A 225,186-nucleotide genomic window follows, 5' to 3' on the forward strand; every position below is an offset into this window, starting at 1 on the left:
ATAATTGCCGCTGTGGTCATTGTCCAGCGTGCGGGTGTCAGAAATGGTGATGATGGCCATCCGCACCTGCCGGGGAGCCTGGGATTTGTGTTCGGGTTGGGTCATGGGAACAATTTATCATGGGCAAACCCGAAGCCCACCCCCGTTTCTACCTGTGTGTCTCCACTTTTAAAGCATGCTGCACAGGTTCAGGAAGTTTCTTCCACCATTTGCGGTCTATGGATTCCAGTTTCTGGGCGTATTCCAGGGCCAGCATCACGTAAGAGCGTTCCTGCAAGCGTTTTTGCAGGGCAGCCTCTCCTTTGGACTGAATGAAGTCCAGCAAAACATCGCTGAGTTGTTTCTGGACGTTTTCAAAGGCGATGTGGGCTGCCACCTTCAGGCCATCCTCGGTCAGGTAGGGGAATTTTTCAAGTTGAAACTGCAAATCTGGATTGTCCTGCAGTTTTCTGGCCACCGATTGCACCTGGTTGCTTAACGTCAGGTCCCGGCAGGGCAAACACAGGCCTTCCCGATCGGTCAGGGTCCTGCAGGCAGGGCAGGGCTTGAAGCCCTTCTGGGAGCGCAGGCGTTTGGATTGCAGCACCGCCTCTGCAGCTTTGCGTGCGGTTTCCCGGAAGTGCTCTGGCACATCCTCAATCAGGTGCTCCACAGTTTCCAGGTCACGGGCGGTCAGCCTGGGAGGAGAAGGAGGCCTGGGCTGGTCCACCGGGGAATTCACCGTGCCCACCACAAATTTGATGTCCTGGATTCTGCCCTCTCCCAGCACCTCGGACAGTCGGGTCACAAAGCGGGTGCGCTGCAAGGAGAGGTGGTGGGCCACCACCGAATCCTGCACCTCCACCACCAGAACCTTGTCCTGCACCGCACGGGCACGGGTCATTTTGCTGAGTTGGGGTCCCACCACCTGGGGCCACACGGCCACTGCACGGGCACGCTCCACACCACCCTGGAGACCCTGTCTGCGCATCATTTTGAACAGCAGGTTATTGAATTCTTTCAAGGTGGCCTCCCTCCATGCGGTAGTGGTGTGCTGCGTGGGGCAGGGGTTCGGTTCCGGTGATCAGGGCTTGAGGACTGCGTTTTGCCAGTTCGATCAGGGCATTTCTGCGCTCTGGATCGAGTTCTGCACTGAAGTCGTCAATCAAGAGGATGGGGTTTTCCTGGTAGCGTTCAAACAAGAGTTCGTACTCGGCGTACCTGAGGGCGAGCGCTATGGTTCTGGCTTCTCCCCTGCTGGCAAAATCTGAAGCTGGCTGACCCCGCAAAGTCAAAACCAGATCGTCCCGGTGAGGTCCAATCACCGTGCTCTGGCGGGCAAATTCCTCTGAGCGCCTCAGAAGAAAATCCCTGGCGTATCCCTGAATGGAGGTGGTTTCTTGCAAGGTGATGCCCAGTTCCCCCCTGCCCCCAATGCGGGTGTGGGCATCGCTGGCATACTGCTGGATTTTCTGGATGGCCCGTTGACGGAGGTCCATCAGCAGGGTGCCCAGTTCGGTCAGTTTGGCATCGAAGACTTCTAAAGCCCACTGTTCATCGTTCTTGAGGGCTGCATTGCGCTGGGCCAGGTTTTTCTGGTACAGGTCCAGGCCCTGGGCATAGCGGGCACTGATTTTGGACAGCAGATCATCCAGAAATTTTCTGCGCCCACTGGGGCTGCCAAACACAATCTCGCTGTCTTCTGGGGCAATGAAAACGGCCCCTCCACGCAGCAGTTCTGCGCTTTTGACCCGAATGCCGTCCAGTTTCATCAGGCGTTTTCCCCGGCCAATCCCAACTTCTGCGATGCTGTGGCCTTCATCGCGCTCCAGGGTGGCTTTCACGTAGGCTTCGGTTTCTTCAAAGCGCACCAGTTGCTGCAGCCTGCCTGCATCCACCACGCCTGTTAAAACCAGATAGATGGCTTCCAGAACGTTGGTTTTTCCCTGTCCGTTCAGTCCTGAAATGGAGTGGATGCCGTCTTCAAAACGCATGTCCTGGTCTCTGAGGTTGCGGTAGTTGAGGGTGGTGAGGAGGCGCAGAATCACGAGCATCATCCTACAGCATGTGCCTTTGTGACTCCATGCGGGGAACAGAGCAGAAGGCAGAAGTCGGAAGGCAGAAGGCCATAAACGATGTATCAATGGAGGATTTTCCTTGCGATGTCTTTGTGCTTTTCAGAACAGACTTGCCAGATCCACTACTTTGTGTAACTATGTAGCCATACAAAGTAGATGAAAGGAGGTTTATGGACGCCAACACTTTAAAAGGACACCTCGACCTGATCCTGCTGGCCACCCTGGAAAAAGAGCCGCTGTATGGGCTGCGCATCATTCAGGAAGTGCAGGTGCAAACCGAAGGCTTTTTCAGCTTCAAAGAGGGCACGCTGTATCCTGCCCTGCACCGTCTGGAAAAAGCAGGCTGGATTGACACCGAAACCCAGCCCTCCCCCATTGGGGGTCCACCCCGCAAATATTACAAACTCACCGAATCAGGAAGGAAAGCCCTGCAAGACAAACGCCAGGAATGGCAGAGCTTCCAGCAGGCCATGAAAGCCTTCGGAGGAAACAGACATGCAAAAGCAAATTGAACAGTACCTGAATCGGGCAACCCGTGGGTTGTGGGGTCAGAAACGCCAGCACATCAAACAGGAATTGTATTCCCACATCTACGAGAAAATGCACTTTCAGATGGCATTTGGCAAATCCGAACAGGAGGCCCTGGAAAGTGCCTTGCAGTCTCTGGGAAAACCACAGGAACTGAATGCCGGACTGCTGAAAACCCATGGGCTTCCTGCTTTTGGGAAAGCTTTGATGGTCACTGCACTGGTGGGAACACTGCTGGTCACACAGGCGCAGAACCTGAGAACCATAGAGGTGTTCCAGAAAACCCCTCCCTGCACGTCCAGCAATAGCTGTCTTTTGCCCCAGCACTACATTTCATTGCACGACCTCACACCCTTGCTGCAGCAACTGGACATCACCGCAGAGTTCAGGATGGAAGGTCTGCTGCAGAAAGCCCCACAGCTGTACCTCAATGGGGAAAACATCCACCTGCCTTCCACCCATCTGCTGGGCACCACCCCTGAGAACGCTGCTGTGGAGGTCTCTGTTCTGCTGCGCGGGCTTTACATCAACAAAAACATCAAGGTTTCTGGCCTGATCAACCCACAAATCGAAATGCAAAATTCCAGGGTCAAGTTTGAAAACCAGACCATCCCTTATGACGCTACAGATTTCTACCTTTCCCTGATCCAGAAAGACATCGAAGACCTCACCCAGACCCAGCTGGTTTTCATGAACGACGAATACACCAGAACCCACTCTGAACGCATCACCATCAAGGTTCCAGACGCACCAGACGGAGAGGTTTATGCACTGCTGCAAAAACCTTCTGCAGACCTTTACGATGCCCAGGGCAAACCTCTTCGTGCCCTTTCCATGGTGCTGGGAGAGGCCCTGAACGGCAAAGTGGCTTTATACACCAATCCCAGAGAGCTGCAGCCCGTTTCGCTCAAAAACGCAAAAACCGGAGATGTGTTTCTCAGGCTTTCTGGAGATCCTGCAAAGCCAAAATACACTGAAATCTTCCCGAATCCAGAAGACATCGCCCGGCATTTCTGACCTTTCCACCTGCACATCCACGGCACACTCCTGCAAAAACCCCCGAGGCATTCTCGGGGGTCTGTTTTGTTGCATCAGGTTCAGGCTGAGGGTTTAAGACTGGCCCATGGAACGCTTGAGGGCTTCAAGCTCCTCGTCAATCTCTTTGTCGCGGCCCAGGTCTTTGAGCTGCTCATCGATGTCAGATTCCTTGCGAAGCTGTCCCATGGCCTTGGCCTGGTCTTCCATGCCAGAAACCTTGCGCTCCATGTCTTCAAAAGCAGACATGGCCCCTTTGCTCTTGTCAAAACCAGAGATGCGCTCCAGGGTCTGGGTGGCCTCTGCACCTTTCTGGCGGGCCTGCAGCAGTTCCTTCTTGGCCTGGAATTCGCTGATCTTGCCTTCCAGAGCCCGCAACTGGGTTTTCAGCTCTTCAATGATGCTGTCCTGCTGCTGGATCTGGGTGGAGTATGCGTTGGCGATGTCCTCGTAGTTCTTCTTGCGGGTCAGCGCTTCACGGGCCAGGTTTTCATTGCCCAGTTTGAGGGCTTCCTGGGCTTTGACCACATACTCCTCGGAGAGCTTTTTGTTGAGCATCTGCTCACGCTTGAGCTTTTCACCCTGGGCCATGGATTCGGCCACTTCCTTGCGGGCCTGGGCGTAAGCGTCTCGCATGTCCATCATGCTCTGCTCGATGATTTTTTCGGGGTCTTCCGCGCGGGAAATCAGGTCGTTGACATTGGCACGAATCAGGCGGCTTAAACGGTCAAGAATGCTCATGGGTGTTCCTCCTGTTTGCTGATACGCATGTTCAAATCTCAAAGTTGCGGCTTGGGGCTTCATCTATTTTAAGGGTTCAATCTGATTGTACTGTGATGATTCACGCTGAGGAAAAAGCCCAGAGCCCAGAGCCCATGACCGAGGGCCACACCAAAAGCGTTTGCATCAGCTTCTGAGGTCAACCCTTTGCTTGAGCTACAGCAGCTCTGGGTTCTCTCCCCTGACCCTCGGCCGCTCAGTATGCTCAATCCACCCTGCCCCTTCAGACTTCTGGGGTATACTCTTCTTTGCGTCACCGGGGGTGCCCCAAAATGCGCTTTGAACAGCGCTTGCGGGCTGAGATCATACCCCATCACCTGATCTGGTTCGGACCAGCGGAGGGAGAGTGCCACCGTTTCACAGCATTCTCTCCTTTCGACGCGAAAGGAGATTTTTTCATGAGAAAGACCCTGTTTTTCACCCTGCCCCTGCTTGCCACGTCCCTGTTTGCCTCTGCCCATGCTGCTGACCTGCGGGTGGTCACCCACAGTTCTTTCAACCTGGACAAGAAACTGCTTGCAAAGTTCGAGCAGGAAAATGACGTCAAACTGCAACTGATCAAGGCTGGAGATGCCGGAGAGATGGTTTCCAAACTGATCCTCACCAGAAATGCTCCCATTGCCGATGTGGTGTATGGCATCGACAACACCCTGCTGTCCAGAGCCCTGACAGCAGACCTCCTGGCCCCATACCAGTCGGCAGCCCTGAAAAACGTGCCCAAAAAGTACCTGCTGAATGGGGCTTTTAACCCTGTGGATTACGGTCATGTGGCCCTCAACATCGACAAGGCTTTCTTTCAGAAAAACAAACTGGCCCTGCCCAGAACCCTGGGGGACCTGCTGAAACCCGAGTACAAAAACCTGCTGGTCGTGGAGAACCCTGCCACCTCCAGTCCCGGTCTGGCTTTCCTGCTGGCCACCATCAAAGAACTGGGAGAGAAAGGCGCATACAGCTTCTGGGCTGGTCTGCGGGACAATGGCGTGAAGGTCTCCAAAGGCTGGGAAGACGCTTACTACACCGAATTCAGCCGCAACGGAGGGTCCAGACCCATTGTGGTCAGTTACTCCTCTTCCCCTGCTGCCGAAGTGTTCTACGCCGAGAAGAAACCCAAAACCAGCCCCACCGCCAACCTGTTCCTGCCCGGAAGCAGCTTCCTGCAAATTGAGGGAGCTGCGCTGATCAAAGGCGGCAAGAACGTGGACCTCGCCAAAAAATTCATTGATTTCCTGCTCTCAAAAGAAGCCCAGACAGACATCCCCACCCAGATGTGGGTTTACCCGGTGGCGCAGGGGATCAAACTGGATCCCACCTACCGTTACGCAGGCACCCCGGTCTACACCAAAACCCTGACCCCTGCCGAAATTGCTGCAGGTCAGCAAAAATGGGTGGAAAACTGGACCAAAGTGGTGCTGAGGAATGCGGACCTGAAGGATTTGTAAGATCCCCCATGCAGCGCACCTTCACCACCTTCCTTCTGGCCCTGATCCCTCTGGGATTTCTGGGCTTTTTTCTGATTTACCCGTTTGTCAGGGCTTTGCTGGCAGGAGCTGAAGGTGGGTTCCTGCGCCAGGCGCAGGAAGTGCTGCACGAGAAGTATTACTGGGAGCGCATTGGGTGGTCTTTGCAGCAGGCAACGTATTCCAGTGTGCTCTCGGTGCTGCTGGGAGTCCCGGCAGCCCTGACCCTTGCAAGGCATGATTTTCCGTTCAAAACCACCCTGATGCGCATTCTGATGCTGCCTCTGGTGACGCCCAGCATTGTGGCGGCCATGGGGATCCTCAGTCTGGTGGGAGCCAGGGGTTTGACTGGCATTCATTTGCAGGACACGGCTTTTCTGGTGATTCTGGGGAATGTGTTTTACAACCAGTCCCTGATTGTCCGCTTTGTGTACGCAGGTCTGTTGCGCATTCCCGAGCACACCGTACAGGCGGCCAGAGTGCTGGGGGCAAACCGCTGGAGGGTGCTCTGGCGGGTGACTTTGCCTCTGGTGCTGCCCCACCTGCTGGGGGCGTTCAGTCTGGTGTTTTTGTACTGTTTCAGCAGTTTTTCGCTGGCCCTTTTGCTGGGAGGTCAGAAATTCAGCACCCTGGAGGTGGAGATCTACACCCTGACCCTGTACCAGCTTGATTTGTCCAGTGCAGGAATTCTGGTGCTGGTGCAGTTTCTGATCACAGGTCTGGCGGCTGTGGTGTACACAAATCTGCAAAAACGCACCTCAAGCACCGGAGAATTCAGGACCAGAACCCTTCCCAGACCACAGGGGCTGCAGTGGCTGCAAGTGCTTTTCTGGACGGGCCTGACGGGCCTGATTGCTCTGGCCCCTCTGCTGAGTGTGTTTCTGAAAAGTGTGCTGGGGCAAGAGGGGATCACCTGGGCGTTTTACCGGGGCATCCTCACTTCTGACACGCTGCAGGCCCTGTGGAACACCCTGAAGTTTTCCGGGATCGCCATGGTGCTCAGCGTGGTTGTGGGGGGCTTGCAGGCCATTGTGACCTTCAGGAGGGCCAGTCCAGCGCTGGATGCCCTGAGCCTGCTGCCTTTTCTGGTCTCCATGGTCAGTGTCAGTGTGGGGTACCTGCTGGCCTATCCAGGCCTCAGTGCCAGCCTGACGCTCCTGATCGGGGCTTATGTGCTGCTGGCCCATCCTTTTGTGACCCGCACGGTGCTGGCTGGACTGCGCAGCCTGAGCCCCAGCATGTTGCAGAGCGCACGGGTGCTGGGGGCCAGTCCCCTCAGGGTGTGGCAACGGGTGATTTTGCCGCTTCTGAAGAGCAGCATCCGCACTGGAGCCGCTTTTGCTCTGGCCAGTGCCATTGGGGAATTTGCAGCCACCTTGATCTTGCAGCGGCCCGAATGGACCACCCTCAGCACCCTGATTTACCAGACGCTGGGAAGGCCCGGAGCACAGAACCTCGGGCAGGCTGCGGCTTTATCCAGTATGCTTTTAGGCATCACCTACATGGCTTTTCAGGTGCTGGAAGAAGATGCTGCAGGTCAGAACAGTTTCTAAAAATTACGGTGCCACCCATGCCCTCTCCAATGTCAGTTTCAGCATGCAGGACGGCGAAGCCCTGGCCATTCTGGGGCCTTCTGGGTGTGGAAAATCCACTTTGCTGCGCATCCTGGCCGGTCTGGAACACCCCGATCAGGGGGAGGTCTGGTGGGACGACCTGGAGATCACCACCTTGCCTCCAGAGAAGCGGTTTTTTTCGCTGGTGTTTCAGGATTACGCGCTTTTTCCGCACCTGAACGTGCTGGGCAATGTGATGTTCGGGTTGATTGAACGCAAAATGCCCCGCAAAGCAGCAGAACAACAGGCCCTGCAATGGCTGGAAAAAGTCAATCTGCAAGGCCTGGAAAAGCGCAAAACCACAGAGCTTTCTGGAGGGCAACAGCAGCGGGTGTCTTTTGCACGTGCACTCGCTGTGAATCCCCGTTTGCTGCTGCTCGATGAACCTTTCTCCAATCTGGACCAGCAACTCAGGGAAGAGGTGCAAAACGAACTCCTCAGCACACTGAGAGAAACCCAGAACAGCACCATCCTGGTGACGCACGACCAGCAGGAGGCTTTCAAACTGGCTTCCAGAATTGTGCTGATGCGAGAAGGCCAGATTGAGCAGATGGGCACCCCCACAGACCTGTACCACCACCCGGAAAGCCAGTGGGCCGCCCGTTTTCTGGGCCATGACAATGTTTTTGAGGACTTTTTCATTCCCCAGCATGCCTTCAAGCTGGATGCAGCAGAACCCACCGCAAAAGTGCTGGCTGTGGAGCGTCTGGGCAGCGAGGTTTCTGCACAGGTGGAATTGCGCCAGCAGCACTATCAGGTGCACCTCAGTGAACGGGAAGCATTTGAGCATCAGGTGCATGCAGGGTCTTCCCTGCCCCTGAGGATTGACCGCCAGCTGGTCCGGGGGTTCAGAAGATGATCTGTTACGTGCTGATCAACGGGGAGCTTCATCCCACAGAGCACATGCAGCAGGTGCTGAAAACCCATCCTACCGATCTGGTGGTGGTGGCAGATGGAGGCATCCAGCACGTCAAAACACTGGGGGTGAGGCCAGACGTGTGGCTGGGGGATTTTGATTCCGCTCCACCAGAAACCCTGCTGGACCATCCAGACCTGCAAAGAATTCCCTACCCCACCAACAAGGACCTGCTGGATTCCGAAATTGCCCTGGAATACGCGCTGGAAAAGGGAGCAAAAACCATCATCGTGTGGGGCGCACTGGGAGGCCGCACCGACCACACCCTGGCCGTGATGCTGCTGGCCACCCGTTACCCTCACATTGACCTGATGCTGCACAGCGGAACCGAGAGCGTGCACCCCCTGCATCCGCACCACCCACTGGTTCTGCATACCGTTCCAGAGCAGACCCTCAGTGTGCTGGCTGTGCTGCCCCTGCATCACCTCAACATCAGAGGGGTGCGCTGGGAACTCTTTGATGCCCACGTGGAAAGAGGCTCTGGCTGGACCATGAGCAACGTGGCTGTGCAGCATCAGGTCAAAGTGTGGTGCACAGCAGGTCTGGGGCTGGTGGTGGTGCAGCACACATGAAAAATTCCTCCCCAGGGAGAGGAGGAAAGCATGACTTTGAGAATGGTTCAGTACTCGATTCCGAGCACCTTGTACTTGAGCTGGCGTTTGCCTTCATCGAGGTTGACCACAAAGGAATCCCCAGCTTTGCGGCCCAGCAACTGGGTGCCCACCGGACTGTCTTCAGAGACAATGCGCTGGCCCAGCACCTTGGCCTCAGAAGAACTGACCAGTTGCACTTTGAGCTGCTTGCCGGTCTTTTCGTCTTCCAGGGTCACATAAGCCCCCAGGTTGACGCTTTCTTCCTTGAGGTCTGCGGGAGAAATGATCTTGGCCCTTAAAAGCATGTCTTCGAGCTCTTCGATGCGGGTCTCGATGTTCAGCTTTTCACGCTTGGCTTCTTCGAGGCCGTTGTCTTCCAGATCGTCGGCGGCTTCCATTTGCTCGCTGAGAATGCGAGTGGCTTCTGCGAGGCGCTCCTGTTCATGTTCCAGCGTCCGTTTCAGGCGCTCGAACCCTTCTTGAGTGAGTTTTACTTCGCGGCTCACCGTTACCTCCGGAAAGTGGGGTTCAGATTGATGCCCGACATTGTGCCACAGTTTTTGCAAATACACAATATGGAGGGGCAATGGGGAAAGATGCCGAGGGCCGAGGGCCGAGGGCAAAAAACACATGGCGCGACTTCGCTGTTCCAGCAGAATCACGCTTTAAGAATGCGTTCCATTAGCGCCTGGAGGCAAAACAGGGCCAGCGAGTGCAAACGCAAAAGCGCCTTAAGCTCTCGGCCCTCGGCACATGTCATTTCAATGACATGATCAGCCAGAATTTTGCACTCAATTCAGTGAACCAGTCCCAGCCGTTCCACCAGGTGCTGCAGGCGGTCTCTGGTGGTGCGCCCCAGGCAACCTGCAGTGCGTTCACACAGGCTGATGTACTGGTACAGCCCTTCCCCAATGCGGGCACGGTAGAACACCGCGTCCAGACGGCTGAGGGTGGTGTGGCACAGGTCGCACATCACGGCATGTTTGGCGTGTTTTTCCAGGGGTTCGAGTTCCAGCAGGCGGTCTCCGTACACCAGGGCCAGTTTTCCCGCTTCCACAGCGTACAGTCCCAGGGTGGGCGACGACGGTCCCTGTTCCGAATACAGCTTGCGGGCGGTTTCCGGAAAAAGTTCAAACAACAATTCGCGCTCGGTGTGGTCTGACACCCCCCCATTATAAAGTTTGACCCCTTCAGATGAAGTGAGAAAATGTGGCATTTCTGGCCCCAGAACAGGGTAAAATGGAGGTTGGAGTTTGGGCGCAGCAGGGCATTCCAGCAGCAGGCCAGCAAAGTCTGTGGCCTGGTTTCTGGTTTGTTGTGCAGCTCAATCCCGGAGAGGAAACCACCCAGACCCATGCGTGAACGCTACAAGAACATCTCGGGGATCATTCTGAGGCGCAGCACCACCCCCAATGGGGACATGATCGTGTCTCTCTTGACCCCCAGAGGAAAATTCAAAGGGGTCAGCCGCAAAGCTGCACCTTCTCCCAGCACCCTCAAACTGAACCTCTTTCAACATGTCACGGTGCAAATTTACCACCGGCAGCAGGAAGATCTGGGCCTGCTGACCCAGGTCAAACTGGAAGGAGCCCTCTCACAGCTGGTGAAACCAGAAGTTTATCCGCTGGCCAGTTTTCTGTGCGAACTGGTGGACCATGTGGTGGTTGGAGAAATGGACATCCCCCAGACCTACGACCTGCTGGCAGGCGCTTTGCGAGGCCTCAATTCCCATGATGACCCGGAATGGGTGGCCCTGGTGATGGCGTTCAAACTGCTGGGAAGCCTGGGCATGGCCCACCGCACCGAAGACCCTCAGGGCACATTTTTTGATGCAGACCGTGGGGTGCTCACCAGCAAGAATTCTGGCATCCGCCTTTCTGCCGACAGTGCGGCTTTCCTGGCTTCTGTGCACAACCGCACCGTGCGGGATCTGATGGAACATCCCCAGCCCAACCGCAAGGATCTGTGGATGGTGCTGGAGAAATTCATTGTGACCCACGCTGGAATCCTGAAGTCCTTTGAAGTGCTGCGCTCTGTGCAGTAAAACTTTTCTCAGTCCAGCAAGACAGGAGCGTCTTTCATGATTTTCTGCGCCTCACCGGTGGGTTTGACCTTCCAGACCCACTCGCCATAAGTGTGGTGCAAGGTGCCGTCATGGAAGTACGCTGCAGCCTGTTCATCCAGACCCCAGACCTCCTGCATGTGGAGTTCTGCTGCAGCAGCTTGCAATTCAGCAAAACCATCCCATTCTGAGAAATGGGGAAAAACCAGGGTGCTCATGAAACCAAATCCGGGCAGGTAATGGGGTTGTTCTGGGGAAGTGCGGTCCTCTTCTGGAATCAGGCAGGTCAGGCAACTGAGGATGGCTCCAGCAGAAATCCCCAGGTAAGGTACCCCTGCACGCACTTTCTGGCGGATCAGGTCTGAGAGGGTAGACAGCACATAATGTTGCTGGTACAGGTAGGTGTCGCCTCCGCCCACCACAATGCCACTGGCCCCCTGCAAAATGGCGTGGGCTTTTCTCGGGTTCAATTGACCGTTTTCTTCGCCAATAAATTGCACTTCTGCAGCTCCTGCTGTGGTCAGCACCTGCAGGTAATGGGGAGCGTATCTGGGCCATTTTTCCCCGGCACACAGCACAGCAATACGAGGTTTTTCTCCACACAGGGCCAGAAAATCCTCTTTGACCCGTTCCAGACCGGGGGTGTTGCCAAGCAGAAACAGATGCATGAAAAATCCTCCTATATGTGATTCATCAGTTGATGCAGAATCAGGGCTCCCCCCAGGGTGGCTGGAATGCCGCCGCCGGGATGCACGCCCGTACCAGCCAGCCAGATGCCCCGATAACGGTATCCCGGAAAATGAAAGGGACCCGAGCGGTACCAGGGATTCAGTTTGCCATAAATGGCCCCTCCCCAGGCTCCCCATCTGGAGAGCTGCCAGGGGTCCAGCAAAGCAACATCCTGGATTTTGTCTTGCAAAGAGACTTGCAGCACGTTTTCCACCCGGTTCAGTTGTGCTTTCAGCCAGGGGTGGTCCAGGTCATAAAGCTGTGCATCTGGTGGTGCTGTCAGACCCACAGTAAGCACTGGCAGGGTGTTCCGTGGGTAGATGTGATGGGGCCTGTAATGGTTCACAAAGACCATCGGGGAGGCACTTTGCCTGAGGTTTTGCATGTCCTGAGCCAGTTGCGTGGTGCTCTCTGGCAGCAAAACACTGTGAAACGGCAGGTCTAGCTCCTCTTTCAGGACAGCATAAAGCACCACTCCGCTGCAACTGAGGCGGGCAGGTTTTTGCACAGCCTCCCCCATCAGAACCCGCAGACGCTCGAAATCCAGGGTGGAAACCACCGTGCCCAGGAAGGCACCCGCTGTGGTGTCGATGCGGTTCTTCTGGACTTTCAAAATCGGGGTGTGCTCAAGAATCTTCACCCCCAGATGCAAGCAGGCTGCTCTCAGGCGCAACACCAGCTCATGGATGCCACCCACAGGCACCCGCAAATCCTGCAGCATGGCGTAAGGCACCAGGGCGTGCAGGGCACTGGCTTCCTCCGGTGCAGCCCCGGTGTTCAGGGCATACACGGCCAGGGATTCTTCCAGTTGTGGGGGCAGGTTCAAAGATTGCAAATAACTGCGTGCAGTCAGGTGATGTCCCAGTTCTGCAAAAAGCCTCGCACTCAGGCGCTGAAATTCAGGATTCAAAATCCGGGGAGGAGTGTACAGCAGTTTTTCGATGGTGTCTGTCAAACGGGAAGCCCGTTCAGCATAGCGTTGCCAGCCTGCATCTGCAGGCGTTGGCAGGAGGTCCAGCACCCGTTTCCCATGGTGGGTGCCCAGGGAATCCAACTTGTGGTGAGGCACATCGGCCCACTCTGACAAGCCTGCCTGCAGAAAAACCTCATTCCAGACTGCCGGGAAACTCCAGACCGCAGGCCCCGTGTCGATGCGCTGGCCTGCCACCTCAATCTGGGCACTTTTTCCTCCACAGGTTTCTGCTTCAAAGAGCGTGACCTGATGCCCTCGGGAAGCCGCCAGCAACGCAGAAGCCAGACCAGCAAAGCCTCCTCCCAGCACCAGCAACTCCCCCATCAGAACCTGCTCATCGGACCAGGGAGGCCACCAGCAGAATTCCGGCCACCGTTCCGATCCACAACGGGCTCAGCATGCTGCTGGGATAGATTTTGCGGGCTTCTGCAGGGGTGGGGTTCAGGTGGAGCCGGTACAGCAGGCGGCCATTGACCAGCATCACGGCCAGAGCCACCAGCAAACTGAGTTGCCCGAAGCACAGAAAAGCCACCGTGTACCACGCCGCACTCCAGAACATGGTGCCCTCCACGCCCAGCCGGACGGCTGTGTTGACAATCCCCACCTGACGGTCATGGGGAATGTCCTGAATGGCATCGAAAGCCTGTTTGCCAACGCTCCAGGCCATGGTGCCACACAGAGCCCACCAGGGCACCGCAGACCCCATCAGAAGGGGAATGAACGCCATCGGGAAGGCATAAGCCGCATTGGAAAGGGCATCCCAGTAAGGCCGGGCCTTGAAGCGCACAGGCCGGGCAGAATAACCCACAAAAACCAGCGCGTAGAACAGCATCCACAGCAGGGCCTGCCAGGGCAAGGTCAGGCAGAAATACCCCAGAAAGGGAACATTGAGCACCGCCACCCAGATCCAGATGCGGGGCACATCCTCCGGGTAGATTCTGGCACCCTGCAGCCCACCCTTGCGCGGGTTGAGGGCATCCTCGGCCTGGTCGAAAATGTCATTGATGCCGTAAATCAGCAGGTTGAAAGGCAGGGTGAGCCATGCCATCACCACCCAGAACCGCACATCCAGGGTGTAAAGGTGCCCACTGAGCCACAATCCGGTGACCGCCACCCCCAGCGTGTTGATCCACAAGGCCGGACGGGACACCCAAAACAAACGAAACACGCTCCAAATCCTATCACCCGAACCCCCCGGAACAGGACAGAATGCCCTGTGATTTGCAATTGGATTTGGTTGAAGCCTTGTTGAAGCCTGGGGTTTTCCCTTTCAGCAAACCGAAATGCTAAGCTGAACCTCATGGATCAAGTGAGATTTGTTGCTGATGCCCAGCTTTTCGAAGGCAACCGTGTGCAATTTGACGAACTTCCCGAAACCGTTCAGGCCAGCCTGAAGGCCCAGCTCGGGAGTTTCGAGCTCTCCACCTACGATGTGGTGATCCTGGAAAACGCCACGGTGAACGGCAAACCCCAGACCAGCCCTTACGTGGCCGTGCGCCTCGGGAGCATCAGTTCCATCAATCTTGAACCCTGAATTCTAAAATTCACATCCCAGAGCAACGCTCTGGGATGTTTTCTTTTCTAAGGTGCAACTTTCAGATAAGCCCCTGCAGTCACCCGTTCAAAGGCATCGCTGACCGTGATCAGGCGCTCGTCTTTGAGGGCAGGTGCAATGAACTGGATCCCGATGGGGAGCCCTTTGCCCTCCACGGTTTCAAAACCTGCAGGAACGCTGATGGCAGGCACACCTGCCAGGTTTATGCTGACGGTGTCCACATCGCTCTGGTACATGGCGACAGGATCGCTGGATTTCTCGCCAAATTTGAAAGCCGGGAAGGGACTGGTGGGGGTGACCAGCACATCGAAGTCCTGGAAGGCCCGCTGGAAGTCCTGGGCAATCAATTTGCGCACCTTCATGGCTTTGGAGTAAAAGGCATCGTAGTAACCGCTGGAGAGGGCGTAGGTGCCCATCAGGATGCGGCGCTTGACTTCGTGCCCGAAGTGCTCTCCACGGGTGCGGCTCATGCTGGTGTTGAATTCCTCGGCTGGAACGCGGCTGGAGTAGACCATGCCGTCGTAGCGGGCCAGGTTGGAGGAAGCCTCACTGGTGCAGATCAGGTAGTAGGCGGCAATGCCATACTCCAGGGTGGGCAGGGACACCTCGCTGAAGGTGGCCCCCAGGCTTTCCAGCACTTCACGGGTGCGGTCCAGAGCAGCCTGCACACCAGGGGTGTTTCCTGCTCCCAGGGATTCTTTGATGTAGGCAAAGCGCATGCCTTTGATGTCCTGACCCAGTGCGGAGGCAAAATCGGGTTTGACATCCAGACTGGTGGAATCCAGAGGATCGCGGCCACTGGTGGCATCCATCACCAGAGCGAGGTCTTTTGTGGAGAGGGCAAACGGTCCAATCTGGTCCAGGGAACTGGCAAAGGCCACCAGACCGTAACGGCTCATGCGGCCATAGGTGGGCTTCAGGGCCAGCGTTCCGGTGAAGGCGGCAGGAAGGCGCACACTGCCTCCGGTGTCACTGCCCAGAGAAATGGGGGTGAACCCTGCAGAAACGGCTGCAGCACTGCCTCCAGAGGATCCTCCGGGCACCCGTCCGTGGTCCCAGGGATTCACAGTGCACTTCAGGGCGCTGTTTTCGGTGCTGGAACCCATGGCGAATTCGTCCATGTTGACCTTGCCCACCGGAATGGCTCCGGCGGCCAGCAAACGGTCCACCACGGTGGCGGTGTAGGGACTGACGTAATTTTCCAGAATGCGGGAGGCACAGGTGGTGCGGGTGCCTTTCAAATTCATGTTGTCTTTGATGGCCACCGGAACGCCCGCCAGCGGTCCCACTGGACTTCCCAGGCGCACGGCTTCATCAATCTGGGCGGCACGGTTCAGGGCGAGGTCTTCGGTGAGGCTCACAAAGGCCTGAATTTCGGGGTCTTTTGCTTGAATGGTCTGCAGGGTCTGCTGTGCCACTTCCACAGCACTCAGCTCTCCAGCACGAATTTTTTGGGCGATTTCAGCAGCCGTAAGCATACCTGAACACTATACCACTGGCGTTTCTGGGGGTTGGAGGCACGTACAGAAAAGAGCAGAAGGCAACAACCCATGGCTGCTGAGGGCGCAGGGCCGAGCGCCGAGGGCAAAAGAAGGCTTTTGCTAAAGCTTTGCAGTGTTGAAATTTTGCCAAGGCTTTAGCACCCTACGCTCTTGGCCCTCGGCGCTCGGCCCTTTAGCATTCCTTGCCTTTCAGTTCCCTGTGTCACTTCACCCAATCCCCCCTCAGATGAAGGGCTACGTTAAAAACATGAAAGTCGCAGTGATCATTGGTGTGGGCGCAGGAATTGGGTATGCCGTGGCGGCCAAATTTGCCCGTGCAGGGTATCAGGTGGCGCTGGTGGCAAGGCAGGCAGAGAAGCTGGAGCAGTACAGCCAGCGCATTCAATCTTCGGGGTACCAGGCCCGGAGCTACAGTGCAGATGCAGGGAATCCTGAATCCCTGAAAGAGGTCTTGCAGCAGATCCAGCAGGAACTGGGAGCTGTGGACACGCTGGTGTACAACGCAGCTTCCCACCATGCCGGGGAGCTGGTGACCCTTTCAGATGAGGCTTTTCTGGAGGATTACCGGGTGAATGTGCTGGGGGCTTTTGTGGCGGTGCGCAGTGTGCTGGAAGGGATGCGCACCCTGGGGGGCGGCACCATCTTGCTGACGGGAGGTGGTCTGGCCCTGAATCCCCAGAGTGGTCTGGGATCCCTCTCTCTGGGCAAGGCGGGTCTGAGGGGTCTGGCTTTGCTGCTGGCCGAGGAACTGCGGCCTTACAACATCCAGGTCAGCACCATCACCGTGATGGGTCTGGTCTCCCCCACCACGGCTTTTTCACCCAACCACATTGCCGACAAATTCTGGGAAATCCACCAGATGCCCGTACTGCCTGCAGAAGTGCAGATGGCTCCAGATCCTGAGCCCACGGTCTGAACCTTTAAACCCTCAACCACGCAAAAATTCGGTGAGGCCTTCGAGTTCCAGGGCAGGCAGTTCTGTGAGGTCTTTCAGTCCAAATTCCAGCAGGAATTTCCCGGTGGTGCCGTACAGCAGGGGTTTGCCAATCACCTCTTTGCGGCCCACCACCTTGATGAGTTCGCGTTCCTGCAGGGTGATCAGGCTGCTGGCACTGCTGCCGCGCATCAGTTCGATGTCTGCACGGGTGATGGGTTGTTTGTAGGCCACAATGGCCAGCACCTCCAGGGCCGCCTGGGACAGGGACGGCAGTGCTGGAGGTGCCATCAGGGGCTCCAAGGCAGGCACCAGTTCGGGGGCAACGATCAGGCGGTATCCTCCGGCCACAGCTTCGATGGCCAGACCCACCTGCCTGAGGGTTGGACTGAGGTCCTGCATGCTGCGGTGTACGGCTTCTTCAGGAACCCCCACCAGACGAGCAAGTTCCTGTACCCCCACAGGGCGTCCTGCAGCCAGCAGGGCTGCACCAATCACGTCAAGCATTCAGGGCCTCCTCGATGTCCTGCAACGAAATGGGGCCTTGTCGCAGAATCTGGTGTTTCTCAAAGTCATAAACCGTGCTGGATTGCCCATGGCTGATTTCTCCGGGAAGAAGCACATCGTAGAGTTCATGCAGCTCCAGGGCCTGCTGCTGGCTGAGTGCGGGAGGTTGCTGACTGCGGTTCAGGGAACTGGCCAGCAGGTACCCACCGCAGGCCTGCAAGAGCGCCAGGGTGAGGGGATGGTCTGGCACCCTCACCCCCACTTTTCCATGGGGGGCCACCCAGATGGGAACACTGGAGACCGCTGGCACCACCACCGTGAGGGAGCCTGGGAAAAACCTTGCAGAGAGCCGCTCAAAACGAAGGTGATCGTTTTCATGCAAAGCGGCCAGTGTCCGGGCATGCTCCCTTGAAGCGCACAGCACCTGAGAGGGCTTGGAGGGGTCTCTGCCTTTGACCTGATAGAAGCGCTCCACCGCTGCAGCATTGAACGGGTCGCAGGCCAGCCCCCACACGGTTTCCGTGGGAATGGCCACCAGACCTCCTGCCTGCAGGGTTACAAAAGCTTGATGATTGACTGTGTCCTGATTCATACTGAGATATGCCGACTTTCCAGTATAAGGTACGCTCAGGCAGTGGACAGGTCATCACCTCCACCATTGAGGCGGAAACCATCGACCAGGTACGCAACGCGCTGCGTCAACGCGGCTTTTTCATTGTGGACATCAAGGCTCCTGCCACGGGCCTCAATGCAGACATCAAAATCCCAGGCCTGGAACGGGCTCCCAGCCTCAAAGATGTGGCGATTTTCGCTCGGCAAATGGCCACCATGATTCAGGCCGGTGTGCCCCTGATTCAGGCCCTGGTGATCCTGCAGAAACAAACCGAGAACAAGGGCATGCAGGAAGTCATCCGCAAGGTCCGTTCTGAAGTGGAGAGTGGTCTGTCCTTCTCTGAAGCACTGGCCAAATACCCCAAGGTGTTCAACCGGCTGTTTCTGAACCTGGTGCGTTCCGGTGAGGTGTCCGGTAACCTGGAAGTGGTGCTGGACCGGGTCAGCGGTTTCTACGAAAAAGAACTGGAGCTGCGGGGCAAAATCAAGAATGCCCTGACCTATCCAGCCATCGTGCTGACCTTTGCCATCGGGATCACCTATTTCCTGCTGACCACCATTGTTCCGCAATTCGCCAGCATCCTGACCCAGCTTGGCGCAGAACAACCCCCGCTCACCAAAGCACTGGTGGCCATCTCTGAGTTTTTGCAGCACCAGCTCTGGTTGCTCATCCTGATCGTTGCAGCAGCCGTGGTGGCATTCCGCATGTATTACCAGACCAAACAGGGCCGATGGAACATCGACACCATCAAACTGAAAATCCCGGTGTTTGGCACCCTGGCAAAGCGTTCCACCATTGCCACCTTCTCTCGCACCTTCGGTTTGCTGCTGTCCAGTGGGGTCAACATCATCGAGTCGCTGGACATCACCAAAGGCACTGCCAACAACGTGATTGTGGAGTCCTCGATTTCCAACGCCCAGCTGAGTGTGATGTCCGGGGATCCCATGTCCAACGCCCTGGCCACCTCTCCGGTCTTCCCTCCCATGGTGATCTCCATGATCAGCATCGGTGAGGAAGCAGGTGCGCTGGACCAGATGCTCAACAAGATCGCGGACTACTACGACCGTGAAGTCGAAGAAGCCATCAACTCGCTGACGGCAGCCATCGAGCCCATCATGATCGTGGTGCTCGGGGGCATCGTGGGTTGCATCGTGGCGGGGATGTTCCTGCCCATGTTCTCCATCATCAACGCCCTCAGCAAATAAACCCCAGCCAAAACCTTTCAAAGCAGAAGACCAGGACGCTGTCCTGGTCTTTTTGTTCAGCCCTGATGCTGGTTCTGGGTGGGAGGATCTGCAACATCCCCCTCTGGCCTGGACAGAGGGCTGACGGTCACACGGTTCTTGCCTGTGCGTTTGGAGTGGTACAGGGCTTCATCTGCAGCGTGAACCATCTGCTCGGGGCCCTCAACTTTGAAGTTGTTGGCGACCCCCAGGCTGAGCGTCACTTTCAAATCTGCATGCACCTGTTGCCAGGGGTGATTGGCCACCGTGCTGCGGATGCGTTCGGCCACCATGGTGGCATTGTGCAGGCTGGTGTGGGGCATCACCACCACAAATTCTTCACCCCCATAGCGGGCCACCACATCGCTGGTGCGCAGGGCCTGCAGCAGCAATTCGGCCAGTTTTTTCAGCACCACATCTCCAGTCTGGTGTGAAAAGCGGTCGTTGATGCCCTTGAAATTGTCGATGTCCATGATCAGCACGCTGAATTCCTGTTCCTGTTGCCGCATGGTCTGGAAGGTTTTTTCGCAGCATTCGTTGAGGTAACGCCGGTTGTACACCCCGGTCAGGCCGTCTTTTTCGGTGAGTTCCCGCATGTGCTGGTTGGCTTCTTCCAGCTGGCTTTTTTTCTCCAGCAGGGCCTGCACTTCTTCCATGCGTTCCATCACCAGCTGTTCAAGCTGTGCGCTGCGCAGGCGTTCCAGTTCTGTTTCGTGCTGGGTGCGTTCCAGTTTGCGCTGGTAGGCCAGCACTTCCATTTGCCTGCTGGCTTCTTCGCTGCGCACCTCGCGGTCCAGATGGTAAAGAGCCTCCAGGTGCTGCAGGGCTTCAGGATAGCGTTCCATTTGCTTGAACACCCGCACCAGGACATCCAGGGCATCCAGCAGGTTCTCTTTGAAACCCAGTTCTTCAAAGCCTGCTCTTGCAGCCTGCAGGTGCAGCAAGGCATCTGCAAAATGGCCCTGGGCCAGCCGAATTTCTCCCAGGGTCAAGCAGGCATGGCAGATGGCTTCTTCGTTGTGCAACATCTGGGCGGTTTGCAGTGCCTGCAAACCACAGGCATGGGCCTCTGAGAACCGTCCCTCTTTCAGCAGGTAACGGGCCAGATAATCTTGCACTGAAGCCTGCTGGTTGACATTGGGATGCTGCTGCAGCAACATCTGTGCTTCCAGCAGGTGTTGCATTCCCTGTTGCAACATTTGCTTGCGGTCTGTTTCGCTGGGCTGGGTGTCGGCGGCATTGAGCAGCAAACTGGCCTGATTGATCAACACCAGACAGAGTTCTGGAGGGTTGTTGAGTTCTCTTTGCAGGGCCTCTGCTTCCTGAAAAAGGTCTCTGGCCTCCTGGTGTTTCTGCTGTTGTTGCAGCAGCAAAGCCAGGTTGTTGAGCAGTTTTCCCCGGTACACCTGATCCTGGGCCAGGGTGGCCACTTCCAGGGCCTGGTTGTAATATTTGCAGGCCAGCGGCAAATCCCCCAGAATCTGATGGATGCCGCCCAGCACATTCAGGGTTCTGCGCCTTTCCAGCAGGCTGGCCTGTGCCAGCACATCATGGTGCTCCATCAGCAGTTCCAGAGCGGGGTACATCTGCTGTCCCTGAAACAGCAGGGTGGCCAGGTTGTTGAGGGCCAGGGGCAGATCCTGGAGTTGTCCTTGCTGCTGAATTCGCTTCACCACATCACGGGCCAGATCAACAGCAGGCTGGCTGAACAGGCCCGTCTGGATTTGTCGGCTGGCAATGCTCAGGGCACATGAAATCCAGTCTTCAGGCAGGGTCAGGGTGTCCAGGTGTTGAAGCAGCACTGCGGTGGACTCGCGCTCTGTCATGGTTTCCATTGTGCCATGCGGGTCCCTGCTGAATCCTGAAAGACCCTGATCTACAGTTCGCTCACAGGCACAAACCGCACACCATCCCCTGCAGCAAGCACGGCAGGAGGGTTTCTGTGGGCGTCAAACAACCTGAAGGCTGTGCGACCAATGATCTGCCAGCCTCCTGGCAGATCCAGCGGATAAATTCCAGTTTGTTTTCCAGCCAGCCCCACACTTCCTGCAGGAACCTTCAGGCGAGGGATGGCTTTGCGGGGCACCTTCAGGCGGTCATCCAGCCCACTCAGGTAAGGAAAACCAGGCATGAAACCCAGCATCTGCACCGTGTAGATGGGGGTGCTGTGCAGTTCAATCACCTGTGCCTCCGTGAGGTTCACGTGGAAAGCCACTTCAGGCAGGTCCAGGGCGTACTGTGGGGCATAACACACCGGAATGTCCACCACCCGGGGTGCAGGCAGCGGGGTGGTGGACAGGTCTGCCAGCCGTGCTGCAATGGCTTCTCGCATGACCTGAAAACCTCCAGCATAAAACACCGTGAGGGTCAGGTAGGCAGGCACGCATTCCTGAAACCCTGCAGGCGGATCCTGTTGCAACAGCATCTGCAAGGCCCGGATCTGCCCTGTGACTGCAGCAGAAGGCTGGTCTGCGAAATACACTTCCAGCACCTGTTCTGCCAGGCGCGTGATCTGCACTTCAGGTGGGGATTCTGGCGGCATTCAGACGTACCAGTGCATCACCAGGGCCACCACAATCCCACAGGTGATGAAGGGAGCCAGCGGAAGCTGCTTTTCCTTGAACACCACACGGGACAGCAGACCAAAGAAAATGCCCGTGACAGCCATCACGATCATGCCCTTCCAGAGCCCGGTGATGCCCAGAAAAGCACCCATCACGGCGGCCAGCATCACATCACCAAAACCCACAGCAATGGGGTCAAACTGGTCATCATCGATGAGTTCGCGGGTGGACCAGTACAGGGCCTGGGCCAGCACCGCAATGCCTGCAGAAGTCAGGGCATTCAGCACCGTCTGGGGGTGGGTAAAATAATTGTTTTCCAGCGAGAGCACCACCACCACCAGCAGGGCAGGCAGGGTCAGGAAGTCGGGAATGCGCACCACCCGTTTGAAGATCAGGTTCAGGGCCACCAGCAGCACCACGGCACCGGCACCCCACCAGACCCCAAAAGCTGCGCCAACCACAGCAGCCACGTTGACGGTCATGAAACCAATGGGGTGTTCGGGGAAACGGGGCTCTTTGAAGGCCCGCATCACCCAGCTTCCGTAATTGTTGGCCAGCACAAAACCCCCTGCCCCCAGACACATGGCCTGCAATGCATTCAGGACCGAGGGGAAGTGCAGGGCAGGATAAAGCACCCCTCCCAGGCAAACGGTCAGCAGTCCCAGAGGAACCAGCAGCAGGACCTGTTTGAATTCGATGGTTCGGGTTTCGAAGTCAATCACAGCAAAAACCACCAGGGTGGCGACAATCAGGCAGGAAAGCAAAGTCACCACGGGATAGAGCGTGATGGGAAAGGCATATCCCACGGCAGCGAAACCCAGCGCAGTGATGAGTTCCACCCAGAAATACCTTGGAGCAATGCGTTTCTGGCAATGGGCACATTTTCTGTCCAGGGTGAAATAAGACACCAGGGGAAGCTGCTCATTCAGGCTGAGGGGGTGTTTGCAGCTTTCGTGCATGCAATGCGAAGGACCGTTTAAAGCCAGACCTCTGGGAAGACGGAAGATCAGGCGGTTGAGCCAGCCACTGACCAGGGCTCCCAGCACAAAAAACAAAACAGCATGGATGTATGGCATTCTGCAGACATTGTACCCACATTGGCCGCAGGACCCCTGCTGTCCATCTGTTTTGCGCCAATTCTTGGTTTTTTTTCAGCTGAAGGGCATACAATACCCCTGTTATGATTGATCGCCTCATCGGAAAAACCCCGATCCTGCAGCTGGGCCACCATGTCACCGAAGAGATGGCAGAGGTGCATGTCAAACTGGAAGGCCTGAACCCCGGAGGGTCCATCAAGGACCGCACGGCACTGGGCATGGTGCTGGATGCCGAAGAAAAAGGCTGGTTGCAGCCCGGAGGGCACATTGTGGAGCCCACCAGTGGCAACACTGGCATTGGTCTGGCCCAGGTGGCCGCCTCCAGAGGATACCGCCTGACCCTGACCATGCCTGCCCAGATGTCCGAGGAACGCAAGCGCACCCTGAGGGCTTATGGTGCTGAACTGGTGTTGACCCCTGCTGAACTGCGCATGCACGGGTCCATTCAGGAGGCCGAGCGCATTGCCCGGGAAACCGGGGCCTGGATGCCCAACCAGTTCAACAATCCAGCCAATCCTTTGACCCATTACCGCACCACCGGGCCTGAAATCTGGTCGCAGATGGAAGGGCGCATTGATGCTTTTGTGTACGGTTCGGGCACCGGGGGCACCATCATGGGCACTGGACGGTTCCTGAAAGAGCAGAATCCTGATTTGCTGCTGATTGCCGCAGAACCTGCCCGCAGCAATGTGCTCTCTGGCGGGGAACGCGGAGAACATGGGTTTCAGGGGATGGGTCCAGGCTTCATTCCGGGCAACATGGATCTGTCTCTGCTGGACGACATCATCCAGGTGTGGGAGGAAGACGCTTTCCCACTGGCCCGTGAACTGGCCCAGCATGAAGGGCTTTTTGTGGGCATGTCCTCTGGAGGGATGGTGCTGGCTGCGCTGGAGGTGGCAAAACGTCTGGGTCCAGGGAAACGGGTGGTCACCATTGCCTGTGACACCGGGGCGCGTTACCTCAGCACGGTGCTGTTTTCGGATGCTGGAGACACCCCTGCAGGCTACAAACCCCACAGCCGGGAGAAGCTGTAAGCAGGCCGCAACGTTGTAAACGTTATCCAGCGAGGGCTGCTGCAACCTGAAATATTGATTAAGAAGGTATATTTACAGTAAAGCTGTCCAGCTGAGTGTTTTTCAGATGTTCACACATCAGGCTGGAGTGATTTACACATCTTGCTGTATAGATCCCATTGAAACCGCTTCCAACGAAGTTGTATACTAAACTCAGTTCGGTACCCTGCTTAGCATCTTCTCCAATGTGCTGACTTCTTCTCCAACATCTTGCCAACTTCCTGCATCATCCTGCTGACAACAACCTCACGTACCGACCAAGCAATCCCCCCAATCGGGGGGCTTCTTTTTGCTGTCTGGTTTCACCCCCCACCTTGCAGCGAACGCTTCTTATATCATCGTAGGCATGACTGTTTCCAGCACCTCCCAACCCTTTCTTTCTGGCACCCTCGGCATCATTGGGGCCATGGATGAAGAGATTCACCAGCTCACAGCAGATCTGCTGGACGGGCACACCTTCAGCCACCAGGGCAGCACCTTCCATCAGGGCAAGCTTTTTGGGCAGCAGGTGACCATCACCAAATGCGGCATCGGCAAGGTGAATGCCGCCATGACCACCCAGGCCCTGCTTTCACTGGGCGTGCAGAAGATCATTTTCACCGGCGTGGCCGGAGGGGTCACCCCGGGGCTTCAGGTCGGAGACATCGTGATCAGCACCGACCTGTTGCAGCACGATGTGGATGTCACCCCACTGGGCTACCAGATCGGATTGATCCCCGATGAGGAACTGAGCTGGACGGCCGATGCAGAACTGCAGGAACTGGCCCTGGAAAGCGCCCGTCAGATTGATGGCATCCATGCCATCTCAGGACGCATTGCCAGCGGAGACCAGTTCATTGCCAGCAAGGACAAGGTGCGCTGGCTCTACGACACCTTCCAGGTGGCTGCTGCTGAAATGGAAGGGGCCGCCGTGGCCCAGGTGGCCAGCAAATGGGGAATCCCCTTTGTGGTGATCCGCAGCCTCAGCGACACGGCAGACGGAGAAGCCAATGTGGATTACCGTTCTTTCATGCCTCTGGTGGCCATCCGGGCCAAGAGCGTGGTGCGGGGCATGCTTCAACGCATGTGAAACCCCAAATGCTGGTTTTCCTGCGAGGATTCTGTGTGCTGCTGGGCTTCGATGCCCTGGGAGAAAGCCTGGTGCAATGGCTGCACATGCCCATCCCGGGTCCGGTGCTGGGCATGTTGCTGCTGTGGGCTGCCCTCTCCCTGAACATCATCCGTGTGGAATGGGTGCAGCAAACCAGTGAGAAGATGCTTTCCATTCTGGGGTTGCTGTTTGTGCCCACAGGAGCAGGCATCGTGCTGTACCTGCAGTCCGGTCAGATCCTGCTGATGTTGCTGGTGGTGGTGACCCTGGTGCTGTTGCTGGCCTCCTGGGTGATGGCCCAGACCGTGGGCAAATCCCATGAATGAAGTGTCTTTGCTGGTCACCGTGCTGGGCTTTGTGATGGGGGCAGAACTGCAAAAACGGGTTCGGCACCCGCTGGTCAATCCCACCCTGATCAGCATTGTGTTGGTGGTGCTGTATCTGGGCCTGACCAGGCTGCCTTACCCAGACTACAACGTGCACACTGCAGGACTGCAATTTTTGCTGGGGCCTGCAGTGGTGGCCCTGGCTGTTCCCCTGCACCAGCAGCGCCACCTGCTGAAAACCCACCTGAAAACCATCCTGCTGGGGTTTTGCAGCGGAGGTCTCACCGCCCTCATGGTGTCTTTTCTGCTGGGAAAACTCTTGCACCTGCTTCCAGAGTTCCATCTGGCCCTCAGCACCATGAGCAGCACCTCCCCGATTTCTCTGGCAGTGGCCCAGAAGCAGGGATTTTCAGGCAGCCTCTCTGCCCTGCTCAGCATCTGGACCGGGATTCTGGGTGCCTTGCTGCTGCCAGCATGGCTTCACAAATTGGGGGTGCATTCTCCCCTGCTGAGGGGTCTCACGCTGGGCACCCTCTCACACGGCATTGGCACCGCCCGCATGGTGCAGGAAGGGGAACTGGCCACCGCCGCTGGCAGCCTGGGCATGGGTCTGAATGGTGCCCTGACCGCCTTGCTGGTGCCCCTGATCTGGCACTGGTTCAACTGAAGTTCAAAGCCTTTTTACAGAGCGGCGGATCACCAGTTCGGCTTCCAGGGTCGGGTGTTCTGCTTCCCGGCCTTCAATCAGGTCGATCACCATGCGGGCAGCCACACTGCCCATGTTGCGAATCGGCACCCGCACAGTGGTCAGGGTCGGATGCATGTACTGCGCAAACGAAATGTCATCGAAGCCCACCACCGAGACATCCTCGGGAATGCGTTTGTTGAATTCCCTGAGCGCCTGATACGCACCAATGGCCATCTGGTCATTGCTGCAGAACACGGCCGTGAAATCCACCCCCCGACCCAGCAGTTGCTGCACACTGCGGTATCCACCCTGTTCGGTGTAATCGGCATGAAAAACCAGACGCCCATCAAAAGGCACCCCTGCCTGAGAGAGTGCCCTTCTGTAGCCTCCCAGACGGGTTTCGGTGACATGCTGGCTGGCCTCTCCGGTGATGTGTGCAATCTGGCGGTGCCCGTTGTCCAGCAGGTACCGGGTGGCCAGAAAAGCCCCCACTTCATCGTCGATGGTCACGCAAGGATGGGCCTCGGTGCGTGGCTGTCCCAGCAGCACCACTGGCTTGTCCTGCGGATTGATCTCTGCGATGTCCTCTGGGCGCAAAGAATCCCCGTAATAGATCACACCGTCTGCATCGTTTTCCAGCAGGTAGGTGAGGGCATCGTGCTCACGGGCTTTCTGGGCCTGCTCACTGGAAATCACCAGCCGGAATGGGGTGTCTCGAATCACATCTTGCACCCCTTCCAGAAAACTGCAGAAGAAAGGACCCCCCAGCCAGGGAATCAAGACCCCCACTCCACCCAGCTGGTTTTTCACCAGGCCACGGGCCAGCAGGTTGGGCTGGTACTTCAGTTCTGCAGCAGCGTCCATCACGGCTTTGCGGGTTTCTTCAGAAATCGGGCCACTGGCATTCAGCACCCGTGAAACCGTGGAAACAGACACCCCGGCCAGGGCAGACACATCTTTGATGGTGATTCGGCGTTTTGACATCTCTTTTCCTTGCAGGTGGAGCAGTCTTTTGAAGCAGTCTTTTGAATCCGATTCTAGCAGCCCTGAAGCAACACCTCAGGGCAACATGGGATTGCGGGAGAAAAACCCGGCAGGTTCCAGCGTGAACCCCACCACATGGGTGTTCATGATGGGCCACTCTTCGGGCCTGGGAATGTGGGTGATGCCCAGCGTGTACCACAGCACCACATCCTGATTTTGCAGGGGTTCATCGTTCTGGATGTAGTCTTTGATGCCTCCCGGATCCGGGTTGTTGGTGGGGTACTCTCCGGCAGGATAACGTTCCAGCGCATTGAAGCGGGTGATCCACAGGCTGTGCTCCAGAAATCCTGCACGAACACGAATGGGGGCTTCTGGAGCAGCAATCAGGGGGGAACTTTTCCCTGGAACCAGCAGGTATCCGGTGGGAGCTCCCAGGCTGTTCTTGCGTGTACCCTGCACCACCCAGGCACGGGCTGTTGCACTGCTGGCATCGCGGACAGCATTCAGTTCGCTGCTCAGGGGTTCCAGCATGGCGTGCATGGCATTGCCATGAGGATTGGCCTGATCAGACATGTCCATCTGCATGTTCGCGTCAGCTTCAGGGTCGGTCATGTCCAGAGGCTCGGTGTTCAGTTCCAGTGGGGTGTTTTTCAGGCCATCCACATCCAGGTCCAGACGGAAACCAAAGAAATGCTGGTGGTGCAGGGCCAGCAGGTTGGGGGCCACTTTCATGCCAGAGTCTCCAGAATCTGACGTGCTGCTGTCTGCAATTCCACGGGTGGCCATGATGCCGGTCAGGCTGACCTCCACCTTGATTCTGCCGTCCTGCTGGAACACCCAGGTGAACAGGTAGTCGTAATTGCCCACCGTGGACACCGCAGAGAGGCACAGTTCTCTGGCCCGTCTGGAAATCACCTTGAGGTTGTCGGGATCCATGTGCCGGAACAGCAGACCACCATCCCGTTCATAGATGGCCACCACGTTTTTCATCACCAGTGGGTTTCCGGTCTGGGTGAACAGGGTTTCGTTTTTCAGCAGGGCGTGGTCAGGCACGTCCCCACCCAGGGTCAATGGGGAGGCCGTTGTGCCCAGACCGTACTCGGAGGCATCAAAAGGCTGCCGCCAGTCGTGGTTGGGGTTGGGATCTCCATAAGGCACCACCATTTCCGCCACCGATCCCCGGTACAGGACGGGCCGGAAGGTTTTGCCTTCCATCCAGCCAGCCTGATGGATCACCAGGCCCTCTCTGGCATTCAGGGAGTAGCTGAGTTTCCAGCGGTCCCAGCGCAATTCGTGGCCATCCAGGGTGAAGCTGCTCCCCGAGGGTTGCCTCACCACCAGGGGTTTCAGGTTGGAGGGGTCAGCACCCACCTCTCCTTTGCTTTTGGAGATGGGCACCACCCCGGAGTCCGTCACCGACAGCACTTTGCGGGCTGACACATCCACCCGGGCCAGCACCCCTTCGATGGGTCTGGCATAGCCGTTCCAGGCCCCTGCACGCAGGTAGGAGGTCACCACCATCACCCGTGCACCGTCCTCTCCCACCTCAAAGCGGCCCCCGGCGGTGTCCAGCATCACCTGGTTGGGAGCGATGCCCCGTTTGTGCATGGCTTCCAGCCAGCGGGGATCTTTCCCCACCAGTTGCTGGGCAATCACATAATCGTCCAGCATGAAACCGGGCTGCATGCCTGGCAGGGCCTTGAAATTCAGCAGGCTTTTTTTCTGCACATCCACAATGGCCTCGGTGGTAAGGTTCTGGCCCCGGTCATACATCACCACCCTGGCCTGTCTGCCGGTGGCTTTGCCCTGGTACACCAGGGTTTTGTCTGGTTCAGTAAGGGTGATCAGGGAAAAACGGGTGCTGGCAGAAGCCTTGCCCTGCGATTTCAAAACACCGACGGCCGTGGAAATTTCGCTGCCGGTCAGGGGCTCCAGCGGTCCAGCCGCCAGCGCCGTTCCCCACAGGGCACAATTCAAAACAAACATCATCCATAAAGGTCTGGGCATAACAGCAATCATATCGGGTGCAGAGCACAGCAGACGGCCTGAAACACCAACTGCTGAAACAGCCGCTGCTGGATGGAACATCCACTTGTTACCTGTCACCGGGGGATCACACTTCACCAAAGAACTGTGGGGAATGCTACGATGAAACCATCGTTCAGGGGAAAACCATTCAGGGAAAGCACCCATCCCCGAGAGCAAAAAGAGGTGGACATGCAGCTGGAATTTACCCCTTACATCCTCCCCTTTGTGGTCTCTCTGATCACCACTGTGGGTCTGGCGCTGTACGCCCTCCGGCACTACAATCCTGCAGCCCGGGTTTTTGTGCTGGTGATGACCGCCCTCAGCATCTGGACGTTCTGTTACATCATGGAGCTGTCCAGTGTCACGCTGGATGCAAAAATCCTGTGGGTGAAAATCAAATACCTGGGAAGCGCCACGGCTCCAGTGCTGTGGTTTGTGTTCTCGCTTTACATGACCAACAACCAGCAGCGGCTGAAAGGTCCCCTCAGCACCGTGCTGGCCACCGGGGTGATCCTCACCTGGGCGGTGGTGTTCAGCCACGGATTGCAAACCTGGATGTGGACCGACATCCGCCTGAAACCCGGTTTTCCCGAAACCGACTCGGACCACGGGTTTTTCTTCTGGATTTATGCGGTGCTGTGCTACGTGTGCATTCTGGCCAGTGTGGTGGTGTATTTCAATTTTTACCGCACCACCTCGCGGTTCTTCAAACAACAGGCCCAGTGGCTGCTTCTGGGTGGGTTCATTCCGCTGGGTGGCCGCATGACCGAGGACCTGCTGGGTCTGGACCTGATCCCCAAAGTGGATGAGGTGATTTTCTTCTTCCTGTTCTCGGGGATTTTCTTTGCACTGGCCCTCTTCCGGTATGGAGCGCTGAAACTGGTGCCCATTGCCCACCACCTGGTGGTCAAGAACATCAACGCCGCCATTGTGGTGCTGGACCTGATGGGCAGGATTGTGGACCTGAACCCTTACGCCCAGCGCATGCTGGGGCCTGAACAATCGGGCAGCATTGGCAAGACCCCCCAGGAAGTGCTGGGAGACCGCCTGAAACTGGCCACCTTTGAAGAAATCCCGCAGGAGCTCACCCTGATGCAGGGAGAGCGGGAAAGCTGCTTTTCGGTGCAGTACTCCCCCATCCGGGAGCAGCGTGGACAGGTGGCCGGACACGTGCTGGTGCTCTTTGACATCACCGAACGCAAGCAGGCCGAGATGCAACTCGCCCACATTGCCCGCACGGACGCCCTCACGCAGGTCACCAACCGCCGTTATTTTTATGAACTGGCCGAGCCCGAATTCAAACGCATCAATGGCACCGAAGGCAACCTGGGCGTGGTGATGCTGGATGTGGATTACTTCAAAAAAATCAACGACACCTATGGCCACCAGATTGGCGACGAGGTGCTCAAGCACGTGGCGAAAGTTTGCAAAAACAGCCTGAGAAGCACCGACCTGTTCGCCCGTTATGGTGGGGAGGAATTCATCTGCCTGGTCAGCGGTGGGAACGCCGAAGACACCCGCAGCATTGCCGAAAAACTCCGTCAGGCCCTGGCAGAAACCCCCCTGGAACTTCCAGAGCAAAACATCTCTGTCACTGCCAGTCTGGGCGTTGCCGTGCTGAACGGGGCTGCAAAATCCCTGGATGAACTGATTGGGAAAGCAGACGAAGCGCTTTACACCTCCAAAAAAGAGGGGCGCAACCGGGTGACTTTATCGACGGTGCTGGGAACGGCTGAGATCTACGGGTGAAACCCCTCAGAAATGACAGACATTTCCATTGGACCCACATCAGGCAACATCCAGATGTGGGGTTGTGCTTTCATCCCTTAAAAAATACGCATGTCCTCCACCCGCACTCAAAGGGCCAGAGAGCTGAGAAAACACAGCACCCCTGCTGAACAGGTCCTCTGGGAACGCCTGCGCAACAGGCAGCTTGGAGCCAAATTCAGAAGACAGCATCCCCTTCCTCCGTTTTTTGCTGACTTCTTCTGTCAGGAACACCTGCTGGTCATCGAACTGGATGGCAACAGCCACATCGGGCGCGAAACCTACGATGCCCGAAGAACCCGTCATCTGGAAGAACTGGGATGCAAAGTGGTCCGGTTCTGGAACTGGGAAATTCACAACAATCTGGAGGGGGTGCTGGAACAGATTCTGCAGGAAATTGCTGGAAGGCCAGGGCTTTAGCTGGGTACCCTCACCCCAGCCCTCTCCCAGAATGGGAGAGGGTGAAAAGCTTTGGCCACAGCAAAAAATTCCTCTCCCTGAGGGAGAGGAAAGCGCAGCGAGGTGAAGGTCAACCTTCTCCTGTCAGGAGAGGGAGCGCAGCGAGGTGAGGGTTACACCAGTTCAGCTTCTTCGTACTCGCTCACCGGAGGGCAGGCGCACACGAAGTTGCGGTCCCCATACACGTTGTCCACGCGGTTCACGCTGGGCCAGTACTTGCTGGCGCGGGTGTGGCGGGAAGGGAACACTGCAGTTTCACGGGTGTAAGCGCGTTCCCAGCTGGCATCCGTGAGGTCCAGCATGGTGTGGGGTGCATTGTGCAGGGCGGTGTCTTCTGCCTTGATCAGGCCGTCTTCGACTTCGCGGATTTCCTGGCGGATGCTGACCATGGCTTCAATGAAGCGGTCCAGTTCTGCTTTGGGTTCGGACTCGGTGGGTTCGATCATCAGGGTGCCAGGAACGGGGAAGCTCATGGTGGGGGCATGGAAACCGTAGTCCATCAGGCGCTTGGCGATGTCCTCTTCGGTGATCCCGGTGGCTTCCTTGAGGGGCCGGATGTCGATGATGCACTCGTGGGCCACCCGCTCATGGCGTCCGGTGTAGAGCACGGGGTAGTGTCCAGAGAGCTTGCGGGCAATGTAATTGGCATTCAGCAGGGCAACTTCGGTGGATTTCTTGAGGCCTTCATTGCCCAGCAAACGGATGTACATCCAGCTGATGGGCAGGATGGCGCCACTGCCGTAAGGGGCAGCGCTCACTGCACCCGTGCTGCTTTTGTTTACAGGGCGCACCTTGTGGTTGGGCAGGTAGGGCGCCAGGTGGGCTTTCACCCCGATGGGTCCCATGCCAGGACCGCCGCCGCCGTGGGGAATGGCGAAGGTCTTGTGCAGGTTCAGATGGCTCACGTCAGATCCGATCAGGCCGGGTTTGGCGAGGCCCACCTGGGCGTTCATGTTGGCCCCGTCCATGTACACCTGACCGCCGTGCTCATGGATCAAATCGCAGATCTGGGTGATGGATTCCTCGTACACACCGTGGGTGGAAGGGTAGGTGACCATCAGGGCAGAGAGGTTTGCGCTGTGTTTTTCCACTTTGGTCTTCAGGTCCTCAAGGTCCACGTTGCCGTTCTCGTCGCACTTCACAACCACCACGTCCAGGCCCATCATGCTGGCGGTGGCGGGGTTGGTGCCGTGGGCACTGGAAGGAATCAGGCAGATGTTGCGGTGCCCCTCTCCCCTGGCCTCGTGGTACTTCTGGATCACCAGCAGGCCAGCGTACTCACCCTGAGCGCCACTGTTGGGCTGCATGCTGATGGCATCGTATCCGGTGATGTCTGCCAGCCAGCTTTCCAGTTCGGTGATCATCTCCTGGTAGCCTTCGGTCTGGTCCACAGGTGCGAAGGGGTGGATGCTGCCAAACTCGGGCCAGGTGACGGGGATCATCTCGGTGGTGGCATTCAGCTTCATGGTGCAGGATCCCAGCGGAATCATGCCGTGCACAAGGCTGTAGTCCTTGTTCTCCAGGTGTTTCAGGTAACGCAGCATGCCATGCTCACTGTGGTGGGTGTTGAAGACGGGGTGCTGCAGGTAAGCGCTGGTGCGTTCCAGACCTGCAGGAATGCCAGAGATGTCCCCATCAACAACCTTCTGGTCCAGAGCGGCCAGATCGGCTTTCTGCCCTGTCAGGACTTCAATCAGGGTGACCACATCATCCAGGGTGGTGCTTTCGTCCAGAGAGAGGCCCACTTTGCCTGCTTCAAAACGCAGGTTGATTTCTGCGGCCAGAGCGCGGCTGCGAACCTCTTCCACGTTGCCTTCAAAAGTCAGGGTGTCAAAGTGGGCGGTGTTGGGTTTGAAGCCTGCACTTTCCAGAGCCACGCGCACAATGCTGGTCAGGCGCTCAACACGCTCTGCAATGGTCCTGAGGGTATCGGGACCGTGGTAAACAGCGTAAGCAGCAGCCATGTTGGCCAGCAGGGCCTGGGCGGTGCAGATGTTGCTGGTGGCCTTCTCGCGGCGGATGTGCTGTTCACGGGTCTGCATGGCCATGCGGTAGGCGGTGTTGCCTCTGGCGTCTTTGGACACCCCGATGATGCGTCCTGCAGCACTGCGCTTGTACTCATCGCGGCAGGCAAAGAAGGCGGCGTGAGGGCCACCAAAGCCCATGGGAACCCCAAAACGCTGGGAGTTGCCAATCACCACATCTGCACCCATTTCACCGGGGGCTTTGAGGACGGTCAGGGCCAGCAAATCGGTGGCCACAGAGACCAGCGCACCTCTGGCATGGGCGGTGTCAATCACGCTGGTGAGGTCTTTGACTTCACCGTAGGTGTTGGGGTACTGCAGCTGCACCCCGAACACATCTGCATCTTTCAGGTCGGTTTCGGGGTTGCCCACCACCACTTCGAAGCCGAAGTACTGTGCACGGGTCTGAATCACATCCAGGGTCTGGGGGTGGATGTCGCTGGCAACGAAGTATTTGTTGCTCTTGCTCTTCTTGTTGGAGCGCTTCGCCAGGGTCATGGCTTCTGCGGCCGCAGTGGCCTCGTCCAGCAGGCTGGCGTTGGCCACTTCCATGCCGGTCAGGTCCATCACCATCTGCTGGAAGTTGAGCAGCATTTCCAGACGGCCCTGGGAAATCTCAGCCTGGTAAGGGGTGTAGGCGGTGTACCAGCCGGGGTTTTCCAGCACGTTTCTGAGGATCACATGGGGAACCAGGGTTCCGTAATACCCCATCCCGATGTAGCTTTTGAAGACTTTGTTCTTGCTGGCTTTGCTTTTCAGGTCTGCAAGGGCTTCCACTTCGGTGAAGGTGCGGCCCACCTTCAGTTCACCCTCAAAACGGATGCTTTCTGGGAGGGTGGATTCCACCAGTTCGTCCAGGGTGTTCACACCCAGGGTGTTCAGCATCTCTAAAATTTCCTGTTCATTCGGGCCAATGTGGCGCGAGATGAAGTCGTCTTGCAGGTTCAGGTGTTGCAGGGATTTTCGGGTCATGGTTCCTCCGTGGGGAAGCTCAGGCTATAGATATAATCGTATACGATTATTCGCAAAGAAATGTGAACTTGCCTGGGAACAGAGAAACGGCAGAAGGCAGAAAACAAAAGGCTGAAGCAAATCCTGCTAGAGCTGATGCTTTTTGGGCCTTCTGCTCTCCGCCTTCTGCTCAATCAGTAAATCGCATCCTCATCCCACTCCACTTCAATGTTGTCGTAGGCATCCCCATACCCGCGAAAATCCCGATCCAGCCAGTAATAATTCGGGCGGTAATTCAGGGACCTTTCCAGAAATTCGCTGAACGACAGGGCAATGATGGGGGTGTAGCCCTCCAGGGCATGGTTGACATGGTTGGTGTCGTAAATGCGTCCCAGACGTTTGGGGTGCAGGTCAATCGAGAGGTATTCGCCATCTGCATCCTGCGCAAAGACATACCAGTAAGAGGAGATGTCGTAATCGTGGTCCTTGCCCACGATCCTCTTGTTGGCAGAGATCAATTCAGTGGGTTCCAGGAGGGTGAGGTAGCGCTCCTCTTTGTAGAACAATCGCGCTTCACCACACCGGTTGTAAAACCACCTGAGGTCAAACGGCAGGACCTCGCCCCGGAGCAAGAAAAGCTCGTACATGCGGGGGCGAGAGACCTTGTGTTCAGGGGCAGATCGCATCTGCCGGATCAGGCGGTCAATCAGCATGTCAGTGGTTTAAAGCGTCCTCCAGATCATCCAGAATGTCTTCAATGTCCTCAATGCCCACAGACAGGCGCAGCAAAGAAGGGCGGATGCCCAACTCCAGTTTGCGCTGTTCAGAGAGTGAACGGTGTGACGTGGTCCAGGGATAGCTCAGGGTTGTATTCACATCTGCCAGAGAAGGGGCCAGCGGAATCTTCCCTTGCAGCCTGCGAATGAAAGTGTTGAGGTCTCCCCTGAGTTCAAAGGACAACATGCCTGCAAACCCGTCTGGGAAAAGGTCTGCGGCCAGATCAAACTGGGGATGGTCTCCCAGTCCCGGATGGTACACCGCTGCAACCCTGGGGTGGTTGGAGAGCACATCCGCCACGGCCTGGGCATTGTGGGTGTGTGCCCGCATGCGCAGTCCCAGTGTTTTCAGTCCCTGCAAGGTGATCCAGGCATCAAAAGCACTCAGGGTTGCCCCCTGGCGGATCAGGCGCAATCTGGCCTGCTGGATCAAATCCTTGCGACCCGCCAGCGCTCCACCCAGGGCATTGCTGTGCCCGGACAGGTACTTGCTGAGGGAATGGCTGACCAGATCTGCCCCGTGCTCGGCAGGTCGGAAGAGGGCAGGCGTGGCAAAAGTGTTGTCCACGCTGACCAGCACCCCTTTGCTGTGGGCCAGTTCAATCAGGGCAGGAAAGTTGACTGTGGTCATCAGGGGATTGGTCAGGCTCTCCACATGGATCAGGCGCGTTCTGGGCGTGATGGCCTGCTCCACAGCCTCAGCATCGGTGATGTCCAGCAAGGTCACCTCAATGCCCCATCTGGGAAGCTCCTGGGTCAGCAGGGTGTAGGTGCCTCCGTAAGCCTGCTGATCGGCAATCAGGTGGTCTCCCTGCTGCAACACCGCCTGCAAAGCCGCCGCAATGGCCGCCATGCCACTGGCCGCGCACACCGCATCCTCGGTTTTTTCCAGTGCAGCGAGTGCCCCTTCCAGGGTCAGGTGGTTGGGCGTGTTGAAGCGGTAGTAAATCCCTCCATTGGAGGGGGTCTGTTCTGAAAAGACCTGTTCCATGTGGTCCAGGTCATCGAAGGCAAAAACCGTGTTCTGGTAGATGGGTTCCACCAGAGGGCGGCTGGGGGTCTCTTTGGCATGTTCGCCTGCACGGGCGGCCAGGGTGGTGGGTTTGTAAGTCATGTGTTCACAGTTTGGCAAATCCAGATGAGGGTGTATACAGGTAGGGCCGAGAGCCGAGAGCCGAGAGCCGAGAGCCGAGAGCCGAGAGCCGAGAGCCGAGAGCAAGGTAAAAGCTTGCCTCCAACATGTCAAGAAACAAATGTAGGAGCGCAGCGTGCAAGGAGACCAACTTGCGGTCTCCTGGATTGCACAAGACAGCGTGCTGCGCCCTCAAAGCAAAAGCCTCTCTCTCTGCCTTCTGCCCTCTGCCTTCTGCTTTTAGCCCTCGGCCCTCGGCTCTGGGCCCTCGGCCTTTTGCACCGACAACCCAGGCAACACCAGTTGCAGTTTTCCAGCCTGTACCGTCACCGTGACCTCTCCCCCCTTGTTCAGTTGCCCGAAGAGGATCTGGTCTGCCAGGGGTTTTTTCAGGTGTTCCTGAATCACGCGGGCCAGCGGTCTGGCCCCCATGGCTGGATCGTAGCCTTTTTCAGAGAGCCACTGTATGGCGGTTTCATCGATGGTCAGATGGACGTTTTTGGACTTCAGCTGGCCTGCCAGTTCCCGCAGGAATTTGTTCACCACCAGATGCATGGTTTCCCTGGCCAGAGGTTTGAAGGAGACAATGCCGTCCAGCCGGTTTCTGAATTCGGGCGTGAAGGTGCGTTTGATGGCCTCCAGGTCCTCTCCCACCCGCACAGTGCGACCAAAGCCCACCGGGCTTTTGGCATTTTCTTCTGCGCCAGCGTTGGTGGTCATGATCAACACCACACCCCGGAAATCAATCTGTTTGCCGTTGTGGTCGGTGAGTTTGCCGTAATCCATCACCTGCAGCAGGATGTTGTACACGTCCGGGTGGGCTTTTTCGATTTCGTCCAGCAAAACCACACTCTGTGGGTGCCTGAGCACCTGATCTGTGAGCAGTCCGCCCTGATCGAAGCCCACATATCCGGGAGGGGCACCAATCAGACGGGACACGCTGTGTTTCTCCATGTATTCGGACATGTCGAAACGCAGGAATTCTGCTCCCAGCACGCGGGCGAGTTGTTTGGCCAGTTCGGTTTTGCCCACCCCGGTGGGACCTGCGAACAGGAAAGCCCCCACGGGTTTCCCTTCCTGCCTGAGGCCTGCACGGGCCAGTTTGACGGTGTCCGAGACCTCTTTGACCGCCTCGTCCTGACCGTAAACCACCTGCAGGAGCTCTGCTTCCAGATCCTGCAGTCTGGTCTGTTCGGTTTTCTGGATGGCCCCCAGGGGAAGCCGGGCAATCTTGGCCACCACAGCCTCAATGTGCTTTGGGGTCAGCGTCTTGTTGCGCTTGGAGGCAGGTTTGAGGATTTCCAGTGCTCCTGCCTCGTCGATCACATCAATGGCCTTGTCGGGCAGCCTCCGGTCGGTGATGTACTGGGCACTGAGTTCCACGGCAGCCCTCAGGGCAGGCTTCGTGAATTTGAGCTTGTGGTGCTGCTCATAGTAAGGAGCAATGCCTTCCAGAATTTTGATGGCATCTTCCTGGGTGGGTTCTGGCACGTCAATTTTCTGGAAACGGCGGCCCAGTGCACGGTCTTTTTCCAGGTGCTTGTATTCCTCGTAGGTGGTGGCCCCGATGGTGCGCAGGTGCCCCTTGCTGAGGGCGGGTTTCAGCAGGTTGCTGGCGTCCATAGAGCCGCCTTCCACCGCTCCAGCACGCACAATGGTGTGGATCTCGTCGATGAACAGGATCACTTTGCGGCCTTCTAAAGCCGCAATCACCGCTTTCAGGCGCTCCTCAAAGTCCCCTCTGTAGCGGGTTCCGGCCAGCAACGCCCCCATGTCCAGCGAGTACAGCGTCATGTCGGAGAGCAGTTCTGGGACCTCTTGCAGGGCAATTTTGCGGGCCAGTCCTTCCACAATGGCGGTTTTGCCCACGCCGGGTTCTCCAACCAGCACAGGGTTGTTCTTGGTGCGGCGGGCCAGCACCTGCATGGTGCGTTCCAGCTCAAATTCCCGGCCAATCATGGGGTCAATCAAGCCTGCTCTTGCCCGGTCGGTGAGGTCCACACAGTACAGCTTGAGGGGATCGTTGTCAGAGCCGCCCGCCTGGGTGGGCTGGGTCAGCCCCTCGCCGGGATTGGTGGTCACCTGAAACTTGCGTTTGCCATGCGAGATGTACTCGATGGCGTCCAGTCGGGTCATGCCCTGTTCTTCCAGCAGGAAACGCGCCACCGAGGTGTCTTCTTCCAGCAGGGCCACCAGCACCTGTGCTCCGGTCACCTGTTCCTGGGCGGCTGCACGCATCTGCCTGAGGGCACGCTGAAGCACCCGATCAAAAGCCAGGGTGGAGGTGGGCCGCACATCGTCGTACCCCTCCATGTTGTCAAATTCGGTTTCCAGGGCATCTTCCAGAATGCTCAGGTCAATGCCGCAGGCCTGCAACACCGGACGGGCGTCTTCGTCGTCCATCAGGGCGTACAGCATGTGCTCCAGGGTGATGTACTCATGGCCGTAACTGTGGGCCAGTTGCACGGCCCTCTGGATGCTCTGTTCCAGGGTTTCGGTGATCATTCCGCCTCCATGATGCATTTCAGGGGAAAGCCATTCTGACGGGCATCGCTGTTCACCTGATGCACTTTGGTCTCTGCCACTTCAAAGGGATACACACCACACACCCCAGAGCCTTCCTGATGCACCGCCATCATGATGCGGGTGGCCTGGGCTGGACTTTTGCGAAAAAACTCGACCAGCACCCGCACCACATAATCCATGGGGGTGTAGTCATCGTTGAGCAGGAGGACCTTGTAAAGGGGCGGACGCTGCGTCTGGGTCCGCGTTTCAGTGCGTGCCTCGGTCATAGGCAGAGTCTAACTTATTTGCCTGTTCTGCACGGTGAGTCTTGTTAGGATGATGGGCTGCAAGAAGCCGAGAGCTAAGGGCCGAGAGCCGAGGGCTGAGTGCAGTAAAAGCCTCTGCGAAAGCTTTTCTCTCATACAGCGTGTTGTGACTTCAGATATACAGCACAGTGATTTTTTATTTTTCCGAAAAATGAAGTGGTACATGGCAGCAACACCGATAAACGTAAAGAAAACAGTCAACCGTGTTTTTGCCCTCGGCTCTCGGCCCTCGGCAGCTTCCATGTCCCCGCCAGCCTTCTGCTTTCTGCCTTCTGCTTTCTGCCAAAATATGACATTTTCCTCACGCCATCCATAAAATCTGTCATACTTTAACCATGAGTTCACAACCGAAAAGCTGGCAGGACGCCCTGAAATCCCTGCAGGAAACTGTGTCCCGCACCCGGCAAGGGGGCGGCCCGAAAGCTGTGGAGCGGCAACACCAGAAAAACCGCCTTACCGCCAGAGAACGCATTGCGCACCTGATTGATGAAGGCAGTGAATTTGACGAACTGATGACCCTGGCAGGCTTTGAAATGTACCAGGATGTGGGTGGATGCCCTTCCGGGGGCACTGTGGCAGGCATTGGATATTTGCATGGAAGACCCTGGATGATCATTGCCAACGATGCCACCGTGAAAGCCGGGGCTTTTTTCCCCATCACCGCCAAGAAAGTGATCCGGGCCCAGACCATGGCCCTGGAGAATCACATTCCGGTGGTGTACCTGGTGGATTCTGCCGGGGTTTACCTGCCCATGCAGGACGAGATCTTCCCGGACCAGGACGACTTCGGGCGGGTGTTTTACCTGAATGCCCGCATGAGCGCCCTGGGCATCCCGCAAATTGCAGCCATCATGGGAAACTGTGTGGCAGGTGGGGCTTACCTTCCTGTGATGTGCGACACCCTGATCATGACCGAGGGATCAGGCCTCTATCTGGCCGGTCCAGCACTGGTCAAGGCAGCCATCGGGCAGAACATCGAGTCAGAGGCCCTGGGAGGGGCTTCTGTGCATGCAGAGATCTCTGGAACGGTGGATTACAAGGAGAAAGATGACCTGAGCGCCATCCGCAGAATCCGTGCTCTGGCCGAAATGCAGACCCAGAAATACACCGCGCCCTGGGCACAGAAACGCAAAACCCCCAGAGCACCCCAGTCCCAGAAAGACCTGCTGGACACCGTGAGCCTGGATGGCAGCAAACCCTACGATGTGCGTGAGGTTTTAAAAGCCCTGCTGGACGACAGCCACTTTGAGGAATACAAACCCGAGTACGGCCAGAGCATCGTGTGCGCTCTGGGCTGGCTCGGGGGGTATCCGGTGGGTGTGGTGGCCAATGACCGTCAGGTGATCCGCAAGAAACTCAAATCGGACGTGCCTGGCCTGCAAACCCGCATCGAGGTGGGTGGGGTGATTTACGGGGACAGCGCAGACAAATCTGCCCGGTTCATCATGGAGGTCAACCAGATGGGTATTCCCCTGATCTTTGTCTCGGATGTGACGGGGTTCATGGTGGGCAAAGACAGCGAGTACGAGGGCATCATCCGCAAGGGAGCCAAGATGGTCAATGCGGTATCCAACACCGTGGTGCCCAAAATCACCCTGATCACCGGGGGCAGTTACGGGGCAGGCAATTACGCCATGAATGGCAAGGCTTATGGCCCCCGTTTCCTGTACGCCTGGCCCAGTGCCAGATACGCCGTGATGAGCGGGAATGCTGCAGCCAAAACCCTGCTGGACATCCAGTTGCAGGCTTTAAAGCGCCAGGGGCAGGAGCCCACAGACGAGGACCTGCAGACCCTCTTTGAACAGGTCAAAGACAAGTACGATCAGGAACTCGACCCCAGATACGCTGCCGCCAGATTGTGGGTGGATGAGATCATCCTGCCCGAAAGCACCCGTGAGCGCCTGATCCGCACCCTGGAGGCCTGCTCGGGCAGTCCCACCGGAGATTTCAGGACCGGGATGCTGCAGGTGTAATACCTCAGGCTTTTCAAGCTGCATGACTTGCCGCACAATGAAGGTACACATGATCTTTGCTGGACTGAAGGAGACAGGCATGAAAGCTCAAAAAGTCAGCAGTCTTGAAACGCTCCACCCCGATTTCAGAGAGAATCTGGAACGCTGGCTGCAAGCTGCCCAGCAGAAATTCCCCCAATACGAGTTCCGGGTGCTGGAAACCCGCAGAAACAAAACCCGTCAGAAAAAACTCTTCTCTGAAAACAGCACCCAACACTGGGTCACCAGTTTTGATGGCAGCCGCCTGAGAAGCATGCACCAGTATGGCCTCGCTGCAGACATTGGGATTCTGAACCGCAAGACCCGCAAGTCTGTGTGGGATTCCCGGGTGTGGCGCACCATTTACGCTTACATCCCCCCCAGCGTTCACGGCCTGGAGGTGGGCGTGCAGGAACTGACCCATTTGCAGCTTCAGGGCGCAGGCGCACAATACCGGGATGGCGAACTGCAGGCAAAATACATCGAGAAGCTTGGACTGACCCTGAGTTGAGTCCCAAACCAGAGAAAGCCTCCATCTGGAGGCTTTCTCTGGTTTGGATCCTGGGACCTGAACACTCAGGACCAGGACAGCACCAGATCTCGAAAACCCCGGAACATGGTGCTGGGACGGCGTTCCAGATGCACCACCCTGGGGAGGCCCAGAGGCAGCAGGAGTTCAAAAGCAATCTGGGCTTCCAGTCTGGCCAGCGGTGCCCCCAGACAGAAGTGGATGCCCCGACCAAATCCCAGGTGGCGGTTGGGGGTGCGGGTGACATCCAGGGTGTCAGGGTTCTGGAACACCCGTTCATCCCGGTTGGCCGCTCCGATCACTGCAGCCACCTGCTGGTTTTTGCGGATCACCTGCCCCGCAATTTCCAGGTCTTCCAGTGCGGCCCGGAAGGTGGCCCTTTGCACCGGAGCATCGAAGCGCAGCATTTCATCCACCCCTGTAGAAAGGTGCTCCGGGTGGTCCCGGAGGTGCTGCAGTTGTTCTGGAAAACGGGTGAGGGCGTGGTAACCGTTGCCAATCAAATTGATGGTGGTTTCATGGCCTGCCAGCAAGAGCAGGAAACAGGTGGCCAGGATTTCCCCGTGGGTCAGTTTGCCCTGCTGGTCTTCTGCAGCAATCAGGAGGCTGACCAGATCGTCTTGCAGATCATGGCGGCGCACCTTGATCAGGTCATCAAAGTATTTGAAGATGCTGCCCAGGGCCATCTGGGCTTTCTGGCCTGCTTCCGGGTCGGTGACCGTGAGGATGTCTGCCCCATCAATCAGGTGTGAGGACCAGTCCCTGAACAGGTGGCGGTCCCGGTCTGGAACCCCCAGCAATTCAGCAATCACAATGATGGGCAGCGGAAAGGCCAGGCTTTCAATCAGGGAAAAATCCTGGCCTTTTTTGATCTGCGAAACCAGATCCTCGGTGATGCTGCGAATCTTGGGTTCCAGACTGGCCACCACCCTGGGTGTGAAGGCCTGGCTGACCAGGGCCCTCAGGCGGGTGTGGTCTGGTGGATCGGCGTCCAGCATGTGCCGGGAGAGCTGCTGGGGCACAGCACTGACCCTGGAAATGTCCTTGGTGAACCGCAAATCTTTCAGGACCATTTCGGTGTCTTCATGGCGGGTCACAAACCACATGCCCCCGGTCAGGCCACTGTGCGGGTACCAGTAGGCAGGGGCCTGATTGCGCAACTCACGGTAAATGGGGTAGGGATTTTCCAGAAATTCCGGTGTGGAGAACAGGTCTGCAAATGCAGTGGTCATGGTCCATTTTATGCCCTGAGGCCCATGGGCACCACCCCAGCAGTTTCCTGAGAATTGCCGCTGATCAGCATGATGTGCAAATTGTACATGAGAAGCATGATACTCAAAAAAACCCTCTTTCAGCGCATGAAAAAACCGTATCAATGGTTGCATTTCAAGCAACAATGAGTGACTTATGGGGACTGGAGCAATGTTGCAAGATTGCTGACTTTCTGCCTTCAGCCAGGGGCACTATTGTAAATTATGGAAACCCTGATTCTGCTCCTCGCCACACCCGTGGTCGGCACGGCCATCTTCTATCTGGTTTTGCTTGCTGTAGAAGCAGTCCAGAAGCACACCCATTCTCGCCCCATGAACCCCAAGCACCACTGAAACCCCTGAAAACTTGCAGGCCATGGGGAAAACAACTTGAAGATCATTTGAGACGCAAAGCTTGCGTTATGCTGGAGGTGTTGCTGGTGCACTTCAGCATTGCGCAACTTTCTTTTTGAGCCTTTGTGACCCCTTTCACACCATGCCCAGAGCCAGATTGCCTGCCACAGATCAGCCTTTCAATGCAGACCTGCACACCCCTCTGTTTCTGGACCAGTATCGGGAATACGATCCCCATCCGGCGTTGCAGAACCAGGTGCGCAGTTACTGGAGCATGGAGGAATTTCACACCACCCGCACCGAGAAACACCGTTTTTACCCGGAGCGTCTGGTGCGACTGTGTTTCTATCAGGGCGAGGCCTTCTTTCCAGATGCCTCCTCGCAGTGGACGGGACCGCTGCCCAACATGTACATGCTGGGGTTTCAGAAAGAACCCATCCGCTTTGTCTCCCGTGGCCTCACCCGCGTGGTGGGGGTGGAGATGTACCCCTGGGCTGCCAGGGCCTTGCTGCAAGGAGACCGGAACCTGCAAGACATCTTCTTCCAGCCCCTGCAAGCCTCTTTGCAACACCTGTCAGCAGAAGTGCTGGCCCTGATCCAGCTCAATGCCATTCAGGAAGCCCTGGAGGCCATTGAGGCCTGGTTGTTGCAGCGTTTGCCCCTGCAGGACATTCAGGGCAATGCAGGCATCCAGGCCGCCCTGAGCCTGTACCACCTGAAAGGCCAGGGCAAAATCAGCGAACTGGCCGAAGTGCATGGGGTGTCTGTGCGCCAGCTGGAACGGCAGTTTCACAGCAGCGTGGGCATCACTCCCAAAACCCTTTCCAAGATCATCCGGTTTGAGGAGGCCCACAATGCTTTGTGGGTCAATCCGCACATCAGCCTGACCGAACTGGCCTTTGAGCTGGGTTTTGCAGATCAGGCCCACTTTTGCCGGGAGTTTCGGGGGTTCACCCACATCACCCCTGGAGAGTTTTCCAGGCACGTGCAGGAACACCTGCTGCACAGGGACCATGCAGCCCAGCACCACTCCAAGCTGCACATGTCCAACACAGAAAAACCCAGTCATTCTAAGCCCTAGGCAGAATGACTTAAGCCATTTACAGCCTGGGCATGTCGCTTTTTTTCAAGTGCCACGCAGGGCACCCTTGCTACATTGGCTGCATGACAGATTCAACCCCCCCTCCCACCAAAAATGCATTGCTGTTTGTTTTCATCAGTGCTTTCCTCGGTTCTCTGGGCATCTCTCTGGCGTTCCCTGTGCTGCCTTTTCTGGTGGCCAGATACCTCACAGACCAGAACCAGCTTGCCGCCACCATCGGCTGGCTGACCATTTCCTATTCCCTGTGTTCCTTTTTTGCTGCACCGGTTCTGGGTGCCCTTTCTGACCGGTACGGCAGACGGCCCATCTTGCTGTTTTCCTTGCTGGGTTCGGCCATTGGATACCTGATTTTCGGCTGGGGAGGTGCTTTGTGGGTGCTCTTTCTGGGCCGCATCATTGACGGTCTGACCGCAGGGAACTTCAGTGCCCTCTTTGGCTTTCTGGCAGACACCACCCGCCCAGAGGAGCGCGGCAAGTACTTTGGCATCATGGGAGCGGTTTTTGGCAGTGGTTTCATCATCGGTCCTGCTGTCGGCGGTCTGGCCTCCAGAATCAGCCTGGAAACCCCCTTCTACATTGCTGCAGCAGTCACCTTGCTGAATGTGGTGTGGGGGTTCTTCTATCTTCCTGAAAGCCACAAAAAAGAGAACCGTGCCCACATCCAGTTTTCGCAGCTCAATCCCCTCACCCAGATGGTGTCGCTGTTTCAGTTGCCTGGCATCCGACTGCTCCTGATCTCGGGGGTGCTGTTCATGGTGCCTTTCGTGATGATGCAGACCACCCTGGCTGTGCTGATCAAAGACACCCTGCACTGGGGTCCTGACCAGACCAGCACCGTTTTCATTGTGGTGGGGGTGTCTGACATCGTGGTGCAAGGGCTCCTGCTGGGCTGGCTCATCAAGATGCTGAAGGAAAGCGGTGTGGCACTGCTGGGTCTCAGCCTGAGTTTGCTGGGCATGCTGGGCATGGCCCTGCTGCCCGGGCATCCCAGTGGCTGGGTGCTGTACCTCAGTGTGTGCTCATTTGCCATTGGAGAAGGCATTTTCACCGCTTCTCTGGGCAGCCTCACCTCCAGGGCTGCAGGGCCAAAAGCCCAGGGAAGGGTGCAGGGCGGCAGCCAGGCCCTCAACTCCCTCACCCAGGTGTTCAGTCCTGCCCTGGCGGGTCAGCTGTATTCACGAACAGGACATGCCAGTCCCTTCTGGAGTGGTGCAGGCATGATCCTGCTGGGTGCACTGGCACTGGCCAGCCAACTTGGCATCAAAGGACCAGAAACCGAGCTGGTCACCCCTGAAACCGCTGAAACCTGAGTGTCTTTAAATTCTGGAGGCCGTCAGCACCAGTCTGGCGGCCTCTTCAAAGATTCTGAGGGTGTAGCAGGCCCCCAGAGGTTGCCAGCGCAGGGGAATGCCCGCATCTTTCAGTGCCTTGATCTGTTCCACCGGAAGCACCATGCCCAGCAACAACACCTCCGAAGAAGCCGGAGTGAGGGCCAGCAAAAGCCGCTGGTATTCGGGCAGGGTCAAATTTGCTGCTGTTTGCTGCATGGTGACTCCTGAAACATTGAGGGGGTATTCTGGTGGATCCATGTCCGCACAGATCAGGTGCCGGGTTTCGTAAGCGCTTTTCAGATGCCTGATGTTACCGCATTCTGGCACCCTTTCCGGGTCCAAAACACACCTCCGGTGTTCCCCTGAGGGGCCTTTCAGGGGAAACCCAGAGGTGCATCCTGAGGATCTTCCCGGATGCAGATGAATGCCGTCCAGTTCGCAAATCTGTTTCTGCAGCGTGGCGGGTTCTGGCCTTGCAAAACCTGAAACATGCTTTGGCTCCTGTTGCTGGTGTCGCTGAAGCCCAGCATCGTGAAGCATGCTTCTGCCAAAAGCCAGCAAAAGCAATAAAATCAGGTATGATCACCGACGTTCAAAAACAAAACTGGCGCAGCCTGCTCAGTCCCTTTTTCTTCGAGCGGGTGGCATACCTGGAAAGCCTGGATGTGGAATTCGCCTGGAAAGACAACACCAACCGAAGGGTGGAAACCCAGGAGTATTCGGGACCTGAGCGGCGCAAGGAGGCAGAGGAATTTCAGGCCATCTTTCGGGGAGAAGTGATTGCCTACCATCTGGCAGATGCAGACCTGGACACCATCGTGGAATCTGTGGTCAGTCAGGCCGTTCTGCACATGCGCGGTGAAGGGTTTGAAATTCCAGCCCTGGAATGATTTTGAGCAGCAATGCAGCCCAGAGGGTTCAGCATGAACCTGCACCAATGGTTTACAGGCCCATGCCTGCACCACCACAGCCTGATGGCACATTGTCAACAGGCAGGTCATGTGGTACACTACATGCCGTCTGCAAAGCCCTCCAAGTGTGTGCCAGACACCAAAACAGCGTGCCAGCGTAGCTCAGGGGTAGAGCAACTGATTCGTAATCAGTAGGTCGTCGGTTCAAATCCGACCTCTGGCTCCAGAAAAATCCCCTCTCCCACAAAGAAAAGTCGGAGAGGGGATTTTTGTTTTTGAGGTCACAAAAGAAAAATGCACTTGTGGGCATGCCTGTCTTCAAATGCGTGCTGCATGAAACCCTCCCTTCAGCTGTATGTTTTCTGTAATTGAAAAATAAATGTATGTTTTCTGTAAGACTTTGCTGTATAAAATAGGAACAACAAACAAGAAGTTCCGAGTCCACAGGCGTCCTCTCTCCCATTTTCTCAAGGTGGTGACCTCAAATGATCTGGATTGTGCTGTCTTTGCTCGCTGCGTTCCTGCTCCTGGCCCGCTGGATCGTCATTCTGGAGTCCCGCGAACTGCAGGAAACCCCCTCCCCAAAACTCTGATCCTCGCCCACTTCGACAACCCGAACCCCCTTCGGGTTTTTTTGCTGTCTGCGGCCTCAGCGTTTGCTGGCCCGGAACCCGGCTTTTTCGGCTTCCTGACGGGTTTTGAAACAGCGTTCCGGGTACGTTCTTTTGTAGTAGGCTCCCCCTGGCAGGTGGTAAATTTTCTCTCCCCTGTTGCTCAGGTTGCCTTTGATGGGATGGCTGGCAGGACAGGTGGTTCTGGAAAGGGGCAACACACCCTGGGCCACAACAGTCTGGGACAGGACGCCCAGCAAAAGACAGATCAGCAGATGGTGTTTCATGGGTGCTTCTCAGCATGGCAGCAAAGAGATGGCACATCATGAAACCCATGCAAAATGTGACCCAACTGGAGCAAACAACAAAAAAAGCACAGGATAAAAATCCTGTGCTTCTCTGTGGTGGCAAGGGGCGGATTTGAACCGCCGACCCAACGATTTTCAGTCGTTTGCTCTACCAGCTGAGCTACCTTGCCAGGGTGGCGGTCCGGACGGGATTTGAACCCGCGACCTACTGCGTGACAGGCAGTTATGCTAACCGCTACACTACCGGACCACTCCTGTGCTTCCGGGCGTGCCCTTCAGCGAAGAAAACTATATATGACCCCAGGATTTATGTCAACACCCCCGGCCATTTGGCCCATCGGCCAGAGCTGCCCTCCCTGCTGTTACACCCGGAATGCAGCCAGCACCATCAAGATTTGAAGCTCAGGATGCGCGCTTCGGGTTTCTGGGACAGATCCGGGCCAAAAGTGAGTTCCAGAATCTGACCGGTGTCCAGCGCATCGATCATGGCGAGGCGTTCTTCAGGGTCCAGATGGATGCCCTCTTTCATCACGGTGTGCCCATACACCCCAAAGACGTACCCGAACATGGGCACCCACTCCGGGTTTTTCTCCCACCAGGTTTTGTGCTCCCGGTTGGAGTAAAAGAACTCATCGAAGATGGCATGGGTGGGCATGGGTCCCACGTGGGCAAAGTGGGTGCGGCCCACAATGATTTCTCTGGGAAAGCTGGCCACCCAGGCTTTCAGCTCATCGGGAAATTCCCGGCCCCCTTTTTCGGGGTCAAACTCGTTGTGCTTGGTCCCAAAACCCGAGCCCAGGCTGAATTTGTGGGTCAGGGCAGCATCATCGTGGTTGCCAAACAGGATGTGCATGTTGCCATTACAAGCATCATAGGTTCTTTTCAGGCGGTTCAGTTCCCGGATCTGGGAACGGGCTGCACTGGACAGGTGCTGGGGGTTCTCCGGGTCAAAGTTGTCGATCCCGGTCATCAGGGAATATTCCATCTGGGTTTTGGGATGGATCAGGTCGCCGGTCAGGATCAACTGATAATCGCCTGTTTTCATCAGGGCGGTGGGGCTGCCCTGGTCGTCGATCAGGGGGGTGGATTTGAGGGCCCGCCAGAGGTCTCCCCAGCTGGCATGCACATCTCCGATGGCATAAATCTTAAGCATGGTGCCCGTTCTTCTTCAGCAGTTCGCGCAGGGCCACATAGAATTTGCGGCTGTCGTCGAGGGTGGCTCCGTAGCCTTTGAATTCCAGCATCAATTTGGCGGCTTCCTTGCCCAGACCCAGTTCGCCGCACTTTTGCATCAGTTCATCAATGTGCTGGTGGGCTTTGGGTTTCTCTGGAAGAGGTGCAGGTTCAGAGGATGCAACGACGGGCGCTTCATCGGGGTTGCCTGTTCCCATGCCCAGCACCCGTGCAGCATTCAGGACAGCCTGTTTTTCTGCTGCCCTGAGGGTGTCTGCCTGCCCCAGTCCATCCCGGGTGATGTGGCGGATGCGAATTCGCGCCCGAACCGTGGGATGTTCCACGTCGAAGACATCGAGCTCCAGACTCCAGTCATGTTCAAACAGCGTGTTGAGGCGTTCCAGCACTTCGTTGCTGTCATCGCGGGTGAGGGGAGCACGAAGGTTCTGGAACTGCTCCGGGGTGAGGAAGTCCATACACGACATTTTAGGGGATTTTTCTGGATATGGAAGGCAGGAACCTCGCAATCAGAGGACCAGCAAAAGACAGCAGGAGGCCCAGCACAGGCCTCCTGCTGCAAAATCATCTTTTCTTGAGGGCCTGCTGCAGGATCTGGGGATTGAGCAGGTACCCAAATCCAGCCCGGTTCAGGCTGCGTACCACTTCCTCAGCAGTCATGTTCAGGCTTTCAGCGGTTTGCCCGATGTGCCAGTGGTGCCTGGACAGCTGCGAGAGCCACCAGGCCCGTTTGGTCTGGTCTGCGCCCAGCTGGAAGGTCTTGAGGTACAGCACCTCGCCGTCAGAACGCACCAGGCGCTCTCCGATGGTGTTGGTGGCATTCAGGTCCAGCTCGGTCATGAAACGCTCCAGGCGCAATTGTGCAGGCTTGTAGATGGTTTCTCCGATGATGTTGCGCTGCAGCAAATCCAGCCCCATCACCCGGGTGCTGAATTCTGCCCACTGGTCTCGGGCGGCGTGCAAAGCCTGACGGAGTTCTGCAAGGGTCTTTTTGCCTGCCACCTCCAGTTTGATGTTTAAATCCTGGGCCTGGGACCACAGGGCGTACTGGTAAATCAATTCTCCATAAAAATCGTCCAGCAGGGTCTGGTGCAGGGCACGGTAATCCTCGGGTGTGGGGACCACAAAAGCACTGGCCAGTTTTTCTGCGGTGTAAATCAGAACACCCACCTGCCCTTCGTGGATTTCAAAGGTGCGCAAAGCGTCTTCAAACATGAACAGTGAGCGCCCGGAAACTGCCCTTTCACTGCGAATCCCCAGTCCGTGCTGTTTGGCAAAACGGGAGTATTCCAGCCAGGCAATGTCAGGCCCTCCGAAATACAGGGCCAGAAAAGCCTCCATGCTCAGGTGCAGGGGCAAAAGGCGCACCGAATTGGCATTCTGGCGTTTCACCATGCGCTGGTGGGTGGTGACCGTGAAACCTCCAGCAAACCTGTCCGTTTTTGTGCCTTTGCTGAGCTGCGCCCCAAAGCTGATGGTTGCCTCGTTGCCTTTGGCCCAGTTCAGAATGTACCCGTGGGGAATGAAAGACCAGTATTCGGTGCCGTCATTCAACTGGACACGGCTCAGGTCCTGCTGGTAACGCTCATGGGTGATGCGCACGTCCTGACAGGGCTTCTCACGGATCAGGGGCACCAGCCTGAAAGCCCCACACACCTGGGAGGGGGCAGCACGCAGGCCTTGCAGATTGAGGGTGTCGTTGATTTTCATGACAGTCCTCCTGCAGCAGAAAGCAGCGCGTCCACACGCCCCTGCAGGTAGGTTTCCAGTTCAAGCAGGGTGCTTTTTCCAGTGCTGAAGCGGGCAAAAGCCAGGGTGGTCCCCAGATCCTCGCCTGCCCTCAGGCCCAGCGCAGGAAGGTCTTTGACCAGCGGCTTCACCTGATAATTTTCGGCATCAAACACCGGGCTCAGGTGAAAAATCTGGGCTTTTCCGCCCATCTGGCGGTACCCCTGGTAAATTTGCTCGAAGGCTCCGGGGACATCATTTTCACAGGCATCGCTGACGATCAGGACGGTCTGTGCTCCCCATTCCAGGGCATCCAGCAGGCGTTCTGCCAGAAAGGTCTGGCCTTTTGCATGGTTGAGCAACTGCTTTTTGACAGGGCGGGTCCAGAAAGCGCGGTAATCCTTGCAGGCATTCTGCAGCAGCACATCCACAGACAGGGCCACCGCCAGAGGGCGGTTTTTCTTCACCCTGGAGCCACTGGAAGAATAGGAGTTGTCCAGAATCGCAGCCATTTTGTGGTCTGGCAGGGGCAACTTGCCGTTCTGGCGCAGGATGGCATGGGCAGAGCGCTGCAGAAAACCCGTCAGCTCCTCTTCCCTGTTTCTGCGGTCATCCAGGGTAAGGCCCAGCACGTAAACACACAGCTCAGTCAGGCTGAGCTTTTCGGGATTCAGCTGGATTTTGCCTGCACTGCTGCTTTGCAGGCGCAGGCGTTCCCGGTCGGTCATTTTGCCCTCAATGCGCTTTAAAAACTCAGCTCTGGGAATCTGGTGCTTTGCAGCCAGCCCTTCTGCAATGGAATAAGGCAAATCATAGAGGGCTTCTTTGCTGTAATGGGCCCTTCTGAATTGTTCCAGCAACGGGGTCACAAAGGGCTTTTTGATCCCCTCAAACAGAAAAGCAGACACCTCACCCGAGGGTTTCACATGGGCATGCTGCATGGCCGCTTTCACTTTGCGGCGGTACTTCAGGGCATCAAAAGGCAGGTCTTTGCGGCCAGCAATGAAGGTAGCAATCACCTTGCGGGTGCGGCGGTTGTTGACTTTCCCCCCCTGCAGGCGCTGCAACAGTTTCCAGGCCCTCTGCGGAGGAAGCTGTTTTAAGGCAGCGGTGATCAAACGGTTTTCCAGCAGTCTGAATTCTGCAGGACAATCTTTCCCGGAGCTCAGAAGCTGGTAAATCACCTCCTGCTGGTTGTGGTGGTTCAGGCCTGCCGCCAGCGTTCTGGCATACAGGGTGCGGTAATTTCCACAGATGTACTGGTGCAGAAACCTGAGAGACACCCGCTGCTCCTGTTCTGAACTGTAAAATTCCTGCTGTGAGGTGGCAGCAGCGCAGGCGTTCAGGAAAAGGCTCAGGTCTTCGCGGGTGATGTCCATAAATCAGGGTCTCCTTGGGATGGGCTGTTCGCAACCCATCAAAACAAAATACAGCCTGACCGGGGAGGGTGCAGGGCGACGGAAGTTTCAGGCTACAAAGGCTTGTCTCGGAAGTCACCCATCAGTCCCACGGTCAGGCTGATGTTTCAATTTTAGGTTCTGGCCCTCAGAAAAGACAATGTGCAATTGCCGTAAGCCATTCGGGCAGGCTCAGGTGGTTTCAGGCAGCTCAGTCTGCAGAGGACCGTGAAGAGGAAGCCTGCGATTCGGTGATCATGCGGATGAATTCCCCGGTGATTTCGGGATCCAGGAAGGTGCCCGATTCTTTCTGCAGGATCTCACAGGCATTTTCCCAGGTGAAGGCTTTCTTGTAAGGGCGGTCACTGGTGAGGGCGTCGTACACGTCTACGACCGCAAAGATGCGGGCCAGATGGGGAATGCTCTTGCCGCTCAGGCCTTCAGGATAGCCCGTGCCATTCCAGCGCTCCTGGTGGTACAGAACCACATCCAGCACACTGGGACGCAGGGTGGGGATGCCCTGCAGCAGGTGGTATCCGACCTGGGGGTGTTCCTGGATGTGCTTGCGTTCTTCATCGGTGAGTTTGCCCGGTTTGAGCAGCACCATGTCGGAGATGGCCACCTTGCCCACATCGTGCAGGTAAGCGCCCAGACGCAGGTCGTCCAGCTCCTGTTCACTGACTTTCAGGCGGCGGCCCAGCCTTCCGGCCAGTTCCGTGACCCGCTCGGTGTGGCCCTTGGTTTCAAAGTCCCGGTATTCCAGCACCAGACCCATGGCCCTCAGGGTTTCTTCTCTGGCCCGGGTGAGGTTGGCAAGGTCCACCAGACGGCCAAAAGTCAGGCTGACCCGCTCAGAAACCACGGTCAGCAGTTTGCGGGTGGCCTCGGAAGCGGTCATGCGCACAGGGGCACCCAGCAGCAGGAAACCCAGCACCTCGCCGTTGCCATGAATGGGCAGCACCCCGAAACTGGCCCACAATTCGGTGTTGCCCAGCAGGTGGTCCAGCGCAGAAGTGCTGCCCGACTGGTACAGCTGCGGCCCCAGTTTGCGGAACATCAGCAGGAACCGAATTTTGTTGATGCGCTGGGCAATGCCCTGCAATTCATGCTCCAGAGGCCCACCAGCTGCTCCGGTGTTCCAGTGCAGCACCGCCTGCTGGTCCACGAATTTGATGTAGCCCCCATAACGGTATTCCGTGAGGGGAAGCACAGCTTTCAAGGCACCAGTGGCAAGGTCATCTGGATCGGTCACGGTCTCGAAGTGGTAGGTGAGGTTCAGCAGGGCAGCATAGCGGTCCTGGCGCTCCTGGGCATCGAGTTCGGCCTGTTTGCGGGAGGTGATGTCGCTGGTGGTCAGGTGGTAATCGTGACCTCCCGCAGAACGGAGCACCTTACGGGAACGCGAAGACACCCAGCGCACCTCACCATGCCGGTTGAGGATGCGGTACTCGAAAGGAAATTCCTCTCCGAGGTCCTCAACCTGCAGATTGATGTGGTGTTCTGAGTGAATCACCCGGTGGTCTTCGGGGTGAATCAGGGATTCCGGTTTGAGGCCCAGAAGTTCCTCTGCACTGTAGCCCAGCAAACGCTGCACCGAGGGTGAAGCATAAGTGCAGGTGCCTTCTGTGGAGTACACCCTCAGGAAGCTGTCGGTCTGGTCCAGCAAATGGTCCAGCGATGGATGCAGGGGTTTGCATGCCACCGCCAGCACCGCACTGTCCAGCGGGGTGATGGTGAGCTGGTGGTTTCCAGCATTCAGCTCCATGCCCTGGGGCATGCGGGCCAGGTCCGATTCGGACACTGGAAAGAGCCGCTTGAAGCTCTCTCCCACCAGGGCCGCTGCAGGCATCCCCGTGAGGCGGACTGCACTGGCATTGGCATAAGTCACCATCCAGTCAGAGCTGAGCTGCTGGAATTCCAGCAGCAACAATCCCTCGGTGCTGACATCCAGCAGGCGCTGCACCCATGGGCTGGATGGGAGGTTCGGAACCGGACTCGGGTCAAATTCGGGAAGGTTCATGTGAAGATCGCCTCCTGACAGGCACACGTTCATCCTCAGTATGATTTATCACAGGGCTCTGGGGTGTGATGTGGCAGGAAATGGGCAGAAGGCAGAAAGCAGAAGGCTGAATCAACAAACAGGGAATGTTCAAAAAGATGGTTTTCTCATCAGACATTGGCAAAAGCTCTTTTGGCCTTCTGCCTTCTGCAAAGGTGACACTTGTCACCTCCATCCCTTGACAGCCGTGACTACTGCAGAAAAAGCCTGCCCTTTAACCTGAGGGCATGAAAGCCATCGAAGTTGAGAATGTCAAAAAACATTTTGGAAACGTAGAAGCCCTGAAAGGCGTGACTTTTTCGGCCCAGCAGGGGGAGGTGGTGGCCTTTCTGGGCCCCAACGGTGCAGGCAAAACCACCACCATCAGCATCATGCTGGGCATGCGTGCCCCCAGCAGTGGAACTGTAAAAGTGTTCGGGATGAACCCCCGAATCCCAAAGGCCAGAGCGCGTCTGGGAGCCATGCTGCAGGAAAGCGATCTGCCTGCCACCCTGAAAGTCAAAGAAGCGGTGGAGCTGTTCAGAAGGCTGTACCCCAGGTCTTTGCCTTTTCAGCAGATCATGGACATGGCAGACCTGACCGAGATTGCAGACCGCCTGTGCGGCAACCTCTCGGGTGGGCAACGTCGCCGCCTGAGTTTCGCCCTCAGTGTGTGTGGAAACCCCGATGTGCTGTTCCTGGATGAACCCACTGTGGCCATGGATGTGCAGTCCAGAGCTGCATTCTGGGACAGCGTGCGCAAATTCAAAAGCGAAGGCAAAACCATCATCCTCACCACCCACCATCTGGAAGAAGCGGATGCCCTGTCAGACCGCGTGCTGGTGATTGACCACGGCAAAGTGATTGTGGAGGGCACCCCCAGAGCCATCAAAGAGCAGGTGGGAGGCACCCGCATCCGTTTTCATGGTCAGGTGCAGGAACAGCAGTTGCAGAACCTGCCCGGCGTGACCCGCGTCAACATCAACGGGGTGAACGAGGTCTACACCCGCGCTCCAGAGGCCGCCCTGCGGGAAATCCTGCAGCACGACATCACCGATCTGGAAGTCAGCAAGGCCAGCCTGGAAGAGGCCTTCCTGAACATCACCGCTCGCAACTGATCTCACACCTGATTCTGAAAGGAACCCCATGAACCGTTTCCTGTACCTGGTTTACTCTGAACTGATCCGCCTGATTCGCCTGCCCGCCTACCTGATTCCCACCCTGGTGTTCCCCGTGATGTTTTTTTCCATCTTCGGGTTGCCCAACGCCAAAAATGAACTGGGAGGCGTGAATGCCGCCACTTACATCCTGATTTCCTTCAGTGCCTACTCCCTGATTTCCACCTCGCTGTTTGCCTTCGGGGTGTCCATCGCTGCAGAACGCGGACTGGGCTGGCAGAAACTCATGCGGGTCACCCCCCTCAATCCCATGCTGTACTTTGCCAGCAAAATTGTGAATGCCCTGCTGCAAGGCATCTTCATCATCATCCTGCTGGGATTGTTTGCCAGCTTTGTGGGGCACCTGAATTACGATGTGCTGCTGTTCGTGAAAACCGTGGGCAAATTGCTGCTGGGCGTTTCGGCTTTCGTGGCCCTGGGATTGTGGATTGGTTATGTGGGTGGCCCCAACAGTGCTGCAGGCATTGCCAACCTGATTTTCCTGCCCATGAGTTTTGCCAGCGGTCTGTTCATGCCCCTGCAATTCATGCCCGAATTCCTGCGCAACATCGCCCCTTACACCCCCGCTTACCACTTCGCACAGATTGGCTGGATGAGCATCGGGGCCAAAAGCGACACCACCGAACTGGTGCACTGGATCTGGCTGTTGAGTTACGGCGCACTGTTCTTCCTGCTGGCCCTGGTGGCTTTCCGCAGGGATGAAGGCAAAAACTTCGGTTGAGCCTGCACCCATCCCCATCCCTCCTCCCCCCTGTCGGATGCACCGGGGGGAGGTTTAAACTGGAGGCACCATGATCGCCCGACGAGACACCATGTTCCGATTCATGCCCGTGGCGTGGCTTTTCTTCCTGACCTTCCCAATCACCAACCTGATCAAAGACGCCCGTGGTCCCCTGGATTACCTGCTGGGGACAGGCATGCTGCTGGTGTTCTTGTGGCTGTACTTCTGGGTGTTTCGGGCCTTCAAACCCCAGCGCCCGCTGGAAACTTTCCCTTACTGGAACATTCTGGCGGTGCTGTGGTGCTTCATGATGTTCTTCGCAGGGATGCCCTTTTTTGGCTGGAATGGGACCACCTTTCTGGTGTATGCAGCAAGCCTGGGGGCCTTCCAGCGCAGCCTGACCCTCAGCATTGGCACCGTGGCTGCGGTGCTGGCGGTGTTCCTGTGGAGCGTTTTCGTGAAGGGGGTGCCCGCCGGAGAACTCATCACCATCATGCTGCTCTCGGTGTCGGTGGCGATTGGCAACCACTTCGGGTATGCAGCCATGGAATCTGGCATTCGCATGAAAACCCTGCAGCAGGAAAAAGAAAACCTGGCCCGCATTGCTGAACGGGAACGCATTGCCCGTGACCTGCACGACCTGCTGGGCCACACCCTCAGCGTGATTGTGCTGAAAGCCGAACTGGCCTCCAAATTGATTGAACGCAACCCGGAACGCGCCAAAGCAGAGATCAAAGAAGTGGAGCAGATTTCCAGAGAGGCCCTCACAGAAGTGCGACTGGCCGTGCAGGGTTACAAGGGCACCGACCTGAAAAGCGAACTGGGTCGGGCCAAAATCGCCCTGGATGCTGCAGGCATCAAACTGGAATATCTGGTGTCTGAAGTGGAATTGGGCATGGAACAGCAAAGCGCCCTGCAACTGATTTTTCGGGAAGCCATCACCAACATCATCCGGCACTCCAGGGCAAAACACTGCCAGGTGTCCCTGGAAGAACAGCGCGGCAACATCCTGCTGAAAATCATCGACGATGGGGTTGGGGTGGGCCAGCAGGTGGGCAACGGCATGAAAGGCATGCGTGAGCGCACCGAAGCCCTCGGAGGCAAATTCACTGTGAAAAACCAGTCTGGAACCGTCATTGAAGTGTGCATTCCAAAAGGCAATCCAGACACCCAGAAGGCCATCCAGGGGGTCACAGCATGATCCGGGTCTTGATTGCCGAAGACCAGGTGATGATCCTGGGGGCCTTAAAAGCCCTGCTGGAACTGGAAGGCGACATCGAGGTGCTGGCCGCCACCAAAAACGGTACAGAGGCCCTGAGGGCTGCCCTGGAGGTCAAACCCGACATCGTCATCACCGACATTGAGATGCCCGAAAAAACCGGTCTGGAACTGGCCCAGGATCTGAAGCAGCAACTCCCGAAAACCCGGGTGATCATCGTGACCACCTTTGCCAGGGCAGGTTACCTGCGCCGCGCCATGGAAGCCGGAGTCAAAGGTTACCTGCTCAAAGATGCCCCTTCAGATGAACTGGCAGAGGCCATCCGGCGGGTGCACGGAGGAGGCATTGTGATCAACCCTATGCTGGCCGCAGAAGCCTGGACCGATCAGGACCCCCTCACAGACAGAGAGCGACAGGTGCTCCGTCTGGCCCATGAAGGCATGACCTCGGGCCAGATCGCAGAGAAAATCCATCTTTCAGAAGGCACGGTGCGCAACTACCTCTCGGAAGCCATTTCCAAACTTGGGGCCAGCAACCGGGTGGAAGCCGCCCGCATGGCACGGGAGAAGGGGTGGTTGTAGGTTTTTTTGGTGGTGGGGTGGGCATTTGAACGTTCTGAGGGTTAAATCCCCCGCTTGATTGGAATGTTCTTCTGGGAGCACTGAGGGTGAGATCCCCCTGCCCTTCGCTAAAGCTCAGGGCTGTCCCCCGTCAGCGTTGGGGGATGGGTGTAAGACGAGAGAAATCCCCCTTCGTTAAGGGGGAACCAACGAGCAAAGCGAGTTGCAGGGGGATCTGACCCTCAGGACTCTGATCTGGCTTCCTCCTCACCAAGCTCCCTGCTCAGGGGTCTTGCCCCTCTGAGCATCCAGTCCTTGAAGGGCAAATCTTCCAGCCAGTCCTGCAGGGTGGGGATTTTTCCGAGGTCTTCGATCACATGCTGCTCACCGATCAATCGGGTGGGAACCACTTTGCCGTCGGATTTGCGGGTGAGGGTGACCCCAAAGACCTGCTCGCACAGAAAAATGCCGAAACTGGAGTGCAGCACGGCCCTGTGACGCAAGTCTGCCCAGGATGCTTTGGTCTGGTCAAACCAGCTGTGCACCTCCAGGTAGTCTTCAGGGATGCCACCGAATTTGCGGGCAGAACTGCGGGCGTGGTGGTAGGGGTGGGCCATCAGAGGCCTCCATCAAAGGGTTCAAATTCCAATCCGAAAAGCTGCACGGCCTGGGCAATCTCATCTTCGGGCACCCGGTATGCCCGGAAGTTTTTTTCTTCAGGGTCCACCACGCCTGCGTTGATCAGGGTTTTGGCCTGCTCAAGTGCAGCTTCATCTTCTGTGGTGCTTTCCACCACATCATAAAAGCGGATTCTGTCCAGCACATCCATGACCTGATGAAGGCGTTCATCAGAGAGGTGGGCTGGGATTTCAATGTCCATCCAGGCCGTTTTCGGGTTTTTCTTGCTGTCCTGAAAAATGGAAGCATCCCCAAGGGCCTCTGCCAGCTTCTGATAGAAAGCCTGCAAGGGAAGTGAGGTCAACAGTTCTGTTGACCCCAGCGCGTAATCTTGCAACCGCAATCCCCGAAAACGGGGCAGGGCCAGGGTTCTGGCATGTTGCTCGGCTTCCTCATGGGTGTCAAAAACCTGCATGGGTTCGGTGCAGATGTTGTCCTCGAACCAGGGGGCATAGATTTCATCGGTGTACATGTAATCACGGTCCATCACCAGATAAGCTTTGGGCATGTTCAGGTCTCCTTTATGCAGAATATCAAATAAAATTCTTCTGTAGGCGTATTCACGTCACACCAGGAGGTGACCTCAATTCTGATTTTTGGAGGCTTCTTCCAGCTCCCTGATGTACTCAATGATGTCTTCCACCCCTCGCTTTTCCCCGGCAGCTTCAAAACAGCGCAGGGCCTCCAGAAAAGCAGGCTGGGCCTCTGTGTAATTTTCTTCCGCCAGATGCAGCTCTCCAATCCCCCGATAAGCGCAGGCCTGGGCAATCAGGTCGGTGCTTCTCTGGGCATAAAACAGGCTGGTGTGCAGTTCCAAACTGGCTTTTTCGGTGTTCCCCAGCCTGAGATGGCACATCCCGAGTTCATAGCTGTTGATGGCCCTCGGAAAGGCATCATCGGGAATCAATGGCTTTTCCTGCTCAAAGGCGGTCAGGGCACCCTCATAATCCCCCTGCAGTCGGCGCAACATCCCAATCTGGTGCATGGCCTGGTGGCCCCGTGGATCCTGCTTTTCCACAGCTTCCTGAAACAGCTTCTGGTACAGGTCCTCTGCTTCCTGAAAAAGTCCCAGGTTCACGTACACGTACCCCAGACCAAAACGGGCCTGTTCATCCTGCGGGTGGGCTCTCAGGTGGTTTTCGTATAAATCTCTGGCCCGCTCCAGATCTCCTGCATCAAAAGCGTCCCAGGCCTGTTCTGAAAGGTTCATGGTTCAGTTGTACAGGATTTTGGGGTAAAAAGGGCCGAGGGCCGAGAGCCAAGGGCTCACTGCCAAAGCCCTGATCGGCCCTGAAACAGCTGTTGCTCAATCCCAGGCTTATGAGGTGCAGTGTTTTGCACCTTCAAAAGAAATGCAAGGCAGGCTGCTTTTGCTCTCGGCCCTCGGCCCTCGGCTGCAATTGTCCCCCTTTTTGTGCCACAATCTCCCTGATGAAACTGGTCATTGGCGTCACCGGAGGAAGCGGAGCCCCTTACACGCTGGATTTGCTGCGCACCCTGAAAAAGCTGCAGGTTCCCACCCATCTGGTGGTTTCAGAGGGGGCAAAACGGGTGTGGGAAACCGAGGGAACCCAGTCCATAGAAGAACTGCTGGACCTGGCCACAGAAGTGCACGATGACCGCAACCTGGCGGCCAGCATTGCCTCTGGCAGCCACAGAACGCTGGGCATGGTGGTGGTGCCCTGCAGCAGTTCCACCCTGGCCAAAGTGGCCCTGGGGCTGGGAGACAACCTGATCTCCCGTGCTGCACACGTCACCCTCAAGGAGCGGCGCACCCTGGTGCTGGTGCCCAGAGAGGCCCCTTACCCCAGACCCATGCTGGAAAACATGCTCAGGGCCCACGATGCTGGCGCTGTGATTCTGCCTGCCAGTCCTGGTTTTTACAGCACCCCTGAAAAGGTGGAGGACATTCTGGCGTTCCTGACCGCCCGCATTCTGGATCAGTTTGGTCTGGACAGTGGAGGCATGCAAAGGTGGACCGGGAAATGACCCCTCCACGTTTTGCAGCCCTGATTCCAGCAGCAGGAAGCGGGTCCAGGCTGGGTTTTGGCATCCCCAAAGCCCTGGTGGACCTGCAAGGCAAGACCTTGCTTGAGCGCGCCATTGAAAACCTCGCTCCTCTGGTGGATGAGGTGGTGGTGGCCCTGCCAGAAGGCCAGTCCATCGAAAGCCCGGTCAAGCAGATTGTGGGAGGAAACACCCGTCAGGACAGCGTGTTCCGGTTGCTGCAAGCCACCGAAGCCGATTTTGTGCTGATCCATGATGCAGCACGCCCTTTTCTGGGTGCAAAAGTGCTGGAACGCATCAAGGGAAGGGTGATCCAGAGTGGCGCTGTCACTGCAGCTCTGCCTGCCACAGACACCCTGGTGCATTCCTCGGGAGGGTTCTGGGGGTATCTGGTGGACCGCAGCAAGACCTGGGCCGTACAGACCCCACAGGCTTTCCGCAGAACGCTGATTCTGGACGCCCACCTGAAAGCATTGCAGGAAGGCTTTGAAGCCACCGATGATGCAGGACTGGCCAACAAATACGGTTCCAACGTGGAACTGGTGCTGGGAGATTCCAGGCTGTTCAAAGTCACCACACCCGCAGATTTTGAACTGGCCACCGCTTTTGCGCAGCTCTGGGACCAGAAACGGAGCACCCCTTCATGAGCCAGATCCTGCAACGTTTTGCTCCGGCCAAAGTCAATCTGGGCCTCTCGGTGACCGGGGTGCTGGACAATGGTTACCACACCCTGCACAGCCTGATGGTGCCCCTCTCCGTCGGAGATGACCTGACCTTCGAGGTTGCAGATGTTCTGACCCTGCAGGTCACAGGCGCAGACCTCCCCACCGATGAACGCAACCTCGTGTACCGTGCGGCCCAGGCTTACCTGCGTGCGGCAGACATCAAAACCGGAGTCAGGATCACCCTGCACAAGAAGCTTCCTCTGGCTTCCGGTGTGGGAGGCGGGTCCAGCGATGCTGCCACCACCCTGATGGCTTTAAAAGAACTGTATCCCAGCAGCATGGATTTGCATCCCCTGGCAACATCCCTGGGTGCAGATGTACCGTTTTTCCTGATCCAGCAAGCCGCCCTTGCTGAAGGCATTGGAGAGAAACTGACCCCTGTGGAATTGCCCGAACTGCATCTGGTGCTGGTCAATCCAGGCACCGAGGTGAGTGCCCGTGATGCTTACCTGTGGCTGGACCAGAGTGGAGAATTCACCGCAGAGCTTCCCCTCTCGAACATCTTGCATGCTTTAAAACACCGTCTAAATGTGCCTTACTTCAATGCACTGGAACCTGCTGTGGTCACCAGACATCCTGAAATTGCAGCTGTGCTGCAGACCCTCAGAGAAACGGGCCTGACCAGCCCCATGATGAGCGGATCCGGCAGCACCTGTTTTGCCCTGGCCCGCACTGCAAAAGAAGCAGGACAGGCCGTGCAAATCCTGAAATCCCATTTTCCCATGCATTGGTGCACTGCAGCCCACACCCTTGCTTAAATCAACTGTTCAGTTTAAGGGTGATCCGGGCCAGGGTGTCCACCACCCTCTGCAGGGCTTTTTCATTCTTGCCTGTCAACTGGCCTGCCTCGTTGAAGGCTGTTTCGCAGTTGGTGACAGAAACGGTGTCTGGCAAAACAATGCAACCCAGACGGTGCAGCAAAAACACTGCAGCCTGTAAAGATCTGGCTCCCCCGTAAGGCCCAGGAGAAGCCGTGATCACAGCCGCAGGTTTGTGCATGAAAGGATCTAGACCCCGCTCTGTGCCGTTTTTTCTGGACATCCAATCCAGCGTGTTTTTCAGCACTCCGGTCAGGCCACCGTTGTATTCAGGAGAGGCCAGCAGCAGTCCCTGGTGTTCTTTCAACAGGGTTCTGAGCTGTACAGCCTGTTCAGGCAGGCCTTTTGCTTCCTCAATGTCTGCATCGTAGAGGGGCAGGGGGTAATCTTTCAGGTCAATGGGGGTGATCTCCAGGGTGTCTGGAGCCAGACGCAAAGCTTCGTAAAGGAGTTTCTTGTTCCAGGATTCGGTTCTCAGGCTGCCCGCAAAGGCCAGAATGCGCACGGTCATGGCTTCACCTCAATGCCTGAAGTATACCCATCTGGCCCTGCACCAGCGCAGCCACCCACACCAGAGAAAGCGTATACACGTATAATTTAGACATCCAATCCGCCCCTCTCTCTGGGCGAACTGAAAAGGGGTGAACATGAAACGCGGTTTTCAAACCAAAAGTCCATCCAGCACCCCTGAAATGATCGCCAATGCCCTCAGACAGGCCATCATTCAGGGCAAATACCGGGGAGGGGAACCTCTGCGGCAAGACGAGGTGGCCTCCGAATTCGGGGTCAGCAAAATTCCCGTCCGGGAAGCCCTATACCAGCTCAAAGCCGAGGGTCTGGTCACCTTCATCCCCAACCGGGGCTCGGTGGTCAGTGAACTGTCCATCGAAGAGGTCGATGAAATCTACCTGATGCGCATCGCCCTGGAACCCACCATTCTGGAACGGGCCATTCATGGCCTCACCCCCACCGACTTCATCCGGGCCAGAGGCTTGCTGGACGTGATGGACGAAACCGAAGACCCTGCAGGTCTGGCCGAACTCAACTGGGAATTCCACGCCACCCTGTATGGGGCCGCCAATTTGAACCGCCTGATGGAATCCATCCGCGTGCTGCACACCAACTCTGCCCGTTACATGGCCATTTATCTGGGCGGCGAGGACCGCAACAAAACCTCCCAGCAGGAGCACCGCAACCTGCTGCAGGCCTGCACCGAACGGGACCTCGAAAAATCCCGTCTGCTGCTGATCGAGCACCTGGAAACCGCGAAGCACCATCTGCTGGGGATTTTGAGGCAGGCGTAGTTTTGTAGGGGCAAGGCGTGCAGAGGGACCAAGCTACGGTCCCTCGTTCTGCACAAGACAGCATGCCTCGCCCTTCCCTGTCCAGCCCTGGATCCAGTCCGCTCAGTCCGCGTATCTGGCCAGCAAATGCCGCCCGATGATCATGCGTTGCACTTCGCTGGTGCCTTCGCCAATCAGGGTCAGGCGGTTGTCGCGCCAGAAGCGTTCCACGGGGTATTCCCGGATGTAACCGTAGCCTCCCAGGATCTGGATGGCATTGTCACAGGCGCGGTTTGCTGCTTCTGAGGCGTAAAGTTTTGCTTTTGCTGCTGCTTCCGTAAAAGGCTGGCCTGCATCTTTCAGGTGGGCGGCTTTGGAGATCAGCAGACGGGCAGCTTCCAGTTCGGTGCTCATGTCGGCAAGCTTGAACTGGATGGCCTGATGGTGGGCTATAGGTTTGCCAAACTGTGCACGGGAGAGGGCGTAACGGGTGGCGTATTCCATGGCTCCCCTGCCCAGACCCAGTGCCATTGCGCCAATCCCAATGCGACCTCCGTCCAGCACGCGCATCACGTCTTTGAAAGCCTCTCCCCTGTTGCCCAGCAGGGCTTCTTTTGGAAGGTGGATGTCTTCAAAGATGATCTGGGCGGTGTCGCTGGACCTCAGACCCAGTTTGTCTTCTTTGCGGCCCACACTGAAACCTGAAACCTCGTCCCGGTTGAACACGAAGGCGCTGATGCCATCGTTTTTGCCTTTGCCTTCTCTGGGGGGATCGGTGCGGGCAATCACCACGTAGGTGCCGCCCACAGAGCCCTGGGTGATGAAGTTTTTGGAGCCATTCAGGATCCAGCTGCCATCAGGCTGTTCCACGGCACGGGTTTGCAGACCTGCAGAATCAGAGCCGCTTCCAGCTTCGGTGAGGCCCCAGGCACCCAGCTTCTGGGCACTGGCGAGGTCTGGAATGAATTTCTTCTTCTGCTCTTCAGTCCCTGCAATGAGGATGTGGCCCTGGCACAGGCTGTTGTGGCTGGCCACGGTCAGGCACAGGCTGCCATCCACGCTGGCGAGTTCTTCGATCAGCAGGGCAAAAGTGTGGGTGCTGAGGCCCGATCCACCGTACGCTTCTGGGGTGCAGGCACCCATCACGCCCATTTCACCAAGGTCTTTCACCAGATCATGCGGAAAATGTCCGCTGTGGTCCCGTTCGGTGGCTCCGGGTTCGGCTTTCTGCAGCAGGTAGTCTTTGAGGCTCAGCACCATGGCTTTTTCTTCGTTTGAGATGTCAAACCACATTGGTTTGCTCCTTTTTGGGAAACACTGGTCCTGCCCAGGCTGGGTGCAGCTGGGGTCAGGTTTCTCGGGGAATTGTCTCAATATATTACACTTTTTACGCGCATCGTTGTAAAATTGTCATACGTTTTTCAGTCTGTCGTTTGAAAGCTTCCCATCTGAGCATCTTTTGCGGGCATCTGTCATGCTGAAAAAGGCATCCCATCCCTGCGAGGTTCTGAATGTTACACATCCAGCACAATGGACCCATTGCCCGCCTGACCCTGGCCTCGCCAGAAAACCGCAATGCCCTCAGTCCCCAGATGGTTCAGGACCTGCAAGAGGCTTTTGACCAGTTGAAAACCCACCCCACCACGCGGGTGATTGTGCTGTGCGCAGAAGGCAAGGTGTTTTGCAGTGGCGCAGATCTCAAGAACCTGCACCAGTTGCTCTCTGCCAGCAGCGAAGACAACCTGCATGATTCGCGCAAACTGGCCCAGCTTTTTGAGACCATCTACACCCATCCCAGACCCATCATTGCTGCCGTGGAGGGCAAAGCCATTGCAGGAGGGGCAGGTCTGGCCAGTGCCTGCGACCTGGTGGTGGCTTCCAGCGAGGCCAGTTTTGCCTACACCGAAGTCAAACTGGGCTTTGTGGCCGCCATTGTGATGGTCTTCCTGCTGCGTGCTGTGGGCGAAAAACACGCCCGTGAACTTTTGCTGACTGGAGAAGCGGTTTCTGCCGCAGATGCTTACCGCATGGGCCTGATCAACCGCCTGACCGAACCTGGACAGGCCCTCAGCAGGGCCACCCTTCTTGCTGAACACATCGCCCGCAATTCTCCGGTGGCCCTCTCCAGCACCAAATCCCTGCTGGCTTCTCTGCCTTCCATGGGTCTGCAAGAAGCCCTGAGCCACGCTGCCCAGATGAATGCCTGGGCCCGCACCACCGCAGATCTGAAAGAGGGCATCCAGAGTTTTCTGGAAAAACGTCCCCCTCGCTGGCAGGAGAACAGGGATGACTGAAGCTCGCTTGATCCAGACCCTTTTTCCAGCAGGCATCAAATATGTGGAATGTCCCAGAGACGCCTGGCAGGGCCTGGAGCATTTTGTGCCCACCGAAACCAAAATCCAGTACCTCCATGCACTGTTGGAAACGGGTTTCACCCACCTGGATCTGGGTTCCTTTGTCAGTCCAAAAGCGGTTCCCCAGATGCGAGACACCGAAGAGGTGCTCAGGGAACTGCCCGATCCTGCAGGGAGGGATTACCTGTGCATCGTTGCCAATGAAAGAGGCATGGAGCGCGCAGCCACACAGCCAAAAGTCACCAGTGTGGGTTTTCCCCTCTCCATTTCGGAGACCTTTCAATTGCGCAATGCCCATCAGACGCTGCCCGAAGCCTGGCAACTGGTCCACCGTCTGAAGGTGCAGTCCGATGCAGCCAGCAAAAACCTGGTGGTTTACCTTTCCATGGGATTTGGCAATCCTTATGGAGATCCCTGGTCTGTCCAGCTTGTACAGGACGCCCTAGATCGACTTTTCGAACTGGGCATCTCTTCCATTGCCCTGGCAGACACCGTGGGTGTGGCCACCCCTGAACAGGTTGAGCAACTGTGTAACCAGCTCAGGGACCACATGAAAAAGGCTGAACTGGGTTTACACCTGCATGCACGCCCCGAACATGCCGACCCTCTGATCGAGGCAGGATGGCAAGCTGGAATCCGCTGGTTTGAGGGTGCCATGGGGGGTTTTGGGGGCTGTCCTTTTGCTGCAGATGATCTGGTGGGCAACCTTCCCACCGAGCTGGTTTTGCGACATTTCAAGTCAGATGTCCATCTGAATCGGGAGGTCTTAAGGCTTGTTCAAAAGGTTTTTTGTGACCCAGCAGCAGACTTTTAAACACATTTGTGTAACAATTGGTGAGTGTGGAGATGGGGTCAGAACGGTCCCTGTTGCATCTGTTCTGTACCAGAGTGGGTAGATGCTTCATCTCGTGAGGTCTTTTCCTGATGCTTGAACAAACCCCTAACGTAAGAAATGACGACATTGATATCGTCAAACTGTTTGGTACCCTGCGCCGCAATGCCCTGCTCATTGGCATCAGCGTAGCTCTCACTGGTGGATTGACTTATTTTATCAGCAAACAACAAGCTCCCCAGTACGAAGCTGTAAGCAGCGTCATCGCTGTCAAATCCGAAACCGGCAACAGCATCATGAACAACACGCTGGTTTCTGCACCACCCCTCCCCCAGGGAGCGGTGGAAAAAGCCATTCACGGCAGAACCGTCATCGAGCAGATCATCCAGGGTTTGAAGAAAAGCAAACTCCCTGCGGCAGAGCAGCAAAACCTCATTGAGGCCCTCAACAAAGAGTTGAGACGCAACAATTTCAAGCTCTTGCGGGTCAAAGCCAAACTGGACAACCAGCTCACCGGTGTGTACGAAATCAGTGGGCAGGCAGGCACCCCTCTGGGTGCACAGGTGCTGGCCAATGTGGCTGTGGATGCCATTCTGAACTGGGACCTGCAACGTGCCACCTCCCGTTTGATCCGGGCCAAAAGCAGTCTGGAACAGCAGGTTGTTTCACTGAACCAGAGCCTCAAAGGGGTAAAAGCAGACAGCATCGAACAGCAAACCTTCATCACGGCACGGGCCAATGTGATGCAAAACCTGGCCCAGATCGAAGTGTTTGAAAAAGCTGCAACGGGCACCCTGACCCTGGTTTCTGAGGCAGAAGAGCCTTCAGAAGCCATTGCTCCCAAGCCCCTGCGCAATGCTGCCCTGGCTGGTTTGCTGGCACTGTTCCTGGCTGCTGGTTTCGCATTGATTTCGGATGCCCTGCGCAAACGCATCGAATCGGATGAAGACCTCACCCACTTTGGTGCACCCGTGCTGGGCAAACTGCCCAAGCTGACCGGGAAAACCCTGCAACGGGGCATCATCGAAAGTGCCCGCTCCGGCATGCTTTACGAAGCCATTGGTTTCCTGCGGGTCAGCCTGATGAGTTACACCGAAGGCACCACTGGCCCCAGACGACTGGTGGTTTCAAGTTCACGCTCTGGTGAAGGGAAATCCAGCGTGACCGCTTCTCTTGCAGAAGGTCTGGCCAACTCTGGACTCAAAGTTCTGATTGTGGACCTGGACTTGCACAGACCCACCCAGCACAAGGTGTGGTCCCAGATCAAACCTCTGGGATGGCACTCTTTGCCCGGAGCAGACAGCAATCCCAGTGTTCCCGCACGGGACATTCAAACGGCCCTCACCAACCCCAAAGCTGCCCAGGCCTTGCAGGTCAGTCAGGGCATCGACATGTTGCCTGCAGGCATTCCACAACGCTCTGCTTCCCATGTGATCAACAATTCCAAATTGCAGGAATTGCTGGACCGCTGGGACAAGAGTTACGATGTGGTGCTGCTGGACAGCCCTCCCATTCTGGCCCTCGCTGATGCACTCACTGTTTCGAGGTTCACCCAGGGCATCCTGATGGTGGTGGAAGCCAACCAGACCACCTACGCCAATGTGGAAGCCACACTCAAAAACATCCGTACTGCTGGTTGCCACCTGATTGGCTTTGTGCTCAACAAAGTCACCAGTCGCAAAGATGGGTATTACTACTACTATTACAGTTACCGTCCAGAAGCAGAAAAAGTCCGAAAACAGTCCTAAGCCTGTACCAGTTTGTGGTACAATTTTCTCTGGGTAGTTTTATTCCTAAAGGGGGTATTCAATGAAAAAGAAAGCCATGATCATCGCAGCATTGCTGGGGGTCGCAGCCATTGGGCCTGCCACTTCCATTGCTTTTGCGCAAACTGTAACCGCATCCGAACAGAGTGGACTGAGTGGGTTCCAAGTGATTGACATTCTGGTCAAAGCCACTTCCATTGGCAAGCTCAGCGATGCACAACTGCGCAGCCTGGTGCCACCTCGTGAAAAGGGTGCACAGGCCCTGTATGATCTCATCCTGATCAAAACCTGCTTGCAGCAGACCACCCTGGACAACCTGATCACCCTGGGTGATGAGAAAGCCACCAACCTGCTGGTGGCCAAGGCCGCTGTGGAGTTCCGCACCTGCAAACCCGTGAACGATGCAGCCCTGGCCGCTGACCTGAACTCTGGCAAGTTTGATTTCAGCAACGCTGGCAGCCTGCAGGCCTTCCTGGTCAGCAGTGGCAACAGCGCCATTGTTCGCGACCTGCTGAACGGCGTTACGCCCACCAAATAAGCATCAACATGATGCATGGTCGCCATTTTCGGATGGCGGCCATTTTGTTTTCAGGTGCTTGAGGTGGTGTGCAGCGTTTTGAGGTGCAGCGTTTTGAAGTGTTTTGAGGTTTTGCTCTGCAAAGTGGCTGAGACCTGATTCCTTCCAGAAACAGCAAAGGAGACAGAATGCAGTATCTGAAAATTGTGATATTGCCCATCTTATTTCTGCTTGGTTATGTTGCTTATTTCAACATCAATCTGTACCAGAGCACTTTATTGATCAGCAAGAGTGCCCAGTCGCTCAAAGACTTTGAATTTGACAGTGCAATGGATCAATCCAAAACTTCCATTACCCTGTCACCCAACAACGCAGATGCCCATTCCAACAGAGGATACATTTATGGGATCTTGTGGATTTTCAGAAAAGAAGATCAATACAAGAAAGAAATGGATGCTTCTTTTGAAAAAGCCACCAGTCTGACCATCAACAATGCAGTTTATTATTACAAATGGGCAGCCATCTATGCCGACTCTGGAAAATATGAAGATGCATTGCAAAAAATTGAACAGGCCATCAAAACAGACCCCAACGCAGGCGCTTACTACAACGAGAAAGCCGTTTACCTGGAAGCACTGGGCAGAAAAAAAGAAGCTTTGCAGATGTACCAGCAAGCTTATGATCTCAGCAAAGCTGCCATCATTCTCCCCAACATCAATCGCCTGAAAGAAGAATTGCATGAGTAAAAACAGCAAGATCAGCCATTTTTTCAGGGTGTTGAGCGTCATCCTCTGCAGCCTTGCCATCTGCAGCACCTTCGTCAGTGGTGGTGGCGGCACCGACCGTGGCATGATGATCGTGGTGGTGGCGGGATGCCTTGCCACCCTGATGACCCTGGTCACCGTGCTGCTGGACCGGCAGGTTCAACTTTCCAGAACCTGGACGCTGCTGCTGCTGGCCTTTCTGGGCTGGATCTGGTACAGCATCACCCAGGCCGTGTATTTCAAGGATGGCTTCATGTGGGCGGGGGTGTGGACTGCCGTGCTGGGCCTCAGTTTCAGTGTGCATTACCTGGCCCGTGGCAAACTGAGTGGATTCTTTCAGGGCATTTTTCTGCTGTCCTGCCTGCTTTCTCTGGCCGTGAGTTACACAGAACTTCAGCACATCAACTTCCCTTTGCAAAAAGAACTGGTTCCCAATCCCAACAGTCCTGCCCTGACTGGACCCTATTTCAATGCTGCTCACTTTGGAGGATACCTGATCTTCTGCAATGCCCTCCTGATGGGCACCTTGCTGTTTCGCAGGTTCCACTGGTACACCCTGCCAGTGCTGGGTTTGCTGGTTTATGCCAACTGGATCAGCTTCAAAACCGATTCCAGCAGCATTCCAGTGGTGTTGTTGACCCTCCCCATCATGCTGTTGCTGTGGGTGATCAGCAAAAACTGGAAAGTGGGCGCAGCCCTGACGGCTGTTGCTGTGGGGGTGGGGGTGTGGGGGGCCAGTTTCTTCATCAGTCCTGCTGGACAGCAGTGGTTTGAGAACAACAAACAGCACATTGGCCTCAACAACTCCTGGTCCAAATTCCTTGAGGGCAGAACAGCCGTCTGGGACTATGGAAAGCGCATCTGGAATGACCACACCCTCACCGGGGCCGGAGTGGGGCAGTTTGCTGTGCTTTCACCAGTGTACCGCCGGGATCCCCGGGTGACCACGGCCTCCGTGGACCAGCAGTTTGTCAATTACGCCCACAGCGATTCCCTGCAAATCGGCAGCGAACTGGGCTGGGTGGGAATCGCCCTTTTCGCTGCCTTGTTGTTGTACACCCTGATTCATGGTCTAAAAACCCGCAAAACAGAAACCCTCATTGCAGCAGGAGCGGTGCTCGGTTACCTGCTCAGTGGCATTTACGATGCCCACATCACTGCCATTCCGGCCACCATGCTGGTGTTTTATGCCTTCCTGGGACTGGCCCACCACAAACCCGTTCAGGTGAGCAGTTTGATGGTGGATTCAGGCACCAGTTCACGCAAAATCGAGCGCACCGAACGGTGATCGCTTTTCATGGCGCTCCGGTAAAGCACTTCTAAACGCTCCATCAAAAGGGTTTCATTGGGTCTGTCCAGACTGGCCACGAAGATTTCTTCGTGGCTGGTTTTTCCCACCCCTTCGCTGGAGGTCAGCAGTTCTTCATAGAGTTTCTCTCCAGGACGCATCCCGGTGAATTCCACATCGATGCCTCTGGCTCCAGAAAGCTGGATCAAATCGCGGGCCAGGTCCGCAATCTTGACGGGTTGTCCCATGTCCAGCACATACACGTTGCCGTTACCAGCGAGCCCTCCGGCCTGCAAGACCAGTCTGGAAGCCTCTGGAATGGTCATGAAGTACCGGGTCATTTCCGGGTGGGTCACCGTGATGGGGCCACCTTCTTTGATCTGGCGCATGAAGGTGGGCACCACACTGCCCCTGGAACCCAGCACATTGCCGAATCGCACAGACATGAAAGCCTGTCCGGGAGACACTTTGTGGGCATAGGTGGCCACCATCATCTCTGCAATGCGTTTGGTGGTTCCCATCACCGAGGTGGGGTTCACCGCCTTGTCGGTGGAGATGTTGACAAAGCGCTCAATGCGGAATTCCAGACACAACATCGCCACGTTTTTGGTGCCGAAAATGTTGTTGAGCACGGCCTGACAGGGAGATTCTTCCATCAGGGGAACGTGTTTGTGCGCTGCGGCATGGAACACCACCTGGGGCATGTACTGCTGGAACACAAACCGCAAACGGTCGTAATCCCGCACATCACCAATCAGGGTGATGAATTCGATTTCGGGCCAGTTGCGCAGCAGTTCCTGCTGGAGCACAAAAATGCTGTTCTCACCGCGTCCAAACAAGATCACTTTGCGTGGATAGAAGCGCACAATCTGCCGGACCACTTCAGAGCCAATGGAACCCCCGGCCCCGGTCACCAGAATGACTTTTTGCTTCAGGTAATCGGAGATGCGGGCAATGTCCAGTTCTGCAGGCTGTCTGCGCAGCAAATCTTCCAGATTGACATCGCGGATCTGTGAAATCTGGATCTGGTCTCCCACCAGGTCATAGAGGGCAGGCACCACTTTGTAGGTAAGGTTGGCTGCTTTGGATGCGTTCACCACTTTGCGGATCACATCTCCCGATGCAGAAGGCATGGCCAGCAACACCATGTCGGCCTGGTGTTTGCGGGCTGCAATGGACAGATGGTCCAGGCTTCCTGCCACAGGCACACCGTGAATTCTCTTGCCCCTCAGGGACATGTCATCGTCCAGGAAGGCCACAGGAATCATGCCCTGCTCAGGGTGACGCAGCATTTCCCGCACAAACATCGAGCCTGCGTCTCCTGCACCAATCACCAGCACACGTCTGGAGGTGCCTGTACCAATGGAGACCACCCTGCGGGCATTTTCGTAGCTGGTGCGCACCAGAAAGCGAATGCCTGTCAGGCTGGCCAGTGAGACCAGCACAGCAATCAGGGGCACACTGCGGGGCACCGAGGGAAGGTAAAAGCTGATGGCGGTGCTGATCACAAAGGAAGCCAGCACGGCTTTCAAAAGGGTCCCCAGATCGCTGAGGCTGAAACGTTGCCACACCTGCAAGTTCATGCGGAAATACAGGATCAGGATGGCTTTGTAGGCCAGTCCCATGCCTGTCAGGTACACCATGGCCTTGTAATATTGCGAATCAATGTTGAAAGATCCCAGTCTGAGCCAGAATGCAATGGGAATTGCGGCACCCCAGATCAACAAATCGACCAGAAACTTCACATGCACACTGCGCATTGTCACCCCCTACAACACATTCTATTATGCTCCAGACCGTTCAACGGGAAGCAACTTTCATCACATCATCGACCACATCGGCAAAAGCATGCATGTCCTGAGGGCTCAGGGTGGGATGCACCAGGAACATCAGGGAGTTCTCCCCCAGTTCACGGGCCACCGGCAGGCGCTCTTCGGGGCCGTACCCCAGGTCCACAAAAGCTTTTTCCAGGTAGATCTCGGAGCAGGAACCAGACAGGCAGGGCACCCCACGGCTGGAAACTTCCTGCATGATGCGGTCCCGGGTCCAGCCTTCTGCCAGGTTTTCCGGGCGCACAAACAGGTAGTACTTGTAATAGGCATGCTGGATGTCTTCGGGGGGCAAAGTCAGTCGGAAAGCCTCCCATTTTGCGAAACGTTCGTTCAGTACTGCAGCATTTTCGCGGCGACGCTCAATCCATTGGGGCAGTTTCTTCAGTTGCAGACGGCCAATCACGGCCTGCACTTCCAGCATCCGCCAGTTGGTGCCAAAAGACTCATGCAGCCAGCGGAAACCGGGGGCATGTTCACGGTGGTAGACCGCATCGTAGGACTTGCCGTGGTCTTTGTAAGCCCAGGCTTTTTTCCAGAGTTCGGTGTCGTTGAGGGCCAGAAGTCCACCTTCTCCACCGGTGGTGAGGATCTTGTCCTGGCAGAAAGAAAAAGCACCAGCATGCCCGATGCTGCCCACCGGACGGCCCTTGTAGAAAGCCCCGTGTGCCTGGGCGCAGTCTTCAATCACAATCAGGTTGTGCTCTGCAGCCAGTTCCATGATGGGATCCATGTCTGCAGGCCACCCAGCCAGGTGCACCACGATGATGGCTTTGGTCCTGGGGGTGATCAGGGCGCGGATGGTGTCTGCGGTGATGTTCTGGGAATCCGCGTCCACATCTGCAATCACCGGGATGGCTCCGCGCATCACCGCAGCACTGGCCGAGGCAATGAAGGTGCGGGTGGTGGTGATGACCTCATCTCCTGCTCCGATGTCGTAAGCGTAGAGGGCCAGTTCCAGCGCCAGCGTGCCGTTGTGCAGCGCAATGGCGTGCTTCATGCCAAGGTGGTCGGCATATTCCTTTTCAAACTCACGGGCTTCCTGTCCGGTCCAGTAGTTGACCCGGCCCGACTGCAACACGCCAGTGACGCTCTGAATTTCATCCTGATCAAATTGAGGCCAGGGGGCCCATTTGGTTCCCAACATGTTTTTGCTCCTTCAGGGGGTGGTGCGGGGACGGGCCGGGGTGCCCACCACAATCAGATGGTCGGCCACAGGGCGAACCACGGTGGCTCCAGCACCCACAGTGCTCCAGGCTCCAATGGACATTCCGGGAATCACACAGGTGCCCACACCCAGAAATGCCCCTTCCAGCACACTCACATTGCCCGCAAGGTGACATCCCGGGGCAATGTGCACGAAATCTTCAATCTTTCCATCATGGTCCACGCTGGCTGCGGTGTTGATGATGCAGTGGGACCCGATCTGGGTGTCTGGTTGCACCACTGCTCCCGCAAACACCACGGTTCCCGGACCCAGTTGCACCGAAGGGCTGATCTGGGCACGGGGATGCACCGCTCGAATCCATTCTACATGGGGATGGGCCTGTGCAATCTTCTGGCGCACCTGGTTGCTGCCAATGGCGATCACAGCCTGTTTTGCCTGACCCAGCAGGTCACTGCCTCCCAGCACCGGCACACCCAGAACGGTGCCACCCCACAGATGAGAGCGGTCGTCCAGCACACCTGTGACGGTCTGGCCCATGGCCTGCAAAGTGTCAATGACCACCTTGGCATGGCCTCCTGCACCCACCACCAGCACACCAGAAGTCATGGCTTGGATCCCTCTGACCCGGTGAAACGGGACATGGTGGCTTCTCCTGCAGCACTGATGCCTTCCCGCTTGAAAACCTTCTGCACCGTCATGACCAGGATCTTCAGGTCAAGGGCCAGAGAACAGTGGTCCACATACCACACGTCCAATCTGAATTTCTCTTCCCAGGAGATGGCATTCCTGCCGTTCACCTGCGCCCATCCGGTCACCCCGGGGCGCACCTCATGGCGGCGTGCCTGCTCGGGAGAGTACAGCGGCAGGTATTCCATCAGGAGGGGACGGGGACCCACCAGGCTCATCTCCCCTTTCAGCACATTCCAGAGTTCTGGAAGTTCGTCCAGGGAGGTTTTGCGCAGGAAACTCCCCAGGGGGGTCAGGCGCTGTGCATCTGGAAGGTCGTTGCCTTTGGCATCTCTGGCATTTTTCATGGTGCGGAATTTGACCATGCGGAAAGGCCGTCCCTTCAGGCCTGGACGCACCTGCGAGAAAATCACCGGTGAACCCATGTTGCGCTGGATCAGGAAAGCAATCAGCAGCATGGGAAAGAGCAGCACCACCAGAGCCAAAAGGGACACCACGATGTCAAAAAGCCTCTTGATCATTGCAGGATCTCCAGCAAAACAGCATTGACCTTTTCCACAGCGTATTTTTCCTCTACAAGCTGGCGGCTCTTGCGGGCCATCTGCTCCACCTGTTCCGGGTGGTCCAGGAATTCCAGCATGGCCTGGGCCAGTCCAGCGCTTTCTTTGACGGGCACCAGCCTTCCATTCACCCCGTCTTCCACGGTTTCCCGACACCCCGGGGTGTCAGTGGTGATGATGGCCCGCCCGAGGCTCATGGCCTCCAGCACAGAACGGGGTGTGCCTTCCCGGTAGGAAGGCAGCACATACACCGAACAGTACTCAGCAATGAACGGGCGCACATCTTTGGTGGCGCCCAGGTACTTGAGGGTGCCTTCCTGCACCCAGGCATCCAGTTCGCTTTGCTGGATGGCATTGGGGCTTGGATCGGTGGGACCCAGCAGGTAGAACTCGGCTTCCGGGTGCTTCTGGTGCACCAGACGGGCCGCTTCTGCATATTCGCGGATGCCCTTGTCCCTGAGGAGACGGGCAATCAGCAAGAAGCGCTTGCGGTTGGCGGGCAAAGGCTGGACAGCAAACTGCTGGACATCCACCCCGGAACCATTCACAATGCGGACCTTGCCTGCAGAGGTGAGCCCTTCCTTCAAGAACAGATCCCGGTCGTCAGGGTTCTGAAAAATCACCGTCTGGTTGGTGCTGAGGGCCGTGCGGTAAAGCAGGCGGCTGATCAGCTTCACATGGGATTTGGCTTCAGCGCTGAAGCTGTACCCCAGTCCGGTGATCATGGAAACCATTTTTTTCACCCCGGCCATGCGGGCAGCCAGCGAGCCGAAAATCACGGGTTTGATGGTGTAAGCAAAGACCACCTGCGGTTTCAGGCGCTGCAGCAGTTGATGGTAGGCCTGAAACAGCTTGAGGTCCCCTTTCAGGCTGATCCCGGAACGGTTGAGCGGCACCGTGTGGTATTCCACCTGCCACTGTTGCAAAACAGAGCGCACCTCGGCATCGTCTTCAGGGGCCACCGCATGCACCCGGTAACCGTGGGCCACCAGATCCTGCAGCATGCGCCCCCTGAAATTGATCAGGGAAGGCGCATAGCCCGCGAGGACCACGATGGTTTTAGATCTTGTAGAACTCACGGTACCAGTCCACAAAATTCTGGATGCCGGTCTCGATGGGGGTGGCAGGCTTGAAGCCCACATCCCGTGTCAGGTCATCCACATCTGCGTAGGTGGCGGGAACGTCTCCGGCCTGCATGGGCAGCATGTTCTTGACGGCTTCCATGCCCAGGCACTGCTCCAGGGTTTGAATCATGTACCCCAGCTCCACAGGGCTGTTGTTGCCGATGTTGTAAATGCGGTAAGGGGCTTTGCTGGTGCCAGGATCGGGGTGTGCACCGGTCCACTCGGCGTTGCCCTGGGCGGTGTTGTCGGTGACGCGAACCACCCCTTCCACGATGTCATCCACATAGGTGAAATCGCGGCGCATGTTGCCGTAGTTGAACACATCAATGGGACGGCCTTCCAGGATGGCCTTGGTGAACAGGAAGAGGGCCATGTCTGGACGCCCCCAGGGGCCATACACCGTGAAGAAACGCAGGCCAGTGGTGGGGAGGCCATACAGGTGGCTGTAGGTGTGGGCCATCAATTCGTTGGCCTTCTTGGTGGCAGCATACAGGCTGAGGGGATGGTCCACATTGTGGTGGATCGAGAAGGGCATGGTGGTGTTGGCCCCATACACCGAGCTGGAAGAAGCGTACACCAGGTGCTCCACGTCGTTGTGGCGGCAGCCTTCCAGGATGTTGGTGAAGCCCACCACGTTGCTGTCGATGTAGGCATGGGGGTTTTGCAGGGAGTAGCGCACCCCGGCCTGGGCGGCCAGGTTCACCACCTTCTGGGGTTTTTCCTTCTCGAAGACCCCATAAATGCCTTCACGGTCTTCCAGGCTGAGCTGGTGGAAGGTGTAGTTGGGGTATTTTTCCAGGCGCGCCATGCGGGCGTGCTTGAGGCGCACATCGTAGTAATCGTTGACGTTGTCGATGCCGATGACTTCATCGCCGCGCTCCAGAAAGCGGGTGGCGAGGTGGGATCCAATGAAACCTGCAGTGCCAGTCACGAGAATTTTGGTCATGGTTCAGAGACTCCAGTAGGTCAGGTCAGAGCGCTCAGGCTCTTTGATGAAAAGGGATTTGATGTCTGCAACCACGCCCTGGGGTTTGAGCCTGGAAATGATGTTCTCAAAGCCGAGGTCTTTGTAGAAAGTGTGGCACACCGCCACCACCACTGCATCCAGGTCATGGAACTGTTCAAGTTCCACAGGGGTGAGGTTGTACTCATGCTGGGCTTCCTGCACATCGGCGTAGGGGTCGTGGATGATCACGTCCATGCCGAATTCTTTGAGTTCACGCACGATGTCGGGCACCTTGCTGTTGCGCAAATCAGGCACGTTCTCTTTGAAGGTGAGTCCCAGCACGCCCACCCGAGCCCCTTTGACATTGCGCCCTTCTTTGATCAGCAGTTTCACAACCTTCTGGGCCACGTAACTGCCCATGTTGTCGTTCACCCTGCGTCCAGAGAGGATCACCTGGGGGTGGTACCCAACCTGCTCTGCTTTCTGGGTCAGGTAGTAAGGGTCCACACCAATGCAGTGGCCCCCCACCAGACCGGGAGAGAACTTCAGGAAGTTCCATTTGGTTCCGGCCGCTTCCAGCACATCCACGGTGCGAATGCCCAGACGGTCAAAGATCATGGCCAGCTCGTTCATCAGGGCGATGTTGAGGTCACGCTGGGTGTTCTCGATGACCTTGGCGGCTTCTGCAACCTTGATGGAAGCAGCGCGGAACACTCCAGCCGTCACCACACTTTCGTACACACTGGCCACCCGGTCCAGGGTTTCTGCGTCCTGGGCAGCGACCACCTTGGTGACCTTGGTGATGGTGTGCACCTTGTCTCCGGGGTTGATGCGTTCAGGGGAGTAACCCAGTTTGATCTGGCTGAAGAGTTCGAGCCCAGACACCTGGGAGAGGATGGGGCCGCAGTACTCCTCGGTGACTCCAGGGTACACGGTGGATTCGTAAACCACCACGGCCCCCTCTTTGACGACTTTCCCCAGCATCTCCGAAGCCTTGCGCAGGGGGGTCAGGTCGGGGTTGTTGTTCTCGTCGATGGGGGTGGGCACCGTGACAATGAAGAAGGTGCGGTCTTTCAGGTCTTCGAGCTGGTCGGAGACCTTGAGCTGGGAGCGTTTGAGTTCTTCGTTCTCCACTTCCAGCGTGCGGTCCACACCAGATTGCAGTTCCCGGACCCGTTCAGCGTTGATATCGAAACCGACGGTGTCATGGTGTTTTGCGAGCTCGACTGCCAGGGGCAGCCCCACATATCCCAGACCAATCACACAAATTTTCTCTGACATCATTTCCTCCGATGGTTTGAACTGTTTTCGATGACTTCTTCCCACAAACGCACCACTGCAGTGGCACCAAAATGGTCTTTGACAAAAGCACGGGCACGGACTCCCATGCTGGTCCGCTCTGCTGCAGAAAGCTGCATCATGCGCTGCATGCCCTCCTGCAAAGGTTCTGCTGCATCTGGCTGCACCATGATCAGGTTGTCTCCCTGGCCTTGCAAGGACGACACCCCTCCCACATTGGTGGCCACACAGGGCTTACCCGCCGCCATGGCTTCCAGCAGGGCATTGGGCATGCCTTCCCAGCGGGAAGACAACACCACACCGTCGGCCTGGCGCAGGTAAGAGAGCACGTCTGCTGTTTCTCCTGCCAGCAGCACCCGGTCTTCCAGCTTCAGGTTGTGAACCTGCTGTTGCAGGGCTTCCCGCAGGGGGCCACCTCCCACCAGGGTCAACTTTGCCTGTGGAAGGCCTGCCATCGCCTGAATCAGGTGGTCGTACCCCTTGGCTTCAATGAGGCGACCAATGGCCACCCAGTGAAACACCGGGCTGTCCTGACCGGGCTGCAAAGGCTCCTGCAAAAAAGCTTCATCCATGGCGTTGTTGATGATGCGAACCTTGTCGGGTCGGGTGAGCTTGCGCTCGATGATCTTGTTGCGCGTGCGGTCCGCATTAACCACCAGGGCACGGGAAGCGAAATCCGTCCATTTCAGCAGTTTGTCTTTGGTTCCCTGGGCTTTCTCGGTGCGGATGCTGCCAATGGAAGGCACCCCCATCAGCACACTGAACAGCCTGGACACCATGATGCCATGGAACATGAATCCGATGCTGCAGTCTGGGCGGAAGTTTTTCACTTCACGGAACAGGGCAGCCAGGTTCTTGAAGATCCTGGAACGGTCATTGATGGGAAGGGTCACCAGGTCAATCTGCTGGCGCTTCAACCTTTCCTCAAAGGCATTCTCCTTCAAAAGGGAGATGATCCGCACCTGGTGGCGGCCCAGCATGTTCTCGGTCAGCCGCACCACCTGGGTTTCCGCACCTCCGCGCCCAAGCCCGGCAATCACAAACAGGATTCGCATGGTTACTTCTTGTTCACATCCTTCAGGTAAAACAGCATGCCTGGAATGAAAAGCAGCAAGTACAGCAGGTAATTGGTGGGACGCCTGAAAGCAAGCGCTCCACCTCTGGAATGCATCTGGTAACGCACAAAATTGACCATGTATTTGGCCCGGGCCTTCAGGGGCATGAAGGGCACATCCACAGCTTCTGCATAGAAGGTCCGGGAAGCATTGGAGCTTTTGGCCCGCACCCGATCGATGTTCTTGCTGAGTCCATCCGCAGTGTAATCCTTGCGCAGGGCCCGGATGTTGAAGTACATGAAATCGTACTTCAGGGACATGCGGTTGAGGACCAGCGAGGTGGCCACCCGTTTCTCATTCTCGAAGAGCGGGAAGGGGTAGGCTTTGAGCACTGCAGTCTTGAAGGTGTGCAGCTTGTCGCCTTTCACACCAAAGTGGTGCAGGATCAGGCTGGGTTTGGACACCATGGGCGACTGGGGGAATTCGTTCCCGATCAAATCCCCTTCTTTGGTGCTGGCCAGGAACACCACCCCGGCGATGGAGTTGTTCTGCAGGATGCCATTTTCTTCATAAGCCCGGATGACATCCTCAATGGCGTTCTGTTCCAGATAGTCATCAGAGTCCAGGTAGAAACCGATGGGTTTGCTGGCGCGTTCCAGTCCAGCATTGAGGGCAGCAGCCCGCCCCTTGTTCTGCTGGCGGTGGTAGACGATGCTGAGCTCTGCATCGCGAATCCAGCCTTGCACGATGGTCTCGGTCTGGTCGGTGGAACCATCATCGATGATGATCCATTCCACCTGCTCTTTCAGCGGCATGCGGCGCAGATGGTCGTACGCCTCAGTCAACAGCTGCTGACGGTTGTACGTTGCAGTGATCACTGAAACTTCAAGCACGTTCTTCTCCTCCTCTTGCAGATCCTGTTGAATTGATGTAAATCGAAAATAAAGCCATTCCCATCACAAAACCCAGCATGATCAGGTTGCCTGTTCCATACTGCATTCCGGAAAACAGCGCCACCGAGACAGCGAACATCAGGCCCACCATCAGGTACACCGGAAAATTCTTCTTGACCACCGAACGGTTCATTTTCAGGTAGGGAATGTGCATCCTGCGCACCAGCAAATAAGAATACAGCAGGGAGGCCAGGTAACTGAACAGCATCGAGCAGACCGCTCCCCAGATGCCATAAAATTTCACCAACAAAATGCCAGGGACCAGCGAAACAATGGCCCCCACCACCGTGGAACGGGTGATATTGAGGGTGTTTTTTTCCAGCTGCAACACCAGGTCAAAGGTGCCGGATTTGATGCGGTTGATGGAGACAATGATGGACACCACCACCAGCATCCACTTGTAGGCTTGCAAATCGGTGGCATGGGTGAGCTGCAGGATGTAAGGATAGGCGTTGAAATACAGCAAGGCCACAATCACTGAGAACTGCAAGACCAGGTTGATCTGTTTGTTGAGGTCCTTGTTGACCTGCTCCAGCTTGCCCGCACTGTAGGCTTTGAAGATCCCCACCTGCGAGGCCGCTGTGAGGGTGTTCAGAATGAAGGTGGCTCCCCGCTGTGAGATGTCGTAAAGGGTGGAGAAAATCCCCACTTCTTTGAGCCCAAAGAACAGCCCCAGGAAGTAACGGGCCCCAAAGAAAATCACCTGCCCGAACAGCGAGGAAATGGACATGGGATAGCCGTAACGGAACATCTCCTGCATGCGCTCACGGGTCAGTTCTTTCATCCTGAACGAAGGTTTGAGCACCAGCACCATCATCACCAGAGGAACGTACATGGAAAGGGCAATGCAGATGTAGATGGGGTTGAAGAGGTTCTGCGGATGGCTGGAGAGGTAATATCCCCCCAGGATGGCTGCACCGGCCTCAACCAGCATGCAGATGCCATAAAAAATCACCCAGCGTTTCATGCGGATGATTTCCAGAGAGAAGTTGTAGGAAAAGTACAGCAGCAGAAGGTTCAGGGTGGTGGCAAACCGAACAAAACCTGCTCCTGCTGGCACAAACAGCAGCACTGTAGACAGCAACAGCAGCAACAAAGAAAGGGACCACAGGGTTTTGAAAGGGGCTTCCTGGTGGTCGTAAAAAAATCGGCTCACCGCATTGATCAACCACTGGCCCAGAATGGAAAGCACCAGGGTGCTTGAAGCAATGATCAATGCAGACTCGCCGTACCGTTCCAGTCCAAACCAGGAAACAAACAGGCCAATGGACAGCAGGTTGACCACCGCTGCCAGGCTTTTGAACCCCAGGTAAAGAAAGTGGTCCGAAGTCAGAAGTTTTTTGGAAACCGCCAGCACCCTGTGCATTTATCTTCTGTTGCCCCGTCCAATGCCGTGATACTTGATGTGGGGTTCAAAGCTGTATTTGGCGAGGCAGTTGCGTCCATCGATCAGGATGGTGGAGGGTTTCAGCAGGCTGTTCCAATCCTGGTTGATGTAATCGCGCCATTCGGTGGCCACCACCACCACATCTGCACCGTCCAGGGTGGCGGGCACCGTGTCGAGCTGTTGCACATTCTCGCAGTCTTCCAGTTTGGCGAAATCCACTTTTGCGATGGGGTCATGCATGCGCACGTAAGCCCCTTTGCGGCACAGTTCCCGGGCCAGCTTGATGCCAGGAGAATCGCGGGTGTCGTCGGTGTTGGGTTTGAAAGCCGCACCCAGCACAGCAATCTGCAGGCCACGGATCACCTTGAATTCGCTCTGGATTTTCTCCAGGATGCGCTGGATCTGGCGGTCATTGACCTTGATGGCGGCACTCACAATGTCCAGGTCGTACTGGTATTCACTGGCAATGGCATTGAGGGCCAGGGTGTCTTTGGGGAAGCAACTTCCACCCCAGCCAATTCCGGCTTGCAGGAAGCGGGATCCGATGCGCTCGTCCAGACCGATGCCCCGGGAGACTTCCATCACATCTGCACCCACACGCTCGCACAGGCCAGCAATCTCGTTGATGTAGCTGATCTTGAGGGCCAGGAAGGCGTTGGCTGCATATTTGATCATCTCGGCACTGGTGGGTTCGGTGGTGATCAGGGGGGGCAGGTGGTAACTGGCTGGACGGGGCAGGAATTCCGGGGGTTCGAAGGTCTGCTCCAGAATCGGGTCATAGAGTTCCCGCATCACATTGAAGAATTCACGGTTGTGTGCCCCCACCACCACCCGATCCGGGTAAAAGGTGTCATAAAGGGCATATCCTTCCCGGAGGAATTCGGGGTTGGAGCCCACAGCAACCTCGGTGTTTTTGCCCTGCTTTTTCAGTTCGTTTTTCAGCAGGGTGAGCACCTTGCGGTTGGTGCCAATGGGCACCGTGGATTTCACCACCAGATAATAAGTGGTGTCTGGTTTCAGCACATCTGCCAGCTCGATGACGGCCTGTTCCAGATAAGAGGTGTCGGCTTCTCCACTTGGGGTGGTGGGGGTCCCCACCGCAATGAAAATGACCCGGCAATCGGCGAGACCCGCGTAATCGGTGGTCGGCACCAGGTGGTTGCGGGTGAGTTGCAGGAGTTCCCTCAGGCCCTCTTCGTGAATGGGGGGTTCTCCCTGCCTGAGCTTTTCAACCTTGCGGGCATCTTTATCAATCGCGTAAACGTCATGACCAATGTAGGCAAATGCCAAGCTGGTGGTCAATCCAACATATCCTGTTCCGATGATTCCTATCTGCATATAACCTCACAACCTATACCATATCACCCGATTTCCCAAAAACAGGTGACGGCACCTAAGAGACACATGAGTGCAAAACATGTGAGCCAGCTGAGAAAAACACCAAGGGGCTGCTGAAAAGATGGCGTGGGTGGAACTCCAGAATGAAGGCAATCCTGACCCACCAGAGCCATCCCGCTACTCTCTGGGGAACTGTCTATATGCCTTGCCTGTTTCCTCTGGCACAACCACCTGGAATGCAGGATCTGGGCAGGGATTCCACTTACAGGCGCGAATCCCAGCCCACAGGTCTACTGCTTGCGGCTCTGCCGGTTGAAAATGAAACGGCTGATCAGGATGAAAATGAAGATGGGCAGCACCTCGCTCCACCAGAACACTTTGATCAGGCTGTAAGACTCTGAACGGAAAAACTTGTAGATCAGGGGCAGCAAGGCAAGCCCCACAATGGCATATACGGTGTTGGATCGGGCTTTTCGTTCGATGATGCCCAGAACGATTCCCAGGAACCCAAAGTAAAACAGGATGCCTGCAAAACCGAAATTGAGAAACGCCTCGGCAATGGAACTGAAACCAAAGCCTCCGCCCCGCATCTGCACATCGTAATGGTAGGTCTGCACATACCACTGGGAAAGCGGCGTGTAGTCCGTAAAAGGCACCACCAGGTTCATCAGGGTCGCCAGATACGATTTCCCGAACTGGTAAACGATTCCCCCTCCAGACAGGTCACGGTACAGGTCGCCCATGATCATGTGCCACACCTCAAATTCATCGTCCAGCAAGCCCAGGCTCACTGCAGCATTGGCGTTGAGGATGATGATGTTCATGATGGCTTTGAATCCCGTGAAGAACACCAGCAAACCCAGTCCAATCAGAATGATGTGTTGCAGCTTGAGGATGTTTCTTTTGTTCAGCAAGACAATGGTCGGCATCAGGTACAGCATCAAACTGCTGCGGTCCACAATCATCAGCGAGTAGGCAATCCCGAACACCAGCAGAATGATGGAAGCCCGACCTGATTTTTTCATGTTGCGCATGAAGTACAGGTACAACAAGATGACCACCGACACCGAGATCATGTTGTTGAAGGGCAAGGCCAGGATGTCTCCACTGTTCAGGTTCAGGTTGCGCTGCGACCTGCTGGTGAAAACAAAAGAATTGAAACCGTACACAAAGAAGACAAAGTACACCTGGAACAGCAATCCCAGATAACCATAGATTACCGCAAAAATGTGCATGGTGTTGTCATAATTGTTGTTGTACAGGGTTTCTCCACCCTGTCCACGGCCTCTGGAAAACGCATAATACAGGCCATAAAATGAAAAAAGGGCCATAAAAGACAGGGCCGTTGAGAGATAAGCGTAAGGGTAGATCGAAGTGACATCCTGCCCAAAATTGTTGATGTACACCGCAGTGTTGTAGGTGTACCACGAAACAACAAAGAACCCTCCCAGACTGAGAATGGTTCCCGTGCGTCGGTATTCCAGAACAATCAATAAAAATGCACTGAGGCTGGACAACAAAATGATGGTCAGGTTGGTGTTGAGAGCCAGCAGGGTTGAAATCAGGGCAATGGCCAGCACAATGCCCAGTGAGATCAACAATGAAGTTCCCAATTGTAAAGGGTTTTCCCTCCAGCGAGACAACATGTTTTCCATGCTACCCCACCCCCCCGGCAGATGCAACACAAACCGGCACTGCATTTTTCGCATCTTTCTGCTGCATGTTCCCTCAGTGACCCTGGCTGGAGTCTTTACATTTTCTTCTGGTCCATCCAAACCAAATCCGGGTCACCTCTTTTTGCACAGGGTGACCCGGATTCAAAAACCAGTGGAGGCTGCCTTACTTCACTGCACCATCCAGACCCTTCAGAAAGAGCTTCTGGGCAGAGAGGAACACGATCAGGATGGGCACCATCATGATCACTGCACCTGCAGCAATGTTGAAGGGGTCATAAACAAACTGTCCTTTAAGTTTTAACACTGTAATGGACAAGGGCTCCAGGTTCTGGGCACCCAGCAGAGCGATCTTGGGCCACACGTAGGCGTTCCAGGTGTTGACCAGGGTAAAGATGCCCAGAGCGGTCATGGCAGGCGCGGAGAGAGGCACCATGATGCGCCAGAGGATCTGGGTTTCTGTGGCTCCATCGATGCGGGCGGCTTCAATCAGGGCCTGAGGAATGGAGAGGTAAGACTGGCGGATCAGGAAGATGCCGAACCCCGTAGCAATGGTGGGCAGGACCACCGACCAGTAGGTTCCCAGGCCCTGACACACGTAAGGCGCAAGGGCAGAGGGCAAGAAGCAGTTGTTGCCGCCAATTACAGGGAGGTTGGCCAGATTTTTCAAAGTCATGGTGTTGACGATGAAAGCCGTCTCAGTGGGAAGCACCAGGGTGGCGATGATCATGCTAAAGATGATGTTCTTGAGGGGAAAGTCCATGCGGGCCAGAGGGTAAGCGGCCATTGCTGATATCAGCAATGTGCCTACTATGGTAAAAACACTGATCACAATGGAATTCCAGAAGGAGCCTTTCAATTCCTTCAATTGAAATACTGCCCCAAAGTTATCCAGACTTAGATGCTTTGGAAAAAGACTCGCAGGGAAATCATAAATACTGGCTCCACCCGAAGCTCCCTTATCCGTAATGGAGATGGCAAAAGTCCAGAGGAAGGGGAACACCGCAAACACCAACACCAGAAGCAGAAAGGCATACATCAAAATCTGATTGATGGTTCGCTTGCTCCTAGCCCGTGCAACTGCGCGCTTGTGGTCTTCCTGAACGATACGGTCCTGTGTCACGCTCATGCCCTTTCCTCGCCTTCTCTATTCAGACGGAACTGCACGATGGAGAGGCCAATGCCTACCACGGCAATGATCAGACCTGCGGCAGAAGCCACGCCATAGTCAAAGTTGAAGCCGTTAAATGCTTTCTGATACACGTACATCAGGGCAGTGTAGGTGCTGTTCAGCGGTCCACCGCCAGGGGTGAAAGTAAGTGGCTCATCCAATACTCGAATTGCTGCAAAAGTCGACAGCAAGCTGCACAGCAGCAGGGTGGGACGCATCATGGGAACAATCACCAGCCAGAAAGTCTGGAAGGGGGTTGCACCGTCCAGGTTGGCCGCCTCTTCCACTTCTGCAGGAACAGCCTGCAGACCACCCATGTAAAGCACCATGTAGAAACCAAAACCACGCCAGAAGGTCACCAGCATCAGCGCCCAGATGGCGGTGTATTCATTGTTGAGCCAGCCAAAAGCAGAGTTTGAGTTTATGAAGTGCAGGCTTTGCAGGACCCAGTTAAGGATACCTTCTTTTTGAAAAACCCAGTCCCACATCACTGCTGCGGTGGCAATGGAGGTGATCACTGGAATGTAGTAGGCTGCCCGGAAAAATCCCATGAAAGGCAGCTTGCGGTTGACCGCCACGGCAATCGCCAGAGCAGCAACCTGCAGGGCCGGAACGATGGCAATGTACTTCACCGAGTTCCAGAGGCCCGTGATGAAAAGTTCGTCTTGAAACAGGGTGATGAAGTTCTGAATCCCGATGAACCTGGGGGCCTCGCCCGCAGCAAACTGGGCGGCCTTGTATTCGGTGAATCCAAGGTAGCTTCCGTAGATCACAGGATAGAAGGTGAAGACAGCCAGCAAGATCAGGGCCGGTGCGAGGAACGCGTAGGCAATCAGGGCTGTGCGGGTTTTGTTTTGCATGGGACTTCTCCTGGTTGCTGGAGGTGTACTTTTGTGTTACACCTGCCTTTTCGTTGAGAGAGGATCAAAAGCGTTGCCGCCTTTGATCCTCCTGACATCATTCACGCAAAGCTGGGCTTACTTTTTGCTGATTTATTTATTTACGTTGGCGTTCCAGAAGGTCGCAGCGTCGTCCAGGGCCTGTTTGGGGGTCTTCTTGCCGAGGAAAGCGGCTTCGAGGTTGTCCACCAGGTTCTTGTAGAGCACGCTGGAGTTCTTGGGAGGGTTGAAGCCGGGGTCAATGTAGCGTCCGCTGGCTCCGACCATGCCGCTGGCCTGGATGATGGGATCGGTGGATTCCTGCTTGAAGAAGGGATCCTTCTCTGCACCTTTGGAGGTGGGAACGATGGCCACAATCTTGGCGAACTTCATCTGGTTGACGTTGTTGCTGAGGAACTCGGCGAACATGGCGGCTTCTTTTTTGTGCTTGGAAGCAGCGGGGATCACCAGGTCCATGCCGCCACCAGTGGCACGGCCAGACTTGCCGAGGGGGGCTTCTGCGACTTTGGTTTTGCCGTAGAGGTCCTTGTTGGCGTCTTTGATGCGGGTGAGGGACTGGGGTCCACCGACGATGGTGGCCAGTTTGCCCTGGTTGTAGAGCTCCATGCTCAGCTGGAAGGCTTCTTTGCGCAGCATGTCTTCGGGGAAGTAGCCAGCCTTGTACATGTCCACGTACTTCTTGAGCAGGGCAACGTGCTTGCTGCTGGTGAACTGGGCTTTGCCGGTCTTCTCGTCGTAGATGGGCAGGCCATCGGCGTAGAAGAAGCCGTGCCAGAGCGGTGCGCCGCTGGCGTCAATGAAGTTGGGGATCCAGCCGTATTGACCGGTGCGGTCTTTCACGCGCTTGGCGAAAGCCAGCAGCTGGTCGTTGGTTTTGGGGAGGGTTTTTTCGCTGTATCCGGCTTTCTTGACCAGATCAGAGTTGTAGACCATCACGCCTTCGTTGAGCCAGCCGTACCAGGGGTAACCGTAAGGCTTGCCGTTGACGGTGAAGTTGTTGAGGGGGTTGTCCCAGAACTGGTTTTTCAGTTCACTGCTGGAGGTCAGGGTGCTGATGTCGGTGAGGAAGCCGTTCTGGGCAGCGTTGAAGGTTTCTGGGATGTTGATGTTGACCACGTCAGGGGATTTGCCCAGGTTGATGGAGGCAATCATGTCCTGCACCATGGTGTCCTGCTTGTCGAACCACTTGACGGTGATGGTGGGGTTCTTGGCCTCGAAGTCCTTGATGGTGTCTTTGAGGTAGTTGTCAAATTTGGGGCTGAGGTACCAGCTCCAGAACTCGATTTCCGTTTTCTGCTGAGCAAAACCTAATCCCATCCCGAGGGCTGCGCTGACCATTAACACTTTTTTGAGCATGTCTTTCCTCCCCTTAACTCTTGCGGTTGCAAGTCTCTCTACACGACGGCCACCCAGCATGTGGGTTGTGGTTCAGGTGGTTTGTGTGGCCGCAGCCGTGCTTGATGTATACCAATTTAATACCAATTCCCGAGAATTTCAAGCCCCCAGTTGCAGACATGAAGCAGGCTTGACCTAAACCTGCAAGTTACATTTTGGTAGACATTTCGATCTCCGACAAAAAAAACTCTTTCTGGACAGATTTTTTATCGCTAATCCATTTTTTGAGAATGGGCTTTTTCTCGCTTTTTCCCTGCGGAAGCTTGACTTTTGGGCCAAAACCCCCCTCAGTTTCAATGGTCTGCAAGTGGTCAAAATTGGATCTTAAGTGGTATGGTATATCTAACAAACCGAGGTGAGGGGCATTTCCATGAGTGAATTCCACAAACGTGCTGGTCAGCACATGATCGTTGACATCCCAGGGGCCACCCTGGACGAGAACACCCGACTCTTCCTGCAAAAATACCGCTTCAAAGGCATCTGTCTGTTCAGACGCAATGTGCAGTCTCCAGAACAGCTGCACCAGTTGATGGCCGATTTGCGGGAAGTGCTGGGAGAAGACGCTCTGATTGCCATCGATCAGGAAGGAGGAGCGGTGATCCGCATTCTGGACACCCCCCAGGCCCCTTCTGCCATGGCCCTGGGTGCCACCGCCAACCCCGAAATCAGCCGCCAGGTGGGAGCTGCAGTGGGACGTGGACTGCGCTCTTATGGCATCAACTGGAATTATGCCCCCTCACTGGATGTCAATGTGAACCCCCTCAACCCCATGATCGGAGACCGCAGCTTTGGCAGCGACCCTGAATCGGTGGCCCTGCACGGGGTCAACTGGGCTCTGGGGCTGGAAGAAGCCGGGGTGCTCTCCAGCGTCAAACACTTCCCTGGTCACGGAGACACCCACATCGACACCCACCTGGCCCTCCCCACCGTCAACAAGCCTCTGGAAGAACTGCTGGCCACTGAACTGCACCCTTTCAAAAAAGCAGCAGAAGCTGGCGTGGGCTCCATGATGACAGCCCACATCATCTTCCCTGCCCTGGACCCGGAAAATCCTGCCACCCTCTCCGAAAAAATTCTGGGCGGTCTGCTGCGGGACAGCTGGGGATATGATGGCCTGATCGTCACGGACGCCATGGACATGCACGCCATCAGCAGGCAATACGAAGGTGGAAAGGCAGCCATCAAGGCCCTCAATGCTGGAGCAGATCTGGTGCTGTGCGTCAATGATGCTGCACTGCAAGAGCAGCAGGTGGAAGCCATTGCACAAGCCATTGAAGATGGGAGCTTGAATGCAGAGCTGCTGGCCCGCAGCGAAGCCCGACTGGCCCGCTTCAGTGTCCGGTTTCCCTGCATCCCTGTTCCCTACTCCGAAGCCCAGCAAACCGAAGACGATGCACTGATGCTGACCGCTTCCCGTCTGGCCCTCACCGAGCACCGCATTGAGCACCTGCCTGACACCCAGGAACCCACCTTGCTGCTGTGCCCTGAAAACCTCTCGGTGGGTGGAGCCTACGAGGACACCCTGTCCCCTTCACACCTGCAAGAACGTTTGCAGGAGGTGTTTCCCAGCCTGACTTTGTTGACGTACCCCCAGCATGATGCCCTGCAGGTGCTGCCCCAATTGCAGCAGGCACTGCAAGATACCCAGCAGGTGCTGCTGGGCGGACTGGCCCGCGAACTGTTCACCCCTGAAGAACAGCAACTGGTGGCCACCGTACAGCAACAGAACCTCCCCATCCTGCACCTCGCCCTGTGGAACCCCTATCAGGTGATGCAACTGGACCTGCCAGCCCTGATCACTTACGGCTTCCGGGACAATGCCCTGCAAGCCCTGCAAGAAGCCCTTCAGGGAAAGAATCCCACAGGCAAGTTGCCTGTGCGTTTTTGAGACAAGAAATCAAAAGAAACCCAAAAAGCCCCTGATCGGGGCTCTTTGTTTACAGGATCTGGTTTTTCAGGGACTTGCAGGAGCAACTGGAGGAGCAGGAGACAGCGGCTCTGACTGGCGGGTCGGGTAAAACACCAGGTTCACTGGCAAATTGGAGCCACTGGCCGGAATGAATTCCAGGCGTTTGACCGAACCCCGGCTGAACAATATGGGGTTGTTGGCACGGGTCAGGACCCCGGATTCAGGGAGGGCCACAGGCAGGTCGTCCACGTGCAAGGCTCCCTTGTACACCCCTCCTCTGGGAGACAGGGCACCCACAGCGTGTTCTGGCAAACCCACCAGATTGATGCGATAAAGCAGGCCGTAATTGCCTTTCAGCACCACGGTGTTGAGGGTGGTGGCGTCCAGACCAATCAGGGGCTGGTCCTGTTTTTCATCTCCCAGCACCAGTCGAGCGGGCAGGGTGGTGAGGTTGGCCTGCAACTCCCGCACCGCTCCGGGGAACGTGCCCCGCTGGTGGCGGCCATCTCCCCGCAGAACGGTCAGGGTTTGTGGGTCGTCTCCCTCTTGCAACATGAAGATGCTCACCTGGGTGCGGCTGCTGAATTCCGCATCCAGCATGACATTCACTCCACCACCCGGTGGGAGCAGTGGAGAGGAGTACAGGGTCATCCAGCTTCCGGTGGGGAGCTTTAAGAGGCTGGTCTGCGCTCCAGAATAGAAATCCAGCAAGGTTCCCTGACCCAGGGTGGTTTCCACCCTCGTGGGCGCTGTTTCTCCCAGGCGTTCCACCCTGGCCTGGCCTTCCAGCATGCTGAGGTTTTTCACCTGAATGTAGAGCCTCGCAGGTCTGGCAGAAGCGTTCAGGTGGTAGGCCAGAATGCGCGTTTTGCCCATCAGGTCATCCCGGTAAAGAATGCCGCTGCTGTCCACATTTTCAGGAGAATCGCTGAAAACCAGGGTGCGGTCTTCTGCAGGGACCGGAAGCAAAGCCACCACCGGATAACTGAGGATGGTGTCGTCTTTGAAGGTGGTTCCCAGAGGCTGGTGTTTGAGGGCAAACATCTGGGCACTGTTCTGCACCTCTTCGGTGATCTGGATGGTGCGGCTGAAGGTGCCCGAGGCTTTGCCTTTCTCGTTGATCACCTGCAGGGTGATGGTCTGGGTTCCGGGGATGAAAAAGGCATCCTGTTTGTTGGTCCAGCGGCGGCTCACCAGCGCGGTCCCCTCTGGATCGAAAGAATAATCCAGGTAGCCCACCTTTTCACCCATGGCATAACTGGCTTTGGAGGTCAGGAACCGGGCCTGCGGCAAAGCAGCATCCACATTGCGGGGCAGGTTGGTGGTGAAGGTCAGGGTGCGGCCTTCCTCAGAAAAAACCAGCGAAGCAGAAAGGGCATCTGCCAGCAAACGGGCATTGATGAACAGCACCCTGTCCACCATCACCAGAGACTGGGGATCGATGGGGTTGCCCCGCAGGGTTCCAGCACTGTCTTTGGGACGGTACAGCAAATCCCCCACTTTGAGGGTGGCTTCATCCGGGCCGGTCAGGGACAGGCCCAGACGGGTGACAATGGAACGCAGGGGCAACATGGTGCGACCAGAAATCACCCGTGCAGGCAAATCCAGGTCCAGTGGAGCGCCATTCAGGTAAGCCTGTTTTTCACCCACCGTGAGCACCAGTTGCTGGGAGCCCAATTGAAAAGCAGCGCCCAGCGAAGAAAACAACAGCAAGAAGAGGGTCAGTAAAAAACGCACCCAAGTAGTGTAGCAACTGGTCTTGGGTGCGGAGGTGAGCACAAACCACAAGTTCATCATGTGTTCTTGAGGGTTGCCCGCCAACAGGAGCTTTATTTGGGGCTGGCACTCCTGCGCAGGGTTCTGCGGCGATTCCTTCTGTAGAAGGCAAATTCTTCGAACATCAAACCAATCAGGTTGACAGCATACACCCCAATCAAAAGGGCAAACATCAGGTTGAGGTTGAGGTCCTGGTAAAGATGGGAAAAGCTGTAACCCCAGCGGTAAAAACCCAGCACCAGACAGAACACCACAAAAGGCACCAGCAGCAAGAGGCCCCACACTTCGTCAATCAGACCCGATCCAGGCAGCAGGACTGTCATGACCCGGAACAGCCAGGGGCGGATTTCCTCACGGGCAGAGCGCGGTCTGGGCACCATGAACAGCAGCACGGTCAGCAGGGTGGAGGCCAGCAACCAGGCCACCCACAGGGCCTGCAGGTACACATTGAAACCCGTGGGCAGGGCCATCAGGTACGTCCAGGGGTTGCGCAGAAACCGGTTTGCTTCCTCACTGAAATCCGGGCTGACCGCCCGCAAACGTTCCACATCGGTGGGAAAGGCCAGCCTGGGACCACTGTGGTAAATCGACTGGAAGGTGGTTTCAAAACTGCTGGGACTGAGCTGCAGGTTGTATGCTGCAGCCACCAGATTGGGGTTCACGGTGAGGGCTTCACGGTACAGGTTGCTGGCGGCTTTCTGATCCCCACGCATTTCCAGCATCACCCCCTGGTTGTTGAGGGCAGCCGCCACATCCGGAGCCTGCTGGTACAGTTCAAGGGCACGACCCTGATCTCCGTCCAGTTGCACCGCCACACCCCGAAGATAAGAGGCCTCCGGGCTGTTGGCCGCAGAAACACTGTCCAGCTGGCTGTAAAACCACACCCCACCGTAGGTGCCCATGTTGAGGGCAGCACTCTGGGTGGCCTGCTGTGCCCGGCTGGACCAGCCCCACACCCCCAGGGCCAGGATGCCCAGCAAGAAGAGGGTCAGAACCACCAGTTTCTCTGAGAAGGTGGCATAGGTGAAAATCACATGACGGACACGCATCAGCGGATTTCTGAACCCGCTGAACAGACCTCCGTAAGGCTGCAATTCACGAAACTGCAAGCCCAGATAACGCAGGTGCAAGGTCAGCCAGATCACCAGGTAACTGGCCAGCAAAGTGAACACCGTCAACCGGGCCACCTCCTGAATGGTCAGCAGGGCATGTTCTCCCAGAGAGAAAAGCGAGTTCTGGGCCAGTTCACGCTCGATGTTGCGCCAGCCAATGGCTTCCCCGGTGCGCCCCTGGTCTTCCAGCCATCCTGCATACTGCTCGTAGGTGCTGGCATATCCTTCAAAACGGGGGGAGATTTCCCGCAGGAACTTGAACCACACCCCAGCACGTTCCACCCTTCCCTGCGCCAGCAGGTAACGCGAGTACCACAGGGCATTGCCGTAAGCTTCCCAGGCTCTGGCAGAAACCGGAACCGCAGGATCATACCCCAGTTCGGCCCAGTTCATTTTGGCCTGGGTGAGGGCCTGGTTGGCGTATTCCGGGGCACCCATGCTGTCCAGCAAAACCCCCATGCGCACCGAGATGAAAAAAGGCACCTCTGCCCGCATGGCTTCTCCAAGGGCCTGATGGGCAGCCAGGTTGTCGCGGTTCAGGAAACGCTGCTGGCCCAGAAAAATCCACAGAAAGGGATTGAGGGGGTCCTGACGCACCCTGGCTTCCAGCTCCTGGGTGACCCGCAGGGAAAGCCGGGCCATGGGATCCTGGCTGAGGCCCAGTCTGGCCCGCCGCTCCAGCTCCCGCAGCACCTCCATTCTGGGAGGGTACACCACCCGCTCCTGGATCTTGTTGTTTTGCAGGGTGAAATTCTCCCGGATGCCCTGCCCGTGGTCCACCATCACCAGCAAACCCACCTCGGTGCGTTCCAGCTGTCCGATGGGGGCCGGGAAATACCAGCGGTTCTCCAGCACACCCGTGACCACACTGAGCTGGTCCAGCATGCTGCCCAGAGGCAGGTAAATGTGATCACCCTCCTGGATGGGTTCGTGCAGGTCGCCCAGCTCTACAGGGTAATTGACACTCCACTGGGTGATGCCATTCACCACCCCTTGCAGGACACGGCCATTCAACTGGGCCTGGGGCAGGGTGGACTGGGCCTGCACACAGGCCAGCAGCAAAAAGCAGATGAGGATCAGGAGTCGTTTCATGATTTCAGGCTGAAAGGGATTCTGAGGGCCATCGCAACCACAATGGCCACCAGTGCGAGAAAGCCAGTGTGTTGCAGATAAGCGTACACCAGCAGAATGGGCAACACCATCACGCTGATGGCAGGCAACACGTTGAATTTGATGTGCTTTTGCAGCACAAACCTGTACAGAGGAATGGCGATGCCCGTCAGGATCAGGGCCAGCAGCAAAGTCATGGGGGAATGCACCAGCAGGGCACCCAGCAAAGGAGCAATGCCTCCTCCCCCATCAAATTTGAAAAACACCGGGAAGTTGTGCCCCAGCACCACCAGACCGGCAGCAAGCCAGGCCACTTCTGGACTGTAAATCTGTGCCACCCAGACGGCCAGGGCACCCTTGGCAATGTCCAGAACGCTCACCATGAGTGCCGCTCCCAGACCATACTGGCGGTAAACTCCGCTGCCACCTGGCGCGTCTTTTTTGCGGATGTCCTCGCCTTTCAAGTGCGAGTAGATGATCCCAAAACTCAGGGATCCCAGCAGGTAGGCAAGGAGACAGGTGACCAATGGGGCAACAGGCACAACAGCATTGTACAGAAGCAGAAAGGAGAAAGCTTAAAGCCAGAGACCCGGGATGCCGTGACAGTCTACAAAAACCATCCCTCAAACCCGATATAGTGGCCTTGTGCTGCTTTCTTACACCCTGAAGAACCTGCTGCGCCATTTCTGGCGCACCCTGGCCACCGTGCTGGGGGTGGCCGTGGGCATTGCCGCTGTGCTGGGCACTGTAACCGTGGGAGACAACATCAATGCCAACCTGCAATCGGTGTTCACGGCCGCCAGTGGCAAAGCAGAGCTGATTGTGGCTCCGGGGGCTTCTGGCCGGGCCGTGATTGAAGCCCAGCCGGTGCTGGACCTCCTGAAACGGGAAAACCAAATCCAGCAGACCCTGCAAACCCTGGAATATTACGCGGTTCTGAAAAGCGATGCCCCGGAGTACACCCGTCCGATTGTTCCTGGTGTACAGGGTGGGTTTCTGATCAGTGGCCAGGAAACCGAACGGCCCGAAGATTTGCCCGTCAAACTGGCATCTGGAACTTTGCCTTCAAAAGGGTCTTATGGCATTGCCGTCAGTCAGTCTTTTGCAGCCCAGCAGAAACTCAAACTGGGAGACACCCTGAATTTTGTGGCCCCCACCGGACTTTTCTCTTTCACCATCACAGGCACCCTGAAAACCGATGGGGGCATCTCCAGCCTGAATGCCGGGCAGGTGGGGGTCACCAGTTTGCAGGACCTGCAGGAGCGCACTTACCTGCAAGGGCGGGTGAGTTATGTGGGCCTGATGCTGGTCCCCAGATCCAATGCAGAAGATGTGCGCCTGCAACTGGAGAAAAACCTGCCTGAAACCTTCAATGTGCTTTACCCTGCAGGTCGGGGGCAGGTGTCCAATGGACTGGTGCAAACCGTGCAGAGCGGTCTGGAAGTGCTGGCCGCCACCCTGATGGCCCTGGCTGGTTTTCTGGCCTACAACACCTTTGCTGCTTCGGTGGTGGAAAGACACCGTGAATTTGCACTGCTGCGCACCCTGGGCTTCACCCGCAGGCAGGTGCTGAACATCAGTTTTCTGGAAGCCGCCATCATCAGTGTGCTGGGCGTGCTGGTGGGGGTGGGCCTGGGCGTGCTGATTGCTGCAGCCATCACCGCCTTCAATGCCTACCTGCTGGAATTTCCCTTCACCACTCTGGAGCTTCCCTGGAACAAGGTCTTGACGGCGAGTCTGGTGGGCACCCTCACCACTTTTGCTGCAGCCTCTGGACCTGCCCGTGCAGCTTCTGGAGTGGCTCCCATGGTGGCGGCCAGAGGCACTGTGGATGCGGGCAAAGGCTTCCCATTGCTGGTGGGCGTGCTGGTGCTGGGCACAGGTCTTGTGCTGTCTGTTTTGCATTACCCCCGAAACTGGACCCTGACTGCCGCCAGTTTTTCCATGGCCCTGACTTTTGTGGGCATTGCGCTGGTCTCCCCTGCCCTGCTGTTTCCAGCCCGCAAAATCTTTGAACCTGTGCTGGTCCGTTTGATGGGGATTCCTGCCCGTCTGGGCCTGGGCTCTGTTCTGAGGTCCCGGGCCAGAAATGGGGTCGCCATTGGTGCCGTTGCACTGGGGATTGGTCTGACCGTGGGTGTGGGAGGAATGGTTTCTGGAATCAACCAGAGCATTGAAGACTGGGTGGAAACCACCATCATTGGAGACATGTTCATCGCTGCTGCCACACCGTTTCCAGCAGATTTCAAAACCCAGCTCAAAACAAAATACCCTGACCTCACAGAAGTCAGTGCTGTGGGGGTCAGAATCGCCCGGTATGAACCTCCAGAACAGCGGGCCAGAAATGCCAGCATCGTGCTGACCGACCCAGAGCGCTACGATCCCAGCAAAGGGGCAGGCAAGCTGCAATTCATTTCCGGTTCTCTGGAAAGCACCATTCAGGACTTTTACAAAGGCAGGGCCGTCTACGCTTCCGGGACCATCGCAGACCGCTACAACGTCAAGCCAGGCAGCACCGTGAAACTCAGAACCACCGAGGGCTGGCTGGATTTCCGGGTGCTGGGCATCGTGATTGATTACACCAGTGCTGGCGAAACCTTCATTGCCTCCACAAAGGATTTGAAGCTTTTTGGAGGAGGCTCTCCAGAGCTGTACGTGCTGAGCGTGAAAAACCAGGATCCCAGAACTTTTGGACAGCAGCTCAAAAAAGACTTTCCAGGACTGTACCTGGACATCCAGTACAACCAGGAATACAAAAAAGCCATTCTGGATACCACCAGCCGCTTCTTTGGCAGCACCAACAGCCTGCTGGTGCTCGCCGTGGTGATTGCCGCTCTGGGGGTGGCCAACACGCTGGGCATGAACCTCTCGGAACGCATGCATGAAATGGCGGTTCTGCGTGCACTGGGCCTCAGAAGAAGCGAACTGATGCGCAGCGTCTTCACCGAGGGCATTGTGGTGGTGGTGCTGGGCACCCTGCTGGGCGTGCTGGGAGGCATTGCCCTCAGTCAGGTGATCACGGCCTCCTCCAACAGCCTGACCGGATACCGCGTGGAACCGGTGTACCCGCTGGATTTGTTCCTGATTGCCCTGCTGGCCAGCCCTGTGGTGGGCATTCTGGCAGCCTTCCTTCCAGCCAGACGCGCAGCAAACATCCATCCTGCAGAGGCCCTGAGAAGCAGCCAGGAAGCCTGAAACCTCTCACGATGCGCCATAATCAGAGCATGCAAAACAAAGCATTGACCCTGAGGATCTTGCAGGTGGCTTTCGTTTTCAGTTTCCTGCTGGGCAGCAGCGTGCTGTGGTGGGCTTTTCAGGACCAACCAGAGCTGCAGAAGTGGGTGGTTCTGGGGTTCATGGTTTTTGAGGGTCTTGGAGCGTTCCTGGTGCTCAGAAAATACAGCCAGGACATGCAAGAATGAAACCCTATGCTCACCCGACCCGAGATCCAGCGTTACAGCCGACAGCTCCTGCTGGACGGCTTCACCCCTGAGCACCAGCAAAAACTGACGGACACCTCTGTGCTGTTCATCGGAGCAGGAGGACTGGGCACCCCAGCCATGACCTACCTTGCAGCTGCAGGGGTGGGGCACATCGGCATTTGCGATTTTGACACCGTCAGCATCAGCAACTTGCAGCGTCAGGTGCTGTACAGGTCTGCAGATGTGGATGCCCCCAAAGCCAGGGTCGCAGCCAGCCAGATTCAGCAACTCAACCCCAGGATCAAAACCGAAATCCTGCCCAGACTGACCCCAGAAAACGCCGAGGACCTGTTCTCCCGGTTTGATCTGGTGCTGGACTGCGCTGACAATTTCGCCACCCGTTATCTGGTCAATGACACCTGCGTAAAGCTGGGAAAAACCTGGGTGTGGGCCGCTGCCCAGAGCTATGAAGCCATGCTCAGCGTGTTCACCCCAGAACGTTCCCTCAGAAGGATTTTTCCAGACCCTCCGCCCTCCCAGGACAACTGCGACACCATCGGGGTGATCGGTCCGATGCTGGGCGTAGCAGGCAGCATGATGGCCCTGGAAGCCTTAAAAGTCATCACGGGGCTGGGCACCCCCCTGATTGGCAAACTCTGGACGTTTGATGCGCTGGCAGGGACGGCGCGGGTGATCAAGTTGCCATGAGGCCGAGGGCCGAGGGCAAGGTAAATCCAGGAATTTGAAAGATCAATACCATAAAAAATTTCGTTCTGGATGGCCTCTGGAACCCTGATGAACCAAGGCTTATCAATGCAAGAGCAAGTGCTGTACAGATTTGCCCTCGGCACTGGGTCGCTCGGCTCTCGGCTAAAATACCCGATGATGGAATACGTTTACGCTGTCCCCACTGCACTGCTGCCCCAGCCCAGCCCTCAATTGCAACCTGTGACCCCCGAACTGTACGAGATCCTTTCCACCCGTGGAACCTTCCTGCCCAGGCCCGAAGCCGAAGAAGACGAAACCCACCGTCAGGTGATCCCTTACGTTCTGGCCAAACACCAGGGGAAATACCTGCTGATGCACCGCACCAGAGCCGGAGGGGACCAGAGGCTGCACCTCAAGTACTCGCTGGGGGTGGGTGGGCACATCAACCCCATTGATGGAGCCACGGACCCCATTCAGGCGGGTCTGGCCCGTGAACTTGAAGAGGAAATTGAGGCCAATGTCACCTCGCTGGACCTGCTGGGGCTGATTCTGCTGAATGACTCTCCGGTGTCGCGGGTGCATGTGGGGTTGTTGTACCTGGCACATTGCGAAAACGCGCCCCTGGTGCGGGAAACCGAGAAACTGCAAGGAGAAATGCGTACCAGACATCAAATTCGCGATTTATACGATGCACTCGAAGGTTGGAGCCAGCTGGCTTTTGACGCCTTGTGAGCAAAAACGTCGATTTTACACCTTCATTTAATCCCGAAATTGATGTACCCAACGGTAAAAATGTGCTATATTCCAATGGAGCCAACCCACAAAGCTCAAAAATTCAGTTTCTTAGGAGTCGACATGGCAGAAAAAATTGCTAAGACCCAGCTCGTTGATTTGGTGGCTTCCAAGACCAACCTCAACAAGAAACAAGCAGGGGAAGCAATCAGCGCCCTGCTGGACAGTGTTGTTGAAGCCCTCAGAACCGGCAAGAGCGTCGGCCTCCCCGGTCTCGGCACCTTCAGCGTGACCCAGACTGCAGAGCGTCAGGGCGTGCGCCCCGGCACCAACGAGCGCATCACCATTCCCGCTGGGAAAAAAGTGCGTTTCAAAGTCGCCAGCACCCTGAAAACCGACCTCTAAGCTCAAGCGATTGACAATGAAAGGACCACGGCATCCAGCCGTGGTCCTCATTCTTTGAATTCCTTGTTTGAGATTGCTGAGATTCGCTCTTAAACAAACACCCCGTCCCGCTGAAAAACCTCCCCATCCAGCAAAATCTCTCCTCCAGAGCGCAGGTCGCAGATCATGTCCCAGTGGATGGTGCTCTTGTTGAGGCCTCCGGTTTCAGGGTAACTGCTGCCCACGGCCAGGTGGACGGTGCCCCCAATTTTTTCGTCGAAGAGGATGTTTTTGCTGGGTGTCTGGATGCCGTAATTGGTGCCAATGCCGATTTCTCCCAGAAAACGGGCTCCGGGATCGGTGCTCAGAGCAGCCTGCAGCACATCGTTGCCCACATCTGCGTGGGCTTGCACAACTTTGCCCTCTTCAAAGGTCAAATGAATGCCCTGCACCTCCCGTCCCTGATATAGGGTGGGAAGATCATAAAAAATGTGGCCACTGGCACTGGTTTCGATGGGTCCGGTGAACACCTCGCCAGAGGGCATGTTGCGTTTGCCATCGCTGTTGGCCCAGATGCGGTCTTTGACGTTCAGGGTCAGGTCGGTGTTTTCAGACAGGATACGGATTTCACTGGCTTTGGAAAGGCGTTCAATCAGCGTGGTCTGTCTTTCCCGCACCTCTCCCCACTTTTGCACGGGGTCTGCATGGTCCAGAAACATGGCCTGCAAGACAAACTGCTGGTAATCTTCAAAGGACATGCCTGCAGACTGGGCCGCGTATTCCGTGGGGAACAGGGAAATGCACCACTTCTTCTGCCTGCGGATTTCTCCCAGAGGATTCAGGGTTTTGCCCCAGCGCTGCATTCGGGCTGGATCTGCGCCTTTTCTGGGGGGCATGGGTGCATCAATGCGGATGGATCCGGCAATGCCTTCCATTTCCTGCACAGCCCCAGGAGCAAGGGCGTCCAGCACTGCATCGCTGGCCAGGTTGACAAATTCAGCCAACTGGTAAGGGAATTCCAGTTTCAGCAGGGGTCTGGCACCCCGCTGCAGGATTTCACGGTGCAGGGCTTCCAGAACGGGCAGGGCGTGGGTGCTGCCCTGAATGAGGATGGTTTCATTTTCCTGGGCATGGATGCAGTAGGCCGCCAGCAAGCGGGCCTGTTTCTCAGCGAGTTCCTGTAGCATGACACCCAAATCTAACACCTGCAGTCCAGCACCCTCAAGGGTTTTTGGGCACAAATCGGCCCAGGAAAGCCTGGATGGGTTTCAGGAGGTCTGCCGTAAGGGTGTTCAAAAGCTCACTGTTCGGCTGAATTTTCCAGGTGCCTTTTTCTTTTTTGAGGTTGAGCTTGCCTGTGTAGGAGAAACGTTCCAGTTTGGTGTCTTTGCTGGCATCCGTCACGATGTCCTGCAAAACCTGTTCTGCAGAGGTTCTACCTGCAATCACATCCCCAAGGTTTTTGGTGACAGCAGTGGTCCATTTCTGGGCCAGACCTTTGGCAAGATGCACATTGGAGAGGTCAAGGTTCACGACAGCAGTGCTTCCCTGCACCTGCGTGCTTTTCACTTTGAATTGCATTTTTCCGTAAAGGGCTTCGGCCAGCACGTTGTTGTCCAGCAAGGCACTGTAAATGGCATTCTGCGAGGTGTTCCACTGGCTGGTCTGGTCCACCGCAGTGGCCAGTTGCCCATCCTGCAGGGATTTCAGGAAAACCCCGGACACTTTGGCTGGCCCGGAGAGGGTCTTGATGTCGGTGCTGGCAGGAACCGGGTTGATGGTGCTCTGGGACGGGTCTTCCCTCTTGCAGCCCACCAGGGCAAAAACCACAAAAAACAACAGGTAAAATTTGTTCATGCCTCAGGGTAAACGCCCAGCCTGAGAGAATCCATGAACTTGGTTGCCAAATGCCCTGCCTCAAAAGCAGTTTCCCCTTCTGCCAAGGAGGGGAAACTGGACAGGTCAAACTTCAGTGGATCTTGCTGGCAAGGGCGGTCAGCAGGGTGTTCTGGCTGTCGTCCTGACCGGACATCCAGAACATGGCCCCGCCGAAACCGTTCTGTTTGGTGTAGGTGGCCTTGGCCCCAATGGACTGGGCGTTGTCGTAAGACCAGAACACACGGTTCACGGGATCGTAGGCATAAGCAGCCTGGGCATAGGTGTCGTAGTACTTGGTGAAAGCAGGGTTGTTGATCACCAGGTTCACCAGGGCTTTGTAGCTGGCACTGCCCACCTCTTCCCCACCAGAAGCACCTCCACTGGCTGCATTGAAGAGGCCGTCATTGTTGGGGCCTGCAGAGACGTTGGCCCAGCCATGCCCGTAGAAAGCAAATCCAGGGATCAGGTGGTTTTTGGGAATGCCTGCGTTGTTCCAGGCGGTCAGTCCACCCTTGACCGTGAAGTTCTGGACAGCATTGGGATCTCTGGGGTTGGCATCCAGCGGAGTGTTGTGACCCGTGGTGGTGCTCCAGGGGCCACTGAAGTCATAGGTCATCACGTTGATCCAGTTGAGCGCCTGATCGAGGCCGGGAATCAGCCCTTCATCTTTGTAGCTCTGTACGATGCGCTGGGCCGGGTTGACCGCCACGGTGAGCAGCAAACCGGGTTTGTAGGCGTCCAGTTGCCTGCGGAATTCCTGCAGCAGTTTCAGCCAGTTGGCCCGTTCTGTGGGTCCCTGTCCGGCAGCCGGGCAGTAGGCAGGCGCATCTCCTCCACACTCTCCGGGGAACTCCCAGTCGATGTCGATGCCGTCAAAGATGCCTTCGTGGTTGTTGTATCCGGGCTGGATGCCCTTCACAAACTGGTCGATGCAGGATTTCACAAAAGTCTGTCTGGACGCATCTGTGGAGGACACCTTCGCAAATTCCTGGTTGGGGTTGAGGTTCGTCCCGTACCACATCCAGCCCCCGATGGAGATGACCGCTTTGATGTTGGGATTTCTGGCCTTGAGCAGTTTGATGTCATTGAAGCCGCCGCCCACCGTGGGTCCACTGCCGCCGTAATCTGCGTTGACATCGGTGGAAGCACACTTGCCGCCCACAATCTTGGCGAAGCTGTAATTGACCACATCCACTTTGTCTGCAGGCAGGGAATTGACGGTGTAACCGGTGCCTCTGGTCCAGTTGCCGTAGTAGGCCACGATGGTGCTTCCGGTGGGTCTGGGGAAACTGGTGGCAGGAATGTTGACGGTGGCAGAGACAGCAGCACTGGTTTTGGTGTTCCCAGCAGCATCAAACGCCTTCGCAGTGTAACTGTACGTCCCGTTCTGGCTGGAACTGCTGTACGCATGGGCATAGGTGTATGGCGCAGTGGTATCGGTGGCAATCAAGGTGGTCCCCCGATAGAATTCTACTTTTGTGACCCCTACGTTGTCGGTAGCACTCGCCGTCAGGTTGATGTTTCCAGCCGCAGTCAGGGTGCTCGGACTCAAACTCAGACTGGAGGTCGGTGCTGTGGTGTCTCCCGTGCTGGGGATGTTCACCGTCAGGTTGGTTGCTGTAGACGTTTTATTGTTGCCAGCGGCATCAAACGCTTTTGCAGTAAAAGCATAGGTGCCATTCTGACCTGCAGCAAAGCTCTGGCTGTACTGGTAGGGGGAAGTCGTATCGGTGGAAACCAATGCGCCGTTGCGGTAAAACTCCACCTTGCTCACACCCACGTTGTCACTTGCCGTGGCTGTCACTGTGGCCGTTCCAGCCGCAGTCAGCGTGGACGGCGACACGCTCGTACTTACCGTCGGAGCCGTGGTGTCGGTGGGGGTGGTGCCATCACAGGAGGCGTTGTTGATGGTGCAGGTGTTGACCCCGGAGAACGTGCCCGTACCAGAGTAGGAAACGGTGACACTGCTGCCTGCGGGGATGTTGTTGCCGCCCCAGGTGTTGGGCGTGATGGTATAAGAACCATCGGCATTTTTAACGGCGTTGCCGCCTGCACCCCAGGGGGTTCCAGACAGGCCACCATCTCCATTGAATTTAAACTTCAAGGTCCAGCTGGTGATGGCTGCAGCGGTGTTGTTGGTGAGGGTGATCACCCCGTTGAATCCACCACTCCACACACTGCTGGTGCTGAACGTGGCGGTCAGGCCTGTGGCCTGGGTTTGAATCTGGGCCTGATCAAGCAGGGCATCTCTGGAACAGGACACCAGGGTGGTCATTCCCAGCATCAGCAGACCGGTCAGCATCAGGGATCTCTTCACAGTCAGTACCTCCTGACCTGCCAGAAAAGCAGATCGGAATCCATCAGGTTTTTTGGAAAGCTTGATCAAAATATACCCGAACCACTTCAAGACCAATTCCCAGCTGTCTATACCTGATTTACCGGTAAATAAACCGGCGATCAGCCTCCATACCCCTGATCCAGAAAGTGCAATTCAAATTTTCAATAAAAAAGACACCCGGAAATCCCGGATGCCTTTAGCCATACCAATTTTTAAACTGGTCTTATGCCCCCATTGGTCTGGAAAGGGTCTGCACATCGCCCAGAATGGCCGCAGCAGCCTGTTCCCCGCTTTCCATGGCCCCCTGGATGCCACTCATCCGGGTGGCTTCTGAGGCAATCCAGATCCGCTCCATCGGGGCTTTCAGAGGAGAAAGCTGGTCCATGAAGCCCACCTCCTGACTGAATTGCCCATACGGAATGTGCAGGATTTTCAAGGGCTGCAAGTCCCCTGTCTGGTTGCCATACCAGTGCTCCAGTTCCTGCAACACCCCCACCATCAAGAGGTTGTCGTTGTCAAATGCCGCCCGCAACACCGAAACCGCCAGCAGATGTTTCCCTGAGGGTGCATAAGGTCCCACATTGCTGAGCCACATGGCATTGTTGATCAGGCCCTCATCGGAGGCCAGAATCAACTTGCGGCTCTGGTCCAGCAGGGTGTCACTGGCAAAATACACGTAAGAACTCCCCACATGCCCCTGAGGCGTCTGAACACCCAGCAAACGGCGCAGTTCTGGCGGATCGGTTGCGATCACCACCTGGTTTGCCTCCAGAGGTCCGTCTGCGGTGTACACCCGCACGTTGTGGCCGCTGGATTCCAGGGCCGTCACACTGGTGTTCAGGCGGATGTCCAGGCCCCTGGAGAGTTGCCTGGGAATGGCCCCCATGCCTTCTCTGGGCAAAGCCACCTCACCATACAGCATCATGCGGTAATAGTACTTGAACAGTCTGCTGGAGGTGGAAAGCTCCCGGTTCAGAAAAATGCCTCCAAAGAAGGGTTTGAAAAACGCATCAATGGCACTGTCGCTGAACCCGTACTCCTGCAAAAAAGTCAGGGTGGAGGTTTCTGCTTCCCGGAAAAACCTGTGCGCCTCTCCCTGCCCGATGTCCACACTGAGTTTTGCCACCAGCACCTTGTCTTTGAGGGTCAGGTGCGGGCTTTGCAGGCTTTGCAGAGCATCTCCGGGCAACCTGAAGGGATCTCCCACCGTGCTGGTCTGGGTCTGGGAACGGATCACCGCTCCGGGTTCCAGCACCCGCAAATCCAGTGCTTCCAGATTCAAATTGCGTTTGACCGCTGGATAACCCGTAAAAAGCACCTGAAACCCATGGTCAATGGTGAAACCCTCCACCTGTGAGGTGCAGACCCTTCCACCCACATGGGCTGCTTTTTCCAGCACCGTGACCTGTTTCCCGGCCCGTTTCAGGGTGCGTGCAGCCGTCAGGCCTGCCAATCCTGCGCCAATGACAATGACATGCATGATGCCTCCTGTTGCGATTCAATCATTTTTGAGCTGTGCAGAGGGTAATCCACATGACCAGCAGAAGGCCAAATGCTCAGGCTTCAGCATCCTGCGCCTTCTGCCTCTCATTCTCCGGTCAGAACACTTTCTGTCGCCTTCTCGCCCGTTTCCACTTCATGCTCGGGGTAACTCACCCAGTCGGAATAAGAACCCGCGTAAAGCCTGTGTGGGATGCCCAGTTCATCAAAAACCACAGCATTGTGGGCTGCAGACACGCCAGAGCCGCAGTACAGGATTTTTTCCTGTGCTCCAGTCAGGTCCTGGTACTGGGCCTGCAAAGCGTCCAGGCTTTTGAATTTGCCATTTTCCAGGTTCTGCCCAAAAGGACGGTTGATGGCTCCGGGGATGTGGCCCGGAATGCGGTCCATCGGTTCCACCTCTCCCCGGTAACGTTCTGGAGCACGCGCATCAATCAGGAGCACATCTTTCCTGCCTTTGACCGTGCGAACCTCCTCCATACTGGCCAGCAGTTCTGGTTTTTCCTGCACGGTGATCTGGCCTTCCGGGAAGCTCCTGGCTGCGGTTTCCAGAGAGAATCCCTCTGCAAGCCAGGCCTGAATGCCCCCATCCAGCAAGCACACATCCTCATGACCGATGGATTTCAAAAGCCACCAGACCCGGGCGGCGTACATGCCTCCTGCATCGTCGTAAACCACCACACGGGTGTGGTCGCTGACCCCGACCCGCTCAAACACCGCTTTGATCTGGTCCGCACTGGGGTAAGGATGGCGGCCTCCATGCTCTCCTTTGGGGCCAGAGAGGTCTTTTTCGAGGTCCAGCCTGACCGCATTGGGCAGGTGTCCCTCTGCAAATTTGGTGGCTCCGTAGCTGTGGTCCAGCAGGTTGGAACGCACATCGATGATGCGCAAATTCGGCTCAAACACCCTGGCGAAGATTTCTTTCGCAGACACCCAATTCTTTGGCATAGGGCCATTCTACTGTTCAGAGGTCAGCAACAACACTGCAAACCTCCCTGATCCTGATCTGGCCCTCCGCATCCATGCTTACCCCTATACAACCCTTGCCAAAAACCAGAGGCGTAAAGTACCCTTGATCCTAAGATGTTAAGCCATACCGCAAAAGCCAACTGGTGGTGGACTCCCTGAACTCGGGAGGACGTCAGGCTTTTGCTCTTGCCCCCGAGGAATCAGACCTCGGGGGTTTCGTTTGATGACACAGACCGGCCACACTTCAGGGCCACGGAGGAAGCAGATGCAAGTGTATTACCGGGAAATCCACGCCGATCTTGAAACACCCGTCAGTGCTTATCTGAAAGTTGCCTCCGGCAGCACCCACAGCTTCCTTTTAGAAAGTGTCGAAGGTGGAGAACGCAGTGCCCGTTACTCCTTTTTAGGGGTAGGAGCGCAAGGGAAATTCATTGCCAGAGGCCACAACGTGACCCTGGAGGGGGCTTTTGGCAACGAAACCCTCTTTGTGCAGGACCCCCTGGCCCTGCTGTACGAAAAAACCATCCACCCTGAGGTGCAAATTCCCAATGGTCTGCCTGCTTTTGTGGGAGGCGCGGTGGGTTATGCCTCTTACGATGTGATCCGCCTGTACGAAAAACTTCCGGAAACCAACCCGGACGAACTGAACCTGCCTGACGTGGAATTCATGATTCCCGATGCTGTGGTGGTGTTTGACCACGTGAAGCACCGCTTGTTTGTGGTGACGGTGCGGGAAAATGAAGAGGATGCTCAGGGTGTGCTGGATGATCTGGTGAAGAAACTCCGCGCGCCCCTTTCTTTGGTTCCCGGCAGTGAGCCCGCAGCAGAAAACGCCGAGTGGGAAAGCAACTTCACCAAAGAAGGTTACATGGAGGCTGTCCGCAAGTGCGTGGAGTACATTCACGCCGGGGATGCTTTCCAGGTGGTGCCTTCCCAGCGCTTCTCTGCAAAGCTGACCACCCATCCCTTTGCCATTTACCGTGCCCTGCGTTCCGTGAACCCCAGCCCTTACCTCGGGTTCATTCAGTTTCCCAATGTGACCCTGGTGGCTTCCAGCCCGGAAAGCCTCTGCAAGAGCGATGGGGTGACCATCGCCACCATGCCCATTGCCGGAACCCGCAAACGTGGCCTCACCCCCGAAGAAGACCTTGCGCTGGAAAAAGAACTGCTGGCAGATGAGAAAGAGCGTGCAGAGCACCTGATGCTGGTGGACCTGGGCCGCAACGACCTGGGACGGGTGGCAAAATACGGCTCTGTGAAAGTCAAAGACGCCTTCCGGGTGGAGCGATACAGCCACGTGATGCACATTGTCTCTACCGTGGAAGCAGAACTGGCTGCGGGCAAAACCCCCCTGCATGCCCTGGCCTCCACCCTCCCGATGGGCACGCTGTCTGGTGCACCCAAAATCCGCGCCATGGAGATCATTGAGGAGGTGGAATCCGTGCGCCGTGGCCCTTACGGGGGCTCTTTCGGGTACATCGCCCTGAACGGCAGCATGGACATGGCCCTGACCCTCAGAACCGCCGTGATTGCCAACAACAAGGTCTACATCCAGGCCGGGGGCGGTGTGGTGGCAGATTCCGACCCCGAGTTTGAATTCAACGAAACCATGAGCAAATCCGCTGCTTTAAAACGGGCCGTGGAAATGGCAGAAAAGGGGCTGTAAATCATGGCAAACATCAAGATTTACGGGCACAAAGCGTTCCTGGTCCCGCACAAGGAGGTGCTGTCGGAAGCCATTCACAAAGCTGTGGTGGTGGCCCTGCAGTACCCTCTGGACAAGAAATTCCACCGGTTTCTGCCTCTGGACGAGGGGTTTTTCATCCATCCTGCAGACCGCAGCGAAAAGTACCTGGACATCGAAATCCACATGTTTGAAGGCCGCACAGAAGCCACCAAACGCGCCCTGATCGAGCAGCTTTTCATTGAACTGGAACACATCGGCGTAACCCGTCAGGATGTGGAAGTGATCCTCATCGAAACCCCGAAGGTCAACTGGGGCATCCGGGGCAAGAACGGCGCAGATCTGGCGCTCAACTACAAGGTAGAGGTGTAAGCATGGATGTCAACCTGAAAGTGCTGGTCATCGACAATTACGACAGTTTCACCTACAACATCGTGCAGTACCTCGGAGAATTTGGCATCGAAGCCGAGGTGTGGAGAAACGACCAGTTCGAGCTTGCAGACATCGACAGGCTGCAGCCTGACCGCATCATCATCTCCCCTGGTCCCTGCACCCCCAGCGAAGCCGGTCTGAGCATCCCAGTGATCGAGAAATACGCAGCCCAGATCCCCATTCTGGGCGTGTGCCTGGGACACCAGAGCATGGGGCAGGCTTTCGGGGGAAATGTGGTGCGGGCCAAACACATCATGCACGGCAAGATGTCCCGCATCCAGCACAACGAAAAAGGCGTGTTTGCTGGGATTCCAGAAGACATTCAGGTGACCCGCTACCATTCCCTGGTGGTGGAAGACCTGCCCGAAACCCTGGAAGCCACCGCCTGGACCACCGAGGTGGATGGCAGCAAAACCCTGATGGCCCTGCGCCACAAGCAGTACCCCATGCACGGCGTGCAGTTCCACCCGGAATCCATCGCCAGTGAACACGGGCACAGGATGCTGAAGAATTTTCTGGATGATCCGTTTTAACCCCACCTTGCTGCGCTTCGCTGTCCTCCCCTGAAAGGGGAGGTTGGTGTCAACTGAAATGTGCACCATCTCAACAGCCAACTGCCTCCTGTTCCGTCTAGCCCTTGGCCCCCGATCCCTGGCCCCTGGCCCCTAAAATCAATTGAGGTCTTCGATGCTTCAGAAACTGTTGTCCGGTCAGGTGCTGTCTTTCGATGAAGCCGCGGTGTTCATGCGGCAGGTGATGAGTGATCAGGTGAGTCCTGTGCGGCTTTCTGCTGCACTGGCTGCACTCCGTGTCCGGGGGGAATCCCCTCAGGAAATTGCAGGATTTGCCTCCACCATGCGTGAATTTGCCATTCCAGTGAAGGTGAAATCACCCCTGGTGATGGACATTGTGGGCACTGGAGGGGACAGCGAAAATCCCTTCAACATCTCCACCACCACCATTTTTGTGGTTTCCACTGCTGGCGTGACGGTGGCCAAACACGGGAACCGGGCCGCTTCCAGCAAATCGGGAAGTGCGGACCTGCTGGAAGCCTGCGGGGTCAATTTAAATGCCTCCCCGGAAACCATCGAGAAAGCCATCAACACTGTGGGGGTGGGTTTTCTGTTTGCCAGAAGCTACCACCCAGCCATGCGTTTTGCTGCTCCCGTGCGTGCAGAACTGGGGGTCAGAACGGTCTTTAACCTGCTGGGTCCCCTCACCAATCCTGCCACCCCCACCCATCAGGTGGTCGGGGTGTCCAGTCCCCATCTGGTGCCCGTGTTTGCTCAGGTGCTGCAAAAACTGGGCCTGAAACGTGGAATTGTGGTTTATGGGGATGGTCTGGATGAATTCACCACCTGCGGCCCCAACCAGGTGGCAGAACTGAAAAACGGCGAAATCCACGAGTACACCATCGATCCCGAAAGTGTGGGCATGCGCTGCGTGGCCAAAACCGAAATTCAGGGTGGAGACGCCCAGCACAATGCTGAAATCACCAGGGCAGTGCTGGGAGGCCAGGGCACCCAGGCCCAGCGGGACATTGTTGCGCTGAATGCAGGCGTTGCCCTGTACATTGCTGGCCAGCAAGACAGCATCGAAAAAGGCATCCAGCGGGCCTATGAGGTGCTGGACTCGGGAGAAGCCTTGCTCAAGCTGCAGGCTTATGCTGCACTGACGCACCAGTAGGGTTTTCTGTGGATCTGGTTGTTTCAGAGGGCAGAGGGTTAAATCCCCCTGCCCTTCGCTGTGCTCAGGCTGTCCCCCTTAACAAAGGGGGATTGATGTGCGTTTGGGATGGTTTTGCATGGTGTTTCCACCAACCTCCCTTCATTAAGCGACCCAGCGCGAAACGTGCCGTCACGTGAGCGCGTAGTGGGGTCAAGAAGGCACGTTATCAGAGTCAAGAAGGGAGGACCTTCGAGCGACAGCAAGAAGCGGAGGGATCTGACCCTCCGTGCTCTCAGACAAGAGAAAGTCCCCCAACGCAAATGGAGGACCACTTCGAGCTTGCAGGAAGCAGGAGGACCTAAGCCACCCGTGAGGTCAAATAAAACATTGTCACGGCATGGCTGGCCGTTCCCCCCAGCACAAACAGGTGCCAGATTTCATGGAACCCGAAAACACCAGGAATGGGGTTGAGTTTTTTGGTGGCATAAATCACCGCACCAATGGAGTAAAACAGACCGCCAATGCACATCCAGACCATGGGGGTCCAGGAGAAGTGGGCAATCAACTGGGGCATCAGAACCACGCTCATCCAGCCCATGGCCAGGTAAAGCACCGTTGAAATCCAGCGGGGCAGTTTCATGGTGACCAGTTTGAGGATCACGCCAGCAAGCGCCACACCCCACACAATGACCATGGTCCAGAGCCGCCATTTGTCAGGCAGGGCCAGCATGGCAATGGGGGTGTAACTGCCTGCAATCAGCAGAAAGATGGCGCTGTGGTCCAGTTTGCGCAGCCACAACAGCACTTTGTCTTTCACAAAGAACGAATGGTAGGAGGCACTGGCCAGGTACAGCAGGAACATGCTGACCCCGAAGATCAGGAACGGCCACCAGTGAACCCCTCCCCTGTATGCAAAGATGCACAGGAGCACCGTGAGGATGACGGCTTTTCCAGCCCCCAGCCAGTGGGTGATTGCATTGATGGGTTCACGCAGGTGCTTCAACATAAGCCCATTATACCTTTGTACCGGGTTCAATAAGTGTGCAACCCATGTGTGTGTCTGCACCATTTTCGTCGCGGTGTACACGGTTTTTGTCACAGGTTCTCCTTCAATCCTTCAGAGCCATGCCCGTGCGTATTGTCTGGGAGCCTCGGGTTTCACGCCCAGGGCTTTGGCAGCCAGTTGTGCCCAGTGCGGCTCTCGGAGCACTGCACGGGCCAGCAAAACCACATCCGCTTGCCCGGTAACCACAATCTGTTCAGCCTGCTGGGGTTCAGTGATCAGGCCCACAGCTCCGGTAGGAATGCCTGCCTCGTGTTTGATCTGCTCTGCAAAACGCACCTGATAACCCGGTTCCACAGGAATTTTTGCAGTGGCAACATTGCCCCCTGTGGATGTGTCGATGAGGTCCACACCTGCAGCTTTCAAGGCTTTTGACAGCTCCACACTTTCTTCAGGGGTCCAGCCACCCTCGGTCCAGTCGGTGGCGCTGATCCTGACCCACAGGGAAAGGTGCGCTGGAATGGCTTCACGGATGTCTCTGGTCACTTCCAGGAGCAAACGGCTGCGGTTTTCCAGACTGCCTCCGTACTCATCGGTGCGGTGGTTGCTGAGGGGAGACAGAAATTCATGGAACAGGTACCCGTGGGCCGCATGGATTTCCAGCACCTCAAAACCAGCCTTCACAGACCTGAGGGCCGCAGCCACCCAGTTTTCCCTGAGCTTCTGAATCTCTTCCAGGGTCAGGGCATGGGGCACCAGCCAGCCCTCGGTGAAGGGCACAGCACTGGGAGCCACCACTTCCCAGCCACCCTCTTCTGGGGTCAGAATGGCCCTGTTGGAGTCCCAGGGAGAGCGCACACTGGCCTTCCTGCCAGCATGGGCCAGTTGAATCCCGGCCACTGCTCCCTGCCCTTTGATGAACTGCACAATCTTGCTTAAAGCTTCTGCCTGTCCATCTTCCCAGATGCCCAGATCGTCCGGGCTGATGCGGCCTTCTGGAACCACCGCGGTGGCCTCGGTGATGACCAGAGCGGCACCTCCCTGGGCAAAAGCACCCAGGTGCACCAGATGCCAGTCGCCGGGATAACCGTTCTCAGAGGAATACTGGCACATGGGGCTGACCACAATGCGGTTTTTGAGGGTCACGCCACGGAAGGTGATGGGGGTGAAAAGCTGGCTCATGCCTTTTGTCATAACCTGTGAAATGGCATGGGAAAAAGAAGCAGGGTTGCAATTGATAAAAGTTGCCGAGAGCCGAGAGCCGAGAGCCGAGAGCCGAGAGCCGAGAGCCGAGAGCCGAGAGCCGAGAGTCTAAATTGCAACAGCTTGAGCTAAATGTCAAATCCAAAAAGCTTTAGCTCAAGCCATCTTTTGCCCTCGACCCTGTGCCCCGCGCCCTCGGCAAAAGAAAGATCCGGGCAATGCCCGGATCTTTCTTTTCACCTGCTGTAATTCGGTGATTCCTTGGTGATGGTCACGTCGTGTGGGTGGGACTCGATCAGGCCCGCCATGGTGATGCGCACGAACTGGGCGTCTTTTCTGAGGCCCTCAATGTCTGCTGCCCCACAGTAACCCATGGCTGCACGCAGGCCCCCGACCACCTGATAGATGACCTCTCCGGCAGAGCCCTTGTAGGCCACAATGCCTTCGATGCCCTCGGGAACGAATTTTTTGGTACCAGACTGGAAGTAACGGTCGCTGGAGCCCTTGTTCATGGCCCCTTCGCTGCCCATGCCGCGGTAGGTTTTGAAGCGGCGGCCTTCCCGCAGGATCAGTTCGCCGGGGGCTTCGTCGGTGCCTGCGAGCATGCTGCCCATCATCACCACGTTGGCTCCGGCCACGATGGCCTTGGGCACATCCCCGGTCTGTTTGATGCCTCCGTCTGCAATGATGGGAACGCCGTGGGCTTCTGCTGCCTGTGCAGCCTCGAACACAGCGCTGACCTGGGGAACCCCCACACCCGTCACCACACGGGTGGTGCAGATGCTTCCGGGGCCAATCCCGACTTTCACGCCATCGGCTCCAGCCTCAATCAGGTCCAGGGTGCCTTCTGCAGTGGCGACATTTCCGGCAATGACATCCACCTGGAAGCGGCCCTTGATCATCTTCAGCACATCGATGATGCCTTTGGAATGGCCGTGTGCGCTGTCCAGCACCAGCACGTCTGCACCAGCGGCCACCAGTGCAGCGGCGCGTTCTTCCACATCTGCACTGACCCCGATGGCTGCAGCCACCAGCAGACGGCCATATTTGTCTTTGGCTGCATTGGGGTACTTGATCTTCTTCATGATGTCTTTGATGGTGATCAGGCCGGTCAGTTTGAAGTTCTCGTCCACCACCAGCAGTTTCTCAATGCGGTGCTGCTTGAAGATCTGCTCTGCCTGCTCCAGGGTGGTGCCCACCGGAACAGTGACCAGGTTCTCTCTGGTCATCACATCTGACACGGGAATGCTGTAATCCGTGACAAAACGCATGTCCCGGTTGGTGATGATCCCGATGAGTTTTCCGCCCTCTTCCACAATGGGCACACCAGAGATGCGGTATTCGCCCATCAGTTTTTCTGCATCTCCCACCGTGGCGGTGATGGGCAGGGTGATGGGGTCGGTGATCATGCCCGCCTCAGAGCGTTTGACCTTGCGCACCATCTCGGCCTGGTCGTGGATGGGCATGTTCTTGTGGATCACGCCAATGCCCCCTTCACGGGCGAGGGCCACAGCCATCTGGGTCTCGGTGACCGTGTCCATGGCTGCGCTGATCAGGGGGATGTTGAGGGTGATGTTTTTGGTGAGCCGGGATTTGACACTCACCTGATTGGGAAGTACTTCAGAGTACCTGGGAACGAGCAAAACGTCGTCGTAGGTGATGCCTTCTTTGCCGAACTTGTACTGGAACGCGTCACTCATATTGCAGGCAAGTATAACCCTTTTGGGTCAGGTACGCAGAGGGTTGCCGCCCAATACACCTAGCCCAATTTGGAACACTGTTTGTGGTGCTTCCATCCTATCTGATCTGCAGTGCAAAACAAAGCCTCTGGATCATGCCGAGAGCCGAGGGCCGAGAGCCAGGTACAGGCATGGGTTTCAGGGGTCAAGACCAGAAAACCATCATCTATGCTGGTAAAGTTTCGGTGCTTTCCAGGCTGGTAAGACCAAAGCAGCAGCGAAAGCATAGCAGCTTTGCCCTCGGCCCTCGGCTCTCGGCCCTCGGCTTAAATCCGTTCTGACAGCCTCCGAATCCAGCCTTCATGCCCTGCCAGACGCTGATCGTGTTGATAGCCTGCCAAAGGCACCACCTCCCAGGCACGGTCAAATTTCTTTTTGAGGGCCAGCACCACCTGATCAAAGGTCCAGGCATCCTGGGCGTTGGCATCCAGGTGGTAGATGCCTCCTTTTCCTGTTTGCAGCAGGTTCCACAGGCTTTCTGCAGTGTCCTCCATGAAGGAGCAGGCGGGTTTCCAGCGCGTGCTGGCCTCGATTTTGCCTTCCCGTTCCTGCCACTGGTCCAGGTGGGCCAGCATGTTGTTGCCTTCGCCGGAAGGATCAATTTGCCAGCCAATCCGGGCAATGATGGCATTTTTGTTGGTCGCCAGGATGGCATCTTCGCAGCGCACTTTGTAGGTGCCGTAGCCGTCTTTTTCGGTTCTGGGATCTGCAGGGTGATGGGGACCGTCGGGTTCATCATCAAAAACCATCACCGAACTGGTGAACACAAAAGGGATGTGCTGTTTTGCTGCATAACCTGCCAGTTGTGCCGCCCAGCGTTCACTTCCCATGGCCAGATGCACAATGGCCTCTGTTTGAAGCGCTTCCAGGTATTGAGCAGTGGCTTCGGTGTTTTCAGGGTCCACAATGCTGCGGTCCCAGCTCAGAATTTCTGCTCTCTGCTGCTCGAACACCCTGGCCACCACTGGGCCCAGTGTGCCTTTTAAACCTGTGATGAGTACTTTCATGTTGCGCTCCAGAAATTTGGATTTGTTGAAGTCTAGCACAGGTTTGCTGCTACCCCCTGGACGCCCAGATTTTCAGGATGTCCCGGGCTTCTTTAAAAGCCGGACGGTATTGCAGGGCTTTTTGCACATCGGTTCTGGCCTGATTGGGCTGCTTCAGCTGGTATCTGGCCCTGCCTCTCCAGTACAGGGCTTCCTCGTGGTCAGGGGCGTGTTTCAGCACATCTGTGCTGAGGGAAACCACATCTGAATAACGACCGGTCTCAAAATACGCCTCCAGCGGTTCGAACTGGTACCAGAACATCCGCCAGGGCAAACCCAGGTTTCTGGACCGATCAAAGGCTTTGATGGCGGCTTTTGGGCTGTGCAGTTTGACCAGGGTGCTGCCCAGGTTGAACCATGCAAAAGCATTTCTGGGATCTGTTGAGGTTTCCTGCTGGGCCAACTGCAGGGCTTTTTTCAGCACCCATCCACCATTCATGCGTGGTCCCAGAATGGCTTTTACATCGCTGGCTTTGCTTTCAGGATAGACCACCAGATAGGTGCGGTTGAACACCTGCCAATCCTGATCAAATCGGGCATAGCTGTGGCTCACTCTGGTTCCCATATACGAGTCATAGGCCCTGAACACCCCTGCTTCATCATCAAAACCAAGCAGCAGACGGTAATGTCCCATGCCTCCTTCTTCGGGGAGTTCCATCCAGGTCTGAACCATCACCGGGTAACCTGCAGCCAGCAGGCTTTTCAGGGTGCCAGAGTTTCCAGCAATGCCCTCATGGATTTTGAAACCCTGCTTGCGTACGAAATTCCGCATTTCGTCTGGAGAGACATTTTTGTCTGCTTTGTTGGGCTTGAGGATGGGAGCAATCTGGTACTGGGTGAGGGCACTGCCGTAATAACTGAGGGCCATCCCCAGGGTCACAGGGCCGCAGTTGTTCAGGCGCTGGTATTCATGCCGCACTCCGGTCAAAAAAACCTTTTCTGGAGCAGCAAACGCAGCACCAGTCAGCATGAGTCCCACCCAGAACCATTTCATGTTTGCAGTTTAAGTCTGCAGTGAAAAAGAAAAAGTAGAAAACCCTGCACCTGAACTGCAGCTTTGTGTGGGCAGAAACAGTGTGCCTACAAGCAAAAACCGCTGCGCAAGGCAGCGGTTTTGATTCAGATATGGTCTGAGAGCAGGTTTAAGAAATGCTCTCCCGCCAGCGCCATTCACTGGCTTTTTTCATCATGTGGGCCAAGCCACCAGAGAGCTTGAGCTTCTGGTTCCAGGGGAGTTTCATCCAGCCCACAGCCATCAGACCACCCAGGGACACGAATTCACCGAGGGTGCTGGGTTCGTAGTCCACCAGTTCGCGGCCTTTGGCCAGACGCATCAGGTTGCGGCCCGTGGTGCGGCCCTGCTGTCCAGCGTGCTGGGCAGTGGTGGGGACGGGTTTGCCTTCCTGGTTTTTGCCGAGGGCCATGTCGCCGACCACGAAGACTTCGGGGTATTCAGCGATGCGCAGGCTGGCATCTACAACAATGCGGTTGGCGGGACCACGCTGGAGTTTTTCGCCCTTCACGATGTCCTGGGCTTGAATGCCGCCGGTCCAGATGGTTTTGCCGGAAGGAATCACCTGGGGGTCCTGGCCTTCGGCCTGGATGGTCACGGTGTCTTCGGTGGCTTTCATGACGCGGTGGCCGGTCATGACCTTGATGTCGTAGTCCAGCAGGGTTTTCATGGCTTTGTTGCGCAGGTCGTCTTCCAGAACAGGCAGGATCTTGGGACCGGCTTCCACCAGGTAAATGGTGAGCTTGTCGGTGCCGAGCTGCTTGGAGAGGTAATCGGTGCGCTGGGCCACTTCGGTGGCAAGTTCCACCCCGGTGAGGCCCGCTCCGCCGATCACGATGTTGCGGCTTCCGGTGTAGGTGGGAAGGTGCGCTTTGTTGATCCAGGCGTAGATTTCTTCGGCGTCTTCCAGGCGCTTCAGTTCGCTGGCGTACTCAGCAAGGCCGGGAATGCGGTAGAAGTTGGTCACGCTGCCCAGACCGATCACCAGAGCGTCGTAAGAGAGGGTCTGGCCTTTGTCGGTGGTGACTTCTTTCTTGTCGAGGTCCACAGAGAGGACTTTGGCAAGCTCCAGGTCTACACCCGTGCCGCGCAACAGGGGCGCGATGGGCAGGGTCACCTGGGTGTTGTGAGCGGCTGCTTCATGCAGACGGGTCTCAAAGGTGTGGAAGGGGTTCTGCTCGATGAGCTTTACGTCTAAGCCCTCGGTGGGCTTCAGTTTGGTGGCAGTTGCAAGTCCCGCATAACCTGCACCTAGGATCAATGTCTTCATTCTCGCTCCTGTGAAACCGTTCACAAGGGGACGCACGGCATATGGCCCCTTGGGGAAGTACAGCCAGAGACGTGTGTCCCCGCTTCAGTGTCAAGTTTACACTATGCCATGTGACCTTGAGAACACTTTCAATACAGTCTTGTTTAGCGGAATCCCACTATCTCTCGGCAATCGCCACGTACTTGGCGGGTAACACTTCACCCAGGGTGGAATCGCGTTCCACGAGGTGAGGTGTAAAGCGGGCCTTTCTGGGAGGACCATCATAACCCGAGAGCCTTTCCAGCAGCATCTCTGCCGCACGGCGACCCATCACCTCGATGGGCTGGTGCACGGTGGTCAGTTTCATGTCCTGGGACCAGGGCTGGTCATCGAAACCAATCACCTTGATGTCCCGGCCCACCACCAGACCCCTGCGCCCGGCCTCCTCAATCAGGGAGCCTGCCAGCACGTCTGCAGCGGCAAAAACCGTGCAGGGAAAAACGGCCTCGTCCAGCAGTTTCTGGGCTGCCTGCACCCCACCCTGGTGGTGGAGTCCGCTGGGGTAATCCCGCACCAGTTGCACATTGCTGGAGGTGACCCCATCGTCGAAGCCCCGTTTGCGGTCCACGAAGACCTGGGACACAAAAACGCCTTCGGGATCGTCTTCCAGAGACATGGTGTAAGCAGGAAGACCCAGACGGCCTGCGTACTCACCGACCAGGTACCCCCCGTAATAGTTGTCCAGGAACACCGAATCATAGTGCTCAGATTCGTTGTCTACCAGCACCACCGGGTGTTCTGTGGGGAGGGCTCCATCCGGGAACAGCCGCCCCAGATCGTAGGTGCACATGATAATCCCATCGGCCTGATAGGCGATGCGGTTGCTGTTCAGGTAGCGCTCGATGCGGGCGCGGCCCAGCAGCGGAAAAATGGCCATGTCAAAACGGTTTTCATCCAGGCATTCCTCAATGGCATTGACCAGACGCACATAAAATTCCACGCTGACCATTGGCAGCATCACACTGACCGTGTAAGAACGCCCGCCAGCAATGCGTCTGGCGTGGGGGTTGGGTGCATAATTCAGGTCTTCAATGGCCGCCAGAACCTTGTCCCGGGTGCTTTTGCGAACGGATGGGTGGTTGTTCAGCACACGGCTTACGGTCCCTACGCCTACCCGGGCCTTCCGTGCGACATCCTGAATGGTGTGTTTGCTCATCAAGCACCAGCCTCTTCTGCCACTGTGACAACTTTAAGACGTTCTATGGAACGTTCCAACAGTGTGCTTGTTCACATGATATCGTTTTCAATCCACAAATCCATGACATTGTTGGCACAACTTTCCACATTCAAAACAGCAAAAACCGTTTTTGAAGTCCTGCATGGAATCTTTTCCAAATTGAATTTTATGCTGCAAGGACAGCAAAACCTTTCAAAATGACCCAAACTGACCTTTTCACTCAGAAAAGCTGAATCCCCGATCACAATTCTTTTTCGGCCTCCAGAAACCCACCCACAAAAGCCCGCAGGAAAAACTCTCTGGAGCGGATCAGATCGGTCACCCCGGCTTCCCCGGTGCGGTACATTTTCCCCAGCTGGTACAACGCCTCCAGATGACCGTGCTCCATGGCGCGCTCAAACCAGTACAGCGCTCTGGAAGGATGCCGGTTCACCGAGATTCCATTCAGGTAAGCCATGCCCATCTGAAACTCTGCTTCTGGATGCTCTTTTAAAGCCGCCTGCTTGATCCATTTGAAGCCCTGGTCCTCGTCTTTTGGCACCCCTCTGCCCAGAATGTGCAGTTTTCCCAGCCAGGTGAGGGCTTCCAGGTTGCCCTGCTCTGCCGCACGGGTGAACCAGGCCAGGGACTGCTTGATGCTTCTGAAGGTCCCACAGCCATAGAAACACAGCCATCCCATCTGACACTGCGCCAGGGCATGGCCTCTGGAAGCAGCCTCCCCCATCCAGTGAAACTCCTCGTAGAAGTCCTGTGGCACCCCTTTCCCCAGATGGTACAGCCTGCCCAGACGGTAAGCAGATTCCAGATGCCCCTTGCGGGCCGCAGCTTCATAACGCTTCGCAGCTTCTTTAAAATCCTGCTGCTCTTCTGCCTTGAGGGCAAATTTGAAAGCCTCATCTTCCCTGCTCTGGTTTTCCGTGGACGGTCTGCTTGCAGGCTGCAATTTACTCTGCACCCCAAAAATCTGCAGCAACTCAGAAGCCGTGGCAGGGCGTTTGGGAATGGACAGAGCCATGCATCTGCCCACCACCTGCCTGAGTTCTTCCGGGGTGTCCTGGGGCAGCTGTCTGACCAGATCCTCACTGTCCTGGTCCTCCCCAGACATCCTGACCAGCGCAGAAGGCGGAATTCTGCCTGTCAGCAGGTAAAACACCACCCCGCCCAGGGCATAAAAATCCGTGTGGCTGCCCAGGGTCATGCCCTTGCTGTATTGCTCTGGAGCAGAATACCCTTGGGTGACAATTCTGGAACTCTGGGCACCGTGCAGCACCGCAGACCCAAAATCAATCAGGACAGGACGCCCATCGGAAAGCAGAATGTTCTCGGGTTTGAGGTCGAGGTGCAAAAACCCCTGGCTGTGCACGTAATCCAGGGCATGCAGCAAATCCAGCAAAATGCTCTTGACCAGCCCAGGCGTCAAAATGCCCGAATGGTACACCGAAATCAGGTCTTTGCCTTCCACAAATTCCAGAAACAGGTAAGCGGTCCTGTTCAGGCGCTCCGCGGTGTAACACATGTTGATGGATTCATGCTTGAAGCGGGCCAGCACACGGGCCTCCTGAAGCACCTCATCAATGTCATATCCCTGAGGAAGCTCCACAGAACCATCCCGATTGCGCACAGAACCAGACGGGAAAAACTCCTTTAAAACCCCTTTTCGGCCTGTGTTGCGGTCTGTGGCCAGATAGGTGATGCCAAATCCACCACTGCCCAGCACCCGCTGCAAATCGTATTTCTCAATGCGTGGCAGGGTGTTTTCCAGTTGCGCGCCACAACTGATGCAAGTGACAGCATGGGGATCATTGGGGGTACCACACAAAGGGCAAATGTTCATGGCAATCTTTATTTACAGTACCTGATCTGTGTGAAAAGCAAGCTCTGGAGGAGCAGAAGGCAGAAGGCAGAAAGCAAAAAAGTTCTGCTTTCATTTTGAATTTCAATCTTCTGCAGACTCTGCAAACTCCAGCTCTGGATAGGCCTTTTGCAGTGCCTCCAGATACTTTTCCTGCAAAGCCGCCTGCAGCTTTTTGCGTTCTTTTCGGGTGGTTTTTCCGAGGGTCTGAATGCCCCCCAGATGGGCCGTCAACACCGCTTCGTGGCGCTCCCAGAGCTGTTTGAACCTGCGGGCCAAAGAAGAACTGAGTTTTTCCTGCTCCTGTGGCGTCAACGGAACCAGCACAGGCTGAAAATCCTCAATGAAGTTCCTGAGTTTGCGCTCCCGGTTTCTGGTGCGGGTCTGGCGGGCTTTTTCGGCGCGTTCACTGGCTTCAATGGCTTTTTCCAGCAGTTCGGCATAAGCCCCTGTGGTCTCGGCATCCTGCACCCGGGATTCCCGGTACAGCTTGACCCGGCCATACTTGCGGTTCCAGCGGTTTTCCCGGCTGTCGTCATGTTCTGGCAGGAGCTTTTGAATCATGGACGCCGTCCAGCCGCGCTGTTTCAATTCAAAGGTGGTCAAGAGTGGATCTTCAAAAAAATGCCCATCAGCATGTGCATCATCGTGGTCTCGGGACATGAAAACCTCCCATCGGGTTTCAGCCCAGTGTGCTGCAGATTGCAAGGGAAAACTGTTTGGGAAGGCACAAGATCCCCCCGCGCATCGCTTCGCTCTGCGGTCCCCCCGTCAGCGTTGGGGGGTTGGCGTACGACTCCATTGGATATCATCCCAGACAAAAAAAATCCCCCTTCGTTAAGGGGGACAGCCTGAAACGCAGGGACAGGCAGGGGGATCCAACAGAGGTATCACTCAAACTGGGCAATCACATCCGTCAGGCGGTCTTTCTGGGCAGAGAATTCCGCAACCCGGCGGCGTTCCTCTTCAATCACCTCCTGGGGAGCGTTGGCCACAAAGCCAGCGTTGTTCAGCTTGCCCTGGGCCTGCTTGATCTGTTTTTCAGTTTCCTGCAGGCGCTTCTTCTGGCGAACGATCCATTCGCCAATTTCCACGGTGCCTTCCACCGGGGCGCTCACGATCACGCCTGGGACCACCTGGCTGAGGACTTTGCCAGCGATGCTGTCCACCAGTTCAACGCGAGCAATGCCTTCCACCACGTAGGCGTTGGCTTTGATGGTGTCCAGGCCTTCACCGCTGATGCTGACCTGCACTTTGTCCTGGGGGGCCAGACCCAGTTCGTTTTTCAGGCTGCGGGCACTGGAAACGGCGCTGCGCAGGTAATCAAAAGCCTGTGTGGCTTCTGCATCAAAACGGGCAGGGTCAAATTTGGGCCAGGAGTGCACAGCAATCTGGCGTTTGTGGTCCAGTGCCTCGTAAATCTCTGAGGTGATGAAAGGCATAAAGGGGTGCAGCAATTTCAGGATGCCTTCCAGCACAAACTTGATGGTCTCCTGGGTTTGTTTGTTGCCGCTTCTGAGGGATGGCTTGGAGGCCTCGATGTACCAGTCACAGAATTCATCCCAGGTGAAGCTGTAGGCGAGGCGCACTGCAGCAGCAATGTCCATCTCGTCCAGGGCCAGGGTCACTTCTTTGACGGTTTCGTTGTATCTGGAGAGGATCCAGCGGTCTGCCAGGGTGAGGCCGGTGTCGGTTTGCTCGATCTCCGGGTTGTCCAGGTTCATCATCACAAAGCGGGAGGCGTTCCAGAGCTTGTTGGCGAAGACCTTGCCCTGCTCGAAACGGCGGTCATCGTGCTTGATGTCCTGCCCACCCGTGGCAAGGTAGGAGAAGGCGAATCGGCAGGCATCCACCCCGTATTTTGCAAAGAGCTCCAGAGGGTCAATGCCGTTGCCTTTGGATTTGGACATCTTCTGGCCCTTGGAATCCAGGTACAGACCGTGCAGGAGCACCTTGCTGAAGGGGGCTTTTCCGGTGAATTTGTACCCGGCCATCTGCATGCGGGCCACCCAGAAGAACAGGATGTCATAGCCCGTCACCAGCACCTGGGTGGGGTAAAACTTCTGGAAGTCCTCGTCTGCGGTGTCTGGCCAACCCAGCGTGGAGAAAGGCCACAGGTTGCTGCTGAACCAGGTGTCAAACACGTCCGGGTCGCGCCTCAAATTGAGGTGGGCATACTGGGGGTCCTGATCGCAATCCAGATCAGGGTGTTCCAGGGAAGGCACGTAAAGGTTGCCGTCTGCGTCATACCAGACGGGAATCTGATGGCCCCACCACAGCTGACGGGAAATGCACCAGTCGCGGATGTTTTCCAGCCAGTCTTTGTTCACTTTGGTGTAGCGCTCGGGGTAAAGGGTGATTTCCCCCTTGTCCAGGCCCTGCAGCACGGACTGGGCCATGCTTTCCATGCGCACGAACCACTGCTTGCTGATCATGGGCTCCACAGCAACGCCAGTGCGTTCTGCAATGCCCAGTGCAGTCTCGTGGTCTTTCTCCTCGATCAGGTCGCCATTTTCGGTGAGGTCTTTCACCACGGCTTTGCGGGCAGCAAAACGCTCTGTGCCCCGGTAGGTTTCCGGGACCAGATCGCTGGTCAGGTTGCCGTTCCAGTCAATCACACTGGGACGCTCCAGGTTGTGGCGCTCCCCGATCTCAAAGTCGGTGGGGTCATGGGCCGGGGTGATTTTCAGGGCACCCACCCCGAATTCCCGCTCCACGGCTTCATCGGCAATGATGGGGATGTAACGGTCGGTGAGGGGGATTCGGGCTTTTTTGCCCACCAGGTGCTGAAAACGTTCATCTTCGGGGTGCACGGCGATGGCCTGATCCGCAAAGATGGTTTCGGGACGCACGGTGGCAATGCGGATTTCTCCGGCTTCACCGTTGCTTGCTGCCAGGGTGCTGTCTTCCAGTTTGTAGGACAGCGTGTACATCTTCCCTTTCTTGACCTCGCGTTTCACCTCAAGGTCAGAGAGGGTGGTCTGTCCAACGGGATCCCAGTTGACGATGCGCTCTCCGCGGTAAGCCAGCCCTTCATGGAACAATTGAATGAACTGCTGGCGCACGGCCCTGGACAGCCCTTCATCCATGGTGAAACGCTCGCGGGTCCAGTCACAGGACACCCCCAGCGTTTTCAACTGGTTGACGATCTGGCCGCCAGACTGGGCTTTCCACTCCCAGACTTTCTCCAGGAATTTTTCGCGGCCCAGGTCAAAACGGTTGACGCCCTCCACTGCCAGTTGCTTGGTGACCACCCACTGGGTGGAAATTCCGGCGTGGTCGGTTCCGGGCAGGAACAGGGCTTCAAAACCCGCCATGCGCTTGTAACGGATCAGGGTGTCGATCAGGGTGTTGTCCAGCGCATGCCCCAGGTGCAAATTCCCGGTGACATTGGGTGGAGGAATCACGATGGTGAAGGGGGGTTTGCCGCTGGTGGCATCTGCGCGGAAAGGCTCATCGCCCCATTTGCTGACCCAGCGAGGCTCAATGGCTCTGGGATCGTAAGACTTGGACAGTTCTTTCATAAGACCTCCTGAAACAGCTCCGGGCACAAAACAAAAACGCCCCATCCGACAAGCGGACGAGACGTGGATTCACACATTCCCGCGGTACCACCGCAATTCCCCGACAAAACGGGGCACTTGAACAGCTGTTTCGGGCTGACCCGTGCAGGTCTACTGGTGCCCTTTGATCAGGCACGTTCTGCTGCAGGCTCCGGGGCGACCTTCCCCGAGTGGCTTCCCAACCCCTTTTCAGCTTCCGGGGTCTCTCTGTTGAGCGCCACCTCTCGGGTACTCTTCCCCATCAAGGCGTTTTAGAGTATAGCAAAAAGCCTCGTGCTGTACATCGGGTGGGTGGCTTAGACGGTCAGCTTTCAGCCGTCAGCCATCAGCAAATGATTTTCCTGGGCTTCTCTGGGCCAGGGTAGGGCTGGAGGGGCTGCTGGACAGGCGTCCCTGCATGATTTGCAGATTTTCCCGCAGGACAGACGTTTTCATGCTCACCGCTGACCGCTAAAAAATCACCTGCCTGCCCTTTGAAAGCACCCATCCATGTTTGTCTTTGTTGGTGCAGCTGAGGCCAGAACTCAGCGAGGTGCAAACAAAACCTGCTTTCTTCCAGGTTTTTCCATATTGCAAAACGGGATAATTGGGATTCATCACGGTGTCCCCATGGCAGATGCGCTGGGCTTTGCCTTTTAAGGACATCCCAAAAGCATTTCCCCAGTCCAATTCGCAGTCTTTTGGTCTGGGAGGCACCCTGGCTGTGATGGTGCCCAGATCACAACGCAGTTCACTGTCAAAGAGCATGCAGTGGATGTTGCCAGAAGGGGTCTGGAACCCTTGCAGGTTCTGGGCAAAAGAGCAGCCCAGCAAAGCCAGCATCAGCGACAGCAAAATTTTCATGTTTCACCTCTTGGGTTCAGTTGCAGACAGGAGTCCCTGCAATTCTTCCAGAGCATACAGGTCTGCAAGGCTGGTGATCTGTGTCACATCTGGGGATGGTGCAGGGTGTCCAAAACGGTTGAGCCAGATGGCACGGATGCCTGCTTTCTGGGCGGCCTCCACATCTTTTGCATGGTCGTCCCCGATCATCATGGCTTCGTGTGCAGCACAACCTGCACGTTCCAGGGCAATCTGGTAAATTCTGGGATCGGGCTTGCCAAATCCGAATTCACCGGACATCACCCACACATCAATGAAGTCGTAAATGCCCAGCGTCTGGAGCTTTTCGGTTTGCTCTTCTATGCTGTTGTTGGAAATCACTCCGATTTTCACTTTGCCCTTCAGGTCAGCAAGCAATTTTTCGGTGCCTTCCAGCAGGATGCGGGATTCCAGAAAAGTGGTGCGGTAATCGTCTTTCAGACGTTCTGCCAGGGTGCCGTTGGTGGTGCCACACTGTTCCAGCAAAATTTCAAAACGTTTTTTGCGGGCTTCGTGCAAAGTCATGAGCCTGGGAATGACATAAAGGTCATGCACCTCTTCCAGCACTTTTTTGTGCAGAGCGTGCATTTCTGGGAGGGGGCGGGTCTGGAACTCCGGGGTCTGGTGGTAAATGCGTTCAAATGCGGCCTGCATGCTGTTGTAATGGTCAAAGAGCGTGTCATCAATGTCAAAAAAGAGGGTCTTCAGCATGGCTCCACTAAAACACATGCCCATTTGCAACAGCAAAATCAGCATAGACTTCACAGCATCTCCATCAAAAGCACATCAAATCTTCATTTTTATTGCCCTTCACGTCATGTTTTCCAGATCATTTTTGTAATGATTTGCCCAAGAGCACTACAGTTTGATTTAAGTTTCTCACGCTATTCTGTAAACATGGATGCAATTTACATTATCCTTGGGGCTGCGCTGGCCGGACCCCTGCTGGTGGTGGGGTTCACTTCTCTCATGAACATGATCAAAGAACGCGCCATGCTCAAACGCGATCTGGACTGAAAAAAATCCAGTCCAGTGCCCGACCTTCTGACCTGGAAAGTCGGGGGGTTTTTTGTGGCATCTTGACCTCACTGTCGCGTTTCATTGAACAACAAGGTCCACTGCAGATCCACACAGAGCCAGTCATCTGCTGGTGTGCGCCTTTCCCAACCCTGAACCCTGTAAAGTGTTAGCGTGCTGACTTTAGCCCTTGACACCGCAACCCCTGACCTGAGCCTGGCCCTTCTGACTCCAGAAGGCACATTTTCTTATTGCGAAAGGCTGGAAAGGCTGCATGCCCAGCGCATTGCGCCCGAGGTACAAAACCTTTTTTCCACTGCAGGTTTGCCTTTCAAAGCAGACCGTCTGGTGGTTGGAGTGGGTCCGGGTTCCTACACCGGGGTCCGGGTGGCTGCCAGTTATGCTCTGGGGCTGGCCAGGGCCTGGGGAGCAGAAGTGCTGGGCCTCAGCACCCTGATGGCCATGGCCGCGTCTCATGAGGGAAAAATTGGGGTCACGCTGGATGCCCGCAGAGGCAATGTGTACGCTGCCCTCTATGAAATCAAAGCAGGTGAAATCCTGCAAACCCTGATCCCTGAGGGAAAATACCCTCTGGCTGATTTTGCAGCCCAGGTGGAGGCCGCTGGTGGACAGATCCTCTCTGATGCCAGGGTCTCTGGAGAAATGCTGGGGAAACTGGCAGATCAGCATGGCATCCAGGACTGGAAACTGCATTATTTGTGATTTCTGATTGCTGCAGAAAGTGAAAGGAGGACATGCCCTCCTTGTTTGCCTTCATGCTGTTGAAATCAACCCTGCAGATTCACATCAGATCCAGCCTGCAGATCCCTGCAGCTGGGTGGTGCGTGCGGGTCGCACCTGTCTGGGCACAAAATCGAAGTGCAAATTCTGGTGTTTTTTCAGCAGCAAGAGCAGCTGTTCAATTTGCGCGCTGTCTGGCCCACCGAGGGCAAAATGGCCCCTGTGCCCTTCCAGGCTGAGCAAGATGGTTTCGGTCAGGCTGGGGCAAAGGGTTTTGGAGTAGCCAGGGATGCTTTGAATGCGAATGGCTGGATTGAAAATGCTGGGATCGGTGACAATCACATCTGAACGGTCCCGGCTGATTCTGGGGTCCATGGCCCGCCCTCTGGAGGCATTGAGCACCATGGCGTTGTACTTGAGGTGTTCACTGCGGATCTGCAGGTTGCTGGTGTCGCCCAGCAGCACCAGCAAATCTGCTTCGCGCAATTTCATGGGGGTGGGCTCGGGATCCACTGTCACCTGATGGATGCCATGGATTTTCTGAATCACGGGCAGCAACGCAGAAGCCAGCACAACGTCCGACCCGACCAGGGTGATGGTGGGTTTTCTGGGGAGGTGCTTGAGCAGCCGTTCGATTTCCAGCACGATGCTGGCAGCCCGGTAAGCAGCGCCACTGGTGATGCTGATGTCTTTGCGAGACTGGAAAGCCTTCCCTGCACCACTCACTTCTGCAGTGAGTGCGCCCAGACCAATCATGCTGGCTCCCAGGTCACGGGCATGGCTGATGGCCTCGCTGATTTTGGCATGGACCTCTTCTGCAGGCAGGCTTTTCAGGTGGTTGGCCGTGAGGGGAACACTGATCACATGTCCACGCACAGGATGCTGTGAAGTCTGCAGGTGGCCTGTCAACACAGGGCGAATGGGAAATTTGCGCATGGCGTATTCGTAAGCTGCATCTGGGATGAGTTTCAGAGCAGGCAGATGGGTCAGTTTGGCCAGATCCTGAGAAATTTCTCTGGGGTAGGCAAGAAAGGCAAAAGTGTTCATGGAATGATGTTCCTCCTGCGACAGGACAGCTCCTGTCTGATGTGACAGGAATCGGAATCAGGCTGTGGAATGGAAGCAAAATGACGCCCTTGTGGCTTATGGTTCCAGGGTAAACCGGATGCACAGGAGATGTTGTGACAGCAGTCGTTTGAGACCAGTGATCTTTCGTATTATAATGCTTTTTCTCATTTTCATCAGGCGGTTTTCAGGGTGGTGCTGGGTTTCAGGCGCTGGCGCAACCTTAACCAATCCTTTAAGACCAGACAGGCGTAAGGCAAATGCGGCATGAACATCAGAAAAAAACCCAGCCGCATCAAAAAAGCCACCTGACCCGTGAATTGCAAGGTGCAGAGTTCTGCGATGGCCCGTCCAGGACCAAAGCTGGCAGACTGACCCAGCCCTGGAAACCAGAAGGGCCGCAGGGGTTTGCGCTGTATGGCACGGGCCAGATTGTCTCCAGCATGCATCCCACCCATGATGGCCCAAAGGGCATTTGTGGGGCAGGGACCCTGCTGAAAGGGCCTGCGAATGTTGGCAATGTCTCCGGCTGTCCACAGGTTGCCGTGGCCCTGCACCTGCATGTGGTCGTTGGCACGCAGGCGTTTGCGCTCATCTCTGGGCAGCATTTCAGTGCCTTTGAGCACACCCAGACTGATGCCCGCCGTGGCAATCACCATGCCTGCAGGCAGGGTTGCTCCGGTGGAAGTGACACAGCACCCTGCTTTCACTTTCTGAATGCGGGTTCCAGGAATCACCTGAATGTGCAGGTCCTGCAACTGCTGCAGGGCATAGCGTTGCAACCTGGGGTATCTGGCCAGCAATTCTGGCAAAAGCTCTTCATGGGCGTGAATCAATTCAATTCTGGGAACACAGGTTTGCAAGATGGGATGATGGGTGACCTGCTGTTCAAAAAATCCCCGCAGGGCAGCAGCGATTTCCACCCCAGCATACCCTCCGCCAATCAGGGTGAAGTGCAGCAACCGTTCCCTTTCTGATGTGTCCTGGGTGTTCTGGGCAGCCTGCAATCTGGCGATCAGGTGGGTGCGCAAACGGTGCAGCTCATGGATGCTTTTCAGGCAAAAACCGTGCTCTGCAAGGCCCTGGATGCGATCAAAAGGATCAGAAGAACCCAGCCCAATCACCAGATGGTCGTAGGGCACCTGCTGGATTCCACTTTCGGTCTTCACCTGCACCTGCTGGTGTTGCAGGTCCACCCCTTCCACCATTCCCTGCATGCGCTGGGCCAGAGGGAAAATGCATTCCAGTGGGGTGAGGGTGTGTTCCACAGGGATGTACCCGGCCAGAGCGTCTCCAGTCCAGCCATGAAAAGCATGGTGGGTGTCCCGGGTGATCAGGGTGATGTGCAGGTCCTTGCCAATGCGTGGTCGGAGCCTGCGCACCAGAGACCGGTAAGCGTGAATGCTGGTGTAGCCACTGCCCAGCAGCACCACCCGCACAGGAGCAGAATTGTGACGCGTTGTGTTTTTTGTTCTTTGCATGGCTGCCCTCTGTGATTCGGATGGTGATGGGTTCAGGTGGGATGGCTAAGCACGAAAACCCCTCAGGGTTTTCCCTGAGGGGATCATGATTTCAGCTTAGGGCCTGCAACGGTGCAGCAAGGTGATCAAACGGGTTTGTTTTGAATCTGTAACCGTTTATACTGGTGAATTCACATTGTTCCTTTTCCACATAAACCATTCAGTGCAGCAATCCCCAGCACCGCTTTCCAGAGCACCGGAAACACCGAGGCGGCAATCATGCCCACATTGAAGGGCCCCCAGCCGTTCTCGATCATGCGGCGGTTGGCGGCCAGACCAATGCTGAGGGGTCCCAGAATCAGGGGCACCACCAGAAAGCCGATGGTGCGGTACTTGCACTGCTCCGTGTTGATGGCCCCCAGAAGCCACATCAGACCCAGGCCCACCCCTGCACACAAAGCAAAACCCAGCACGAATCGCAAGACAGGATGCATCAACGTTCTTCCAGGGCCAGTTCAACCAGTCGGGTGACCAGTTCGCTGTAACCCAGACCACTGGCTTCCCAGAGTTTGGGGTACATGCTGGTGCGGGTGAAACCGGGCATGGTGTTGAGTTCATTCAGGTACAGTTTCCCGCTTTCTGGCAGGTAAAAGAAATCCACCCGTGCCAGTCCTGCACAGTCCAGGGCTTTGAAGGCTTTCAGGGCATGTTCCTGAATCTCGCGCTGCACCTCTTCAGGGATGCGGGCCGGGATGTGCATCTGGGCCAGACCATCGGTGTATTTGGTTTCGTAATCGTAGAAGTCGCTGTCGAAGGAGAGTTCACCCACCACACTGGCCCGAGGGTCATCGTTGCCCAGAATGCCCACTTCCACTTCGCGGGGTTTTTCGGGGGTCATGGCTTCCAGGATCACCCGGCGGTCGTAATGGAAGGCCAGGGTGAGGGCCTGGTGGAGCTCATCGGCATGCCTGGCCTTGCTGATGCCCACACTGGACCCCATGTTGGCGGGCTTCACGAACACCGGGTAGCCCAGAGCTGCCGCAGTTTGCAACACCGGTTCGGGATTTTTTTTCCATTCACTGCGGGACACTGCAGCCCAGGGCACCTGTGGAATGCCTGCAGAAGCAAGGGCCTGCTTGGTCATGATCTTGTCCATGCACACAGCGCTTCCCAGCACCCCACTGCCCACAAAAGGAATCCCGGCCAGGGTCAGGAAGCCCTGCACTGTGCCATCTTCTCCCATGGGTCCGTGCAGCACAGGAAACACCACATTGTGTTCTCCGGCTACACTGGCGGCGGCCAGCAGCATCTCTCCTCCGCTCTCTGCCTGCCCTGCAGTGAGGGCCTGCTGGCTTTCAGGCAGGGACAGCCATTTGCCCTGCTTGGTGATCACCACGGGGGTCACTTCAAAACGGTCTTCTGGAAGGTTGGACAGAATGCTTTTTGCGCTGTTTAAACTCACTTCATGCTCGCCAGATTGGCCTCCGGCAAGCAGCAAAATCCGAATCTTCATGCCCATCAGTATAGGGGGTGAGCCACGGTTCACCATGGTCAGTTGTCCTGCCTCACCTGAAAGCGCACCTGAGGATTTCCCTGACCTCTTGTGCCAGATGTCACAGTTCTCAGAAACATTTTGCAGGAATCTTGCGGGATCACACGTTTGACTTGTCGCAGTGCAGAACGGGGAAGATACCGTCCATAAGACACAAAACCTGAAATCTTTAGTCTTGGTCCATTTTTGACAGGCTGGATCCAACATCCATTGCACTAGACAAATATAGATGTTAAACTTTGTCCAAATTTGCCTAGCTCTCAAAGGAAAGGTTGGTACGTACATGCTCAAACGTGCATTCTTGCTCAGTGCCGTAATGCTTGCTTCTGTTGCAGGCGCTCAAGTCAAAAACCCTGGAATCCTCACCGATGTGGAAATCGGTGACTGGCGCACCTTCGATCCTGCCGACTGCTACGAGCAGGGCTGCGGTGAAATCCTGCAGAACGTGCTGGAAACCCTGTACTTCCCCGAAGGCGAAAACGCCAGCAAGTTTGTTCCCCAGCTTGCGGCTGCCATGCCCGAAGTCACCAACGGCGGCAAAACCTACACCATCAAACTGCGCAAAGGCGTGAAGTTCACCAACGGCCAGCCCCTGACCGCTGACGATGTGGTGTACAGCATCCAGCGTTCCCTGGTGCTCTCCGTGGATGGCGGCCCTGCACAGCTGCTGATCGAGCCCCTGCTGGGCTCCACCGACCTGATCCGCAAAGGCGGCAAAATTGGTTTCGACGACATCGCCAAAGCCATCCAGGCCAAAGGCGACGACACCGTGGTGTTCAACCTGGCTGCACCCTTCTCTGCATTCATCTCCATCCTGGCCTCCCCCTACGCCAACATCTACAACAAAGATGAAGCTGTAAAAGCAGGCGACTGGAGCGGCACCGCCAAGGACTGGGAAAAATTCAACAACCCCGAAGCGGGCACCACCATGTACGCCAAGAAGCCTCCCGTGGGCACCGGTGCTTTCGTGCTGGAGCGCTATGACGTGGGCCAGAACGTGATCCTCAAGCGCAACGATGCCTACTGGCGCGCTCCTGCCAAACTGACCCGCGTGATCGTGCAGAACGTGTCTGACGAGAACACCCGCATCAAGATGCTGGAAGCCGGTGATGCAGACCTCGCCTTCGTCAACCGTCCCTCCATCCCCCGCGTCAAGGGCTCCGCTGGTGTGAAGATCATTGAGGACACCACCCTGTCCCTCACCGCATTCTTCATGAACCAGAAGATCAACGGCCAGGGCACCAACTACCTGGGCAGTGGCAAACTGGACGGCAACGGCATTCCCTCCAACTTCTTCAGTGACGTGAATGTGCGCAAAGGCTTCGCTGCTGCCATGGACTACGACGCCCTGATCAAAGACGTGCTGCTGGGCGCTGCAACCCACCCCAGCTCCGTGATCGTCAAGGGCCTGCTGGGCTACAGCACCAACCTGCCCAAGTACAAGTACGACAAGAACCTCGCCACCAAGTACCTCAAGGCCGCCTGGAAAGGCCAGGTCTGGAAGAACGGCTTCACCCTGCCCGTGTTCTTCAACAGCGGCAACACCAAGCGCAAAGGTGCCCTGGAAATCCTCAAGAAGAACCTGGAAAGCCTCAACCCCAAATTCAAAGTGGAAGTGCGCGAACTGCCTTTCAGCCAGGTCATTGCACAGGGCCAGAACAGCCAGATGACCGTGTGGGCTGGAGCCTGGGGTGCAGACTACGCCGATCCCCACAACTTCGCCTTCCCCTTCCTGCAGTCCAGCGGCAACTACCCCACCCAGATTGGCTACAAGAACACCAAACTGGACGGTCTGATCTCCGAAGCCGTGACCAGCACCGACAGCAAGAAGCGTGTGGCCCTGTACCGCCAGATCCAGCAGATCGCCTACAACGACACCCCCTTCATTCCCCTGTACCAGGAGCTGTTCCCCTTCGTGCAGCGTGACTGGGTCAAAGGCCGCCTGATCAACCCCGTCTTTGCCGACGACTACTACTACACCATCAGCAAGTAAGCTGAAACATTCTACAGTGGCGACCTCAGGGTCGCTGCTGTTTTGTTGAAAGCTGTTTGGCTCTTTTGTTGAAAATTGGGGAAAAGTGCTTTTGACTGTGCTTGAAGCCGTACTTTCTGTCTGTCTTTTGACCATGTGGTGTGGTAAAACAAAGCACGAAGTGGCCCAATTGTCTGGGTGATTGCCTTGACGCCACCCTCCCGGCATTCCCCAGGGGCAACAGATTCAGTTTCAGAGGTGATCCGTGTTCACATTCATCCTTCGGCGTGTGCTGCAACTGCCGCTCATCCTGTTCGGAATATCCGTGCTGATTTTCGGACTGACGCAGTTTCTGTCTGCCGACATCCGCGCCGCATCTTTCGCCCAGAGCGAAAAACAGGCCCAGCCTGCCTTCATTGCAGGAATCATCGAGCGTTACCACCTGGACGCAGACTTCTTCACCCAGTACCGCATCTGGCTGGAGCAGGTTTTCCATGGCAACCTGGGCTACTCGCGCACCGCTCACCTTCCGGTGGTTGAGGCACTGGCCATCAAAATTCCAGCCACCATGGAACTGGCCCTGGTGGCCATCGTGGTGATTGCCCTGTTTGGCATCAGTGTGGGCATCCTCACCGCAGTGACCCGCAACAGCTGGTTTGACCACACCATTCGGGTGCTCTCCATCATCGCTTACGGCTTCCCCACCTTTGTGGTCGGGATCTTTGTGATCACTGTGTTTTACGGCATCCTGCAATGGTTTGAACCAGGCCGCATCAACACCATCCTGAGCCTCACCGCAGGGCTTCCCACCACCGATGGTTTCCTGTTCTTCCCTTCCCTGTTTGCAGGCAAATGGGACATCGTCCTCGACCTGATCAAACACCTGTTCATGCCCGTGCTCACCCTCACCTTTGTGATCTCGCCCCAGCTGATTCAGGTGGTGCGCAGCAACGTGATCGATGTGCTCAGGCAGGATTACGTGCGCACCGCCAAAGCCAAAGGCTTGCCCACCACTGCCATTGTGGTCAAACACGCCCTGCGCAATGCCCTGATTCCCGTCATCACCGTGCTGGGCAGCATCCTGATTGGTCTTTTAAGTGGTTCCATCATCACCGAAACCATCTTCATTTATCCGGGTGTGGGCCTGTGGGCCTCCCAGGCCGCCCAGACCATCGACATCCCCTCAGTGATCGGTTTCGCCCTGTTTGCCGCCACCACCGTGACCCTGATCAACCTGCTGGTGGACATCTTCTATGGCATCATTGACCCAAGGATCCGATACGAATGAACATCTGGAAGAAATTCAGAAAAAACCCCCTCGGGTTGATTGGCATGCTGATCATTCTGGCCTTCCTGGTGATGGCCCTGTTCGCTCCTGTGCTTGCCCCCCTCACCGAGGACATCCGCAACCTCCCAACCACCTTCACGGTCCCCAACAGCATGGTGCGCGAAGGATTTTCAGCACTGCCCACCCCACCCTCCAAAGAGCACGTGTTCGGGCTGGCGGCTGGTGGCTATGACATCTACTGGGGCCTGATCTGGGGGGTGCGCTCTGCCTTCCTGGTGGGCATTGGTGTGACCCTGATGACTGCCCTGGTGGGCATTCTGGTGGGCATCACCGCTGGTTATTACGGTGGATGGGTGGACAACGTGTTCATGCGATTCACCGACATCATCTTCGCATTCCCCAACCTGGTGCTCCTGATGATCCTGGTGATCGTGCTCGGACGCAGCCTCCCCATCATCATGCTTGCCCTGGTGCTGGTGGGCTGGGCACAATATGCACGCGTGGTGCGTGGAGATGTGCTGAAGATCAAACGCCTGGAATATGTGGATGCCGCCAAATCGCTGGGCAACTTTGACTCCAAAGTCATCACCAAACACGTGCTGCCCAACAGCCTGAACTCCCTGCTGGCCCTGGTCAGCCTGGACATTGGCTCTACCGTGGTGACCTTCGCTGCCCTGTCCTTCATTGGCGTGGGCGTTCCAGAAGGTTTCCCCGACTGGGGTTACCTGATCAACATCTCCAAAGGCTTCTTCGGGCAGATCAACTACTGGTACACCTACATTTACCCTGCCACCTTCATTCTGCTGTTCGTGCTGGGCTGGACTTTGCTGGGTGAAGCCATCCGTGAAGCCATTGATCCACGGAGCAGATAAGCCCCTCTCCTCGCTCACTGTGTTTGCTGTCCTCTCCCACTGGGAGAGGATTTTCATTGGGCCAGAGCAATTGCCAAACAAAAACCTCTTCTTGACAGGGAGAAAACCGGGCGAAGCTCTCGGTGTGGGTCGCAGTGAGGGTCCATCACACAATCTTCAGGGTTCCTGTAGGTTTCTGGCTGTCATGGAGGCAACAGCTCACCCCCCTCTTGCTCAAGGGAAAACAAAATGTGTCAGTATAAAGCATGTCTTTCGGACCTTTAGAAATCATCCTGATCATTGTCGTGGTGCTGCTGTTCTTCGGAGGGAAGAAAATCCCTGAGTTGATGAAGGGCATGGGGCAGGGCATGAAAGAATTCAAGAAAACCCAGACCGAAGATCCTTCTGAAGAGAAGAAAAAAGAAGTCTGACCCTCACCGCAAGCTGCGCCCGGTCCTCTCCCTGTCAGGGAGAGGTTTTTCATTGGGCCACCGCAACTGCACAACAAAAAATCCTCTCCCAGTGGGAGAGGACAACGAAGTGAGGTGAGGGTCCCGGTGAGGGTCTTACTTCACGAACAGCATTTCGCGGTAGCTGGGGAGGGGCCAGTGCTTGGCGCTCACCAGTTTTTCCAGTTTGTCGGCAGCAGTGCGCACTTCACCCATGGCGGCCAGCACGTGGTCACGCATGTGGTGGGATTTCTCGTGCACGGCTTCGCCACCTTCTGCGGCGTTCTGGGCACGCAGGTTGTTCAGGGCTTCGTACAGCTCGTCGGTGACCTGGCTCAGTTCAGCAGCGAGGCCCTGAGCGGCTTTGCTGTTCTGCACGCTGGAGACTTCAGAGAGGTAGCTGAGGGCAGCAGGCAGAATCTGGGTCTGGGCAATCCATTCGGTGGTTTCGCCTTCGATGTTGACGGTCTTGAAGTAGATGTCATACATGATTTCCTGGCGGGCTTCCACTTCGCGGTCAGACAGCACGTTGAACTTGCTGAACAGCTCGATGTTCTTGGCATCGGTCAGGTGGGGAATGGCGTCAATGGCGGTGGGCAGGTTGAGCAGGCCACGTTTGGCAGCTTCCTCGTGCCATTCCTGGCTGTAACCGTTGCCGTTGAAGATGATGCGCTTGTGGGCACCGTACACGTCTTTGACCACGGCCAGCAGGGCCTCGTCCACGGTTGCGCCACCAGCGAGCTTGGCGTCCAGCTGGGCGGTCAGTTCGACCACACTGTCTGCCACGATGGTGTTCAGCACGGTGATGGGCATGGAGATGCTCTGGCTGGAACCGGCTGCACGGAACTCGAACTTGTTGCCGGTGAAGGCAAAAGGAGAGGTGCGGTTGCGGTCACCAGCGTGACGGGGCAGGTTGGGGAGCACGGGGGTGCCCAGGCCCAGGAAGCCAGCGGTCTTGCCTGCTCCACCTTCGCCGCTGAGGATGCGGTCCAGGATGTCACTCAGTTCATCGCCCAGGAAGATGGAGATGATGGCAGGTGGGGCTTCGTTGGCACCCAGACGGTGGTCGTTGCTGGCACTGGAAACGCTGACGCGCAGCAGGTCCTGGTGGGTGTCCACAGCGCGGATCACGGCGGCGCAGAAGAACAGGAACTGCAGGTTCTCGTGGGGGGTGTCGCCGGGTTCCAGCAGGTTCAGGCCGGTGTCGGTGCCCATGGACCAGTTGCAGTGCTTGCCGCTGCCGTTGATGCCAGCGAAGGGTTTCTCGTGCAGCAGGCACACCAGGCCGTATTTGCGGGCGGTGTTGCGCAGCACCTGCATGATCAGCTGCTGGTGGTCAGCGGCGATGTTGCTGTTTTCGAAGATGGGGGCAATTTCGAATTGACCGGGGGCCACTTCGTTGTGACGGGTCTTGACGGGAATGCCCAGGGCGTACAGCTGGTTTTCTGCATCGCTCATGTAGGACAGCACGCGGTTGGGGATGCTGCCGAAGTAGTGGTCTTCGAGTTCCTGGCCACGGGGGGGCTTGGCTCCGAAGAGGGTGCGGCCACTCATCACCAGGTCGGCGCGGCGGTAGAAGAACTCCTCGTCGATCAGGAAGTACTCTTGCTCTGCGCCCAGGGTGCTGCTGACTTTGGTGACGTCTTTCAGGCCCAGGGTGGGCAGCACTTTCATGACAGCCTGGTTTAGGGCTTCGGTGCTGCGCAGCAGGGGGGTTTTCAGGTCGAGGGCTTCTCCGGTCCAGGACACGAAAGCGGTGGGGATGCACAGGGTGGCACCGTTGCCGTGGCGCAGGATGAAGGCAGGAGAGGTGGGATCCCAGGCGGTGTAGCCACGGGCCTCGAAGGTGGCACGCAGACCACCAGAGGGGAAGCTGGAAGCGTCAGGCTCGGCCTGGATCAGCTCTTTGCCGGTGAACTGGGCAATGGCGCTGCCATCACTGGTGGGGGTCACGAAACTGTCGTGCTTCTCAGCGGTGCTGCCGGTCAGGGGGTGGAACCAGTGGGTGTAGTGGCTCGCACCTTTTTCCAGGGCCCAGGTTTTCATGGCCAGGGCAACGGTGTCTGCGATGGCAGGGTCCAGGGTCACACCACGCTCAATGGTGGCCTGCAGGGACTTCCAGACAGGTTTGCTGAGGCGCTGGCGCAGTTCTTCAGTGGTGAGGACATCACTGGCAAACTCGCTGACCACAGCAGTGGGGTTGGCCTGAGTGAGTTCGTCGATACGCCAGTTCCGTGCAGCAGAGACAACATCAAAGTCGTGGTTCATACTTCCTCCGTCAAGGTGGTCTTCAAGAAGGCCCATGGTCAGATGGTTTCAGAAGGTTGCATATCCTACTGGTTATGCAGCTTCCATTACAGTTGGAAGCATATCATGGGACCCCTCTCCTCTGGCAAGGCTTGCTTAGATCCGTCTGTCAAGAAGTAACAGGATGTACACCAATTTTTGCGCACTTTGACAGAAAAACCAGAGAAAACCCTTCAAGTTGTTCCAGTCCGTGCAAAACATGAAGCAGATTTCGCACAGGATGCTTTCCAAAAAACAGGTTTTTCATGCTTTTTGTTCTCAAAAAGTGTGCACATCGGTCCAAAAATTCGCATAATTTTACCCTGTTTATGCACAAAAGGTGTCTGGCGTACACTTTTGGGTGGACATGGGGAAAGATCCCTCCTGCCTGTCGCTAAAGCTTCAGGCTGTCCCCCCTTAACGAAAGGGGGTTGATGAAAGACCCAAATGAAAGCCATGCCAGATGCACAACAATCCCCCTTCGTTAAGGGGGACAGCTCCAAACGCAGTGAGGAACAGGGGGATCTCACCCTCAGCTCCCTCAGACAAGCAATCCTCCTCCAAAAGAAAAAGCCTTCCTGCACGAGGAAGGCTTTCCAAAACACCTTGATGGACTTTACTTGGCAAACTCCACAGCTCTGGATTCCCGGACCACGGTGACCTGCACCTGACCGGGGTATTCCATGTCCTGCTCGATGCGACCAGCGATCTCGCGGGCCAGCAGGGTGGCCTTGGAGTCGGTGATTTTCTCAGGCTGGACAATCACGCGCACTTCGCGGCCTGCCTGGATGGCAAAGGCATTGCTGACCCCAGGGAAGGACAGGGCAATGCTTTCCAGCTGTTCCAGGCGCTTGATGTACACCTCAAGGCTCTCACGGCGGGCACCTGGGCGGGCAGCAGAAATGGCATCTGCAGCAGCAACCAGCACCCCGTAAAGGGACTCGGCATTCTCGGGGTCGTGGTGGTGGGCAATGGCATCGATGACCTCGAAAGGTTCACCGAAGCGTTTGGCCAGACTGATTCCGATGTCCACGTGGGTTCCCTCAATCTCGCGGTCGATGGATTTGCCCACATCGTGCAGCAAACCTGCCCGGCGGGCCAGCGCAGGATCGAGGCCCAGTTCTGCCGCCAGAATTCCGGTGACGTGCGCCACCTGGATGCTGTGTTTCAGCACGTTCTGACCGTAACTGGTTCTGAAGTACATGCGGCCCAGCAGCTGCATCAGACCGGGTTTGATCCCGACCACGCCAGCTTCCAGTGCCCCTTCTTCCCCCTGGTTGTGGATGAAGGTTTTCATGTCTTCCTGGGCTTTGTGCACCACTTCTTCGATGCGGGTGGGGTGGATGCGTCCGTCTGCGACCAGTTGCTCCAGGGCACTCTTGGCCACTTCACGGCGGATGGGATTGAAGCTGCTGAGGATCACCGCTTCCGGGGTGTCGTCGATGATCAGGTCCACACCGGTGAGGGCTTCAAAGGCGCGGATGTTGCGGCCTTCACGCCCGATGATGCGGCCCTTCATGGCTTCACTGGGAATGGGCACCACCGAAACGGCCATGGCAGCACTGGTCTCGGAGGCACTGCGTTGAATGGCCTGCGCGATGATGTGCTGCGCCTTGCGGGTGGCTTCGATGTTGGCTTTCTCGGTGGACTGGCGGATGCGCACCGCTTTGTCCTCCTCGAGCTCCTCATCGAGTTTTCCGAGGATGATGTCTCTGGCCTGCTCTGGGGAGAGCTGGGCGATCTCGAAGAGTTTGAGGTTCACATCGTGCAGCTTGGTGTCTGCCTCCTGATGCTTGACCTGCAACTCCCGGTGTTCCGCTTCCAGTTTCTCTTCCAGATGGTCGAGTTTCATGCCCCGGGTGTCCAGCTGTTCGGCACGGCGGTTCAGGCGTTCGATTTCACGCTTGAGTTCGTCGCGCTCACGGCGCTGTTCATCCCGTTCCAGCTTGAGGGTGTCGCGCTCCCGCTGTATGTCCCGTTCCAGTTCAGAGCGGCGTTCGGCCACCCTTTCTTTTGCGGTGGTTTCAGCGTCTCTCAGGGTCCGTTCAGCTTCACTTTTCAGTCGTTCAGCTTCCACACGGATGCGTTCAGCTTCGGTTTGTGCACGTTCACGCAGGGCATTCGCTTCTTGCTCTGCCTGTTCTTTCAGTGCAGCGTCCAGACCAGATCGCTTGCTGAAGCCAATCTGGTAGGCCCGGTTGTAGGCCACAAAACCGAAAATTATCGCACCGAGCAGGAAGCCAAGAAGGATCGAGGTGACGTTATCCATGCTTCTCCTTTCGGTGTAAGACCCGTGTTGTCAAAGTTCCGTTTTCACAAAACTTGTTTAATACTTTAACATTAAAAATTAGGGCAGATTATGAGCTGATTTGGCATTGTCTGACACGTGCTCTGGCACCTGATGGATGATGCCTCAAATCTGCACCAGAGAACAGGATTGAAAAAAGGACGCAGCATGGCTGCGTCCCTGGGTTGAAGTCTGGTTTTTACTCGTCTGCTTCCAGTGCAATTTCGGGGTTCTGCTGGATGGGGTTTCTGCCTGCACGGACCTCGTTCATCACGCGGGCGCGGATTTCCTCTTCCATTTCGGGGTGCTCAGAGATGTAGGCGATGGCTTTCTCTTTGCCCTGCCCGATGCGGGTTTCTCCATAAGAGTAGAAGGAACCGGCCTTCTTGATGATCTCCAGGTCGGTGGCCAGGGTCACCAGATCGCCCAGTTGATCGAAGCCCTTGCCGAACTGCAGGGTGAGTTCCACTTCCTTGAAGGGAGGAGCCACCTTGTTCTTGACCACTTTGATTTTGACGTTGTTGGCAATGGCCACATCGCCCTGTTTCACGGGCTGACCCACTTTGCGCACATCCAGACGCACGGTGGAGTAGAACTTGAGGGCCCGTCCACCGGTGGTGGTTTCGGGGTTGCCGTACATCACGCCGATCTTTTCGCGGACCTGGTTGATGAAGATGGCAGCGGTGTTGGTTTTGTTGAGGATGGCGGTCAGTTTGCGCAGGGCCTGGCTCATCAGACGGGCCTGCAGACCGGGCAGGGCGTCGCCCATTTCCCCTTCAATTTCGGCTCTGGGGGTCAACGCGGCCACAGAGTCAACGACCACAATATCGATGGCTCCAGAGCGCACCAGCAGTTCCATGATTTCCAGGGCCTGCTCGCCAGAGTCGGGCTGGGAAACCAGCAGTTCGTCCACATTCACACCGAGCTGGCGGGCGTACTGGGGATCCAGAGCGTGTTCTGCATCAATGAAAGCAGCAACGCCGCCGAGTTTCTGGGCCTGGGCCACAATGCTGAGGGCCAGGGTGGTTTTACCGCCGGACTCTGGACCGTAAATCTCGGTCACGCGGCCACGGGGAATGCCTCCCACACCGAGGGCAACATCCAGGCTCAGGGAACCGCTGGGAATCACCTGAACATCCATGCTGGTGTTGTTGCCAAGTTTCATGATCGAGCCCTTGCCAAACTGCTTTTCAATCTGGTGGACGGTTTGCTCGAGGGCTTTCAGGCGTTCTTTGTTTTCCATAAGTCTCCTTGACTGCTCCTGGGGGTCACCACAGGGGTGAGGGAAAGTTTCTCTGAAGGTTTACTGGCCGAAATCTCTGAATTTGAAGGTCTTGAGGATCTTGTAGGTGGGTCCAGAAAGTTTGAGGTTGCTCTGCACCAGGGCAAAACTGCTGGCTTTCCAGGTCAGGTCAAACACCTGCGGAGGAACCCGTGGGGCAGGTCCTTTCTTGCGGGCCAGGGTGATGTGGGCCTTGAAGCCCTTGTCCTCAAAAGGGTAGTCGATCTGGGAGGTGAGCGCCTCAGAGATCTCCTGTAGCTCCGGGGCCTCGGTTTTCACGAACCAGACCCTGGGGCTTCCCTCATTGGGGAAATACCCGGTGCCTTTCAGGCGGATCTCAAAACCGTCTCTGGTCTTGCTGATGCGGTCTCCCAGTTCCAACAAAGGTTTGCTTTTCCCTTCCGGGTACTGGGGCATGAAGGCGAGGGTGATGTGCATCTGGTCGGGCTTCACAGGCCGCCAGTTGCCCCGGAGGTGCTTCTGAATGGGGGCCAGTTGCTCCTGTATCTCCTGGGGAACCATGATGGCGTAAAAGAGCCTCACGCTTCGCCCTTCAGGGTTCTGTACAGCAGCATCAGGGCAGCGTTGCTGGTCCTTTCGATGAGCTGGTCGGGTGTTCCCACCCAGTCCAGCGTGGCGGTCTTAACGTCTGTGTCGGTCACCAGGGCCACATGGCATGTGTGGGTGTCCAGGTTTCCAACGGTGGCGAGGCCATAGGTGGCCCCAAGACGGTCCTGAATCCCTCTGGCCAGTTCGATGGCAGCATTCACGCTGTCCTCGCCTTCTTCCGTGAGGGTTCTGGGGGTGAGGCCCAGATCCACCTGGATGCCGTGGTCTGCTGTGCTGAGGACACCTTTCAAACGGGGGTGCCTGCCCAGCTTTTGAGCAAGCGCACCTGCGGTGAAAGCTTCAAAGACCGCCAGGGTCTCTTTGCGTTCCTGCAGCTTCTTGAGGGTTACACTTTCCAGGGTGTCGCTGTCCTCGCCGTAAATGTACTTCCCAAGCTTTTCCCGCACGGTGGCTTCAGTGGCAGCAGCACCCGTTCTGGCTTCTTCCAGAGAATCGGCCATGTGGGCAACGCGCACGTCCACACCGTGTTTTCTGGCATAGGTGGCCACACTGGGGGAATGTTGCAAGGTGAGGTCACCCAGCAAATCCGAAATGTTGCTTTCTCCAATGCCCGAGGTGTGCAGGGTCACGTGATACAGGGCGCGCTCGGGAAGATCAAGGCGGGGAAGCACCTGCTCCTTCCACATCGGTTTCATTTCCTGAGGTGGACCAGGCATCGCCACAATGACCTTGCCGTCTTTTTTGACCATCCAGCCTGGAGCAGTTCCCAGAGGGTTGTCCAGCGGGGTGGCACTGGGGATGAGCCAGGCCTGCTTGATGTTGCTCTGGGGCATGGTTCTGCCGCGTGCGCTGTACATTCCTTCCAGATGGGCCAGCAACTGCTGGTCCACTTCGGGTGTTTCTCCCAGAACCAGGGCAATGCCTTCACGGGTGAGGTCATCGTCGGTGGGGCCAAGGCCGCCACCAAGGATCACCAGATCTGCCCTTTCCAGGGCTTTTTTGATGGTGTCTGCAATTCTCTGAAGGTTGTCTCCCACCGTGTTTTTGTGGTGGAGGACCACCCCTCTGGCCTTCAGTTCATTGGCGAGAAAAACAGCATTGGTGTCGGTGATTTCACCGAGAAGAAGTTCCGTACCGACGCTGATGATTTCTGCTATAAACATAACGACTCCTTATACTATACAGGAAAGAGGGCGACTTGTCACGTCCCTCAAATGCTGGCGTTTTACACTGTTCACCATGAAGAAATTCATTCTGGCTGCGACCCTGCTCCTCCCTCTGGCCCACGCCCAGCAGACCCCTGCTGAAGCCCAGACCGCTGAAACGGCTTTTAAAACCCTGGAACCCCTCACCAAGGACCGGGTTCTGAAATTCAGTGAACCCCAGTGGGTTATCAACCCCAACAAGAAATACCGGGCGATCATCAACACCACCAAGGGCGACATCACAGTAGAACTCTACCCAAAAATTGCCCCCAAAGCCGTGAACTCTTTTGTGTTTCTGGCCCTGAACCACTATTACGATGGCATCGTGTTTCACCGGGTGCTGGACAACTTCATGGCCCAGACCGGAGATCCCACCGGAACCGGGACCGGTGGCCCTGGCTACAGTTACGGTCTGGAAATCGAACAGAACGTGACTTTCAATGCCGCGGGTCTGCTGGGGGTGGCCAACAGTGGAGGCCGTTCCACCAACGGAAGCCAGTTCTTCATCACCTTTGCTCCTGCTTCCTGGCTGAATTACGGATACACCATCTTCGGGAAGGTGCTGGACGGCATGCCCACCGTCAACAGCATCCAGAAAATTGATCCCCAGAAACCCGACCCCAAGATCAAACCCGATGCCATCAACACCGTGACCATTCTGGAAAGCAACTGATTTTATTCCTCCATTCGAGGGCAGTCTCGTTTTTCACAAGGCTGCCCTTTTTCATCTTGATGCCAAACATTAAATGTCACACTGCTCACAAAAACAGAATCGCGCCTGAATTGTTTTGTGTCGCCCAGTAAACAGCATTTATGGATGATGTGCCATAATCAAAACATGCGACTTTTCATCTGGCTTGTGGTTCTGCTGGGCAGTCTGGGTGCAGCGCAAGCACAGAAATACCCTTCCAGCAATGCAGCCAGACTGTACCAGGATTTTCAGGCGGCCATGGTCAGCTATTACGGGGAACACAAAGACCGGGTGCCTGACCTGCTGCTCAAATACCACAACCTGCTGGAAACAGGCTGTGAACGCCAGAAAAAATGCCAGACCTGGGATGCCGAGCAGCAGATTCGCAGCCTGCTGCGTGAACTGGGAGATGCCCATACCGATCTCGGGACCTCCAGCTTTTTCAACTTTGATCCACAAGAAGACGATCTCCAGCTGACCTTGGAAAACGAACTGGGGGTGGTTCTGCAGCACCAGCAAAACCACTGGTACGTTAAATTTGTGGTTTACGGCAGTTACGCTGATCTGAATGGCCTGAAACAGGGCGATGACCTGCTGAGTGCAGGAGGGCGGGATCTAGAAAGTGTTCCCTCAGAAAGGGAGCTGGACTTTGACAGACATTCCAGCCTGCTGATTGACCGGCAGGGAAAACGCCTGCGCATCGAACTGAACAAAGATTACAAAGAAGATTACTGGCAAAAAGCCCAGTACAAAATCCAGCAGGACACCGCCATCCTGCAAATCCCCAGTTTTTACGCAGAAGGCAAACGCCTTTACCGCAATTCCCAGCTTCCCATCAGTGAAAGCGTGCATCAGGCCCTCAGGGAACTGCAAGGCCAGCACATTCAGAACCTCATTCTGGACCTCCGGTACAATCCAGGGGGCTGGGTGAATGAATGTGCCGCTGCCTCTTCTGCTTTTGTGAAAAGCTTCAAAGTGTATCAGGATGCCCGTTTCACTGCAGGTTTTCTGCGGGTGCAAAACGGACAGGTGCTGGGCTTTGACCGCTCCAAATTGCTGTTTGGTGTGCCTTTTTTGCCTGTGCGCAGTGCAGTCACCTCTCCCAGTTTCTGGGAACCAAAGGTGGTGGTTCTGGTCAACCATGACACAGCATCTTGCGGGGAGTGGTTCACCTACCAGTTGCAGCGGGCAGGCAAAGCCACCGTGATTGGAGAACCCACTTATGGCATCCTCAACACCAGCACCCAGACCCGCAGGCTGGGGTACCGCTACACCCTGCAAATCACCGTGATCCGCTCTCTGCAAGAGGATTTCACCCTCTATCCCAGACGCATCACCCCGGATCAGGTGGTGCACAACACCCTCACCGAAGACGTGCAACTGCAGACCGCATTGCAGCTTTTCAACCCCTGAACACCCTCAATCCCTGAGCACTGGTGCCAGTCCCACCTGCAGCACATGCTTCTGCTTTGAAGTATGCTGTGAACATGGCAAAGCGTCCTGTTTTTGTTCCTGACGAAAATCCCCCACATGTGCGTGAACTGGAAGTGGAATTCCAATGGCATCCCGGACTCTCCCGATCTCAGGCCCAGAAGTCCATCCAGGAATTGCATGGGGCTGCCAGAGAGCATGGGCTGCACAGGTTGCTGGAAATCTCCTCCAGATCCAGCACAGAACTGGGAAACCAGCTCAGCGCCTTTCATTTGACACTGGTTGCTGATTCAGGACAGCTCATCTCTGTGGAATGTGCTTATCAGGGCAGCAAAGTGTTTGAACAGGGAGGCCCTTATCAGGACCTGTACCAGACCACCAGCAAGGCCGCCAAACAGGACGAACGCCTGCGAACTTCAGGCCCGATTGTGGCTTTTGAGTTTGATGGTGTCCGCTGGCCCACCCAGCCCACCACTGCTTTTTACGACTGGCTGTACCTTTCTGCATTGAACCAGCATCCAGAACTGCAACAACACCTCCTGGACCATGATGGGTTCACAGACATTGCCTTCAATCCCGAAAAATCTGCAGCCTGTCAGGCCAGATGTGCTGCGATGTTCCTGACCTTGCACCGCAAAGGTTTGTTTCAGGAAGCCATGCAAGACCAGCAGCATTTTCTGAGAACCTTACAGCCAGAACATTGAAACCAGCGGACAATACGCAAAATTGCCACTTGCAGATGCAGCAGAAAAAGTTAAGATGGCCCATGCTTGTTGATCTGCGTTCAGACACCATCACCCGTCCCACGCCAGAAATGCTGGAAGCCATGGTCACCGCTCCTCTGGGAGACGACGTTTACGGGGAAGATCCCACTGTGAACCTGCTGCAGGAAGAAACGGCCCAGGCTCTGGGGTTTGAAGCAGGCCTGTTCATGCCTTCGGGCACCATGACCAATCAGGTGGCCATTGCTGTACACACAAAACGGGGACAGGAGGTCATCACCCAGCAGGGAGCCCACATCTACGAATACGAACTGGGCATGATGGCCACCTTCTCTGGCGTGGTGCCCCGGTTTGTACCAGCCCCTCTGGGTGTCCCTGATCCTGAAGACATCAAAAAAGCCATTGGGCGCAGCATCCACAAAAGCCCCACAGGTCTGATTTCCATCGAGAACACCCACAACATTGCCGGAGGAACCATCGTGCCTCTGGAGGTCCTGAAAGGCGTCCGGGAAGTCAGCCTCTCTGAAGGCTTGCCCCTGCACATGGACGGTGCCCGCCTGATGAACGCTGCTGCTGGACTGAATGTGGATGTGAGAGAGATCACCCGGCATTTTGATTCGGTCAGTCTGTGCCTCAGCAAGGGTCTGGGCGCACCCGTGGGCAGTGTGCTGCTCGGGTCTCAGGCCTTCATCAAGGAAGCCCACCGCTACCGCAAGATGATGGGCGGAGGCATGCGGCAATCTGGAATTCTGGCCGCAGCAGCCAGAATCGCCCTGAGAGATGGCCCTGCGAAGCTGACCGAAGACCACCACAAAACCCGGCAACTGGCAGCAGCCCTGGAGCAGGCAGGATATGGGGTCAACCATGCTGCTGTGCAGACCAACATCATTTACGTGCAGGTACCAGATGCCTTCCAGAAAGCAGAAGAACTGAAAAGCAAAGGCATTCTGGTGAACGCCGTGTATGCAGACAGCCTGAGGTTCGTGCTGCACCACCAGATCACCCAGGAAATGCTGGACCACACCATTGCCAGCCTCTGAAAGCGGTCAGCAGTCAGCAAAAACACAAAAAGCTCAGGCACTCCTGAGCTTTTTCTTCACATGATGGAGGTGGAACTGCCAACTCCCCCTATTTCGCATGACAATCTGCAGACCCAGAATCCAGCACTTTGCCTGCCTGTTTTGGGTTGGCTGCCAGAAATTCCCAGCTGTAACCGCTGTCCTGCAAGTTCAACTTTAAAACCCCGAACTGGCTGTTCTGGTGTTTTTCACTGCCGGGTTTGATGAACAGGGTGCGGTATAATACAGCTCCACCTGTTCCCACCACAAATTCGCGGATGCCTTCTGAATCGGGAGTCCCTGAACTGGAAAGCTGGGTAAACCTTTCATAGTGGTGGTCGTGGCCCACCAGCACCAGATCGGCATGGTGTGCCTGCAAGACCTCCCAGACGGGTTTCATGATGCTGTTGTTCCCATGAAACCCGGAAGACACCAGCGGATGGTGCCAGTAGGCCAGGATGCACTGGCCTTTGAAGGCATCCAGATCGGTTTTCAGCCACTGGATTTGCTGCTGCATGGCCTCTCCACTCAGGTTGGAGTTGAGAGACAGCACCCGCCATTTCCCCAGATCAAACCCGTAATACCCCTTCCCTGCCCGTTCTGCAAAGTAGTCAAAATACCCTGCTGCATTGGCGGTCTCGTATTCATGGTTTCCAGGAGCAGGATAGATGTTTCCCTTAAAGCTTCCCCAGGCAGCATCAAAACAGGCTTTGAATTCTGCTTTGCTGCCCACCGTGTAAGCCAGATCTCCCAGGGCCAGCACCCGTGCAGCAGGATCTTTCTGCAATTCCCGCCGGATCAAATCTCCCGTCCAGTAGGGGGCCTGTAGGTTGCACATGCCAATGTCTCCGGCGGCCAGCACGGTGTTCTGGGCTTTTGCCTGAAAACCAGATGCAGAAGCGCAGAGAAGCAAAAATCCAGCAAAGGGTTTGAAATTCATGCCCTCATGCTGCCACAGGCACATGAAAACCCTCACTTCTGCAGCAGATGGTGCACCTCTCTGCCCTTTGGATCTTTCAAAAGCTCGGTTTGCAGAAACTTCTTCAGGTCTTTCAGGGTGCGAGGGCGGTACCCTGGCCCTCCACAACCACAGGAATGAAAACGAAAACCATACCCTGACAGCACTTCCAGCACGTTCCAGGCTTTTGAATCTTTTCTGGGAGGGGCTTTGAAATCCAGACCCATGGTGACCATCTGCCCTCTGCAATGCGGACAATGTTGCACCGAACCATGAGGATGCTTGAAACTCCTCTGGCAGGAAAAACAGGCAAAATGCTCTTTGTAATTCTTCCCTGCATAGCGGCACATGCTTTTATGTTAACCACCAGCAACCCTCAGGAAATCCGCCATTTGGCGAGAAGTCCTACCGAATGGACCGTTCCAGATGGTCCATCTCCTGAAATGTCGATGCCACAGCAATGTTGGCCTCCCGGACCAGCAGGACACTGGCATACAGCAGGGAACTGGTTCCCAGCAGACCGCAGGCAATGCCCAGCCAGTTTCCGGTTTCCCAGTGAAAAAGCTGCACAAAGCCCACCATGATGCTGGTGAGGACCAGCAGGCCAATGGCAAAATAGAGCGCACTGAGGGCTGTGCGCATCAGGATCAGTCGTCTGGAGAGGTCAGGGAGTTGCTCAATGAGCATTTCCAGCCTGCTGTCTGACAGGTTTTCTTTGTTCATTTTCTGGATTTCGGTGCTCACAGCCCGCACCCGGTCCACCACGCGCACCAGCCGGTTGGAGGTGGAAAGCACCAGGGTTCCCGAGGCAGAAATCAGCACCGCCGGGGTGATCATGGCCCCCAGCACCTCTGCAGCGGTGGTGATTTGCAGCAAATTTACTTCTCGAGGACGCGCTGGATTTCCTCTGCGTATTTCTCTGCCTTGATGCCCCCAAAGCCCTTGATGGCAGAAAGGCTGGCATAAGAGAGGTCTTTCAATTGCGCCATCTCGAAAAGGTGGCGGTTGTGGGCAATCACATACTGGGGCATGTTAAGCTGTCTGGCCCGCTCTGCCCGCCAGTTGCGCAGTTTCTCAAAACGGTCCCGCTCATCTGGGGAAAGTTCACCAAGGTTGAGTTCCTGAGATTCTGCTTTCTCTGGCTTTTCGGGTTTGTCCGGTTTGCTGGAGTTGCTGGATTTCTGGGGCTTGCCCAGCACGGGAGCAATTTCCCCAGAGAGGCTTTCGATGGCCCCCACAGCATAAAAGAGGGCACGAACCACCTGGGGGTGCTGGTAAGGACTGGTGTCTTCAAAGACCTCGCCAGAGTGGGGGTCCACCCCATCTGCGAGGAGCTGCAAAATTCGGAGGGCTTCTCTGCTTTCCATGATGGGCACAGTACCTTAAACCACGACCTCACGGTATACCTGAAATCCCCGTGCGAGATAGTTCTTAAGGGCATGCGGGTGATCCCAGTCACAGGTGTTCAGGAAAACCCTGCTGGCCCCCAGGTCCCAGGCGGCCTGGATCACCAGGGTCAGGAAATGCCCGCCCAGCCCCAGACCAATGTAGCGGTCTGCCAGTCCAAAAATGCTGATCTCAAATTCGGTGCCCTCTTTTTTCAATTCAGCAAAGCCAATGGGGGTGTCTTTGAGGGAGGCAATCAGCAGCTGCATTCCAGGCTGTTCTGCAAAAGCCTGCCATTTCTCCTCAGGCCAGGAGAGGCGGTCGGTCCAGCGGTAATCTTTGCCCACCCACTGGTAAAAAAATCGGTTCAAACGGTGGTCCTGAATTGCAGGCACCTGAATTTTAAAGTTTTCCTCCGTGCTGTATTTGGGATTCAGCTGGTCTGGATGGGTCATCTCCAGATGGGTGATGGTCTTTTGCATGTCTGACATTATAAACGGCCAGAAAAAATCCCCTCTGAATCAGAAGGGATCATGCAGGATCTGGGGAAATTTGTGGGGTGGCCCTCTGGCCTCTGTCATTGCCGTGCAGCTTCCAGCACCACCGTTTCACGGTCCATCTGGCGGGCGAGCCTCACCAGGTACTGGGCAACCCGCCTGTACCAGCGGGGTTTGAGGGGTCTTAAAGCGCGGGCAATTTCGGCCTGGGTGTAGAGTTCCTGAAGTCTTTGTTGTGCATGCTGGTGGCTGTCCATGGTGTTTCTCTTTCTGGAAGCCACCGATGCGCTATTTCTTCAGTCTGCGCAGGGCTTCCTCAGGGGTGATTTCTCCTTTTTCCAGCAAGTCCAGGGCAAGTTCGCTGGGGTCCGGTTCCACGGGTTCGTACCCGAGGTCCCGCAGCATGCCTTCAAATCTGGCCCGAACGGTGGGGTAGGAGATGCCTAAAATGCGTTCCACTTCTTTGAGGTTGCCCCTGACTTTGATGTAGAGCCTCAGGAATTCCAGGCTTTCCGGCACCAGGGTGGCAAATTCATTGAGTTCGAAGTGGCCTTTCACCGTCACCTGGGACTCCACAAAGGTGAGTTCTGTGACGATGGGTTTTTCCTGAACTCCGGGAAAGGGGATGGGAATCGGTTTGAGCATGTTTCCAGCTTAGCCCTTTCAAACAGAGGGGTGAATCATTCGATGGTCAGGCGAACCTGTGATCCTTCCTCATCTGTAAAGTCCATCAGACGGCCCACTGGAGGGCTGCTCTTGAGCAGGTCGGGGATCATCTGGGGGTCAATGCCCTGCTCTGCAATCATGCCCAGGGCTTCTTTGGGAATCAGTTTGAGGGCGTGGTCTGCGAGGGCCAGGGGAATGTTGGTCCGCATGCTGGCTCCACCAGAGCTCTCAAATTCCACTTTCAGGGTGGTGGCGGTTCTGGACTGTCCAGCCCCAAAGCCTTTGCGGATGCCACTCAGGGCAGATTCGAGGGCACTTTCGATGGTGGTGTCGATGCGGGGAGGACGGGGAGGAAACGGTGGGTCAGGGAACTGAGCACCAGAGCGGCCATTCAGGATGGTTTCCACTTCTGCGGTGCCCAGGGCTTCATTGCGCAGCAAACCCACATAGCGTTCCCATTCATCATGAGAGAGTTTCAGACGGGGATTGAGGGCAGAAATCAGCTTGAAGGAATCGTCGGCGCTCAGGCGGCCCTGCTTGACCATGTCGAGGATTTTCTTGATCTGGTCCATGTGCACTTCTCCTTACTTGACCCGCAGGTCGATGTCGCCTGCATTGACGTTGATGGTGACGCTGGCGTCGCCTGATCCTACGGTGGCTTCATAGCGGCCTCCAGTGACGGTGCCGCCGCTCTTGGTGGTGGGAATCCCGATGGCATCAAAGTCGCCTGCGGTGAGGTTGACATTGACCCGGGCGTTGCTGCTGGGGGTCAGGTTGAGGTCGAGGTCTCCGGCCAGCAGTTCGATGCCATGTTTGCCTTCCCTCAGGTCTGCAGTGATGTCCACATCTCCGGCCTTGGCACTGATGTCAAATCCGATGATGTCCACCAGGTCCACATCTCCGGCCTGAATGTCCATCTTCACGAAGGCGGGAACGCCCTGCACTTCGATGTCTCCGGCCAGCAGGTGCACTTCCAGGCGCTCCAGAAAGGTGGGGACTTCCAGGTTCACATGCACGGGTTTGAACTTGCCCAGCATGCCCACCATCTTGTCGATGAAACCTGCACCCTGCACTTCAAAGTTGCGCTGGTCATCCACGATCCAGGTGTTGCCCTCGGTGCGGATCTGGATGCCGTCGGTGTTGTGGCCCACCAGCTGGGGGGTGCTGACGTTGGGGTTGCCTTTGACCTTGAGGTCTCCGGCCCGCAGGCTGATGCGCAGAACGCGCTCGTTTCCGGTGCTGGGCAGTGAGATCTGTTTGAGCTGGGGCTCCTGGTGTCCAGTGAGCAGTTCCTGGGCTTCTTCGGGGGTGATTTTTCCCTGTTCCAGCAGTTCTTTGACTTTGTTTGAAAAATCGGACATAACTCCCTTTCTGTGTTCAGGCAGTGTTGGTGTTCAGCGGGTTGTGGTGAGGTTCAGAGTCAACGTTTGGAGTGGCCCTGCGGTGTGATCCGCCTGCCTGCCTTCTTGAAAAGATAGTAAAACAAATCTTCTATTCTGTCAATAGAAACTCACTGATTATAAAGCTTCATTTTCTATTTTGATTTTTCATGTCTGGGACGGTATGCTGCTTCCATGACCCGAGATGAGGCTTACAACCTGATGTGCCAGCACACCCCCAGCGAGTCCCTCAGACGCCACATGCTCAATGTTGAAGCCGCCATGCGTTACTATGCACGGCTGTGGGGAGAAGACGAGGAGCAGTACGCCATTGCTGGCTTGCTGCACGACTTCGACTATGAGTTGCACCCCGAAGAACACCCCTTCTGGGGCGTCAAACATTTGCAGGAAAACACCGACGTTTCTGAGGACATCATCAATGCCATCCTGGGACATGCCAGTTACAGCGGCGTTGCCAGAGAAACCCGACTTGCCAAAACCTTATTTGCTGTAGACGAACTGACCGGATTGATCCAGGCCTCTGCCCTGATCCGCCCCGACAAGGACATCAAAATGCTGGAACTCTCCAGCGTCAAAAAACGCTTCAAAAACAAAGCCTTCGCGGCAGGGGTCAACCGGGACGAGGTGCAGGAAGGCACCCAGGACCTGGGTCTGGACCTGGACACCCACATGGCCCATGTGTTGAAGGCCATGCAGGAGATGTGAACTTCTGGGGGTCTAATCCTCTGTCCCAATCGAAAAACTCTGCTCCAGCAAATCCTTGCTGTAGGTCTTGAAGGCCAGCATGGTCTGGGTTTTGACGATGCCGTCGATTTTGCGCATGTTCTGGGTGACCACTTCATCCAGAGCGGCGTAATCGGGCATGCGGATCACAGCCACGATGTCCCAGTCTCCGGTGACGCTGTACACATCGGTGACGTGGGGAACTGCAGCCACTTCCTGGGCCGTTTCGACAATGCGCTTGCGTTCAGCCTGAATCAGAACCAGAGCGGTAATCATGATTTCAGAATACCCGTTCAGACGGATCTTATCGACAGCAGTTCCAGCTTTTTGACTTCTTCGGGGTTGCCAATCACCAGCAGGGTGTCTCCAGCCATCAAGAGCAGGTCGGTCTCATAACGGTAGACCTCTCCAGAGGCCCGTTTCAGGGCAATGAAGGTGATGCCACACATCAATTGCACCTCTCTGGGGTGCTTGCCAATCAGGGCACTCTGGGAGGCCACCTGCACCCCTTCCATCTGAAACCCCTGTGCTCCAAAGGTGATGTCTTCCAGCACACTGACCATGCTGGATTTGAGGAGGCCACGGGCCACGCTGACCCCGGAGAGGCGGTGCAGGTTGATCACCTCGTTGGCCCCTGCACGCATCAGTTTCTTGCTGGCAGTGTCCTCGCTGCTGCGGGCCACAATGTGCAGCCCGGGGCTCAGCTCGCGGGCAGAGAGCACCACATAGAGGTTCATGGCATCTTCTCCCAGCACAGCCACCAGCGTTCTGGCCCGGTCAATTCCGGCCTGCAGCAGCACCTCATCCTGGTTGGCATCTCCCTCCAGCACCAGGAAGCCTGCATTTCTGGCTGCCTGTGCACGCTCAGGGCGGTGGTCCAGGATCAGAAAAGGCTGCTTTGCTGCATGGAGTTCTCTGGACACCTGTTCTCCCACCCGGCCATAACCGCACACAACAATGTGGTCCTGCAGTTTTTGCATGTGCTTCCGTTCCTTTTTGAGTTTGCCCTGATCGCTGATGGCATTGGTGATCAACACCTCCACCACCTGGGTGAGGGAATACAGCACCAGACCCACTCCAAAGGACATCAGACCGATGGAAAGCCATTTTCCGGCAGTGCTGAAGGGGTTGACCTCTCCCAGACCCACCGTGGTCAGGATCATGATGGTCTGGAACATGGCGTCTGTGAAAGACATGTCTTCCAGAACCATGTACCCAAGGGTTCCCATGGCCTGGACCAGCAAAATGAGCAGCAGTGCAATCTGAAGCTGCCTGGGCATGGTCTCACTTTAAGGGGTCAGCGTCCAGCCATCGGTCATCAGGAGTAGACACCTGCTTACAGCAAAGTTCGCACCTGCCAGAGTTCCGGGAAGAACTGGTAGTCCAGTGCTTTTTTCAGGTAACCCACACCAGAAGTCCCACCCGTGCCGGATTTCTCTCCAATGATGCGCATGACCGTGCGCAAATGCTTGAAGCGCCACTGCTGAAAGGCATCTTCCAGATCAATCAATTTCTCAGCAAGGTTGTAGAGGTCCCAGTGCTGCTCTGGATGCGCATAAACCTCTTTCCATGCATTCAAGACACTGCCATGGGCTGTGTAAGGCTCTGTGAAGTTGTCTGTCAGGGCGTCCGAAACCTGGAAGCCCCTTCTGGACAGCAGCATCAGCACAGCGTCATACAGTCCAGGCTGCTCATAGGCCTGCTGCAACTGCTGGTGCACCTCCGGGGTTCTTTCATGCATGTGCAGCATGTGTGGGTTTTTGTTGCCCAGTTTGAATTCCAGTTCCCGATACTGGGCGCTCTGAAAACCGCTGGAGGTGCCCAGTTTGTCCCGAAAGCCCACATACTCGCTGGGGGTCATGGTGCCCAGGGTGCTCCAGGCTTCAATCAGTTGTTTCTGGATGACCTTGATGCGGGCGAGCATTTTCAGGCTTTCTTGCAGGTGGTCTTGCATGATGGCCTGCTGTGCAGCCTGCAGTTCGTGCAAAGCAAGTTTCATCCACAGTTCACTGACCTGGTGGATCAGAATGAACAGCATTTCATCGTGGTGGTCGCTCTGGGGGTGCTGGGCACTGAGCAGTTGCTCCAGGCTCAGGTAGTCGCCATAAGTCAGGGTCTGTCTGGTCATCCAGGTGATTATAAAGCCAATCTGTTCTTTTGGTGCTGCCCGTCCCTGCTGCGGCACCGGTTTTTCAGGAACACCTTCACCGCAACCTGTTCACTTTGTCATGAAAGCCAACAATCATCCGCCGAGCTTCAAATCCCCAAACTCTTCATGAGAATCAACCCCCAGAAAATCTCATCTTGTCAAAACTTCATATTCAAAGCTGAAATTTAAGGTTTCTAATCTTGTAATTCATTTGTAATCAATACAAAAACCATCAAAAGTGTTTTGATGTGATGTAAGAAAGAAAATAGAAATGGTCTTTTGATAAAAATAAAGTCAACCATGCGAGGAAATGTCTTCCACTCCAAACACCTGCCAGCCCTTGCCACCCTGTTGCTGTTTGGCCTCAGTGCCTGCAGTTCCAGCACCGTGGTCATCCCACAAGGAGGGGTGACTGCCGTCAGTGTCAATCCCACTGTTCTGCAAATTTCCACGGGTCAAAGCGAAACCCTTGATGTCAATGTCACAGCCACAGGCAATGTCGATCAAAGTGTCACCTGGAGCAGCACCAACTCCAGCGTGGTGGTGGTGGATGCCAGTGGAAATGTCACCGCTCTGAAAGCAGGAACCGCCACCGTCACTGCCACCAGCAAGCAGAACCCCAGCAAGAAAGGCACCTCCAGCATCACCGTGCAAGATGCCAGTGTTGTCACTTCCGTCAGCATCGCTCCAGACACCCTGGATTTGCAGGTGGGAAGCACCCAGACCCTCAATGCCAGTGTGTCAGGCTCAGGAAATTTTGACCACGCGGTCAGCTGGAGCAGCAGCGATTCCAGTGTGGCCACCGTCAATGCCAGTGGGCAGGTCAAAGGCCTCAAAGAAGGCACAGTGCTGATCAGTGCCACCAGTGTGTTGAATGCAACGCAAACCGGAATGGCCACCGTTCACATCAAGAAACCCAGCAGTGCTGATGCTTTCAACATCACCCTGGTTTTTCCTGCAGGCACCAAACTCACCACCACACAGAAACAGGCCTTCACCGATGCCGCCAACCGCTGGTCTCAGGTCATCACTGAAGGTCTTGCAGATTTCAACGGTACCGCAGGAGACCAGATCCTCAATGTGGACGATCTGCAAATCACTGCAGATGCCATTGACATCGATGGACCCGGAAAAATCCTGGGACAGGCTGGACCAGAATTCATCCGGGATGAGAACGGACTGCCCATCACAGGCCTCATGCGCTTTGACAGTGCAGACATGGCCAGCATGGAAGCCAAAGGCACCCTCAAAAATGTGATCCTGCACGAAATGGGCCATGTGCTGGGCATTGGTACCCTGTGGGACAAATTCATCATCCAGAACGGCACCCCCAAATGCCAGACTGCCACCTCCATCTTCTTCAATGGAGCCAGAGCCGTGATGCAATACAAAGCCCTGGGCAAAACGGGCAATGTTCCCGTGGAAAACAGCGGCGGCGCAGGCACCAAGTGCGGTCACTGGAGCGAAAGCACCTTTGACAGTGAACTGATGACCGGTTTTGCTGAAAATGGTGCCATGCCCCTCAGCAAACTGACCGTGGGTGCCCTGGAAGACCTGGGTTATCAGGTCAGTTACAGTGCTGCCGATGCCTTCGTCATGCCTGCCCTGCTGCAAAACATCCAGAAAGAAGACCTGGACCACGGAGAAATCCTGCTGGGTCCCAGAGGCAGGCTCTGAGTTTTCTGGTCTGAGCTCCCAGACACCTGCTGTTCCCCGGATTTGAAAATCCGGGGGTTGTTCATTTTGAAAGGCATCCTTTCCCTGCAAAACCCTTACCATGAAAGGCATGTTTCCTGGAAAAGTGCGCCCTGCCATCGTGTGCCTGTGGATTGAACTGGTGTCTCTGGTTCTGGGCATTTTCTTGCTGGCAGGCCTGATGGTGTTGGTGCAGCAACTGAATTTGTGGGATGTCAGCACACTGGGTGAACTTGATGCTGTTCAGAGGATGATGGTCTGGGGCGTTGTGGCGTTTGCCATTCTTTACACCATCGGCATGACCATCTGGCACCATCTGGTCATTCAGGGTCTGCAAAAAGGCCAGTCCAGCGCCTGGCTGCAGGGGTGCATCCTGTTTGGCCTCAGCATCTTGCAAGGCAACCTGATCACAGGCATCCTGGGCCTGATTTACCTGCTGGATCCTGAGGTCAGAGATTTTTACCATGGAAAGACTCCTGCAGGGCACATGTCTCAGGAGGAGGTCTGGCCCGGGCCTTGAGTCTGGGCCTGTTCCCTTTACAATGAAATCCAGAAAGTAAGGAGGAACACAATGAAGTTTCTGGTCCTGATTCATGTGCTGTCTGCCATCATTGGCGTGGGACCCACCTATTTTGGCCTGTTGTTGCTTCGGCAAAATGCAACCCCCCAGGAGCTGCAATCCAGCCTGAAAACGGGCAAACTGCTGGAATGGTTTCCCAAAATCGGGGGAACGCTTGCGGTGCTGACTGGCCTCGCCCTGGTGCTGATGGCGAACTATGGACCTTTCAGACAGCTGTGGCTGATGGGCTCCCTGATCCTGTACATGCTGATTCAGGTGACCGTGATTGCTTACGTGGCACCCAGAGCAGACAAACTGTCCCATTGGGTGTTCAATCCCCAGAACCAGAAAGCAGACGCTCTGCCTGCAGAACAGCAGGCCCTGCTCAGCAACGTCAGCACAGGACACTGGATTGCTGCCAGTCTGGGCACCCTGCTCTTCACCTTCATGATCCTCAAACCCCACTGAGGGGTGAAGCCAGGACACAGGCGTTCAACGCTGGATTTCAGCTCTTGAAGGTGAAAATCAGTTCCGTGCCCTCTCCAGGCGCACTGAGGATTTCCAGCGAGCCTCCAGAAAGCTCCACCCGTTCACGCAAACCCAGGAGGCCCAGATGCCCCTGGTGCGCCAGTTCCAGCAGGTTCTGCACTTCAAACCCCAGGCCATCGTCAATGACATGCACCATGATGTCCTCGTTCTGGTAATTGACCCGGATGGCTGCTCCATTGGCCCTGGCATGTTTGTCGATGTTGGTGAGGGCTTCCTGCACCACCCGGAACAGCGTCAACTCCACTTCGGAGTTCAAGCGGCGTTCCTGGCCCTGCACTTCCAGACGGGTGGAGGTCTGGGCGTTGCTCCCCAGCCATTCCAGCGCGGGCAAGAGCCCCAGATCATCCAGGATGCTGGGCCGCAAGTTGCGTGCAAAGCGCCGCACACTGTTGATGGCAGTTTCCAGATCGCTTCTGATGTCCTCTGCCCGCAATTTCAGAGGGGTGCCGTCCAGTTCCTTGCTCAGGCGATCAATGCGCCGGGTGATCGCCACCAGCACCTGTGCGGTGTCATCGTGCAATTCCCGGGCAATGCGGCGTCGCTCTTCTTCCTGGGCCTGGGTGAACAGAGACAGGTAGGTGCGCAGTTCCATCTGGCGTTCCTGGCTGAGGGCCAGGGCCTGACCGCGTTTGGTGATCTCCTCGGCCAGACGGTGCTGTTCGCTGAGGTCACGGGCCACCGCCAGATACCCGATGGTGCTTCCTGCCCGCGTGAGGGGGTTGAGGTTCATCTCCAGGTAAGCGGTCTCGCCGTTCTTGCAGTAGGCATGCACCTGATACACCGTGCTGAATCCGGTGTTCCAGACCTCGTTTAAAGACACCCCATCGTGGATCAGCAGGCTGCGGTAGTCCCGTCCGATCAGTTCCCGTTCGGAGAAACCCAGCACCTTGAAGGTTGAAGGGTTGGCATAGGTGATGTTGCCTTCCCGGTCGGTGGCAATGATCAGGTCCTGCGCGGCTTCTGCCAGAAGGCGGTACTGGGCTTCCTGGCGCTTTAACGCATTGAACAGGCGCTGATTGGAAAGCACCAGAGACAGTTGATCTGCCACGGCAGTCAGAAACTGAATCTCATCTTCCGGGAAGTCACTGTAGGCACGGGTCATGTCTGCATAGACGTAACCAATCAGGCGTTCCTGGGCATACAGGGGAGCACAGATGGCATTTTTGGCCCCTGGAAGCCCCTGATCCACTGGCAAACGCATGGCTGTGGAGCGTTCAAACAGATCTGCAAATTCGGCCACCGGCAGGAGGGCCTGCTCTGGATCGAGTTCGCTGGTGTAGCAGGACTCAATCTGGTAATCGCTGGTGAGCAGCACGATGGCACTGCGGTCTGCTCCGATCACACTGGACAGGTCCGAACACACCTGGTTCCAGTCCCATTCAGTGACGTTCAGGAAAGCCCGGGCAATCTGCAGCAGGATGCCTGCCTGACGCTCCTGACGCACTTCTTCTTCATAAAGGCGGGCGTTCTCGATGGCCAGAGCCGCCTGCCCTGCAAACACCTCCAGCACATAAAGGTCTTCCTCGTCGTACTGGATGGCATGCTCAAAGTACAGGCACAGGCCTCCGAACACCACACCACGGGCTGCCAGCGGAGCACCAATCAGGCCCCTGAACGGATACTTGCCGGCTTCCATGAGCTGTGCACTGTAACTGTTGCGCCAGCCCAGCGGGTTCTGGTGGTAATTCTCGATGGCATCCGGCATGATCTGCGGCTTGTTTTCAGACACCGCCCGACCCACCACGCCTTCCCCATACCTGGCCCGGATGCGCAGCATGAACTCGGTTTCCAGCCCCAGGGCACTGCGGATGGAGAGGGTCTTTTTGTCTCTGGACAGCTGAAAAATCGAGCAGGCCTTGGCTTTGAAGATGCTCTGGGCATGCTGCAAGATGATCTGCAGCACTTCCCCAAGGTTCAGCGTGCTGGAAAGGGCCAGAGCCACTTTGCGCAAAGACTCCGAGACCCTGCGTTTGCGGGACTCCTCGGCGTACAATCTGGCATTGTCGATGGCAATGGAGGCCTGTTCTGCAAAGGTTTTGGCCAGCATCACGTCGTCAGGCAGGAGCCGCTGGCGTTCCCGGGTGGTGTCCATGTACAGCACCCCGAGGTGCTTGCCCCGGGCCTGCAACGGCAAGATGATGCAGGACTGCATGCCAAACCGGTGAAGCCGCTGCCTCAGTTCATCATGACCGGATTCTGCAGGCAGCACGATGGGTTCGTTGCGCACCACCAGCGATTTGAAGGTGTCTGGAGACAGGCTGATGGTCTCCTCATCTCCAAACACCCCTTCGAACCCAAACGAGAAAATCCGCCCGGTTTCTGCACTGCTCTCTCCGAGGGCCTGATACAGACCCAGAAAAGCCCTCTCCATGCCCAGACCTCTGGGGGCCACCTCCACAATCACCCTGAGCACCTCACTGAGGTCCAGACTGCCCCCCAGCCTGCGGGTCAGTTCTGCAATGGCCTGGGTTTCCCGGGTCTGGGAAGCGCTCTCATCGCGAGCCAGGATGCCTTCCAGCAACACCCCCATCACCGGGCGCAGTTCAATGAGTTCCGGGGTGCGCAGGGCATTGGCCCCAATCAGTTCCAGCGCAAAGCTCTGCTTGTGGGTGCGGATGGGGAGAAGCAAAGAATGCTCCTCTTCCTGCACCCGGTCCATCTCGATGGACTGCTGCACGTATTCCAGTGGAGCACTCAGGGCAAAACCCATCCCCTGAGAGCACAGCAGCCGCACATTCCCCCCATCGTGAAGCTGGTACACCTGCCCTCCGTGGGCACGGGTGAGGTCCAACCCGAAAGCCAGCAGGATTCTCAGGGCATCCTGGGAGTTGGAGGCCTGGCTGATGCGTTGCAGTTCACTGAGGATGCGGGTCTCGATCATGGGTGTGGAAAGGGGTCAGAAAGCAAAGGGGTGGGGTTCAAGGCCAAGAGCCGAGAGCCGAGAGCCGAGAGCCGAGAGCAAGGTAAAATAAGCCATTCCAGACATCAAGCATTTCATTCAGCCTCAGTCAGAGCTTTTCAACCCAGATCAATCTGTATGATTGCAGCTGCATGTGCCTTGACTGCCCTCGGCCCTTTGCCCTCGGCCCTCGGCGGGCCGTCAGGGCCTTCAATCCAGTGAGGCAGGGTCAATCCAGCCCTGTTTGATGGCGTAAAGCACCGCTTCGGTGCGGCTTCCCACACCGAGCTTGGAGAAGATGTTGGCCAGGTGCACCTGCACTGTGCGGGGGCTGATTTCCAGGTCGCGGGCAATTTCCTTGTTGGTGCTGCCCGTGGCGGCAATGCGCAGCACTTCCAGTTCGCGGGGAGACAGGGCTTCCACGTCGTTGGAGGGGGTGGGCAGAGGTGCACTGGTGTTGGCAGCGAAACGGCCCAGCACCTTCTTGGCCACACTGGGGTGCAGGACGCTTTCACCTGAAGCCACAGCACGCACGGCCTGAATCAGTTCGTCTTCACGGGCATTTTTCAGCAGGTAGCCTGCAGCGCCCGCTTCCAGCAGGGCAAAAACGTAAGCGTCATCGTCGTAACTGGTCAGGACCAGCACGCTGATGGTGGGGGCCAGGGCCTTGATGCGTTTGGTGGCCTCGATGCCGTTCATGCCAGGCATGGAAACGTCCATCAGGATCACGTTGGGTGTGAGTTTCATGGCCTGGTCAATGGCTTCCTGACCATCGCCAGCCTCCCCGATCACCACCAGGTCATCGTGGCTTTCCAGCAGGTCACGGGTGCCTTTGCGCACCACGGGGTGGTCATCAACCAGAAGAATGCGGATTTTCTCGTCCATATGCATCAGTCTAACGGATTTCAGCCCTGTTTCGGGTGCCTGAATTGCCTACAGGGTTAAGGGTTATGGCGGAGGTGGGTTTACTTGTACCGCGCAACTCTCGCATGGTATACATACAGCGACCCGTCTGGCTGCGCCCTGATGCGCAGGCTGGGACAGCTCTGATCGGTGCCAGAAGGCAAAGTCCTGCACCCGATTTCTGTCACTGGTATGGAGGGTGTCGGTCAGGGACAGGAATTGAAACATGCACATGCCGTGGCTGCTTTTTGAATTCAGGAACACCCAGGGAACCATCGAGAGGCTGTGCTTCCGGGAGCCTGTCAAGGTTCTGTGCACTGAAACCCTCTCGGAAGTTCGGCCACTCTTGCGTGAAGTGCAGGACTGGACCCGCCAGGGGTTTTATGCAGCAGGTTATCTGGCTTACGAAGCCGCCCAGGCTTTCGATCCTGCCCTTCCCGAAGGCAAACCCTGCCAGATGCCGCTCTTGTGGTTTGGGATTTTTGAGTTCCCCTCCCCTGCCCCGCAATTTCCAGAAAGCAGCAAGGCCATCAGCCTGCCCTGGCGCACCCAGCTCAGCGAAGAAGACTACCAGCAGAACATTGCCCACCTGAAAAAATGGATCACCGAGGGAGAAACCTATCAGGCCAATTACACCCTGCGCCTGACAGCACCCTTCACCGGGCACCCTTTCCATTATTACCAGCAACTGACCCGCGCACAGAAAGGGGATTACAGTGCCTTTCTGGACCTGGGGCGCTTCCAGATCCTCAGTGCCTCTCCAGAGTTGTTCTTTCACTGGGATGGTCAGAAAATCACCACCAGACCCATGAAGGGCACAGCTCCCAGAGGGCGTTTTCTGGAAGAGGACGACCTGCAGCGCCAGTTCCTGAAAACCAGCGAAAAGAACCGCGCTGAAAACCTGATGATCGTGGACCTGATCCGCAACGACCTGAGCCGCATTGCCATTCCAGGCAGCGTCAAGGTGTCCAAGCTGTTCGAGGTGGAAAAATACCAGACCCTCTGGACCATGACCTCCACCATTCAGGCGGAAACCCATCCAGGCACCCAGCTGGAAGACATTCTGGAAGCGCTGTTTCCCTGTGGGTCCATCACCGGGGCACCCAAGATCAGCACCATGCACCTGCTCTCCAGACTGGAAAGCAGTGCCAGACAGGTGTATTGCGGAGCCATCGGCTACCTGACCCCGGAAGGCGAGGCCATCTTCAACGTGCCCATCCGCACCGTGATCACCGATGATGAACTCGAACAGGCAGAGTACGGGGTGGGCGGAGGCATCACCTGGGATTCCGACCCCTCCGATGAATACCAGGAGGTGCTCACCAAATCCCTGCTTTTGACCTACCAGCAACCGCAGTTTTCACTGGTGGAAACCCTGCACCTGCAAGAGGGGCAGTACCCTCTGGTGCGGGAACACATCAACAAAATGATCAAATCTGCCCGTTACTGGGGTTACCCCGAAGATGCCCAGACCATGTACGAGGTGCTGTACTTCACCTCCGAACAGCACCCTGAAGGAGAATGGCTGGTGGACCTCCATCTGGATTCCTCTGGAGAAGTGCAAACCCAGATCAGGGCTTTTCCAGCAGAACCCCTCCCTTTCCGGGTGGCCGATGAACCCCTGCTGGAACTGGACACCCTGCATTTCCACCGGACACAACAAAATCTGGATGAAGAACTGCTTTTGCTTTACCACGACGATGGCCTGATCGCCCAGTTCAACCAGGGCAATCTGGTGGCAAAACTGGGAGAAGAGCTGTTCACACCTGTTCTGGAGGACCGCTGGCTGACCTGTCCCATGCTGATCCAGCTTTTGAAAACCGAACAGGTGCAGGAGATCCCCATGAGCCTGGACTGGCTTGCAGAACATCCAGAAGCCCAGTTCTTCCTGGCCGACCATGCCCTGGTTCCCGTGAGGTTTGCATGGAACTCCTGATGATCGACAACTACGACTCTTTCACCTTCAATCTGATGCGCTATTTCCTGGAACTGGGCACCAGCGTGACGGTCTGGAGAAACGACCAGTTTGACCTGGAAGAGGTGCGCACTTTCAATCCAGATGCCCTGATCATCTCTCCTGGACCCAGTCATCCCCAGAATTCTGGTCGGTCCCTGGAAGTGATTCAGCAGTTTCACACCTCTGTTCCCATTCTGGGCGTGTGCCTGGGGCACCAGTGCATTGCCGAGGCTTTTGGGGGAACCGTGGTGAAATCTGGAGAACCTGTGCATGGCAAAACCTCGCCCATCACCCATGACCACTCGGGGGTGTTTGAACACCTGCCCAGCCCACTCAGGGTCACCCGTTACCACAGCCTGATCGTGCAGGACCTGCCAGACACCTTGCTGGGCAATGCGTGGTCTGCAGATGGCACCCTGATGGGCCTGCAACACCAGCAATACCCTGTGCATGGCGTGCAGTTCCATCCTGAAAGCGCCCTGACTGAAAAAGGACACCAGTTGCTGGACAATTTTCTGAAGATTGCACGGGCGTTTAAGGGGCACAACTAAAGGCCGAGAGCCGAGAGCCGAGAGCCGAGAGCCGAGAGCCGAGAGCCGAGAGCAAGGTAAGTTCTTGTGCCGGCAACGTCAAGCTTCCAAATGCTGTCCTGAACAGGTTTTGTTGCTCTCATGGCCAGCTGGGAACGAACCAAAGCAATGCAGCAGCAAAAGCCATCCAGACCTGCCCTCGGCCCTTGGCATAATGAAACCATGCGCCTTCTTCCCAGCGAACAGGTCCAGTCCCTTGGGCATTGCCTTTACACCACCCTCCGTTTGCACGAGCATCAGTTGCTGTACTGGGAGAAGCATCTGGAGCGCCTAAACCAATCCATCCAGCACTTTGGTTTTCCAGAAATTCTGGATGCTCAGGACCTGAAAGCCTGGATTGAACATCAGTCTCCTGCACAGGGTCTGTGTCGCATCACCCTCACAGAACAGGATGTTCTGGTGTCTTTTCGGGACTTCAGGCCCATTCCAGAGCACATCTCGGTGGTGCTGACCGATCAGGTGGTGCATCCTGTGATGGGTTTGCACAAGACAGGGAACCACCTGCCTTACACACTGGCAGCCAGAGAAACCCAGCTTGCAGGTGCTTTTGAGGGCCTGCTGTGGGACGCCAGCCAGCGGTTTGTGACAGATGGCACCCGTGCAGGGTTTCTGCTGAAAAAAGACGATATATATATAACGCCTCTGGGGGGGTTGCCCAGCGTGACCCGTCAGGTGGCCCTGCAGGAACTTGGAGTGCAGGCCAGAACGCAGTGGGTCACCCGAGAAGACCTCTTTGCCGCAGACCAATTGTGGTTGTGTGGGTCGGGGCTGGGGGTTTTGCCTGTTCAGACCCTAAAACATCAGGAAGAGGAGCGCACATTTGCGTCCTCTCCCCTTGCTGTTCGTTCTGTGGGTCTTATTCCGCCACAAGCACCAGAGAACCACTGAGCTGCACCCGCTCAGGATTGACCACTTCACCGGTGATGGCGTTGCGGTAGGTGCCTGCGGGAAGATCCAGTGAGATGATTCTGGAGGTGGTCTGGTTGCTGGTGGCCACCACGACCCGGTCCACCTTGCCATTGGCATGGGTGTAGGAGCGTTCGTAGGCGATGGTGTCGTTGCTTCCCAGCAGGAAGCGCAGGCTTCCCTGTTGCAGGGCGATGTGGGTTTTGCGCAGGGAAATCAGCTTTTTGGTGAATTCCAGCAAATCCAGGTCCCATTCTTTTTCTTCCCAGGGCATGGTCACCCGGCAGAAGGGCATGGTGCCTTTCTCGAACTGGGTGAGGCCCACTTCAGTGCCGTAGAACATGCAGGGGACACCCACATAGGTGTAAAGCAGGGACAGGGCCACCCGCAGTTTGTTCTTGTCGTTGCCCAGACGGTACAGGGCACGGGCCACATCGTGGGAGTCAATCAGGTTGACCTGGCTGAGGGCCACCTGGGGGGGCAAAGCCTGATAAGCGTCCCACATCAAATGCACCACTTCTTCGGCACGGGCCTGTACAGGAACAAAGCTTCCAGAAGCCTGGGCGAGCCATTCCATCACCGGCAGACCGAAACCGTGGTAGTTCATGGCAGCGTCTTCACCCTGACCGTCCAGGGCGTGTTCTGCATCAAAGAAGCGCTCTCCAAAAATGAAAGCCTGGGGATTTTCTTCACGTGCGGCTTTTTTCAGGCGGTGGTGCACTTCCAGGTTGCCTTCATCGGTGCCACTGCGGCCAATCATCTGGGCCACGTCCAGACGCCAGCCGTCGATGCCTGCTTTCAGCCAGTAGCGCACCACCGAGTTGGAACCATCAATGAATTCCTGGAAGGCCAGTTCGCTGGAATAATCCACTTTGGGCAGGGTGGGCACCCCGAAGAACGCCTCGTAGGTGGGGGTGTCTTTGTGCCAGGTGAACAGGGTGCGTTCAGGAATGGAGGGGTTGTAGAGCGCCTTCTGGAACATTTCGTGCAGGTCACCGGTGTGGTTGAACACCCCGTCCAGGATGACTTTGATGCCAGACAGGTGTGCAGTGCCCAGCATCTCATCGAAGGCCCGTCTGCCGCCAAAGTGGGGGTCCACAGTGCGGTAGTCTTTGGTGTCGTATTTGTGGTTGCTGGGGCTTTCGAAGATGGGGGTGAGCCACAGGGCATTGACGCCCAGATCGTTCAGGTATGGAATCGCTTCCGTAACCCCTTCCAGGTCTCCACCGTAATGGGCGTGCACATCGCCTTTGCTGTCAGGGGGGGTGCCCCATTCTGCTTTCATCACCGGTCTGGGAATGAAACGCTTGGCCCGCTCAGGGTCCACTTTGTTGTGCACTTCCACGGTTTCTGGAGCAGGATACAGGTACTCGTTGTCTTTCACATCAGTTTCGGTGTTGCCGTTTCTGAAGCGGTCCACAAAGATCTGGTAGAAGCAGCTCTTGAACACCCACTCGGGCACCGTGTGCTCTGCCAGATACTGAAAAAAGTCCCGGTAGCCCCGTCTCACACGGGTGATGCCTGCCTGAGAAAAGTAATAGGAATCGTTGTGGAAGGTCAGGTGCCAGGCGTAAGGGGTGCGGTACTGGTGCAGGGGGAGGTCTGCTTCAAACCAGAATCCCTCACCGTCCACAGCAGGAATGGAACGGGTTTTCAGTTCGTTGATTTCACCACTGATGGGAAGAAGCAAACGCACTTTTTCCGGTTGTTGCAGGGTCTTGAGGCGCACTTTGACGGTGCTGCCCCGTTTGGCTCCCAGAGCTTCGGTGTAACCAGGGGTGTGATCATGCCAGACGTTGGAATTTTGGATCATTGTCTCTCCTTGTTGCGACAGAAAAGGCACGGCCTCTTTCTGAAGAGGTCGTGCCCTGTGAGGACAAGCGTTGCCTGTATGTTTGCCTTCCATTTTAGCGGTTTTTAAAAGCGCTTCAAGGGGGCACAGGGCAAAAGGTCTGAGGGGTTTTGCTGCAGTGATTCAAATGCAGCAAAAAGGTCGTTATTCCTTCACGCCACCGGCCACCTGTCCACCCACAAAGAACTGCTGGAAGGTGTAGAACAGGGCCACGATGGGCAGGGCTCCAACCACGCTGGCAGCAGCAAAAGTGCCCCATTTGGTGGAGAATTGACCGCTGGTGAAAGACCGCAGGCTGACCCCCACCGTCCAGTTCTCCACCCCGGTCAGCACAACGCTGGCCAGAATGAATTCGGCATAGGTGCCGATGAACTGGTTGAGGAAAATGAACACCAGCATGGGTCCAGAGAGCGGCATGATGATCTGGCTGAACACCTGCCATCTGGAAGCACCGTCCACCAGTGCGGCTTCTTCCAGACTGAGCGGAAGACCTTCCACATAGCCTTTAAAGATCCAGATGTTGAAGGCAATGGCTCCGCCCGAGTAGGCCAGAATCAGACCGGTGAAGGTGTTGGAAAGGTCAAAGTAAGACAGCAGGAAGTACACAGCCACCAGACCGATCACAGTGGGGATCATCTGCAGGAACACGAAAGTCAGCAGGGTCTGGTAACGTCCGGGGAAACTGAAACGCGCCACGGCATAACCACCTGTGGTGGCCAGCAAAACCGTCATCACCCCGGTGATCCCGGACACCAGCAAGGTGTTGCGGATGTGCAACAGGAATTTGTTCTCGTTGTCCGGACCAGTGAACTGTGCAGGGGTGATGGTGAGCACCAGCAGGGCCAGCGATCCCAGCAGGATGCGGGTCAGCCAGGCATGCACCACTTTGAGGGTGCGGGTGTCACTGGTGATCCTGGAATAGAGGTTGATCACCAGGATGGAAACCAGAGCAACCGCAGCCAGGATCAGGAAACCCCAGTGCCAGGGAGCCAGTTGAATGCCGTAGAACAGCTTCTCGTAGTTTTCCCAACTGATCTGGCTGAAATCGGGGAGCACCTTGGAGCGGATGAACACCGAAGCGCTCTCGATGGGACGGGTGTTGTACAGGCTGTTGCGGGGATCAAAGCTTGCAGCAATGACGTAGAACAGCGGGTAGATGGTGGAGAAAATCACGATCCAGATGGCCAGGTGGGTGACCTGGTCTCCCAGGATGGCCCAGAAGCTGATGTTCTTGCGGCCCCTGACCGTGCGCAGGAAGGTGGTGGTCCCAAAAGCAATCAGACCCATCAGGGCCACAATGCCCAGCAACCAGGTCAGGGCAGTGACCCAGCCGTTTTCCACCCGCACAATGGTCGGGAAGATGGGGGCTTTGTAGTGCTCTGGGCTGAACAGCACGGTGCCCAGGTAAATCAGGAACGCCAGCACCCCAATGCCCACAATCCAGGGCAGGGCCTTCTCAAAGATGCTGGGTTCTCTGGGAACGTAGGGTTTGAACTTGTTGTCTTGCTGGTTCTTCTGTACGCTCCCGCTCATTTCCGGGCCTCCTTAAAGACACCAGCAAACCTGAAGTTCACGATGCTCACGGCCAGGGTCAGCACACCAATGATGATGGCGATGGCACTGGCCAGCGCGTAATCGTTGCCTCCCTGGTTGGTGAAGGCCACGTTGTACCCCCAGGACAGCAGAATGTCGGTGCTCTGGGCAGTGGACGTGCGGCCTTCCTGGGGAGGGCCCCCGGCGGTCAGCAGGTAAATCAAACCGAAGTTGTTGAAGTTGAAAGCAAAACCCGACAGCAGCAGCGGAGTGAATGCACTGCGCAGCATGGGCAAGGTGATGGCTTTCACCTGTTCCCAGCGGTTTGCTCCATCAATGGCAGCAGCTTCATAAAGGTCTTCAGGAATGCTGGCCAGTGCGGAAATGGTGGCGGTCATCATGAAGGGGAAACCCAGCCACAGGTTCACAAAAAGAATGCTGATCTTTGCCCACATGGGATCGATCAGCCAGCCGATGGGGTACATGCCCAGCAGGCCCAGCAAACGGTTGATCACCCCGAAGTTGGGGTTCAGGAGGGCCACCCACATCTGCACACTGATCACCACAGGAATGGCCCAGGGGAGGAACAGCAGGGAACGGTAAAAATTGCGGAACTTCAGGCGTTTGTTGGCCAGCAAAATGCCCAGGGTGAGTCCTGCAACGGTGTTGACCAAAATGGTGGAGAGCGCGAAAATCACCGTCCAGATGAAGGTGGGGACCAACTGGATGCTGGCATCTCGGAAAATTCCGATGAAGTTCTTGATGCCCACCAGTTTGATCACGTTCACGCGGGTGATCTGAACGAAGTTCTGGTTTTCTGGGAGGGGTGCAGTCAGCGTGATGGCTTTATCACTGAGGGACTCCACACCTAAAATGACCGGCTTGGTGACGTCTTTGATGTAAACAGCAGCTTTGGCTCCGGTGCAAGCAGGATCTTCGCAACGGAAGGTTTCCTGCATGGTGCCATCGCCAGCTTCATTGACGGTGATGATCTTGCGGTCCGGGCTGATGGAGGCAATTTCCATCATGGCCCCTGAATCTGGGGTTCCACCGTTTTGACCGCTGTAGTTGGTAAAGGCCAGTCCCACCGTCAGGGCCAGGGGGAAAGCCGTAAAAACCAGCACAAAGATGATCGCTGGCAGCAGGTAATACCAGTTGATCATCCAGGGGAACATTCTCAAAATCACAATGGCCATGGGCACAAGAATCACAGCCCAGAAAATCAGCAGCATGTAAGACGGCGCCTGTGGGAAGGAGCTCGCCGTGACGTTGCCAATCAGCCAGGCAATTCCCAGGCTGGCAAGCAGCAGTACGGCGAGGATGCCCAGTGCCTGCAGCAGTCCTCGGGTACCTTGTGGGGGCACTTCAGTTCGAATGGTCATGGGTCTTCTCCCTGGCAAGAGAGGCTGGGAGGTGTTTCCCCCCAGCCTCCAGGTTCTCAGGCTTACTTGATGTTGGACTTGATTTCTTTGACAGCGGCATCCAGAATCTTGCCGTAGTCAGGGCTGGCTTTGGAGGTGCTGAGGTTGACAGCGTTGCTCCAGGGTCCCCACACGCTGCCCATTTCGGGAACGTTGGGCATGGGGGTGCCCATGGCGATGGTCTTGCCGAAGCCGACCACCACAGGGTCCGTGGCCAGGGACTTCTTCGCCTTCTTGCTGACTGGGATGCGTCCGCCTGCTTTGTTGAAAGCAGCCACGCTGTTGGCTTCAATCAGGAACTTGGCAAATCCAGCAGCTTCAGCTTTGGATTTGCTGTAGCTGTTCATGACCAGACCCTGCACGCCCACGAAGGGGCTCCACTTGCCAGAGGCTCCGGGAGGGGTGGGGAAGGCCATGATGCCGTAGTCGATTTTGGCTTTCTTGATGTCGCCCATGTCCCAGGGACCGGTGAGGAACATGGCAAGCTGGCCGTCCACGAAAGCAGACTTGGCGAGCTGGCCATCCACGCCTTCGGGAACCAGTTTGTACTTGTAGCGCAGGTCGTTCAGGAACTCCATGGCTTTCTCTGCACCACTGTTGCCAATGCCGAGGTCCTTGGTGTCCAGGGTACCAGCGTTGTTTTTGAAGATGTATCCGCCGTAGGAGCTGATCACACCGTAGTTCATGTAGCTGTTGGCCAGATCAGCCAGGAAGCCATACTGGCCTTTGGCGGGATCGGTCAGGGTCTGGGCGGTCTTGAGGAAAGAGGCCCAGCTGGTGGGGGCTTTGGCGACCAGTTTTTTGTTGTACACAACGGCCACGGCTTCTGCGAAGAGGGGGATGCCAAACAGTTTGCCTTTGTAGGTGAAGGCATTCAGACCGACTTTTTCGATGTCGGATTTGGCAGCGCCAGTGACGTACTTGTCCATGGGCTCCACCACGCCAGCAGCAGCCATTTCGCCGATCCAGTCGTGAGGAACAGAAACCACCAGGTCAGGACCTTCGCCTTTGGAAGCGCCGTTGATCATTTTGGTTCTGATGTCACCGAAGGGCACAGCCACCACGTCTACAGTGTTGCCCGTTTTGGCACCATAAGCTTTGGCAGCACTTTGCAGCCAGGCGGCCTCTTGGTCTCCAAAGTGGGTCCAAACGGTGATCTTCGCTGCCTGAGCACTGCCGAGGGCCAGGCTGAGCACAGCCATTGCAAGGGTTGCTTTCTTCATGCACTTCTCCTTTACTGGTCGACTGACCCTTTGGGAACGCTTCCACTTAATTTGGAAGCGTTTCACCTTAAAATTGAATCAGTTGATACCTGTACCCCAATGTAACTCAGGTTGGTCTCAAGGTCAATCGTCAGGTGCAGTCTTCTTTGGGTGTGGTGACCTAGACAAACTATAGTTGAACCCTGTGCAAAATGCAACTGACTCAGACTTTAATGTCCTTTTATGCTACAAATCTGCTGCTCACCCCGCCTTAAGAACACCACCTTCTGCCAGATTCCATGTTCTTTTCACCCAGAAAATGTAAGCTGTTCCCGAACCTGCAAAAGTGACCATATGGTAACATTGACAGCATGAAAGGCTCCAGGCCGCTAGGACTTCTGTTTCTGACCATTTTCATTGCCATGCTGGGACTCAGCGTGCTGTTCCCTGTGCTGGCACCGCTTTCTGTCAAACTGGGCATCACCACCGCCCAGACCACCTGGCTTTCCACGGTGTACAGTCTGGCCCAGTTTCTCAGTGCTCCCTGGTGGGGGCACCTTTCCGAAAGCCGCGGACGGCGGCCCATCCTGATTCTGGGGCTCATCGGATTTGCTGTCTCTTTCGGGCTTTTTGGGTACATGGCCCATCTGGGTTTGCAGGGAACGTTGCAGGGAACCCCTCTGCTGATTGCCCTGCTGGGTGCACGTGTGGCCGGAGGATTGCTTTCCAGTGCCACCCTGCCCACTGCCCAGGCCTACATTGCAGACATCACCCCTCCTGACAAACGTGCAGGAGCCATGGGTCTGATCGGAGCAGCTTTTGGACTGGGCATCATTTTTGGACCGGCCATTGGAGGAATGCTTTCCGGGTATGGCTTGCTGGTTCCAGTGTTCTTCTCGGCTGTGCTGGCCCTGGTCACAGCCCTGGTGGCCCTGAAAGTGCTGCCTGAAAGCATCCACCTGAGGCCCAAAACCGACTCAAACAAAGCACCTGTAAGTTTTCTGAAGGGTGAAATTCCTGTGCTGGTGGTGATTTCCATGCTGACCACCCTGGCCAGTGTGGGCATGGAACAAACCATCTCTTTCTACATCCAGGACAACCTGAACCTTTCTGGAGCCCAGGCGGTTCGCACCATTGCCGTTTCGCTGTTCATTTTTGGAATGGTGGCGGTGGCCGTACAGGGCGGTCTGATCCGTGTGCTGGCCAAAAAAGTGCCTCAATCCACCCTGATCTGGGTGGGTCTGGCTGTGATGGGCACAGGCATGCTGCTGATGCCGCTGATGCACTCTTTCTGGAGCATCACTTTTGCCCTGTGTGTGATTGGTTTTGGCAGTGCTTTCATTTCACCCAGCATTTCTACAGCCCTTTCCTTACAAGTGGCGGCAAATCAGCAGGGCAGCATTGCCGGGGTCAACAGCTCTGCCACAGCTCTGGGACGCATGATGGGACCCATCATCGCAGGATACCTGTACCAGTATGTGTCTCATGGCAGCCCTTACCTGTTCTCCGGGGTGGTGCTGCTGGTGCTGCTGGTGGTTTCCCTGAACAACCTCAAACTCCAGAAAGCCGCTGTGACAGCTTAAAATCCAGCCCAAAATCAGGCATGAAAGTCAGGGGTACGTATTCCTCCTGACTTTTTTTGTGGGTCTGGTTGTGTTAGCTTGAAAAGCATTCTGGCAGGCCTTCCCATGTTTGCCGACAATTCCTCGCCAACACATGTGAACTTTTGGGCTCGTGAATCAATATCACAAGCCAGTTTTTGATGCCCAAAAACACCTTAAGCGTTTTCTCAGTGTGGCTTCAGCATTGTACTGCTCTGCAAAAAAGCATGTTTAAAATTCACAAAGCCTTAAAATTTGCATCTTAAAAACACCGCCACAGACCCAGGAAAGGCATTTCCAAAAGAAACAAACCATCACAAAATATTTTTTTGCCATTGTTCGTGCCGATTCTTCTCTAGAATCTCACTTTTTCATTGCAAGTTTTCAGAACTCAAAATTCCGTGGGTTTCTGTGCTTTATACCTTATATATATGCACCATAAAATTTTTCGGCAGTTCTGGCAATTTCTCACAGGAGAAGTTCGATCCAGAACCACAAAAAAGAAGCCCCTGACAGGGCTCCTCTGGCAATGCAATTCCTGTAAGAGGCTTTGCAAAAATCAAACGTTGAATCCAAACATGCGCATCTGGCGCTTGCCATCTTCGGACATCTTTTCGGTGCTCCATGGTGGCGTCCAGACAAAATCCACATTGACTTTCTGCACGTCTTCCAGGCGCATCACTGCCAGTTCAGCATCGGCACGGATCATGTCCTGCACCGGACAACCCACGCTGGTGAGGGTCATTTCGATGTCCACGGTGCCCTCTTCTGAGATCTGCACATCGTAAACCAGTCCGAGGTCCACCACATTGACTGGAATTTCGGGGTCTTTGACCACCTTGAGGGCTTCCAGCACCTGTTCTACCGTTGTCATGTCATTCTCCTTTGACGTGAGGCAGGCCCTCGTTCACCCAGGCCATGATGCCCCCCGCCAGATTGACCACTTTCTCAAAACCCTGTTCCTGCAGAAAGCTTCCTGCACGGGCACTGCGCATGCCACTGCGGCAGATCATCACCAGTTCCTGGTCTTTTGGCAGCTCTGCATAACGCTGCTGAAACTCGGAAAGGGGGATGAGCTGGGCACCCTCTGCATGCACTTCCTGGTATTCATTGGGTTCGCGCACATCGATGAGCAGTGCACCTGCTTGCACCCGCGCCAGACCTTCCTGTGGGCTCACGTCTTCAATCATGGCTTTCAGCATAACAAAGCTGCAAGGGACAAACAGTCCGTGGGTTACACTGCATTTTGTGAAACACCTGCTGGATCTGAGAGATGAACTGGAACAGGAAGCCGAACCCCTTGCCCTGTACTTTGATGGTTTTGAAAGCACTGCTGTGCAATTGCAGGCGCTGGAAAAGGGACACTACAGCCTTTCAAAAGACCGGTCTTATCTGGTGGTCTGCGAGGTGGGCCAGAAAAGCAAACTGGCCGTGATGTATCTGCAAGCAGATGGCTTTGCAGCAGAGCATCTGGAAGGAGGCATTCTGGACCTGCGCAAAGCCACAGAACAGGAATTCATTCTCCCCTATTCAGATGCACTTCTGGATTCCCTGTCCAGGCATCCAAAAGTGCGTTTTGTGGCCCGCGATGGGGAGCAACTGGTGGTTCGGGGAAGCCTCTCTGTTGAAGAAGTGGAAGCTTTCTGATGGCTTCAGCTGCCATGCCTATTCTGTTATAAGCTAAACAACCTACAGCATGTGCATTACATTTGTCATACATTAAGAACATGAGCCTTAAAAGGCCAAATCCCATCCAGAGGTAAAAATGGAAAAAACAATGAAAAAAGCACTGTTTCTCAACATATCGTTGCTCGGTCTGTCCTTTTCACAACTGGCATTCGCACAACAGGACACCTTTGATCCCGTCAAATTTGAACAGGGCCTGCATTACCAGCACGGTCAGGTGAGCCTGCTGGACCAGAAAGTCAACCTGCAAATCCCAGCAGATTTGCGTTATCTGGATGCTGCAGATGCCCAGAAACTGCTGGAAGAAGGCTGGGGGAACCCCACAGACACCGAGGTTCTGGGCATGCTGATTCCTGCAAACACCAGTCCCATGAGCAAAACAGGCTGGGGTGTGGTGATCACCTATCAGGAGGATGGACACATCTCCGACAAAGATGCGCGTCGCATCAATTACAAGAACCTGCTGACAGACATGCAGCGTGAAGTCAGCAGCAACAACAAGGCCCGCCAGGACGCTGGATACCCCACCATTGAGCTGATTGGCTGGGCCACCATGCCCAAATATGACGACCTGACCCACAAGATGTACTGGGCCAAAGAGCTTTCTTTTGGCGGAGACATCAACCACACCCTCAACTATGATGTGCGGGTGCTGGGACGCACAGGGGTGCTGAACCTCAATGCCGTGGCAGACATGTCCCAGCTGGACCAGATTCGAGATGCGCTTCCCGGCATGCTGGAAGGTGTGGCTTTTACCCCTGGAAACCGGTATGAAGACTTCCAGGCAGGCAAAGACAAACTGGCAGAGTATGGTCTGGCGGCTCTGGTGGCTGGAGGTCTGGGTGCTGCAGCGGCCAAAACGGGCTTTCTCACGGTGATCCTGCTGCTCCTGAAGAAATTCTTTGTGGTGGTCATTGCTGCACTGGTGGGCCTGTTCAGGCTGTTTACAGGCAGAAACCAGAAAGCCTGATCTCCTGAACCTTTTACCCGCATCCCCGGTCAAGCTTCTGGGGATGTTTATTCTTGCCGCATTTGTGCATTCCCCTTTCCCTTCAATCTGTTTATAGCGTAAAATAGAAGGAATGGAAGCCGACCTCACTTTGCGCCCCAAGTCCTTATCGGACTACGTTGGGCAGGAAAAAGTCAAAGAAAAACTTGCAGTGTACCTGCAAGCCGCCAAAACCCGGGGGGAGGCGCTGGACCACACCCTGATCTTCGGGCCTCCCGGACTGGGGAAAACCACCCTTGCCCACATCATCGCTTATGAAATGGGCGTAAACATCAAGGTCACCTCCGGGCCTGCCATCGAAAAACCAGGAGACCTGGCCGCCATCCTCACCAACAGCATTGAAGAAGGGGATGTGCTGTTCATCGATGAAATTCACCGTCTGGGAAGGGTGGCAGAAGAGCACCTTTATCCAGCCATGGAGGATTTCAAGCTGGACATCGTGCTGGGGCAGGGACCTGCAGCCCGCACCATCGAACTTCCCCTCCCCCATTTCACCCTGGTGGGGGCCACCACCCGGCCGGGTCTGATCACCGCTCCCATGCGCTCCCGTTTCGGGATCATTGAGCACCTGGAGTATTACACTCCGCAAGAACTGGCCTGGGGCCTGACCCGAGAAGCCAACCTCAACGGCTATGAACTGTCCGAAGAGGCCGCACTGGAAATCGGAGCACGCTCACGCGGTACCATGCGAATTGCCAAGCGTTATCTGCGCCGGGTGCGCGATTACGCTGTGGTGGCAGGCGAGGTCAACATCTCCAGAGAACGCGCCGAGAAAGCCCTGGATTTGCTGGGTCTGGACTCTGCTGGCCTGGATGAACGGGATGTCAAACTGATTGAGACCCTGATCCACCGCTTCTCTGGAGGCCCGGTGGGTGTGGACACCCTCGCCATTGCCATGAGTGAAGACGCCAACACCCTGGAAGACGTGTACGAACCCTACCTGATTCAGCTGGGTTTTGTGAAACGCACCCCCAGAGGCCGTGTGGCAACGGTGAGGGCTTATGAACACTTAGGCCTGCCCGTGCTGCACTACGACGAAGAACAGTATTAAACGTCTGACACAAAGAAAATGCGCACCCGCCGTCTGAGCGAAGTGCGCATTTTTTGTGCAAGATGTCAAGCTTCCCCCTCTCTATTTACAAAGGGGGGATGCCATAAGATAGAATGACTACCCCGAATCCAAAGGGGCATGTTTGCGTGAGAACAAAACGTCAGGCATTCTCTGGCTGAACCCTGTTCGGCCCTCGTGTGAAGAAAGACAGGCATGGGCACCAAAGAAGAAATCAAAGCCAGACTGAATCTCGCCGATCTGATCGGAGAGTATGTCCGGTTGACCCCTGCCGGAAACGGCAGGTTCAAGGGCCTGTGTCCGTTTCACAAAGAGAAATCCCCCTCGTTCAATGTGGACATCAACCAGGGTTACTATTACTGCTTCGGGTGCAAAGCAGGTGGAGATGCCTTCAAATTCCTGATGCAGGTGGAAAGCCTGCCTTTCGGGGACGCACTGCAAAAACTGGCAGACCGCACAGGCATCAAGCTGGAATTCAATGCCACCGAGAAAAAACAGCGCGACCTCTTTGAAGTCAACGAAATGGCCCTGGCCTACTTCAGACAGAGCCTGCGCAAACCTGAAGGCAGCGATGCACTGGGCTACCTGTATGCCCGTGGCATGAATGAAGAAAACATCACCCAGTTTGAACTGGGCTACGCTCCAGGTGGCTGGGACGGCCTGATCAAATTCTGCAAACTGCAAGGGGTGCATGAAGCCCAACTCTTGCAGGCAGGTTTGCTTTCCGAGGCACCGGACACCGGGCGGGTCTATGACCGTTTTCGCAACCGGGTGATGTTCCCCATCCGGGATTACCTCGGACGGCTGGTGGGCTTCGGAGGACGGGTGCTGGACGACAGCAAACCCAAATACCTCAACACCCCCGAAACCGACATCTTCAAAAAGAGCGAACTGCTTTACGGCTTCCATCTGGCCCGTTCACAGGCCCAGAGCACCCATGAAATTGTGGTGGTGGAAGGCTACATGGACGTGATTGCCATGCACCAGTGGGGCTTCAAACACGCCGTGGCCACGCTGGGAACCGCCATGACCGCCGAGCACGGTGCACTGCTGGCCCGTCAGGGGGTGCGCACCGTCAAGCTGATGTTCGACCAGGACAGCGCTGGACAGAAAGCCACCCTGTCCGGACTGGACCAGATGCTGGGCAGCAAGTTCCTGATCTCGGCCCACCAGGTGCCCAGTGGCAAGGACCCCGCAGATGCCCTGCAACACGGAGACACCGAGAGCATCCACACTTCCCTGCTGCACGGCCTCACCGAGGTGGAATTCCGCATCCAGCACGCCATGAGCCAGTTTGACCTGAATCACCCGGAAGGCAAACGGGGCTTTCTGCAAATGCTGCTTCCCCGCATGCAGGACCACGACATCTACGATGAAATTGCTGCAGAGGTGCGCCGCAAAGTCTCCCAGAAGGCGGGCATCGACGAGCACAAATTGAACGAGTGGGTGCAGAGCAAGAGCAAACGCAAGAACCTCACCGACATCAACATCAAGGGCATGGTTTCTGAGCAAACCCAGGAAGACCGACGTGAGCTGTATCTTGCGCAGCAGATCCTGATGGACCCACAGTTGCTGCAAAAAATGGACGGCACCAGTCCCTTCAGAAACCTGCTGGTGGATGAACTCATCCGGGTGGCCCGGGAAAATCCTTCCCGTGAAGCCATTCTGGAACACTTCAGAGGACGGCCCGAGGAAAAAATCCTGCTGGCCTTCCTGTTTGAAAATCCTGAATCCCAGATCCAGGCCCAGCACCAGGACATGGTCGAACGCCTGAAAGACATGAAAGAACAGGGACTGATGGAAGCCGAATCGCTGCACACCCAGACCCTGATGAAAGACGAAGTGACCCAGCTGAAAAAGCAACTGGCAAACGCCGATCCCACCCAGCAGATCCAGCTCCTCCGGCAAATTGGCGATCTGCAAAAAGCCATTGAAGCCGAAAAACGCGGTCGCATGATGCGTCCCAAAGCCTGAATCGGGCTTCCGGGCTGGCAATACCAGTCCTTCAAACCATTTCCGCCTCCCCCATTTATACTGTGGGCTGGAGGTTTTTCTGATGAATGCTTTGTTGATGCACAAAAAATGCGTTTCGATTTGCAGCACCCTGCTGCTTGGTCTGGCCCTGGGTGTCCCGGCACCCACGCCTGCCAGCAATCCTGAACTGCTCTATCCGGAAAGTCTGGATCCCAACCTGGATGTGCTGCACTATGACCTGAGGCTGGACATCGATCCGGGAAAAAATGTGCTGCAGGGCAATGCAACCCTGGAACTCAAAACCGTTCGCAACACGCCAGCCATTCAGCTGGATCTGCTGGGCCTGCAGGTTTCAGAAGTGCTGGTGAATGGGCAGCAAGCCACTTTCCAGCACACCGGGCAGCACCTGCACATTGATCTGGGACAATCCTCCAGCGTGGGCAGGATTTATGAGGTGCAGGTGGCTTACTCAGGCACCCCGCAAACCATCAAAGAACCCGGTGAGACAGAAGCAGATTCGGTGGGCTGGAAACAACACAAAACAGGCATTTACGTGCTGAATGAACCCAACGGGGCCATGTCCTGGTTCCCGGCCAACGACCATCCCAGTGACAAGGCCACTTTCACCTTTCACCTCACCGTTCCATTGCCTGATCTGGGGGTGGCCAACGGAGTGCTGGTGAGCACCGCTGGAGACCGCGTCAAAACCTACACCTACGAGATGCGGCAACCCATGGCCCCCCATCTGGCCACCGTGCAGGTCAACCGCTTTCGGATGGAGTGGCAACAGTTCAGGGAAAATCTGGTTTATCAGAATTATTTTCCGGTCAGCCTTCCTGCCAAATTTCAGCAGAAAGAACTGGGGATGTTTGAGCCCATGCTCAGCTTTCTGGAGCAACAGGTGGCCCCTTATCCTTTTGAGACGTATGGGGTGATGTTCACAGAGGCTCCCACCCCTTATGCGCTGGAAACCCAGGGGCTCAGCACCTTTCCAGGCAAAACCCGTGAGGCAGCGCTGTTTTTCCATGAACTTGCCCACCAGTGGTTTGGCAACAGCGTCACCCCCAGCACCTGGTCGGATGTGTGGCTCAGTGAAGGCCTGGCCACCTTCTTCACCAACCTCTGGGAGCATCCAGAAGAAAAGGACCTGAAGGTTTACCTGAAATCCCAGTACCAGCGCAGCAAAACCCAGAACATCAAAGCCCCATACATCAGGGAGCGCAAAGACCTGTTCAGCCCACGGGTCTACCAGAGGGGTGCGCTGGTTTTTCACGCCCTGCGCTACCGTGTGGGCAACAAACTGTTTCAACAGGTGGTCCAGAATTACTACAGGGCTCATGCCTTTAAGAATGCTTCCACAGAAGATTTCATCCAGAGCGTGCTGAAAACCACAGGCAAACCCCAGCTCAGGGGTTTTCTGGAAAGCTGGATTTATGGGGACAGGCTTCCCGATTTTCCTGAACTTTCCAGGTGATTGGAAAACAGAAAGAGGCGAGGATCACTCGCCTCTTTTCTGAACAGTCCAGACTCAGTGCAACTGCCCCACAGCTTCTCTGGCGGCCTGCACCAGACGGCCTGTGCGGACCATTTCGCGGATCTTGCTGACCTCTGGTTTGAAGTAACGGTCCCGTTCCAGGTGGGGAATCTCGCTGCGGATGAGGTCATAGACGGCCTTGACCCCCTGCCCTGGTTTGAGCGGAGCCTGAAAATCCAGGGCCTGTGCTGCAGAGGTGAGTTCAATGGCAATCACCCACAGGGTGTTCTCGAAGATCTGGTGGGCCTTGCGGCAGGCAATGGTGCCCATCGAAACGTGGTCTTCCTGGTTGGCACTGGTGGGGATGCTGTCCACACTGGCAGGGTGGGCCAGCACCTTGTTTTCACTCACCAGACTGGCAGCTGTGTACTGGGAGATCATCAGACCGCTGTTGAGGCCGCCTTGCTCTGCCAGAAATGCAGGCAACCCGCTGAGTGCAGGGTTCAGCATCTGTTCAATGCGGCGTTCGCTGATGTTGGCCAGCTCGGCAATGGCAATTCCCGCGTAATCGGCTGCCAGGGCCAGGGGCTGACCATGGAAATTTCCACCCGAAATGACTTTTTCCTCGTCTGGAAAGATCAGGGGGTTGTCGGTGACGCTGTTCATCTCGATGTCCAGAATTTCACGGGCATGTTTTAAAGCATCCCTGGAAGCTCCATGCACCTGGGGCGTGGCCCTCAGCGAGTAGGCATCCTGCACCTTCTCGCAGTTCTCGTGGGAAACCGCAATTTCAGAGTGCTGCAAAAGGTTTCTGAGGTTTTCGCTGACCTGCTTTGCACCAGGATAAGGCCTCAGGCGCACCACACCTTCAGAAAAGGGCTTGTGGCTGCCTTTCAGGGCTTCCACACTGGAAGCTGCAGCAATGTCCACGCTGGACAGCAGGATCTCCACATCGTGAATCAGGAGGGCCAGCAAACTGCACATGGCCTGGGTGCCGTTGATCAGGGCCAGACCTTCCTTGGCCTGCAGCACGATGGGTTCAAGGCCCAATTCAGAGAGCACCTCTCTGGCAGCCCGAATCTGTCCTTTGTGTTCCACTTCCCCTTCTCCAATCAGGGCCAGGGTCAGGTGGGAAAGGGGGGCCAGATCTCCACTGCTGCCCACCGATCCCTGAGAGGGGACCACCGGATGAATCTGGTGGTTTAAAAAGTTCAGCAGTCCTTCAATGACCACAGGACGCACACCGGAGTGACCCATCGCGAGGCTCTGTGCCCGGAGCAACAACATTCCACGCACCACATCTTTCGGGAAGGGCTCTCCAACGCCAATGGAATGCGAAAGGATCAGGTTGCGCTGCAATTCTTCAAGCTGGTCCCGCTCGATGCGGGTGTTCTGGAATTTCCCGAATCCTGTATTGACCCCATAAACCGGGTCTCCACGTTCCACAATTTTTTCGATGAACTGGCGGCTTTTCTGCACCCGCGCTCTGGAGGCTTCTGAGAGCTGGACTTCTTCAAAATTGCGAACCACTGCAATGAAGTCTTGCAAGGTCAAATGGTCATTGAGCTGGATCATGCTTCCTTTCCTGAAATGAACACCTTGCTGACCGCGTTGCCCAGGCGGTAACTGATTTCCCGCCAGTCATGGCTGTCCAGCACCAGAAAATCTGCTTTCATGCCTGCTTCGAGCCTTCCGGTGTCGGAAAGGCCCAGGGCATGGGCTGCGTTGGCGGTCATGGCGGTGAGGGCTTCTGCAGGGGTGAGGCCACTGAGCCTCACACTGAGGGCGAGGGCCAGGCTGGCACTGAAAATGGGGCTGCTTCCCGGATTGTGGTCGGTGCCCACAGCCACAGCCCCACCTGCATCAATGATTTTGCGTCCTGGCGCAGCAGGCAGACCCAGGTGCAAAGACACACCAGGAAGCACTGTTGCCACCGTATTGGATGCAGCCAGAGCCTGAATCTGCTGTTCTCCTGAAGCTTCCAGATGGTCCACACTCAGGCTTCCCAGTTCACAGGCCAGTTCCACACCTCCAAGCGCATGAAACTGATCGGCATGCAGTTTGGTCTGCAAACCGTGGGCTTTTGCTGCCTCCAGAATTTCTCTGGCTTCTGAGACCGAAAAAGCTTCCTGCTCTACAAAGACATCCACTGCAGAGGCCAACTGGTCCTGCGCCACCTCGGGAATCCACTGTTCCACCACTTCCCGGAGGAAACCTTCGCGGTCCCGATCTCTGGGGGGCAGGTGAATCAACAAGGTGGGCACAATGCGGGCGGGTGTGAAAGCCTGCAAATCCTGAATGGCTTCCAGCATGCGCATTTCGGTGGTGTGGTTCAGGCCATAGCCGGTTTTGACTTCAATGGTGGTGGCTCCGCTGCGCACCAGGGCATTCAGTCTGGGCACCGCCAGAGACACCATCTCGAAAGCGGTGGAGGCCTGGGTGTACCGCACCGTCTGGTGGATGCCGCCCCCACGGGCCAGAATTTCCTCGTAGGAGACGCCCTGCACCCTGGCTTCAAAGTCATTCAGTCGGCTTCCTGACCAGATCAGGTGGGTGTGGGGGTCAATCAGGCCAGGAACCACAGCCCTATTCCTGAAATCCACGGTTCTGTCTGCAGCAGGGGCATCTTTGCGGTTTCCCACCCACAGCAGGGTCTCCCCTTCCACCACCATTGCAGCATCCCGGATGACCATGATGTCTTTCTGGGATGCACCTTTTTTCAGTTCAGTCCCCGTGGCTGTGGCAAGCTCGGTGATTCCGATGTACAGGGTCTTCACGAGAACACCTCTGTCAGGGTTTCCATGATCAGCCTTGCGATCAGGAGGTTGCTGTTTCCGCTGGCATCCAGGGCTGGGGTGAGTTCCACCACATCCAGGCCAACCAGGGTGTTGCGTTTTACCGTTTCACGGATCAGGGTCATGGCTGTAGCGTAAGACATTCCGTCCACTTCCGGGCTGCTGGTGGCAGGCAGAACTGCAGGATCCAGCACATCCACATCGAAAGACAGGTAAACGTTCTTGCCCTCTGGAAGCTGCTGGATCACTTTTTCCAGGTCTGCACAGTCCCACATTCCAACGAGGGCATGGCCTCTGGATTTTGCAGCCTGCACGGCCTCTTCATCAAAGCGCAAACCCCTGAGCCCAATGGTGGTGATGTGTTTCAGATTGGGCAGGTCTTCACAGGCCCGCCTGAACGGACTGGAATTGCTGAACCGGGTGTCGTTGCGCACATCCGTGAAATCCAGATGGGCATCCAGTTGCACGATGTGCAGGTCTTTCACATCCGAAAAAGCCCGCAAGAGCGGGTAAGAGACACTGTGGTCTCCTCCCAGAAAAATCGGCAGTTTGACCCTGGATTTCAGCTGCTGTGCTGCTTCGGTGATGCGGTTTCTGGCAAGTTCAGGCTCCAGACTGGGCAGAATCACATCGCCAGCATCCACCAGTTGCAGACCTGCCAGTTTGCGCTGTCCTGTGCGCAGGTCGTAGAAACCTTCTGGCGGCAGGGCATACCTCAGGGAAGCCTCCCGGATGGCCCTGGGCGCAAAACGGGCACCCGGACGGAATCCCAATGCGATGTCAAAGGGAAGGCCAAGCACCCCCACATCTGCACGGAAATCTGCAGCAAGATCCAGGATCGGAGCACGGGCGAAAGAAATCAGGCCAGAAAAAGGCAGGTGGGTCATTTCAACACCTCAGATAGACGGCAGATCCAGACCACGTTCCTGGGCCACCTGTTTTGCTTTCTCGTAACCTGCGTCTGCATGGCGGATCACACCCATGGCCGGATCGTTGACCAGACACATGGAGAGGCGTTTTTCAGCTTCTTCGCTGCCATCTGCAACCGCCACCAGACCCGAGTGCTGGCTGAACCCCATCCCCACACCGCCCCCGTGGTGGAAGCTCATCCAGGCTGCACCGCTGGCCACACCCGTTGCAAAGTTCAGCAAGGGCCAGTCTGAGACAGCGTCACTGCCGTCCAGCATGGCTTCGGTTTCACGGTTGGGGCTGGCCACGGATCCCGCATCCAGATGGTCGCGGCCAATCACGATGGGGGCTTTCAGGCGGCCATCCCGCACCATCTGGTTGAACAGCAGTCCTGCACGGTCCCGTTCTTTGTACCCCAGCCAGCAGATGCGGGCAGGCAAACCCTGGAAAGCAATCTGATCCGCAGCGTACTTCAGCCAGTTCTGCAGGCGGTGATCGTCGGGAAAAAGCTCCAGCAGGGCTTTGTCGGTCTCGTAAATGTCCTGGGGATCGCCGCTGAGGGCCACCCAGCGGAAAGGTCCACGGCCTTCACAGAAGCTGTCCCGGATGAAGGCAGGCACAAAACCAGGGTAATCAAAAGCATTCTTCACCCCGAATTCCAGTGCACGCTGGCGCAGGTTGTTGCCGTAATCAAAAGCCACAGCACCACGTTTCTGCATTTCCAGAATGGCCTCCACATGCTTTGCCATGCTCTCAAAAGCCCGCTGGCGGTAGACATCGGGTTGGTCTCTGCGCAGGGTGTCTGCATCCTCATCTGCGTTCAGGACTGGGATGTATCCCCACATGGGATCATGGGCACTGGTCTGGTCGGTCACCAGATCCGGGGTGAAACCCATGTCCACCAGGGCAGGAACAACCTCTGCAGCATTGCCCAGCAGACCAATGGAACGGGCCACCCCCTGGGCTTTGTACTGCTCAGCTTTCTGCAAAGCGTCCTGCAGGTTTTCGACCACCTCGTCCAGGTAGCGGATTTCGAGGCGGCGCTGGATGCGGTGCGGGTCAATCTCAATGTTGATGCTGACCCCTCCAGCCAGTTTGACGGCCAGAGGTTGCGCTCCGCCCATCCCTCCCAGTCCTGCAGTCACGGTGATGGTGCCTTTCAGGCTTCCACCAAAGTGCTTCTCTCCTGCTGATGCAAAGGTCTCATAGGTGCCCTGCAGGATGCCCTGGGTGCCAATGTAAATCCAGCTTCCAGCGGTCATCTGCCCGTACATCATCAGGCCCTTCCTGTCCAGTTCATCAAAATGTTCCCAGGTGGACCAGTTAGGCACCAGGTTGCTGTTGGCCAGAATCACCCTGGGGGCCAGTTCGTGGGTTTTCAAAACCGCCACAGGCTTGCCAGACTGAATCAGCAGGGTTTCGGTGTTTTCCAGACGGTCCAGGGTCTCCACAATCCTGTGGAAGGCTTCCCAGTTGCGGGCGGCTTTGCCCCGTCCGCCATACACAATCAGTTCATCGGGTTTCTCTGCCACCTCGGGGTCCAGGTTGTTCATCAGCATGCGTTTGGCAGCTTCCTGAATCCAGCCTTTCGCGGTTTTCTGGGCACCTCTGGGGGCGCGGATCGTTGTGGTTTCCATGGGTCCAGCATGCGCTTCTTGAGGGGGGAGTACAATACGGGTGTCCAGTCTGGCTGGACGCTCAAGGAGCATGATGCAACTGAAACCTCAACACCAGGAATGGCTGCTGGAACAGGGCTGGAGTGAAGCCTGCAGCCTGGAGCCGGATCTGGTGCAGGAAATTTACCAGAGGCAGGGAATCCATCTGCCACAAGATGTGCTGGGTTTTCTCTGCAGATTCGCCAGCTTTGTGCTTTACATCCGCTCTCCCTTCATCAAAGGTGCGCTGGAACAGATGCAATTCGATGTGATTCAACTTTCGAAACAGCCACAAATCCTGCTTGCACAAGAAGATTCCTGGGATGGGCAAGAGCGAATCTGCATTGTGGTGGCCCTTTTTTTGAACAGCAAAAACCAATTGCTGGTCTGGTCGTCCGACACGGAGGGTCTGATGTTTGGTCTGAAAGATGCTCAAGGAGACATCCATTCGCTTGGAGATGCCAGTGGTCTGCTGGAGTTCCTGAAAGGCGACAGGACCTTGCATCTGGACCTCACCGTACCCCTCAATCCAAGATGGCTTTCACAACTGGAAATCGATGGCAGTCAGCTGGAAACACCAGCAGATTTGCACCATTGTCTGCAAAAAAATCTGCACTTCCCTGCGCATCATGGACACAACATCCATGCCTTAAGGGACATGTTGAGCACAGAGGTCAGACGGCCCCTGCACCTCATCTGGAACCAAAGCGAAGCTTCCAGAGCATCTTTTGGGAAATCTGCTTTTCAGGCTCTGGTGGATGTTTTTCAACAGGCTGCCAGAGCAGATGAAAACCAACCTCCAGACCAGCGCTTCACCTTCGAGTTGAAATAAGCCATGCTGGACACCCTGCAGAAAAGCGCCCAGATCTTAAAACAGTTCACCTCCACCCACCCGGAGTGGGGCACCCGTGAGCTTGCTGCACACCTGCAGCAACCCAAGAGCACCGTACACTTGCACCTGCAAGCCCTCACCCAGACGGGATTTCTGAGAAAAACCCCCAGAAACAAATATGCCCTCTCCTGGCGGTTGCTGGAATTTTCGGGACATTTGCACCACCAGTTGGGGTGGTATCAGGAGGCGGTCACAGCCATGCAAAAACTGGCAGAGGAGGTCAAAGCCCTGAGTTATTTGTGCGTGCTGGAAGGGCAGGATGTGCTGTGCATTGCCCGTGCCCACTCTGAATCCGAAGAACACCGGGAAATCCAGACCGACCTGTACCTCCCCACCCATGCCACTGCAGCAGGCAAGATCTTTGCAGCTTTCTGTTCCCTGCCCATCAAACAATTCCAGAAATTCACCCCCAGCACCATCACCACCCCAGACGAATGGGAAACCGCCCTGAAAAAAATCAGGCAGGACCGGTATGCCCTCTCGCTGGAAGAATGGGTGCCAGATTCCTGCGCCCTGGCTGCACCTCTGTTTCAGGAGGAAAAGCTGGTGGCCGTGCTGGGCCTGCAGGTGAAAACCTTCCGTTTCAAACAGCAGAAAAGCAACCTGCTGCACAAACTGCTGCACAACACAGACCACTTCTGGTCGGGGTTCTAAACAACTGAACAGGTTTTTCAGCAGGCTTTTTCGTACAGTAGAGGGTACAGACAAAAGGCCCTGATCAGAACTGACATCTTCGTCCTACAATAAGATCCATGAGTGTGATGGAGTCCGAAGCAAGAAAGCGAGGCAGCATGGTCACCTTACAACGCCTGGATGGAGAATACGCCATCCTGAAATTGTCCCCGGACACCACCCCCCCAGACTGGGCTTTCCAGGGGGATTTCTCCAGCATCACCCGCACCCCCAGTGAGCTTTCCATCGTCTGCGACGCACGTTTCGCACCCCTGCAGGCCAAAGCCGAAATCGGCTGGGTGGTGTACCAACTGGTCGGACAGTTTGGTTTTGACCAGTCCGGCATCCTGGAATCCCTGACCCGCCCCCTGGCCGAGGCTGGCATCAGCATCCTCTCCATTTCCACCTTCGACACCGATTACATCCTGGTCAAAGACACCCACGAGGAGCAGGCCAGAGCTGCTCTCGGTGCCGCTGGACACCAGTTTGCCGAAGTGCCTGTGGCTTGAGACCCTGTTTGTAAGCAGTGTTCTTTTGGGCGCACTGCGGGTCATATCCCCCTGCAACTCGCTTTGCTCGTTGGTTCCCCCGTCAGCGTTGGGGGATTTTTCTCGTCCTACACCAATCCCCCAACGCTGACTGGCGACCGTCCAGAGCGAAGCAATGGAAAGGGGGATCTGACCCGCAGCAATCTCAGACCGGAACCAGCAGGGGGGATTACTGCGTCCCCCCACTGCTGGCAGCCACACGACCTGCGCTGACAAACTGACCATTTTTGACTTGCAGGATCACAAAAGGACGGTTGATGATGCCCTGGTTGGCATCAAAGCGAATGCTGGAGGTCACTCCAGAGAGTGCATTTCCGCCTTTGTAGGTTTGCAATGCAGCCTGCATGTCAGCTCTGGAGGGCAAAATGCCGTTGTTTTTCTTCTGGGCATACGCCAGGGAAGCCAACAACAACTTCATGCTGTCGTAGGCCTGCATGGCCCTGGCGTTGGGGTCTGCGCCACCAAAGGTCTTGCGGAATTTGTCCCTGAATTTCACGCTGCTGGTGATGGTGTCGGTGTAGTGGTAGAAGCTGAGCACCTTGATGCCTTCCACTTCTGCACGCGCATCCTGCAACAGTTTCTGGCTGTAGGCGGAGTCTCCAGCATAGAGGGGTTCTTTCACACCCTCACTTCTGAGGGCTTTGGCAATGCGGGCCACATCCCCGAACCCTCCGGCAATGAACACACTGTCGGGGGTGCTGCCTTCTGGGACCAGGGTGTCAGGCAGGCCGTTGGCAGGGTATTCCACCGACCAGACATTGATGCCCTTCTCGCCAGCACTGGCAATGAATGCTTCGTGCAGGCTGTTGGAATAGGCATTGTCTGGGTTGTAATAAACCAGCACGCTCTGGCGTTTGTCTTTTTCCATCAATTCAGCCATGGCCTGGGCCTGCTGGGTGTTGGTGGGGGCCATGCGGTAGGTGAAGTTTCCAATGCCCACCAGACGGTCATCGGTGGCGGTGGGCAGCAGGTGGGGCACAGCATTGTTGTTGTAGGTTGGCGCAGCACTGAGGCCCTGGCCAGAACTCACCGGGCCAATCACCGCCACGATGGACCCATCGATGGCAAATTCACCTGCAGCGCTCTGGGCTGTGGCAGCGTCGTAATGGTCGTTGAGCACACTCACCAGCACCGGAGGTGGGGTCTGGGCCTCTGAAAGGGCCAGCATGACGCCTTGCAGCACCGCCTCTGACACCTGCACATTTTCCCCACTTGTGGGCACGCTCACCCCGATGGTCACCGTGTCAATGTTCTTCAGCTGACGGGCAGCATTCCAACGGGTCAGGCGCACCAGCGCATCGGTTTTGTGGGTGGGGATGTAGGCATCTGCTTTCTTGACTGTGTCTGTGTAATTGCCTTCCTGATAGGCCTGCAGAATGTCTTTGCGCTCTCCATCGGGCAGGTCCGTAATGGGACTGGTGCTCAGGGTGGATGGGGTCTCGGGGGTGCTGGGTGTGGAAGGCTGGGATGTTGCTGGCGCAGGTTCCACAACCGCCAGGGTGCTGTTCAGGCCCTGCAAATCCCTCAAAGCCAGTTCTGCATCTTCCTGATTGAGGAAAGGACCAACCACCACCACGGTGCCTGCAGGATCAGATTGCAGGTAGGCAGGATAACCAAAGTCCAGAATGGTCTGATCCAGTTTGTTGGCCGCGTCAGATGAAGCCATGGGTTGAGAAGCCAGACGGTAGTCCTGTGCCGAAGGAATGTTTCCAGGAATCCTGCTTCTGTCCACAGAGGGCTGTGCAGGCAGAGAAGCCTGAGGGCTGGTCTCTGGCTGGGTCTCTGGCTGGGTTTCGGGGGTTGGCGTGGGTGTGGTGGTCTCAGGCTGCGTTTCTGGCTGGGTCTGGGTTTGCGCAGGAGGATTGTTCTGTTTCTGCCATTCCTGCTGCAGGGTCGGGTACAGGAAGTACGCGGCCACCCCAACCCCCACCACGGTCAGACCTCCCACCCAGGCCAGACAGCCCACACACCCCGTGCTTTTGCGCACGGGAGGAGCAGGTTGTGGAGCGGGGGTGTTCTTGTTCCTGGATTGAGGGGTGGGTTGAGGCGCAGGCTGCTGTTTTGGGGCAGGTTGAGGGGCTGGCTGTGGCTTTGGAGCAGGTTGGGGTTTGGGCTGGGGGGTGGGTTGTGGTGCAGGTTGTGGCTTCGGAGCCTGCTGGGTGGGATTGGGTGGAGGGGGCTTCACGGCCTCCTTGTTGCCCAGAATGGCCAGAAAAGCATCTGCATCCTGAGGTCTTTTGGTGACCTCCACCTGCATGGCGGCCTCGATGGCAGCCCGCAGGTTCCTGGGTGTGTTGGCAGGCAGAGGAGCAAGGTTGGCTCCGGTGGTTCTGGAAACAGCATCTGGTGGCTGTTCTCCGGTCAGGGCATGGTGCAGTGTGGCTCCCAGTGCATAGATGTCTGTGTAAGGCCCGAGGGTCGCCTGGGTGGCGTACTGCTCCAGCGGGGCATATCCCGGTGTGACCAGTCGGGTGTGCCTGCTGGACTGCCCCGAAGCAAAATTGCGGGCAGATCCGAAGTCAATCAGGACCACCCGTCCGGTTTTTTCCAGGTAGATGTTGTCTGGTTTGATGTCCCGGTGGAGTAAGCCATTGCCGTGCACCACTTTCAGGGCTTCTGCCACATCACGGGCAATTTTTTCCACCAGGTCCATGGGGGCTGGGCCTTTTTCCAGGATTTTCCCGATGGGTTGCCCTTCGAGGTATTCCATCACCAGGTAAGCGGTGCCGTTCTCCTCAAAAATGTCCATCACCCGCACGATGGCAGGATGGTTGAAACGGGCCACCGTCTGGGCTTCCAGGATGAAACTCTTCTTGAGTTCCTGCCAGCCTCCGCCTCCCAGGGTTCCGGGAGGGGCCACCGTGGTGCCCTGTCTGGCAGTGCCTTCAGGGAAAAGTTCCTTGATGGCCACTTTGGAGTTGAGGACCGTGTGCGTGGCAGCATACGTGATGCCAAAGCCACCCTGACCCAGCACCCGATCAATCTTGTATTTGCCCTGCAGCAACGTTCCAGCGCTTAATTCGGAGGTGAGAAACCGGGCCTGACCCACATTGGGGTTGGGCGTGCCGCACACGGGGCAGAACGGTTTGTCATCGGGGTAGGTGTGTCCACAAGTGATGCATCTCATAAGGTTTCCGTCTTTTCAAGCATACGTGAATGTGGGGGGAAAAGTTGCACAAGAGGCCGAGGGCCGAGGGCCGAGGGCCGAGAGCAGGAAAAAATGCGGATGCCAGAGAAACATTGGTGATTTGTCTCACCGCTCTCTAAAGCATTTGAACAGCAACACCACAACGATCAGACTGCCCCAAAACAAAAACAGGGGGAATTTCCCCCTGTCCGCAAGCATTGGCTTAAGCTTTCAGTGCAGCCCTCGGCCCTCGGCCCTTGGCCCTCGGCTTCTAAGCCTTCGCCCCCCCAGGCATGATCTGTGCTGGCTCAATGCCCAGAGAGGCAATTGCGGTGCTCCAGCGTTCTTCGATGGGGGTGTCAAAAATCAGGCTGTCGTCCATGTGGACCCACAACCAGGTGCCTTCCTGACATTCTTTTTCCAGTTGCCCTGCGCCCCAGCCCGAATACCCCATGATCAGCTGGTATTCGGAGCCCAGGCTTTGCATCAGGTGTTGCAGGATCAGGTAGCTGGTGGACACGCAGGTGTTGCCGCCCAGTTTGATTTCTCCTTCCATCCCGGTGGGGTAGCGGTAGAGGCACCAGCCGAATTTCTGGTCCACCGGGCCTCCCAGCAGCACAGCGTCCTGTGAGGTTCCACCTTCCACCACGTCTGCAATGCTGGCATTGCTTTCCTGGTTGATGATCAGGCCCAGGGCTCCTTTTTCATCGTGTTCCAGAATCAGGATGACGCTTTCCTGGAAGTAGTCGCCTTGCAGGTAGGGGTTGGCCACCAAAAAAGTCAATTCCATGTGTGAGAACCTCCTGCGTGAGAAGATGCCCCCGTATTGATTTGCCCGCAAAGGGTGCAGGTGTTTGCATCAAATCAATCGAACGTTCCCCGAGCCTGATCTCACAGTGTTGGGCGTAAAAACATGACGTGACTGTCCTGTATCCAGTGTTTCACAGGTGCACAAAAAAAAGGGTGAGGATTTCCCCTCACCCCTTTAATCGTTATGCGCTGGCGGTCTGGTCGCGCTTGGTTTTCTTCTTGCTGGGGGTGGTTTTGCCCTCCAGGGCTTTGAGTCCACCCACCAGGGCCACATCCAGCACCTGATCGAGGTTCTCACAGGGGTGGAATTCGATGCTGGCCCTGAGGTTGGCAGGAATGTCGTTGATGTCCCGTTCGTTCATTTTGGGCAGCACGATGTGTTTGATGCCTGCACGTCTGGCCCCCAGCACCTTCTCTTTGAGGCCACCGATGGGCAGCACACGTCCGGTGAGGGTGATTTCTCCGGTCATGGCCACGTCTCTGCGGGCAGCAATTCCGGTGAGGGCACTGACCAGACTGGTCACCATGGCCACCCCTGCACTGGGGCCTTCTTTGGGAATGGCTCCGGCAGGAACGTGCACGTGGATTTCGGAGTTGTCGAGTTTTTCCTGGGTGATGTGAAAGCGGGTGCTGTTCTGCTTGGCGTAACTCAGCGCTGCACGGGCGCTTTCTTTCATCACTTCGCCCAGTTGTCCGGTCAGCACGAGGTTGCCTTTTCCGGGCATCACGCTGGTTTCCACAAAGAGGATGTCTCCACCCACCGGGGTGTAGAACATGCCTGTGGACACGCCAACGGCATCTTCACGCGCTTCAGATTCGGGGAGGTACCTGGGGTTCCCGAGGTAGCGTTCCAGCTCTCTGTCGGTCACACGGGCACGTTTGAGGTCTCCACCAGCGATGCGGCGGGCCACTTTGCGCACGGTGGTGCCGATTTCCCGTTCCAGGTTGCGCACTCCGGCTTCTCTGGTGTAGTGGGAAATCAGTTTTTCGAGGGCTGCATCCGTGACCTGGATCTGGGCCTGTTTCAGGCCGTTTTCCTTGATCTGGCGGGGCAGCAGGTAGCGCTTGGCGATCTCCAGTTTCTCCTGCTCGATGTAGGAGGTGAACTCGATCACTTCCATGCGGTCCAGGAGGGGTCCAGGGATCTGCTCTGGGTAGTTGGCAGTGGCAATGAACATCACTTCCGAGAGGTCAAAAGGCACCCCGAGGTAATGGTCGGTGAAGCTGTGGTTCTGGGCAGGGTCCAGCACTTCCAGCAGGGCGCTGGAAGGATCTCCCTGGTAGCTCTGACCAAGTTTGTCCACCTCGTCCAGCAGCACCACGGGGTTTTTGGTTCCGGCATTTCTGAGCCCCTGAATGATCCGTCCAGGCATGGAGCCGATGTAGGTGCGGCGGTGACCGCGGATGTCGCTCTCGTCGCGGGCACCCCCGAGGGCAATGCGCACGTATTTTCGTCCAAGGGATTTGGCGATGCTCTGGGCAATGGAGGTCTTGCCGACACCGGGAGGGCCAGTGAACACCAGGATGGGTCCCTTGTTCACATCGGCAACGTCGATTTCGCCCCGCTCAGCGCGTTCCTTGCGAAGCTGGCGCACCGCCAGGAATTCCAGCACCCGGTCTTTGACTTTTTCCAGACCGTAGTGGTCGTCATCGAGGGTTTTCTCGGCTTCTTTGAGGTTGAGCTGGTCATCGCTGCGGATGTTCCAGGGGAGTTCGGTCATCCAGGTCAGGTAGGTGCGGATGACAGCGGCCTCTGCGGAATCGGGATGCATCCGTTCCAGACGGTTGAGTTCCCGGTCCACTTCTTTTTTGGCATCTTCGGTGAGGCCCAGGGCATTGATTTTCTCGCGCAGCTGGGCGATCTCGTCCTCTTCGGAGTCCTCGCCATGAAGCTCTTTCTGGATGATCTTCATTTGCTCGCGCAGGTAGTAATCGCGCTGGTTCTTGTCGATTTCTTCTTTGACCTGCTGCTGGATGCGGCGCTGGATGGCCATCAGTTCGGCTTCGCTGTCCAGCATCACCAGCACCTTTTTCACCCGTTCGGTGAGGGTGAGGGCTTCCAGCACGGCCTGCTTGTCCACCAGTTTGAAGTCCATGTTGAAGGCAATGTAGTCTGCCATCACACCGGGGTCTTCGCGGTTGAGGATCAGTTCCACGACATCGGGAGCCAGGAATTTGCTGCCGGGAATCATTTCCTCGAATTTGGTGCGCAGTTCACGCCCCAGGGCCTGGTATTCGGAAATTTCTCCGGCAGGCACTTCTAAAGGCTTGACTTCAGCCTGGATAAATTCGGTTTTGTGGTATTTCTGGACGGTCACGCGACTGACTGCAGAGACCAGCATCTGGACAGTGCCGTCCGGGTTGCGCTTCATGCGCAGGATGTTGCAGGCGGTGCCCACCGTGTAAAGGTCGCTTCCCGAGGGATCATCGATGTCCTTGTCTTTCTGGGAGACAATCAGGATGGTCTTGCTGCCCTGCATGGCGGCTTCGATGGCCTTGATGCTGACATCACGGGCTGCATCAATGTGCTGGACCATGGTGGGGTAAATGACCGAACCCCGAACTGGACACACCGGGAGGATTTCAGGAATGGGCGTATTGGGAATGTCGTTCTGGTTGTTATCCGACATGTGAGGTTCCTTTCATGGCTCTTCTAGAGTATACCAGATAGTACACAAGAAACCTGAGTCTACCTGTATCAAGTCTAATGACTGTGCTTCTCTGAAACAAGTCCTTCAAGCAGCCCTCTGAAAGGGTGAACAATCCCGTCTGGCCTGCACTCACCTCCATTGGGGACAGCATATCACCACAATGGTGAACAGGCTCTTACAGCACCATGATAAAGACAGAGGAAACCTCTCGGTTTCCTCTCATGAAAAACTTACAAATTTAATCAGATGACTGGATTTATTTTGCGTCCAGGCTGTAGTTCTTGAGGTCTTCTTTCCTCAGCTCTTTGGGTTTGAAGCCATTGGTGGCCAGGATGTGGGCCACAATGTTTTCATACTGGTCCTGGGTCAGAGAACCAGGCTTGCCTTTGGGCATGGTGGTAGAAATCTTGGTGTAGAGGTCTGCCACCGTCTTGCCATCTGCACTCCACTTGGCGATGAACTTGTCCCCTTTCAGGGCTGGAGCAAAACCGCCCTGCAATTCCTTGCCGTGGCAGCCTGCGCAGCTGGCGTTAAACACTGTTTCGCCTGCCTGAGCCTGTTTTTCCGTGAAGGTGGGAGCGGTCAGATTGCTGGCAGCTTTTTCGCTGGACTGGGCATACACCCAGGTTCCTGCTGCACCAAGAGCCAATACACCAAACAACACCAGTTTTCTCATGAAGCCTCCTGAATGTGCTGAATCCCTGTGGGTTTGTGATGCTGGAAACGCTTTAAAAAGCATTGTACTGTAAGTTTCAATATTTAAGTGAGATGGGCTGCAAAACCTCTCATTTTAAAGCTTCGCTTAAGGCCCTGAGATATGCATCTCCAAGAGGTCTGGAAGGCTCCAGAATGCCCCCCTCACCCCACTCATTGAAGGCATACACCATCACATGCCCGGAGGTTTTCTCAAGGTGCTGACGCAGATATGTTCTCACCCGGGGCAGAAATGATCTGAACGCCTGTGCAGAGATGCCTGTGTTGTAATTCCCCAGCGGATCGGTGCCCACTTTGTACCAGGGCCTGGGATCAAACCCCACCGAGATGCAGGGCATGTGGGGGTACTTTGCCAGTTTCTGGCTGCCCGCTTCCCAGCGTTTTAGAGTTTCTGTGTAAGGCTCTGCAGGCGCATGGGGAGGAAAATGCAGGCAGGTGAAGCCGTCTATGCCCACCTGATCAAAAATGTATTGCAGGACTTCGGGGGTTGCAGTGTCATCGTAAAGGGTGAACAGCAGAATGGGATCCTGACCAAAAGCTTTTTTCATCTGGGAACGCAAAGCGTCCATGCCCGCTTTTAAGTCTGCATTGGGAAGTCCTGTATAAAGCACCGCCACCAGAGGCCTCTGGAACACCCGGTAATAATTCTGGTCTCTCGCATCCTGCACAAAAGCCGGGACCACTTTTTCTGTCCATTCCTGCAGGGTCACCGCGCCCAGCACAAAAGGGGCCAGAAAAAAGGGCAGCTTCTCCTGCGCATCCACCTCTTTTAAAACCTGAAAGGGTTTGTTGATGTCATCTGGCGCATGCAACACCGAATTCCAGTACCAGTAGATGCCAAAGAAATCCAGATTGTACTTTCTGGCCCACTGCAGGTGCTGACGGATCACTGCTGGGTCCATCTGGTTGTAAAAACCCAGCTGGGGTTCACGGGCAGCATAATCGGTTTTCCAGCCAAAAGGATCCTTGCCTTCAGCATGGTCCCGGATGCCGCCCCACACGTCTGAGCTGCCGTAAATTTTCTGGGTGCTATCCAAGTGGATGTGGTTTCCAGCATGCCAGGCCGTGAAATACCAGGCCCCCACCTTGAGGTCTGGTGCTGATTTTTGCTGCTGGGCACAACCCACAGACAGCAGAAAAAGCGCAAAAATCCATTTACGAACAGAGGAACGCATGATCCATGATATGACCTTCTGTTGAATTGTTATGATGCCGCCATGTCAGAAGCCCGCATGCTGGAAATCATTTTCCCTGCCAACACCAACAACCTCGGAACCGCCTTCGGGGGCCACATCCTCAGCCTGATGGACAAGGCCGCCAGCATTGCTGCCGTGCGCCACTGCCGCAAAACCGTGGTCACGGTCAGCATGGACAGCATCACCTTTCATGTGCCCATCAAAGTGGGAGATGCTGTGAACCTTTACGCCCAGGTGGTCAAGGTGGGCCGCACCAGCATGCACATCCAGGTGGACGTGCACAAAGAAAACCTTGCCACTGCAGAACAAACCCTGGCCACCTCTGGACGTTTTGTTTTTGTGGCACTGGATGCAGAAGGCAAGCCCACTCCGGTGCCCCCTCTGGAACCTGTTCAGGACTGAGCAGGGCTGAACCTGGCTCAGGGACCGGACAGCACCTCTGCCACCAGCAATTCCCCTTTGCCAGTCAGGTGGTCTCTGTATTCATAAGGCTCTGCAAAATGCAGCAGATGTGCACCCAGTTCTGCCGTGTGTCCTGCTGCCAGAGCTGCTTTGTGATAGACCACGTATCTGAGCAGTGCACCCAGCAAATCAAAAATCCTGTTGCCCTCTCCTGGCTGACCCAACATGGCAAAATTGGGTGCATCAAAACGCTCAAAACCACGGGTGGCATACCAGATGCTGCCATCTGGACGGTGAAATTTCAGCAGGTTGGTCCAGAGCAGCACAGGAAAATCCTGCTGCAAATCGCTGACCTGCAAACCCGTGAACACCTCCTGCAAAACATGCACTGGCGTGACGTTGTGGGCCGCCTCATCCACCACAGCCAGCAAACCCAGCGAACTGAACGCCGTGGCCAGCTGGTAAAGGGCCAGCAGTTGCGCTCTGGGATCTTCGCTGTGTCCTTCATAGGTGCAGATCAGGTGGGCACGGTGGTGGTACAGGCCATCTTTGACACTCTGGGGCCAGTTGCTGAAATGGATGGTGCGCTGCTGCACCTCACGCGGCAAAGCTGCAGGCAAACCCTGCACCCGAATCTGGTGCTCCCCAAAATGGTAGGTCCCCTGCTCCACCCCATCCATGCGGTCGAGTTGCACTTCCAGACCCCGAAAAAACTGGCGCATTTGCACCATGCCACGGATCAGGTCAGGCAGGGCCTCAAAAAGCAAAATGATGCTTTCTTTGACAGGGGTTGCAGGTTCGGGTTCTTGCACGGCCACCGGGGCAGATTTCTGAAAAAGGCGTTTGAAAAAAGACACAGATAATTGTAACGCGCAATTTACACTTACCGAATCCCATCCCCCTTAAGGGAAATCCCGTAAACAGCTTGAATGTCAGGCTTTCAGTCAACACAAAACCGCAGATGCAGAGACATGCAACAATGGCCCCATGTTGTTCGATTCACACATGCACACCCCCCTCTGCAAACACGCCTCTGGCACCCCCATGGAATACGCCCAGGCTGCCCTGGAAGCAGGTTTGACCGGAATCACCTTCACAGACCACATGCCCATGCCCGAATGGTACGACGCCCCCTGGCGCATGCACCTCTCTGAACTGGACCGCTATGTGGAATGGGTGCAGGAAGCACAACAGGCTTTTGCAGGCAAACTGGACATCCGACTGGGCCTGGAAGGGGATTACCACCCTGGAACCACGCGTTTTGTGGAAAAAGTGCTGCAGCGTTACCCCTGGGATTACGTGATTGGCAGCATCCACTATCTGGGGGCCTGGGGCTTCGACAACCCCGAATTTGCCTCTGAATACGACAACCGTGACTTGCGTGAACTGTACCAGCAGTATTACCAGCTGACCACCCAGGCAGCACAAAGTGGTCTCTTTGACTCCATTGGACACCTGGACCTGCCCAAAAAATTCAGGCATATACAACCAGACCTGACCCTGGCTTTTGAAACCCTGGACGCCGTTGCTGCAACAGGCATGGCTCTGGATTACAACACCGCGGGGTACCGCAAACCCATACAGGAAGCCTACCCCTCCCATGATCTGGTGACAGAAGCCGTCAAACGCGGCATCCCCTTTGTGCTGGGCAGCGATGCCCACAAACCCTCAGAAGTCGGGCACCGTTTCGCAGAAGCAGTGCGGGATCTGGAAGGGATGGGGGGACGGGTGGTGTCGTTTAAAGGAAGGCAGCAAGTGTGAGGCTTTGCATCCAAGAGCATTGTAGGGGCGAGGCATGCCTCGCCCTTTGCCGAGAGCCCAGAGCCTGGAGCCTGGGATGCTTTTGCTAAAGCCTTGGGTCAAGTGCTGACCGCTGATGGCTTTTTGCCCTCGGCATTTATAATCCCCCTTCCAGTCCCCCCTCTCCCCTCCCTTTAAAATGTTCCCATGAGCCTCAAGGACCTGATCAAAACCCTGAATTTGACTGCAGACCTGTTTGAACTGCTTGAAGAAAATGCCTTTCGCATCAATTCCTACCGGGCTGCGGCACGCAGTCTGGAAGGGGTGGATGACAGCCTGGAAAACCTGGTGCAGCAGAAATTCAAAAATGTGCCCAAAGTGGGCAGCACCCTGGCGGCCTTGCTGGTGGAATACTCGGAAACCGGGGTTTTTGCTCCGCTGGAAGAAGCGGCCAGTCAGGTTCCTGCTGGCGTCCTGACCCTTTTTCGGGTGCGGGGCCTGGGACCCAAGAAAATCAGGTTGTTGTGGAACACGGGAATTGAGTCTCTGGAAGACCTGCGGGAAGCCTGTGAAACCGGAAAGATCGCCACTCTAAAAGGCTTTGGGGCCAAGAGCCAGGCCAACATTCTGGAAGGGGTGATTTTTGCCCTGCAGTCCCAGGAACGGGTGCACATGAGCACCGCCCTGAGCATCGCAGAACTGCTGGTCCAGAACTTCAGGGACATGGACCCCAGGCTGGCCGGATCGGTGTCCAGGAGGCTGGAAACCTCTGCAGATGTGGAAATCACCATTTCCTGCAGCAAGGAAAGCACTTATGGCACCCTGAAGATGCTCTCTGAAAATGTGGAGCCTGTAGAAGGTTACCCTGCCTGGAAAGGGGAGGTGCAGGGGGTGCGTGTAGAGGTGGGCTACGCAGAGCCCGAAGTCAGGGGGGCCATGGACGCGGTGTTCAGTGGGTCATACTGGCGTGAGAAACTCCAGAAAGCAGCGCAGCAGCAGGGATTTGAACTCTCTGCTGCTGGACTGAAGAAGGATGGGGCTCCTCTTTTCACCCTCTCTGAGGCAGATGTGCTGGAAGCCCTGGGCATCGCAGATGTTCCCCCTGAACACCGCGAACCCGAGCATGAAGGCCTGACCCTGCCTGCTGCAAGTGAAATGATCACCGTGCAGGACATCAAAGGCATGTTGCACGTGCACAGCCATTACAGCGACGGCATCCCCAGCATCCGGGAAATCATTGAAACGGTGCAGCAAAATGGCCATGAATACCTGGGCATGGGAGACCACTCGGTCAGCGCCTTTTATGCCCACGGCCTGAGCATTGAACGGCTGCGGGAACAGATGAGGGAAATTGACGAACTGCGCAAAGACGGCTTCAAGATCCTCAAAGGCTCAGAGGTGGACATCCTGCAAGACGGCAGCCTGGATTACCCAGATGACATCCTTGCAGAGCTTGATTACGTGGTGGCCAGCGTGCACAGCCACTTCACCCTCTCTGAGCAGGAGCAGACCGAGCGCCTGATCAAAGCCGTCAGCCACCCTCTGGTCACCATCCTGGGACACCCCACCGGCAGGCTGCTGCTCAGACGGCCCAGTTACGCCCTGAACCTGGATGCTGTTCTGGAAGCCGCCGCAGCGAACAGCACCGTGATTGAAATCAACGCCAACGCCTACCGCCTGGACCTGGACTGGCGGGAAGCCCTGCGCTGGCGGGACCGCCTGAAGTTCGCCATCAACACCGATGCCCACGTGCTGAGCGGACTGAAAGACATCCGTTACGGCGTGGCCGTGGCCCGCAAAGCTGGCCTGACACCCGCACATGTGATCAACACCCTGGGTTACCAGGAGCTGCAGGACTTCATTCAGAAGCAACGTGCAGCACGCAGTTGATTCAAGGCAGTTCTGTCAAACGGGAGGATAAGCCATCCCCCGTTTGACAGAATGAGCATCAGATGCTACTATTTTCCCTGCTAGGCCAACCCCGGCGCTGTAGCCAAGCGGTAAGGCAGAGGTCTGCAAAACCTCCATGCGGCGGTTCAAATCCGCCCAGCGCCTCCAGGAATAGACCCGTAGCTCAGGGGTAGAGCACTACATTGACACTGTAGGGGTCAGCAGTTCAAATCTGCTCGGGTCTACCAAAACAACCTCCAGAATTTCTGGGGGTTTTTTCTTTTTCAGGCCTTTACCCCATTCCCGAAAGGGCCATTTTTCTGAAATGACCTCATGAAATGGAGCAAGCAGGCTTTTACTGTGAGTGCATGAATTTTGAACACCTGACCAGACTCTCTGTGTTGATCTGAGCGTCTTTTGTGTCGCAAATGAAACCATGAAGAAAATAAAGAGACATCAGTACAGGATCCCCGTATTTTAGAGCTGTGTTTTATCACGACCTGCCCGACACCGAACTCAACACACTCTGTTGCACACGTCTGGGATGGGAACTGAAGCCCCACCTGTGGGAATACGGCTCGGTCTGGCATGATCGGGCCTGGTTCAAAGGTGAAACCCTGATGGGATACCCCAATTTTCTGACCCAGGATCCCATTCCACGGCAATTGATGGAAGAACTGGAAGTCCGGGGGTTGCAAAACCGCTATGCCGAGGTGTTGTTTGAAATGATTGAAGGGCACACCCTCAGCCATCCCCAGGCCTGGTACCGTCTGGCCCATGCCACTCCCAGACAGCGGATGGAGGCTTTCTTGCTGGTGACCGAACCTGCTGTAGGTTTGGTTTGAATCCAGACAATGTGAAGCCCCATTGCAGGCATAAGATGACAGCATGGATCCCAACCAGCGGACCACAGAACAACTGACCCAATATTTACAGCATCTGGTGGCTTTCACAGATCCCAGCCTGATGGTGGGAGGTTCACTGGATGCTGAAACAGGGGACATCCTGTTGCAAGTCATTCAGGAAGTGCCCGATGAGGGCGTGGTTTTGCGGCTCCAGAGCGCTTTCATGGTCCACAATCAGGATGCCCGGGTGCTGGAGGTGATCCGCAGCCGGGTGCATTACTGGCTGTCTCGTGGCCTGCCGCTCAGGGTGGAGCATTTTTACCACGAGGAACCCGTAAGTGTGGAGGCCTATGGCACCACCTGAGGAGGTTTCTGCGCTCCAATTTCAGGCAACCCAGACAGGCAACTGTCTCGAATGGAACAGTCTGCAGCGCAACTTTCTGTTGTACTTTTGTATGAATCTGGGTCAGACAGGGTAAAGTAAGTGATGAACCTTGCTGGCAGGAGAGGCATGAACACAACACCCAAAGTTCTGGTCATTGAAGATGATGGTACTGTTCGCCGCATGCTGGTGCGTTTTTTGCGTCTCAACCAGTATGTGGTCAAAGATGCCACCGATTTTGAAGAAGCCATGCAAACCCTGCAAGAAGAACCTCATTTTGACGTGATTCTGCTGGATGTGAATTTTCCTGGTGGAGGCGGTCTGGAACTGCTCCCCCTGCTGAAAAACAAGTACACCGATGCCACAGTGATCGTGGTGTCTGCCACGGAAGATGTCAATGTGGTCCGGCAGCTGATGGAAGATGGAGCCACCGATTTTGTGGCCAAACCCTTCGATGTGACCATGTTGCTGGAGCACATCGAACGCCACCTGCATCCTGCAAGTTAAGCCAGCAGGTTAAGCCAGCAGGTTAAATCTGTTCATCTGTTTCCGTCACCTGCAAAAAAGCCAGTGCCCGCAGCCGCAGAGGGGCATTGGCCAGCCGATACCAGGCCAGGCTGTGGCTGAGGTGGCGGGCTTCCAGCAATTCAAACAGGCGCATTCCGTAAGCTGCCTGCAACTGCCGTTCCTCGATCAGGTCGTCCAGGTACTGCAGCACTGGATCCTGGGTCAGAAAATTGGGGTATCCCATCAGGGTTTCACCTTTGAACCAGGCCCGATCATGCCAGACCGAGCCGTATTCCCACAGGTGGGGCTTCAGTTCCCATCCCAGGCGTGTGCAGCACAGGTCATTGATTTCTTGGTCAGAAAGCTCTTGAGAGGTCACAGGTCTCAAGATACAGTTTCTTTCTGACCACAGTCTTCATTTTGTTCATGGTTCTTGTTGGGTTCTTGCTGGGTTCTTGCTCAAAGCCTGTTCCTGCGGTCTTCCTGAATCACACTGACCGTGCTCAGGGCATCTTCCAGGGTGTGGTCCACCATGCCTATGGCTGAAACAGAGGCACTGCGCACAAAAAGCAATTCAATGCTTTCTTCGCCGATGCTGGCGTTTTCCAGCGTGAAAATCTGCTCGGACAGCATCTCGGAGATGGATTTGTCCGATTCTCCAGTTGCAGTGATGCCATTGAGAACCACCAGAATTTTTGCCATGTCCCAAAGTAACATCTTCTGCTGCTGGTTTTGCAGCATCTTTACAGCATTTGACAGAAGAACCCGAGAGAAAACCCTGGGGTTGGTGTTTTTGGGCATGGGATGCTTGTGTTGAATCCTCGCAATCCACGGATCAACGCAGCAGGTTCTTCAGATTGTTTTCAGTGCCCCTCAGAGCAGTTTCAGTTCAACACAGTAGGCTGATGGCAGCCCAGAAGATTCCTGCGCATACAGGGGTTCTGCAAGGGCAAAAGGTTCTGGACCCACCTTTGCCACCGGTCCCTGAATTCTGAGCAGTTGATGCCTCAGGATTCCTCTGTGCATCTTGAACCTCTACCGAGGCCACACTCCTCTGGTTTTCCCACCTGTTAGCGGCACAGGTGGGATGTTTTTTGGTGGGGGTTCTTACAGGACCATCCAGCGCTTGCTTTTACACTGGTTGCAACCCCGAGATTGGTCCTGCTGGAGGATCAGGTTTCTTTCGGGGATTTTGTTTTTTGGAGGTAAACATGCACACTCCAGATGCCAGAGCTTCTCTGGAACACATTTTTGCTTTGTTGCGAGATCCAGATTACGACCTGTTCAAACACGGCCAGTTGAATGAGGCACTGGAAAACCTGCAGCGCCTGACCCATCAGGAAGAGGGCGTTCAGGATTTGCGACACCTGACGTATGCAGAGATGAAAGGACACCGCCAGGAATTGCTGGAACGGCTTTCCAGGGTTCCCGACCTTCTGGAACAGCAGAATTTACAGGAGGCTGTGCGGACCATTCGGGGTGCTGTCAGGATGCTGCAGGCCCCTTGAGCGAATTCTGAGAAATGCCATACACACCACCAGAATCATGCACAGTTTCTTTACTGTTTTTCAGCAAAAGTTCAGTCTTGCAGCATAGGATACTGCATACACAGTGCTTTTGGAGGAAAACATGTTCTGGCTGTCACTCGGGGTTGGATTGCTGCTGGGTTTGCTGGCTTATCTGTTGATTTCAGCGCTGGACCGTTCTTTTGGCAAAATTGAGCAGGAGCATTCCTCCCGACCCCATCCCTGATCCTGAACAGCCTGACCCACCCGCACTTGCAGGTGGGTTTTTGTGGGATGGACTCACAAAATTCGGGAGAAGGGTTTGCAATTGGTGATCTTCTTACTGGTTTTGGCTGGCTCCCCTGAGAACATGGAGCATGAACAGCACTTTCCGTTTCAGAATCATCACCGATGCCCTGGAAAATGATGCCCAGAAACTGGCCCAAAAAATTCACTCCCTCTCTGGTCACCCTGTGCAGGTCAATGGAAACAAGGATTATCTTGACCTCAATCCTTTGCAGCACCGAGGATTTGAAGTGCTGTTGGAAGCCACCCGTGAAGAGGCGCAGCAATTCTTTGCCTTGATGCAACAGAATTTTCGCATTGAATCCATGGGACGGGTCCAGCCGAAACGCTCCTGAGATGTCCAGAAGCAAACCTCCATTTCAAACTGGCTTTTCCGGAAGGATGTTTCAGCAGAAAACATCCCTGAGAATTCTATGATCCAAATTCTACTTTTTCAGCGAAGGTCACACCAAAACACACCCTGACATCGGGGTTTCAGACAAAAATTTGTTGTGCTCTCAGTTTTTTCACAAGTCTCATGCAAGCTTTAATCCAACCATTAAATAGAGTGATTTCGCCCCGAGCTTTAAAATGAATCACGCCAGAATAAAGCATGTTCTTCTAAATATTTGGGAGGTCACATGAAGAAATACATGCTCTGGCTCTGGCGTCATACCCGTCCTCACAACAAGTGGCGCAGACGGCGCTAAGGAGGTGATCCCATCATCTCGCAGTCATGCGTCAAATGACAACAGCTGATCCCGGAGTCAATCCTGGATTTAAAATTGAACTTGATATGCTATAGTGAGGGAGGCCATTCATGAATGGTCTCCTTTATTTTTACTTATCGGTCTATTTGTAAAGCTACAAAAAGCGCCAAATTTCCATTTCACCCCTGGCTTGCGCTGTCTGGGGCAGAGAATTTTGATCCATTTTGCCATTTTCGTTCGGTTTTGCTTCACCAATGGCCATCTGAACCTGGTTTAATCCCAAGCTGAAGCGAAACTGAGGATAAGTGTGCTACGCTGGTTTCATGGACTTTAAGCGTGCTCTACAGGAACTGGACGCCATCAGCAGGGAAGTCGATCAGGACACGCAATACCTGCGCAGCCACCGTTCGTTCAGGGAATTTTTCAACCCACACATGGAAGCCGGTCTGGACACCGAATGTGGTTTCATCCGGGATGCACAGGCCATGATTCTGAAAGCCTCCAGGGGCGAAAAAGTCAATGAAGATCAGGCCCGCAAGCTGTTGGAAAGGGCAGAAGCCCACAAAGAGTACGTCAAGCAGTGGATCCTGATGATCGAAACCATCACTGGCAAACGCCAGCTGAACTGAGCAGCAAAAACTTCGCCCCGGACATGTGTTCGGGGTTTTCATCTGGGCTTCAACACCGGGTGACTGGTCTTTTTGGCATTTGTTTGGGCAAGTTGCTTTCAACTGAAGTCAAACTGAAGTAGAGTGAAAAACACATCACATTGCAACCCACATGCATCGAGGTTCTGTGTCCCATGGTCCTGTAAAATTCAACTTTTGTGTTCTCTGGCTGGCTGCTCTGCTGGAGCAAAAATGAACATCCTCTGTGAAGCTGCCCTGCTGGGATGGACCCGTCTGCTGCACCTAAAACAGCCTGGCACCCTGGAACACAGTGAACGCACCCTGCACCTGTCAAACTGGCTGGGTCGGGAACTGGGCCTCTGCGAAAACCAGCTGAAGTACTTGCGCTGGGGTGCACTGCTGCACGACATTGGCAAGCTGGGCATTCCGCAAGACATCCTGGGCAAACCCATGCAACTGTCTGCAGAAGAATTTCAGATCATGCAAAAACACATTGAATACGGCATGCGCTGGCTGAAACCCCTGGAGTTTCTGGGACCGGCCCGGGAAGTGATCCACCACCACCACGAGAAATGGGATGGCAGCGGTTACCCCCTGAAGCTGCAGCAAGAGGAAATCCCTTATCTGGCCCGCATTTTTGCTGTGGTGGATGTGTACGATGCGCTCACCAGCAACCGTCCTTACCGCAAGGCGCTGCCCCAGACAGAAGCCCTGGGCATGATCGAAGCAAGGATGGGAAGCCATTTTGATCCAGCAGTGGCCGGGATTTTTCTTTCCAGAATAAAAATGCACGGGCCTGTGCATTAGGCCCGTGTTCAGACTCTCCTGATCGCGGAGAGGTTTGCGCAAAGAGGTAACTGAAGTGTAGCACCAGCAGGCTCACACAAAGCTTAAGGCATTTGTTTGAAACCTTTTATAAAGTTTGATTGTTTACAAAGTAATGATTTTGTAACATGCTTACATGATCAAATCACCTGTCAAACCCGACAAATTGAGCCCTGATAAGTTGAGCTGGGTCACCATCAACCTTTACATCTACATGGCACTTTGCATTCTTCTGTTGCTGGGAGCCCTGGCTGGAGGCGCATTGACCAGCGTGATTCTGGGGGCCACAGGCACCACCGATGAGGAAAGCCTGATTGGGATCATCCTTGGAGTTGTTTTTGGGATTGGAGGCATCATTGTGGGGGCCATTGGAACAGTCCTGCACTTTCTGGCTGCACGTGGCCTGCAACAAGGCAAACGCTGGGGATGGGTGCTCAGCCTGATTCTCACGATCTTCAACCTGATCACCTGCCTGGGCAGCCTGATTTTCGCCCTTCCTGCCGTGCTGGGCCTGATCGGTCTGTTTGACCGGGATGTGCAGGATTACACCCAGGGCTGACCTCTCTCTGCAAAACACAAAAACAACTTCACCCCCGAGAAAACTCGGGGGCGTTCCATTCAGGCTTCAAGAGCCAGATGGTCTGGAAGAGGCTGATGATAGCTGGGCTTCATGCTGGCCTGTGCTCTGCCCTGGGTCAGGGAACGCAAACGGGTGGTGTACTGAAAGAGTTCAGCAAGAGGGACTTGTGCCTCAATCCACTGGGCGTTTCCCCGGCCAGAGAGGCCCTGAATGGTGGCCCGCCTGGACTGCAGATCCGAGATCACATCCCCTGTGAACATCAGGGGCGTGAACACCTCAAGCTGCATCACAGGTTCCAGCAAAACCATCCCTGCATCCTGAAAAGCCTGCCTGAGGGCGTGCTGCCCGGCCACCATGAAACTGGCCTCGTTGGAATCCGTGCTGTGGGATTTTCCATCCAGAACAGCCACTTTCAGATCGGTCACAGGAAATCCAGAAAGTCCTGCTGTCAGGGCCAGCTTTGCCCCTTTTTCGATGGCAGGAATGAACTGTCTGGGAATGCTGCCTCCCACAGTGCGGTTCTCAAAGACGAAGCCTGTTCCTTCTGGCAAAGGGGTCACTTCCAGGGTCACCTGAGCAAACTGGCCTTTTCCTCCGTTCTGCTTGCGGTGGGTGTACGTCACCTGCACAAGCCGTTTCAGGGTTTCCCGGTAGGCCACTTTCGGGGCTCCCGTTCGGACCTGCAAACCCGATTCGCGGATCAGGCGTTCCAGGGTGACTTCCAGATGAAGTTCTCCCATTCCAGCAAGCACCAGTCTTCCCGTGTCTGCATCGGTTCCGGGCCGCAATGTGGGATCTTCCTGGGCAAACCTCAGCAGTGCTGCTGACAGTTTCTCCTGCTCTGCAGGGTTTGCAGCTTCCAGAGCCACCATGATGACAGGTTCAGGAACATGCAGGGTTTCCAGCACATGTGCACTTTCTTCATGGGTCAGGGTGTGTCCGGTCAGGGTGTGTTTCAGACCCCGAATGGCCCCAATTTCTCCAGCTTGCAACACCGCCACTTCCATTTCCTGTTGGGCTTTCAGTTTGACCAGACGGTTGATGCGTTCTCTGGACTCCGTGCTGGCATTCCAGACGTATTCTCCGGTTCTCAGGGTTCCTGAATACACCCGCACAAACGTCAGTTTCCCAAATTTGTCTGTGACCACCTTGAAGGCCAGAGCACTCAGGGCACCATAGGGGATGCTTTCAGGCACAGGACGCTCTTCGGGGGAAGGCAGGAAGTCGATGATGGCGTCCAGCAGCATGGGAATGCCTTTGTCTTTCAGGGCACTGCCACACAGCACCGGGAAAGCCAGTTCCTGCAGGGTCACTTCACGCAGGGCATGCCTCAACTGCGCTGCAGACACCTCTGAACCCGCCATGTACTGTTCCAGCATGCCATCATGCACCTCTGCCAGTCCTTCAATGAGTTTCTGGCGGGCAAGCAGGGCTTCGGCAGGAAGTGCTGCTGCAACAGCTTGCAACCCTTCAAAAGTGAACGCTTGCAGCTCAATCAGGTCCACCAGACCCACAAAATCCACTCCCTCTCCGATGGGGATCTGCACAGGCAGGGCTTTTGCACCCAGTTTCTCCTGCAAATCCTGCAGCACCCTGGCGTGATCTGCACCCACCTTGTCCATCTTGTTCACAAAAACAATTCTGGGCACCCGGTAACGCTCGGCCTGACGCCAGATGGTCTCGGACTGGGGCTCCACCCCCTGAGAGGCATCCAGCACAGCCACAGCACCATCCAGCACCCGCATGGAACGCTCCACCTCGATGGTGAAGTCCACATGACCGGGGGTGTCAATGACATTCAGGATGCAGGTCTCCCCTGCCCGCTTCCAGGAGGTTTCAATGGCTGCAGCAGCAATGGTGATGCCTCTGGCTTTTTCCTCAGGCAGGTGATCGGTGGTGGTGGTGCCCGCATCCACATTTCCGATGCGGTGGGTCACCCCGGTCAAAAACAGGATGCGTTCGGTGGTGGTGGTTTTGCCTGCATCAATGTGCGCAGCAATCCCAATGTTGCGAAGATGCTTTTGTTTTTGAAGGTGTTGCTCTTGACGTGTGAACATATGACTTCCCTTTCTGGGGCAATCACAGCGAGAAACCTCCAGCCATTTTTTGATGGGGCAGCAAACATCAAATCAGGCATTTCATGTTAATAAAGACATGTTTGATGTTTGCCTTCACCTGATAAAAAGTGAAAGGCCAAAAAGAGGGCTGCTCTGGTTGTGTGCCTCCAGGTGCAGCCCTCTGAATGTTCAGAGTGGTTTAAAAGTCAGGGTGGTGCAACAAGCAAAACCCAGAGCTTTTTTGCTCCTGGAGGCGGTATATTGAGGTTTCGTCCACCATGCTTTTGCACCTTTCCAGCTTGACGCTGAAATTTGAACAGTTGAGCTGTCCTGAATCAAAGTAGCAGATGTCATTTGAGAATGCAACATTTGTTTTTGAGGGGTTAAATTCAGATGATGGTGAAACCCTCAGAAACAGAACACTACGAATGCTGCTTGAATTCTGGCCTCACGTATTTGCCTGCTGCCGCATCCCAGCACCAGAGGGTCTGCACATCCACCTGATCCAGAAAAACCTGCAGAGGCTGATCTGGAGCCATAGGGCCACCCAGACCAAACAGCAGGTGGTCCTCAAAAACCTCCAGAATGTATCCCTCAATATGCTCCCCGGTTTTGAGATCCAGGGTGTGCCTCTCGCCTTTTTGAGCAAAGGTTTCAAATCGAGATTTCAAGTCCATGCTCCATCAAAGCACACCAGGATGAAAAACCCACCCTTGCGGGTGGGTTTCAAGCATCAACGGTGCTGCAGCAGGAATTATTTCTTGATGAGCTGGTTGACGATGTTGGTGGGGGTGGTGGCGTAGTGGTCGAAGAACATGCTGTAAGAAGCACGTCCCTGGGTCATGGAACGCATGTCGGTGGCGTAACCGAACATTTCGGAGAGGGGCACAAAGGCCTTCACGATCTGTGCGTTGCCACGGGCTTCCATGCCCTGGATCTGGCCACGGCGGCTGTTCAGGTCGCCGATGATGTCGCCCATGTACTCGTCAGGCACGGTCACTTCCACGCGCATGACGGGCTCCAGAATGGCAGGTGCGCCTTTCTGGACGGCTTCTTTGAGGGCCATGGAACCGGCGATCTTGAAGGCCATTTCGCTGGAGTCCACTTCGTGGTAGCTTCCGTCGTAGATGGTCACTTTCAGGTCCACCACGGGCATGCCGAGGAGGGGGCCGGACTGCATGGCTTCTTCGATGCCCTTCTGGGCTGGGCCGATGTACTCTTTGGGCACGGTTCCGCCGACCACACCGTTCTCGAACTGGAAGCCGGTTCCTGGGGGCAGGGGCTCGGCCTTGATCTTGACGTGACCGTACTGACCACGACCACCGGACTGGCGCACGAATTTGCCTTCAACGTCAACGGCTTTGGTGATGGTCTCGCGGTAAGCCACCTGGGGTGCACCCACGTTGGCTTCCACTTTGTGTTCACGCTTCAGACGGTCCACCAGAATCTCGAGGTGAAGCTCGCCCATTCCGGCGATGGTGGTCTGACCGCTTTCGGGGTCGGTGGCCACGCGGAAGGTGGGGTCTTCTTCGGCGAGTTTGGAGAGGCCCACGCCCATGCGCTCCTGGTCGGCCTTGGTTTTGGGCTCGATGGCCAGGGTGATCACGGGATCTGGAACTTCGATGCTTTCCAGGGCCACGAAATCGTCGTCCTCACCGATCAGGGTGTTGCCGGTTCCGGCGTCTTTCAGACCGATGACGGCTCCGAGTTCTCCAGCTTTCAGCTCTTGAACTTCTTCACGCTGGTTGGCGTGCATTTTCAGCAGACGACCGACACGCTCGCGCTTGCCTTTGGTGGTGTTCTGCACATAGGAACCGGACTTCATGGTGCCCGAGTAGATGCGCACAAAGGTCAGACGGCCCACGTAGGGGTCGGACATGATCTTGAACGCCAGAGCAGCCAGTTCGCCTTTGTCGTCGGCAGGGAATTCCTTGCTGCCACCTTCATCGGTGGTGCCTTTGATGGCGGGCACTTCCAGGGGGCTGGGCAGGTAATCGATCACGGCGTCCAACAGAAGTTGTACACCTTTGTTTTTCAGGGCACTTCCGCAGAGCACAGGGAAGATTTTCTGGGCGATGGTGCCTTTGCGCAGTGCGGCGACCAGTTCCTCAACGGTGGGTTCTTCACCTTCGAGGTACTTTTCCATCACGGCTTCGTCGACTTCTGCGGCAGCTTCAATCAGCTGGGCACGCATTTCTTCGACTTTGTCAGCGAACTGCTCGGGGATGTCATGCTCTTTGATGTCGGTCCCGAGGTCGTTGGTGTAGGTGTAGGCGCGCTGGCGAACCAGGTCAATGATGCCTTTGAAGTCGTTCTCTTCACCCATGGGGTACTGGATGGGCGCAGGAATGGCTCCCAGACGCTCTTTGATGTCGCCCAGCACCAGCTCGAAGCTGGCTCCGGTCTTGTCCATCTTGTTGGCAAACGCGATGCGGGGAACCCCGTAACGGTCGGCCTGACGCCACACGGTTTCAGACTGGGGCTCCACGCCCTGGCTGGAGTCGAACACGGCAACAGCACCGTCCAGCACGCGCATGGAACGCTCCACTTCGATGGTGAAGTCCACGTGGCCGGGGGTGTCAATGATGTTGACAGTGTAGTCCTTGCCGAAACGCTCCCAGTGGGCGGTGGTGGCAGCAGCGGTGATGGTGATGCCACGCTCGCGCTCCTGGGCCATCCAGTCCATGGTGGCTGCGCCGTCGTGCACTTCACCGATGTTGTGGGTGCGGCCGGTGTAGTACAGGATGCGCTCGGTGGTGGTGGTTTTACCGGCGTCGATGTGCGCGGCAATTCCGATGTTGCGGAAATCGTTCAGGTACTCGTTAGCCATGGATTACCACCTGTAGTGGGCGTAAGCACGGTTGGCTTCTGCCATGCGCTCTACGTCGTCTTTTTTCTTGATGGCGCCGCCACGGCCCTGGGCTGCGTCGAGGATTTCTCCGGCAACGCGCTCAATGGCGGTGCGCTCAGGACGGCTGTCGCTGGCGAGGATCATCCAGCGGATGGCCAGGCTCTGGGCACGGCGGGCGCTGACTTCGACGGGCACCTGGTAGGTGGATCCGCCGACGCGGCGGGAGCGGACTTCCACGCGGGGCTTGACGTTGTCATAAGCCTGCATGAACACCTTGAGGGGCTCCTGGCCGGTGCGCTCCTGGATCAGACGGCAGGCTCCGTAGAAAATACGGCTTGCCAGGTTCTTTTTGCCATCGCGCATGATTTTGTTGATCATGGAGCTCACCAGGGTGGACTGGTACACCAGATCGGGTTGTACTTCGCGTACTTCTGCTCTACGACGTCTTGCCATGTCCTAAACCCCTTACTTCTTCTTCCCAGCAGCGGCCGCCTGGCCGGGCTTGGGACGCTTCGCTCCGTATTTGGAACGGCTCTGCTTACGGTCTTTCACACCTGCGGTGTCCAGTGAACCACGGACGAGGGGATGTAAGCAGTGACTTCGAAGCCGCTGGTCAGACGCACACGGGCAATCTTACGCAGAGCGGAGTTGGGTTTTTTGGGGGTGGTGGTTTTCACAACGGTGCACACACCACGGCGGAAGGGGCTGCTTTTCAGCGCGGGCACTTTGCTTTTCTTCTTCAGAACAGCGCGGCCTTTGCGGAGAAGTTGGTTAACGGTTGGCAGTGTAATCACTCCCTTTGAGTGGGATGTTTGAAGCCCACTGAAAGAATTTCGGGTTTGTCTCTAACTCCCACTCGGGAATTGCAACTTTGTAAGTGTACCCCATCATCCCCAATGTTGCAAGGGGATGGGGGTGCTCTTTGCTCTGCAGAACATCAAAAAGTTAATTGTAATTGCCCGACTTGACATTTTTATGATGTTCATGCTTCACAATTTTGGGGTCCAAAAAAGCAGCGGTCCGCAAAAGACCGCCTCACACCTGATTTCCCTGATTTCCCTGATTTCTGAATGGATTCAACGGGTCAGCCACACCCGCAACCATTTGTTGACGCTGGGCATCACCACATAAGTCATCAGGACCACCACCACCATCGAACTGAAAAACTGCCGCACTGGAAAGGGCATCCCCGAAAACCAGTGAGGGGCGATGTAAGACATCAAAAGACTTAGAGGATAAAGCCCCAGCATCACGGCCACCACCTGCTTGTGCTGCGGAGGGGTTTTTAAAACCGGAGCCGTGGGAGGCGTGAACCAGTACTCCAGACCGGGAATGATGTTCATTCTGGGTTCCCCCTGAATCATGGGTTCAGAGCGGTCCAGCCATTCCTGGCGCTCCGGGGACTCCTGCCAGTTCTTGAAGTGGTCGTAAGAATCAAACCGGATGATCATGGTGTACTCGGGCGCGGCCCCGTCCACCGGACGGATCACCCCCACCCCCAGGTGTCCGGGGTACTTCTGGGCAATCTCCCCAAAGCCCTTCACCCAGGCCTCGAAGTCTGGAATGCGGTCTGGTCTGACGAGTCTGGAAACGGAAAAAGTCACTGCGCCCTCTTGCATGGGGACATTGTAGAGCACCTCTGCTGATGCGAAGAGGCATTTCTGCTCAGAATTCAACCAGCCTGCGCTATGCTGATGCCATGAGACATGTCATTTTGATGCTGGCTTTGTTTTCCTCTGCCCAGGCCACAACAGTCCCTGATGTGCTTGCCGATCCCAACAACCTCAAACAGGTGAAGAAAATTTGCTGGATTTCCAGCACAGTCTTTGTGGATGGAAAGAAAAACATTCCCCTGAGCAATTACTTTCACTCCATTCAGGAAATGCACTTCAGCCTCTTTGCCCAGGGAAGAAAGGACAACCTGCAAGTTAAAGACGACAAAACCAACTGCACCGAACAGGACCATGTCTTCCGTTTCAATGTTCAGGCTTTCCAGCAAGACAATGGGGAGTACCTTTTCCACGCAAATTTTGATGTGATTGCCCTCCAGGTGGGTGCCCTGAAGTACGTCACCCTCTGGAACAACTACACTTTTGGCATTTCAAAATCGCTGGATGACCTGGAAAGTGACCTTGAGGCCGGCACCAACACAGTTCTGAAAAACCTTTTTTACAAAGACTGGTGATGATTTATGCAGGCTGTCCCCTTCTGTTTTGCTGAGCGCTGCTTCTTTTAAAGCGGCCTCTTTAAAACGCCACTAAAAACGCCAGATGGACCACAAACCTGTGGTTTTGCGCCTCAGGCTTCGATCAGGTCTAAGGACTTTTTTGAAATCGGCGGCTCCCAGCCTTCGACCAGGTGCTTTTGCATTTCCCGGATGGCCTGCACCACCACTTCAGGCTGGTCCATGATCACCTGATGACCGCTTTTCTTGGCCACCATCATGCGGGCCTGGGTGGAGAGTTTCAGCAGCCTTTCCTGGGCCTCAATCATGATTTTTTCGGTTTCTTTGAGCAGGGTGGGGGCATCTTTGGACATCTCATGGCCGTGGCGGATCACGGTCAGGGGGAGGTCTCCCAGGCTGCTTTCTTTCTCTGCATCTTTCACAGCATCTGCCACGATGGAGAGTTCGGTCAGGTAGGTGCGTGCAGATTTGCGCAGAAAAAACATGTTGATGAGGGCAAATTTGGTTTTCCAGGGGATCTCACCCAGCGGTTTTTGCATCAGCGGGTAAATCAGATTGAGCTGGGCAATCCACAGGGGCAAACCCAGTCGGATCAGGCGGTGCCGGATCTGTGCGCGTCTTGCACTGCGGTGAAGTTGCCCTCCCTTGCCTTTCCAGACGGTGGCAGAGTCCACCAGGATCATGCCCACCACCTCATCGGGATACTTCTGCGCATAAATGCGGTTGACGACCCCTCCAAAAGAATGTCCCACCAGGATGTAAGGCGGTTTGATGTCTGCCGCCTGGAGCAAATGGTGCAGTTCTTCCACCAGACAGTCCATGGAGCATTTCCCTGTGCGGTTGTCGCTCCAGCCATAACCTGCCCGGTCATAACTCAGCACCCTGGCGAACTTGGATACAGTGGGAGAAATGGCTGTCCAGTACGGGGTGCTGCCCCCCATCCCTGCTTCCAGAATGACGGTGGGGCCTTCATGCTCTTCCCCCATCAATTCATAGTGCAGGTGGTAGCCGCCCACATCCACCCGGTTGCCCGGCATGAAATGCTTTCTGGCAAACGCCGTGTTGTGAAACATCTGGTAGAGGTGGTTGATGCCCGCAATGGACAGGACGGTTTTCCAGAAACGGGAGAGGCGCATATTCGAATCATAAGCGGATAAAGTGCATGCTGAAAGTGGTTTTTGTTTAGGTTTTGTTCATTCCCCCTGCCGACCCCCACCTCGCTCGTTACACTCGCTTTCCTCCCCCTGGGTTTTCCCCTCCACTGTCTGCGACAGATCCTCCCCTGGGTTTTCCCCTCCACTGTCTGCGACAGGTCCTCCCTGAGGGGGAGGAAAGCGAAGAAGGGACGCAGTTCCCTTCAAGCGAGGTGGGGGGCAGGGCCAAAGTGTCTCATATACACAAATATGAAATTGGCACGTTGCTTTTTGACCCCCAGGGTTTATCATCAGTGTCATGAAAATAGGTTTGATTGGTCTGGGAAAAATGGGCGGAAACATGGCCACCCGACTCATTCGTGCTGGACATGAAATTGTCGGCTTTGACCTGAGCGAGGAAAACCGCCAGAAAGCCACAGAGCACGGCGCACAGGTGGTCTCCTCCCTGGATGACCTGGTGGCTGCCCTGCCTGAGCGCAAGGTGGTGTGGGTGATGGTGCCACACGGCAAACCCACCGACAGCACCCTGGAAGCGCTTCTGGAAAAGCTTTCTGAAAATGACATTGTGATTGATGGAGGCAACTCCAACTACCAGGACAGCATGCGCCGTGGAGAGATTTTCAAAGCCAAAGGCATGTTCTTCATTGATTCTGGAACGTCTGGAGGCATCTGGGGTCTGGAAGAAGGCTACTGCCTGATGATCGGTGGCGACACCGAAGCTGTGGTGCACGTCAGCCCGGTTTTTGCAGACCTCGCCCCCAATCCCAAAGGTTGGCTACACGTCGGACCCACAGGATCAGGGCATTTTGTCAAAATGGTCCACAACGGCATTGAGTACGGCATGATGCAAGCCTACGCCGAAGGTCTCGAACTGATGCGCGCCAAAGAAGAATTCGGGCTGAACCTTGCCAACATCACGGAATTGTGGCGGCACGGCAGCGTGGTGAGAAGCTGGTTACTCGACCTCACCGCCGAATACCTGAAGAACGACCCCGAGCTGAAAGAACTTTCTGATTATGTGTCTGACTCGGGCGAGGGCCGCTGGACGGTGATCGACTCCATTCAGGAGGGCGTTCCTGCTCCGGTGATCACCCTCAGTGTGCAGATGCGTCTGCGCAGCCAGCAAGACCAGTCCTACGCTGGGAAAGTGCTGTCTGCCATGCGCAATGCCTTTGGTGGGCATGCAGTGAAAAAGGTGAGTGATGAGTAATCCATTTCGTGAAGGCATGCGCAGACGCCGCACCCCAGACGCCTGCGTGCTGGTGATTTTTGGTGTGGGCGATTTGACGCAGCGCAAACTGCTTCCTGCCCTGTACCGTCTGGCCATGGAAGGCGAACTGAACCCCAATTTCTCCATTGTGGGCGTGGGCCGCCGCGACTGGTCCGATGAGGGTTTCCGGGATTTCGCAGAAGACAGCGTGAAAACCAGCAAGGAAACCGGAGACTTCGACCAGCAGACCTGGGATGGTTTCCAGGAAGGCCTGTTCTTCGTGGGCGGTCCCTTTGACCAGACTGAAACCTTCAGAAAACTGAAGGAAAAAATCGAAGAGGTGTCCCGCCAGCGCGATACGGGCGGCAATGTGCTGTTCTACCTCGCCACCCCTCCCAGTGTGTTTGCGCCCATTGCTGAACTTCTGGGGGAGCAGGGCCTGCAGGAAGAAGGAGATGGCTTCTGGCGCAGACTGGTCATTGAGAAGCCTTTCGGGGTGGATCTGGAAAGCGCCCGTCAGCTCAACGCCCACATCCACCAGACCTGGGAAGAGCACCAGATTTACCGCATCGACCACTACCTGGGCAAAGAAACCGTGCAGAACCTGATGGCCATGCGCTTCGGGAACGTGATTTTCGAGCCGCTGTGGAACAGGCAGTACATCGAGCACATCCAGATCACTGCCTCTGAGGACCTCGGGATGGAAGGGCGCGGAGCCTACTACGAGGAAGCCGGGATCATGCGCGACATGCTGCAGAACCACCTGATGCAGATGTTCTCGCTGGTGGCGATGGAACCTCCCGCCAACTTTGATGCCAATGCCATCCGGGACGAGAAGGTGAAGGTTTTAAAGAGCATCACCCCCATCCCCAAAGAGCGCGTGGCAGAGTTCGCTGTGCGTGGACAGTACGGCAAGGGCACCCTTTACGGTGAAAATGTCGCGGGTTACCGCGAAGAAAAAGGCGTGAACCCCGAATCCGTGACCCCCACCTATGTGGCCCTCAAACTTGAGGTGAACAACTGGCGCTGGCAGGGCGTTCCCTTTTTCCTGCGCACCGCCAAGCGCCTGCCCAAAAAAGTCACCGAGATTGCCGTGGTGTTCAAAAATCCCCCCTCGGACATCTTTCCCAACAAGGCAGAACGCAACGTGCTGGCCATCCGCATCCAGCCGGACGAGGGCATGAGCCTGAAGTTCAATTCCAAAGTGCCTGGCCAGGACAACTACCTGCGCGAAGTGGTGATGGATTTCAAATACGACGCCTTCGGACAACTGACCGGAACCCCTTACGGACGCCTCCTGCTGGACAGCATGCTGGGAGACGCCACCCTGTTCCCCCGTGAGGACGAGGTGGAACTTGCATGGCAACTCGTTGACGGTATTCTGGAAGCATGGAAAGAGCCCGCTCCAGAGTTCCCCAACTACAAGGCTGGAACCTGGGGTCCCGACGCTGCCGACGACCTGCTCGGCCCCAACCGCCGCTGGCGGAGATTGTGAGGTAACCCATGCACGGTCCTGTGACCACCGATGTCAGACAGGCACCGAAAGCCCTGGAGAAACTCTGGGCGCAAACCAACCAGGAATACCGCACCCACACCGGCAACATCGTGGTGATCACCGAGCTGGACTTGCAGGACAACGTGCTGACCGCACTTACAGAGCTGAATGCCCGCCATGCCAAACGCCAGATCGTTGGGATCATCGACCCTGAACAGCAGGGCGTGCGTGTGGAGGTCAGCATCTTTGACCAGAGGGGCCGTTACATCGAGCGTCTGGTGATTTACGGGCAGGAAGAACACCTGACCGGCGCGATCCTGCCCCTGCTGCAACCCGGCGTGCAGACTTACGTGTGGTGGGGCACCTACCGCAACCCCAACGCCGAGTTGCTGGAAGAACTGGCTGAACTGGCAGATCTGGTCATTGCAGACACCGTGACGCTGAACATCCCCCCAGATGCCCGTTACGACCTCACCGACCTGAACTGGGCCAGAACCCTGTCCTGGCGTGAAATCACCGCGCAGCTTTTCGATTCTCCTGAGGCCTCTGCCCTGCTGAACAAGATTGAAAAACTGGACGTGTATTATGCCGAGGGTCGCCGCAGGGATGTGGTTGCCAGATTGTACCTGGGCTGGTTTGCTTCCAGGCTGGGCTGGACCGACCTGAAGAACATCACCCTGCACCCTGAACCCGCTGATGGGCGCGGCAACGGTGAAATTCTGGGCTTCGACATCAAGGCAGATGGGGCCACCCTGAGTGCCAGAGCGCTGAACTCTGACTGCGTGGACGTCAACATCAATTTGACTTCTGGCAGCCACCACAACACCCTGCACCAGCCCATGCGTTCCATTGCTGCCCTGCTGGGCTACGTGCTGGACGGTCAGGAAAACCCCAGCGTGTTTGATGCCTCTTTGAAGAACGCCAAAGCGTACTGACCCCCACCGCGCCTTCAAATTCACGTTCCTCCCCCAACGGGGAGGAATTTTAACAAGGAGAAACATGAAGTACCACATTTCCAGCACCCCCCAGGAACTCGGGCAGGATGCCGCCCGTGCATTTGCAGACCTTTACCAGCAGGCCGTTCAGGACAGAGGCGTGTTCACAGTGGCCCTCTCTGGAGGCAGCACCCCTGTGCACCTTTACAAAGCCCTCTCCCAGATGGATCTGGACTGGTCAAAAGTGCGTTTTTACTTCAGCGATGAACGCACGGTGCCTGCAGACCACAAGGACAGCAATTACAAAACTGCCAGAGACACCTTTCTGGATGTGGTGGGCATTGATCCCCAGCACGTTTTCCGCATGGAAGGCGAGCTGGACCCCCAGGAAGCTGCAGCACGTTACACTGCTGTCCTGCCTGACCAGCTGGACCTGTGCTACCTGGGCATGGGGGACGACGGGCACACCGCCAGCCTGTTTCCTGAAACAGAAGCCCTGGAAGCATCTGGCCGTGTGGTCGCCAACTTTGTACCAAAGCTGAACACCTGGCGCATCACCTTCACGTTTGAAGAGATCAACCAGTCCAGCAACATTCACATTCTGGCCACCGGAGCCAACAAAAAAGAAGTGCTGCTGGAAGTCAAAAACAAAAGCGGCAAACATCCCATTGAACGGGTGGAGAACCCTGTCTGGTATGTGGATGCCGCCATTGCTGAATTGCTCTGAACACCAGCTTCATGAACAAGGGAGAGGATGTCCTCTCCCTGTTTTTTGGTTGCTGCGCTGATCCGTAACCACCAAAGATCGCAACCTCATGATTCTTCTGCCAAATGCTTTAAACTTCAGAACAGACCATGAAATCCAGATCCCTGTCTTTGCTTTTTCTGTTTTTTTTGCTTTTCATGACCGCCCATGCCAGAACCACCCTCCAGACTTTTAACGCTGAAGCCTTGCAACAAGGAAGCCTGAAACAGCTTTCTGCTGGACCCACCCTGAAACTTGCTGCAGGTCAGACCACAGGCACCCTGGAATCTGCCGAGGTCTCTGTGCCTGATTTTGACACCCTGATCCTCTCCTGGAATGGCCGTTCTCCAGTGGGCACCCAGATGCTGCTGGAAGCCCGGGTGTACATGGATGATCACTGGAGCAGGTACTTTGTCCTGGGCATCTGGTCTGAAGACGATAAGGTGCGCCGCAGCGTCAACGGCCAGCAGGACGCAGATGCAAAAGTGCTGACCGACACCCTGAAGCTCAGCAAAAAAGGCAGCAAATACCAGTACCGGGTGACTTTGCAAAGCAACTCAACGGGGCAGAGCAACAAAGCAGGTCTGACGCCTGAACTGCGCAACATCACAGTGATGACCTCTGCAGAGACAAAGCCTGCAACTTACCCGCCCAACAAGACCGTCTGGGGCAAAGTGCTGGATGTCCCTGGAAGGTCTCAGGCCATTTACCCTGAGGGGGTGTTGTGGTGCAGCCCTGCCAGCATCAGCATGATGTTGAAATATTACGGCGTGGATCTGTCGGTCCGGGATGCTGCCCGGAAAACCCATGACCCCGGGTACGGAGGAAGTGGCAACTGGGTGTTCAACATGGCAGTGGTGGGGGGTTATGGCCTGAATGCCCACGTGACCCGTCTGGAGAACCTGGGCGAGGTTGAAAAGTGGATTGCAAAAGGGGTTCCTGTGGTGATCAGTGCCGCCTGGAAACGGGGGGAGTTGCCCCACGCTTTTCTTCCCCAGAGCCCGGGGCACCTGATGGTGGTCATCGGCTTTGACAGAAACGGCAATGTGGTGGTGAACGACCCGGCAGGAAAAGACGACACCCATGTGAGGATCACCTACGACCGGGCCATTCTGGAAAAACTGTGGCTGCAGCACTCTGGCGGGATGGCTTACATCATCCAGAAACCCTGAGCTCAGGGCTTCACTGGTGTTCTGTCACAGTCCAGTGTTCCTGACCCCTGTTCCAGTGCAGTTCTGGTGCAGGTGCCTCTTGATGGTTAGAGGCGTAGACCATCAACACCCTCCAGTGGTCCAGACGGGTCCGGTTGATGGTTTCTCCCTGGTCCACATTTCGGCAGGCTCCTGAAGGATCACATTTCATGGGATCGGGCAAATACAGTTCGGCAATGGGGGTCCAGGTGTTGAGGTGAAGCTCACCCGAACCCAGGGCGGCCGACGCCACCCGCCAGGGTTCAATGATGCTGGCCTTGCTGTCCATTGGGATGCCCGTACAGGTGGACAGATCAGCAGTGGTCTCCTTGCTCAGGTTCAGAACCACCAATCCAGGCCCAGGGCAATCGGGAATGGAGGCTTTGCTGTTCAGACCCAGCAAGAAGGTTTCCTGAAAACGAAAATTGTTCGGTTTGCCTTCTTCGCCTGGTTGGGGCACCGCCGGAGTGCTGCGGCTCATGCCTGGCCGGGCACCTTCCATCAGCATCACGGTCAAGTGACGGGTTTCCGTCGGGAAAACCACCTTGACCCCTTTCCAGCCTGAAGTGCTCTGGGAGCCCAGGTTGAGGATGTCTTTCATTTCCTTTACGCCAATGTCCTGCAAGGCATAAACACCCGCTTTTGGGGCAAACAGGTTGTCCTTGCCCCACCAGTAGCCCCCACTCAGCAGCACTGCCCCCAGCACCCAGTAAGGCAACTGGTACTGGGCAAAGTGTCTGAAGCGCTGCCAGAACGGTACCGTTGGACTGCCCATCTCCTGCACCGCAAGGTAAGCGGCTTCTTCCCTGGAAAACCCCTGCTGCATCAGGTCTTTGATTTTCTCGATCATGTGGGCACGCAGTTCTGCAGCGGCATCGATGCGTTCTTTTCTGGGGAGTCCCCGGGTGGCTTTGTGAATGTACTGGTCAATGGTTTTCATGGGTTTTCTCCTGCAGGCAGAATCTGAAATCCAGCCGTGTCAAATTCATTTTTTCCAGTCCAGGCAAGCTGATAATGCTGTTTTGAAACGCTGGAGTCTTGCAGTGCACGAATGCCCACGAACACATAGTTGTCCCAGTGCAGGTTGGGTCTGGCCTCGATTTGACCCATCCCTCCTGCACAGTCCCTCCAGTCTTTGAGCTTCTGGCCTTCACAGGGGTCCTGCACAGGGTAAGAAGCCATGGCCCACAGGGGCAGCCACTGGTCCTCTGTCAGATGAAATCCTGCATTGGTGCCCACGAAGCTGCGAGAACTGGGGTAAAAATTTTGCAGGTTGAGGTTTCCGCAGCCGGTCACGGCTTCGTTGCTGCTGGAAAGCACCATCACACTCCACTGGTTGTGTTTTCCACATGCCTGGGTGGGTTTTTCAGAGAACCCCACCACCACTTTCACCTCTGGGATGAAATGGCTGGGCAGGTAACGGGTGCTGAGGTTGCGTTCGGGGAGGGCTGGAACCTTCACAGTGGTCTTTTCAACACTTTTGCCCTGCTGAAAAACCAGCAATTCGAATCCAAGGCTGTGTTCAGGCAGAACTGCGCTGAAGCTTTCAAAACGGTTCAGCCCTTTAAACAGGGGGTGGTTCTGGACGGTCATCCACTCTGCACTGGTGAGTGGGGTCAGTTTGACCATGGGTGCAGGATGCTGCCTCGCCACATTCCATCCCCAGAGGAGCACCCCGCCCAGCACCAGATAGGGCAACTGGTATTGCAAAAAGTGTCTCCAGCGCTGCATCCAGGGAACTTGAGGATCCCCCATGTCCTGCAGGGTCAGGTATTCTGCTTCCTCTCTGGGGAAACCCTGCTCCATGTATTCGGCTGTTTTTTCCTGCATATGCATGCGCAATTGCACAGCCAGATCCAGACGTTCTTTTCTGGGCAGGCCCAGGGTGGCTTTTTTGATGTACCGGTCTACGGTGCTCATGTAAACCTGAGCAGCAGATCCATGCCATTTTTGAGGGTGGCCCATTCTTCTTTTTTGCTTTTGAGGGTGCCCAGGCCAATGTCTGTCAGTTTGTAATACTTTCTGGGTGGACCTCCTGAGGTGGAGGGCTCCCAGTAGGCTTCAATGCATTGCTCTTTCACCAGTTTGTGCAGGCTGGGGTAAAGGCTGCCTTCTTTGAAGCTGAAAATGCCTCCTGATTTCTCGTTGACGGCTTTGAGGATTTCCAGCCCATACATGGGTTTCTGTTCCAGCACGGTCAGCAAGATGAGGTCTAGAGTGCCCTGTTTGAATTTCTGGTCCATGTGCCCTCCTGATTCAGTACCTTACCTTTTAAGTGTCTTACATTTCTAGGTACCTTAAGTGTCTATATACTTGCACAAAAAAAGACCCGCATCAAGGGCTGCGGGCCTGCAGTGGATCAAAAAGGGTTCACTGCACCTCAAACTCCGCCACCAGAGGCAGGTGGTCCGAGACCTTTAAAGTGTCCTCGCGGCGCACATGGTGCGCTCCCACCTTCACGCCAGAGCCGTAAAAGAAGTAATCGATGGTGCGGTCTGGCCCTCTGGCCAGCGGATCGTTGGGGTAGTGGGTGAACCAGGTTTCAGGCTGGTCTTTCACCTCTTGCAGGGATGGGGTGCTGCTGTACTGCTGCAAAATGATGTTCAGTTCGCTGGTCGGGTTGTAATAGGCCTGAAGCTGTGTGGGCAGTCGATCTCTGGCGGCATGATCCGGCAGCAAATTGAAATCCCCGCCAATCAGCACGTTCTTTCCTGCACCTTCCAGCACAGCGCGGGTTTTCAGCACCTGCTTTTCCATGGCGTCGGTGCCCTGGGCAAAGGCGTCCAGGTGGGTGTTCATGATGTGCAGGCCGTCTTTGCCCTCGATGGGCAAAACCACTTCCAGAATGGCCCGTCTGAAATTGAACGCCTGGGTCACGGGGTCTGCAGGAATCAGGGGCAACTGGTGCCTGTAGGCCTGATCGATTTTGAACCTGGAGAAGGTCACCACCTTCATGCCCACTGCACCCAGAATTTTAGGGTGGGGCACAAATGCAGCTTTCCAGTAATAAGCGCTGCTGGAGCAGGCATACCCCAGTTGCTCTGCCAGCAGCTTTTCCTGGTCCTGAAAATCGGTGCGTTTGGAATGGGTGTCCACTTCCTGAAGCAACACCACATCGGGGTTTTCTGCCTTGATGACCCGCACCACTTCCTGCAGGGTGGTGGCCATGGCTTCTTTTGAGGGTCGGGTGTCTGGACCACTGCCGTCCAGAAGGTCATAAAAAAACACATACCCTTTGCCTGCCAGATACTGGATGTTCCAGTTCAGCACCTTGAGGTTCTGGCCTGCTTTCAGGACCGGGGCATCTGGGGTGCACGAGATGCTTTCTTCTTGCAGGTCTCTGGGATGGTAGGTCAGGGCATAAATCAGGGCCGTGAGTCCCAGTCCCAGACCCACCACCCACAGCAGGACACGAAGCAGAATTTTGGGCATTTGCCTCACTATACCCTGTTTACTGCGTTTATCCGTGCAATGGGAGGCTTCTTTTGAAGCTTCCCATTGCACAACAAAAACCTCCCAGAAGCCCTCTTTTTGTTCTGTCAAAAGCTCTAAAATGCAGTGCTGTCAGGTCACTGCACCTTGCGAAAAATCCCCTGCTGCATGCCATCTTCGGTGGTCCATTTCAGGTAATTGTTCCAGCCTGTGGTTTTTTGCTGTGGGGTCAACAGTGAGGTCAGGGCACCATTGGGTCTGAAGGTGTATTGAATCCAGACCCTGCTCTGCTGGGCATCCAGTTGCAGTTTTCCGTTTTCGATTTTGAGGTGACTGTACACAAAGAAGCTGTGGTCCTTGCCGTCTTTGCCTGTGGTGTTCACAAAGGCACTGTGCAGCACAAAATTCTGATTGTTTTTGCGAATCAAAGCAGCAGGCCCAAAGCTGAAAGAATCCATGGCTGAAAGCTGGTAGCTGTCTCCTGAGGAAACTGCAAAGACCACCACGGCCCGCTCTCCGCCCAGGCCCAGAGCACCCCAGGGCAACGTCAGCATCAGGTCTGTGCGGTTGTCCCCATTCAAATCTGTCTGATACGCATTGCCCACAAAATAAGGCAGATGGTCCATTTTGACCGTCAGGGTGATGCCTCTGGGCAGTTCCAGCTGGATGTCTGGGGATTCATCGTAATTGCTCACGTCCTGGTGGGTGTGAACAACCCGGACTCTGGAGCAGGTCAGGAGGGTCTGTGATGCACTGGGATGGCTGTTCTGACAGGTTTCCACAGGGATGCGCTTTGATGTGCGGTCTGGGGGGTAATGTTCAATGAGGGACTGTTGGCTCATGGACTGGGCATGGGTGCTTGCCAGAAGGGAAAAAGCAATGAGGGATGCAGCAAGTTTTCGCATGGTTTATTCTTTCAATTCCTCTCTGACCTGCATGAGCAGGATCCCCAGGCGGTTGAGGCCGTGGCCGTCTCCCCCATCTGCCCAGTAACTGTCGTTGGCGGTGTGTTCGATCAGTTCAGCGTTTCCAGTGGCCAGCAGTTGTTCACGCAAATCCCGGTGCTGGGTGAATTTGGCCCTGAGGGCCTCCAGCATGATCTGCTCTTTGACCTCCTCCCAGTCTTTGCGCAGGGGTTTTTTGCGGTCCCGTCCAGCCTGGGCCACCTTCATGGGGCTTTCGATCAGGCGCAGTTGTTCTTCGAATTCGGTGTCTGCAAATTTCTGGGCCTGAAAGTAGTGTTCGGTGGTGCGCCAGGTTTTGCCTTTCAGAAAGACCCGGTGGGCACTGAAGTTGCTCATGTATCCGTGCAAGTCCTGGGTTCGGTAAAACAGAATTCTGTCCATAGGTCCTCCAGTTTCAGCTTAGGGGGTGCAGGGCCTGACCTCATGCGTGTCCTGGCTTACGCTGTTCTGCCAGCCTCACAACAGCAGAGATTGACAAGTGACCACTGGTCATTTAATATATGACCATCAGTCAGTTATTCTGACTTCAAGATCCCACAACCCCATTTTCATCCCCAGAGGACCGTTCCTCTGCAAAGGAGCACACCATGCACACCATGAACAACACCAGACCCACTGCACTGATCACCGGAGCCTCTGGCGGCCTGGGCTTCGATCTGGCCGAACTGCTGGCAAAAGACGGCCACAACCTGATTCTGGTGGCCCGCAGCGCCAGCAAACTGCAAAACGCTGCCAACACCCTCTCCAAAAAACACGGCATCAAGGTGGAAACCATCTCCCAGGACCTCTCCCAGGTTGGTGCAGGCCAGCAACTGGTCCACACCCTGAACAGCAAAGGGTTGCAGGTGGATGTGCTGGTCAACAACGCCGGATTTGCCTCTTACGGCAGGTTCATTGACCTGCTCCTTTCAGAGCAGCTGAACATGATTGATTTGAATGTGCGCGCCCTGGTGGAACTGACCGGCCTGCTCACCCCCGGCATGGTCAAACGTGGCAAGGGTCGGGTGCTGAACATCGCCTCCACCGCCGCCTTCCTTCCTGGCCCACTCATGGCCATTTACTACGCCACCAAAGCCTTTGTGCTGTCTTTTGGAGAGGCCATTTCCAACGAACTTGAAGGCACAGGCGTGACCGTCACCACCTTCTGCCCCGGCGGATTTGCCAGCGGATTCCAGGAACGGGCCGCCATGCAGGACTCCAAACTGATTCAGGGCAAGAAACTGATTTCCTCTGCAGAGGTGGCCCAGTACGGCTACAACGCCATGCTGAAAGGGGAAACCGTGGCCATTCAGGGCATGGGCAACTACCTGACCGTGCAGGCCCCCCGTTTCCTGCCCCGACGTGTGGTGGCCCGCATGGTGCGCAGTGCCCAGGAAAGACATCCTGCCTGAAGAGCGAATTCCATATTGCTGAACGTCAGGACCTCAGGCATTTCCCTGAGGCCTTTTGTTTTGGCGGATCTTTTAAAACTCACCGCAAAACAAATCACACCAGAGCAACTGTTTTAAAAAACCTGCAGATGATTTAGAGTCCTGGATTCATTCGTGATGCAGGGTTTTCAAGATGTGAGATTTGAGGGTCCACTGAGAGGGGACTGTACTATACTGTTCCCTAATGAACTGTTCCCTCTTGCTGCGTTTACCCTCGGCCCTCCTGCTGCTTGGTTTGCTGAATGCCCAGGCCCAGGAAGGCAAACCCGAGCTGGACCTGAAAAGCCTGGAACCGGGCATTCTGAAACTGCAAACTGCCGCCAAGAAAGCCATTCAGGACGGCACTGGAAACCTGGACACCCAGAATGTGCACTGGGTCTTCGCTTTCAGCACCGGACACTACAAATCCGATCCGCTGGGGGCACAGGCGGCCCGTGAAGTGGCCACCCAGCTGGTGCAAAACCTGGGGGTCACCGGAGACCGGGTGACCGCAA

The 225,186-nt window shown here is 56.0% G+C and carries 214 protein-coding genes, 5 tRNA genes, 1 pseudogene and 1 other annotated feature (2 of these 221 running past the window's edge); of the genes and pseudogenes, 94 read left to right on the forward strand and 126 right to left on the reverse strand.

Annotated elements, in window-relative coordinates; genetic code table 11:
* The 3 genes in view from IEY52_RS04055 to recF are tightly spaced (at most 43 nt apart) and all read right to left on the reverse strand, a layout consistent with a single transcriptional unit that may run on beyond the window.
* Positions 1 to 105, reverse strand: partial view of a MogA/MoaB family molybdenum cofactor biosynthesis protein gene (locus IEY52_RS04055; RefSeq protein WP_189000233.1) — the 5' portion only. Its footprint begins 393 nt before the window's first position; 105 of the gene's 498 nt are visible here — the first part of the coding sequence; it begins with the start codon at positions 103 to 105; the stop codon falls past the left edge of the window.
* A gap of 43 nt (positions 106 to 148) precedes the next feature.
* The gene (locus IEY52_RS04060; RefSeq protein WP_189000236.1) at positions 149 to 1,003 is read right to left on the reverse strand and encodes a DciA family protein; all 855 of its coding nucleotides are present in this window, start codon (positions 1,001 to 1,003) and stop codon (positions 149 to 151) included.
* Positions 987 to 2,036 carry a DNA replication/repair protein RecF gene (gene recF, locus IEY52_RS04065; RefSeq protein WP_189000238.1) on the reverse strand — a complete coding sequence of 350 codons (1,050 nt, stop codon included), beginning with the start codon at positions 2,034 to 2,036 and terminating at the stop codon, positions 987 to 989. The genes IEY52_RS04060 and recF overlap by 17 nt, the downstream gene beginning before the upstream one ends.
* A gap of 191 nt (positions 2,037 to 2,227) precedes the next feature.
* On the opposite strand from recF, the gene IEY52_RS04070 reads away from it, so the two are divergent.
* Both IEY52_RS04070 and IEY52_RS04075 read left to right on the forward strand, forming a co-directional pair.
* Positions 2,228 to 2,569 (forward strand): PadR family transcriptional regulator, encoded by a 342-nt coding sequence (locus IEY52_RS04070; protein ID WP_189000240.1) that lies wholly within the window; start codon positions 2,228 to 2,230, stop codon positions 2,567 to 2,569.
* On the forward strand, positions 2,553 to 3,602 hold the full coding sequence (locus IEY52_RS04075; RefSeq protein WP_189000242.1) for a permease prefix domain 1-containing protein: 1,050 nt from the start codon (positions 2,553 to 2,555) through the stop codon (positions 3,600 to 3,602). The genes IEY52_RS04070 and IEY52_RS04075 overlap by 17 nt, the downstream gene beginning before the upstream one ends.
* A 93-nt stretch (positions 3,603 to 3,695) precedes the next feature.
* On the opposite strand, the gene IEY52_RS04080 is transcribed toward IEY52_RS04075, so the two are convergent.
* Entirely contained in the window at positions 3,696 to 4,361 is a 666-nt protein-coding gene (locus tag IEY52_RS04080) for a PspA/IM30 family protein (RefSeq protein WP_189000244.1), read from the reverse strand.
* A 437-nt stretch (positions 4,362 to 4,798) separates the two neighbouring features.
* Between IEY52_RS04080 and IEY52_RS04085 the strand changes: the two genes are divergently transcribed.
* Genes IEY52_RS04085 through IEY52_RS04100 form a run of 4 tightly spaced genes read left to right on the forward strand, consistent with a single transcriptional unit; the run spans position 4,799 to position 8,958 of the window.
* A complete protein-coding gene (locus IEY52_RS04085; RefSeq protein WP_189000246.1) occupies positions 4,799 to 5,839 on the forward strand; it encodes a thiamine ABC transporter substrate-binding protein in 1,041 nt (346 codons plus the stop codon).
* Positions 5,840 to 5,847: 8 nt separating this feature from the next.
* Positions 5,848 to 7,410 carry an ABC transporter permease gene (locus IEY52_RS04090; RefSeq protein ID WP_189000248.1) on the forward strand — a complete coding sequence of 521 codons (1,563 nt, stop codon included), beginning with the start codon at positions 5,848 to 5,850 and terminating at the stop codon, positions 7,408 to 7,410.
* Positions 7,385 to 8,329: an ABC transporter ATP-binding protein gene (locus tag IEY52_RS04095; RefSeq protein ID WP_189000250.1), complete on the forward strand. Its 945-nt coding sequence runs from the start codon at positions 7,385 to 7,387 to the stop codon at positions 8,327 to 8,329. The genes IEY52_RS04090 and IEY52_RS04095 overlap by 26 nt, the downstream gene beginning before the upstream one ends.
* Entirely contained in the window at positions 8,326 to 8,958 is a 633-nt protein-coding gene (locus tag IEY52_RS04100) for a thiamine diphosphokinase (protein ID WP_189000253.1), read from the forward strand. The genes IEY52_RS04095 and IEY52_RS04100 overlap by 4 nt, the downstream gene beginning before the upstream one ends.
* A gap of 47 nt (positions 8,959 to 9,005) precedes the next feature.
* Here the strand turns inward: IEY52_RS04100 and IEY52_RS04105 are convergent, their stop codons facing one another.
* The gene (locus IEY52_RS04105) at positions 9,006 to 9,485 is read right to left on the reverse strand and encodes a GreA/GreB family elongation factor (RefSeq protein ID WP_229684631.1); all 480 of its coding nucleotides are present in this window, start codon (positions 9,483 to 9,485) and stop codon (positions 9,006 to 9,008) included.
* A gap of 290 nt (positions 9,486 to 9,775) precedes the next feature.
* Entirely contained in the window at positions 9,776 to 10,144 is a 369-nt protein-coding gene (locus IEY52_RS04110; RefSeq protein WP_189000256.1) for a hypothetical protein, read from the reverse strand.
* A 189-nt stretch (positions 10,145 to 10,333) separates the two neighbouring features.
* On the opposite strand from IEY52_RS04110, the gene recO reads away from it, so the two are divergent.
* The gene (gene recO / locus IEY52_RS04115; RefSeq protein ID WP_189000259.1) at positions 10,334 to 11,023 is read left to right on the forward strand and encodes a DNA repair protein RecO; all 690 of its coding nucleotides are present in this window, start codon (positions 10,334 to 10,336) and stop codon (positions 11,021 to 11,023) included.
* 8 nt (positions 11,024 to 11,031) lie between these two features.
* Here recO and IEY52_RS04120 read toward each other — a convergent pair whose 3' ends face one another.
* The 3 genes from IEY52_RS04120 to IEY52_RS04130 are packed head-to-tail and all read right to left on the reverse strand — an operon-like array spanning position 11,032 to position 13,911.
* On the reverse strand, positions 11,032 to 11,709 hold the full coding sequence (locus IEY52_RS04120; RefSeq protein ID WP_189000262.1) for a Type 1 glutamine amidotransferase-like domain-containing protein: 678 nt from the start codon (positions 11,707 to 11,709) through the stop codon (positions 11,032 to 11,034).
* 11 nt (positions 11,710 to 11,720) lie between these two features.
* The gene (locus IEY52_RS04125; protein WP_189000265.1) at positions 11,721 to 13,067 is read right to left on the reverse strand and encodes a phytoene desaturase family protein; all 1,347 of its coding nucleotides are present in this window, start codon (positions 13,065 to 13,067) and stop codon (positions 11,721 to 11,723) included.
* Positions 13,068 to 13,077: 10 nt separating this feature from the next.
* The gene (locus IEY52_RS04130; protein ID WP_229684632.1) at positions 13,078 to 13,911 is read right to left on the reverse strand and encodes a UbiA family prenyltransferase; all 834 of its coding nucleotides are present in this window, start codon (positions 13,909 to 13,911) and stop codon (positions 13,078 to 13,080) included.
* 132 nt (positions 13,912 to 14,043) lie between these two features.
* On the opposite strand from IEY52_RS04130, the gene IEY52_RS04135 reads away from it, so the two are divergent.
* Positions 14,044 to 14,277 carry a hypothetical protein gene (locus IEY52_RS04135; protein WP_189000268.1) on the forward strand — a complete coding sequence of 78 codons (234 nt, stop codon included), beginning with the start codon at positions 14,044 to 14,046 and terminating at the stop codon, positions 14,275 to 14,277.
* Between the two features lie 47 nt (positions 14,278 to 14,324).
* Here IEY52_RS04135 and gatA read toward each other — a convergent pair whose 3' ends face one another.
* Positions 14,325 to 15,776, reverse strand: a complete 1,452-nt coding sequence (gatA, locus tag IEY52_RS04140) for an Asp-tRNA(Asn)/Glu-tRNA(Gln) amidotransferase subunit GatA (protein ID WP_189000271.1) — start codon at positions 15,774 to 15,776, stop codon at positions 14,325 to 14,327.
* Between the two features lie 271 nt (positions 15,777 to 16,047).
* Between gatA and IEY52_RS04145 the strand changes: the two genes are divergently transcribed.
* Positions 16,048 to 16,716: an SDR family NAD(P)-dependent oxidoreductase gene (locus tag IEY52_RS04145; protein ID WP_189000275.1), complete on the forward strand. Its 669-nt coding sequence runs from the start codon at positions 16,048 to 16,050 to the stop codon at positions 16,714 to 16,716.
* 12 nt (positions 16,717 to 16,728) lie between these two features.
* On the opposite strand, the gene scpB is transcribed toward IEY52_RS04145, so the two are convergent.
* Together scpB and IEY52_RS04155 are read right to left on the reverse strand one after the other, a co-directional pair.
* Positions 16,729 to 17,241 carry an SMC-Scp complex subunit ScpB gene (gene scpB, locus IEY52_RS04150; protein ID WP_189000277.1) on the reverse strand — a complete coding sequence of 171 codons (513 nt, stop codon included), beginning with the start codon at positions 17,239 to 17,241 and terminating at the stop codon, positions 16,729 to 16,731.
* On the reverse strand, positions 17,234 to 17,833 hold the full coding sequence (locus IEY52_RS04155; protein ID WP_189000280.1) for an L-threonylcarbamoyladenylate synthase: 600 nt from the start codon (positions 17,831 to 17,833) through the stop codon (positions 17,234 to 17,236). The genes scpB and IEY52_RS04155 overlap by 8 nt, the downstream gene beginning before the upstream one ends.
* 8 nt (positions 17,834 to 17,841) lie before the next feature.
* Here IEY52_RS04155 and pilC point away from each other — a divergent pair, with 8 nt between their 5' ends.
* On the forward strand, positions 17,842 to 19,059 hold the full coding sequence (gene pilC, locus IEY52_RS04160) for a type IV pilus assembly protein PilC (RefSeq protein WP_189000283.1): 1,218 nt from the start codon (positions 17,842 to 17,844) through the stop codon (positions 19,057 to 19,059).
* A 56-nt stretch (positions 19,060 to 19,115) separates the two neighbouring features.
* On the opposite strand, the gene IEY52_RS04165 is transcribed toward pilC, so the two are convergent.
* The 3 genes from IEY52_RS04165 to IEY52_RS04175 are packed head-to-tail and all read right to left on the reverse strand — an operon-like array spanning position 19,116 to position 22,717.
* Positions 19,116 to 20,903 carry a GGDEF domain-containing protein gene (locus IEY52_RS04165; protein WP_189000286.1) on the reverse strand — a complete coding sequence of 596 codons (1,788 nt, stop codon included), beginning with the start codon at positions 20,901 to 20,903 and terminating at the stop codon, positions 19,116 to 19,118.
* 50 nt (positions 20,904 to 20,953) lie between these two features.
* The gene (pxpB, locus tag IEY52_RS04170) at positions 20,954 to 21,619 is read right to left on the reverse strand and encodes a 5-oxoprolinase subunit PxpB (RefSeq protein WP_189000289.1); all 666 of its coding nucleotides are present in this window, start codon (positions 21,617 to 21,619) and stop codon (positions 20,954 to 20,956) included.
* The gene (locus IEY52_RS04175) at positions 21,620 to 22,717 is read right to left on the reverse strand and encodes a prepilin peptidase (protein ID WP_189000293.1); all 1,098 of its coding nucleotides are present in this window, start codon (positions 22,715 to 22,717) and stop codon (positions 21,620 to 21,622) included. It abuts the gene before it with no gap.
* A 104-nt stretch (positions 22,718 to 22,821) separates the two neighbouring features.
* On the opposite strand from IEY52_RS04175, the gene cysK reads away from it, so the two are divergent.
* From cysK to IEY52_RS04195, 4 genes are all read left to right on the forward strand, one after another.
* The gene (cysK, locus tag IEY52_RS04180; protein WP_189000296.1) at positions 22,822 to 23,772 is read left to right on the forward strand and encodes a cysteine synthase A; all 951 of its coding nucleotides are present in this window, start codon (positions 22,822 to 22,824) and stop codon (positions 23,770 to 23,772) included.
* A gap of 385 nt (positions 23,773 to 24,157) precedes the next feature.
* A complete protein-coding gene (locus tag IEY52_RS04185) occupies positions 24,158 to 24,880 on the forward strand; it encodes a 5'-methylthioadenosine/adenosylhomocysteine nucleosidase (protein ID WP_189000299.1) in 723 nt (240 codons plus the stop codon).
* A complete protein-coding gene (locus tag IEY52_RS04190) occupies positions 24,877 to 25,227 on the forward strand; it encodes a CidA/LrgA family protein (RefSeq protein ID WP_189000302.1) in 351 nt (116 codons plus the stop codon). Before IEY52_RS04185 ends, IEY52_RS04190 begins: the two co-directional genes overlap by 4 nt.
* A complete protein-coding gene (locus IEY52_RS04195; RefSeq protein WP_189000305.1) occupies positions 25,220 to 25,894 on the forward strand; it encodes an LrgB family protein in 675 nt (224 codons plus the stop codon). The genes IEY52_RS04190 and IEY52_RS04195 overlap by 8 nt, the downstream gene beginning before the upstream one ends.
* 3 nt (positions 25,895 to 25,897) lie before the next feature.
* Here the strand turns inward: IEY52_RS04195 and IEY52_RS04200 are convergent, their stop codons facing one another.
* Both IEY52_RS04200 and IEY52_RS04205 read right to left on the reverse strand, forming a co-directional pair.
* Complete coding sequence (locus IEY52_RS04200) at positions 25,898 to 26,899, reverse strand: LacI family DNA-binding transcriptional regulator (protein ID WP_189000308.1); 1,002 nt, start codon at positions 26,897 to 26,899, stop codon at positions 25,898 to 25,900.
* A 75-nt stretch (positions 26,900 to 26,974) separates the two neighbouring features.
* Entirely contained in the window at positions 26,975 to 28,906 is a 1,932-nt protein-coding gene (locus tag IEY52_RS04205; protein ID WP_189000311.1) for a primary-amine oxidase, read from the reverse strand.
* Between the two features lie 210 nt (positions 28,907 to 29,116).
* Here IEY52_RS04205 and IEY52_RS04210 point away from each other — a divergent pair, with 210 nt between their 5' ends.
* Positions 29,117 to 30,676: a histidine kinase N-terminal 7TM domain-containing diguanylate cyclase gene (locus tag IEY52_RS04210; RefSeq protein ID WP_189000314.1), complete on the forward strand. Its 1,560-nt coding sequence runs from the start codon at positions 29,117 to 29,119 to the stop codon at positions 30,674 to 30,676.
* 90 nt (positions 30,677 to 30,766) lie between these two features.
* Positions 30,767 to 31,114 carry an endonuclease domain-containing protein gene (locus IEY52_RS04215; protein WP_189000317.1) on the forward strand — a complete coding sequence of 116 codons (348 nt, stop codon included), beginning with the start codon at positions 30,767 to 30,769 and terminating at the stop codon, positions 31,112 to 31,114.
* A 152-nt stretch (positions 31,115 to 31,266) separates the two neighbouring features.
* Here IEY52_RS04215 and gcvP read toward each other — a convergent pair whose 3' ends face one another.
* The 5 genes from gcvP to clpS all read right to left on the reverse strand — a co-directional run bounded on the left by gcvP (position 31,267) and on the right by clpS (position 38,828).
* Complete coding sequence (gene gcvP, locus IEY52_RS04220; RefSeq protein ID WP_189000320.1) at positions 31,267 to 34,149, reverse strand: aminomethyl-transferring glycine dehydrogenase; 2,883 nt, start codon at positions 34,147 to 34,149, stop codon at positions 31,267 to 31,269.
* 173 nt (positions 34,150 to 34,322) lie between these two features.
* The gene (locus tag IEY52_RS04225) at positions 34,323 to 34,841 is read right to left on the reverse strand and encodes an SMI1/KNR4 family protein (protein WP_189000323.1); all 519 of its coding nucleotides are present in this window, start codon (positions 34,839 to 34,841) and stop codon (positions 34,323 to 34,325) included.
* Position 34,842: 1 nt separating this feature from the next.
* Positions 34,843 to 36,018, reverse strand: coding sequence for a trans-sulfuration enzyme family protein (locus IEY52_RS04230; protein ID WP_189000326.1), 1,176 nt, complete (start codon positions 36,016 to 36,018; stop codon positions 34,843 to 34,845).
* A gap of 258 nt (positions 36,019 to 36,276) precedes the next feature.
* Entirely contained in the window at positions 36,277 to 38,541 is a 2,265-nt protein-coding gene (gene clpA, locus IEY52_RS04235; protein ID WP_189000329.1) for an ATP-dependent Clp protease ATP-binding subunit ClpA, read from the reverse strand.
* Positions 38,538 to 38,828: an ATP-dependent Clp protease adapter ClpS gene (gene clpS / locus IEY52_RS04240; protein ID WP_189000333.1), complete on the reverse strand. Its 291-nt coding sequence runs from the start codon at positions 38,826 to 38,828 to the stop codon at positions 38,538 to 38,540. Before clpS ends, clpA begins: the two co-directional genes overlap by 4 nt.
* A gap of 374 nt (positions 38,829 to 39,202) precedes the next feature.
* On the opposite strand from clpS, the gene IEY52_RS04245 reads away from it, so the two are divergent.
* Positions 39,203 to 40,840, forward strand: coding sequence for an acyl-CoA carboxylase subunit beta (locus IEY52_RS04245; protein ID WP_189000336.1), 1,638 nt, complete (start codon positions 39,203 to 39,205; stop codon positions 40,838 to 40,840).
* 79 nt (positions 40,841 to 40,919) lie between these two features.
* Positions 40,920 to 41,369: a M15 family metallopeptidase domain-containing protein gene (locus IEY52_RS04250; RefSeq protein ID WP_189000339.1), complete on the forward strand. Its 450-nt coding sequence runs from the start codon at positions 40,920 to 40,922 to the stop codon at positions 41,367 to 41,369.
* A gap of 65 nt (positions 41,370 to 41,434) precedes the next feature.
* Here IEY52_RS04250 and IEY52_RS04255 read toward each other — a convergent pair whose 3' ends face one another.
* Positions 41,435 to 42,619 (reverse strand): cytochrome P450, encoded by a 1,185-nt coding sequence (locus IEY52_RS04255; protein WP_189000342.1) that lies wholly within the window; start codon positions 42,617 to 42,619, stop codon positions 41,435 to 41,437.
* Between the two features lie 243 nt (positions 42,620 to 42,862).
* Between IEY52_RS04255 and IEY52_RS26915 the strand changes: the two genes are divergently transcribed.
* From IEY52_RS26915 to IEY52_RS04265, 3 genes are all read left to right on the forward strand, one after another.
* Complete coding sequence (locus tag IEY52_RS26915; protein WP_268239707.1) at positions 42,863 to 42,991, forward strand: hypothetical protein; 129 nt, start codon at positions 42,863 to 42,865, stop codon at positions 42,989 to 42,991.
* A 142-nt stretch (positions 42,992 to 43,133) separates the two neighbouring features.
* The gene (locus IEY52_RS04260) at positions 43,134 to 44,072 is read left to right on the forward strand and encodes a helix-turn-helix domain-containing protein (protein ID WP_189000344.1); all 939 of its coding nucleotides are present in this window, start codon (positions 43,134 to 43,136) and stop codon (positions 44,070 to 44,072) included.
* Between the two features lie 83 nt (positions 44,073 to 44,155).
* On the forward strand, positions 44,156 to 45,403 hold the full coding sequence (locus IEY52_RS04265; RefSeq protein WP_189000346.1) for an MFS transporter: 1,248 nt from the start codon (positions 44,156 to 44,158) through the stop codon (positions 45,401 to 45,403).
* A gap of 6 nt (positions 45,404 to 45,409) precedes the next feature.
* Here IEY52_RS04265 and IEY52_RS04270 read toward each other — a convergent pair whose 3' ends face one another.
* Positions 45,410 to 45,640 (reverse strand): hypothetical protein, encoded by a 231-nt coding sequence (locus tag IEY52_RS04270; protein WP_189000348.1) that lies wholly within the window; start codon positions 45,638 to 45,640, stop codon positions 45,410 to 45,412.
* Between the two features lie 362 nt (positions 45,641 to 46,002).
* On the opposite strand from IEY52_RS04270, the gene IEY52_RS04275 reads away from it, so the two are divergent.
* Both IEY52_RS04275 and IEY52_RS04280 read left to right on the forward strand, forming a co-directional pair.
* On the forward strand, positions 46,003 to 46,314 hold the full coding sequence (locus IEY52_RS04275; RefSeq protein ID WP_189000350.1) for a hypothetical protein: 312 nt from the start codon (positions 46,003 to 46,005) through the stop codon (positions 46,312 to 46,314).
* 172 nt (positions 46,315 to 46,486) lie between these two features.
* A tRNA-Thr gene (locus IEY52_RS04280) sits at positions 46,487 to 46,561 on the forward strand.
* 423 nt (positions 46,562 to 46,984) lie between these two features.
* On the opposite strand, the gene IEY52_RS04285 is transcribed toward IEY52_RS04280, so the two are convergent.
* The 8 genes from IEY52_RS04285 to IEY52_RS04320 form a co-directional block, all read right to left on the reverse strand.
* Positions 46,985 to 47,233 carry a sunset domain-containing protein gene (locus IEY52_RS04285; protein ID WP_189000352.1) on the reverse strand — a complete coding sequence of 83 codons (249 nt, stop codon included), beginning with the start codon at positions 47,231 to 47,233 and terminating at the stop codon, positions 46,985 to 46,987.
* A gap of 115 nt (positions 47,234 to 47,348) precedes the next feature.
* Positions 47,349 to 47,424: transfer RNA gene (locus IEY52_RS04290), tRNA-Phe, on the reverse strand.
* Between the two features lie 4 nt (positions 47,425 to 47,428).
* A tRNA-Asp gene (locus tag IEY52_RS04295) sits at positions 47,429 to 47,504 on the reverse strand.
* A 138-nt stretch (positions 47,505 to 47,642) separates the two neighbouring features.
* Positions 47,643 to 48,407: a metallophosphoesterase gene (locus IEY52_RS04300; RefSeq protein ID WP_189000354.1), complete on the reverse strand. Its 765-nt coding sequence runs from the start codon at positions 48,405 to 48,407 to the stop codon at positions 47,643 to 47,645.
* Positions 48,400 to 48,903: a hypothetical protein gene (locus IEY52_RS04305; RefSeq protein WP_189000357.1), complete on the reverse strand. Its 504-nt coding sequence runs from the start codon at positions 48,901 to 48,903 to the stop codon at positions 48,400 to 48,402. Before IEY52_RS04305 ends, IEY52_RS04300 begins: the two co-directional genes overlap by 8 nt.
* A gap of 106 nt (positions 48,904 to 49,009) precedes the next feature.
* Positions 49,010 to 50,155, reverse strand: a complete 1,146-nt coding sequence (locus IEY52_RS04310) for an ARPP-2 domain-containing protein (protein ID WP_189000360.1) — start codon at positions 50,153 to 50,155, stop codon at positions 49,010 to 49,012.
* Positions 50,152 to 51,552, reverse strand: a complete 1,401-nt coding sequence (locus IEY52_RS04315; RefSeq protein ID WP_189000363.1) for a hypothetical protein — start codon at positions 51,550 to 51,552, stop codon at positions 50,152 to 50,154. Before IEY52_RS04315 ends, IEY52_RS04310 begins: the two co-directional genes overlap by 4 nt.
* Before the next feature lie 229 nt (positions 51,553 to 51,781).
* A complete protein-coding gene (locus IEY52_RS04320) occupies positions 51,782 to 53,590 on the reverse strand; it encodes an HD domain-containing phosphohydrolase (RefSeq protein ID WP_189000366.1) in 1,809 nt (602 codons plus the stop codon).
* 266 nt (positions 53,591 to 53,856) lie between these two features.
* Between IEY52_RS04320 and IEY52_RS04325 the strand changes: the two genes are divergently transcribed.
* The 4 genes from IEY52_RS04325 to IEY52_RS04340 all read left to right on the forward strand — a co-directional run bounded on the left by IEY52_RS04325 (position 53,857) and on the right by IEY52_RS04340 (position 57,307).
* Complete coding sequence (locus IEY52_RS04325; RefSeq protein WP_189000369.1) at positions 53,857 to 54,726, forward strand: ABC transporter ATP-binding protein; 870 nt, start codon at positions 53,857 to 53,859, stop codon at positions 54,724 to 54,726.
* Positions 54,727 to 54,754: 28 nt separating this feature from the next.
* A complete protein-coding gene (locus IEY52_RS04330; RefSeq protein ID WP_189000372.1) occupies positions 54,755 to 55,507 on the forward strand; it encodes an ABC transporter permease in 753 nt (250 codons plus the stop codon).
* A 70-nt stretch (positions 55,508 to 55,577) separates the two neighbouring features.
* Entirely contained in the window at positions 55,578 to 56,708 is a 1,131-nt protein-coding gene (locus IEY52_RS04335) for a sensor histidine kinase (RefSeq protein ID WP_189000375.1), read from the forward strand.
* Complete coding sequence (locus tag IEY52_RS04340) at positions 56,705 to 57,307, forward strand: response regulator transcription factor (protein WP_189000378.1); 603 nt, start codon at positions 56,705 to 56,707, stop codon at positions 57,305 to 57,307. The genes IEY52_RS04335 and IEY52_RS04340 overlap by 4 nt, the downstream gene beginning before the upstream one ends.
* A 221-nt stretch (positions 57,308 to 57,528) precedes the next feature.
* Here IEY52_RS04340 and IEY52_RS04345 read toward each other — a convergent pair whose 3' ends face one another.
* The 3 genes from IEY52_RS04345 to IEY52_RS04355 form a co-directional block, all read right to left on the reverse strand.
* A complete protein-coding gene (locus IEY52_RS04345) occupies positions 57,529 to 57,903 on the reverse strand; it encodes a DUF6915 family protein (protein WP_189000381.1) in 375 nt (124 codons plus the stop codon).
* Positions 57,903 to 58,472, reverse strand: coding sequence for a hypothetical protein (locus tag IEY52_RS04350; RefSeq protein WP_189000384.1), 570 nt, complete (start codon positions 58,470 to 58,472; stop codon positions 57,903 to 57,905). Before IEY52_RS04350 ends, IEY52_RS04345 begins: the two co-directional genes overlap by 1 nt.
* Before the next feature lie 75 nt (positions 58,473 to 58,547).
* Positions 58,548 to 59,174, reverse strand: a complete 627-nt coding sequence (locus IEY52_RS04355; RefSeq protein ID WP_189000387.1) for a tetratricopeptide repeat protein — start codon at positions 59,172 to 59,174, stop codon at positions 58,548 to 58,550.
* Between the two features lie 221 nt (positions 59,175 to 59,395).
* On the opposite strand from IEY52_RS04355, the gene IEY52_RS04360 reads away from it, so the two are divergent.
* The 3 genes from IEY52_RS04360 to IEY52_RS04370 are packed head-to-tail and all read left to right on the forward strand — an operon-like array spanning position 59,396 to position 61,454.
* Positions 59,396 to 59,953 (forward strand): UbiX family flavin prenyltransferase, encoded by a 558-nt coding sequence (locus tag IEY52_RS04360; protein ID WP_189000390.1) that lies wholly within the window; start codon positions 59,396 to 59,398, stop codon positions 59,951 to 59,953.
* Complete coding sequence (ispD, locus tag IEY52_RS04365) at positions 59,950 to 60,618, forward strand: 2-C-methyl-D-erythritol 4-phosphate cytidylyltransferase (RefSeq protein ID WP_189000393.1); 669 nt, start codon at positions 59,950 to 59,952, stop codon at positions 60,616 to 60,618. The genes IEY52_RS04360 and ispD overlap by 4 nt, the downstream gene beginning before the upstream one ends.
* A complete protein-coding gene (locus tag IEY52_RS04370) occupies positions 60,615 to 61,454 on the forward strand; it encodes a 4-(cytidine 5'-diphospho)-2-C-methyl-D-erythritol kinase (RefSeq protein WP_189000396.1) in 840 nt (279 codons plus the stop codon). Before ispD ends, IEY52_RS04370 begins: the two co-directional genes overlap by 4 nt.
* Position 61,455: 1 nt before the next feature.
* On the opposite strand, the gene IEY52_RS04375 is transcribed toward IEY52_RS04370, so the two are convergent.
* Complete coding sequence (locus IEY52_RS04375; RefSeq protein WP_189000400.1) at positions 61,456 to 62,025, reverse strand: NADPH-dependent FMN reductase; 570 nt, start codon at positions 62,023 to 62,025, stop codon at positions 61,456 to 61,458.
* Between the two features lie 136 nt (positions 62,026 to 62,161).
* On the opposite strand from IEY52_RS04375, the gene IEY52_RS04380 reads away from it, so the two are divergent.
* The gene (locus IEY52_RS04380; RefSeq protein WP_189000404.1) at positions 62,162 to 62,818 is read left to right on the forward strand and encodes a GntR family transcriptional regulator; all 657 of its coding nucleotides are present in this window, start codon (positions 62,162 to 62,164) and stop codon (positions 62,816 to 62,818) included.
* Positions 62,819 to 62,920: 102 nt separating this feature from the next.
* Here IEY52_RS04380 and IEY52_RS04385 read toward each other — a convergent pair whose 3' ends face one another.
* A complete protein-coding gene (locus IEY52_RS04385) occupies positions 62,921 to 64,090 on the reverse strand; it encodes an acyl-CoA dehydrogenase family protein (protein WP_189000407.1) in 1,170 nt (389 codons plus the stop codon).
* Positions 64,091 to 64,308: 218 nt separating this feature from the next.
* Between IEY52_RS04385 and IEY52_RS04390 the strand changes: the two genes are divergently transcribed.
* The 6 genes from IEY52_RS04390 to IEY52_RS04415 all read left to right on the forward strand — a co-directional run bounded on the left by IEY52_RS04390 (position 64,309) and on the right by IEY52_RS04415 (position 70,318).
* Entirely contained in the window at positions 64,309 to 65,091 is a 783-nt protein-coding gene (locus tag IEY52_RS04390; RefSeq protein ID WP_189000410.1) for an enoyl-CoA hydratase/isomerase family protein, read from the forward strand.
* Entirely contained in the window at positions 65,084 to 65,965 is an 882-nt protein-coding gene (locus IEY52_RS04395) for a hydroxymethylglutaryl-CoA lyase (protein WP_189000413.1), read from the forward strand. Before IEY52_RS04390 ends, IEY52_RS04395 begins: the two co-directional genes overlap by 8 nt.
* 110 nt (positions 65,966 to 66,075) lie before the next feature.
* A complete protein-coding gene (locus IEY52_RS04400; RefSeq protein ID WP_189000416.1) occupies positions 66,076 to 67,731 on the forward strand; it encodes a tyrosine-protein kinase domain-containing protein in 1,656 nt (551 codons plus the stop codon).
* 61 nt (positions 67,732 to 67,792) lie between these two features.
* Entirely contained in the window at positions 67,793 to 68,287 is a 495-nt protein-coding gene (locus IEY52_RS04405) for a hypothetical protein (RefSeq protein ID WP_189000420.1), read from the forward strand.
* A 167-nt stretch (positions 68,288 to 68,454) separates the two neighbouring features.
* Positions 68,455 to 69,012: a tetratricopeptide repeat protein gene (locus IEY52_RS04410; RefSeq protein WP_189000423.1), complete on the forward strand. Its 558-nt coding sequence runs from the start codon at positions 68,455 to 68,457 to the stop codon at positions 69,010 to 69,012.
* Positions 69,005 to 70,318, forward strand: a complete 1,314-nt coding sequence (locus IEY52_RS04415; RefSeq protein ID WP_189000427.1) for an O-antigen ligase family protein — start codon at positions 69,005 to 69,007, stop codon at positions 70,316 to 70,318. The genes IEY52_RS04410 and IEY52_RS04415 overlap by 8 nt, the downstream gene beginning before the upstream one ends.
* Here IEY52_RS04415 and IEY52_RS04420 read toward each other — a convergent pair.
* From IEY52_RS04420 to IEY52_RS04490, 15 genes are all read right to left on the reverse strand, one after another.
* Positions 70,252 to 72,078: a polysaccharide biosynthesis protein gene (locus IEY52_RS04420; protein ID WP_189000430.1), complete on the reverse strand. Its 1,827-nt coding sequence runs from the start codon at positions 72,076 to 72,078 to the stop codon at positions 70,252 to 70,254. The genes IEY52_RS04415 and IEY52_RS04420 overlap by 67 nt on opposite strands.
* Positions 72,079 to 72,118: 40 nt before the next feature.
* Positions 72,119 to 73,294, reverse strand: a complete 1,176-nt coding sequence (locus IEY52_RS04425; RefSeq protein WP_189000433.1) for a DegT/DnrJ/EryC1/StrS family aminotransferase — start codon at positions 73,292 to 73,294, stop codon at positions 72,119 to 72,121.
* A 12-nt stretch (positions 73,295 to 73,306) separates the two neighbouring features.
* Entirely contained in the window at positions 73,307 to 73,921 is a 615-nt protein-coding gene (locus IEY52_RS04430) for an acetyltransferase (protein ID WP_189000436.1), read from the reverse strand.
* On the reverse strand, positions 73,918 to 74,523 hold the full coding sequence (locus IEY52_RS04435) for a sugar transferase (RefSeq protein ID WP_189000439.1): 606 nt from the start codon (positions 74,521 to 74,523) through the stop codon (positions 73,918 to 73,920). The genes IEY52_RS04430 and IEY52_RS04435 overlap by 4 nt, the downstream gene beginning before the upstream one ends.
* Positions 74,520 to 75,641, reverse strand: coding sequence for a glycosyltransferase family 4 protein (locus tag IEY52_RS04440; RefSeq protein ID WP_229684634.1), 1,122 nt, complete (start codon positions 75,639 to 75,641; stop codon positions 74,520 to 74,522). The genes IEY52_RS04435 and IEY52_RS04440 overlap by 4 nt, the downstream gene beginning before the upstream one ends.
* Positions 75,622 to 76,632 (reverse strand): NAD-dependent epimerase, encoded by a 1,011-nt coding sequence (locus IEY52_RS04445; protein ID WP_189000445.1) that lies wholly within the window; start codon positions 76,630 to 76,632, stop codon positions 75,622 to 75,624. The genes IEY52_RS04440 and IEY52_RS04445 overlap by 20 nt, the downstream gene beginning before the upstream one ends.
* A 3-nt stretch (positions 76,633 to 76,635) precedes the next feature.
* On the reverse strand, positions 76,636 to 77,913 hold the full coding sequence (locus IEY52_RS04450) for a nucleotide sugar dehydrogenase (RefSeq protein WP_229684635.1): 1,278 nt from the start codon (positions 77,911 to 77,913) through the stop codon (positions 76,636 to 76,638).
* Entirely contained in the window at positions 77,913 to 78,986 is a 1,074-nt protein-coding gene (locus IEY52_RS04455; protein ID WP_189000451.1) for a glycosyltransferase, read from the reverse strand. Before IEY52_RS04455 ends, IEY52_RS04450 begins: the two co-directional genes overlap by 1 nt.
* A 2-nt stretch (positions 78,987 to 78,988) precedes the next feature.
* Positions 78,989 to 79,879 (reverse strand): glycosyltransferase family 2 protein, encoded by an 891-nt coding sequence (locus tag IEY52_RS04460; RefSeq protein ID WP_189000453.1) that lies wholly within the window; start codon positions 79,877 to 79,879, stop codon positions 78,989 to 78,991.
* Positions 79,872 to 81,305: a lipopolysaccharide biosynthesis protein gene (locus IEY52_RS04465; RefSeq protein ID WP_189000456.1), complete on the reverse strand. Its 1,434-nt coding sequence runs from the start codon at positions 81,303 to 81,305 to the stop codon at positions 79,872 to 79,874. Before IEY52_RS04465 ends, IEY52_RS04460 begins: the two co-directional genes overlap by 8 nt.
* A complete protein-coding gene (locus tag IEY52_RS04470) occupies positions 81,306 to 82,664 on the reverse strand; it encodes a UDP-glucose dehydrogenase family protein (protein ID WP_189000458.1) in 1,359 nt (452 codons plus the stop codon).
* A gap of 290 nt (positions 82,665 to 82,954) precedes the next feature.
* Positions 82,955 to 84,265, reverse strand: a complete 1,311-nt coding sequence (locus IEY52_RS04475; protein ID WP_189000460.1) for an O-antigen polymerase — start codon at positions 84,263 to 84,265, stop codon at positions 82,955 to 82,957.
* Between the two features lie 238 nt (positions 84,266 to 84,503).
* On the reverse strand, positions 84,504 to 85,124 hold the full coding sequence (locus tag IEY52_RS26585; protein ID WP_229684637.1) for a carbohydrate ABC transporter permease: 621 nt from the start codon (positions 85,122 to 85,124) through the stop codon (positions 84,504 to 84,506).
* 338 nt (positions 85,125 to 85,462) lie between these two features.
* On the reverse strand, positions 85,463 to 86,368 hold the full coding sequence (locus tag IEY52_RS04485) for a carbohydrate ABC transporter permease (protein ID WP_189000464.1): 906 nt from the start codon (positions 86,366 to 86,368) through the stop codon (positions 85,463 to 85,465).
* Positions 86,369 to 86,500: 132 nt separating this feature from the next.
* Entirely contained in the window at positions 86,501 to 87,763 is a 1,263-nt protein-coding gene (locus IEY52_RS04490; protein ID WP_189000466.1) for an ABC transporter substrate-binding protein, read from the reverse strand.
* A gap of 409 nt (positions 87,764 to 88,172) precedes the next feature.
* Here IEY52_RS04490 and nagZ point away from each other — a divergent pair, with 409 nt between their 5' ends.
* The gene (gene nagZ, locus IEY52_RS04495; protein WP_229684638.1) at positions 88,173 to 89,690 is read left to right on the forward strand and encodes a beta-N-acetylhexosaminidase; all 1,518 of its coding nucleotides are present in this window, start codon (positions 88,173 to 88,175) and stop codon (positions 89,688 to 89,690) included.
* Between the two features lie 66 nt (positions 89,691 to 89,756).
* Here the strand turns inward: nagZ and IEY52_RS04500 are convergent, their stop codons facing one another.
* The 3 genes from IEY52_RS04500 to IEY52_RS04510 form a co-directional block, all read right to left on the reverse strand.
* Positions 89,757 to 91,448, reverse strand: coding sequence for a stalk domain-containing protein (locus IEY52_RS04500; RefSeq protein ID WP_189000468.1), 1,692 nt, complete (start codon positions 91,446 to 91,448; stop codon positions 89,757 to 89,759).
* Between the two features lie 92 nt (positions 91,449 to 91,540).
* Positions 91,541 to 93,691: a hypothetical protein gene (locus tag IEY52_RS04505; RefSeq protein WP_189000471.1), complete on the reverse strand. Its 2,151-nt coding sequence runs from the start codon at positions 93,689 to 93,691 to the stop codon at positions 91,541 to 91,543.
* Positions 93,688 to 94,251: a glycerol-3-phosphate acyltransferase gene (locus IEY52_RS04510; protein ID WP_229684639.1), complete on the reverse strand. Its 564-nt coding sequence runs from the start codon at positions 94,249 to 94,251 to the stop codon at positions 93,688 to 93,690. Before IEY52_RS04510 ends, IEY52_RS04505 begins: the two co-directional genes overlap by 4 nt.
* 103 nt (positions 94,252 to 94,354) lie before the next feature.
* Here IEY52_RS04510 and IEY52_RS04515 point away from each other — a divergent pair, with 103 nt between their 5' ends.
* The 5 genes from IEY52_RS04515 (at position 94,355) to IEY52_RS04535 (ending at position 98,976) form a co-directional block, all read left to right on the forward strand.
* The gene (locus IEY52_RS04515; RefSeq protein WP_189000474.1) at positions 94,355 to 96,904 is read left to right on the forward strand and encodes an FtsX-like permease family protein; all 2,550 of its coding nucleotides are present in this window, start codon (positions 94,355 to 94,357) and stop codon (positions 96,902 to 96,904) included.
* Between the two features lie 29 nt (positions 96,905 to 96,933).
* Positions 96,934 to 97,131, forward strand: coding sequence for a hypothetical protein (locus tag IEY52_RS04520; protein ID WP_189000477.1), 198 nt, complete (start codon positions 96,934 to 96,936; stop codon positions 97,129 to 97,131).
* A gap of 6 nt (positions 97,132 to 97,137) precedes the next feature.
* Positions 97,138 to 97,839, forward strand: coding sequence for a HesA/MoeB/ThiF family protein (locus IEY52_RS04525; RefSeq protein ID WP_189000480.1), 702 nt, complete (start codon positions 97,138 to 97,140; stop codon positions 97,837 to 97,839).
* A gap of 174 nt (positions 97,840 to 98,013) precedes the next feature.
* A complete protein-coding gene (locus IEY52_RS04530) occupies positions 98,014 to 98,571 on the forward strand; it encodes an NUDIX hydrolase (protein WP_189000483.1) in 558 nt (185 codons plus the stop codon).
* A gap of 75 nt (positions 98,572 to 98,646) precedes the next feature.
* Positions 98,647 to 98,976 carry an HU family DNA-binding protein gene (locus IEY52_RS04535; RefSeq protein ID WP_505691534.1) on the forward strand — a complete coding sequence of 110 codons (330 nt, stop codon included), beginning with the start codon at positions 98,647 to 98,649 and terminating at the stop codon, positions 98,974 to 98,976.
* An 89-nt stretch (positions 98,977 to 99,065) separates the two neighbouring features.
* On the opposite strand, the gene IEY52_RS04540 is transcribed toward IEY52_RS04535, so the two are convergent.
* The 5 genes from IEY52_RS04540 to IEY52_RS04560 form a co-directional block, all read right to left on the reverse strand.
* The gene (locus IEY52_RS04540) at positions 99,066 to 100,142 is read right to left on the reverse strand and encodes an aminopeptidase (RefSeq protein WP_189000487.1); all 1,077 of its coding nucleotides are present in this window, start codon (positions 100,140 to 100,142) and stop codon (positions 99,066 to 99,068) included.
* Positions 100,143 to 100,176: 34 nt separating this feature from the next.
* A complete protein-coding gene (locus IEY52_RS04545; protein WP_189000490.1) occupies positions 100,177 to 100,812 on the reverse strand; it encodes a hypothetical protein in 636 nt (211 codons plus the stop codon).
* A 112-nt stretch (positions 100,813 to 100,924) separates the two neighbouring features.
* Positions 100,925 to 103,150, reverse strand: coding sequence for a glycosyl hydrolase family 18 protein (locus tag IEY52_RS04550; protein WP_189000492.1), 2,226 nt, complete (start codon positions 103,148 to 103,150; stop codon positions 100,925 to 100,927).
* A gap of 244 nt (positions 103,151 to 103,394) precedes the next feature.
* On the reverse strand, positions 103,395 to 104,651 hold the full coding sequence (locus IEY52_RS04555) for an NAD(P)/FAD-dependent oxidoreductase (protein WP_189000495.1): 1,257 nt from the start codon (positions 104,649 to 104,651) through the stop codon (positions 103,395 to 103,397).
* A 107-nt stretch (positions 104,652 to 104,758) separates the two neighbouring features.
* Positions 104,759 to 105,619 carry a sulfurtransferase gene (locus tag IEY52_RS04560; RefSeq protein ID WP_189000498.1) on the reverse strand — a complete coding sequence of 287 codons (861 nt, stop codon included), beginning with the start codon at positions 105,617 to 105,619 and terminating at the stop codon, positions 104,759 to 104,761.
* Positions 105,620 to 105,905: 286 nt separating this feature from the next.
* Here IEY52_RS04560 and trpE point away from each other — a divergent pair, with 286 nt between their 5' ends.
* The 4 genes from trpE to trpD all read left to right on the forward strand — a co-directional run bounded on the left by trpE (position 105,906) and on the right by trpD (position 109,442).
* Complete coding sequence (trpE, locus tag IEY52_RS04565) at positions 105,906 to 107,306, forward strand: anthranilate synthase component I (protein ID WP_189000501.1); 1,401 nt, start codon at positions 105,906 to 105,908, stop codon at positions 107,304 to 107,306.
* Between the two features lie 3 nt (positions 107,307 to 107,309).
* The gene (locus IEY52_RS04570; protein ID WP_189000505.1) at positions 107,310 to 107,696 is read left to right on the forward strand and encodes a tautomerase family protein; all 387 of its coding nucleotides are present in this window, start codon (positions 107,310 to 107,312) and stop codon (positions 107,694 to 107,696) included.
* A 2-nt stretch (positions 107,697 to 107,698) separates the two neighbouring features.
* Positions 107,699 to 108,289: an anthranilate synthase component II gene (locus tag IEY52_RS04575; RefSeq protein ID WP_229684640.1), complete on the forward strand. Its 591-nt coding sequence runs from the start codon at positions 107,699 to 107,701 to the stop codon at positions 108,287 to 108,289.
* Positions 108,290 to 108,443: 154 nt separating this feature from the next.
* Positions 108,444 to 109,442: an anthranilate phosphoribosyltransferase gene (trpD, locus tag IEY52_RS04580; RefSeq protein ID WP_189000508.1), complete on the forward strand. Its 999-nt coding sequence runs from the start codon at positions 108,444 to 108,446 to the stop codon at positions 109,440 to 109,442.
* Between the two features lie 340 nt (positions 109,443 to 109,782).
* Here the strand turns inward: trpD and trhA are convergent, their stop codons facing one another.
* From trhA to IEY52_RS04640, 12 genes are all read right to left on the reverse strand, one after another.
* On the reverse strand, positions 109,783 to 110,430 hold the full coding sequence (gene trhA / locus IEY52_RS04585; RefSeq protein WP_189000511.1) for a PAQR family membrane homeostasis protein TrhA: 648 nt from the start codon (positions 110,428 to 110,430) through the stop codon (positions 109,783 to 109,785).
* A gap of 111 nt (positions 110,431 to 110,541) precedes the next feature.
* Positions 110,542 to 111,609, reverse strand: coding sequence for an NADH:flavin oxidoreductase/NADH oxidase (locus tag IEY52_RS04590; RefSeq protein WP_189000514.1), 1,068 nt, complete (start codon positions 111,607 to 111,609; stop codon positions 110,542 to 110,544).
* Between the two features lie 257 nt (positions 111,610 to 111,866).
* On the reverse strand, positions 111,867 to 113,330 hold the full coding sequence (guaB, locus tag IEY52_RS04595; RefSeq protein WP_189000517.1) for an IMP dehydrogenase: 1,464 nt from the start codon (positions 113,328 to 113,330) through the stop codon (positions 111,867 to 111,869).
* Between the two features lie 305 nt (positions 113,331 to 113,635).
* Positions 113,636 to 114,376: a sugar nucleotide-binding protein gene (locus IEY52_RS04600; RefSeq protein ID WP_189000519.1), complete on the reverse strand. Its 741-nt coding sequence runs from the start codon at positions 114,374 to 114,376 to the stop codon at positions 113,636 to 113,638.
* 49 nt (positions 114,377 to 114,425) lie between these two features.
* Positions 114,426 to 115,409, reverse strand: coding sequence for a C39 family peptidase (locus tag IEY52_RS04605; protein WP_189000522.1), 984 nt, complete (start codon positions 115,407 to 115,409; stop codon positions 114,426 to 114,428).
* Positions 115,410 to 115,557: 148 nt separating this feature from the next.
* On the reverse strand, positions 115,558 to 116,697 hold the full coding sequence (locus tag IEY52_RS04610) for an NAD(P)/FAD-dependent oxidoreductase (RefSeq protein WP_189000525.1): 1,140 nt from the start codon (positions 116,695 to 116,697) through the stop codon (positions 115,558 to 115,560).
* A 157-nt stretch (positions 116,698 to 116,854) separates the two neighbouring features.
* Positions 116,855 to 117,892 carry a LacI family DNA-binding transcriptional regulator gene (locus tag IEY52_RS04615; RefSeq protein ID WP_189000527.1) on the reverse strand — a complete coding sequence of 346 codons (1,038 nt, stop codon included), beginning with the start codon at positions 117,890 to 117,892 and terminating at the stop codon, positions 116,855 to 116,857.
* A 262-nt stretch (positions 117,893 to 118,154) separates the two neighbouring features.
* Positions 118,155 to 119,747, reverse strand: coding sequence for a protein kinase domain-containing protein (locus IEY52_RS04620; protein WP_189000529.1), 1,593 nt, complete (start codon positions 119,745 to 119,747; stop codon positions 118,155 to 118,157).
* A gap of 102 nt (positions 119,748 to 119,849) precedes the next feature.
* Positions 119,850 to 120,428 (reverse strand): hypothetical protein, encoded by a 579-nt coding sequence (locus tag IEY52_RS04625; protein WP_189000531.1) that lies wholly within the window; start codon positions 120,426 to 120,428, stop codon positions 119,850 to 119,852.
* Positions 120,429 to 120,655: 227 nt separating this feature from the next.
* Positions 120,656 to 123,289 carry a valine--tRNA ligase gene (locus IEY52_RS04630; protein ID WP_189000541.1) on the reverse strand — a complete coding sequence of 878 codons (2,634 nt, stop codon included), beginning with the start codon at positions 123,287 to 123,289 and terminating at the stop codon, positions 120,656 to 120,658.
* Between the two features lie 49 nt (positions 123,290 to 123,338).
* Positions 123,339 to 123,582, reverse strand: a binding site (T-box leader).
* A 196-nt stretch (positions 123,583 to 123,778) separates the two neighbouring features.
* Positions 123,779 to 124,171 (reverse strand): DUF6636 domain-containing protein, encoded by a 393-nt coding sequence (locus IEY52_RS04635; RefSeq protein WP_189000543.1) that lies wholly within the window; start codon positions 124,169 to 124,171, stop codon positions 123,779 to 123,781.
* Between the two features lie 3 nt (positions 124,172 to 124,174).
* On the reverse strand, positions 124,175 to 124,900 hold the full coding sequence (locus IEY52_RS04640; RefSeq protein WP_189000545.1) for an HAD family hydrolase: 726 nt from the start codon (positions 124,898 to 124,900) through the stop codon (positions 124,175 to 124,177).
* 480 nt (positions 124,901 to 125,380) lie between these two features.
* Between IEY52_RS04640 and tsaB the strand changes: the two genes are divergently transcribed.
* Entirely contained in the window at positions 125,381 to 125,929 is a 549-nt protein-coding gene (tsaB, locus tag IEY52_RS04645; protein WP_189000547.1) for a tRNA (adenosine(37)-N6)-threonylcarbamoyltransferase complex dimerization subunit type 1 TsaB, read from the forward strand.
* Positions 125,930 to 126,013: 84 nt separating this feature from the next.
* Here the strand turns inward: tsaB and IEY52_RS04650 are convergent, their stop codons facing one another.
* From IEY52_RS04650 to IEY52_RS04665, 4 genes are all read right to left on the reverse strand, one after another.
* Positions 126,014 to 126,994: a hypothetical protein gene (locus IEY52_RS04650; RefSeq protein ID WP_189000550.1), complete on the reverse strand. Its 981-nt coding sequence runs from the start codon at positions 126,992 to 126,994 to the stop codon at positions 126,014 to 126,016.
* A gap of 194 nt (positions 126,995 to 127,188) precedes the next feature.
* Positions 127,189 to 128,493: an NAD(P)/FAD-dependent oxidoreductase gene (locus IEY52_RS04655; protein ID WP_189000553.1), complete on the reverse strand. Its 1,305-nt coding sequence runs from the start codon at positions 128,491 to 128,493 to the stop codon at positions 127,189 to 127,191.
* A 170-nt stretch (positions 128,494 to 128,663) separates the two neighbouring features.
* Positions 128,664 to 128,966 carry a hypothetical protein gene (locus tag IEY52_RS04660; RefSeq protein ID WP_189000556.1) on the reverse strand — a complete coding sequence of 101 codons (303 nt, stop codon included), beginning with the start codon at positions 128,964 to 128,966 and terminating at the stop codon, positions 128,664 to 128,666.
* Positions 128,966 to 129,985 (reverse strand): D-alanine--D-alanine ligase family protein, encoded by a 1,020-nt coding sequence (locus IEY52_RS04665; protein WP_189000559.1) that lies wholly within the window; start codon positions 129,983 to 129,985, stop codon positions 128,966 to 128,968. The genes IEY52_RS04660 and IEY52_RS04665 overlap by 1 nt, the downstream gene beginning before the upstream one ends.
* A 322-nt stretch (positions 129,986 to 130,307) precedes the next feature.
* On the opposite strand from IEY52_RS04665, the gene IEY52_RS04670 reads away from it, so the two are divergent.
* The 4 genes from IEY52_RS04670 (at position 130,308) to tatA (ending at position 134,566) form a co-directional block, all read left to right on the forward strand.
* Positions 130,308 to 132,017 carry an ABC transporter substrate-binding protein gene (locus IEY52_RS04670; RefSeq protein WP_189000563.1) on the forward strand — a complete coding sequence of 570 codons (1,710 nt, stop codon included), beginning with the start codon at positions 130,308 to 130,310 and terminating at the stop codon, positions 132,015 to 132,017.
* A 244-nt stretch (positions 132,018 to 132,261) separates the two neighbouring features.
* Positions 132,262 to 133,284 carry an ABC transporter permease gene (locus IEY52_RS04675; RefSeq protein ID WP_189000566.1) on the forward strand — a complete coding sequence of 341 codons (1,023 nt, stop codon included), beginning with the start codon at positions 132,262 to 132,264 and terminating at the stop codon, positions 133,282 to 133,284.
* Positions 133,281 to 134,156 carry an ABC transporter permease gene (locus IEY52_RS04680; protein WP_189000569.1) on the forward strand — a complete coding sequence of 292 codons (876 nt, stop codon included), beginning with the start codon at positions 133,281 to 133,283 and terminating at the stop codon, positions 134,154 to 134,156. The genes IEY52_RS04675 and IEY52_RS04680 overlap by 4 nt, the downstream gene beginning before the upstream one ends.
* A gap of 245 nt (positions 134,157 to 134,401) precedes the next feature.
* The gene (tatA, locus tag IEY52_RS04685) at positions 134,402 to 134,566 is read left to right on the forward strand and encodes a twin-arginine translocase TatA/TatE family subunit (protein WP_189000572.1); all 165 of its coding nucleotides are present in this window, start codon (positions 134,402 to 134,404) and stop codon (positions 134,564 to 134,566) included.
* 135 nt (positions 134,567 to 134,701) lie between these two features.
* On the opposite strand, the gene IEY52_RS04690 is transcribed toward tatA, so the two are convergent.
* The 5 genes from IEY52_RS04690 to IEY52_RS04710 all read right to left on the reverse strand — a co-directional run bounded on the left by IEY52_RS04690 (position 134,702) and on the right by IEY52_RS04710 (position 142,172).
* Entirely contained in the window at positions 134,702 to 136,852 is a 2,151-nt protein-coding gene (locus tag IEY52_RS04690) for a glutamine synthetase III family protein (RefSeq protein ID WP_189000575.1), read from the reverse strand.
* A gap of 634 nt (positions 136,853 to 137,486) precedes the next feature.
* Positions 137,487 to 139,139 (reverse strand): ribonuclease Y, encoded by a 1,653-nt coding sequence (gene rny / locus IEY52_RS04695; protein ID WP_189000578.1) that lies wholly within the window; start codon positions 139,137 to 139,139, stop codon positions 137,487 to 137,489.
* 217 nt (positions 139,140 to 139,356) lie between these two features.
* Positions 139,357 to 140,400, reverse strand: coding sequence for a recombinase RecA (gene recA, locus IEY52_RS04700; RefSeq protein WP_189000581.1), 1,044 nt, complete (start codon positions 140,398 to 140,400; stop codon positions 139,357 to 139,359).
* A gap of 60 nt (positions 140,401 to 140,460) precedes the next feature.
* A complete protein-coding gene (gene thpR / locus IEY52_RS04705; protein WP_189000585.1) occupies positions 140,461 to 140,982 on the reverse strand; it encodes an RNA 2',3'-cyclic phosphodiesterase in 522 nt (173 codons plus the stop codon).
* Positions 140,979 to 142,172: a CinA family nicotinamide mononucleotide deamidase-related protein gene (locus IEY52_RS04710; protein WP_189000588.1), complete on the reverse strand. Its 1,194-nt coding sequence runs from the start codon at positions 142,170 to 142,172 to the stop codon at positions 140,979 to 140,981. Before IEY52_RS04710 ends, thpR begins: the two co-directional genes overlap by 4 nt.
* Before the next feature lie 76 nt (positions 142,173 to 142,248).
* Between IEY52_RS04710 and IEY52_RS04715 the strand changes: the two genes are divergently transcribed.
* The 4 genes from IEY52_RS04715 to IEY52_RS04730 all read left to right on the forward strand — a co-directional run bounded on the left by IEY52_RS04715 (position 142,249) and on the right by IEY52_RS04730 (position 146,098).
* Positions 142,249 to 142,887: a peptidylprolyl isomerase gene (locus IEY52_RS04715; protein WP_189000591.1), complete on the forward strand. Its 639-nt coding sequence runs from the start codon at positions 142,249 to 142,251 to the stop codon at positions 142,885 to 142,887.
* Positions 142,888 to 143,052: 165 nt separating this feature from the next.
* Complete coding sequence (locus IEY52_RS04720; RefSeq protein WP_189000594.1) at positions 143,053 to 144,318, forward strand: S41 family peptidase; 1,266 nt, start codon at positions 143,053 to 143,055, stop codon at positions 144,316 to 144,318.
* Positions 144,319 to 144,392: 74 nt separating this feature from the next.
* Positions 144,393 to 145,040, forward strand: a complete 648-nt coding sequence (locus IEY52_RS04725) for a DarT1-associated NADAR antitoxin family protein (RefSeq protein ID WP_189000597.1) — start codon at positions 144,393 to 144,395, stop codon at positions 145,038 to 145,040.
* Between the two features lie 62 nt (positions 145,041 to 145,102).
* Positions 145,103 to 146,098 carry a threonine aldolase family protein gene (locus tag IEY52_RS04730; RefSeq protein ID WP_189000601.1) on the forward strand — a complete coding sequence of 332 codons (996 nt, stop codon included), beginning with the start codon at positions 145,103 to 145,105 and terminating at the stop codon, positions 146,096 to 146,098.
* Between the two features lie 88 nt (positions 146,099 to 146,186).
* Here the strand turns inward: IEY52_RS04730 and IEY52_RS04735 are convergent, their stop codons facing one another.
* The 9 genes from IEY52_RS04735 to IEY52_RS04775 all read right to left on the reverse strand — a co-directional run bounded on the left by IEY52_RS04735 (position 146,187) and on the right by IEY52_RS04775 (position 150,984).
* On the reverse strand, positions 146,187 to 147,056 hold the full coding sequence (locus tag IEY52_RS04735; RefSeq protein WP_189000604.1) for a metallophosphoesterase family protein: 870 nt from the start codon (positions 147,054 to 147,056) through the stop codon (positions 146,187 to 146,189).
* Positions 147,057 to 147,088: 32 nt separating this feature from the next.
* On the reverse strand, positions 147,089 to 147,301 hold the full coding sequence (locus IEY52_RS04740; protein ID WP_189000607.1) for a hypothetical protein: 213 nt from the start codon (positions 147,299 to 147,301) through the stop codon (positions 147,089 to 147,091).
* 178 nt (positions 147,302 to 147,479) lie between these two features.
* Positions 147,480 to 147,950, reverse strand: a complete 471-nt coding sequence (locus IEY52_RS04745; protein ID WP_189000609.1) for a DUF2721 domain-containing protein — start codon at positions 147,948 to 147,950, stop codon at positions 147,480 to 147,482.
* Between the two features lie 2 nt (positions 147,951 to 147,952).
* Positions 147,953 to 148,441, reverse strand: a complete 489-nt coding sequence (locus IEY52_RS04750; RefSeq protein ID WP_189000612.1) for an HRDC domain-containing protein — start codon at positions 148,439 to 148,441, stop codon at positions 147,953 to 147,955.
* Positions 148,442 to 148,456: 15 nt separating this feature from the next.
* Positions 148,457 to 148,942 carry a GNAT family N-acetyltransferase gene (locus IEY52_RS04755; RefSeq protein ID WP_189000615.1) on the reverse strand — a complete coding sequence of 162 codons (486 nt, stop codon included), beginning with the start codon at positions 148,940 to 148,942 and terminating at the stop codon, positions 148,457 to 148,459.
* Positions 148,943 to 149,037: 95 nt separating this feature from the next.
* The gene (locus tag IEY52_RS04760; RefSeq protein WP_189000619.1) at positions 149,038 to 149,214 is read right to left on the reverse strand and encodes a hypothetical protein; all 177 of its coding nucleotides are present in this window, start codon (positions 149,212 to 149,214) and stop codon (positions 149,038 to 149,040) included.
* A gap of 31 nt (positions 149,215 to 149,245) precedes the next feature.
* Positions 149,246 to 149,602: a DUF2089 domain-containing protein gene (locus tag IEY52_RS04765; protein WP_189000622.1), complete on the reverse strand. Its 357-nt coding sequence runs from the start codon at positions 149,600 to 149,602 to the stop codon at positions 149,246 to 149,248.
* A gap of 35 nt (positions 149,603 to 149,637) precedes the next feature.
* Entirely contained in the window at positions 149,638 to 150,195 is a 558-nt protein-coding gene (locus IEY52_RS04770; protein WP_189000625.1) for an SHOCT-like domain-containing protein, read from the reverse strand.
* Positions 150,196 to 150,207: 12 nt separating this feature from the next.
* A complete protein-coding gene (locus IEY52_RS04775; RefSeq protein WP_189000629.1) occupies positions 150,208 to 150,984 on the reverse strand; it encodes a DUF4097 family beta strand repeat-containing protein in 777 nt (258 codons plus the stop codon).
* A gap of 213 nt (positions 150,985 to 151,197) precedes the next feature.
* Here IEY52_RS04775 and IEY52_RS04780 point away from each other — a divergent pair, with 213 nt between their 5' ends.
* Positions 151,198 to 151,728 carry an HD domain-containing protein gene (locus IEY52_RS04780; RefSeq protein WP_189000632.1) on the forward strand — a complete coding sequence of 177 codons (531 nt, stop codon included), beginning with the start codon at positions 151,198 to 151,200 and terminating at the stop codon, positions 151,726 to 151,728.
* A 12-nt stretch (positions 151,729 to 151,740) separates the two neighbouring features.
* Here IEY52_RS04780 and IEY52_RS04785 read toward each other — a convergent pair whose 3' ends face one another.
* Genes IEY52_RS04785 through kynA form a run of 3 tightly spaced genes read right to left on the reverse strand, consistent with a single transcriptional unit; the run spans position 151,741 to position 153,874 of the window.
* The gene (locus IEY52_RS04785) at positions 151,741 to 152,022 is read right to left on the reverse strand and encodes an Lrp/AsnC family transcriptional regulator (protein ID WP_189000635.1); all 282 of its coding nucleotides are present in this window, start codon (positions 152,020 to 152,022) and stop codon (positions 151,741 to 151,743) included.
* A 17-nt stretch (positions 152,023 to 152,039) separates the two neighbouring features.
* A complete protein-coding gene (locus IEY52_RS04790; protein ID WP_189000638.1) occupies positions 152,040 to 153,026 on the reverse strand; it encodes a potassium channel family protein in 987 nt (328 codons plus the stop codon).
* 56 nt (positions 153,027 to 153,082) lie between these two features.
* On the reverse strand, positions 153,083 to 153,874 hold the full coding sequence (gene kynA, locus IEY52_RS04795; RefSeq protein WP_189000641.1) for a tryptophan 2,3-dioxygenase: 792 nt from the start codon (positions 153,872 to 153,874) through the stop codon (positions 153,083 to 153,085).
* A gap of 321 nt (positions 153,875 to 154,195) precedes the next feature.
* Here kynA and IEY52_RS04800 point away from each other — a divergent pair, with 321 nt between their 5' ends.
* The 3 genes from IEY52_RS04800 (at position 154,196) to IEY52_RS04810 (ending at position 156,617) form a co-directional block, all read left to right on the forward strand.
* Positions 154,196 to 155,572, forward strand: a complete 1,377-nt coding sequence (locus tag IEY52_RS04800) for an Ig-like domain-containing protein (protein WP_189000658.1) — start codon at positions 154,196 to 154,198, stop codon at positions 155,570 to 155,572.
* Between the two features lie 109 nt (positions 155,573 to 155,681).
* Positions 155,682 to 156,110 carry a hypothetical protein gene (locus IEY52_RS04805; RefSeq protein WP_189000661.1) on the forward strand — a complete coding sequence of 143 codons (429 nt, stop codon included), beginning with the start codon at positions 155,682 to 155,684 and terminating at the stop codon, positions 156,108 to 156,110.
* A gap of 51 nt (positions 156,111 to 156,161) precedes the next feature.
* Positions 156,162 to 156,617, forward strand: coding sequence for a DUF2269 family protein (locus IEY52_RS04810; protein WP_189000664.1), 456 nt, complete (start codon positions 156,162 to 156,164; stop codon positions 156,615 to 156,617).
* A 37-nt stretch (positions 156,618 to 156,654) separates the two neighbouring features.
* Here IEY52_RS04810 and IEY52_RS04815 read toward each other — a convergent pair whose 3' ends face one another.
* Together IEY52_RS04815 and IEY52_RS04820 are read right to left on the reverse strand one after the other, a co-directional pair.
* Entirely contained in the window at positions 156,655 to 159,579 is a 2,925-nt protein-coding gene (locus IEY52_RS04815) for a GAF domain-containing protein (protein ID WP_189000667.1), read from the reverse strand.
* 228 nt (positions 159,580 to 159,807) lie between these two features.
* On the reverse strand, positions 159,808 to 160,482 hold the full coding sequence (locus IEY52_RS04820) for a response regulator (protein WP_189000670.1): 675 nt from the start codon (positions 160,480 to 160,482) through the stop codon (positions 159,808 to 159,810).
* A gap of 244 nt (positions 160,483 to 160,726) precedes the next feature.
* On the opposite strand from IEY52_RS04820, the gene pabB reads away from it, so the two are divergent.
* The 3 genes from pabB to IEY52_RS04835 all read left to right on the forward strand — a co-directional run bounded on the left by pabB (position 160,727) and on the right by IEY52_RS04835 (position 163,935).
* Positions 160,727 to 162,436 (forward strand): aminodeoxychorismate synthase component I, encoded by a 1,710-nt coding sequence (gene pabB, locus IEY52_RS04825; protein ID WP_189000673.1) that lies wholly within the window; start codon positions 160,727 to 160,729, stop codon positions 162,434 to 162,436.
* Positions 162,424 to 163,008, forward strand: coding sequence for an anthranilate synthase component II (locus IEY52_RS04830; RefSeq protein ID WP_189000676.1), 585 nt, complete (start codon positions 162,424 to 162,426; stop codon positions 163,006 to 163,008). Before pabB ends, IEY52_RS04830 begins: the two co-directional genes overlap by 13 nt.
* Before the next feature lie 201 nt (positions 163,009 to 163,209).
* Positions 163,210 to 163,935 (forward strand): aminotransferase class IV, encoded by a 726-nt coding sequence (locus IEY52_RS04835; RefSeq protein ID WP_189000679.1) that lies wholly within the window; start codon positions 163,210 to 163,212, stop codon positions 163,933 to 163,935.
* On the opposite strand, the gene IEY52_RS04840 is transcribed toward IEY52_RS04835, so the two are convergent.
* The 4 genes from IEY52_RS04840 to IEY52_RS04855 all read right to left on the reverse strand — a co-directional run bounded on the left by IEY52_RS04840 (position 163,904) and on the right by IEY52_RS04855 (position 169,982).
* Complete coding sequence (locus tag IEY52_RS04840) at positions 163,904 to 165,766, reverse strand: glycoside hydrolase family 13 protein (protein ID WP_189000682.1); 1,863 nt, start codon at positions 165,764 to 165,766, stop codon at positions 163,904 to 163,906. The genes IEY52_RS04835 and IEY52_RS04840 overlap by 32 nt on opposite strands.
* 183 nt (positions 165,767 to 165,949) lie before the next feature.
* Positions 165,950 to 167,338 carry a sugar ABC transporter permease gene (locus tag IEY52_RS04845; RefSeq protein ID WP_189000685.1) on the reverse strand — a complete coding sequence of 463 codons (1,389 nt, stop codon included), beginning with the start codon at positions 167,336 to 167,338 and terminating at the stop codon, positions 165,950 to 165,952.
* Entirely contained in the window at positions 167,335 to 168,720 is a 1,386-nt protein-coding gene (locus IEY52_RS04850) for an ABC transporter permease subunit (RefSeq protein ID WP_189000688.1), read from the reverse strand. Before IEY52_RS04850 ends, IEY52_RS04845 begins: the two co-directional genes overlap by 4 nt.
* Positions 168,721 to 168,782: 62 nt before the next feature.
* Entirely contained in the window at positions 168,783 to 169,982 is a 1,200-nt protein-coding gene (locus tag IEY52_RS04855; RefSeq protein ID WP_189000692.1) for a sugar ABC transporter substrate-binding protein, read from the reverse strand.
* 350 nt (positions 169,983 to 170,332) lie between these two features.
* Between IEY52_RS04855 and IEY52_RS04860 the strand changes: the two genes are divergently transcribed.
* Positions 170,333 to 171,544 carry an MFS transporter gene (locus IEY52_RS04860; protein ID WP_189000695.1) on the forward strand — a complete coding sequence of 404 codons (1,212 nt, stop codon included), beginning with the start codon at positions 170,333 to 170,335 and terminating at the stop codon, positions 171,542 to 171,544.
* A gap of 577 nt (positions 171,545 to 172,121) precedes the next feature.
* On the opposite strand, the gene IEY52_RS04865 is transcribed toward IEY52_RS04860, so the two are convergent.
* Together IEY52_RS04865 and IEY52_RS04870 are read right to left on the reverse strand one after the other, a co-directional pair.
* Positions 172,122 to 172,436: a metal-sulfur cluster assembly factor gene (locus IEY52_RS04865; RefSeq protein ID WP_189000711.1), complete on the reverse strand. Its 315-nt coding sequence runs from the start codon at positions 172,434 to 172,436 to the stop codon at positions 172,122 to 172,124.
* Position 172,437: 1 nt separating this feature from the next.
* Complete coding sequence (locus IEY52_RS04870; protein WP_229684641.1) at positions 172,438 to 172,752, reverse strand: rhodanese-like domain-containing protein; 315 nt, start codon at positions 172,750 to 172,752, stop codon at positions 172,438 to 172,440.
* Between the two features lie 58 nt (positions 172,753 to 172,810).
* Here IEY52_RS04870 and IEY52_RS04875 point away from each other — a divergent pair, with 58 nt between their 5' ends.
* From IEY52_RS04875 to IEY52_RS04895, 5 genes are all read left to right on the forward strand, one after another.
* A complete protein-coding gene (locus IEY52_RS04875) occupies positions 172,811 to 173,209 on the forward strand; it encodes a rhodanese-like domain-containing protein (RefSeq protein WP_189000719.1) in 399 nt (132 codons plus the stop codon).
* A gap of 130 nt (positions 173,210 to 173,339) precedes the next feature.
* Positions 173,340 to 174,218: a DUF2167 domain-containing protein gene (locus IEY52_RS04880; RefSeq protein ID WP_229684642.1), complete on the forward strand. Its 879-nt coding sequence runs from the start codon at positions 173,340 to 173,342 to the stop codon at positions 174,216 to 174,218.
* A gap of 112 nt (positions 174,219 to 174,330) precedes the next feature.
* The gene (gene ruvB, locus IEY52_RS04885; RefSeq protein WP_189000726.1) at positions 174,331 to 175,308 is read left to right on the forward strand and encodes a Holliday junction branch migration DNA helicase RuvB; all 978 of its coding nucleotides are present in this window, start codon (positions 174,331 to 174,333) and stop codon (positions 175,306 to 175,308) included.
* A 213-nt stretch (positions 175,309 to 175,521) separates the two neighbouring features.
* Positions 175,522 to 177,300, forward strand: coding sequence for a DNA primase (gene dnaG, locus IEY52_RS04890; RefSeq protein ID WP_189000729.1), 1,779 nt, complete (start codon positions 175,522 to 175,524; stop codon positions 177,298 to 177,300).
* Between the two features lie 82 nt (positions 177,301 to 177,382).
* Entirely contained in the window at positions 177,383 to 178,774 is a 1,392-nt protein-coding gene (locus IEY52_RS04895) for a M1 family metallopeptidase (protein WP_189000732.1), read from the forward strand.
* A 54-nt stretch (positions 178,775 to 178,828) separates the two neighbouring features.
* Here the strand turns inward: IEY52_RS04895 and hutH are convergent, their stop codons facing one another.
* Genes hutH through hutU form a run of 4 tightly spaced genes read right to left on the reverse strand, consistent with a single transcriptional unit; the run spans position 178,829 to position 184,115 of the window.
* Positions 178,829 to 180,346 (reverse strand): histidine ammonia-lyase, encoded by a 1,518-nt coding sequence (gene hutH, locus IEY52_RS04900; RefSeq protein WP_229684649.1) that lies wholly within the window; start codon positions 180,344 to 180,346, stop codon positions 178,829 to 178,831.
* Entirely contained in the window at positions 180,346 to 181,551 is a 1,206-nt protein-coding gene (gene hutI, locus IEY52_RS04905) for an imidazolonepropionase (RefSeq protein ID WP_189000738.1), read from the reverse strand. The genes hutH and hutI overlap by 1 nt, the downstream gene beginning before the upstream one ends.
* The gene (locus IEY52_RS04910; protein ID WP_189000741.1) at positions 181,548 to 182,456 is read right to left on the reverse strand and encodes an arginase family protein; all 909 of its coding nucleotides are present in this window, start codon (positions 182,454 to 182,456) and stop codon (positions 181,548 to 181,550) included. The genes hutI and IEY52_RS04910 overlap by 4 nt, the downstream gene beginning before the upstream one ends.
* Before the next feature lie 9 nt (positions 182,457 to 182,465).
* Positions 182,466 to 184,115 (reverse strand): urocanate hydratase, encoded by a 1,650-nt coding sequence (hutU, locus tag IEY52_RS04915; protein ID WP_189000744.1) that lies wholly within the window; start codon positions 184,113 to 184,115, stop codon positions 182,466 to 182,468.
* 70 nt (positions 184,116 to 184,185) lie between these two features.
* On the opposite strand from hutU, the gene IEY52_RS04920 reads away from it, so the two are divergent.
* The 3 genes from IEY52_RS04920 (at position 184,186) to IEY52_RS04930 (ending at position 186,206) form a co-directional block, all read left to right on the forward strand.
* Complete coding sequence (locus tag IEY52_RS04920) at positions 184,186 to 184,965, forward strand: barstar family protein (RefSeq protein WP_189000747.1); 780 nt, start codon at positions 184,186 to 184,188, stop codon at positions 184,963 to 184,965.
* A 3-nt stretch (positions 184,966 to 184,968) separates the two neighbouring features.
* Entirely contained in the window at positions 184,969 to 185,679 is a 711-nt protein-coding gene (locus IEY52_RS04925) for an IclR family transcriptional regulator (RefSeq protein ID WP_189000750.1), read from the forward strand.
* Between the two features lie 98 nt (positions 185,680 to 185,777).
* Positions 185,778 to 186,206 carry an ACT domain-containing protein gene (locus IEY52_RS04930; protein ID WP_189000753.1) on the forward strand — a complete coding sequence of 143 codons (429 nt, stop codon included), beginning with the start codon at positions 185,778 to 185,780 and terminating at the stop codon, positions 186,204 to 186,206.
* A gap of 208 nt (positions 186,207 to 186,414) precedes the next feature.
* Here IEY52_RS04930 and IEY52_RS04935 read toward each other — a convergent pair whose 3' ends face one another.
* The 5 genes from IEY52_RS04935 to IEY52_RS04955 form a co-directional block, all read right to left on the reverse strand.
* On the reverse strand, positions 186,415 to 189,372 hold the full coding sequence (locus IEY52_RS04935; protein WP_189000757.1) for a bifunctional serine/threonine-protein kinase/ABC transporter substrate-binding protein: 2,958 nt from the start codon (positions 189,370 to 189,372) through the stop codon (positions 186,415 to 186,417).
* 271 nt (positions 189,373 to 189,643) lie between these two features.
* Complete coding sequence (locus IEY52_RS04940) at positions 189,644 to 190,162, reverse strand: YqgE/AlgH family protein (protein WP_189000760.1); 519 nt, start codon at positions 190,160 to 190,162, stop codon at positions 189,644 to 189,646.
* A 202-nt stretch (positions 190,163 to 190,364) separates the two neighbouring features.
* Positions 190,365 to 192,812 (reverse strand): endopeptidase La, encoded by a 2,448-nt coding sequence (gene lon / locus IEY52_RS04945; protein ID WP_373289827.1) that lies wholly within the window; start codon positions 192,810 to 192,812, stop codon positions 190,365 to 190,367.
* Positions 192,813 to 193,089: 277 nt separating this feature from the next.
* Positions 193,090 to 193,509, reverse strand: coding sequence for a c-type cytochrome (locus IEY52_RS04950; protein WP_189000763.1), 420 nt, complete (start codon positions 193,507 to 193,509; stop codon positions 193,090 to 193,092).
* 109 nt (positions 193,510 to 193,618) lie between these two features.
* A complete protein-coding gene (locus IEY52_RS04955; protein WP_189000766.1) occupies positions 193,619 to 194,722 on the reverse strand; it encodes a glycoside hydrolase family 99-like domain-containing protein in 1,104 nt (367 codons plus the stop codon).
* A gap of 42 nt (positions 194,723 to 194,764) precedes the next feature.
* Between IEY52_RS04955 and IEY52_RS04960 the strand changes: the two genes are divergently transcribed.
* Positions 194,765 to 195,145, forward strand: a complete 381-nt coding sequence (locus tag IEY52_RS04960; protein WP_189000769.1) for an acyl-CoA thioesterase — start codon at positions 194,765 to 194,767, stop codon at positions 195,143 to 195,145.
* A 17-nt stretch (positions 195,146 to 195,162) separates the two neighbouring features.
* Here IEY52_RS04960 and IEY52_RS04965 read toward each other — a convergent pair whose 3' ends face one another.
* Positions 195,163 to 196,002: a hypothetical protein gene (locus tag IEY52_RS04965; protein ID WP_189000772.1), complete on the reverse strand. Its 840-nt coding sequence runs from the start codon at positions 196,000 to 196,002 to the stop codon at positions 195,163 to 195,165.
* A 130-nt stretch (positions 196,003 to 196,132) separates the two neighbouring features.
* Between IEY52_RS04965 and hisJ the strand changes: the two genes are divergently transcribed.
* The 7 genes from hisJ (at position 196,133) to IEY52_RS05000 (ending at position 200,509) form a co-directional block, all read left to right on the forward strand.
* Positions 196,133 to 196,906, forward strand: coding sequence for a histidinol-phosphatase HisJ (gene hisJ, locus IEY52_RS04970; protein WP_189000775.1), 774 nt, complete (start codon positions 196,133 to 196,135; stop codon positions 196,904 to 196,906).
* 186 nt (positions 196,907 to 197,092) lie between these two features.
* The gene (locus IEY52_RS04975) at positions 197,093 to 198,775 is read left to right on the forward strand and encodes a DNA polymerase/3'-5' exonuclease PolX (RefSeq protein WP_189000778.1); all 1,683 of its coding nucleotides are present in this window, start codon (positions 197,093 to 197,095) and stop codon (positions 198,773 to 198,775) included.
* Between the two features lie 93 nt (positions 198,776 to 198,868).
* Positions 198,869 to 198,943, forward strand: a tRNA-Cys gene (locus IEY52_RS04980).
* Between the two features lie 5 nt (positions 198,944 to 198,948).
* Positions 198,949 to 199,023, forward strand: a tRNA-Val gene (locus IEY52_RS04985).
* A 237-nt stretch (positions 199,024 to 199,260) separates the two neighbouring features.
* Positions 199,261 to 199,620: a hypothetical protein gene (locus tag IEY52_RS04990; protein WP_189000780.1), complete on the forward strand. Its 360-nt coding sequence runs from the start codon at positions 199,261 to 199,263 to the stop codon at positions 199,618 to 199,620.
* A 43-nt stretch (positions 199,621 to 199,663) separates the two neighbouring features.
* Positions 199,664 to 199,984: a hypothetical protein gene (locus IEY52_RS04995; protein ID WP_189000782.1), complete on the forward strand. Its 321-nt coding sequence runs from the start codon at positions 199,664 to 199,666 to the stop codon at positions 199,982 to 199,984.
* Positions 199,985 to 200,131: 147 nt separating this feature from the next.
* On the forward strand, positions 200,132 to 200,509 hold the full coding sequence (locus IEY52_RS05000; RefSeq protein WP_189000784.1) for a response regulator: 378 nt from the start codon (positions 200,132 to 200,134) through the stop codon (positions 200,507 to 200,509).
* Between the two features lie 22 nt (positions 200,510 to 200,531).
* On the opposite strand, the gene IEY52_RS05005 is transcribed toward IEY52_RS05000, so the two are convergent.
* Together IEY52_RS05005 and IEY52_RS05010 are read right to left on the reverse strand one after the other, a co-directional pair.
* A complete protein-coding gene (locus IEY52_RS05005; protein WP_189000786.1) occupies positions 200,532 to 200,888 on the reverse strand; it encodes a hypothetical protein in 357 nt (118 codons plus the stop codon).
* A gap of 80 nt (positions 200,889 to 200,968) precedes the next feature.
* On the reverse strand, positions 200,969 to 201,211 hold the full coding sequence (locus tag IEY52_RS05010; protein WP_189000788.1) for a hypothetical protein: 243 nt from the start codon (positions 201,209 to 201,211) through the stop codon (positions 200,969 to 200,971).
* 509 nt (positions 201,212 to 201,720) lie between these two features.
* On the opposite strand from IEY52_RS05010, the gene IEY52_RS05015 reads away from it, so the two are divergent.
* The 6 genes from IEY52_RS05015 to IEY52_RS05035 all read left to right on the forward strand — a co-directional run bounded on the left by IEY52_RS05015 (position 201,721) and on the right by IEY52_RS05035 (position 205,022).
* The gene (locus IEY52_RS05015) at positions 201,721 to 202,017 is read left to right on the forward strand and encodes a hypothetical protein (protein ID WP_189000790.1); all 297 of its coding nucleotides are present in this window, start codon (positions 201,721 to 201,723) and stop codon (positions 202,015 to 202,017) included.
* A 121-nt stretch (positions 202,018 to 202,138) separates the two neighbouring features.
* On the forward strand, positions 202,139 to 202,261 hold the full coding sequence (locus IEY52_RS26920; RefSeq protein WP_268239708.1) for a hypothetical protein: 123 nt from the start codon (positions 202,139 to 202,141) through the stop codon (positions 202,259 to 202,261).
* A 130-nt stretch (positions 202,262 to 202,391) separates the two neighbouring features.
* Positions 202,392 to 202,655 carry a hypothetical protein gene (locus IEY52_RS05020; protein WP_189000793.1) on the forward strand — a complete coding sequence of 88 codons (264 nt, stop codon included), beginning with the start codon at positions 202,392 to 202,394 and terminating at the stop codon, positions 202,653 to 202,655.
* A 677-nt stretch (positions 202,656 to 203,332) separates the two neighbouring features.
* On the forward strand, positions 203,333 to 203,638 hold the full coding sequence (locus tag IEY52_RS05025; protein WP_189000796.1) for a hypothetical protein: 306 nt from the start codon (positions 203,333 to 203,335) through the stop codon (positions 203,636 to 203,638).
* 231 nt (positions 203,639 to 203,869) lie between these two features.
* The gene (locus tag IEY52_RS05030; RefSeq protein WP_189000799.1) at positions 203,870 to 204,445 is read left to right on the forward strand and encodes an HD-GYP domain-containing protein; all 576 of its coding nucleotides are present in this window, start codon (positions 203,870 to 203,872) and stop codon (positions 204,443 to 204,445) included.
* A gap of 154 nt (positions 204,446 to 204,599) precedes the next feature.
* Complete coding sequence (locus tag IEY52_RS05035; protein ID WP_189000802.1) at positions 204,600 to 205,022, forward strand: hypothetical protein; 423 nt, start codon at positions 204,600 to 204,602, stop codon at positions 205,020 to 205,022.
* A gap of 59 nt (positions 205,023 to 205,081) precedes the next feature.
* On the opposite strand, the gene fusA (IEY52_RS05040) is transcribed toward IEY52_RS05035, so the two are convergent.
* The 6 genes and pseudogenes from fusA (IEY52_RS05040) to IEY52_RS05065 form a co-directional block, all read right to left on the reverse strand.
* Positions 205,082 to 207,100: an elongation factor G gene (gene fusA, locus IEY52_RS05040; protein ID WP_189000805.1), complete on the reverse strand. Its 2,019-nt coding sequence runs from the start codon at positions 207,098 to 207,100 to the stop codon at positions 205,082 to 205,084.
* A gap of 422 nt (positions 207,101 to 207,522) precedes the next feature.
* Entirely contained in the window at positions 207,523 to 207,777 is a 255-nt protein-coding gene (locus IEY52_RS05045) for a hypothetical protein (RefSeq protein WP_189000810.1), read from the reverse strand.
* A 77-nt stretch (positions 207,778 to 207,854) separates the two neighbouring features.
* The gene (fusA, locus tag IEY52_RS05050) at positions 207,855 to 209,930 is read right to left on the reverse strand and encodes an elongation factor G (protein ID WP_189000813.1); all 2,076 of its coding nucleotides are present in this window, start codon (positions 209,928 to 209,930) and stop codon (positions 207,855 to 207,857) included.
* 3 nt (positions 209,931 to 209,933) lie between these two features.
* On the reverse strand, positions 209,934 to 210,404 hold the full coding sequence (gene rpsG, locus IEY52_RS05055) for a 30S ribosomal protein S7 (protein WP_146885092.1): 471 nt from the start codon (positions 210,402 to 210,404) through the stop codon (positions 209,934 to 209,936).
* A 12-nt stretch (positions 210,405 to 210,416) separates the two neighbouring features.
* Positions 210,417 to 210,736: pseudogene (locus tag IEY52_RS05060) on the reverse strand (30S ribosomal protein S12).
* Positions 210,737 to 211,027: 291 nt separating this feature from the next.
* Positions 211,028 to 211,570: an antibiotic biosynthesis monooxygenase gene (locus IEY52_RS05065; protein ID WP_189000816.1), complete on the reverse strand. Its 543-nt coding sequence runs from the start codon at positions 211,568 to 211,570 to the stop codon at positions 211,028 to 211,030.
* 80 nt (positions 211,571 to 211,650) lie between these two features.
* Between IEY52_RS05065 and IEY52_RS05070 the strand changes: the two genes are divergently transcribed.
* On the forward strand, positions 211,651 to 212,136 hold the full coding sequence (locus IEY52_RS05070; RefSeq protein ID WP_189000819.1) for a hypothetical protein: 486 nt from the start codon (positions 211,651 to 211,653) through the stop codon (positions 212,134 to 212,136).
* A 113-nt stretch (positions 212,137 to 212,249) separates the two neighbouring features.
* Here the strand turns inward: IEY52_RS05070 and IEY52_RS05075 are convergent, their stop codons facing one another.
* Entirely contained in the window at positions 212,250 to 213,272 is a 1,023-nt protein-coding gene (locus IEY52_RS05075) for an alpha/beta fold hydrolase (RefSeq protein ID WP_189000822.1), read from the reverse strand.
* Between the two features lie 316 nt (positions 213,273 to 213,588).
* Here IEY52_RS05075 and gnd point away from each other — a divergent pair, with 316 nt between their 5' ends.
* From gnd to IEY52_RS05100, 5 genes are all read left to right on the forward strand, one after another.
* Entirely contained in the window at positions 213,589 to 214,500 is a 912-nt protein-coding gene (gnd, locus tag IEY52_RS05080) for a phosphogluconate dehydrogenase (NAD(+)-dependent, decarboxylating) (protein ID WP_189000824.1), read from the forward strand.
* The gene (gene zwf, locus IEY52_RS05085; protein ID WP_189000826.1) at positions 214,493 to 215,995 is read left to right on the forward strand and encodes a glucose-6-phosphate dehydrogenase; all 1,503 of its coding nucleotides are present in this window, start codon (positions 214,493 to 214,495) and stop codon (positions 215,993 to 215,995) included. The genes gnd and zwf overlap by 8 nt, the downstream gene beginning before the upstream one ends.
* Positions 215,996 to 216,003: 8 nt before the next feature.
* Positions 216,004 to 216,930 (forward strand): glucose-6-phosphate dehydrogenase assembly protein OpcA, encoded by a 927-nt coding sequence (locus IEY52_RS05090; RefSeq protein ID WP_189000828.1) that lies wholly within the window; start codon positions 216,004 to 216,006, stop codon positions 216,928 to 216,930.
* A gap of 64 nt (positions 216,931 to 216,994) precedes the next feature.
* Positions 216,995 to 217,657, forward strand: a complete 663-nt coding sequence (gene pgl / locus IEY52_RS05095; protein ID WP_189000830.1) for a 6-phosphogluconolactonase — start codon at positions 216,995 to 216,997, stop codon at positions 217,655 to 217,657.
* 128 nt (positions 217,658 to 217,785) lie between these two features.
* Positions 217,786 to 218,847, forward strand: a complete 1,062-nt coding sequence (locus IEY52_RS05100; RefSeq protein WP_189000832.1) for a C39 family peptidase — start codon at positions 217,786 to 217,788, stop codon at positions 218,845 to 218,847.
* A gap of 10 nt (positions 218,848 to 218,857) precedes the next feature.
* Here the strand turns inward: IEY52_RS05100 and IEY52_RS05105 are convergent, their stop codons facing one another.
* The 6 genes from IEY52_RS05105 to ybiA form a co-directional block, all read right to left on the reverse strand.
* The gene (locus IEY52_RS05105; protein WP_189000834.1) at positions 218,858 to 219,805 is read right to left on the reverse strand and encodes a permease prefix domain 1-containing protein; all 948 of its coding nucleotides are present in this window, start codon (positions 219,803 to 219,805) and stop codon (positions 218,858 to 218,860) included.
* Entirely contained in the window at positions 219,802 to 220,785 is a 984-nt protein-coding gene (locus IEY52_RS05110) for a permease prefix domain 1-containing protein (protein ID WP_189000837.1), read from the reverse strand. Before IEY52_RS05110 ends, IEY52_RS05105 begins: the two co-directional genes overlap by 4 nt.
* The gene (locus IEY52_RS05115; protein WP_189000840.1) at positions 220,782 to 221,108 is read right to left on the reverse strand and encodes a PadR family transcriptional regulator; all 327 of its coding nucleotides are present in this window, start codon (positions 221,106 to 221,108) and stop codon (positions 220,782 to 220,784) included. Before IEY52_RS05115 ends, IEY52_RS05110 begins: the two co-directional genes overlap by 4 nt.
* Before the next feature lie 127 nt (positions 221,109 to 221,235).
* On the reverse strand, positions 221,236 to 222,297 hold the full coding sequence (locus IEY52_RS05120; protein WP_189000843.1) for an endonuclease/exonuclease/phosphatase family protein: 1,062 nt from the start codon (positions 222,295 to 222,297) through the stop codon (positions 221,236 to 221,238).
* 137 nt (positions 222,298 to 222,434) lie between these two features.
* Positions 222,435 to 223,139: a hypothetical protein gene (locus tag IEY52_RS05125; protein ID WP_189000846.1), complete on the reverse strand. Its 705-nt coding sequence runs from the start codon at positions 223,137 to 223,139 to the stop codon at positions 222,435 to 222,437.
* A gap of 66 nt (positions 223,140 to 223,205) precedes the next feature.
* Positions 223,206 to 223,643: a riboflavin biosynthesis intermediates N-glycosidase gene (gene ybiA / locus IEY52_RS05130; RefSeq protein ID WP_189000849.1), complete on the reverse strand. Its 438-nt coding sequence runs from the start codon at positions 223,641 to 223,643 to the stop codon at positions 223,206 to 223,208.
* Between the two features lie 206 nt (positions 223,644 to 223,849).
* Here ybiA and IEY52_RS05135 point away from each other — a divergent pair, with 206 nt between their 5' ends.
* Together IEY52_RS05135 and IEY52_RS05140 are read left to right on the forward strand one after the other, a co-directional pair.
* Positions 223,850 to 224,653: an SDR family NAD(P)-dependent oxidoreductase gene (locus tag IEY52_RS05135; protein WP_189000852.1), complete on the forward strand. Its 804-nt coding sequence runs from the start codon at positions 223,850 to 223,852 to the stop codon at positions 224,651 to 224,653.
* A gap of 223 nt (positions 224,654 to 224,876) precedes the next feature.
* Positions 224,877 to 225,186: the start of a hypothetical protein gene (locus IEY52_RS05140; protein ID WP_189000855.1), read on the forward strand. 962 nt of this gene lie beyond the right edge of the window; the window shows 310 of its 1,272 coding nt (coding positions 1–310); its start codon is at positions 224,877 to 224,879; its stop codon lies off the right edge, out of view.

The organism is Deinococcus roseus (assembly GCF_014646895.1).
Classification (GTDB): Bacteria; Deinococcota; Deinococci; order Deinococcales; family Deinococcaceae; genus Deinococcus_C; species Deinococcus_C roseus.

Excerpts from the sequence above, each read along its gene's own strand:
- trhA (WP_189000511.1), bottom strand. The coding sequence starts at position 110,430 with ATGTTGAAGCACCTGCGTGAACCCATCAATGCAATCACCCACTGGCTG.
- IEY52_RS04635 (WP_189000543.1), bottom strand. The coding sequence starts at position 124,171 with ATGAAAATTTTGCTGTCGCTGATGCTGGCTTTGCTGGGCTGCTCTTTT.
- IEY52_RS05075 (WP_189000822.1), bottom strand. The coding sequence starts at position 213,272 with ATGCGCCTCTCCCGTTTCTGGAAAACCGTCCTGTCCATTGCGGGCATC.
- IEY52_RS04575 (WP_229684640.1), top strand. The coding sequence starts at position 107,699 with ATGGATGTCAACCTGAAAGTGCTGGTCATCGACAATTACGACAGTTTC.
- IEY52_RS04725 (WP_189000597.1), top strand. The coding sequence starts at position 144,393 with ATGGCAAAGCGTCCTGTTTTTGTTCCTGACGAAAATCCCCCACATGTG.
- IEY52_RS04960 (WP_189000769.1), top strand. The coding sequence starts at position 194,765 with ATGTCAGAAGCCCGCATGCTGGAAATCATTTTCCCTGCCAACACCAAC.
- IEY52_RS04120 (WP_189000262.1), bottom strand. The coding sequence starts at position 11,709 with ATGCATCTGTTTCTGCTTGGCAACACCCCCGGTCTGGAACGGGTCAAA.
- IEY52_RS04535 (WP_505691534.1), top strand. The coding sequence starts at position 98,647 with ATGGAGCCAACCCACAAAGCTCAAAAATTCAGTTTCTTAGGAGTCGAC.
- IEY52_RS04750 (WP_189000612.1), bottom strand. The coding sequence starts at position 148,441 with ATGGAAAGCAGAGAAGCCCTCCGAATTTTGCAGCTCCTCGCAGATGGG.
- IEY52_RS04755 (WP_189000615.1), bottom strand. The coding sequence starts at position 148,942 with ATGCAAAAGACCATCACCCATCTGGAGATGACCCATCCAGACCAGCTG.
- IEY52_RS04450 (WP_229684635.1), bottom strand. The coding sequence starts at position 77,913 with ATGTCAGAGAAAATTTGTGTGATTGGTCTGGGATATGTGGGGCTGCCC.
- IEY52_RS04715 (WP_189000591.1), top strand. The coding sequence starts at position 142,249 with ATGAAGAAATTCATTCTGGCTGCGACCCTGCTCCTCCCTCTGGCCCAC.
- IEY52_RS04380 (WP_189000404.1), top strand. The coding sequence starts at position 62,162 with ATGAAACGCGGTTTTCAAACCAAAAGTCCATCCAGCACCCCTGAAATG.
- IEY52_RS05000 (WP_189000784.1), top strand. The coding sequence starts at position 200,132 with ATGAACACAACACCCAAAGTTCTGGTCATTGAAGATGATGGTACTGTT.
- IEY52_RS04485 (WP_189000464.1), bottom strand. The coding sequence starts at position 86,368 with ATGCAAAACAAAACCCGCACAGCCCTGATTGCCTACGCGTTCCTCGCA.
- IEY52_RS04385 (WP_189000407.1), bottom strand. The coding sequence starts at position 64,090 with ATGTGGTTTGACATCTCAAACGAAGAAAAAGCCATGGTGCTGAGCCTC.
- IEY52_RS05035 (WP_189000802.1), top strand. The coding sequence starts at position 204,600 with ATGATCAAATCACCTGTCAAACCCGACAAATTGAGCCCTGATAAGTTG.
- IEY52_RS05135 (WP_189000852.1), top strand. The coding sequence starts at position 223,850 with ATGCACACCATGAACAACACCAGACCCACTGCACTGATCACCGGAGCC.
- IEY52_RS04520 (WP_189000477.1), top strand. The coding sequence starts at position 96,934 with ATGCAAAACAAAGCATTGACCCTGAGGATCTTGCAGGTGGCTTTCGTT.
- IEY52_RS04955 (WP_189000766.1), bottom strand. The coding sequence starts at position 194,722 with ATGCGTTCCTCTGTTCGTAAATGGATTTTTGCGCTTTTTCTGCTGTCT.
- IEY52_RS04420 (WP_189000430.1), bottom strand. The coding sequence starts at position 72,078 with ATGCGCAGTGTGCATGTGAAGTTTCTGGTCGATTTGTTGATCTGGGGT.
- IEY52_RS04100 (WP_189000253.1), top strand. The coding sequence starts at position 8,326 with ATGATCTGTTACGTGCTGATCAACGGGGAGCTTCATCCCACAGAGCAC.
- dnaG (WP_189000729.1), top strand. The coding sequence starts at position 175,522 with ATGGGCACCAAAGAAGAAATCAAAGCCAGACTGAATCTCGCCGATCTG.
- IEY52_RS04185 (WP_189000299.1), top strand. The coding sequence starts at position 24,158 with ATGACTGTTTCCAGCACCTCCCAACCCTTTCTTTCTGGCACCCTCGGC.
- ybiA (WP_189000849.1), bottom strand. The coding sequence starts at position 223,643 with ATGGACAGAATTCTGTTTTACCGAACCCAGGACTTGCACGGATACATG.
- IEY52_RS04340 (WP_189000378.1), top strand. The coding sequence starts at position 56,705 with ATGATCCGGGTCTTGATTGCCGAAGACCAGGTGATGATCCTGGGGGCC.
- ruvB (WP_189000726.1), top strand. The coding sequence starts at position 174,331 with ATGGAAGCCGACCTCACTTTGCGCCCCAAGTCCTTATCGGACTACGTT.
- IEY52_RS04315 (WP_189000363.1), bottom strand. The coding sequence starts at position 51,552 with ATGGACATCACCCGCGAAGACCTGAGCCTTTTCCTGAACGCCTGCGCT.
- IEY52_RS26585 (WP_229684637.1), bottom strand. The coding sequence starts at position 85,124 with ATGGCCGCTTACCCTCTGGCCCGCATGGACTTTCCCCTCAAGAACATC.
- IEY52_RS04815 (WP_189000667.1), bottom strand. The coding sequence starts at position 159,579 with ATGATCGAGACCCGCATCCTCAGTGAACTGCAACGCATCAGCCAGGCC.
- IEY52_RS04245 (WP_189000336.1), top strand. The coding sequence starts at position 39,203 with ATGAGTTCACAACCGAAAAGCTGGCAGGACGCCCTGAAATCCCTGCAG.
- IEY52_RS04435 (WP_189000439.1), bottom strand. The coding sequence starts at position 74,523 with ATGATCAAGAGGCTTTTTGACATCGTGGTGTCCCTTTTGGCTCTGGTG.
- IEY52_RS04255 (WP_189000342.1), bottom strand. The coding sequence starts at position 42,619 with ATGACCACTGCATTTGCAGACCTGTTCTCCACACCGGAATTTCTGGAA.
- IEY52_RS05030 (WP_189000799.1), top strand. The coding sequence starts at position 203,870 with ATGAACATCCTCTGTGAAGCTGCCCTGCTGGGATGGACCCGTCTGCTG.
- IEY52_RS04375 (WP_189000400.1), bottom strand. The coding sequence starts at position 62,025 with ATGACCGTGCGCATTCTGGCCTTTGCGGGCAGCCTGAGAACCGAATCC.
- IEY52_RS04285 (WP_189000352.1), bottom strand. The coding sequence starts at position 47,233 with ATGAAACACCATCTGCTGATCTGTCTTTTGCTGGGCGTCCTGTCCCAG.
- IEY52_RS04780 (WP_189000632.1), top strand. The coding sequence starts at position 151,198 with ATGACCCGAGATGAGGCTTACAACCTGATGTGCCAGCACACCCCCAGC.
- pilC (WP_189000283.1), top strand. The coding sequence starts at position 17,842 with ATGCCGACTTTCCAGTATAAGGTACGCTCAGGCAGTGGACAGGTCATC.
- IEY52_RS04740 (WP_189000607.1), bottom strand. The coding sequence starts at position 147,301 with ATGGGTCTGGATTTCAAAGCCCCTCCCAGAAAAGATTCAAAAGCCTGG.
- trpE (WP_189000501.1), top strand. The coding sequence starts at position 105,906 with ATGCAAGTGTATTACCGGGAAATCCACGCCGATCTTGAAACACCCGTC.
- recO (WP_189000259.1), top strand. The coding sequence starts at position 10,334 with ATGCGTGAACGCTACAAGAACATCTCGGGGATCATTCTGAGGCGCAGC.
- IEY52_RS04265 (WP_189000346.1), top strand. The coding sequence starts at position 44,156 with ATGACAGATTCAACCCCCCCTCCCACCAAAAATGCATTGCTGTTTGTT.
- IEY52_RS04800 (WP_189000658.1), top strand. The coding sequence starts at position 154,196 with ATGCGAGGAAATGTCTTCCACTCCAAACACCTGCCAGCCCTTGCCACC.
- scpB (WP_189000277.1), bottom strand. The coding sequence starts at position 17,241 with ATGCTTGACGTGATTGGTGCAGCCCTGCTGGCTGCAGGACGCCCTGTG.
- pabB (WP_189000673.1), top strand. The coding sequence starts at position 160,727 with ATGCACATGCCGTGGCTGCTTTTTGAATTCAGGAACACCCAGGGAACC.
- fusA (WP_189000805.1), bottom strand. The coding sequence starts at position 207,100 with ATGTTCACACGTCAAGAGCAACACCTTCAAAAACAAAAGCATCTTCGC.
- IEY52_RS04895 (WP_189000732.1), top strand. The coding sequence starts at position 177,383 with ATGAATGCTTTGTTGATGCACAAAAAATGCGTTTCGATTTGCAGCACC.
- IEY52_RS04630 (WP_189000541.1), bottom strand. The coding sequence starts at position 123,289 with ATGAAAGAACTGTCCAAGTCTTACGATCCCAGAGCCATTGAGCCTCGC.
- IEY52_RS04860 (WP_189000695.1), top strand. The coding sequence starts at position 170,333 with ATGAAAGGCTCCAGGCCGCTAGGACTTCTGTTTCTGACCATTTTCATT.
- rpsG (WP_146885092.1), bottom strand. The coding sequence starts at position 210,404 with ATGGCAAGACGTCGTAGAGCAGAAGTACGCGAAGTACAACCCGATCTG.
- IEY52_RS04325 (WP_189000369.1), top strand. The coding sequence starts at position 53,857 with ATGAAAGCCATCGAAGTTGAGAATGTCAAAAAACATTTTGGAAACGTA.
- IEY52_RS04940 (WP_189000760.1), bottom strand. The coding sequence starts at position 190,162 with ATGGAATTGACTTTTTTGGTGGCCAACCCCTACCTGCAAGGCGACTAC.
- IEY52_RS04250 (WP_189000339.1), top strand. The coding sequence starts at position 40,920 with ATGAAAGCTCAAAAAGTCAGCAGTCTTGAAACGCTCCACCCCGATTTC.
- IEY52_RS04525 (WP_189000480.1), top strand. The coding sequence starts at position 97,138 with ATGCTCACCCGACCCGAGATCCAGCGTTACAGCCGACAGCTCCTGCTG.
- recA (WP_189000581.1), bottom strand. The coding sequence starts at position 140,400 with ATGGAAAACAAAGAACGCCTGAAAGCCCTCGAGCAAACCGTCCACCAG.
- IEY52_RS05125 (WP_189000846.1), bottom strand. The coding sequence starts at position 223,139 with ATGAGCCAACAGTCCCTCATTGAACATTACCCCCCAGACCGCACATCA.
- IEY52_RS04805 (WP_189000661.1), top strand. The coding sequence starts at position 155,682 with ATGTTTCCTGGAAAAGTGCGCCCTGCCATCGTGTGCCTGTGGATTGAA.
- IEY52_RS04590 (WP_189000514.1), bottom strand. The coding sequence starts at position 111,609 with ATGAGCCAGCTTTTCACCCCCATCACCTTCCGTGGCGTGACCCTCAAA.
- IEY52_RS04430 (WP_189000436.1), bottom strand. The coding sequence starts at position 73,921 with ATGACTTCTGGTGTGCTGGTGGTGGGTGCAGGAGGCCATGCCAAGGTG.
- IEY52_RS04230 (WP_189000326.1), bottom strand. The coding sequence starts at position 36,018 with ATGACTTACAAACCCACCACCCTGGCCGCCCGTGCAGGCGAACATGCC.
- IEY52_RS04935 (WP_189000757.1), bottom strand. The coding sequence starts at position 189,372 with ATGAGATGCATCACTTGTGGACACACCTACCCCGATGACAAACCGTTC.
- IEY52_RS04850 (WP_189000688.1), bottom strand. The coding sequence starts at position 168,720 with ATGACCATTCGAACTGAAGTGCCCCCACAAGGTACCCGAGGACTGCTG.
- lon (WP_373289827.1), bottom strand. The coding sequence starts at position 192,812 with ATGTCGGATAACAACCAGAACGACATTCCCAATACGCCCATTCCTGAA.
- IEY52_RS05020 (WP_189000793.1), top strand. The coding sequence starts at position 202,392 with ATGAACAGCACTTTCCGTTTCAGAATCATCACCGATGCCCTGGAAAAT.
- IEY52_RS04610 (WP_189000525.1), bottom strand. The coding sequence starts at position 116,697 with ATGAAGACATTGATCCTAGGTGCAGGTTATGCGGGACTTGCAACTGCC.
- IEY52_RS04560 (WP_189000498.1), bottom strand. The coding sequence starts at position 105,619 with ATGCCAAAGAATTGGGTGTCTGCGAAAGAAATCTTCGCCAGGGTGTTT.
- IEY52_RS04205 (WP_189000311.1), bottom strand. The coding sequence starts at position 28,906 with ATGCCCAGACCTTTATGGATGATGTTTGTTTTGAATTGTGCCCTGTGG.
- IEY52_RS04530 (WP_189000483.1), top strand. The coding sequence starts at position 98,014 with ATGATGGAATACGTTTACGCTGTCCCCACTGCACTGCTGCCCCAGCCC.
- IEY52_RS05065 (WP_189000816.1), bottom strand. The coding sequence starts at position 211,570 with ATGCAAGAGGGCGCAGTGACTTTTTCCGTTTCCAGACTCGTCAGACCA.
- IEY52_RS04600 (WP_189000519.1), bottom strand. The coding sequence starts at position 114,376 with ATGAAAGTACTCATCACAGGTTTAAAAGGCACACTGGGCCCAGTGGTG.
- IEY52_RS05015 (WP_189000790.1), top strand. The coding sequence starts at position 201,721 with ATGCACACTCCAGATGCCAGAGCTTCTCTGGAACACATTTTTGCTTTG.
- IEY52_RS04605 (WP_189000522.1), bottom strand. The coding sequence starts at position 115,409 with ATGAAATGGTTCTGGGTGGGACTCATGCTGACTGGTGCTGCGTTTGCT.
- IEY52_RS04790 (WP_189000638.1), bottom strand. The coding sequence starts at position 153,026 with ATGCCCAGGCAGCTTCAGATTGCACTGCTGCTCATTTTGCTGGTCCAG.
- IEY52_RS05100 (WP_189000832.1), top strand. The coding sequence starts at position 217,786 with ATGAAATCCAGATCCCTGTCTTTGCTTTTTCTGTTTTTTTTGCTTTTC.
- IEY52_RS04225 (WP_189000323.1), bottom strand. The coding sequence starts at position 34,841 with ATGCTGATTGACCGCCTGATCCGGCAGATGCGATCTGCCCCTGAACAC.
- IEY52_RS04260 (WP_189000344.1), top strand. The coding sequence starts at position 43,134 with ATGCCCAGAGCCAGATTGCCTGCCACAGATCAGCCTTTCAATGCAGAC.
- IEY52_RS04680 (WP_189000569.1), top strand. The coding sequence starts at position 133,281 with ATGAACATCTGGAAGAAATTCAGAAAAAACCCCCTCGGGTTGATTGGC.
- IEY52_RS04215 (WP_189000317.1), top strand. The coding sequence starts at position 30,767 with ATGTCCTCCACCCGCACTCAAAGGGCCAGAGAGCTGAGAAAACACAGC.
- IEY52_RS04425 (WP_189000433.1), bottom strand. The coding sequence starts at position 73,294 with ATGTTGGGAACCAAATGGGCCCCCTGGCCTCAATTTGATCAGGATGAA.
- pxpB (WP_189000289.1), bottom strand. The coding sequence starts at position 21,619 with ATGCCGCCAGAATCCCCACCTGAAGTGCAGATCACGCGCCTGGCAGAA.
- IEY52_RS04210 (WP_189000314.1), top strand. The coding sequence starts at position 29,117 with ATGCAGCTGGAATTTACCCCTTACATCCTCCCCTTTGTGGTCTCTCTG.
- IEY52_RS04155 (WP_189000280.1), bottom strand. The coding sequence starts at position 17,833 with ATGAATCAGGACACAGTCAATCATCAAGCTTTTGTAACCCTGCAGGCA.
- IEY52_RS04080 (WP_189000244.1), bottom strand. The coding sequence starts at position 4,361 with ATGAGCATTCTTGACCGTTTAAGCCGCCTGATTCGTGCCAATGTCAAC.
- IEY52_RS05110 (WP_189000837.1), bottom strand. The coding sequence starts at position 220,785 with ATGAGCACCGTAGACCGGTACATCAAAAAAGCCACCCTGGGCCTGCCC.
- IEY52_RS04995 (WP_189000782.1), top strand. The coding sequence starts at position 199,664 with ATGGATCCCAACCAGCGGACCACAGAACAACTGACCCAATATTTACAG.
- IEY52_RS04840 (WP_189000682.1), bottom strand. The coding sequence starts at position 165,766 with ATGATCCAAAATTCCAACGTCTGGCATGATCACACCCCTGGTTACACC.
- hutU (WP_189000744.1), bottom strand. The coding sequence starts at position 184,115 with ATGGAAACCACAACGATCCGCGCCCCCAGAGGTGCCCAGAAAACCGCG.
- IEY52_RS04165 (WP_189000286.1), bottom strand. The coding sequence starts at position 20,903 with ATGACAGAGCGCGAGTCCACCGCAGTGCTGCTTCAACACCTGGACACC.
- IEY52_RS04540 (WP_189000487.1), bottom strand. The coding sequence starts at position 100,142 with ATGCTACAGGAACTCGCTGAGAAACAGGCCCGCTTGCTGGCGGCCTAC.
- tatA (WP_189000572.1), top strand. The coding sequence starts at position 134,402 with ATGTCTTTCGGACCTTTAGAAATCATCCTGATCATTGTCGTGGTGCTG.
- gatA (WP_189000271.1), bottom strand. The coding sequence starts at position 15,776 with ATGCTTACGGCTGCTGAAATCGCCCAAAAAATTCGTGCTGGAGAGCTG.
- IEY52_RS04400 (WP_189000416.1), top strand. The coding sequence starts at position 66,076 with ATGCTTGAACAAACCCCTAACGTAAGAAATGACGACATTGATATCGTC.
- nagZ (WP_229684638.1), top strand. The coding sequence starts at position 88,173 with ATGAGTGAATTCCACAAACGTGCTGGTCAGCACATGATCGTTGACATC.
- IEY52_RS04845 (WP_189000685.1), bottom strand. The coding sequence starts at position 167,338 with ATGAGCGGGAGCGTACAGAAGAACCAGCAAGACAACAAGTTCAAACCC.
- IEY52_RS04305 (WP_189000357.1), bottom strand. The coding sequence starts at position 48,903 with ATGGACTTCCTCACCCCGGAGCAGTTCCAGAACCTTCGTGCTCCCCTC.
- IEY52_RS04445 (WP_189000445.1), bottom strand. The coding sequence starts at position 76,632 with ATGACCAAAATTCTCGTGACTGGCACTGCAGGTTTCATTGGATCCCAC.
- IEY52_RS26915 (WP_268239707.1), top strand. The coding sequence starts at position 42,863 with ATGGAAACCCTGATTCTGCTCCTCGCCACACCCGTGGTCGGCACGGCC.
- gnd (WP_189000824.1), top strand. The coding sequence starts at position 213,589 with ATGAAAATAGGTTTGATTGGTCTGGGAAAAATGGGCGGAAACATGGCC.
- IEY52_RS04760 (WP_189000619.1), bottom strand. The coding sequence starts at position 149,214 with ATGGACAGCCACCAGCATGCACAACAAAGACTTCAGGAACTCTACACC.
- IEY52_RS04310 (WP_189000360.1), bottom strand. The coding sequence starts at position 50,155 with ATGAAAATCAACGACACCCTCAATCTGCAAGGCCTGCGTGCTGCCCCC.
- IEY52_RS04655 (WP_189000553.1), bottom strand. The coding sequence starts at position 128,493 with ATGCAAAGAACAAAAAACACAACGCGTCACAATTCTGCTCCTGTGCGG.
- IEY52_RS04270 (WP_189000348.1), bottom strand. The coding sequence starts at position 45,640 with ATGCAGCAAACAGCAGCAAATTTGACCCTGCCCGAATACCAGCGGCTT.
- IEY52_RS04690 (WP_189000575.1), bottom strand. The coding sequence starts at position 136,852 with ATGAACCACGACTTTGATGTTGTCTCTGCTGCACGGAACTGGCGTATC.
- IEY52_RS04470 (WP_189000458.1), bottom strand. The coding sequence starts at position 82,664 with ATGCAGATAGGAATCATCGGAACAGGATATGTTGGATTGACCACCAGC.
- IEY52_RS04415 (WP_189000427.1), top strand. The coding sequence starts at position 69,005 with ATGAGTAAAAACAGCAAGATCAGCCATTTTTTCAGGGTGTTGAGCGTC.
- IEY52_RS04640 (WP_189000545.1), bottom strand. The coding sequence starts at position 124,900 with ATGCTGAAGACCCTCTTTTTTGACATTGATGACACGCTCTTTGACCAT.
- IEY52_RS05070 (WP_189000819.1), top strand. The coding sequence starts at position 211,651 with ATGAGACATGTCATTTTGATGCTGGCTTTGTTTTCCTCTGCCCAGGCC.
- IEY52_RS04665 (WP_189000559.1), bottom strand. The coding sequence starts at position 129,985 with ATGAAGATTCGGATTTTGCTGCTTGCCGGAGGCCAATCTGGCGAGCAT.
- IEY52_RS04075 (WP_189000242.1), top strand. The coding sequence starts at position 2,553 with ATGCAAAAGCAAATTGAACAGTACCTGAATCGGGCAACCCGTGGGTTG.
- IEY52_RS05120 (WP_189000843.1), bottom strand. The coding sequence starts at position 222,297 with ATGCCCAAAATTCTGCTTCGTGTCCTGCTGTGGGTGGTGGGTCTGGGA.
- IEY52_RS04775 (WP_189000629.1), bottom strand. The coding sequence starts at position 150,984 with ATGTCCGATTTTTCAAACAAAGTCAAAGAACTGCTGGAACAGGGAAAA.
- IEY52_RS04350 (WP_189000384.1), bottom strand. The coding sequence starts at position 58,472 with ATGCCCAAAGCTTATCTGGTGATGGACCGTGATTACATGTACACCGAT.
- pgl (WP_189000830.1), top strand. The coding sequence starts at position 216,995 with ATGAAGTACCACATTTCCAGCACCCCCCAGGAACTCGGGCAGGATGCC.
- IEY52_RS04555 (WP_189000495.1), bottom strand. The coding sequence starts at position 104,651 with ATGCATGTCATTGTCATTGGCGCAGGATTGGCAGGCCTGACGGCTGCA.
- IEY52_RS04095 (WP_189000250.1), top strand. The coding sequence starts at position 7,385 with ATGCTGCAGGTCAGAACAGTTTCTAAAAATTACGGTGCCACCCATGCC.
- IEY52_RS04660 (WP_189000556.1), bottom strand. The coding sequence starts at position 128,966 with ATGCATCCTGTCTTGCGATTCGTGCTGGGTTTTGCTTTGTGTGCAGGG.
- IEY52_RS04145 (WP_189000275.1), top strand. The coding sequence starts at position 16,048 with ATGAAAGTCGCAGTGATCATTGGTGTGGGCGCAGGAATTGGGTATGCC.
- IEY52_RS04490 (WP_189000466.1), bottom strand. The coding sequence starts at position 87,763 with ATGCTCAAAAAAGTGTTAATGGTCAGCGCAGCCCTCGGGATGGGATTA.
- IEY52_RS04085 (WP_189000246.1), top strand. The coding sequence starts at position 4,799 with ATGAGAAAGACCCTGTTTTTCACCCTGCCCCTGCTTGCCACGTCCCTG.
- fusA (WP_189000813.1), bottom strand. The coding sequence starts at position 209,930 with ATGGCTAACGAGTACCTGAACGATTTCCGCAACATCGGAATTGCCGCG.
- IEY52_RS04395 (WP_189000413.1), top strand. The coding sequence starts at position 65,084 with ATGACTGAAGCTCGCTTGATCCAGACCCTTTTTCCAGCAGGCATCAAA.
- IEY52_RS04735 (WP_189000604.1), bottom strand. The coding sequence starts at position 147,056 with ATGAATTTCAAACCCTTTGCTGGATTTTTGCTTCTCTGCGCTTCTGCA.
- IEY52_RS04670 (WP_189000563.1), top strand. The coding sequence starts at position 130,308 with ATGCTCAAACGTGCATTCTTGCTCAGTGCCGTAATGCTTGCTTCTGTT.
- IEY52_RS04975 (WP_189000778.1), top strand. The coding sequence starts at position 197,093 with ATGAGCCTCAAGGACCTGATCAAAACCCTGAATTTGACTGCAGACCTG.
- IEY52_RS04930 (WP_189000753.1), top strand. The coding sequence starts at position 185,778 with ATGAGTGTGATGGAGTCCGAAGCAAGAAAGCGAGGCAGCATGGTCACC.
- hisJ (WP_189000775.1), top strand. The coding sequence starts at position 196,133 with ATGTTGTTCGATTCACACATGCACACCCCCCTCTGCAAACACGCCTCT.
- IEY52_RS04835 (WP_189000679.1), top strand. The coding sequence starts at position 163,210 with ATGCGCCTTCTTCCCAGCGAACAGGTCCAGTCCCTTGGGCATTGCCTT.
- zwf (WP_189000826.1), top strand. The coding sequence starts at position 214,493 with ATGAGTAATCCATTTCGTGAAGGCATGCGCAGACGCCGCACCCCAGAC.
- IEY52_RS05115 (WP_189000840.1), bottom strand. The coding sequence starts at position 221,108 with ATGGACCAGAAATTCAAACAGGGCACTCTAGACCTCATCTTGCTGACC.
- IEY52_RS04405 (WP_189000420.1), top strand. The coding sequence starts at position 67,793 with ATGAAAAAGAAAGCCATGATCATCGCAGCATTGCTGGGGGTCGCAGCC.
- IEY52_RS04505 (WP_189000471.1), bottom strand. The coding sequence starts at position 93,691 with ATGAAACGACTCCTGATCCTCATCTGCTTTTTGCTGCTGGCCTGTGTG.
- guaB (WP_189000517.1), bottom strand. The coding sequence starts at position 113,330 with ATGAGTGACGCGTTCCAGTACAAGTTCGGCAAAGAAGGCATCACCTAC.
- cysK (WP_189000296.1), top strand. The coding sequence starts at position 22,822 with ATGATTGATCGCCTCATCGGAAAAACCCCGATCCTGCAGCTGGGCCAC.
- IEY52_RS04410 (WP_189000423.1), top strand. The coding sequence starts at position 68,455 with ATGCAGTATCTGAAAATTGTGATATTGCCCATCTTATTTCTGCTTGGT.
- IEY52_RS04855 (WP_189000692.1), bottom strand. The coding sequence starts at position 169,982 with ATGAAGAAAGCAACCCTTGCAATGGCTGTGCTCAGCCTGGCCCTCGGC.
- IEY52_RS04865 (WP_189000711.1), bottom strand. The coding sequence starts at position 172,436 with ATGACAACGGTAGAACAGGTGCTGGAAGCCCTCAAGGTGGTCAAAGAC.
- IEY52_RS04765 (WP_189000622.1), bottom strand. The coding sequence starts at position 149,602 with ATGCTCAAACCGATTCCCATCCCCTTTCCCGGAGTTCAGGAAAAACCC.
- IEY52_RS04370 (WP_189000396.1), top strand. The coding sequence starts at position 60,615 with ATGAGCCAGATCCTGCAACGTTTTGCTCCGGCCAAAGTCAATCTGGGC.
- IEY52_RS04275 (WP_189000350.1), top strand. The coding sequence starts at position 46,003 with ATGATCACCGACGTTCAAAAACAAAACTGGCGCAGCCTGCTCAGTCCC.
- IEY52_RS04135 (WP_189000268.1), top strand. The coding sequence starts at position 14,044 with ATGGATCAAGTGAGATTTGTTGCTGATGCCCAGCTTTTCGAAGGCAAC.
- IEY52_RS05025 (WP_189000796.1), top strand. The coding sequence starts at position 203,333 with ATGGACTTTAAGCGTGCTCTACAGGAACTGGACGCCATCAGCAGGGAA.
- IEY52_RS04820 (WP_189000670.1), bottom strand. The coding sequence starts at position 160,482 with ATGGACGAGAAAATCCGCATTCTTCTGGTTGATGACCACCCCGTGGTG.
- rny (WP_189000578.1), bottom strand. The coding sequence starts at position 139,139 with ATGGATAACGTCACCTCGATCCTTCTTGGCTTCCTGCTCGGTGCGATA.
- IEY52_RS04625 (WP_189000531.1), bottom strand. The coding sequence starts at position 120,428 with ATGTCCCGAGACCACGATGATGCACATGCTGATGGGCATTTTTTTGAA.
- IEY52_RS04785 (WP_189000635.1), bottom strand. The coding sequence starts at position 152,022 with ATGATTACCGCTCTGGTTCTGATTCAGGCTGAACGCAAGCGCATTGTC.
- IEY52_RS04720 (WP_189000594.1), top strand. The coding sequence starts at position 143,053 with ATGCGACTTTTCATCTGGCTTGTGGTTCTGCTGGGCAGTCTGGGTGCA.
- IEY52_RS04880 (WP_229684642.1), top strand. The coding sequence starts at position 173,340 with ATGAAAAAAGCACTGTTTCTCAACATATCGTTGCTCGGTCTGTCCTTT.
- IEY52_RS04070 (WP_189000240.1), top strand. The coding sequence starts at position 2,228 with ATGGACGCCAACACTTTAAAAGGACACCTCGACCTGATCCTGCTGGCC.
- clpA (WP_189000329.1), bottom strand. The coding sequence starts at position 38,541 with ATGATCACCGAAACCCTGGAACAGAGCATCCAGAGGGCCGTGCAACTG.
- IEY52_RS04300 (WP_189000354.1), bottom strand. The coding sequence starts at position 48,407 with ATGCTTAAGATTTATGCCATCGGAGATGTGCATGCCAGCTGGGGAGAC.
- clpS (WP_189000333.1), bottom strand. The coding sequence starts at position 38,828 with ATGACCGAGGCACGCACTGAAACGCGGACCCAGACGCAGCGTCCGCCC.
- IEY52_RS04200 (WP_189000308.1), bottom strand. The coding sequence starts at position 26,899 with ATGTCAAAACGCCGAATCACCATCAAAGATGTGTCTGCCCTGGCCGGG.
- ispD (WP_189000393.1), top strand. The coding sequence starts at position 59,950 with ATGACCCCTCCACGTTTTGCAGCCCTGATTCCAGCAGCAGGAAGCGGG.
- IEY52_RS04870 (WP_229684641.1), bottom strand. The coding sequence starts at position 172,752 with ATGATTGAAGACGTGAGCCCACAGGAAGGTCTGGCGCGGGTGCAAGCA.
- IEY52_RS04465 (WP_189000456.1), bottom strand. The coding sequence starts at position 81,305 with ATGCACAGGGTGCTGGCGGTTTCCAAAAAACTTCTGACTTCGGACCAC.
- IEY52_RS05090 (WP_189000828.1), top strand. The coding sequence starts at position 216,004 with ATGCACGGTCCTGTGACCACCGATGTCAGACAGGCACCGAAAGCCCTG.
- IEY52_RS26920 (WP_268239708.1), top strand. The coding sequence starts at position 202,139 with ATGTTCTGGCTGTCACTCGGGGTTGGATTGCTGCTGGGTTTGCTGGCT.
- IEY52_RS04090 (WP_189000248.1), top strand. The coding sequence starts at position 5,848 with ATGCAGCGCACCTTCACCACCTTCCTTCTGGCCCTGATCCCTCTGGGA.
- trpD (WP_189000508.1), top strand. The coding sequence starts at position 108,444 with ATGCTTCAGAAACTGTTGTCCGGTCAGGTGCTGTCTTTCGATGAAGCC.
- IEY52_RS04710 (WP_189000588.1), bottom strand. The coding sequence starts at position 142,172 with ATGTTTATAGCAGAAATCATCAGCGTCGGTACGGAACTTCTTCTCGGT.
- IEY52_RS05105 (WP_189000834.1), bottom strand. The coding sequence starts at position 219,805 with ATGAAAACCATTGACCAGTACATTCACAAAGCCACCCGGGGACTCCCC.
- IEY52_RS04770 (WP_189000625.1), bottom strand. The coding sequence starts at position 150,195 with ATGGACCAGATCAAGAAAATCCTCGACATGGTCAAGCAGGGCCGCCTG.
- IEY52_RS04830 (WP_189000676.1), top strand. The coding sequence starts at position 162,424 with ATGGAACTCCTGATGATCGACAACTACGACTCTTTCACCTTCAATCTG.
- IEY52_RS05010 (WP_189000788.1), bottom strand. The coding sequence starts at position 201,211 with ATGGCAAAAATTCTGGTGGTTCTCAATGGCATCACTGCAACTGGAGAA.
- IEY52_RS04330 (WP_189000372.1), top strand. The coding sequence starts at position 54,755 with ATGAACCGTTTCCTGTACCTGGTTTACTCTGAACTGATCCGCCTGATT.
- IEY52_RS04195 (WP_189000305.1), top strand. The coding sequence starts at position 25,220 with ATGAATGAAGTGTCTTTGCTGGTCACCGTGCTGGGCTTTGTGATGGGG.
- IEY52_RS04355 (WP_189000387.1), bottom strand. The coding sequence starts at position 59,174 with ATGAACCTTTCAGAACAGGCCTGGGACGCTTTTGATGCAGGAGATCTG.
- IEY52_RS04390 (WP_189000410.1), top strand. The coding sequence starts at position 64,309 with ATGTTACACATCCAGCACAATGGACCCATTGCCCGCCTGACCCTGGCC.
- IEY52_RS04125 (WP_189000265.1), bottom strand. The coding sequence starts at position 13,067 with ATGGGGGAGTTGCTGGTGCTGGGAGGAGGCTTTGCTGGTCTGGCTTCT.
- IEY52_RS04335 (WP_189000375.1), top strand. The coding sequence starts at position 55,578 with ATGATCGCCCGACGAGACACCATGTTCCGATTCATGCCCGTGGCGTGG.
- gcvP (WP_189000320.1), bottom strand. The coding sequence starts at position 34,149 with ATGACCCGAAAATCCCTGCAACACCTGAACCTGCAAGACGACTTCATC.
- IEY52_RS04925 (WP_189000750.1), top strand. The coding sequence starts at position 184,969 with ATGCTGGACACCCTGCAGAAAAGCGCCCAGATCTTAAAACAGTTCACC.
- IEY52_RS04570 (WP_189000505.1), top strand. The coding sequence starts at position 107,310 with ATGGCAAACATCAAGATTTACGGGCACAAAGCGTTCCTGGTCCCGCAC.
- recF (WP_189000238.1), bottom strand. The coding sequence starts at position 2,036 with ATGATGCTCGTGATTCTGCGCCTCCTCACCACCCTCAACTACCGCAAC.
- IEY52_RS04455 (WP_189000451.1), bottom strand. The coding sequence starts at position 78,986 with ATGCGAATCCTGTTTGTGATTGCCGGGCTTGGGCGCGGAGGTGCGGAA.
- IEY52_RS04615 (WP_189000527.1), bottom strand. The coding sequence starts at position 117,892 with ATGAGCAAACACACCATTCAGGATGTCGCACGGAAGGCCCGGGTAGGC.
- IEY52_RS05045 (WP_189000810.1), bottom strand. The coding sequence starts at position 207,777 with ATGGACTTGAAATCTCGATTTGAAACCTTTGCTCAAAAAGGCGAGAGG.
- IEY52_RS04730 (WP_189000601.1), top strand. The coding sequence starts at position 145,103 with ATGCTTGTTGATCTGCGTTCAGACACCATCACCCGTCCCACGCCAGAA.
- IEY52_RS04920 (WP_189000747.1), top strand. The coding sequence starts at position 184,186 with ATGATGCAACTGAAACCTCAACACCAGGAATGGCTGCTGGAACAGGGC.
- IEY52_RS04175 (WP_189000293.1), bottom strand. The coding sequence starts at position 22,717 with ATGCCATACATCCATGCTGTTTTGTTTTTTGTGCTGGGAGCCCTGGTC.
- IEY52_RS04910 (WP_189000741.1), bottom strand. The coding sequence starts at position 182,456 with ATGACCCACCTGCCTTTTTCTGGCCTGATTTCTTTCGCCCGTGCTCCG.
- IEY52_RS04360 (WP_189000390.1), top strand. The coding sequence starts at position 59,396 with ATGAAACTGGTCATTGGCGTCACCGGAGGAAGCGGAGCCCCTTACACG.
- IEY52_RS04620 (WP_189000529.1), bottom strand. The coding sequence starts at position 119,747 with ATGAACATTTGCCCTTTGTGTGGTACCCCCAATGATCCCCATGCTGTC.
- IEY52_RS04320 (WP_189000366.1), bottom strand. The coding sequence starts at position 53,590 with ATGAACCTTCCCGAATTTGACCCGAGTCCGGTTCCGAACCTCCCATCC.
- IEY52_RS04545 (WP_189000490.1), bottom strand. The coding sequence starts at position 100,812 with ATGAACAAATTTTACCTGTTGTTTTTTGTGGTTTTTGCCCTGGTGGGC.
- IEY52_RS04345 (WP_189000381.1), bottom strand. The coding sequence starts at position 57,903 with ATGGCCCACCCCTACCACCACGCCCGCAGTTCTGCCCGCAAATTCGGT.
- kynA (WP_189000641.1), bottom strand. The coding sequence starts at position 153,874 with ATGACCAGACAGACCCTGACTTATGGCGACTACCTGAGCCTGGAGCAA.
- IEY52_RS04650 (WP_189000550.1), bottom strand. The coding sequence starts at position 126,994 with ATGAACACTTTTGCCTTTCTTGCCTACCCCAGAGAAATTTCTCAGGAT.
- IEY52_RS04950 (WP_189000763.1), bottom strand. The coding sequence starts at position 193,509 with ATGAGAAAACTGGTGTTGTTTGGTGTATTGGCTCTTGGTGCAGCAGGA.
- IEY52_RS04810 (WP_189000664.1), top strand. The coding sequence starts at position 156,162 with ATGAAGTTTCTGGTCCTGATTCATGTGCTGTCTGCCATCATTGGCGTG.